The 229941-nt window shown below is 62.2% G+C and carries 202 protein-coding genes and 4 tRNA genes (2 of these 206 only partly in view); 80 read left to right on the top strand and 126 right to left on the bottom strand.

Features of this window, described 5'->3' with window-relative positions:
• Both PU634_RS02375 and PU634_RS02370 read right to left on the bottom strand, forming a co-directional pair.
• A protein-coding gene (locus PU634_RS02375) for a UDP-N-acetylmuramoyl-tripeptide--D-alanyl-D-alanine ligase (RefSeq protein WP_306762477.1) crosses the window boundary here: on the bottom strand, positions 1-2786 show its 5' portion. Its footprint begins 391 nt before the window's first position; only the first 2786 of its 3177 coding nucleotides appear in the window; it begins with the start codon at positions 2784-2786; the stop codon falls past the left edge of the window.
• A gap of 92 nt (positions 2787-2878) precedes the next feature.
• Complete coding sequence (locus tag PU634_RS02370) at positions 2879-8377, bottom strand: hypothetical protein (protein ID WP_306762476.1); 5499 nt, start codon at positions 8375-8377, stop codon at positions 2879-2881.
• Between the two features lie 12 nt (positions 8378-8389).
• Between PU634_RS02370 and PU634_RS02365 the strand changes: the two genes are divergently transcribed.
• From PU634_RS02365 to PU634_RS02340, 6 genes are all read left to right on the top strand, one after another.
• A complete protein-coding gene (locus tag PU634_RS02365; RefSeq protein WP_306762475.1) occupies positions 8390-8776 on the top strand; it encodes a hypothetical protein in 387 nt (128 codons plus the stop codon).
• A 99-nt stretch (positions 8777-8875) separates the two neighbouring features.
• Positions 8876-10252, top strand: coding sequence for a TolC family outer membrane protein (locus PU634_RS02360; RefSeq protein WP_306762474.1), 1377 nt, complete (start codon positions 8876-8878; stop codon positions 10250-10252).
• 59 nt (positions 10253-10311) lie between these two features.
• Entirely contained in the window at positions 10312-12453 is a 2142-nt protein-coding gene (locus PU634_RS02355; RefSeq protein WP_306762473.1) for a type I secretion system permease/ATPase, read from the top strand.
• The gene (locus tag PU634_RS02350; RefSeq protein WP_306762472.1) at positions 12450-13766 is read left to right on the top strand and encodes an HlyD family type I secretion periplasmic adaptor subunit; all 1317 of its coding nucleotides are present in this window, start codon (positions 12450-12452) and stop codon (positions 13764-13766) included. Before PU634_RS02355 ends, PU634_RS02350 begins: the two co-directional genes overlap by 4 nt.
• A gap of 8 nt (positions 13767-13774) precedes the next feature.
• Positions 13775-14380: a response regulator transcription factor gene (locus tag PU634_RS02345; protein WP_306762471.1), complete on the top strand. Its 606-nt coding sequence runs from the start codon at positions 13775-13777 to the stop codon at positions 14378-14380.
• The gene (locus tag PU634_RS02340; RefSeq protein ID WP_306762470.1) at positions 14380-14730 is read left to right on the top strand and encodes a tryptophan synthase subunit beta like protein; all 351 of its coding nucleotides are present in this window, start codon (positions 14380-14382) and stop codon (positions 14728-14730) included. Before PU634_RS02345 ends, PU634_RS02340 begins: the two co-directional genes overlap by 1 nt.
• Before the next feature lie 7 nt (positions 14731-14737).
• Here PU634_RS02340 and PU634_RS02335 read toward each other — a convergent pair whose 3' ends face one another.
• The 3 genes from PU634_RS02335 to PU634_RS02325 form a co-directional block, all read right to left on the bottom strand.
• Positions 14738-16663 carry a bifunctional diguanylate cyclase/phosphodiesterase gene (locus PU634_RS02335; protein WP_306762469.1) on the bottom strand — a complete coding sequence of 642 codons (1926 nt, stop codon included), beginning with the start codon at positions 16661-16663 and terminating at the stop codon, positions 14738-14740.
• Positions 16664-16703: 40 nt separating this feature from the next.
• Positions 16704-17393: a transglutaminase-like cysteine peptidase gene (locus PU634_RS02330; RefSeq protein WP_306762468.1), complete on the bottom strand. Its 690-nt coding sequence runs from the start codon at positions 17391-17393 to the stop codon at positions 16704-16706.
• 99 nt (positions 17394-17492) lie between these two features.
• Positions 17493-18215, bottom strand: coding sequence for a UTRA domain-containing protein (locus PU634_RS02325; RefSeq protein ID WP_306762467.1), 723 nt, complete (start codon positions 18213-18215; stop codon positions 17493-17495).
• A gap of 198 nt (positions 18216-18413) precedes the next feature.
• Between PU634_RS02325 and PU634_RS02320 the strand changes: the two genes are divergently transcribed.
• Genes PU634_RS02320 through PU634_RS02295 form a run of 6 tightly spaced genes read left to right on the top strand, consistent with a single transcriptional unit; the run spans position 18414 to position 23642 of the window.
• Positions 18414-19460, top strand: coding sequence for an ABC transporter substrate-binding protein (locus PU634_RS02320; RefSeq protein WP_306762466.1), 1047 nt, complete (start codon positions 18414-18416; stop codon positions 19458-19460).
• A 2-nt stretch (positions 19461-19462) separates the two neighbouring features.
• On the top strand, positions 19463-20266 hold the full coding sequence (locus PU634_RS02315; protein ID WP_306762465.1) for an alkaline phosphatase family protein: 804 nt from the start codon (positions 19463-19465) through the stop codon (positions 20264-20266).
• Positions 20263-21198 (top strand): ABC transporter permease, encoded by a 936-nt coding sequence (locus tag PU634_RS02310; protein ID WP_306762464.1) that lies wholly within the window; start codon positions 20263-20265, stop codon positions 21196-21198. The genes PU634_RS02315 and PU634_RS02310 overlap by 4 nt, the downstream gene beginning before the upstream one ends.
• Positions 21191-21973 carry an ABC transporter permease gene (locus PU634_RS02305; RefSeq protein ID WP_306762463.1) on the top strand — a complete coding sequence of 261 codons (783 nt, stop codon included), beginning with the start codon at positions 21191-21193 and terminating at the stop codon, positions 21971-21973. The genes PU634_RS02310 and PU634_RS02305 overlap by 8 nt, the downstream gene beginning before the upstream one ends.
• Complete coding sequence (locus PU634_RS02300) at positions 21973-22989, top strand: ABC transporter ATP-binding protein (RefSeq protein WP_306762462.1); 1017 nt, start codon at positions 21973-21975, stop codon at positions 22987-22989. Before PU634_RS02305 ends, PU634_RS02300 begins: the two co-directional genes overlap by 1 nt.
• Complete coding sequence (locus PU634_RS02295) at positions 22989-23642, top strand: HAD family hydrolase (RefSeq protein ID WP_306762461.1); 654 nt, start codon at positions 22989-22991, stop codon at positions 23640-23642. Before PU634_RS02300 ends, PU634_RS02295 begins: the two co-directional genes overlap by 1 nt.
• Position 23643: 1 nt before the next feature.
• Here the strand turns inward: PU634_RS02295 and wrbA are convergent, their stop codons facing one another.
• Both wrbA and PU634_RS02285 read right to left on the bottom strand, forming a co-directional pair.
• Positions 23644-24243, bottom strand: coding sequence for an NAD(P)H:quinone oxidoreductase (gene wrbA, locus PU634_RS02290; protein WP_306762460.1), 600 nt, complete (start codon positions 24241-24243; stop codon positions 23644-23646).
• Between the two features lie 115 nt (positions 24244-24358).
• Entirely contained in the window at positions 24359-24700 is a 342-nt protein-coding gene (locus PU634_RS02285) for a DUF2750 domain-containing protein (protein WP_306762459.1), read from the bottom strand.
• Positions 24701-24845: 145 nt separating this feature from the next.
• Between PU634_RS02285 and PU634_RS02280 the strand changes: the two genes are divergently transcribed.
• From PU634_RS02280 to PU634_RS02265, 4 genes are all read left to right on the top strand, one after another.
• Complete coding sequence (locus PU634_RS02280) at positions 24846-25493, top strand: isochorismatase family protein (protein ID WP_306762458.1); 648 nt, start codon at positions 24846-24848, stop codon at positions 25491-25493.
• Entirely contained in the window at positions 25486-26682 is a 1197-nt protein-coding gene (gene pncB, locus PU634_RS02275; RefSeq protein WP_306762457.1) for a nicotinate phosphoribosyltransferase, read from the top strand. Before PU634_RS02280 ends, pncB begins: the two co-directional genes overlap by 8 nt.
• 94 nt (positions 26683-26776) lie before the next feature.
• Complete coding sequence (gene phhA, locus PU634_RS02270) at positions 26777-27571, top strand: phenylalanine 4-monooxygenase (RefSeq protein WP_306762456.1); 795 nt, start codon at positions 26777-26779, stop codon at positions 27569-27571.
• A 9-nt stretch (positions 27572-27580) separates the two neighbouring features.
• A complete protein-coding gene (locus PU634_RS02265) occupies positions 27581-27922 on the top strand; it encodes a 4a-hydroxytetrahydrobiopterin dehydratase (RefSeq protein ID WP_306762455.1) in 342 nt (113 codons plus the stop codon).
• Positions 27923-28002: 80 nt separating this feature from the next.
• Here PU634_RS02265 and PU634_RS02260 read toward each other — a convergent pair whose 3' ends face one another.
• The 4 genes from PU634_RS02260 to puuD are packed head-to-tail and all read right to left on the bottom strand — an operon-like array spanning position 28003 to position 32117.
• A complete protein-coding gene (locus PU634_RS02260) occupies positions 28003-29280 on the bottom strand; it encodes an NAD(P)/FAD-dependent oxidoreductase (protein WP_306763645.1) in 1278 nt (425 codons plus the stop codon).
• Positions 29281-29292: 12 nt separating this feature from the next.
• A complete protein-coding gene (gene puuC / locus PU634_RS02255) occupies positions 29293-30777 on the bottom strand; it encodes an aldehyde dehydrogenase PuuC (RefSeq protein WP_306762454.1) in 1485 nt (494 codons plus the stop codon).
• Positions 30778-30795: 18 nt separating this feature from the next.
• Positions 30796-31356 carry an HTH-type transcriptional regulator PuuR gene (puuR, locus tag PU634_RS02250; protein ID WP_306762453.1) on the bottom strand — a complete coding sequence of 187 codons (561 nt, stop codon included), beginning with the start codon at positions 31354-31356 and terminating at the stop codon, positions 30796-30798.
• Positions 31353-32117 carry a gamma-glutamyl-gamma-aminobutyrate hydrolase gene (gene puuD / locus PU634_RS02245; protein WP_306762452.1) on the bottom strand — a complete coding sequence of 255 codons (765 nt, stop codon included), beginning with the start codon at positions 32115-32117 and terminating at the stop codon, positions 31353-31355. The genes puuR and puuD overlap by 4 nt, the downstream gene beginning before the upstream one ends.
• 190 nt (positions 32118-32307) lie before the next feature.
• Between puuD and PU634_RS02240 the strand changes: the two genes are divergently transcribed.
• Both PU634_RS02240 and PU634_RS02235 read left to right on the top strand, forming a co-directional pair.
• Positions 32308-33723, top strand: coding sequence for a glutamine synthetase family protein (locus PU634_RS02240; protein WP_306762451.1), 1416 nt, complete (start codon positions 32308-32310; stop codon positions 33721-33723).
• 62 nt (positions 33724-33785) lie between these two features.
• Positions 33786-35270 (top strand): Na+/H+ antiporter NhaC family protein, encoded by a 1485-nt coding sequence (locus tag PU634_RS02235; RefSeq protein WP_306762450.1) that lies wholly within the window; start codon positions 33786-33788, stop codon positions 35268-35270.
• A 50-nt stretch (positions 35271-35320) separates the two neighbouring features.
• On the opposite strand, the gene PU634_RS02230 is transcribed toward PU634_RS02235, so the two are convergent.
• The 4 genes from PU634_RS02230 to PU634_RS02215 form a co-directional block, all read right to left on the bottom strand.
• Positions 35321-37057 carry an EAL domain-containing response regulator gene (locus tag PU634_RS02230; RefSeq protein WP_306762449.1) on the bottom strand — a complete coding sequence of 579 codons (1737 nt, stop codon included), beginning with the start codon at positions 37055-37057 and terminating at the stop codon, positions 35321-35323.
• Complete coding sequence (locus PU634_RS02225; RefSeq protein ID WP_306762448.1) at positions 37054-39693, bottom strand: GAF domain-containing protein; 2640 nt, start codon at positions 39691-39693, stop codon at positions 37054-37056. Before PU634_RS02225 ends, PU634_RS02230 begins: the two co-directional genes overlap by 4 nt.
• Before the next feature lie 236 nt (positions 39694-39929).
• Positions 39930-40925, bottom strand: coding sequence for a cytochrome d ubiquinol oxidase subunit II (locus tag PU634_RS02220; RefSeq protein ID WP_306762447.1), 996 nt, complete (start codon positions 40923-40925; stop codon positions 39930-39932).
• A 1-nt stretch (position 40926) separates the two neighbouring features.
• The gene (locus tag PU634_RS02215) at positions 40927-42333 is read right to left on the bottom strand and encodes a cytochrome ubiquinol oxidase subunit I (protein WP_306762446.1); all 1407 of its coding nucleotides are present in this window, start codon (positions 42331-42333) and stop codon (positions 40927-40929) included.
• Positions 42334-42626: 293 nt separating this feature from the next.
• Between PU634_RS02215 and PU634_RS02210 the strand changes: the two genes are divergently transcribed.
• Both PU634_RS02210 and PU634_RS02205 read left to right on the top strand, forming a co-directional pair.
• Entirely contained in the window at positions 42627-44495 is a 1869-nt protein-coding gene (locus tag PU634_RS02210) for a sensor histidine kinase (protein ID WP_306762445.1), read from the top strand.
• On the top strand, positions 44492-45853 hold the full coding sequence (locus PU634_RS02205) for a sigma-54-dependent transcriptional regulator (RefSeq protein ID WP_306762444.1): 1362 nt from the start codon (positions 44492-44494) through the stop codon (positions 45851-45853). Before PU634_RS02210 ends, PU634_RS02205 begins: the two co-directional genes overlap by 4 nt.
• Before the next feature lie 63 nt (positions 45854-45916).
• On the opposite strand, the gene PU634_RS02200 is transcribed toward PU634_RS02205, so the two are convergent.
• On the bottom strand, positions 45917-46669 hold the full coding sequence (locus tag PU634_RS02200) for a M48 family metallopeptidase (protein ID WP_306762443.1): 753 nt from the start codon (positions 46667-46669) through the stop codon (positions 45917-45919).
• Positions 46670-46915: 246 nt separating this feature from the next.
• Here PU634_RS02200 and PU634_RS02195 point away from each other — a divergent pair, with 246 nt between their 5' ends.
• Positions 46916-48538, top strand: a complete 1623-nt coding sequence (locus PU634_RS02195) for a methyl-accepting chemotaxis protein (protein WP_306762442.1) — start codon at positions 46916-46918, stop codon at positions 48536-48538.
• 84 nt (positions 48539-48622) lie between these two features.
• Here PU634_RS02195 and PU634_RS02190 read toward each other — a convergent pair whose 3' ends face one another.
• Positions 48623-49993: a sodium-dependent transporter gene (locus tag PU634_RS02190; protein WP_306762441.1), complete on the bottom strand. Its 1371-nt coding sequence runs from the start codon at positions 49991-49993 to the stop codon at positions 48623-48625.
• A 138-nt stretch (positions 49994-50131) separates the two neighbouring features.
• Positions 50132-51208, bottom strand: a complete 1077-nt coding sequence (gene hppD, locus PU634_RS02185; protein ID WP_306762440.1) for a 4-hydroxyphenylpyruvate dioxygenase — start codon at positions 51206-51208, stop codon at positions 50132-50134.
• 119 nt (positions 51209-51327) lie between these two features.
• Here hppD and PU634_RS02180 point away from each other — a divergent pair, with 119 nt between their 5' ends.
• Positions 51328-51735: an amidohydrolase family protein gene (locus PU634_RS02180; protein WP_306763644.1), complete on the top strand. Its 408-nt coding sequence runs from the start codon at positions 51328-51330 to the stop codon at positions 51733-51735.
• A gap of 51 nt (positions 51736-51786) precedes the next feature.
• The gene (locus PU634_RS02175; RefSeq protein WP_306762439.1) at positions 51787-53253 is read left to right on the top strand and encodes a chlorohydrolase family protein; all 1467 of its coding nucleotides are present in this window, start codon (positions 51787-51789) and stop codon (positions 53251-53253) included.
• Between the two features lie 27 nt (positions 53254-53280).
• Here the strand turns inward: PU634_RS02175 and PU634_RS02170 are convergent, their stop codons facing one another.
• The 3 genes from PU634_RS02170 to PU634_RS02160 form a co-directional block, all read right to left on the bottom strand.
• The gene (locus PU634_RS02170; protein WP_306762438.1) at positions 53281-53976 is read right to left on the bottom strand and encodes a GntR family transcriptional regulator; all 696 of its coding nucleotides are present in this window, start codon (positions 53974-53976) and stop codon (positions 53281-53283) included.
• A gap of 113 nt (positions 53977-54089) precedes the next feature.
• Positions 54090-56096 carry a UvrD-helicase domain-containing protein gene (locus PU634_RS02165; protein ID WP_306762437.1) on the bottom strand — a complete coding sequence of 669 codons (2007 nt, stop codon included), beginning with the start codon at positions 56094-56096 and terminating at the stop codon, positions 54090-54092.
• Between the two features lie 9 nt (positions 56097-56105).
• Positions 56106-56531, bottom strand: coding sequence for an Lrp/AsnC family transcriptional regulator (locus tag PU634_RS02160; RefSeq protein WP_306762436.1), 426 nt, complete (start codon positions 56529-56531; stop codon positions 56106-56108).
• Between the two features lie 139 nt (positions 56532-56670).
• On the opposite strand from PU634_RS02160, the gene yjeH reads away from it, so the two are divergent.
• On the top strand, positions 56671-57948 hold the full coding sequence (gene yjeH, locus PU634_RS02155; protein ID WP_306762435.1) for an L-methionine/branched-chain amino acid transporter: 1278 nt from the start codon (positions 56671-56673) through the stop codon (positions 57946-57948).
• Between the two features lie 97 nt (positions 57949-58045).
• Here the strand turns inward: yjeH and PU634_RS02150 are convergent, their stop codons facing one another.
• From PU634_RS02150 to PU634_RS02140, 3 genes are read right to left on the bottom strand one after another with little or no spacing between them, the layout of a single operon-like run.
• On the bottom strand, positions 58046-59140 hold the full coding sequence (locus PU634_RS02150) for an ABC transporter permease (RefSeq protein WP_306762434.1): 1095 nt from the start codon (positions 59138-59140) through the stop codon (positions 58046-58048).
• Positions 59137-60063, bottom strand: a complete 927-nt coding sequence (locus PU634_RS02145) for an ABC transporter ATP-binding protein (protein ID WP_306762433.1) — start codon at positions 60061-60063, stop codon at positions 59137-59139. Before PU634_RS02145 ends, PU634_RS02150 begins: the two co-directional genes overlap by 4 nt.
• Positions 60060-60998 (bottom strand): HlyD family secretion protein, encoded by a 939-nt coding sequence (locus PU634_RS02140; protein WP_306762432.1) that lies wholly within the window; start codon positions 60996-60998, stop codon positions 60060-60062. Before PU634_RS02140 ends, PU634_RS02145 begins: the two co-directional genes overlap by 4 nt.
• A 152-nt stretch (positions 60999-61150) precedes the next feature.
• On the opposite strand from PU634_RS02140, the gene cysQ reads away from it, so the two are divergent.
• Positions 61151-61948 carry a 3'(2'),5'-bisphosphate nucleotidase CysQ gene (gene cysQ, locus PU634_RS02135; RefSeq protein ID WP_306762431.1) on the top strand — a complete coding sequence of 266 codons (798 nt, stop codon included), beginning with the start codon at positions 61151-61153 and terminating at the stop codon, positions 61946-61948.
• A 36-nt stretch (positions 61949-61984) separates the two neighbouring features.
• Here cysQ and fghA read toward each other — a convergent pair whose 3' ends face one another.
• Both fghA and PU634_RS02125 read right to left on the bottom strand, forming a co-directional pair.
• The gene (gene fghA, locus PU634_RS02130; protein ID WP_306762430.1) at positions 61985-62821 is read right to left on the bottom strand and encodes an S-formylglutathione hydrolase; all 837 of its coding nucleotides are present in this window, start codon (positions 62819-62821) and stop codon (positions 61985-61987) included.
• A gap of 129 nt (positions 62822-62950) precedes the next feature.
• A complete protein-coding gene (locus PU634_RS02125; RefSeq protein WP_442604705.1) occupies positions 62951-64075 on the bottom strand; it encodes an S-(hydroxymethyl)glutathione dehydrogenase/class III alcohol dehydrogenase in 1125 nt (374 codons plus the stop codon).
• A gap of 135 nt (positions 64076-64210) precedes the next feature.
• Between PU634_RS02125 and PU634_RS02120 the strand changes: the two genes are divergently transcribed.
• The 4 genes from PU634_RS02120 (at position 64211) to PU634_RS02105 (ending at position 69152) form a co-directional block, all read left to right on the top strand.
• A complete protein-coding gene (locus PU634_RS02120; protein WP_306762429.1) occupies positions 64211-65080 on the top strand; it encodes a LysR family transcriptional regulator in 870 nt (289 codons plus the stop codon).
• Positions 65081-65179: 99 nt separating this feature from the next.
• Positions 65180-65941, top strand: a complete 762-nt coding sequence (locus PU634_RS02115) for a helix-turn-helix domain-containing protein (protein ID WP_306762428.1) — start codon at positions 65180-65182, stop codon at positions 65939-65941.
• A 161-nt stretch (positions 65942-66102) separates the two neighbouring features.
• Positions 66103-67599 (top strand): sodium/proline symporter PutP, encoded by a 1497-nt coding sequence (gene putP / locus PU634_RS02110; RefSeq protein ID WP_306762427.1) that lies wholly within the window; start codon positions 66103-66105, stop codon positions 67597-67599.
• A 107-nt stretch (positions 67600-67706) separates the two neighbouring features.
• Positions 67707-69152, top strand: coding sequence for a helicase HerA-like domain-containing protein (locus tag PU634_RS02105; RefSeq protein WP_306762426.1), 1446 nt, complete (start codon positions 67707-67709; stop codon positions 69150-69152).
• A gap of 43 nt (positions 69153-69195) precedes the next feature.
• Here the strand turns inward: PU634_RS02105 and bfr (PU634_RS02100) are convergent, their stop codons facing one another.
• The 5 genes from bfr (PU634_RS02100) to PU634_RS02080 all read right to left on the bottom strand — a co-directional run bounded on the left by bfr (PU634_RS02100) (position 69196) and on the right by PU634_RS02080 (position 72548).
• Complete coding sequence (bfr, locus tag PU634_RS02100) at positions 69196-69663, bottom strand: bacterioferritin (RefSeq protein ID WP_306762425.1); 468 nt, start codon at positions 69661-69663, stop codon at positions 69196-69198.
• 12 nt (positions 69664-69675) lie between these two features.
• The gene (bfr, locus tag PU634_RS02095) at positions 69676-70140 is read right to left on the bottom strand and encodes a bacterioferritin (protein ID WP_306762424.1); all 465 of its coding nucleotides are present in this window, start codon (positions 70138-70140) and stop codon (positions 69676-69678) included.
• Between the two features lie 204 nt (positions 70141-70344).
• Positions 70345-71508, bottom strand: coding sequence for a CehA/McbA family metallohydrolase domain-containing protein (locus PU634_RS02090; protein ID WP_306762423.1), 1164 nt, complete (start codon positions 71506-71508; stop codon positions 70345-70347).
• 139 nt (positions 71509-71647) lie between these two features.
• Entirely contained in the window at positions 71648-72040 is a 393-nt protein-coding gene (locus tag PU634_RS02085; RefSeq protein WP_306762422.1) for a SpoIIAA family protein, read from the bottom strand.
• 61 nt (positions 72041-72101) lie between these two features.
• Entirely contained in the window at positions 72102-72548 is a 447-nt protein-coding gene (locus PU634_RS02080; protein ID WP_306762421.1) for a MarR family winged helix-turn-helix transcriptional regulator, read from the bottom strand.
• 126 nt (positions 72549-72674) lie between these two features.
• Between PU634_RS02080 and PU634_RS02075 the strand changes: the two genes are divergently transcribed.
• From PU634_RS02075 to PU634_RS02065, 3 genes are read left to right on the top strand one after another with little or no spacing between them, the layout of a single operon-like run.
• Positions 72675-73814, top strand: coding sequence for a homogentisate 1,2-dioxygenase (locus tag PU634_RS02075; protein ID WP_306762420.1), 1140 nt, complete (start codon positions 72675-72677; stop codon positions 73812-73814).
• 20 nt (positions 73815-73834) lie between these two features.
• Complete coding sequence (locus tag PU634_RS02070) at positions 73835-74827, top strand: fumarylacetoacetate hydrolase family protein (protein ID WP_306762419.1); 993 nt, start codon at positions 73835-73837, stop codon at positions 74825-74827.
• Positions 74824-76776, top strand: coding sequence for an acetoacetate--CoA ligase (locus PU634_RS02065; protein ID WP_306762418.1), 1953 nt, complete (start codon positions 74824-74826; stop codon positions 76774-76776). Before PU634_RS02070 ends, PU634_RS02065 begins: the two co-directional genes overlap by 4 nt.
• A 29-nt stretch (positions 76777-76805) precedes the next feature.
• Here PU634_RS02065 and PU634_RS02060 read toward each other — a convergent pair whose 3' ends face one another.
• The 4 genes from PU634_RS02060 to rpe form a co-directional block, all read right to left on the bottom strand.
• Positions 76806-77018: a hypothetical protein gene (locus PU634_RS02060; protein WP_306762417.1), complete on the bottom strand. Its 213-nt coding sequence runs from the start codon at positions 77016-77018 to the stop codon at positions 76806-76808.
• 117 nt (positions 77019-77135) lie between these two features.
• Complete coding sequence (gene trpS / locus PU634_RS02055) at positions 77136-78143, bottom strand: tryptophan--tRNA ligase (RefSeq protein ID WP_306762416.1); 1008 nt, start codon at positions 78141-78143, stop codon at positions 77136-77138.
• A gap of 23 nt (positions 78144-78166) precedes the next feature.
• On the bottom strand, positions 78167-78835 hold the full coding sequence (locus tag PU634_RS02050; RefSeq protein WP_306762415.1) for a phosphoglycolate phosphatase: 669 nt from the start codon (positions 78833-78835) through the stop codon (positions 78167-78169).
• A complete protein-coding gene (rpe, locus tag PU634_RS02045; RefSeq protein WP_306762414.1) occupies positions 78828-79502 on the bottom strand; it encodes a ribulose-phosphate 3-epimerase in 675 nt (224 codons plus the stop codon). The genes PU634_RS02050 and rpe overlap by 8 nt, the downstream gene beginning before the upstream one ends.
• A 220-nt stretch (positions 79503-79722) precedes the next feature.
• Between rpe and PU634_RS02040 the strand changes: the two genes are divergently transcribed.
• Together PU634_RS02040 and PU634_RS02035 are read left to right on the top strand one after the other, a co-directional pair.
• On the top strand, positions 79723-79908 hold the full coding sequence (locus PU634_RS02040; RefSeq protein WP_306762413.1) for a DUF2970 domain-containing protein: 186 nt from the start codon (positions 79723-79725) through the stop codon (positions 79906-79908).
• Positions 79909-79966: 58 nt separating this feature from the next.
• Positions 79967-81144 (top strand): IS3 family transposase gene (locus PU634_RS02035; RefSeq protein ID WP_306760800.1). Its coding sequence is split into 2 segments (ribosomal slippage): positions 79967-80258 and positions 80258-81144, totalling 1179 coding nucleotides; the frame shifts between segments, so codons are not numbered across the junction.
• Positions 81145-81209: 65 nt separating this feature from the next.
• Here PU634_RS02035 and PU634_RS02030 read toward each other — a convergent pair.
• The 9 genes from PU634_RS02030 to pilM form a co-directional block, all read right to left on the bottom strand.
• Positions 81210-82037, bottom strand: a complete 828-nt coding sequence (locus PU634_RS02030; RefSeq protein WP_306763642.1) for a Dam family site-specific DNA-(adenine-N6)-methyltransferase — start codon at positions 82035-82037, stop codon at positions 81210-81212.
• A 62-nt stretch (positions 82038-82099) separates the two neighbouring features.
• On the bottom strand, positions 82100-83446 hold the full coding sequence (locus tag PU634_RS02025; protein ID WP_306762412.1) for an SPOR domain-containing protein: 1347 nt from the start codon (positions 83444-83446) through the stop codon (positions 82100-82102).
• Between the two features lie 12 nt (positions 83447-83458).
• Entirely contained in the window at positions 83459-84526 is a 1068-nt protein-coding gene (gene aroB, locus PU634_RS02020; protein WP_306762411.1) for a 3-dehydroquinate synthase, read from the bottom strand.
• 15 nt (positions 84527-84541) lie between these two features.
• Positions 84542-85060: a shikimate kinase AroK gene (gene aroK, locus PU634_RS02015; protein WP_306762410.1), complete on the bottom strand. Its 519-nt coding sequence runs from the start codon at positions 85058-85060 to the stop codon at positions 84542-84544.
• A gap of 156 nt (positions 85061-85216) precedes the next feature.
• Positions 85217-87199: a type IV pilus secretin PilQ gene (locus PU634_RS02010; protein ID WP_306762409.1), complete on the bottom strand. Its 1983-nt coding sequence runs from the start codon at positions 87197-87199 to the stop codon at positions 85217-85219.
• A 39-nt stretch (positions 87200-87238) separates the two neighbouring features.
• The gene (locus PU634_RS02005; RefSeq protein WP_306762408.1) at positions 87239-87760 is read right to left on the bottom strand and encodes a pilus assembly protein PilP; all 522 of its coding nucleotides are present in this window, start codon (positions 87758-87760) and stop codon (positions 87239-87241) included.
• Complete coding sequence (locus tag PU634_RS02000; protein WP_306762407.1) at positions 87757-88341, bottom strand: type IV pilus inner membrane component PilO; 585 nt, start codon at positions 88339-88341, stop codon at positions 87757-87759. Before PU634_RS02000 ends, PU634_RS02005 begins: the two co-directional genes overlap by 4 nt.
• Entirely contained in the window at positions 88338-88892 is a 555-nt protein-coding gene (locus tag PU634_RS01995; protein ID WP_306762406.1) for a PilN domain-containing protein, read from the bottom strand. The genes PU634_RS02000 and PU634_RS01995 overlap by 4 nt, the downstream gene beginning before the upstream one ends.
• Entirely contained in the window at positions 88880-89938 is a 1059-nt protein-coding gene (pilM, locus tag PU634_RS01990; protein ID WP_306762405.1) for a type IV pilus assembly protein PilM, read from the bottom strand. The genes PU634_RS01995 and pilM overlap by 13 nt, the downstream gene beginning before the upstream one ends.
• Positions 89939-90103: 165 nt before the next feature.
• On the opposite strand from pilM, the gene PU634_RS01985 reads away from it, so the two are divergent.
• On the top strand, positions 90104-92488 hold the full coding sequence (locus tag PU634_RS01985) for a penicillin-binding protein 1A (protein ID WP_306762404.1): 2385 nt from the start codon (positions 90104-90106) through the stop codon (positions 92486-92488).
• Between the two features lie 44 nt (positions 92489-92532).
• On the opposite strand, the gene oxyR is transcribed toward PU634_RS01985, so the two are convergent.
• The 4 genes from oxyR to dusA all read right to left on the bottom strand — a co-directional run bounded on the left by oxyR (position 92533) and on the right by dusA (position 95626).
• Positions 92533-93429 carry a DNA-binding transcriptional regulator OxyR gene (gene oxyR, locus PU634_RS01980; protein WP_306763641.1) on the bottom strand — a complete coding sequence of 299 codons (897 nt, stop codon included), beginning with the start codon at positions 93427-93429 and terminating at the stop codon, positions 92533-92535.
• A gap of 65 nt (positions 93430-93494) precedes the next feature.
• Entirely contained in the window at positions 93495-94220 is a 726-nt protein-coding gene (locus tag PU634_RS01975) for a glutathione peroxidase (RefSeq protein WP_306762403.1), read from the bottom strand.
• 149 nt (positions 94221-94369) lie between these two features.
• Complete coding sequence (locus PU634_RS01970; protein WP_306762402.1) at positions 94370-94606, bottom strand: HP1242/YdcH family protein; 237 nt, start codon at positions 94604-94606, stop codon at positions 94370-94372.
• A gap of 30 nt (positions 94607-94636) precedes the next feature.
• Entirely contained in the window at positions 94637-95626 is a 990-nt protein-coding gene (gene dusA / locus PU634_RS01965; protein WP_306762401.1) for a tRNA dihydrouridine(20/20a) synthase DusA, read from the bottom strand.
• Between the two features lie 132 nt (positions 95627-95758).
• Here dusA and zur point away from each other — a divergent pair, with 132 nt between their 5' ends.
• Both zur and PU634_RS01955 read left to right on the top strand, forming a co-directional pair.
• Positions 95759-96208 (top strand): zinc uptake transcriptional repressor Zur, encoded by a 450-nt coding sequence (gene zur, locus PU634_RS01960; protein WP_306762400.1) that lies wholly within the window; start codon positions 95759-95761, stop codon positions 96206-96208.
• A 38-nt stretch (positions 96209-96246) separates the two neighbouring features.
• Entirely contained in the window at positions 96247-96453 is a 207-nt protein-coding gene (locus PU634_RS01955) for a hypothetical protein (RefSeq protein ID WP_306762399.1), read from the top strand.
• Between the two features lie 175 nt (positions 96454-96628).
• Here the strand turns inward: PU634_RS01955 and alr are convergent, their stop codons facing one another.
• Both alr and dnaB read right to left on the bottom strand, forming a co-directional pair.
• A complete protein-coding gene (alr, locus tag PU634_RS01950; RefSeq protein ID WP_306762398.1) occupies positions 96629-97717 on the bottom strand; it encodes an alanine racemase in 1089 nt (362 codons plus the stop codon).
• A 9-nt stretch (positions 97718-97726) separates the two neighbouring features.
• Positions 97727-99121, bottom strand: coding sequence for a replicative DNA helicase (dnaB, locus tag PU634_RS01945; RefSeq protein WP_306762397.1), 1395 nt, complete (start codon positions 99119-99121; stop codon positions 97727-97729).
• Between the two features lie 169 nt (positions 99122-99290).
• Between dnaB and PU634_RS01940 the strand changes: the two genes are divergently transcribed.
• On the top strand, positions 99291-100139 hold the full coding sequence (locus tag PU634_RS01940; protein WP_306762396.1) for a Tim44 domain-containing protein: 849 nt from the start codon (positions 99291-99293) through the stop codon (positions 100137-100139).
• Positions 100140-100562: 423 nt separating this feature from the next.
• Here PU634_RS01940 and PU634_RS01935 read toward each other — a convergent pair whose 3' ends face one another.
• The 16 genes from PU634_RS01935 to PU634_RS01860 all read right to left on the bottom strand — a co-directional run bounded on the left by PU634_RS01935 (position 100563) and on the right by PU634_RS01860 (position 114496).
• Positions 100563-101693 carry a sodium ion-translocating decarboxylase subunit beta gene (locus PU634_RS01935; protein ID WP_306762395.1) on the bottom strand — a complete coding sequence of 377 codons (1131 nt, stop codon included), beginning with the start codon at positions 101691-101693 and terminating at the stop codon, positions 100563-100565.
• Positions 101694-101703: 10 nt separating this feature from the next.
• Positions 101704-103491: a sodium-extruding oxaloacetate decarboxylase subunit alpha gene (gene oadA, locus PU634_RS01930; protein WP_306762394.1), complete on the bottom strand. Its 1788-nt coding sequence runs from the start codon at positions 103489-103491 to the stop codon at positions 101704-101706.
• Positions 103492-103540: 49 nt separating this feature from the next.
• On the bottom strand, positions 103541-103786 hold the full coding sequence (locus tag PU634_RS01925; protein ID WP_306762393.1) for an OadG family protein: 246 nt from the start codon (positions 103784-103786) through the stop codon (positions 103541-103543).
• A gap of 333 nt (positions 103787-104119) precedes the next feature.
• Positions 104120-104196, bottom strand: a tRNA-Arg gene (locus PU634_RS01920).
• Between the two features lie 22 nt (positions 104197-104218).
• Positions 104219-104295 (bottom strand) — tRNA-Arg (locus tag PU634_RS01915).
• 26 nt (positions 104296-104321) lie between these two features.
• Positions 104322-104398 (bottom strand) — tRNA-Arg (locus PU634_RS01910).
• A 10-nt stretch (positions 104399-104408) separates the two neighbouring features.
• Positions 104409-104501 (bottom strand) — tRNA-Ser (locus PU634_RS01905).
• 140 nt (positions 104502-104641) lie between these two features.
• Complete coding sequence (csrA, locus tag PU634_RS01900; RefSeq protein ID WP_019933193.1) at positions 104642-104833, bottom strand: carbon storage regulator CsrA; 192 nt, start codon at positions 104831-104833, stop codon at positions 104642-104644.
• A 204-nt stretch (positions 104834-105037) separates the two neighbouring features.
• Positions 105038-107665: an alanine--tRNA ligase gene (gene alaS / locus PU634_RS01895; protein ID WP_306762392.1), complete on the bottom strand. Its 2628-nt coding sequence runs from the start codon at positions 107663-107665 to the stop codon at positions 105038-105040.
• Between the two features lie 102 nt (positions 107666-107767).
• Positions 107768-108232: a regulatory protein RecX gene (locus tag PU634_RS01890; protein WP_306762391.1), complete on the bottom strand. Its 465-nt coding sequence runs from the start codon at positions 108230-108232 to the stop codon at positions 107768-107770.
• A 46-nt stretch (positions 108233-108278) separates the two neighbouring features.
• On the bottom strand, positions 108279-109349 hold the full coding sequence (gene recA, locus PU634_RS01885; protein WP_306762390.1) for a recombinase RecA: 1071 nt from the start codon (positions 109347-109349) through the stop codon (positions 108279-108281).
• Positions 109350-109423: 74 nt separating this feature from the next.
• Positions 109424-109924, bottom strand: a complete 501-nt coding sequence (locus PU634_RS01880) for a CinA family protein (protein ID WP_371319632.1) — start codon at positions 109922-109924, stop codon at positions 109424-109426.
• 60 nt (positions 109925-109984) lie between these two features.
• The gene (locus tag PU634_RS01875; RefSeq protein ID WP_306762389.1) at positions 109985-110719 is read right to left on the bottom strand and encodes a sulfite exporter TauE/SafE family protein; all 735 of its coding nucleotides are present in this window, start codon (positions 110717-110719) and stop codon (positions 109985-109987) included.
• Positions 110720-110786: 67 nt separating this feature from the next.
• Complete coding sequence (locus PU634_RS01870) at positions 110787-111536, bottom strand: DUF3726 domain-containing protein (RefSeq protein WP_306762388.1); 750 nt, start codon at positions 111534-111536, stop codon at positions 110787-110789.
• Positions 111536-113257, bottom strand: coding sequence for a hypothetical protein (locus PU634_RS01865; protein ID WP_306762387.1), 1722 nt, complete (start codon positions 113255-113257; stop codon positions 111536-111538). The genes PU634_RS01870 and PU634_RS01865 overlap by 1 nt, the downstream gene beginning before the upstream one ends.
• A gap of 348 nt (positions 113258-113605) precedes the next feature.
• Positions 113606-114496, bottom strand: a complete 891-nt coding sequence (locus tag PU634_RS01860; protein ID WP_306762386.1) for a LysR family transcriptional regulator — start codon at positions 114494-114496, stop codon at positions 113606-113608.
• A 95-nt stretch (positions 114497-114591) separates the two neighbouring features.
• Here PU634_RS01860 and PU634_RS01855 point away from each other — a divergent pair, with 95 nt between their 5' ends.
• From PU634_RS01855 to mutS, 5 genes are all read left to right on the top strand, one after another.
• Positions 114592-116034, top strand: coding sequence for an aldehyde dehydrogenase family protein (locus PU634_RS01855; RefSeq protein ID WP_306762385.1), 1443 nt, complete (start codon positions 114592-114594; stop codon positions 116032-116034).
• Positions 116035-116047: 13 nt separating this feature from the next.
• Positions 116048-117058: a dipeptidase gene (locus PU634_RS01850; RefSeq protein WP_306762384.1), complete on the top strand. Its 1011-nt coding sequence runs from the start codon at positions 116048-116050 to the stop codon at positions 117056-117058.
• Positions 117059-117114: 56 nt separating this feature from the next.
• Positions 117115-118677, top strand: coding sequence for a BCCT family transporter (locus tag PU634_RS01845; protein ID WP_306762383.1), 1563 nt, complete (start codon positions 117115-117117; stop codon positions 118675-118677).
• Between the two features lie 97 nt (positions 118678-118774).
• Positions 118775-119149: a RidA family protein gene (locus PU634_RS01840; protein WP_306762382.1), complete on the top strand. Its 375-nt coding sequence runs from the start codon at positions 118775-118777 to the stop codon at positions 119147-119149.
• 168 nt (positions 119150-119317) lie between these two features.
• The gene (gene mutS, locus PU634_RS01835) at positions 119318-121891 is read left to right on the top strand and encodes a DNA mismatch repair protein MutS (RefSeq protein WP_306763639.1); all 2574 of its coding nucleotides are present in this window, start codon (positions 119318-119320) and stop codon (positions 121889-121891) included.
• 81 nt (positions 121892-121972) lie between these two features.
• Here the strand turns inward: mutS and rpoS are convergent, their stop codons facing one another.
• The 11 genes from rpoS to pyrG form a co-directional block, all read right to left on the bottom strand.
• A complete protein-coding gene (gene rpoS, locus PU634_RS01830; RefSeq protein WP_306762381.1) occupies positions 121973-122950 on the bottom strand; it encodes an RNA polymerase sigma factor RpoS in 978 nt (325 codons plus the stop codon).
• Positions 122951-122992: 42 nt separating this feature from the next.
• Positions 122993-123961 (bottom strand): LysM peptidoglycan-binding domain-containing protein, encoded by a 969-nt coding sequence (locus PU634_RS01825; protein ID WP_306762380.1) that lies wholly within the window; start codon positions 123959-123961, stop codon positions 122993-122995.
• The gene (locus PU634_RS01820) at positions 123961-124542 is read right to left on the bottom strand and encodes a YqaA family protein (RefSeq protein WP_306762379.1); all 582 of its coding nucleotides are present in this window, start codon (positions 124540-124542) and stop codon (positions 123961-123963) included. Before PU634_RS01820 ends, PU634_RS01825 begins: the two co-directional genes overlap by 1 nt.
• Positions 124539-125183, bottom strand: coding sequence for a protein-L-isoaspartate(D-aspartate) O-methyltransferase (locus PU634_RS01815; protein ID WP_306762378.1), 645 nt, complete (start codon positions 125181-125183; stop codon positions 124539-124541). The genes PU634_RS01820 and PU634_RS01815 overlap by 4 nt, the downstream gene beginning before the upstream one ends.
• The gene (gene surE, locus PU634_RS01810) at positions 125173-125919 is read right to left on the bottom strand and encodes a 5'/3'-nucleotidase SurE (protein WP_306762377.1); all 747 of its coding nucleotides are present in this window, start codon (positions 125917-125919) and stop codon (positions 125173-125175) included. Before surE ends, PU634_RS01815 begins: the two co-directional genes overlap by 11 nt.
• Positions 125900-126943, bottom strand: coding sequence for a tRNA pseudouridine(13) synthase TruD (gene truD / locus PU634_RS01805; RefSeq protein ID WP_306762376.1), 1044 nt, complete (start codon positions 126941-126943; stop codon positions 125900-125902). The genes surE and truD overlap by 20 nt, the downstream gene beginning before the upstream one ends.
• Positions 126940-127416, bottom strand: coding sequence for a 2-C-methyl-D-erythritol 2,4-cyclodiphosphate synthase (gene ispF / locus PU634_RS01800; protein ID WP_306762375.1), 477 nt, complete (start codon positions 127414-127416; stop codon positions 126940-126942). The genes truD and ispF overlap by 4 nt, the downstream gene beginning before the upstream one ends.
• Complete coding sequence (gene ispD, locus PU634_RS01795; protein ID WP_306762374.1) at positions 127413-128105, bottom strand: 2-C-methyl-D-erythritol 4-phosphate cytidylyltransferase; 693 nt, start codon at positions 128103-128105, stop codon at positions 127413-127415. The genes ispF and ispD overlap by 4 nt, the downstream gene beginning before the upstream one ends.
• Positions 128102-128392, bottom strand: coding sequence for a cell division protein FtsB (gene ftsB, locus PU634_RS01790; protein WP_306762373.1), 291 nt, complete (start codon positions 128390-128392; stop codon positions 128102-128104). The genes ispD and ftsB overlap by 4 nt, the downstream gene beginning before the upstream one ends.
• Before the next feature lie 149 nt (positions 128393-128541).
• Positions 128542-129837: a phosphopyruvate hydratase gene (eno, locus tag PU634_RS01785; protein ID WP_306762372.1), complete on the bottom strand. Its 1296-nt coding sequence runs from the start codon at positions 129835-129837 to the stop codon at positions 128542-128544.
• Positions 129838-129924: 87 nt separating this feature from the next.
• Entirely contained in the window at positions 129925-131562 is a 1638-nt protein-coding gene (pyrG, locus tag PU634_RS01780; protein WP_306762371.1) for a glutamine hydrolyzing CTP synthase, read from the bottom strand.
• Positions 131563-131840: 278 nt separating this feature from the next.
• Here pyrG and tenA point away from each other — a divergent pair, with 278 nt between their 5' ends.
• Positions 131841-132509 (top strand): thiaminase II, encoded by a 669-nt coding sequence (tenA, locus tag PU634_RS01775; protein ID WP_306762370.1) that lies wholly within the window; start codon positions 131841-131843, stop codon positions 132507-132509.
• 221 nt (positions 132510-132730) lie between these two features.
• Here the strand turns inward: tenA and PU634_RS01770 are convergent, their stop codons facing one another.
• Entirely contained in the window at positions 132731-133669 is a 939-nt protein-coding gene (locus PU634_RS01770) for an electron transfer flavoprotein subunit alpha/FixB family protein (RefSeq protein ID WP_306762369.1), read from the bottom strand.
• Entirely contained in the window at positions 133666-134418 is a 753-nt protein-coding gene (locus tag PU634_RS01765) for an electron transfer flavoprotein subunit beta/FixA family protein (protein WP_306762368.1), read from the bottom strand. Before PU634_RS01765 ends, PU634_RS01770 begins: the two co-directional genes overlap by 4 nt.
• A gap of 120 nt (positions 134419-134538) precedes the next feature.
• On the opposite strand from PU634_RS01765, the gene PU634_RS01760 reads away from it, so the two are divergent.
• A complete protein-coding gene (locus PU634_RS01760) occupies positions 134539-136182 on the top strand; it encodes an electron transfer flavoprotein-ubiquinone oxidoreductase (protein ID WP_306762367.1) in 1644 nt (547 codons plus the stop codon).
• 211 nt (positions 136183-136393) lie between these two features.
• Here the strand turns inward: PU634_RS01760 and PU634_RS01755 are convergent, their stop codons facing one another.
• The 7 genes from PU634_RS01755 to PU634_RS01725 all read right to left on the bottom strand — a co-directional run bounded on the left by PU634_RS01755 (position 136394) and on the right by PU634_RS01725 (position 144241).
• Positions 136394-137155, bottom strand: a complete 762-nt coding sequence (locus PU634_RS01755) for an SDR family NAD(P)-dependent oxidoreductase (RefSeq protein ID WP_306762366.1) — start codon at positions 137153-137155, stop codon at positions 136394-136396.
• A complete protein-coding gene (gene mmsB, locus PU634_RS01750; protein ID WP_306762365.1) occupies positions 137156-138055 on the bottom strand; it encodes a 3-hydroxyisobutyrate dehydrogenase in 900 nt (299 codons plus the stop codon).
• 10 nt (positions 138056-138065) lie between these two features.
• Positions 138066-139178 carry an enoyl-CoA hydratase/isomerase family protein gene (locus PU634_RS01745; protein WP_306762364.1) on the bottom strand — a complete coding sequence of 371 codons (1113 nt, stop codon included), beginning with the start codon at positions 139176-139178 and terminating at the stop codon, positions 138066-138068.
• An 8-nt stretch (positions 139179-139186) separates the two neighbouring features.
• Positions 139187-139969, bottom strand: a complete 783-nt coding sequence (locus PU634_RS01740; RefSeq protein WP_306762363.1) for an enoyl-CoA hydratase — start codon at positions 139967-139969, stop codon at positions 139187-139189.
• Positions 139970-140309: 340 nt separating this feature from the next.
• Entirely contained in the window at positions 140310-141461 is a 1152-nt protein-coding gene (locus PU634_RS01735; RefSeq protein WP_306762362.1) for an acyl-CoA dehydrogenase family protein, read from the bottom strand.
• A gap of 90 nt (positions 141462-141551) precedes the next feature.
• A complete protein-coding gene (locus PU634_RS01730; protein ID WP_306762361.1) occupies positions 141552-143045 on the bottom strand; it encodes a CoA-acylating methylmalonate-semialdehyde dehydrogenase in 1494 nt (497 codons plus the stop codon).
• Positions 143046-143053: 8 nt separating this feature from the next.
• Positions 143054-144241, bottom strand: a complete 1188-nt coding sequence (locus PU634_RS01725) for an acetyl-CoA C-acyltransferase (protein ID WP_306762360.1) — start codon at positions 144239-144241, stop codon at positions 143054-143056.
• Between the two features lie 110 nt (positions 144242-144351).
• On the opposite strand from PU634_RS01725, the gene PU634_RS01720 reads away from it, so the two are divergent.
• The 5 genes from PU634_RS01720 to PU634_RS01700 are packed head-to-tail and all read left to right on the top strand — an operon-like array spanning position 144352 to position 150809.
• Entirely contained in the window at positions 144352-145515 is a 1164-nt protein-coding gene (locus tag PU634_RS01720) for an isovaleryl-CoA dehydrogenase (RefSeq protein WP_306762359.1), read from the top strand.
• A 9-nt stretch (positions 145516-145524) separates the two neighbouring features.
• Positions 145525-147129, top strand: coding sequence for a carboxyl transferase domain-containing protein (locus PU634_RS01715; protein ID WP_306762358.1), 1605 nt, complete (start codon positions 145525-145527; stop codon positions 147127-147129).
• Between the two features lie 33 nt (positions 147130-147162).
• Entirely contained in the window at positions 147163-147957 is a 795-nt protein-coding gene (locus PU634_RS01710; protein ID WP_306762357.1) for an enoyl-CoA hydratase-related protein, read from the top strand.
• Positions 147947-149914, top strand: a complete 1968-nt coding sequence (locus PU634_RS01705) for an acetyl/propionyl/methylcrotonyl-CoA carboxylase subunit alpha (protein WP_306762356.1) — start codon at positions 147947-147949, stop codon at positions 149912-149914. The genes PU634_RS01710 and PU634_RS01705 overlap by 11 nt, the downstream gene beginning before the upstream one ends.
• Positions 149907-150809 (top strand): hydroxymethylglutaryl-CoA lyase, encoded by a 903-nt coding sequence (locus PU634_RS01700; RefSeq protein ID WP_306762355.1) that lies wholly within the window; start codon positions 149907-149909, stop codon positions 150807-150809. Before PU634_RS01705 ends, PU634_RS01700 begins: the two co-directional genes overlap by 8 nt.
• Positions 150810-151239: 430 nt before the next feature.
• Here PU634_RS01700 and mdh read toward each other — a convergent pair whose 3' ends face one another.
• The 5 genes from mdh to PU634_RS01675 all read right to left on the bottom strand — a co-directional run bounded on the left by mdh (position 151240) and on the right by PU634_RS01675 (position 155115).
• Positions 151240-152178: a malate dehydrogenase gene (gene mdh, locus PU634_RS01695; RefSeq protein WP_306762354.1), complete on the bottom strand. Its 939-nt coding sequence runs from the start codon at positions 152176-152178 to the stop codon at positions 151240-151242.
• Positions 152179-152304: 126 nt separating this feature from the next.
• Positions 152305-152982 (bottom strand): arginine ABC transporter permease ArtM, encoded by a 678-nt coding sequence (gene artM, locus PU634_RS01690; RefSeq protein WP_306762353.1) that lies wholly within the window; start codon positions 152980-152982, stop codon positions 152305-152307.
• A complete protein-coding gene (gene artQ / locus PU634_RS01685) occupies positions 152975-153622 on the bottom strand; it encodes an arginine ABC transporter permease ArtQ (protein ID WP_306762352.1) in 648 nt (215 codons plus the stop codon). The genes artM and artQ overlap by 8 nt, the downstream gene beginning before the upstream one ends.
• A gap of 1 nt (position 153623) precedes the next feature.
• Positions 153624-154364, bottom strand: a complete 741-nt coding sequence (locus PU634_RS01680) for a transporter substrate-binding domain-containing protein (RefSeq protein WP_306762351.1) — start codon at positions 154362-154364, stop codon at positions 153624-153626.
• A gap of 13 nt (positions 154365-154377) precedes the next feature.
• Positions 154378-155115, bottom strand: coding sequence for an ATP-binding cassette domain-containing protein (locus PU634_RS01675; protein WP_306762350.1), 738 nt, complete (start codon positions 155113-155115; stop codon positions 154378-154380).
• A 169-nt stretch (positions 155116-155284) separates the two neighbouring features.
• Here PU634_RS01675 and argR point away from each other — a divergent pair, with 169 nt between their 5' ends.
• Complete coding sequence (gene argR, locus PU634_RS01670) at positions 155285-155749, top strand: transcriptional regulator ArgR (RefSeq protein ID WP_094200596.1); 465 nt, start codon at positions 155285-155287, stop codon at positions 155747-155749.
• A gap of 96 nt (positions 155750-155845) precedes the next feature.
• On the opposite strand, the gene PU634_RS01665 is transcribed toward argR, so the two are convergent.
• The 6 genes from PU634_RS01665 to PU634_RS01640 all read right to left on the bottom strand — a co-directional run bounded on the left by PU634_RS01665 (position 155846) and on the right by PU634_RS01640 (position 162449).
• Positions 155846-156760: a Dyp-type peroxidase gene (locus PU634_RS01665; protein WP_306762349.1), complete on the bottom strand. Its 915-nt coding sequence runs from the start codon at positions 156758-156760 to the stop codon at positions 155846-155848.
• A 177-nt stretch (positions 156761-156937) separates the two neighbouring features.
• Positions 156938-158002, bottom strand: a complete 1065-nt coding sequence (locus tag PU634_RS01660) for an ABC transporter ATP-binding protein (RefSeq protein ID WP_306762348.1) — start codon at positions 158000-158002, stop codon at positions 156938-156940.
• Positions 158002-159624 carry an ABC transporter permease gene (locus PU634_RS01655; protein WP_306762347.1) on the bottom strand — a complete coding sequence of 541 codons (1623 nt, stop codon included), beginning with the start codon at positions 159622-159624 and terminating at the stop codon, positions 158002-158004. The genes PU634_RS01660 and PU634_RS01655 overlap by 1 nt, the downstream gene beginning before the upstream one ends.
• Positions 159625-159658: 34 nt before the next feature.
• Positions 159659-160672: a Fe(3+) ABC transporter substrate-binding protein gene (locus PU634_RS01650; protein ID WP_306762346.1), complete on the bottom strand. Its 1014-nt coding sequence runs from the start codon at positions 160670-160672 to the stop codon at positions 159659-159661.
• 198 nt (positions 160673-160870) lie between these two features.
• Positions 160871-162097 (bottom strand): ammonium transporter AmtB, encoded by a 1227-nt coding sequence (locus tag PU634_RS01645; protein WP_306762345.1) that lies wholly within the window; start codon positions 162095-162097, stop codon positions 160871-160873.
• A gap of 13 nt (positions 162098-162110) precedes the next feature.
• Complete coding sequence (locus tag PU634_RS01640) at positions 162111-162449, bottom strand: P-II family nitrogen regulator (RefSeq protein ID WP_306762344.1); 339 nt, start codon at positions 162447-162449, stop codon at positions 162111-162113.
• Positions 162450-162625: 176 nt separating this feature from the next.
• On the opposite strand from PU634_RS01640, the gene arfB reads away from it, so the two are divergent.
• Complete coding sequence (gene arfB, locus PU634_RS01635; RefSeq protein WP_306762343.1) at positions 162626-163042, top strand: alternative ribosome rescue aminoacyl-tRNA hydrolase ArfB; 417 nt, start codon at positions 162626-162628, stop codon at positions 163040-163042.
• Between the two features lie 86 nt (positions 163043-163128).
• Here the strand turns inward: arfB and PU634_RS01630 are convergent, their stop codons facing one another.
• Both PU634_RS01630 and PU634_RS01625 read right to left on the bottom strand, forming a co-directional pair.
• Positions 163129-163488, bottom strand: coding sequence for a YacL family protein (locus PU634_RS01630; protein ID WP_306762342.1), 360 nt, complete (start codon positions 163486-163488; stop codon positions 163129-163131).
• Between the two features lie 24 nt (positions 163489-163512).
• Positions 163513-164541 carry a sterol desaturase family protein gene (locus PU634_RS01625; RefSeq protein ID WP_306762341.1) on the bottom strand — a complete coding sequence of 343 codons (1029 nt, stop codon included), beginning with the start codon at positions 164539-164541 and terminating at the stop codon, positions 163513-163515.
• Between the two features lie 277 nt (positions 164542-164818).
• On the opposite strand from PU634_RS01625, the gene PU634_RS01620 reads away from it, so the two are divergent.
• Complete coding sequence (locus PU634_RS01620) at positions 164819-166222, top strand: nucleobase:cation symporter-2 family protein (protein WP_306762340.1); 1404 nt, start codon at positions 164819-164821, stop codon at positions 166220-166222.
• Between the two features lie 105 nt (positions 166223-166327).
• On the opposite strand, the gene PU634_RS01615 is transcribed toward PU634_RS01620, so the two are convergent.
• From PU634_RS01615 to ampD, 11 genes are all read right to left on the bottom strand, one after another.
• Positions 166328-167008 (bottom strand): Fe2+-dependent dioxygenase, encoded by a 681-nt coding sequence (locus tag PU634_RS01615; RefSeq protein ID WP_306762339.1) that lies wholly within the window; start codon positions 167006-167008, stop codon positions 166328-166330.
• 105 nt (positions 167009-167113) lie between these two features.
• On the bottom strand, positions 167114-169318 hold the full coding sequence (locus PU634_RS01610) for a TonB-dependent receptor (protein WP_306762338.1): 2205 nt from the start codon (positions 169316-169318) through the stop codon (positions 167114-167116).
• Between the two features lie 230 nt (positions 169319-169548).
• Positions 169549-172146, bottom strand: coding sequence for a bifunctional aconitate hydratase 2/2-methylisocitrate dehydratase (gene acnB, locus PU634_RS01605; RefSeq protein WP_306762337.1), 2598 nt, complete (start codon positions 172144-172146; stop codon positions 169549-169551).
• Between the two features lie 214 nt (positions 172147-172360).
• Positions 172361-174601 carry a patatin-like phospholipase family protein gene (locus PU634_RS01600; RefSeq protein ID WP_306762336.1) on the bottom strand — a complete coding sequence of 747 codons (2241 nt, stop codon included), beginning with the start codon at positions 174599-174601 and terminating at the stop codon, positions 172361-172363.
• A 197-nt stretch (positions 174602-174798) separates the two neighbouring features.
• Complete coding sequence (locus PU634_RS01595; protein ID WP_306762335.1) at positions 174799-176703, bottom strand: methyl-accepting chemotaxis protein; 1905 nt, start codon at positions 176701-176703, stop codon at positions 174799-174801.
• A 180-nt stretch (positions 176704-176883) separates the two neighbouring features.
• A protein-coding gene (locus PU634_RS01590) for an IS3 family transposase (protein ID WP_306760800.1) occupies positions 176884-178061 on the bottom strand; the annotation gives its coding sequence in 2 pieces (ribosomal slippage) (positions 176884-177770 and positions 177770-178061; 1179 coding nt in all).
• 210 nt (positions 178062-178271) lie between these two features.
• Positions 178272-179699 carry a dihydrolipoyl dehydrogenase gene (gene lpdA / locus PU634_RS01585; protein ID WP_306762334.1) on the bottom strand — a complete coding sequence of 476 codons (1428 nt, stop codon included), beginning with the start codon at positions 179697-179699 and terminating at the stop codon, positions 178272-178274.
• Between the two features lie 152 nt (positions 179700-179851).
• Complete coding sequence (gene aceF, locus PU634_RS01580; RefSeq protein ID WP_306762333.1) at positions 179852-181759, bottom strand: pyruvate dehydrogenase complex dihydrolipoyllysine-residue acetyltransferase; 1908 nt, start codon at positions 181757-181759, stop codon at positions 179852-179854.
• Between the two features lie 10 nt (positions 181760-181769).
• On the bottom strand, positions 181770-184430 hold the full coding sequence (gene aceE / locus PU634_RS01575; protein WP_306762332.1) for a pyruvate dehydrogenase (acetyl-transferring), homodimeric type: 2661 nt from the start codon (positions 184428-184430) through the stop codon (positions 181770-181772).
• 61 nt (positions 184431-184491) lie between these two features.
• The gene (gene pdhR / locus PU634_RS01570; RefSeq protein ID WP_306762331.1) at positions 184492-185253 is read right to left on the bottom strand and encodes a pyruvate dehydrogenase complex transcriptional repressor PdhR; all 762 of its coding nucleotides are present in this window, start codon (positions 185251-185253) and stop codon (positions 184492-184494) included.
• 473 nt (positions 185254-185726) lie between these two features.
• Entirely contained in the window at positions 185727-186269 is a 543-nt protein-coding gene (ampD, locus tag PU634_RS01565; protein WP_306762330.1) for a 1,6-anhydro-N-acetylmuramyl-L-alanine amidase AmpD, read from the bottom strand.
• 72 nt (positions 186270-186341) lie between these two features.
• Between ampD and PU634_RS01560 the strand changes: the two genes are divergently transcribed.
• The 7 genes from PU634_RS01560 (at position 186342) to coaE (ending at position 193279) form a co-directional block, all read left to right on the top strand.
• Entirely contained in the window at positions 186342-186860 is a 519-nt protein-coding gene (locus PU634_RS01560; RefSeq protein ID WP_306762329.1) for a retropepsin-like aspartic protease family protein, read from the top strand.
• A gap of 49 nt (positions 186861-186909) precedes the next feature.
• Entirely contained in the window at positions 186910-187764 is an 855-nt protein-coding gene (nadC, locus tag PU634_RS01555) for a carboxylating nicotinate-nucleotide diphosphorylase (RefSeq protein WP_306762328.1), read from the top strand.
• 293 nt (positions 187765-188057) lie between these two features.
• Positions 188058-188501, top strand: coding sequence for a pilin (locus PU634_RS17215; protein WP_371319616.1), 444 nt, complete (start codon positions 188058-188060; stop codon positions 188499-188501).
• 6 nt (positions 188502-188507) lie between these two features.
• On the top strand, positions 188508-190220 hold the full coding sequence (gene pilB, locus PU634_RS01545; protein ID WP_306762327.1) for a type IV-A pilus assembly ATPase PilB: 1713 nt from the start codon (positions 188508-188510) through the stop codon (positions 190218-190220).
• A 25-nt stretch (positions 190221-190245) separates the two neighbouring features.
• On the top strand, positions 190246-191472 hold the full coding sequence (locus PU634_RS01540; protein WP_306762326.1) for a type II secretion system F family protein: 1227 nt from the start codon (positions 190246-190248) through the stop codon (positions 191470-191472).
• Between the two features lie 329 nt (positions 191473-191801).
• Positions 191802-192656, top strand: a complete 855-nt coding sequence (locus PU634_RS01535) for a prepilin peptidase (RefSeq protein ID WP_306762325.1) — start codon at positions 191802-191804, stop codon at positions 192654-192656.
• On the top strand, positions 192653-193279 hold the full coding sequence (coaE, locus tag PU634_RS01530; RefSeq protein ID WP_306762324.1) for a dephospho-CoA kinase: 627 nt from the start codon (positions 192653-192655) through the stop codon (positions 193277-193279). Before PU634_RS01535 ends, coaE begins: the two co-directional genes overlap by 4 nt.
• 74 nt (positions 193280-193353) lie before the next feature.
• Here coaE and trmB read toward each other — a convergent pair whose 3' ends face one another.
• Positions 193354-194070, bottom strand: coding sequence for a tRNA (guanosine(46)-N7)-methyltransferase TrmB (trmB, locus tag PU634_RS01525; RefSeq protein ID WP_306762323.1), 717 nt, complete (start codon positions 194068-194070; stop codon positions 193354-193356).
• Positions 194071-194272: 202 nt separating this feature from the next.
• Here trmB and PU634_RS01520 point away from each other — a divergent pair, with 202 nt between their 5' ends.
• A complete protein-coding gene (locus PU634_RS01520) occupies positions 194273-195763 on the top strand; it encodes an NAD-dependent succinate-semialdehyde dehydrogenase (RefSeq protein ID WP_306762322.1) in 1491 nt (496 codons plus the stop codon).
• Between the two features lie 25 nt (positions 195764-195788).
• Complete coding sequence (locus PU634_RS01515) at positions 195789-197201, top strand: aminotransferase (RefSeq protein ID WP_306762321.1); 1413 nt, start codon at positions 195789-195791, stop codon at positions 197199-197201.
• 348 nt (positions 197202-197549) lie between these two features.
• Here PU634_RS01515 and lysS read toward each other — a convergent pair whose 3' ends face one another.
• A complete protein-coding gene (gene lysS / locus PU634_RS01510; RefSeq protein ID WP_306762320.1) occupies positions 197550-199037 on the bottom strand; it encodes a lysine--tRNA ligase in 1488 nt (495 codons plus the stop codon).
• Between the two features lie 27 nt (positions 199038-199064).
• Positions 199065-200163, bottom strand: a protein-coding gene (prfB, locus tag PU634_RS01505) for a peptide chain release factor 2 (protein ID WP_306762319.1) whose coding sequence is annotated in 2 segments (ribosomal slippage) — positions 199065-200087 and positions 200089-200163 — 1098 coding nt in all. Because the reading frame shifts where the segments join, the coding sequence is not laid out codon by codon here.
• Between the two features lie 251 nt (positions 200164-200414).
• Here prfB and PU634_RS01500 point away from each other — a divergent pair.
• From PU634_RS01500 to PU634_RS01480, 5 genes are all read left to right on the top strand, one after another.
• Positions 200415-201434 (top strand): amino acid ABC transporter substrate-binding protein, encoded by a 1020-nt coding sequence (locus PU634_RS01500; protein WP_306762318.1) that lies wholly within the window; start codon positions 200415-200417, stop codon positions 201432-201434.
• A gap of 84 nt (positions 201435-201518) precedes the next feature.
• On the top strand, positions 201519-202703 hold the full coding sequence (locus PU634_RS01495) for an amino acid ABC transporter permease (RefSeq protein ID WP_306762317.1): 1185 nt from the start codon (positions 201519-201521) through the stop codon (positions 202701-202703).
• Position 202704: 1 nt separating this feature from the next.
• Positions 202705-203805 carry an amino acid ABC transporter permease gene (locus PU634_RS01490; protein WP_306762316.1) on the top strand — a complete coding sequence of 367 codons (1101 nt, stop codon included), beginning with the start codon at positions 202705-202707 and terminating at the stop codon, positions 203803-203805.
• Positions 203806-203827: 22 nt separating this feature from the next.
• Complete coding sequence (locus PU634_RS01485) at positions 203828-204580, top strand: amino acid ABC transporter ATP-binding protein (protein ID WP_442604703.1); 753 nt, start codon at positions 203828-203830, stop codon at positions 204578-204580.
• A 133-nt stretch (positions 204581-204713) separates the two neighbouring features.
• On the top strand, positions 204714-206594 hold the full coding sequence (locus tag PU634_RS01480; RefSeq protein WP_306762315.1) for a methyl-accepting chemotaxis protein: 1881 nt from the start codon (positions 204714-204716) through the stop codon (positions 206592-206594).
• Between the two features lie 63 nt (positions 206595-206657).
• Here the strand turns inward: PU634_RS01480 and recJ are convergent, their stop codons facing one another.
• Both recJ and xerD read right to left on the bottom strand, forming a co-directional pair.
• Positions 206658-208391 (bottom strand): single-stranded-DNA-specific exonuclease RecJ, encoded by a 1734-nt coding sequence (gene recJ / locus PU634_RS01475; protein WP_306762314.1) that lies wholly within the window; start codon positions 208389-208391, stop codon positions 206658-206660.
• 78 nt (positions 208392-208469) lie between these two features.
• Positions 208470-209357: a site-specific tyrosine recombinase XerD gene (gene xerD / locus PU634_RS01470; protein WP_306762313.1), complete on the bottom strand. Its 888-nt coding sequence runs from the start codon at positions 209355-209357 to the stop codon at positions 208470-208472.
• Positions 209358-209431: 74 nt separating this feature from the next.
• Between xerD and fldB the strand changes: the two genes are divergently transcribed.
• Positions 209432-209947, top strand: coding sequence for a flavodoxin FldB (gene fldB / locus PU634_RS01465; RefSeq protein WP_306762312.1), 516 nt, complete (start codon positions 209432-209434; stop codon positions 209945-209947).
• 63 nt (positions 209948-210010) lie between these two features.
• Here fldB and brnQ read toward each other — a convergent pair whose 3' ends face one another.
• Both brnQ and PU634_RS01455 read right to left on the bottom strand, forming a co-directional pair.
• A complete protein-coding gene (gene brnQ / locus PU634_RS01460) occupies positions 210011-211285 on the bottom strand; it encodes a branched-chain amino acid transport system II carrier protein (protein ID WP_306763637.1) in 1275 nt (424 codons plus the stop codon).
• Between the two features lie 194 nt (positions 211286-211479).
• A complete protein-coding gene (locus PU634_RS01455) occupies positions 211480-212187 on the bottom strand; it encodes a tRNA1(Val) (adenine(37)-N6)-methyltransferase (protein WP_306762311.1) in 708 nt (235 codons plus the stop codon).
• Positions 212188-212257: 70 nt separating this feature from the next.
• On the opposite strand from PU634_RS01455, the gene srmB reads away from it, so the two are divergent.
• Positions 212258-213556, top strand: a complete 1299-nt coding sequence (gene srmB / locus PU634_RS01450) for an ATP-dependent RNA helicase SrmB (protein ID WP_306762310.1) — start codon at positions 212258-212260, stop codon at positions 213554-213556.
• Positions 213557-213606: 50 nt separating this feature from the next.
• The gene (locus PU634_RS01445) at positions 213607-213756 is read left to right on the top strand and encodes a hypothetical protein (RefSeq protein ID WP_306762309.1); all 150 of its coding nucleotides are present in this window, start codon (positions 213607-213609) and stop codon (positions 213754-213756) included.
• A gap of 158 nt (positions 213757-213914) precedes the next feature.
• On the opposite strand, the gene yaaA is transcribed toward PU634_RS01445, so the two are convergent.
• From yaaA to PU634_RS01430, 3 genes are read right to left on the bottom strand one after another with little or no spacing between them, the layout of a single operon-like run.
• A complete protein-coding gene (gene yaaA / locus PU634_RS01440) occupies positions 213915-214694 on the bottom strand; it encodes a peroxide stress protein YaaA (protein WP_306762308.1) in 780 nt (259 codons plus the stop codon).
• Positions 214695-214701: 7 nt separating this feature from the next.
• The gene (locus PU634_RS01435) at positions 214702-215811 is read right to left on the bottom strand and encodes a PilT/PilU family type 4a pilus ATPase (protein ID WP_306762307.1); all 1110 of its coding nucleotides are present in this window, start codon (positions 215809-215811) and stop codon (positions 214702-214704) included.
• 20 nt (positions 215812-215831) lie between these two features.
• The gene (locus PU634_RS01430) at positions 215832-216866 is read right to left on the bottom strand and encodes a type IV pilus twitching motility protein PilT (RefSeq protein ID WP_306762306.1); all 1035 of its coding nucleotides are present in this window, start codon (positions 216864-216866) and stop codon (positions 215832-215834) included.
• Positions 216867-216907: 41 nt separating this feature from the next.
• On the opposite strand from PU634_RS01430, the gene PU634_RS01425 reads away from it, so the two are divergent.
• The 10 genes from PU634_RS01425 to mutT all read left to right on the top strand — a co-directional run bounded on the left by PU634_RS01425 (position 216908) and on the right by mutT (position 223079).
• Positions 216908-217600: a YggS family pyridoxal phosphate-dependent enzyme gene (locus PU634_RS01425; RefSeq protein ID WP_306762305.1), complete on the top strand. Its 693-nt coding sequence runs from the start codon at positions 216908-216910 to the stop codon at positions 217598-217600.
• 10 nt (positions 217601-217610) lie between these two features.
• Positions 217611-218435, top strand: coding sequence for a pyrroline-5-carboxylate reductase (gene proC / locus PU634_RS01420; RefSeq protein ID WP_306762304.1), 825 nt, complete (start codon positions 217611-217613; stop codon positions 218433-218435).
• 9 nt (positions 218436-218444) lie between these two features.
• Positions 218445-218996: a YggT family protein gene (locus tag PU634_RS01415; protein WP_306762303.1), complete on the top strand. Its 552-nt coding sequence runs from the start codon at positions 218445-218447 to the stop codon at positions 218994-218996.
• A complete protein-coding gene (locus tag PU634_RS01410) occupies positions 218984-219295 on the top strand; it encodes a DUF167 family protein (protein WP_306762302.1) in 312 nt (103 codons plus the stop codon). Before PU634_RS01415 ends, PU634_RS01410 begins: the two co-directional genes overlap by 13 nt.
• A 38-nt stretch (positions 219296-219333) precedes the next feature.
• A complete protein-coding gene (locus tag PU634_RS01405; RefSeq protein WP_306762301.1) occupies positions 219334-219747 on the top strand; it encodes a DUF4426 domain-containing protein in 414 nt (137 codons plus the stop codon).
• Between the two features lie 211 nt (positions 219748-219958).
• Complete coding sequence (gene rdgB, locus PU634_RS01400) at positions 219959-220558, top strand: RdgB/HAM1 family non-canonical purine NTP pyrophosphatase (protein WP_306762300.1); 600 nt, start codon at positions 219959-219961, stop codon at positions 220556-220558.
• Positions 220558-221703, top strand: coding sequence for a radical SAM family heme chaperone HemW (gene hemW / locus PU634_RS01395; RefSeq protein WP_306762299.1), 1146 nt, complete (start codon positions 220558-220560; stop codon positions 221701-221703). The genes rdgB and hemW overlap by 1 nt, the downstream gene beginning before the upstream one ends.
• Before the next feature lie 50 nt (positions 221704-221753).
• Positions 221754-222488 (top strand): cell division protein ZapD, encoded by a 735-nt coding sequence (gene zapD, locus PU634_RS01390; RefSeq protein ID WP_306762298.1) that lies wholly within the window; start codon positions 221754-221756, stop codon positions 222486-222488.
• Entirely contained in the window at positions 222485-222676 is a 192-nt protein-coding gene (yacG, locus tag PU634_RS01385; RefSeq protein WP_306762297.1) for a DNA gyrase inhibitor YacG, read from the top strand. Before zapD ends, yacG begins: the two co-directional genes overlap by 4 nt.
• Positions 222666-223079 (top strand): 8-oxo-dGTP diphosphatase MutT, encoded by a 414-nt coding sequence (mutT, locus tag PU634_RS01380; protein WP_306762296.1) that lies wholly within the window; start codon positions 222666-222668, stop codon positions 223077-223079. Before yacG ends, mutT begins: the two co-directional genes overlap by 11 nt.
• A gap of 56 nt (positions 223080-223135) precedes the next feature.
• Here mutT and parC read toward each other — a convergent pair whose 3' ends face one another.
• The 6 genes from parC to nudF all read right to left on the bottom strand — a co-directional run.
• Entirely contained in the window at positions 223136-225382 is a 2247-nt protein-coding gene (parC, locus tag PU634_RS01375; protein WP_306762295.1) for a DNA topoisomerase IV subunit A, read from the bottom strand.
• A 13-nt stretch (positions 225383-225395) separates the two neighbouring features.
• On the bottom strand, positions 225396-227291 hold the full coding sequence (gene parE / locus PU634_RS01370) for a DNA topoisomerase IV subunit B (RefSeq protein WP_306762294.1): 1896 nt from the start codon (positions 227289-227291) through the stop codon (positions 225396-225398).
• A gap of 181 nt (positions 227292-227472) precedes the next feature.
• Positions 227473-228045 (bottom strand): YqiA/YcfP family alpha/beta fold hydrolase, encoded by a 573-nt coding sequence (locus tag PU634_RS01365; RefSeq protein WP_306763636.1) that lies wholly within the window; start codon positions 228043-228045, stop codon positions 227473-227475.
• Positions 228045-228875, bottom strand: coding sequence for a 3',5'-cyclic-AMP phosphodiesterase (gene cpdA, locus PU634_RS01360; RefSeq protein WP_306762293.1), 831 nt, complete (start codon positions 228873-228875; stop codon positions 228045-228047). Before cpdA ends, PU634_RS01365 begins: the two co-directional genes overlap by 1 nt.
• Before the next feature lie 8 nt (positions 228876-228883).
• Positions 228884-229252 carry a DUF1249 domain-containing protein gene (locus tag PU634_RS01355; protein WP_371319631.1) on the bottom strand — a complete coding sequence of 123 codons (369 nt, stop codon included), beginning with the start codon at positions 229250-229252 and terminating at the stop codon, positions 228884-228886.
• A 101-nt stretch (positions 229253-229353) separates the two neighbouring features.
• Positions 229354-229941 carry the 3' portion of an ADP-ribose diphosphatase gene (gene nudF, locus PU634_RS01350; RefSeq protein ID WP_306762291.1) on the bottom strand. It continues 30 nt past the right edge of the window, so only the last 588 of its 618 coding nucleotides appear in the window; its start codon lies off the right edge, out of view; its stop codon occupies positions 229354-229356.

Raw genomic sequence — 229941 nt, 5'->3', positions numbered from 1 at the left:
TTGGCATTATAGGCATCATCAATCAAATAAAAAGGTATACCATTGAAATGAAGCCTCAGTATTTCCCCTCTTCCGCTCACCGCCTTGAATAATGGCATCATGGAAAGTGCAGGTCTTACATCAAGCTTCAACCCCTTAATCACTGCCAGGCATGCAAGAGCATTCATTGCCATGTGTTTACCGGGGGCACCGAGTATAAAAGACAGTAATATTCCATCGCCACATTCGGCAACAACCTCATTGTTTTCAGGTTTAAAATTCACCAGCCTTATGTTGCTTTCCGGGTGTGTTCCGAAACTAATAACACTTATACCATAATGCTGTGCAGCCCCCTCTACAATATCCCATTCGTCCATATCCCGGTTAATCACAGCAACGCCACCAAAAGGCATCGCAGAAAATATAAGAGATTTTTTACGGGCAACCGTTTCTGTTGTGCCGTGATACTCAAGATGTGCGGCCTGAATATTGGTAACAACCGCGACATGAGGCCGAGCAAGACTGGCATTACGCTGCATCTGACCGATAGCCATTTCCATCACGATATAGTCGGAACTCCAGGGCACCGAGGCCAGGTTCCACGCAATGCCTAACGGAAGGTTGGCATTATGTGCTGTTGAAGCAACAGTGCCCCATGGCTTTAATACCTGTTGGAGCATGGCGACCGTGGTGGTTTTCCCGGCACTACCTGTTACGCCTATCACCTTCCCCTTTATTTTGGAGCGGGCATAAGCTCCCATATCCATGACAGCTTGTCTTATATTATCAACCAGAAACAAGGGAATCTTCGTTTCACCTAACAAACTATCATCACTGACTAGTAAAGCTTGTGGTATAAAAGGAAGAAAATTTACTCTATCGTGTTTTATAAATGCTTTATCATTCTCACCTTTAGTCACTACCACACAACCAGGTCTCATTGTACTCTCAGAGATGCATAAGCCTGTAGCAACCCATTTCATTACTGTTGGTTTAGTCAACCATTTACCTTGGGTTGCTTCTATAAGACGTTCTGCTGTCCAGTTCACTCCTGTTTCATCACGAAGGGAGTATTCTTCTGATTTTGAACAATAACTATTAAGCAATGTATAATAAGCCACATAACCCGAAAGATAGTGCTCAACATCATCAATTCTTACCCGAAATGAGTGGTGCCGAATAAAAAAGCTGCCCAGGATGATACTGGGCTCGGCAAAATACATGGCAAACTCGGGCCAGAAGAAGCCATTCATCAGATAGTTGGCCCGGGTATGCAAAGCCGTATAAAACTCTTCTTCGTCGAGTTCTTGAAGAAGATGCTGCATCTCAGGCAACTGCTTGATGCGACCCAGCGTATGATGGAAGGCCATGCTCAGTTCAAGCAGCGTCGGGTAGGTGGTTCTTCGATTTTTTATAAAGTCGAGATAGCCGGCAATGTTTTGTACGGCAAAGCGGAAGTATTTCTCTTTAGGCCGATAACGCGTCAATTCATTGACACAGTAAGACAGCCAGTGATCATGCGCCTGCCAGTGTTCGTTATCAATAAAATAATCAAAAGCACGCTCAACCAGCTTCAGCCAGCGCTCGTTTTTTGTTAACCCATACAACCGCATTAACCCAAACGCGGCTTCACCATCGTAGTAAATAATACGAAACAGCTCTTTAATGGATAGATCGGCAGCATGCAGTACATGTACAAACTGTCCGCTATCGGTGTGTTGCATCAGCTCAATGCCTACCGCCAATGACTCCATAAGTGTCAAATAGCGTTCATCACTGGTTAACTCGGTATACTTTACCATTGCCAGCAGACAGACGGCGTTGCCACCAAGCTTGATTTCGTTACCGGTGTCTACCAGAAAGGCCGCCTGCTGTGAGCTGTTAAGCGAGTAAGTATGGATAAGCTCACTAGCAAGGTATTCGAGAGCACGATCGATGGCGGCCTTCAGCTCATCGCTTTTTGTCAGCTCCCAAGCTTCCAGCATGGCATAAGTGGTACTGGCGTGACGCAGTGCATTATAATTGGCAATTCGGCGACCAAAGCAGGGAAAGTAGCCATAAATGAACCTGCCCGATGGCTGTACCTGACTGGCAAGAAAGGAAGCACCGCGATTCACCAGGCTGAATACTTGCTCCGCGTTCAGCGGCCCTGGCTGACGCCGGCCGCCATTACGTCCAGGTCCTGCCAGTGCAATGCTCTTGCTGCTACCCGGTAAATCATCAAGGTCCGGGTCGCACGCATAAAAACGCCCTCGGGTAGAAAACACATACGCAGGAGCATCATTATTCAGGACCAGGGGCTCACCAAAGCGCTTCTTGGTATAAGCGGCCAGGTTTTTCAGATTCAGGCTAGCATGAGGTACCTCACTACCGGCATAGAGAATGGCATTGGCATTCAGCTCCTGCTCCAATAACGCCTGACCAAAGTCACTCGAGAAGGAAAGACCATAACGAAAGTAGTTTCTCTTGGTTCTTCTCAGCAGATCATGCAGGGCCCTCTGGTGCATGGACTGCACTCTGGTGACCCAGTCGATCCGCAACCATTTCGTTGGTAAGTCATTATTTATTCCAGCTTTCCAGCATTTATCGCAGCCTTTGCTCCAGGCTTCTTCAAAGTCATCTCCGGCAGCGGTGATCACGCTAGCCTTTTCATGCCCGTTGCTCAAAGAGAAAAACAATACCACGCCCGGAAAAGCAGGTTGATGTACATCACTTAACAAGCCAGTACTTTCAACCTTGATGACCGGTTTCCCTTCAAAGAGGCGATACAGCTCACTGTTCGCCTGCTCCAGTAATGCATTGAGCATTTTTCATACCTATCGAACTCAGAGACAAAAACAGGCCCTCTATAAGAGGGCCATAAAATAATTACGCCAGACTACCGTACAGACGAATCTAATTAATGCTCAATACTTCCCGGCTTGCTGGACAGGTCAAACGGGTCTTCCGCTTGAGGGCTTTCAAGAGCCTCACCATAACCATCTCCTGCGTATGAATCGGGCTCACCCGAACTATTTGCCGACTTCTTGTGAGAAACGCCGGAGTCGCCCAAGCCGAGGTCATTGTTATCGTCTGACAGCAGGCTGCCCATATCCAGCGCTTTGCCTTTGCTCTCACCAGAGCTGCCCGAAGCAGATTTTTGTGCCGGGCCCTGGCTCGAGGGCATGGGCACCAGCTCATCTTCCCCATCCGAGAAAAGACTCAATGCCTTGTCCTTGCCGCCCCCCTTACCACTGTTGCCCAGGCCCGAATTCTGGCTGTTCTCGGCGTTGGTGTTACCGGCTGAGTTACCTGGCGCATCCTGATCGCCATTACCATGCCCGTTATTGCCTTGGGATCCCTTACCCTGGCTGCCTTTAGAGTCGTCTTTTACGTGACTGGGGCTGTTTTCAGTATCAGAGTTACCCTCACCAGAAAAATCCTTCTTGCTGGAATTACTTTCGCCATCTGATACGTCATCAGATTTATCCGAATCATCGGATCTATTCGATCCAGCATCGGACTTGTCCGATTCATCGTCGGACTGGTCGGACTCATCGCCCGGTTTGCCATCGGACTTGTCCGATTCGTCGTCGGACTGGTCGGACTCATCACCCGGTTTGCCGGCATCGGACTTGTCCGATTCGTCGTCGGACTGGTCGGATTCATCGCCCGGTTTGCCATCGGACTTGTCCGATTCGTCGTCGGACTGGTCGGACTCATCGCCCGGGTTGCCATCGGACTTGTCCGATTCGTCGTCGGACTGGTCGGACTCATCACCCGGTTTGCCGGCATCGGACTTGTCCGATTCGTCGTCGGACTGGTCGGACTCATCGCCCGGTTTGCCGGCATCGGACTTGTCCGACTCGTCGTCGGACTGGTCGGATTCATCGCCCGGCTTGCCATCGGACTTGTCCGATTCGTCGTCGGACTGGTCGGATTCATCACCCGGTTTGCCGGCATCGGACTTGTCCGACTCGTCGTCGGACTGGTCGGATTCATCACCCGGTTTGCCGGCATCGGACTTGTCCGATTCGTCGTCGGACTGGTCGGATTCATCGCCCGGTTTGCCGGCATCGGACTTGTCCGACTCGTCGTCGGACTGGTCGGACTCATCACCCGGTTTGCCGGCATCGGACTTGTCCGATTCGTCGTCGGACTGGTCGGATTCATCGCCCGGTTTGCCATCGGACTTGTCCGACTCGTCGTCGGACTGGTCGGATTCATCGCCCGGCTTGCCATCGGACTTGTCCGATTCGTCGTCGGACTGGTCGGATTCATCACCCGGTTTGCCGGCATCGGACTTGTCCGACTCGTCGTCGGACTGGTCGGATTCATCACCCGGTTTGCCGGCATCGGACTTGTCCGATTCGTCGTCGGACTGGTCGGATTCATCGCCCGGTTTGCCGGCATCGGACTTGTCCGATTCGTCGTCGGACTTATCTGATTCATCATCAGATCGATCCGAATCGGCATCCGCATCGGCATCGGCGTCCGCATCAGAATCCGAGTCAGCATCAGCATCGGCGTCAGCGTCCGCATCGGCGTCAGCGTCCGCATCAGCATCAGAATCCGCATCGGCGTCCGCGTCTGCATCCGCGTCGGCGTCCGCGTCGGCATCGGCATCTGCGTCGGCATCCGCATCTGAATCCGAGTCAGCGTCCGCATCAGAATCCGAGTCAGCGTCGGCATCGGCATCCGCGTCGGCGTCAGCATCTGCATCCGCATCCGCATCCGCATCCGCATCCGCATCAGCGTCTGCATCGGCATCTGCATCCGCATCGGCATCTGCATCTGCATCCGCATCGGCATCCGCATCGGCATCAGCATCTGCATCCGCATCGGCATCCGCATCGGCATCCGCATCGGCATCAGCGTCCGCGTCCGCGTCGGCATCGGCGTCAGCATCCGCGTCAGCATCGGCATCGGCATCGGCATCGGCATCCGCGTCGGCATCGGCATCGGCATCCGCGTCGGCGTCAGCATCTGCATCCGCATCAGCGTCTGCATCGGCATCTGCATCCGCATCGGCGTCGGCATCGGCATCCGAGTCAGCATCTGCATCCGCGTCCGCATCGGCATCTGAGTCAGCGTCGGCATCCGCGTCGGCATCGGCATCGGCATCCGCGTCGGCATCGGCATCCGCGTCGGCATCGGCATCCGCATCCGCATCCGCATCGGCATCAGCGTCCGCATCGGCATCGGCGTCCGCATCAGAATCCGAGTCAGCATCAGCATCGGCATCCGCGTCGGCATCTGAGTCAGCGTCAGCATCGGCGTCAGCATCCGCGTCAGCATCGGCATCGGCATCGGCATCGGCATCCGCGTCGGCATCGGCATCGGCATCCGCATCGGCATCGGCATCGGCATCCGCATCGGCATCGGCATCGGCATCGGCATCCGCATCGGCGTCGGCATCGGCATCCGAGTCAGCATCTGCATCCGCGTCCGCATCGGCATCTGAGTCAGCGTCGGCATCCGCGTCGGCATCGGCATCGGCATCCGCGTCGGCATCGGCATCCGCGTCGGCATCGGCATCCGCATCCGCATCCGCATCGGCATCAGCGTCCGCATCGGCATCGGCGTCCGCATCAGAATCCGAGTCAGCATCAGCATCGGCATCCGCGTCGGCATCTGAGTCAGCGTCAGCATCGGCGTCAGCATCCGCGTCAGCATCGGCATCGGCATCGGCATCGGCATCCGCGTCGGCATCGGCATCGGCATCCGCATCGGCATCGGCATCGGCATCCGCATCGGCATCGGCATCGGCATCCGCATCGGCATCGGCATCGGCATCGGCATCCGCATCGGCATCGGCATCCGCATCGGCATCGGCATCCGCATCGGCATCCGCGTCCGCATCGGCATCGGCATCCGCGTCGGCATCGGCATCCGCATCGGCATCGGCATCTGCATCCGCATCCGCATCGGCGTCGGCGTCGGCATCGGCATCCGAGTCAGCATCTGCATCCGCGTCCGCATCGGCATCTGAGTCAGCGTCTGCATCAGCGTCGGCATCCGCATCCGCGTCAGCATCGGCATCTGAGTCAGCGTCAGCGTCGGCATCCGCGTCGGCATCGGCATCCGCGTCGGCATCCGCATCCGCATCCGCATCAGCGTCTGCATCCGCATCCGCATCAGCGTCTGCATCCGCATCGGCATCTGCATCCGCATCCGCATCCGCATCCGCATCCGCGTCAGCATCGGCATCGGCATCGGCATCGGCATCAGCATCCGCGTCAGCATCTGCATCCGCGTCAGCATCGGCATCGGCATCGGCATCAGCATCCGCGTCAGCATCCGCGTCGGCATCGGCATCGGCATCGGCATCAGCATCCGCGTCAGCATCCGCGTCGGCATCCGCATCGGCGTCGGCGTCGGCGTCCGCATCCGCATCGGCATCCGCGTCAGCATCGGCATCGGCATCGGCATCGGCATCGGCATCGGCATCGGCATCGGCATCGGCATCGGCATCCGCATCCGCATCAGCGTCGGCGTCCGCATCCGCATCCGCATCCGCGTCAGCATCGGCGTCAGCGTCCGCGTCGGCATCGGCATCGGCATCCGCGTCCGCATCGGCATCGGCATCGGCATCGGCATCCGCATCGGCATCGGCATCCGCATCGGCATCCGCATCGGCATCCGCATCGGCATCGGCATCCGCATCGGCATCCGCGTCCGCATCGGCATCCGCGTCGGCATCGGCATCCGCATCGGCATCTGCATCCGCATCCGCATCGGCGTCGGCGTCGGCATCGGCATCCGAGTCAGCATCTGCATCCGCGTCCGCATCGGCATCTGAGTCAGCGTCTGCATCAGCGTCGGCATCCGCATCCGCATCCGCATCAGCGTCTGCATCCGCATCCGCATCCGCATCCGCATCAGCGTCTGCATCCGCATCGGCATCTGCATCCGCATCCGCGTCAGCATCGGCATCCGCGTCAGCATCGGCATCGGCGTCGGCATCCGCGTCGGCATCGGCATCGGCATCCGCATCCGCATCGGCGTCGGCGTCGGCATCCGCGTCAGCGTCCGCGTCGGCATCGGCATCGGCGTCTGCATCCGCATCCGCATCCGCGTCGGCATCGGCATCCGCGTCAGCATCGGCATCGGCATCGGCATCCGCATCCGCATCAGCGTCGGCGTCCGCATCCGCATCCGCATCCGCGTCAGCATCGGCATCGGCATCGGCATCCGCGTCGGCATCAGCATCCGCATCGGCATCCGCATCGGCATCGGCATCCGCATCGGCATCGGCATCCGCATCGGCATCGGCATCCGCATCGGCATCGGCATCCGCATCGGCATCCGCGTCCGCATCGGCATCCGCGTCGGCATCGGCATCCGCATCGGCATCTGCATCCGCATCCGCATCGGCGTCGGCGTCGGCATCGGCATCGGCATCCGAGTCAGCATCTGCATCCGCGTCCGCATCGGCATCTGAGTCAGCGTCTGCATCAGCGTCGGCATCCGCATCCGCGTCAGCATCGGCATCTGAGTCAGCGTCAGCGTCGGCATCCGCGTCGGCATCGGCATCCGCGTCGGCATCCGCATCCGCATCAGCGTCTGCATCCGCATCCGCATCCGCATCAGCGTCTGCATCCGCATCGGCATCTGCATCCGCATCCGCGTCAGCATCGGCATCCGCGTCAGCATCGGCATCGGCATCGGCATCAGCATCCGCGTCAGCATCTGCATCCGCGTCGGCATCCGCATCGGCGTCGGCGTCCGCATCCGCATCCGCGTCAGCATCGGCATCGGCATCCGCATCTGCATCCGCATCGGCATCTGCGTCCGCATCGGCATCGGCGTCGGCATCCGCGTCTGCATCCGCGTCTGCATCCGCGTCTGCATCCGCGTCGGCATCCGCATCCGCGTCAGCATCGGCATCTGAGTCAGCGTCAGCGTCGGCATCCGCGTCGGCATCGGCATCCGCGTCGGCATCGGCATCCGCGTCGGCATCGGCATCCGCATCCGCATCCGCATCCGCATCCGCGTCTGCATCCGCATCGGCATCTGCATCCGCATCCGCGTCAGCATCGGCATCCGCGTCAGCATCGGCATCGGCATCGGCATCAGCATCCGCGTCAGCATCTGCATCCGCGTCGGCATCCGCATCCGCATCGGCGTCGGCGTCGGCGTCCGTATCATCAAAAGCGGTTCCGGCACCCACCAGTGTTTCAAAGGGATCAACTGGTTCGATATCGAAATCAAATGCAAGGGGATCGACAATCTCGGCAACACGGGTCAGTGTCACAATCGAGCTGCCACCTCCTGTTGGCGCACCGGCCAGGCCCGCAGCAGGTGCTTCCAGTTCATCCAGCAGATCATCCCCATTCTCAAGGGCGGCCAGCACGGCTTCTACGCTGGGATCAAGAACCGCATTTTCCTGCGCATTGGGCTCGGCCGATGCCAGCATGTTCGGTGTCATTTGCAGAAACTGGTTACTGCCGAGTGGTACGGTTTCACCATCACCGTAATCAAGCACAACACGGGCATTGTCACCGGTTATCAGCAGCTCACCGGCGAAAAGAGTGTCTCCAGGCACAAGCTCACGCACGGAACCATCGGCTGCCTGCGCCGTCACAGTCCCACTGATATCCGTTACCACCGCAATTGGAATACTCATGCTCTCTTCGATCCTTGCCTTGTGAATTTTCTATTGATGGCATCTTCCCTCAATGACCGGCACAAGAAAATTGGACTGAAGTACAGGGGGATGTTTTTACTTGGAGCCCTTATATGGGATGATATGTCACCAGACGTAAACTTTTCGATATGGAGATCACTGCGTGTTCTGGCGCCTTCTGACACATAACAATCATGCCCGCTCCCTCATGGCGGAACGGCACACTCAAAAAAACACCCTTTGCCAACCAGGCCTTTATCTATGAACAGATTAAAATCATATTCACTAATGGCAGGTCTGAGCCTGCTGACCAGTGTTGCCTGGGCACAGCAACCGGCAGCCAACGCGGCCGAGGTGGTTCAAAAAGCCCTGGCCACCAACCCTGAAGTGCAGGCCAGCTGGCGCACCTTTCGTGCCGCCGAATACGATATCGATTTTGCCAAGGGTGGCTATCTGCCCACGGTGGATGCCACCGCCGGCTATGGCAAGCAATGGCGCAACTATGACGACCCCAGAGAATTCAGCGGTGCAGCAGGAGAAATATCCCTGGTGCAAATGCTGTACGACGGCTTTAAGACGTCCAGCGATGTAAAGCGCTTTGAGAACGCCCAGCTGGTGCGCTACTTCGAATTGCTGACACAGCTTGAAGACACCGCCCTCTCCTCTCTGCGTGCCTATCAGGATGTCATGCGCTATCGGGAACTGGTTAAACTGGCAGAGGACAACCTCGCCAGCCACCTTGACGTGTATGAGCAAATTGAAACCAGCGCCCGGGCAGGCGTGGCCAGACGGGCCGATCTTGAACAAGCCAACGGACGGGTAGCGCTGGCCGAGTCCAACCTGCTCACGGAAATGGCCAACCTGCATGATGTCAGTGCCCGCTATTTGCGCATTGTCGGCGAACTGCCTGCGTCCGAACTGGCGCCACTGGAGCTGAACGACAGCAAACTGCCATTGAGCCTGCAGGAAGCCATGAAGCTTGCCTATCAGGGTAACCCCGCGTTTCACGCCGCCCTGCGTAATATCAATGCCCAGGATGCCGCCGTCGACAGTCAAGAAGCCGCCTTTCATCCGGAGCTCAATCTCAACGCCAGATACGGCGCCCAGGATTACGTCAACGGCAACGTCGATGAACGCCGCACCGAAGGCCGCATTGGCGTTGACCTGCGTTATAACCTGTATCGCGGAGGCCGGGATCAGGCCAGCCTGAACAAGGCTCATGAAGAGCTTAACAAGGCTCGGGATTTACGGGCTCAGGCCTGCACCGACATGCGCCAGACCCTGCAGATTGCCTATAACGATGTACAAAAGCTGGATCAGCAACTGCCCATTCTGAATCAACACCGGATATCATCCAACCGGGTTCGGGCCGCCTACAAAGGGCAGTTCGGCATCAGCGAGCGCACCCTGCTGGACGTGCTCGATGCCGAAAACGAATATTTTCAGGCCAGCCGGGCTTACACCAACGCCAGCTATGACCGGGGTATTGCCATTGCCAGAACCCTGAATGCCATGGGTCAGCTGTTGCCGGCACTGAACGTGGTCAGCGACGAGTTACCCACCCTAGGCGAACTCGGTGCGGAACCCATCAGCGTGGACGCCGACTCGGCCTGCCCGGCCGATGAAATCAGCACCATGGCAGCCCGGTACATACCGGCCCGGTAACGACAGCCCTGTCCACTGCACTCCCCGGCCCGGTGCCGGGGAGCAGACGGAAGCAGAACATGCAAAAAAATACTCTCCACTCACAAGCTGGTGGTCCCCTGCTGGAATGCTTGCTGACCCTGTGCCGGCTTCATCAGTGCAAGCTGACCCGGGATGCCGCCCTGGCCGGTTTGCCGCTGGTTGATGGCATGCTCACGCCATCGGTCTTTCATCGGGCCGCCAGACGCGCCGGACTGGCCAGCCGAGTGCTGCATCATGAACTGAGGCACCTTAATCCGTCCTTGCTGCCAGCCGTACTGCTGCTCGATAACAATCACGCCTGCGTGATCACCGCCCTTGGAACCGAACCGCAAACGGCGCAGGTGATCTGGCCGGAGCTGGCCGATGCCGAGGTCACGGTAACGCTCAATGAACTCGAGCAACGTTACACGGGCCACCTCATTTATGCCCAGCCCGAGTTTCATTTTGACGAACGGGCTCCCGGCAGCCGGCGCCGAGCGCAGGGGCACTGGTTCTGGAGCGTCATCGCCAGGAACCGTCCCCTGTACCGGGATATTCTGTTTGCCGCCGTGATGATCAACCTGCTGGCGGTGGCCATGCCGTTGTTTGTCATGAATATCTACGACCGGGTGGTTCCCAATCATGCCACCCACACCCTCTGGGTGCTCGCAGTGGGCGTACTGGTGGTACTGTGTGCCGATCTGGGGCTACGCCTGATGCGTGGCTGGTTTGTCGATCTTGGTGCCAGCCGGGCCGATGTCAGGCTGTCAGCCGCCATCATGGAACAAATTCTGGGCATGAAATTGTCGGAGCGTCCGGCTTCGGCGGGCTCCTTTGCCAGCAATGTTCAGTCCTTTGAGTCGTTGCGCAGCTTTATTGGCTCGGTCACCCTGGTGGCGCTGGTGGATTTGCCCTTTATGCTGCTGTTTTGCCTGATCATCGGGCTGATCAATGTAAAGCTGGTCATTCCCATCATCATTGGCGCTCTGGCGGTACTCTGCTACGCCGCCCTGGCCCAGCGTAAAATGCGCCACCTGTCCGACACCATGAACCGCGCCAGCGCCATGCGCAATGCTACCCTCATCGAGTGCCTCGGCAATCTGGAAACCATCAAAACCACGGGGGCCGAAAGCAAGATACAAGGTAACTGGGAAAGCGCCATTCTGTATCTGTCAACCCTCACCGCCCGCATGCGGCTGCTGGCCTCTTCCGTCACCAATGGCGCACTCTGGGCCCAGCATGTGGTGGCGGTCAGCCTGATTATTCTCGGGGTTTACCTGATCCGTGACGGCCAGCTCACGCAAGGGGGACTGATTGCCTGCTATCTGCTGTCCTCCCGGGCCATGAGCCCCGTCGGCCAGGCCGCCGCCTTGCTGTCCCAGTATCATCATGCGGTCACCGCCATGAACAGCCTGAACGGAATTATGGCGCGCCCGCTAGAGCGCAGCGATGATCGTCACCGGGTCAGCCGCCCCATTCAACGGGGCGACATTGAATTTCGCCATGTCAGTTTTACCTACCCCAACGCAGAGCAGCAGGCACTGTCAGACATCAGTTTTCGTATTCAGGCCGGTGAGCACGTGGCCATACTGGGCCGCAACGGCTCGGGTAAGAGTACTCTGGAGCGGCTGATGCTGGGGCTGTATGAGCCCGACGCCGGCAGCATTCTGATTGACGGCACCGATATTCGCCAGCTCGACCCGGCCGAGCTGCGTCGCGGCATGGGCTATGTGCCTCAGGACGTATCGTTGTTCTACGGCAGCCTGCGCGACAATCTGGTGCTGGGCATGGGTCATGTTGACGATGCCCGTATCGTCCATGCCGCCGAGCAAAGCGGCCTGGCGGAGTTTGTCAACACTCACCCCTCCGGTTTTGACATGCCGGTAGGCGAACGTGGTCAGTTGCTGTCCGGTGGCCAGCGCCAGGCCGTGGCCATTGCCCGCGCCCTGCTCAAGGAGTCTCCGGTGCTGCTGCTGGACGAGCCCACCGGTGCACTGGATCAGCGCAATGAGGAACAGATCAAGCACACCCTGCAGCACTGCGCCCAGGGGCGGACCATGGTGCTGGTCACCCACCGCAGCTCGCTGCTGAGCCTGGTGGACCGCATTATCGTGATCGACGGTGGCCGAATCGTCGCCAACGGCCCCAAGGCCGAAGTGCTCGACGCCCTGCGCCAGGGTAAAATCGGGAGTGCCGCATGAATCAGCATGAGCCGCATACCGGTCGCGACTGGGCGCGAGACGCCCAATGGGCACGGCTACAGCAGGAGCCGGTACGCACCCGCGCTTTGCTGTATGGCATGGTGCTGATCCTGGCAATCCTGCTGCTCTGGTCGGCGTTTGCCTCCCTGGATGAGGTCACCCGGGGTGAAGGCCGGGTCATTCCTTCCCGGCAGTTGCAGGTGGTGCAGTCCCTGGACGGCGGCATGGTACAGCAGATACTGGTAAAGGAAGGACAAACGGTGGAAGCCGGCGAGGTGCTGCTGCGCATCGATCCGACCCGCTCCGTGTCCAGCCTGAAGGAAAGCCAGGTACAATATCTTTCCGCCAGTGCCGAGGTCGCCCGGCTGCAGGCCCTGCTCGACAATACCGAGCCGGTCTTTACCGATGCGCTGCGCCGGCAGGCGCCCGATCTGGTCAGCAGGGAACAACGCCTGTATCGGGCCAGCCAGGAAGAGCTGCAAGAGCAACTGGCCATTTACAATCATCAGCTCAGCCAGCGACAACAGGATCTGGTGGAAGCGCAGGCCGATCTCAAGCAACACACCCAGTCGCTGGCACTCAGCCGAAAAGAACTGAGGGTCACCCGACCGTTACTGGAGCTGGGCGCCGTATCCGATGTGGACATATTGCGCATTGAGCGGGAGATCAGCCGGGCTCAAGGAGAGGCCGAGCGGGCCCGGGCCGCCATCAGCCGCAGCCAGGCCGCCATTGAGGAGGCGCGCAACAAGCTGCGGGAAGTGGAGCTCACCGTCACCAACCGCTGGCGACGGGAATATCTGGAAGCCAAAGCCCGGCTCGATGCCCTGAGCGAAGCCGAATCGGCCCTGGCAGACCGGGTACAGCAGACCGAAATCCGGGCACCGGTGCGCGGCACCATTCAGCGTTTGTTTGCCAACACCGTGGGCGGTGTGGTGGCTCCCGGCCGCGAAGTGGCCGAGCTCATTCCGCTGGATGACGAGCTGATCATTGAAGCTCGAATCCAGCCCAGGGATATTGCCTTTATTCGGCCCGGGCAAAGCGCCATGATCAAGTTTACCGCCTACGACTTTGCCATATACGGCGGCCTGGAGGCCGAAGTCAGGCACATCAGTGCCGACACCATCAACGATGGCGACGGCAACAGTTATTATCGGGTCCGACTGGCCACCCACCGCAGCGGCTTTGCCCGGGATCTCGAGATCATTCCGGGCATGGTCACCGAAGTTGATATTCTGACCGGCAAGAAAACCGTGCTTGAGTACCTGCTCAAGCCCGTCCTGCGAGCCACTTCACTAGCGATGACCGAGCGATGACAAATACTTTGTTCATAACCGAAAAGGATTTCAGCAGCCCCCGCTGGCGGCGGGCTTTTCCTGAGGCCACTCTGGCCATAGCCGGACAGGATAATACCGACACTGACCACGATGGACTGGTTTGGGTGCTGACCGGCCAGCCCGGCTGGGAGCAGCTTATTCGCCGGCAGTCAGCCCGGGGACGAACCGTCCTGGCACTGACCCGCCGTCCACAACTGGATGAGCTGCGCCGGGCGCTCACGGCCGGTGCCAGAGGCTATCTGGAGGCCATGTCCAGCACCGCCATCCTGACTCAGGCCGCCGCCACCACCAGGGCCGGCGGCATGTGGCTGCCGGCCGAGCTGGTTAATCGCATGGTCGGACTGCTCTCGCCACTGCTGGCACAAACTCCGCCCGCTGCCCGACCGAATGGTTACGATCTGAGCCTGCTGACCAACCGGGAACGCCAGGTCATGGCAGAGGTGCTCAGCGGCGCCAGCAACAAACGCATTGCCCTCACGCTGAATATCACCGAACGAACCGTCAAGGCGCACCTGAGTTCGGTCTTTGAAAAGCTCGGCGCCCGGGATCGCATGCATCTGATGCTGCTGGCTCACGGACAGGAGCAGAGCTGATGTTTGTCAAACGCAACGCCGCGGGACGGGTTTGCGCCGTCAGCCTGGAGCCGACGGCAGAGATCCATGAAAAAATATCTGCCGACTCGCCAGAATTGCGGCAGTTTATTGGCGCCGGAGAGGAATCACACGAAACAGATCTGGACACGCTGCAAGCCTCGGACCTGGCGCTGGTGCGGGTACTGGAGGATCTGATTGATGTACTGATCGACAAAAACCTGATCCAGTTTACCGACCTGCCCCCCATGGCCCAGCAGAAACTGCTGTCCCGCCAGGGCCTGAGGCGGCAACACCGGCTGGAGCTGCTCGGTGACGATAACAGCGACGAGGAGCAGATCCCCATGCCCTGAAGCCGGGTCAGCCGCCCTGGCGTATGCCCGGCCCACCGGCGGCATCAAACCCCAGCGAGCGCAGCAATTCCGGCTCAGTTGCCGACTGCACCCCATCGGCAATCATGCTCAGGCCAATGGAATGTCCCAGGGTGCAGAGCCCTCGCAAAAAACCCTGGTTGCCAGTGTTGGCAGCCAGCTCCCGCAACAGGGCACCATCCACCTTGAGATAGTCCAGCCCCAGCTCCTGCAAGTGGGTGATTTTGGCAAAGCCACGCCCGGCCCGCTCCATGCCCAGCCGGCACCCCAGCGGCTTGACCTGCGCACAAAACTCTCGGAACAGCTCCACTTCCTGCAGTACCTGGCTCTCTGCGAACTCCAGCCACAGCCTGGGGGCCAGCTCGGGGGCGGCCTTGAGCAGGGCCATCACACGCTGGCGGCTGGCAGGGTCGCGCAGCGTCTCCACCGACAGGTTGATGGCCACCGCTCCAGGCAGGCCGGTGCGCAAATCCTCAAGCACAAGCTCCACCATGGCCACATCCAGGGCCGGCAACAATCCCAGACGACGGGCCCAGGGCATGAAATCTCCTGCTCGCCAGCTGGTGCCCTGCCATTGCAGGCGCATCATGGCTTCCTCGTGCAGCACGCCGCCATCGGCCAGCTGCAGCACCGGAAAACGTACCGCCGTCACCGCCTGCGCCGCCAACGCCTGAGTCAGCAGCTGGCGCCATTCCCCAGCTCCCCGGCTGTCGCTGCCGGTGATCTCCTCCCTGACCTCGCCGCAGGTGATACAGCGCTGCTCGGCGGTGGCCAGCAGACCATCCACCCGGCTCATCACCTCGCCACGACGCTCGCCACAGAGGAAATAACAGCCGCCATGAGGCAGTTGCACCTCAGCCTGGGACCAGCGCTCGCTCAACGCAAGCAACCGCCGGTTCAGGGCCGCACTCAGGGTGGCCAGTTCATCGGCTTCGGTCAGCAGCAGCAGAAAATCACTGCCATTGAGCCTGCCGCCATGGGCCTCGGCAAACAGGGCCTGCTCGGCTGGCGTCCACTGCAACAATGCCTCCGCCAGCTCACGCAGCAGCCTGTCGGTATCTTCACGACCCAGCGTCCGGTTGATCGTCGCCAGCGCCTGCACCCGCACCAGAAAAACACCATGATGGCCATCTTCTTCACTCAGCAGCGCATCCAGCTGGCTGTTGACGGTATCGCGATTGGCCAGCCCGGTGACGGCATCATGCTGGTGCTGATAGCGCAGCGCCTCCAGCCGGCGGGACTCGCTTTCCAGCATGTCCCGCACCCGGCCGGACAACAGGTTCATGGCCCGCACCAGGCGGCCAAACTCCAGCGTGCGCGGCTCGCTGGAGGTAATAAAGCGGCGGCCACCAATGGCTTCGGCCTGCTCCACCACGTCCTCCAGCGGTCGCGTGATTTGTTTCAGCAGCCAGCTGCCCAGGGCCCCGCACAGCAAGGCCACCAGCAATAGCCACCCCAACAAGCGTTGCGTGGTCTGCCACAGGGCGGCATAGGCCACCTCGGTCTGGCTTTCCACATAAAGGGTACCGTACTGATGCCAGCCCTCCTGCACCTGGGCCACCCCCGCCGGCACCGACAGGGCCGCAAACTCAATAAACCAGGCGGGCACGGCGTCGGGCTGGGCCGTCGGCTCAAGGCGCTTGCGCTGCAATACGGCACCGTCCGGCGCAATCAGTTCAATGCGCCGGTAGTGACCGGTATCAAACTGGGCCGCCACCAGCAGCTCAACGGTAACCTCATCCTTTTCCACCTGAGACAAGGTCAGCGCCAGCGAGTTGGCGTTATCGATGTTTTTCTGCTGCAACTGTTCCTGATAATAATTACGTGCGCTCAGGGTGCTGATGGTAAAGCTGCTCAGAAACGCCAGCATCATCAGCACCGCAATGGCAAGCCACAGCTGTTTGTTCAGCGACATGATGTTCTCCCTGCGCCGGCCCGAACGGGCATTGTGTCTTTCACCAGCTCACTCCTTCCTGTCGAACCTTTGCCAGTACCTGACGCCAGCGCGACAGCCGCGCAAGCGGATTGGCCGCCGACGAAGCCGCGCCCGGGGTCCACAAGCCCTGGCTGTTGAAACTGAAAACGGGGGTCAGATCCGGGCGCTGAGCGCCCGGCAGAATGTCGGGGATCAGGCTGTCGAGCAACAGGGGATCCGATGACGGGGTGGCATAATAACCAAGCACCATATGGGCTTGCGTAATGGAACTGCGGCTGCCACCGATACGGGCCCGGACATAGATCAGCCGCAGGCGCTCATCACTTATTCCTGCCATGCGCAAACTCAGATACTGCGCAATGGCGTAGTCTTCACAATCTCCTCTGCCCAGCCCCAGGGTTTCCAGCGGCGTGGCCCAGTAATCTTCCTGACCCCACAAGGCCTGATCCAGCTGATAACTCAGCTGGCGATGAAAAAAGCGGTTTACCAGCTCCAGCTTGTCGCGCTCCGGCAGGGAGCCGGCATCCGTTAACATGCGTTCCCACTGGCGGGAAACCTCACCCCGCTCGCGACCATAACGGCTGTCCATTAAATGATGGATACGGGAAAAGTCGACGCTGATGCCCATGGCGCCATAAGAAAAAGGCACCACCCGGTAAAGCGCCCCCAGCAGCAACAACAAGGTCACGCCCGTGGCCACTTTACGCATGAAATGCATTCTCGATAAAAGCCATTCAGGCCCCGCCAAGCCGGTACAGACACCGCATCCTAGCATAACGGATTCATTCCGGGCAGTTCACCGTTCCGGCTAATGGGTATGACGGCTTTCCACCCGAATGCGCACGGCGTCGTGGCGCCAGATTTCCCGGTCGCAGTCGATCACCCGATCGTACTGATCGTAATTGATGCGACTGACCGCCAGCACCGGGCTGCCCTGGGCCAGGTTGAGCACCCGCGCCGCCTCGCCCCGGGCCGCCGTGGGGCAGATATCAAAGCGTGAACGGCCATATTCCAGCCCGTATTGCTGCCGGTACAGATCGGTCAGCGACCGGCTCAGATCCTGCTGCTCAATATCCGGAAACAGCTCCGGGCGCAGGAAATGCTCCACATAGAGCACGGTGCGGCCGTCGATGCGCCGGGCCCGGCAGATGCGGATCAGCCGGCTGAGCGGTGCCAGTCCCATGTCTGCCACCAGCTCGCCGGAAGCCACCACCGACTCACAGGCCAATACCTGAGTCTCGGCGGTACGCTGCTGGCTGTGCACCAGCTGGTGAAAATGAGAGCGGCTGACCGGGTTGTAGATCAGCCGCGGGCGCGACACAAACCAGCCGCGCCGCTCTTCCCGGTAAATCAGGCCTTCGGCTTCCAGCATCGACAGCGCGTCTTTTACCGTGATGCGGGTGGTATCAAACAGGACGGCCAGCTCCCGCTCGGCGGGCAGCTTGTGGCCGGGAGCCAGAGAGCCGCCGGCGATCTGCCGGCGCAGGGTGTTGATAATGCGGGATGTCTGTGTTTGAGGTAAAGCAGTCAACTCTATTGGCCTATTCCACAAATGGTAAAGGCGGATTATACCAGCCTGAAGGGGACAGTTTAATCACCAAAAACCGCGTAAACATTCCTAAAAACCGCATGAATACGCCACTTTACTGTCGCAATAACGACACATCAGTGTCACAAATCCGCGATAGCATGAGCCCCGACACTGACCTAGTCCAGAGGACACCAACTCATGAAACACCTGTTTAGTGCAAGTCTGCTGACCCTGGCCCTGACGGCCACCGCCCAGGCCGCCGATCTCGGCGAGCTGGAAGCCAAGGCCCGGGCCGAAGGCAAGGTTTACAGCGTCGGCATGCCCGACAGCTGGGCCAACTGGAAGGACACCTGGCGGGATCTCGAAACCCGTTACGGCCTTGAACATCAGGACACCGACATGAGCTCGGCCCAGGAAATCGCCAAGTTCGCCGCCGAGAAGGACAACGCCACCGCCGACATCGGCGATGTGGGTGCCGCCTTTGGTCCCATTGCGGTGCAGCAGGGCGTGACTCAGGCCTACAAGCCCAGCACCTGGAACGACATTCCCGACTGGGCCAAGGATGAAGACGGCCACTGGATGCTGGGCTATACCGGTACCATCGCCTTTATCGTCAACAACGAGCTGGTCAGCAAGGCCCCCACCTCCTGGGCCGAACTGCGCGACGGTGACTATCGGGTTGCGGTGGGCGATGTGGGCGTGGCCGCCCAGGCCAACAGCGCCATTCTGGCCGCCGCCTTTGCCCTGGGCGGAGACGAGGCCAACCTCAACCCGGCCCTGGAGCTGTTCGCGGATCTGGCCAAACAGGGCCGGTTGTCGCCGGTGGACATCAATATCGCCAACCTGGAAAAGGGCGAAATTGAAATGGCAATACTGTGGGACTTCAACGCCCTCAACTACCGTGATCAGATCGATCGCGACCGCTTTACCGTGGTGATCCCGTCCGACGGCTCGCTGATCTCCGGCTATGCCACCATCATCAACAAGTACGCCAAACACCCCAACGCCGCCAAACTGGCCCGGGAATACATTCTCAGCGACGCCGGCCAGATCAACCTGGCCCGGGGTTATGCCCGCCCCATTCGCAGCAATGTCACCCTGCCCGACGATGTGCAGGCCAAGCTGCTGCCCGACGAAATGTACGCCAACGCCCGCCCCATTGAAAACTTCGACACCTGGGAGCAAAGCACCAAACGGCTGCCGCGCCAGTGGCAAAGCCAGGTGCAGATCCACCAGCAGAGGTAAGCATGCACAAGGTCATACTGATCATCATTGACGGTCTGGCCCACGAGGTAGCCCGGCACAGCCTGGGCTACCTGCTGGCCATGACCGAAGCGGAACGCGCCACCGCCTACAAGCTGCAATGCGAGCTGCCCTCGCTGTCGCGCCCGCTCTATGAAACCATTCTCACCGGCACCCGGCCGGTGGATCACGGTGTGGTGCACAACGAGGTGGTGCGCCTGAGCAATGAAACCAGTGTGTTTCACCTGGCGCGCCAGGCCGGCCTCACCACGGCGGCGGCGGCCTACCACTGGGTGAGCGAGCTGTACAACCGGGCGCCCTACGATGCGCTGCGGGATCGCTTTACCAGCGACAAGTCACTGCCCATTCAGCACGGCGCCTTCTATCATCTGGATCACTACCCCGACAGCCACCTGCTGCTCGACGCCGAATGGCTGCGCCAAAGCGCGGATCCGGATCTGCTGCTGATCCACCCGATGAACGTGGACGATGCCGGCCACAAGTTCGGCCTGGACTCCTCACAGTACCGCAACAGCGCCCGCCACTTTGATCTGCTGCTGGCCGATTATGTGCCCCGCTGGCTGGAAGCAGGCTATCAGCTGCTGATCACCAGCGATCACGGCATGAACCGGGATCGCAGCCACGGCGGCAACCTGCCGGAAGAGCGCGAGGTGCCGCTGTTCGTGCTGGGCTCGGCCTTCAGCCACAATCCGCAGGCCCACCCCCGCCAGACCGAGCTGTGCGGCACCGTGGCCAGCCTGCTGGGCATTGCCCACGACAAGCCCCTGTGCCGGGAGTTGCTGCGATGAACGAGTCTACCCTGCCCACCGGCGGTAACACCGCCACGCTGCGGGCCAAGGCGTCCGCCCAACCCAGGGCGGCGAGCGTGGCCCGGGGGGCGGCCAGCCGCCCCGCCCCCTGGCGCCGCTGGCTGCCGCTGACCCTGCTGCTGCCCTTTGCCCTGGTGTTTGGGCTGTTTCAGCTGGCCCCCATGATCTGGGTGCTGGTCAACAGCTTTCAGGCCGGCGGTGACTGGAGCCTGGCCAACTTCACCGAGATCCTCGGCTCGCCCTGGTATCGCCAGTCCTTTGCCAACAGCCTGGATCTGGCATTCTGGTCCAGCCTGGCCGGGCTGACCATCGCCCTGGCCGGCACCGCGGCCCTGCACCAGGTACCGGGCCGGCTGCAAAATGCCGTGGTGGCCTTTACCACCATGGCCAGCAACTTCTCCGGCGTGCCCCTGGCCTTTGCCTTTATCGTGCTGCTGGGCATGAACGGTGCCGTGACCCTGCTGTTGCAGGAGCTGGGCCTGGTGGAAGACTTTCACCTCTACTCCCGGGCCGGCCTGCTGGTGCTCTACACCTATTTTCAAGTTCCGCTGGCGGTACTGCTGCTGTACCCGGCCTTTGACGCCATCAAGCCCGACTGGCGCGACGCCGCCGCCCTGCTGGGGGCCGGTCCGCTGCACTACTGGCTGAAAGTGGCGTTGCCGGTGCTGAGTCCGGCCCTGCTCGGCACCTTTATCATTTTGCTGGCCAACGCCCTCGGCGCCTATGCCAGCACCTATGCACTGATGACCAGCAACTACAACCTGGTCACCATTCAGATTGCCGGCCTGGTGGCGGGCGACATCTTCCTCGAGCCCCAGCTGGCGGCGGCGCTGTCGTTGCTGCTGATGGCCCTGCTGTTGCTGGTGACCGGCATCAATCAATGGCTGATTGCCCGGAGTCGATATGCCTAAGCCCCCGCTTTCCGCCCGCTTTACCATCTGGGTGCTGGTGGCCCTGCTGGCCACTCCCATTGCCGTTACCCTGGTTTATTCCCTGGCCGCAAGCTGGGGGGCCCATATTCTGCCCTCGGGGTTCAGCCTGCAGTGGTATGCCCAGCTTTGGAGTGACAGCCGCTTTCTGGCCGCCTTTGGCCGCTCACTGCTGGTGTGCCTGGCGGCGCTGGTGCTCAGCCTGGCGCTGATTCTGCCGGCACTGTTCGTGGTGTTTTACTACTTTCCGAAACTGAAGGGGTTGATGAACCTGCTGGTGCTGATGCCCTTTGCGGTGCCGCCCGTGGTGTCGTCGGTGGGTTTGCTACAGCTCTATGCCGGCGGCCCGCTGCCCCTGGCCGGTACGCCCTGGATACTGGTGCTGTGCTATTTCACCCTGAGCCTGCCCTTTATGTACCGGGCGCTGGCCAACAACCTGGAAGCCATCAATCTGCACGATCTGATGGACGCCGCCCACCTGCTGGGAGCCGGCACCACCCGGGCCTTTCTGCAGGTGGTGTTACCCAATATTCGCAATGGCCTGCTCAGCGCCCTGTTTCTGGCGTTTTCCTTTCTGTTCGGGGAGTTCGTGTTCGCCAACCTGCTGGTGGGCACCCGCTTTGAAACCCTGCAGGTTTACCTGTACAGCCAGCGCACCACCAGCGGCCACTTCACCAGTGCCATGGTGATGTCCTACTTCCTGTTTATCGGCCTCGCCACCTGGGTGGCGCTGCGCCTGCAATCCCGGAGAGCCTGATGTTTTATCTGGAAGTTGCTCATCTCGCCAAACGCTTTGGCGACACCCATGTATTCAGCGATATCAACTTCGACATTCGCCAGGGCGAGCTGGTTACCCTGCTCGGCCCTTCGGGCTGTGGCAAGTCGACCCTGCTGCGCAGCCTGGCCGGGCTGGTAAGCCCCGATACCGGCCACATTCGCGTGGCCGGCGAAGACATCACCCACCTCAAGCCCCAGAAACGGGGCATTGGCATGGTGTTTCAGAGCTATGCCCTGTTTCCCAACCTGACCGTGGCCGGCAACATCGCCTTTGGCTTGGCGCTGCAGAAACTGGACAAGCGCGAGACCGAACGCCGGGTGGCGGAAGCGGTGGAACTGGTCGGCCTGACAGGCCGCGAGCGCCACTATCCTGCAGAGCTGTCGGGGGGCCAGCGCCAGCGAGTGGCGCTGGCCCGGGCGCTGGTGGTGCAGCCGCGCATTCTGTTGCTGGACGAGCCGCTGTCGGCACTGGATGCCCCCATTCGCAAGCGGCTGCGCGAGCAGATCCGCCAGATCCAGCAACAGCTCAACCTCACCACCGTCTTTGTAACCCACGATCAGGAAGAAGCGCTGACCCTGTCGGACCGCATCTTTGTGATGAACAAGGGCAGTATCGTCCAGGCCGACACCGCCGAAGCGGTGTATACCCGCCCGGCCAGTGACTTTGTGGCGAGCTTTATGGGCAGCTATAACCTGCTGGACAAGGAACAGGCCCGTGCCCTGTTCGGCCTTAACATTCACGGCCGGCTGGCCATTCGCCCCGAAGCCATTCATATTCGTGAGCCGGGCCGCGACTATGGCCCCCACATGACGGCACCGCTGCCGGCCCGAATTGAACAGCACCAGCTGCTGGGCAATGTAATTCGCTACCGGGTACGGCTGGCGCAGGGTACCCTGGATGTCGATACCCTCAACCGGGGGCCCCGCTCGCTGCTGGCAGACGGCACCCCCGTCGAGCTGCTGTTGCCCCAAGATGAACTGAAAGAGGTTGCCTGATGACACTGGCCATTTTTGACCTGGATGAAACCCTGATTGCCGGCGACTCTGCCACCCTGTGGCTGGCCTTTCTGGCCGAGCGAGGCCTGATAAGCGACGCCCTGCTGAAGGAAGAACGCCGGCTGATGGAAGACTATTACGCCGGCACCCTCGACATGCACACCTACATGACCCTGACCCTGGCCCCCATCGAAGGGCACCGGCCCGAGGAACTGGCACCGCTGGTGGATCGTTTTATTCGCGAACGCATTGAACCCATAATCTACCCCCAGGCCCGGGAGCGGCTGGCCTGGCACCACGCGCAAGGGCACCGCTGCCTGATCATCTCCGCCACCGGCGAGCACCTGGTACGCCCCATCGCGCACCACCTGGGGGTGGCCAGTGCCATTGGCGTACAAACCGAAATCGTGCAGGGCCGTTACAGCGGCCGGCCCGAGGGCATTTTCAGCTTTCAGCAGGGCAAGGTGGTGCGCCTCGGTCACTGGCTGCGGGAGCAGGGCCTTGAGCCCGGCTTCTGTTACGGCTACAGCGACTCCCACAACGATCTGCCGCTATTGGAATACGTGGATGAAGCCACGGTGATCAACGGCGACGACCGTCTCAATGCCCTGGCCGCCGAGCGCGGCTGGCAGCTCCTGAACTGGGCCTTGTAACTCACCCAAACAGCTTCTTCGAAAGCTCGGCCACCGTCTTGCCCTGGTAACGGGCGATGGCCAGCTCCCGCTCATCGGGCTGGCGTGAACCGTCACCGCCGGCAATGGTGGTGGCGCCATAGGGGGTGCCGCCGCCCACCCGGGAGATATCGGCCACCTCCGCCGTGCCATAACCCACTGGCACGATAATCATGCCGTGATGGGCCAGGGTGTTCCAGGTGCTGGTGATGGTGGTTTCCTGGCCTCCACCGGTACCGGTGGAGCTGAACACGCTGGCCAGCTTGCCCACCAAAGCCCCCTTGACCCAGAGCCCGCCGGTCTGGTCAAAAAAATTACGCATCTGACCGCTCATGTTGCCAAAGCGGGTGGGCGTGCCAATGATAATGGCGTCGTAGTCGGCCAGCTCGGCGGGGCTGGCCACCGCTGCCTGCTGATCCGTCTTGCCCCCGGCCTGTTTGAAGGCTTCCGCGTCCATGGTTTCCGGCACCCGTTTGATGGTGACCGTCACCCCGGCCACCGCGCCGGCTCCCTCTGCCACCGCCTTGGCCATGGTTTCGATATGACCGTACATGGAGTGATACAACACCAGCAACTTGCTCATTGCACTTCTCCCTTGTCTGTGAATATCACCTTTCACACTCTAGCTGCACCGGGCACAAGGCACAAAAAAACGGCACGCTGTCGCGTGCCGTTTTGTGCCGGAAGCCTGTAGTGACTCAGGCGAATTCCTTCACCATTTCCAGCACGTCCAGCTCGATGCCGTCGAGCTCTTCGTTCCAGTTGGGGCCTATGCGCACACCGTCTTCCGACAGATCTTCCACCCAGATTTCCAGAAATTCGGCCAGGGTGATCTCAAAGGGCTCGTAACCGGCCCACTCGTCCACACACTGGGCCTGGGCCTCGGCCTCGGTGGACCACAGCGGCATCACTTCGGTATCCTGAAACTCGGTGGAATCACACACCACCCACTCGTCTCCGAAGCGAAGCCCCCACATCACATGGTTGGCTTTCACTTGTTCGATAAAACGCTGGTATTCTGGCTGGTGGAGCTGGCTCATTATGGTCACCTTTGGCTTAATGAGGGGAAGACACCCCGAATGGGGGCGATACTGAACCAAATTAACCTTAGACTCAATCAAAACAATATTAAAAGCCGTGCTACGCAGTGCCCTTTGCCCGCACGTTACTTACAGGAGGTGGCGTATGAAATTGCCCGCCAAACACAGGGTAGCCAGTATCGACGTGGATGCCCAGTATACCTTTACCCCCGTCTGCCCCGGTGAACTGCCGGTGGCCGGCGGCGATACCATTGCCGCCGAGCTCAACCGCCAGGCCGCCTTTGCCGGCCACCGCCTGGGCTCGAAAGATGCCCACTCACCCTCGGCAACCTGGGTCGCCAGTGACGACCAGCCCGCCTTCAGCCCGGTCGAAGGGGCAAACGTCGACATTCGCTGGCCCCTGCATGCGGTGCCCGGTACTCGAGGCTTTGAGCTGCTCGACGGCCTGCCCCACCCCGCCGACTACGACTTTTTCGTGTGGAAGGGAGTAGAGCCCGACATGCACCCCTACGGCGCCTGCTACCACGATCTGGCCGAGCGCCAGAGCACCGGGCTGATTGAATACCTGCGCGGTCACGCGGTCGATACCGTGCTGGTGGGCGGGCTGGCCACCGACTACTGCGTGTTTCACACGGTGAAACAGCTGCTGGCCGCCGGCTTTAACGTGATCGTCAACCGCGCCGCCACTCGCGGCGTGGCCGACGACAGCAGCCGTCATGCCATTGCCGAGATGATCCAGCTGGGTGCCCATTTTGTGCACGATGCCGGCGAGCTGGAGCATGCCGATGACTGAGCCCGTGATCACCACCCTGCTCGACACCGATCTGTACAAATACACCATGATGCAGGCGGTGCTGCACCAGCACCCGGCGGCGGAGGTGGAATACCGCTTTCGCTGCCGCACGCCGAACGTCGACTTCTCCCGCTGTTTTGACGACATCGGCCGGGAAATCGATCACCTGTGCAGCCTGCAGCTGAGCGACGACGAGCTCGACTATCTGGCCGGGCTCGACTACCTCAAACCCGACTTTATTCACTTTTTACGGCTGTTCCGCCTGGACCGGCGCTTTGTGTACCTGGAGTGTATCGACGGCCGGCTGGAGCTGGCCATTCGCGGCCCCTGGCTGCATACCATTTTGTTTGAGGTACCGCTGCTGGCGATCATCAGCGAGGTGTATTGCCGCCATCACCATGCCCGCCCCGACTGGCAACATGCCCGAACCAAGCTGCAGCAAAAAATCGCCCTGGTGGCCCATGCCGAAGGCAGCGAGGGCTTTCGCTTTTCCGACTTCGGCACCCGCCGGCGCTTTTCCGCCCGCTGGCACCAGGAAGTGGTGCAGACCTTTGCCAGTGAGCTGCCCGAGCAGTTTTCCGGCACCAGCAACCTGGCACTGTCGCGCCGCATTGGCCGCCCGCCCATGGGCACCATGGCCCACGAGTTTCTGCAGGCGTTTCAGGCGCTGGGGCCCAGGCTGATTGACAGCCAGAAGGCGGCGCTCGACGCCTGGGTGCGCGAATACCGGGGCCGGCTGGGCATTGCCCTCACCGACGTGGTGGGCATGGACGCCTTTTTGCGCGACTTCGACCTGTACTTCGCCAAGCTGTTCGACGGCCTGCGCCACGACTCCGGCGACCCCGTGATCTGGACCGAAAAGGCCCTGGCCCACTACCGCAAGCTCAAGATCGATCCCTGCAGCAAGCGGCTGGTGTACAGCGACGCCCTCACCGTGGACAAGGCGCTGGACCTTTACCGGCGCTTTGCCGGCCAGTGCCGCCCGGCCTTTGGCATCGGCACTCATCTCACCAACGACGTGGTCGACGACAAGCCGCTCAGCATGGTGATCAAGATGACCCGCTGCAACGGCCAGGCGGTGGCCAAACTCTCCGACAGCCCGGGCAAGGCCATGTGCGAAGACGCCGGCTACCTGACCTATCTGTCTCACGTGTTTGGCGTGCCCGCCCCTGCCGTAAACCAGGGCTGACACAGACGTAAAGCCTGACTGCCGTTCCGCCCTTCTCAGCGTTCGCTCGTGTCTCTAGATTAAAAGACAACAGACACTGACGAAGGGCACTGTAATGACCGCCTCTCCCTATGTGGCCCGCCCCCCCGGGCCCGATGGCACCATTCACTACACCGAGGAAGAACACGCCATCTGGCACACACTCATTACCCGCCAGCTCGGCTGCGTGCAGCACCGCGCCTGTCACGAATACCTGACAGGGCTGGCGCGGCTGAACCTGCCCCATGACCGTATTCCTCAACTCGACGACATCAACCGGGTCTTGCAGCCCGTCACCGGCTGGCGCGTGGCCCGGGTGCCGGCACTGATCTCCTTTGATCGCTTCTTCGCGCTGCTGGCCGGCCGGCAGTTTCCGGTGGCCACCTTTATTCGCCGGCGGGAAGATCTCGACTACCTGCAGGAGCCGGACATCTTTCACGAACTGTTCGGTCACTGCGCCATGCTCACCCACCCGGCCTTTGCCCGCTTTACCCACACCTATGGGCAACTCGGCCGCGACGCCACCCCCAGAGAACGCGGTTTTCTGGCCCGGCTGTACTGGTTTACCGTGGAGTTCGGCCTGCTTAACACGCCGGAAGGGCGGCGCATTTACGGCGGCGGCATACTGTCGTCGCCGGGTGAAACCCAATACGCCTTTGAATCGGATAAGCCCGAATTTCGCCCCTTTAACCTGCTGGATGTGCTGCGCACGCCCTATCGTATCGATATCATGCAGCCCATCTATTATGTGCTGGACAGCCTGGACGATCTGTTTGCCATCGCCGACATGGACATTATGGCCGAGGTGCGCCGGGCCCAGCGGCTTGGGCTGTTCGCCCCCACCTTTCCACCCAAACAAACCGCCGTTTAAGGAGAATTCATGAGCCAACTGGCCCAACAACAATGCGAGGCCTGCCGGGCCGATGCCCCCCGAGTCAGCGATGCCGAGCTGGCCGAGCTGATGACCCAGATCCCCGACTGGACCCCTCAGGTCCGGGACGGCGTGCTGCAGCTGGAGCGGGAATTCAGGTTCAAGAACTTCAGGCTGGCCTGGGCCTTTGCCGACAAGGTTGCAGAACTGGCCGAAAGCGAGTTTCACCACCCGGCCATTTTGCTGGAATGGGGCAAGGTCACCGTCACCTGGTGGACCCACGCCATCGGTGGCCTGCACCGCAACGACTTTATTATGGCGGCGCGCACGGACCAGTTGCTGGACGAATGACGCGGAGACGTAAAACGTAAGAGGAAAAACGTGAGGGGTGAGGAGTATCTTTCTCCTCCCCCTTCCCCCTCACATTCGGCTTAAACCCCCAGCTTGTCGCGCAGGCTGTAGTAGACGGCGCCCATGGCGCTGAACGGCACCTGAAAGCGGCGGCCGCCGAAAAACGGCAGGTGCGGCAGGCGGGCAAAGGCGTCAAAGCGCTCGGCCTGGCCCTTGAGCACTTCCGACAGCAGCCGGCCCGCCAGGTGGGTACAGGTCACGCCGTGACCGCTGTAACCCTGCATGTAATACACGTTGGGCTCAAGCCGGCCGAACTGGGGCAGGCGCGACAGGGTCAGCAGAAAGTTGCCGGTCCAGCGGTAATCCACCTTCACCCCTTCCAGCTGCGGAAAGGTTTTCAGCAGTTTGGGCAACACCAGGCGGTCGATGTCGTCCGGATCCCGGGCGCCATAGACCACGCCGCCACCATAGAGCAGCCGGTTGTCGCCGGTGAGCCGGTAGTAATCCAGCAGATAGTTGCAGTCTTCCACACAGTAGCCGTTGGGGATCAGCCGCCGGATCTGCTCGTCACTCAGCGGCTCGGTAGTGACGATTTGAGTGCCGCAGGGCATGGCCTTGGCCGACAGCTTGGGCTCCAGGTTGCCGAGATAGGCATTGCCCGCCAGCACCACAAACCGGGCGCTGACGCTGCCTTTGTCGGTTTTGGCCTGAGCCGGGTCACCGTACGTCAGGCCGGTGACCGCCGACTGTTCAAAGATGCGACCGCCCAGCTTGCGGATGGCCTCGGCCTCGCCCAGTGCCAGATTGAGGGGGTGAATATGACCGCCGCGATGATCCAGCAGGGCGCCTACATAACGATCCGTGTCGATCTCCCGGGCCACCGCCTCGGCATCCAGCAGCTCCAGGCCATCATGGCCGTAGCGCTCCCAGTTGCCCTTCTGACTTTCCAGCTCGTGCAGCTGGCGGCGGTTGAGCGCCGCGAAAATGCCGCCGGGCCTGAAGTCGCACTTGATATCGTATTGCTCAATGCGTTCGCGAATGATGTCGCCGCCTTCAAACATCATGCTGCCCAGCATGCGGGCGGTATCGGCGCCGTAGCGGGATTCGATGACGTCTATGTCCCGGCTGTAGGAGTTGACGATCTGGCCGCCGTTGCGACCGCTGGCGCCAAAGCCGATGCGGCCGGCCTCCAGCAGCACCACATCAAAGCCCGCCTCGGTCAGAAACAGCGCGGTAGAGAGGCCGGTGTAACCGCCCCCCACCACGCACACATCGCACTGAATGTTTTCGGTCAGTTGCGGCCAGGGCGCGTGCTCGTTGGCGGTGGCCGCATAGTAGCTGTTGACGTGTTCCATGATGTGAATGCTCCCTTAATCCAGTGCCAGCCAGGTGGTCTTGAGTTCGGTAAACTTGTCAAAGGCGTGCAGTGACTTGTCGCGGCCGTTGCCGCTTTGCTTGACGCCGCCAAAGGGCACCGTCATGTCGCCGTCGTTGTAATTGTTGATAAACACGGAGCCGGCCTTGAGTTGCCGCGCCAGCCGGTGAGCCCGGCGCAGATCCGAGGTCCACAGCCCGGCGCCCAGACCGTACTGGCTGTCGTTGGCCAGTTGCACAGCCTCTTCTTCCCGTTCAAAGGTGGTCACCGCCAGCACCGGGCCGAAGATCTCTTCCCGGGCCACCGCCATATGCGGGTTGACCTGTTCCAGCACGGTGGGCCCGATAAAGTTGCCCGCCTGATCCCGGCCGTCCAGGCCCAGCACGGCGCCTTCTTCCAGACCTTCGGCAATGTAGCGGCACACGCTGCCGTGATGATCGCTGTCGATCAGGGTGCCCATGGTGGACGACGGATCCAGCGGATCCTTTGGCCTGAAGTGCTCGGCGGCCTTTTTCAGCTCGGCCATGAACTCGTCCCTGATGCTGCTTTCCACCAGCAGCCGGGTGCCGGCGATGCACACCTGGCCCTGGTTGTAGAAAATGCCGGCGGCGGACGCCCGGGCGGCCTTGGCCAGATCCGGGCAGTCGGCAAACACGATATTGGCGCTCTTGCCACCGGCCTCCAGCCACACCCGCTTCATGTTGGAGCGGCCGGCGTATTCCATCAGCAGCCGTCCCACCCCGGTGGAGCCGGTAAAGGTCAGGCAGTCCACATCCTCGTGCAGGGCCAGGGCCTTGCCCGCTTCGTGGCCGAAACCGGGCAGCACGTTGAGCACGCCATCGGGCAGGCCCGCTTCCCTGGCCAGCGCCGCCAGGCGAATGGCGGTCAGCGGCGATTTTTCCGAGGGCTTCAAAATCACCGAGTTGCCGGCGGCCAGCGCCGGGCCCAGCTTCCAGCAGGCCAGCAGCAGCGGAAAGTTCCAGGGCACGATGGCCGCCACCACGCCGATGGGCTCGCGGCTGACCAGCGCCAGGGCGTCGGGGCCGGTGGGGGCGATTTCACCGTAAATCTTGTCCACCGCCTCGGCATACCAGCGCAGGCAGCGCACCGCGCCGGGGATGTCGTCCCGCAGGCTGTGGCGAATGGGCTTGCCGGTATCCAGGGTTTCCAGCAGCGCCAGCTCTTCGGCGTGCCGCTCCATCAGCGCCGCCAGCCTGAGCAGCACCGCCTTGCGCTCGGCGGGGGCCTTTTGTGACCAGACGCCGGCCTCGAAACTGGCCCGGGCGGCGACCACCGCCATGTTCACATCCGCTTCCCGGGCCCGGCTGACTTCGGCCAGGGTAGTATCGGTGGCGGGGTTGATCACCGCAAAGCGCTCGCCCGCCACCGCCTCGCGGTATTCCCCTTCAATAAACAGCCGGCTCTCGGGTTGCAGTGTGTCCGCTTTGGCCTGCCAGTAGGCCTGGTTCCTGAACTCCATTATGTGTCTCCGCCTTGATTACAGGTTGGCCGGGGTATGGGCGCTGATAATGCGGCACTCCCGGTCCGATGTATTGGTAAAGGTATGGGGCAGCCCGGTGTCGATGACATAGCTTTGACCCGCCGTGAGCCGGTAATGTTCACCGTCCACCGTCAGCTCGATTTCCCCTTCCAGCACGGTGCCCACCTCTTCGCCCTGATGCTTGAGGTGGCCGCCGGTGCTGGTGCCCGGGGCATAGCACTCGATCAGAAAGCCCAGCGCCCGCTGACGGTTGCCGTTGTGCACCAGTCTGAACGACACCCCCCGGCTGCCGATTTCCACCAGTTCGTTTTCGTTCACCACCACCTTGTTGCGCACGGGGGCCTTGGGCTCGGCAAAAAACTCCGACAGCGACATGTCGTACACCTTGAGCAGCTTTTGCAGGCTGCTCACCGCCGGGCTCACCTTGTCCTGCTCTATGGTGCAGATGGCGCCGTGGGTCAGCCCCGACAGCTCGGCCACCCGGCGCTGGCTGAGCCCCAGCCGCCGGCGAATGTCCGCCAGCCGGCTGCCCGGCGCCAGCTCGCCATGGGTGCTCATACCGCCTCCCGTGCCCGGGCATGATCCCGGCAGGCGGCCACCAAGCCGTCGAACAGCGCCCGGGACAGAGCGTTGTCACGGCTGTGCCATTCCGGGTGCCACTGCACCCCCAGGGCAAAGGGATGGTCCGGCAGGCTGATGGCTTCCACCAGGCCGTCGGGGGCGGTGGCCTCCATCCGCACGCCCGGTCCCAGTGCCTTCACTCCCTGCATATGCAATGAATTGACCTGCTGCACGCCCTCGCCCGCCAGCTGCGCCAGCAGGCCCCCCGCCACCGGCTGAATGTCGTGGGCCGGGGCGTATTGCATTTCAAGGGGCAATTCCTTGTTTTCCCTGTGCTCGGCAAACAGCCCGGTCTCGTGCAGGCGCCGGTGCAGACGGCCGCCGCTGGCCACCACCATCTCCTGAAAACCGCGGCAAATGCCAAACAACGGCAGTTTCATGGTTTGCGCGGCGGCGATCAGCTGCAGGCTGAGCCGATCCCGGCCGGCGTCGGTATGGGGTTCTTCACCGGTCTCGCCGTAATGGTGCGGCTCCATGTTGCTGTAACTGCCGGTGAGCACAATGCCGTCAAGCCGCGCCAGCATGGCCGCCAGGGCCTGTTCATCCTCGCCCAGCTGGTGCACCAGAGGCACCGGCACCGCCCCGGCCGCCACGATGGCATCCAGGTATTTCTGTTGTACGACCAGTCCCGGATGCGGTCCCAGTTGCTGCCGGCACAGGATCACCCCCACCCAGGGCTTGTTAAATATATGAACCATATTCATGCACCTTAAACCGCTCTAAATTTTGAACACTCTGCCCCGATGGCGGGACATCCGTAAAAAATATAACCAAAACCCTAGCACCGGCGTTTTCAAAGCTCAATATTTTTTAACACTTGCAAAACAAAATAAACACACCTAAGTTATCAGCGTAAATTATATTTAACGGTCACATGGTGGTGAAATCATGCAAGCGAACACAGCGGTAACGACTCTTCCTTCTTCGGCCAGCGAGCCCGCTTCTACTCCCTTTGAACAGGAGGTGGCCGCCTACCTTGCCCGCTACCCCGAAACCCAGTACGTCGATGTGCTGTTGACCGACCTCAATGGCATTTTTCGCGGCAAGCGGCTGCCGGTGAGCGCCCTCGACAAGCTGGAAAACGGCTGTTTCTTTCCCGCTTCCGTGTTTGCCATGGATTTTCGCGGCAATGTGGTGGAGGAAACCGGCATCGGCCAGGACATCGGCGAGCCCGACCTGCCCTGCTACCCCATTGCCGGCACCCTGGTGCCCTCGGCCTCGGATGCGGAGGCGGTGGCCCAGTTGCTGCTGACCATGGTGGATGAACACGAGCAGCCCTTTGCCCTGGAACCGCGCAACGTGCTGGAACGGGTGTGGAAACAGGTGAAGGCCCGGGGCCTGACCCCGGTGATCGCCCTGGAGCTGGAGTTCTATCTGGTGGACAGAGACAGGGACGAGCAGGGCCGGCTGCAGCCTCCCTGCTCGCCGCTGACCCAGAAACGGGACACCTACAGCCAGGTCTATTCCGTGGACAACCTCAACAATTTTGCGGAGATCCTCGCCGATATCGACAATATCGCCGCCCTGCAGGGGCTGCCCGCCGACGGCGCCGTGGCCGAGGCCGCGCCGGGCCAGTTCGAGATCAACATGCACCACGGCAGCGACGTGCTGGCCGCCTGTGATCAGGCGCTGGCGCTGAAGCGGCTGATCAAGCTGGTGGCCGAGCAATACGAGATGGACGCCACCTTTATGGCCAAGCCCTACGAGGAACATCCGGGCAGCGGCCTGCACGTGCACATCAGCGTCACCGACGAACAGGGCAACAACCTGTTTGCCGATGCCGAGGGCGAGGACTCGCCGCTGCTCAGGCAGGCGCTGGCCGGCATGCTGGATCTGATGCCCGACAGCATGGCGCTGCTGGCCCCCAACATGAACGCCTTTCGCCGCTTTCAGCCGGGCATGTATGTGCCGGTGCAGGCGTCCTGGGGTCACAACAACCGCACCGTGGCCCTGCGCATTCCCGCCGGCGACGACGAGGCCCGCCGCATCGAGTACCGGGTGCCCGGCGCCGACGCCAACCCCTATCTGGTGGTGGCTACCATACTGGCCGGCCTGCTGCACGGCCTCGACAACACACTGCCGCTGCCGGAGCCGGTGGTGGGCAACGGCCTGGAGCAGGAAGGCCTGCCCCTGCCCACCCGCCAGAGCGACGCCCTGGCCCGGCTGCAAGGGGCCACCCCGCTCAAGCGCTACCTGGGTGACAAATTCATCGAGGTATACCGCATCTGCAAGCAGGATGAGCTGCTCGAATTTGAAAAGCGCATCACCGATATCGAACTGGAATGGATGCTGAAAAACGCCTGATTTCACCAACCAGGTAAAAGAGCGCCGGCAGGCGTCCCCCTCGACCAAAAAGGAAGATGATGATGGAACAACCCAATACCCTTGCCCTCAGTCCCAGTGTCAAATGGCCACCGCTCTGGCGTGGCCTGGCGGTGGCCGTGATAGCCGGTCTGGCCTTTGCCTGGCTCGGCTTTACCCACGAGCCCGGCAGCGACTACGGTGCGCTCAGCCTGCTGCCGGCGGCGCTGGTGATCACCATGGCGGTGCTCACCCGCAAAACCGTGGAATCCTTGCTGGCGGGCAGCCTGCTCGGCCTGCTGCTGCTCGACCCGGCCAACCTGGTGAGCCCGCTGGCGGACGTGACCCTGGCGGTGATGATGGATGAAACCATCGCCTGGCTGATCCTGGTGTGCGGCATGATGGGCGGGCTGATTAACCTGCTGGCGCGGGGTGGTGGCGTACACAGCTTTGGCGCCGTGATGACCCGGCTTATCAAGTCGCCCAGAAGCGCCATGGTGGGCACGGTGGGCCTGGGGCTGGTGGTGTTTATCGACGACTACCTCAATTCGCTGGCGGTGTCGTCGTCGATGAAAAGCATCACCGACCGCTTTCGCATCTCCCGGGAAAAGCTGGCCTACATCGTCGACTCCACCGCCGCTCCCATCTGCATTCTGGTGCCGGTATCCACCTGGGCGGTGTTTTTCGCTTCATTGCTGGAAGACTCGGGCGCGGCCGAAAGCGGCCAGGGCATGTCGCTCTACGTAGCCAGCATTCCCTGGATGCTGTACGGCTGGGCCGCGCTGCTGGTGGTGGCGCTGGTGGCGGCGCGCAAACTGCCGGACCTGGGCGCCATGAAAAAGGCCGAGGCCCGGGCGCAGGCCGGTCAGCCGGTGCCCGAGGGCTGGCAGGACGAGGCAACACCCGCCCCCGAGCGCAGTGTGCCCGGCTGGCTGGGACTGACCAACTTTCTGCTGCCCATGGCGGTGCTGGTGCTGGCCAGCGTGTATTACGACATCGATCTGCTGAAGGGCGTGCTGGTGGCCCTGGGTGCGACCATGGTGCTGTATTCGGTGCAGCGGCTGCTGTCGTTCCAGCAACAGGTGGACGCCACCCTCGACGGCTTCAAGGTGATGCTGTATCCGCTCGCCACCGTCTGTGCCGGCTTTATTCTGAAGGAAGTGAACGATCAGCTGGGCATGACCCGCTACATCATCGACACCGTCACCCCGCTGCTGACGCCGGCGCTGTTGCCCGCTGTGGTGTTTCTGGTGATGGCCGCGGTGGTGTTCAGCACCGCCTCGAGCTGGGGCGTGTTCGTGATTTCCCTGCCCATCGTCGTGCCCCTGGGCCAGGCCATGAACGTGCCCATGCCGCTGGTGGTGGGTGCCCTGCTGTCGGCCTCGGCCTTTGGCAGCCACGCCTGCTTCTTCAGCGACTCCACCGTACTGTCGGCCCAGGGCGCCGGCTGCGACACCATGGATCACGCCCTGACCCAGCTGCCCTATGCGCTGATCGGCGGTGTCCTTACCCTGGCCGCCCTGCTGGCCGCGGGCTTCTGGATGATGTAACGGGAAACGTTGAAACGACAATGTACCTTAAGGGCCTGCCTGGCAGGCCCTTAGCCGTTCTGGCTTTGGCAATACTCCACGAAGGCCTCGGGGTTAAGGGGCGGCGAATACCAGTAGCCCTGTACCAGGTTACAGCCCATGGTCCTGAGCAGCGCCACCTGTTCGGGGCGCTCCACTCCCTCGGCCACGGTTTCGCAGCCCAGTATGCGGGCCATGTGGATCACCGCCTGGGCCAGGCCCCGGTCCTGCTCGTCGGCGTCCATTCGCTCCACAAAGGCCTTGTCTATCTTGAGCACCGACACCGGCATGGTCTTGAGGTAGGCCAACGACGAATAGCCGGTGCCGAAGTCGTCAATGGCAATGCCGATGCCCGCCGCCGCCAGCTGGTTGAGCTGCACCAGCGCCAGCTCCATGTTTTGCATCAACCCCGACTCGGTCACCTCGATTTCCAGCGCGCCCGGTGGTAACCGGCTGTGGGCCAGGCGAGTGATCAGGCCATCGGCAAAGCCCGGCTGCATCAGCTGCAGCGCCGCCACGTTCACCGCCACGCGAAAGTCCGGGGGCACGGCCCCCTGCGCCAGCCATTGCTCCAGCTGGTCTATGGCGGTGTCGATCACCCAGCTTCCCAGGCGCAGAATATCGCCGCTGCTTTCGGCAATGGGAATAAAATCCGCCGGCGATACAAAGCCGAACTCGGGGCTGACCCAGCGCAACAGGGCCTCGGCCCCCACCACCCGCTCGCCGCTCAGCTCCATCTTGGGCTGATACACCAGAAACAGCTGATGCTGCTCGGCGGCGGTGCGCAGGGCCTGACGGTAATGGCTGAGGGTCAGCAACCGCTGCTCCAGGGCCGGTTCAAAGCAGCGCCATGTGCCGGCCTTGGGCGGCAACGCCATGGCCGCCTGCCGAATCAGGTGCTCGGCGCTGTCGTGGGCCTGGGCGCTGTGGCTGATGCCGACCCGGCAATCCAGGTGCAGCAGCAGCCGTTCCACCTCAATGCCCTGAGCCAGGCTGTGCAGCAGGGCATCGGCCCGGCAGGCCAGCCCGTCCGTCTGCGGCGTGCCGAAGTCCAGTACCAGCCACTCGCTGTTGCTCCAGGCACCAAACACGCACGATTGCTCATGCAGCAACGACTGCAGGCGTTCACTCAGGGTGCGGCTCAGGGTTTCGGCCACCCGCAGGCCATGCAGCCGGGCAATGTCTTCCAGGCCGTCGAGGGCAACAAAATACACCACCACGCCGCGCCCGGTGTGCCCCTGCAACTGCTCCAGCAGGCCACGCCGGTTAAGCCGGCCGGTAACCGGATCACTGATCGCCTGTTGCTGCAGCTCGCTGGTACGCTGGCGCACCTCGTCTTCCAGCCAGGCGGCGCGCACGCTGCGCTCGCGCAACAGAAAGTGGGCCTCCAGGGTGTTGCGAATGCGCTGCAGCACTTCCAGCTGGTCAAAGGGTTTGTTGAGAAAGTCCCGGGCCCCCAGGCCCAGGGCCCGCAGCCGGGTGTCGGCATCGGTCTGGGCACTGAGCACAATCACCGGCGGTGCCTGCTCGCCCCACTCGGCATGCAGCCATTCCAGCACCCGGTAGCCGTCCAGGTGCGGCATGCGAATATCCAGCAGCAACAGGTCCACCCGCTGGGCCTTCATGATCTGCGGCAGCCGGCGCGGGTCGGTTTCTCCATGCACATGGCGGTAGCCCTCGTCTTCCAGCAGACAGAGCAGCAGCTCCACGTTCACCGGATTGTCGTCGAGCACCAGAATGTGGGCGTCGGCGTGAGTGGGCACGGTCATGACGCGTCTCCGGTCAGCTCACCGAGCAGCGCCAGCAGCCGGGGAATGTCCACCGGCTTGGTCAGGTAGTCCCGAAAGCCGGCCCTGCGGGCCTGGCGCACCTCTTCCGGCATGGCATTGGCCGACAGCGCCACCACCGGCACATGGCGCGTGCGCGGATGCCGCCCCAGCAGGCGGGTCGCCTCGATTCCGTTCATGCCGGGCAGGTTGATGTCCATCAGGATCAGATCCGGCGGGCTGGCGCAGGCCATTTCAAAGGCCAGCTCCGCCGAGTGCACACAGGCCAGCTCGATGCCGTCGAGGTCATCGAACAGATCGTTCAGCAAGCGCTGGTTGGCCGGATTGTCTTCCACGTAAAGCACGGTTTTGCCAGCTCCGGCAACCGGCTCCCGCGACGGCAGAGCTTCCGGCAGGGCCGCCGTTGATGCCGGCTCGGCCAGGGGCAGGCAGAACCAGAACTCACAGCCATCACCGGGGTGGTTGTTGACACCGATCTCTCCCTGCATCTGCTCGACAATGCTTTTGGTCAGCGCCAGCCCCACGCCGGTCCCCTCAATGACGCCGTTCTCGGCTCCCAGGCGGTTAAAAGGCTGAAACAACTGATCGAGGTGCTCGGGAGCAATGCCGGCTCCGGTGTCCCGCACCGCAATGCGCAGGCGCTCACCGTCGCGACGGCAGGCAATGTTGACCTGGCCATCGGGCCGGTTGTACTTGATGGCGTTGGAAATCAGGTTGATCAGCACCTGCTTGAGCCGGGTGTAATCGGCGGTGACGGTGCCGCAGCGCCCCACCTGCACCAACAGCTGAATGCCCTGTTGCTGGGCCATGGGGGAGAGAATGTCACAGGCCTCGCGCACCACGTCGGTCACATCGATGGCCTCGAACGACATGTCGATGCGACCGGCCTCGATGCGTGCCAGATCCAGCACCTCGTTGATCAACTTGAGCAGGTGGCTGCCGCTTTTGTAAATCTGCTCCACCTGACGCAACTGGCGCTCGCCCAGGGGGGTGCGCTGGTTGTTCTGCAGCAGCTGGGCAAAGCCCATGATGGCGTTAAGGGGCGTGCGCAGCTCATGGCTCATGGACGACAGAAACTCGGTTTTGGCCCGGCTGGCACGCTCAGACTCATCCCGGGCCTGCCGCAACTGCTCGGTGACCGCCTCCCGCTCGCGCAACTGGCGATAGAGGTTGATCAGCAGGGCGCAGGTGGAGGTAAAGGGCTCCAGCCAGGCCACCAGCGCCTGACTGTAGTCCTCGCGACCATTGGCGATGGCGAACATGCCGATCACCTCGCCGTCATCGATAATGGGAACCCCCAGAAAATTGTGCAGCGGCGGATGGCCGGGTGGAAAGCCACCGCGGCGGGCATCTCCGGCCATGTCGTTACTGAGCACGGTCTGGCCGCCGGCGAACACCCGGCCCAGCATGCTGGCCGGGTTGGTGAGCAGCATCTCCCCGGCCTGCAGTTTGAGCATCAGCTGGCGCGACTCCTCGCTCCAGGACAGGTCGGTGATGGCATGCACCTTCAACGCCGGCCCGCTTTCAACGGGCAGCACCTCGCCGATCAGGGAATAGTCGCTGCCGGTGAGCTCCCGCAGCGCCTCCTGCAAAAAGCCCCACAACTGGTTGCCGGACATGAGCGCATGGTAGTCGGTCAGACCCTTGTGCAGCACGCTCAGCAGCCGCTGCTGACGCTCCAGCTGGCGGGCCGCCTCCCGCTCCCGCAGCTCGGCCTGATGCGTTTCGCTGAGGTCGGTAAGAATGCCGATAAACTCGGCGTTGTCATGCTGATCGTCCTGGCGCACCTGACCCACCGCCAGGTGCACCGGCACCTGCTGACCGTTCCTGTGCAGGGCCGCCACTCTTCGCCCCTTGCCAATGACCCTGGCCTCACCGCCGTCAAGATAGCTGCGAATATACTGATCGTGATGCTCCGCCCACTGGGCCGGCATCAGCCGGCTGACATTCTGCCCCAGCAGCTCTTCCCGCCCGTAACCGAGCAGCTTGAGAGCGTAGTCGTTGATCTCCCGAATCCGGCCCCGGCCATCAATGCGGACGATGCCGGCGGCGGCCCCTTGCGTAATGGCCTCATAGCGGGCCAGCCGGCTGTCGCTCAGGTGGCCCTGCTCATTCAGCTGTTGCCGCTTCCAGCGCAGCCGCAGCAGGGCCCGGGCCTGCTCGGCCAGCAGGCCCAGCCGACGCCGTTCTTCTTCGCTCAGGGTGCGGGCCTGCGTGTCCAGCACCGCCAGCACCCCCAGCACCAGGCCGGATTCCAGATAAAGGGGAAACCCGGCATAAAACCGCAGCCCGGGTTCGCCGGTGACCAGAGGATTGCCGGCAAAACGCGGATCCTGGCTGGCGTCCGGTACGATCAACGGCGCCCCGTCGGCCACCACCCAGCTGCAAAAGGCGATGTCCCGCGGGGTTTCCTGCACCGCCAGCCCGCGCCGGCCACGAAACCACTGGCGGTGTTCGTCCACCAGCGATACCACCCCCATGGGGGTATCGAGCAGCAGGCAGGCCAGCTCCACCAGTTGATCGAATTCCGGGTCTGCCGGCGTGTCGAGCAGTTGCAGCTGGTGCAGGCAGGCCAGGCGGGCGGGTTCGTTGCAGGGCAAGGGGGCGGCGTGGGTCATGATCAACGTTCCGTGTCGAGGCGTCTCTGGTGGCAATAGGTATTCGTCATCTCGGGTTGCCCGAGCATACTAACGCGCCCCCAACACAAAAACGACCCATGCGGGTCGCTTTATGTGGAGTCCGGTCCGGGTTTACATGCCCAGCAGCCACCTCAGGGCCATGCCCACCAGGGTGATCAGGCCCACTCCGGCCAGATAAAGGCCGGCAAACCACAGCCAGCCCCGTTTACCGGCCATCAGTAGCCTTCCTCAAAGTCTTCCACCTTGCCGGAGAAAATGCGGTAGCCCCACAGGGTATAGGCGCAGATCAGCGGCAGGAAGATGGCGATACCCGGCAGCAGGAAGGTCAGGCTGGAGTCCGGTGCGCTGGCCTGCCACAGGGTCAGCCGGTGCGGGATCAGATAGGGGAACAGGCTCACCACCAGACCGCCAAAGCCCAGCACGAACAGGCCGCAGGCCAGCCAGAAGGGCCGGGTCTCGTGGGGCTCGCCATCCAGATCCCGGTACAGCAGGAAGCCCAGCAGCACGCTCGCCAGCGGCAGCGGCGACAGCCACAGCAGGTTGAGACCGTCAAACCAGCGGCTGCTGACTTCCTCGTTGGCCAGCACCATCCACAGGCTCAGCACCAGCAGAATGGCCATGATGGCCAGCACCAGCCGGCGACCGAGGTGGGCGGCCCGGGCCAGCATCTGCTCCCGGCTTTTCAAGACCAGGTAGCAGCAGGCCAGCAGGGCATAGGCCACCATCAGCGCAAAACCGGTAAAAATGCTGAACGGGCTGAGCCAGGCCAGGGCCCCCAGCTCGCCGGGGCCGGCGTCTACCCCCTGCACTACGGCGCCGAGAATGGCGCCCTGGCAAAAGGTGGCCACGGTGGAGCCAAGCCAGAACGATTTGTCCCACCAGGGCTTGGAGCGGTGCGACTTGAAGCGGTATTCAAAGGCCACGCCCCGGAATATCAGCCCGATCAGCATGATGATAATGGGCGTATACAGGGTGGCCAGTATGCCGGCGTAGGCGGCGGGAAAGGCGGCGAACAGCACCACACCGCCAAACACCAGCCAGGTTTCGTTGCCGTCCCACACATGAGAGATGGAGCGCATCATGTGATCCCGCTCGCCCTCGCTGCGAAACCAGGGGTAGAGAATGCCGAGGCCGAGGTCAAAGCCGTCCAGCACCACGTACATCAGTACCGCAAAGCCCAGCAGCAAATAATAAAACAGTGCCAGATCCATTTCAGTTCTCCACCACGTCGTGTTGCATTTTCTTCACCCAGGCCAGGGCAAAGCCGGGGGCCTTGATACCAATCATGTGCTGCTCAAGCCGCGCCATGTCCGGCGGCCCCTTACGCACCAGCTTGGCCATGAAATAGAGGTAGACGCAGAACAGCAAACTGTAGGTCAGCACAAACAGGGTGAGGGAAAACAGCACCCGCTCCGCCGGCAGCGGCGACACCACCTCCATGGTGCGCACCAGGCCGTGCACCAGCCAGGGCTGGCGGCCCACTTCGGCCACGTACCAGCCGGCCAGGGTGGAGATCACGCCCGACGGGATCATCAGCATCATCAGCCACTGAAACGGCCGGCTTTCAAAACGGCCGTTCTTTCTGCGCAGCCACAGGCCCCACAGGGCGGCGCCGATCATCAGCACGCCCAGCCCCACCATAATGCGGAAGGAATAAAACACCAGGGGCACATAGGGGCGTTCATCGGCAGGCACCGACTTCAGCCCCTGCAGTTCACCGTCCGGCTCATGGGTAAGGATCAGCGACGCCAGCTTGGGAATGGCAATCTCGAAATGGTTGGTCTCGGCCTCCATGTCGGGCACCGCAAACAGCAGCAGCGGCGCGCCGCGCTCGGTTTCCGGCCAGATCCCCTCCATCGCCGCCACCTTGATGGGCTGATGCTCCTTCACGTTCAGGCCGTGAAAGTCGCCGACAATAGCCTGCACCGGCGCCAGCAGCAGCGCCGCCCACAGCGCCATGGACAGGCCCTTGCGACCAAAGGCGCGATCCCGGCCCTGGTACAGGTACCAGGCGCTGACACCGCCCACCAGGAAGGTGGCGCTGAGCATGGCCGCCAGCAGCATGTGGGTCAGCCGGTAGGGCATGGACGGGTTGAAAATCACCTCCATCCAGCTGGCCACCTCGAAGCGGCCGTCCACCAGCGCATAGCCCGCCGGGGTCTGCATCCAGGAGTTGGCCACGATGATCCAGAACGCCGAAATCCAGGTGCCCAGGGCCACCACACAGGTAGAGAAAAAGTGCAGCTTCTCCCCCACCCGCTGCCAGCCGAACAGCATGACCCCGAGAAAGCCCGCCTCCAGGAAAAAGGCGGTCAGTACCTCGTAGGCCATCAAGGGCCCGAGCACGGCGCCGGTGATCTCGGAAAAGCGGGAAAAGTTGGTGCCGAACTCGTAGGACAGCACGATGCCGCTCACCACCCCCATGCCGAAGGTCACGGCAAAGGGCTTGATCCAGAACTTGGCCAGCTGAAAATACACCGGATTGCGGGTTTTCAGCCACAGCCCCTCCCAGATGGCAATGGCGGTGGCCAGGCCGATGGTCATGGCCGGAAAGATAATGTGAAAACTGACGGTAAAGGCGAACTGTATTCGCGACAGAATGGCGGCATCAAGCTCCATGGTTCCTCCTTAGCGGGCCAGCCGGCGACGTACCAGGGCCGGCAGCCCTGCCATCAGCAGAACAACCAGGATGGCGGAAAATTCCATCAACAGCGTGATCAGGTTCATTGTTATATGGCTCACTCGTTAGTCTGGTGAGCTGGTTTTGCATGAAGCGTGCCAGCCTTTGGAAAACCCCGCCCCGCCTTGCCCTGGATCAATAAAAACGCAAAAACTTGTGTTCACCGACAACAAGGTTTACAGTTTTTTCGCCCGTAACTGTCAACGCTATTTACACCCGGACGCGCTCATTCATGTCCCTGGAACTCGCCTTTGAACTGATGATGATGCTCACCAGCGGCTGCGCCCTGCTGGTGTCGGCCTGGCTGTTCTGGCGGGCCCGCAACCGGCGCAGCATGAAGGCGCTGGCGGGCTTTGGCATCATGATGGCGCTGTGGTGTGCCGGCCATGTGGCGGTGTTTTACGGCCAGCACGGTCTGGGCATGGCGCTGATCCTGGCCAACCCGCTGATGCCCACCTTTTTTCTCGACTTCGCCATCGGTTTTGTCAACCAGGGGCCGGGCCAGCGCCCCTGGCTGGGCCGGCTGGCCCGCTATCGCGGCCTGCTCTACGCCGCCGCCGTGCTGGTGAGTCTGCTCACCCTGTGGCAGGGGGGCGGCGACATCATCGCCTTTGGCCCCTTTGAACACTATTTCGTGTTTCGTGGCAGCGGCTGGTTCAACATCGGCTACACCATTTTCATCGGCGTGCTGGCCCACGCCCTGCTGCTGTGGGGCTTTGCACGGCAACGGGGCAACCGCCGCCGTTCCATCGCCGCCATGTTTGCCGCCGGCGCCTGGGGCCTGCTGCTGGCCACCAGCTTCATTTTTCCGTCACTGGGGCTGCTGTGGTATCCCTGGCCCATGCTGCTGTTGCCCAGCTACGTGTTGCTGCTGGTGTACGGCGTGGTGCGCTACCAGATGCTGGAGGTTAACGCCTGGGCCAACCGGGCGCTGCTGTGGATTTTAATGACCGGGCTGCTGCTGGGACTGATGGTGCTGTTCAGCGCCATGGCCGGACGCCTGGGCATGCAGGCCCTGGCCGCCGTGCCCCAGTGGCAACTGTGGCTGTACTCCCTGCTGCTGCTGATGCTGGCACTGGCGCTGTATCAGCCGGTGAGCAAGCTGGTGGAACGGCTGATTTACCCGGGCAGCCGGCTCGACGAACAGCTGCTCGACACCTGGCTGGCGCAACTGCGCGATGCCGACGGCTGGGAGGCGCTGGCCGACGCGGCCCAGCGCTTGCTGGCCCGGCAGATGGGCCAGCCGGTCACGGTGAGGCTGCTGACCCGGCCGCCCTTGTTCGAGCCCAGCCCGGGACTGGAGCTGTGGTGCCTGCATCAGGCCCATGGCTGGCAGTTCCGGCTGCGGGGCTTTGACGACGTTACCCCCGGCATGCGCCTCACCGCCGAGGTGTTCGGCTCCCTGCTGGCCACCCGCTGCGGCCTGCTGGAAAGTTCGCTGCAACTGGCCGAGGCCGAGCGCAAACGGGTGTCGGAGCAGCACCTGGTGGAGCTGGGCGGACTGTCGGCGGCCATGGCCCACGAGCTGCGCAACCCGCTCAATATCATCTCCATGGCCACCGCCGGCCTGGAGGCGGATCGCAAGGCCATAATTCAGGATCAGCTCAAGCGCGCCGACCGGCTGATCGTGGACATGCTGGCCTATTCCGGCCAGTTGCAGATTCAGCCCCGCCCCCTGGCCCTGGCGCCCCTGCTGGAAAGCCTGCGCCCCCGGTTCGACTGGCAGCAGGTGAGCTTTGATTACTGTCTGCCGGACAATTATCACCTGTACGCAGACCCCTACCGGTTGCAACAGGTGCTGACCAATCTCATCGACAATGCCCTGTCGTTTTTGCGCAATCACCCCGATGGCAGGCTGCGGCTTGAAGGCGGTGACACGCCCGGCGTGCTGTGGCTGCACAACAACGGCCCGGCCATCGAGGCCGATATGCAGGCTCACTTGTTCCGCCCGTTCGTGACCCGTCGGCCCGGCGGCAGCGGCCTGGGCCTGGCCATCGTCCAGCGCATCATGGAGGCCCACGGCGGCCATATTCGCCATCGTCACGACGCCGGCTGGCCGGTGACCTTTGAGCTTTATTTTCCCGAGGAGCCCACATCATGACCCAGGCCCGCATTATCGTCATCGACGACGAGCCCGCCTTTCGCACCCTGAGCGCCCAGTGGCTGCAGGCCGAAGGCTACGAGGTGCATACCGGTGCCGATCTCGACGCCCTGCGTGCCCTGCTGACCCGAGTGGATGCGGATCTGATCCTGCTGGATCTGTCGCTGCCGCCCCGCTTCGATCCGCACCACACCCTGAGTGCCCTGCCCGAATTCACCGACAGACCCGTGATCATTCTCACCGGCCACGGCGAGCGGGAGCTGGCACTGGAAGCCCTGCGCCAGGGCGCCTGGGATCTGCTGGCCAAACCCATGGATCCGGACCTGCTGGCGGTGGTGATCCGCCGCGCCATTACCAAACACCAGCTGGTGCGCGAGCTCAACAGCCTGAAAACCCGCATGGGCCGGCAAAACCCCATCACTACCCTGGTGGGGGCCTCACCGGCCATGAACACCATTCGCGCCCTGGTCAGCCGCATTGCCCCCACCGATGTGCGGGTGCTGGTCACCGGCCCCTCCGGCACCGGCAAGGAAGTGATCTCCCGCGCCATTCACGATCTCAGCCCGCGCGCGCATGGCCCCTTTATCTCGGTGCACTGCGGCGCCATTCCCGCCGAGCTGCTGGAAAGCGAGTTGTTTGGCCACACCAAAGGCGCCTTTACCGGCGCCGACCGCCACAAGGACGGCCTGCTCAAGCTGGCCGACGGCGGCACCCTGTTTCTCGATGAAATCGGCGACATGCCCCTGGCGATGCAGGTCAAGTTGCTCAGGGTGTTGCAGGAAGGCACTTTCTACCCGGTAGGCGGGCGCACGCTTGAAACCATTAACGTACGGGTGATCTCGGCCACCAACGCCAGCCTGCCCGACAAGGTGGCCAGTGGCGAGTTCAGGGAGGACTTGTTCTACCGCATCAAGGGTGTGACCATTGAAACCCGGCCGCTGGATGATCGCCCGGAAGACATTCCGCTGCTGATCAGCCACTTCCTCGAACTGCAGGCCCAGGGCAGCGGCCGGCCGCCGCTGCATCCCGACTCCGCCGCCTTTCACTGGTTTATTCAGCGACGCTGGCCGGGCAATGTACGCGAGCTGAAAAGCACCCTCGACAGCGTGGCCGCCATCGCCCAGGGGGGCATTATCACCCTGGACGACATCGCCCTGCTTTACCCCGACGCCAAAGAGCCCGGCCCGGCCATGCCCGCATCCGGCGGCGACACGCTTGAAGCCCAGGTGCGGGCACTGGAAATCATGCTGATCACCGACGCCCTGGCCCGCCACGACAACAACCGCACCCGCGCCGCCCAGGCGCTGGGACTATCCCGCCAGGGGCTGCTGAAAAAGATCGAGCGTTACGGGCTGTAACCGAAAGACAGACATAAAAATGCCGGCGCAAGGCCGGCAAAAAACCAACAAGGAAGAACTCGGTTAGCCCTGGCAAGAGGCGCTGGCGGCGGCCTGCTCAGCCTTCTCAATGCGGGTGTCGGTGGCCGGATGGCTGGAAAACAGGCCACCGCCGTTACCGGCGTGCTGCATCAGCTTTTGCTGGGCACGCACGGCGGCGTAGGGGTTCATGCCCAGCTGGCACAACACTTCCACTCCATAGGCGTCGGACTCCAGCTCATCCTGCTGGGAAAACTGAGCGCTGAGGAACTTGGCGCCAATATCGCCGTACTGGGAAGACGCCAGTGAGCCCACGGTGCCGCCGGCCGCCACCGCCGCCTGTTTGGCGGCTTCGGTCAGGTAGGCAGTCTTGAACTGATTCAGGGAATGCTCGAACTTGACGTGACCGATCTCGTGGCCGATGACCGCCACCAGCTCGGCGTCATCCATCACGTCCATCAGGCCGGAATACACCCGCACCGTACCATCAGGCATGGCAAAGGCGTTGATCTCGTCGGACTCGTACACCGCAAAGTTGAGTGGGGTGCCATCAATGCTGGTCAGCTCCCTGGTCAGTTTGGCCAGGCGCTTGCTGTAACGGCTGTTGGGCGCGGAAACCTTGCTCTGGGCATCCATCTGCTCCGCCGACAGGCTGGCCTGGGCCTGAAGCTCGGCCTTGGACAGGGTCATGCCCTTAAAGGCGGTCATGCCGGCACCGAGCAGGCCGCTGGTGTCGTTGGATACACAACCGGACAGGCCGGCCACGGCTATCAGGGCGGCGATCATGGTTTTATTCATTTTTTGATTTCCCGTGATTTATCAATGGCGAGGGGCAATCCGGATGCTGAAAACACTCACCTCTCAATTTGAGAAGGGCGCAATGTAAATAAAGAAAGGTTCATTTGCAACCAAAACGGTCCGGCCTGAAGGACCCATACAAAACCATTTCTGCACCTATACTGCGGTTGTTGATCTTCCGCAAACAGGCGGCATCAGGGCAGCTCTATGATGCGCGCCACTGTATTGAACTCGAGAGGTAGCGCCATGCTGAGAAAACTGAAAATCGGGCCCAGGGCCATGCTTTCCTTTGGGCTGCTGGGTGCCATCACCCTGTTGCTGGGGCTGCTGGCCATGGCGCAATTTGGCCGCATTGGCCAGGAAGTCAGCGTCATGGCCAACATGCGCATTCCCGCCGCCATTCGCATCGGCGAGATGCGCAGCGGTTTTTTGCTGATCCGTCTCTATACCATGAACGCCCTGTTTGCCGACACCGAGCAGCGCCGGCGCGACGCCCTGGCGCGGCTTGAGACCCTGGAAAAGGACTTTGCTACCCATATCGAGAAAATGGGCCAGCGGGTGGAATCGGCCGAGGGCCGGCAGTTGCTGAGCAATATCATCAACAGCAAGGCCGAGTATGACGGCCTGCATCACCGCCTGCTGAACATGCTGCAAAACGGCCAGATTGAACAGGCCAGGCTGTTTCGCCATCAGGGCTTTAACGAGCTGGGCCTGAAGGTCAGCACCGACCTCGACAAGCTCGGCGACTACCAGAAACTGCGCGCCGACGAGGCGGTGGCCATCACCGACGACATCATCGCCTTCTCCAACACCGCCATGACGGCGGCCATCGCACTGGCTCTGGGACTGATGGTAACACTGGCCCTGCTGTTCAGCCGCAGCCTGCTGCTGCCCATTCGCAAGGCGGTGGAAGTGAGCAGCACCATTGCCGCAGGTAACCTGACTTCCTGCTTCAGTGATGACGCCAGGGACGAGGCCGGCGATATGATCCGGGCGCTGGCCGGCATGCAGCAACGACTGAAGCAGACCATTGCCGAAATCAACGACTCCTCTTCCCGGCTGGCCGCCACCGCCGAGGAGCTGAGCGTGGTCACCGATCAGTCCACCCGCACCCAGCAACAGCAAAGCGACGAGCTGGAGCAGGCCGCCACCGCGGTCAATGAGATGACCTCGGCGGTGGAAGAAGTGGCCCGCAACGCCGCCGCCACCTCGCACAATTCCGACGTCGCCGACGACAAGGCCCGCATCGGCCGCGACAAGGTCACCCACACCATCAATACCGTCGCCGAGCTGGAGCAGGAAATGACCCATACCCGCGCAGGCGTGGAAAGCCTGGCGACCAGAGTGCGCGATATTGGCACCGTGCTCGACGTGATCCGCGGCATTGCCGAGCAGACCAACCTGCTGGCGCTGAACGCCGCCATCGAGGCCGCCCGGGCCGGCGAGTCGGGCCGGGGCTTTGCGGTGGTGGCCGACGAGGTGCGCGCCCTGGCCCACCGCACTCAGGAGTCGACCCGGGAAATCGAGGCGATGATGAACGCCATTCAGAACGAAACCAACGACACCGTCAACGCCATTCAGGTGAGCACCGAACGCAGCGCCCAGACCCGGCAGGTTGCCCAGGAGGCCGGCGAGGCATTACAGCTGATTGCCGAGGCCATCATGCAGATCAATGAGCAGAACCAGACCATTGCCAGCGCCGCCGAAGAGCAGGCCTCGGTGTCCCGGGAAGTGGACCGCAACCTGGTGAATATTCGGGATCTGTCGGTGCAGACCTCCGCCGGCGCCAACCAGACCAGCGCCTCCAGCAACGATCTGGCCCGCCTGGCCGAACAGCTCAACCAGCTGGTGGGCAGGTTTCAGATTTAACCCCGGAGGACTCCGCCAGCTCCCCCGCCCCGGCGGGGGAGCCAATGCCGGCTCACATCCGGCATGACCGTATCCAGCGCCCGGTTACCCCAGATTGAAATAAAACACGATCAACAGGGCAATGGGCGAGAGGTAGCGGATCACCGGGTACCACAGCCGGTGCCAGTGGCCCAGCTCGGCGGCGGAGTGGGCCGGCTTCATTTTCCAGCCCACAAAAACGGCGGTAAAGAAGGCCCCCAGGGGCATCATGATATTGGCGGTGAGGTAGTCGTACAGATCAAACAGCGTCTTGCCTTCAAAGCGCGCGAACATGTCCAGCGGAGTAAAGCCGGACCACTCATTCAGCGACAGCACGGTGGTAATGCCCACCAGCCAGGCCACCAGGCCGCCGCCTACCGCCGCCTTCACCCGGCTGACACCCTTTTCGTTCAGGTAGCTGACCAGTGACTCCAGCATGGAAATGGACGAACTCCAGGCCGCAAACAGCAGCAGCACAAAGAACAGAGTGGCAAAGAAGCTGCCGCCGGGCATCTGGCCAAAGGACACCGGCAGGGTCACGAAGATCAACCCCGGCCCCGCGCCGGCTTCAAGGCCATTGGCGAACACGATGGGGAAGATCGCCAGCCCCGCAAGCAGGGCCACACCGGTGTCCATGATCGCCACCACCACGGAGGTGCGGGCAATGGAGACGTCCTTTTTCAGGTAGGCGCCGTAGGCCATCATGGCGCCGCTGGCCAGGCTCAGGGTAAAGAAGGCGTGGCCCAGCGCCACCAGCACCGCCTCGGCGGTGAGGGCGGAGAAGTCGGGCGTAAACAGGAAGGCGGCCGCCTCACCGAAATGGCCGGTGGTCATGGCATAGCCCACCAGGATCAGCAGCAACACAAACAGCGCCGGCATCAGTTTGGTCACCGTCCGCTCCAGGCCGTGGCGCACACCGCCGGCGGAGACCAGTACCGTCAGTCCCATAAACACCGAGTGCCACAACAGCAGCTGGCCCGGTGAGGCCAGCAGGCCTTCAAACAGGCTGCCCGATTGCTCGGCGCTGATGTTGCTCAGCTCGCCGCTGGCCGCCGACACAATATAGGGCATGGTCCAGCCGGCGATCACGCTGTAAAACGACAGGATCAAAAAAGCCGCCAGGGTGGCCATAAAGCCGACGCCCACCCAGCTGCGGCTGCGCCCTTCGCTGGCCGCCACCTGCGCCATGGTGCCGATGGGGCTTTTGCCGCCGCGCCGGCCCAGCATGACTTCCGCCATCATCAGCGGCAGGCCGATCACGGCGATACAGGCCAGATACACCAGCACAAAGGCGCCGCCGCCGTTTTCGCCGGTGATATAGGGAAACTTCCAGATATTGCCAAGGCCGACCGCCGAGCCGACCGCCGCCATGATAAAGGCAAACCGGCTGGACCACTGGGCCGGACGCACGCCGGCCCCCTGCACGTTGTTACTCACACCCACTCCGTTATGTCTTCGGTTTTTTGTTGGTTATCAGCCACCCCGGACACAGGTGTAAAGAATAGCTGACAGCATGTCCTGCTATTTTGCCAGCTTGCGCTCAAATAAAAAACGGTTGGGATTAAAAATGGGAGATTAATCCGCCTTCAGCACCCCCCTGCGTATCTGATCCTCCTCAATGGATTCAAAAAGCGCCTGAAAATTGCCCTCGCCAAAGCCCTCGTTGCCCTTGCGCTGAATGATTTCAAAGAAGATGGGCCCGATCACGGTATCGGTGAAGATCTGCAGCAGCAGCCCCTGGCCTTCGCCGGGCGCGCCGTCCATCAGAATGCGGTTTTGCCGCAGCCGGGCCAGGTCCTCGCCGTGACCGGGCAGGCGCGCATCCAGCCGCTCGTAGTAGGTGTCGGGCGTATCCATAAAGCTCATGCCGCCGGCGCGCAGCCGCTCCACGGTGTGGTAAATGTCGTCGGTGCCCAGCGCGATATGCTGAATGCCCTCGCCCTTGTACTGGCGCAGAAACTCCTCAATCTGGCTGTGTTCGTCGGAAGATTCGTTGATGGGAATGCGAATTTTGCCACAGGGGCTGGTCATGGCCCGGGAGCGCAGCCCGGTGAGCTTGCCTTCGATATCGAAATAGCGGATTTCCCGAAAGTTGAACAGCCGCTGGTAAAAGCCGGCCCAGATGTCCATATGGCCCCGGGCCACATTGTGGGTGAGGTGATCGATATAGGTGAGCCCCACCCCTTCGGGGTGACGTTCCACACCCTCGACCGGCCGAAAGTCCACGTCGTAGATGCTGTGATCGCCGTAGCGGTCCACCAGATAAATCAGCGAGCCACCAATGCCCTCGATGGCCGGGATCTGCAGCTCCATGGGGCCGGCGCCGGACGGCACCACTTTGGCGCCATCGGCCTGCAACCGTTTCAGGGCGAGGCCGGCGTCCTTCACCCTGAACGCCATGGCGTTGGCACAGGGGCCGTGACTTTTGGCAAACTGCGCCGCCTGGCTGTCGGGCTCGGCATTGAGAATAAAGTTGATGTCGCCCTGGCGATACAGGGTCACATTCTTGCTGCGATGGCGGGACACCGCCACAAAACCGAGACGCTCAAACAACTGCGCCAGCCGCTCGGGCTCGGTGGAAGCATATTCCACAAACTCGAAACCATCGGTACCCAGCGGGTTCTCCCACAGGCTCTTGTCGTTCGCTGCCATTGCGCCCTCCTTACCTCCAGGCTGCCGCGCCCTTAAGTATAAAAGCGGGGGGGGGCGTGTGCAGACTGGAGGTGGATGGAGCAGGTGTAAAGAAAGGATGACAGGAGTGAGTCGAGGGACTGGCCCGGGCCGATATCGCCATTGCCACCACGGCCCCCGCCAACCGCGCTGTGCCCCCCTATGAAAAACTGCGCGCCGCCGGCATTCGGGTCACCGCCGGCAACGACGGCATTCGCGACACCTGGAGCCCCTACGGCAATGCCGACATGCTGCAGCGGGCCATGCTGATGGGCCTGAAATACCGCTGGCGTCAGGACAGGGAGCTGGATCAGGCGCTGCATGCCATTACTCGGGGCGGCGCCGAGGTGATGGGCCTTGCCGACTATGGCCTGGCGGAAGGCTGCCAGGCCGATCTGGTATTGCTGGATGCCAGAGTGCCGGCTGAAGCCATTGTTGAACCGCCCAGGGATCGCACCGTGTTCAAGGCCGGCATCCTGGTGGCCGACCGGGGCGAGTGCCTGTTCTGAGCCCGCTTGTTCAATCACATTCTGCCCGTATGCGGGCACCCAGGAGCACTAATGAAAACCACCAGAATCACCGCCAGATACATTGTCGGCTTTCAGGATGGCGGCCACCATATTTACGAAGACGGCGAGCTGGTCTACCGCGGCGACACCGTGCTGTTTGTCGGCCACGACTATCCGGAACCGGTGGACGAAACCCTGGACATGGGCAACGCCCTGGTCGGCCCGGGCTTTATCGATCTGGACGCGGTCTCGGATCTGGACTCCACCGTGCTGGCCTTTGATCATCAGCCCGGCTGGAAAAAGGGCCGTCTGCCCGCCAGCGACTGGCAGCGCCGGGAAACCTACAGCGACGCCCAGCTGGACTTCAACAAGCGCTATGCCTTCAGCCAGCTGCTGCTTAACGGCATTACCACCATCGCCCCCATCACTTCCATTCTGTACCGGGAGTGGGCGGAAACCGCCGACGAGTTTCACCGTGCCGCCGAGATCGCCACCGGCCTGGGCGTGCGCGCCTACCTGGGGCCGGCCTATATGTCCGGCTACGGCGTGGTGAACCCGGACGGCAGCTTCGACATGCGCTTTGACGAGCGGCGGGGGCTCAAGGGGCTGGAAGAGGCGGTGCGCTACATCGAGCAGCTGGATCAGTATGGCGATACCATCAGCGGCATGCTGGCGCCGGATCGCATTGAGGGCTGCACCCCGGAGCTGCTGCGTCAGACCGCCAGCGCCATGCGAGCGCTGGACTGCCCGGTGCGGCTGCACAGCTGTCAGGGCCAGTTTGAGCTGGACATGGTGCATGAGCTGCACAATGGCATGTCGTCGGTGGAATTAATGGCCGAAAGCGGTCTGCTGGATCACCGCCTGCTGCTGCCTCATCTGCAATACCTGGGCGGCAAGCACAGCACACCGGAAAAGGTGGAGCGGGAGCTGGCCCTGCTGGGGCAGGCCGGGGCCAATGCGGTGATCTGCCCCATCGTCGCCGGCCGCCACAGCAAGTATTTCCATGGCGTGCGCCGGTTCCGGCAGGCCGGCATCAACCTCAGTCTGGGCACGGATACCTACCCGCCGGACATGATCCAGAACATGCACATCGGCACCATTCTGAGCCGGGTGGAAAGCAACGACATCACCGCCGCCTCCGCCGCCGATTACTACAACATGGCCACCCTGGGCGGTGCCCGGGCGCTGGGGCGGAAAGACATAGGTCGTCTGTGCCCGGGCTCCAAAGCCGATATCATGGTGTTCGACTTCGACCGCATCCACACCGGTCAGGTATTCGATCCCATCACCACCATGGTGATCAACGGCAACGGCCGGGACGTGAAAGGAGTGATCGTCAATGGTGACAAGGTGGTCTGGGACGGCCGGCTGGTGAAGTCAGGACTGGATCTGCGGCAGCTGCACCAGCAGGCCCAGCAACAGTTCCAAGGCTTTATCGCCAGCTACCCGGAGCGCTGCCACCGGCACCCGCCCCTGGCCGAGATCTTTCCGCCGTCTTTTCCCACCAGCCGCAAGTAACGCCCGTCGACCCCACAGGCCGGCGCCTCAGGCCGGCCTTTGCTCCGCAAACAGGGTCATGAAATCGGTCTCCGGCTCCTCCTCCTGAGTCAGATCCAGCGTCGACTCCAGGTGCTCAAGATGCCGGTTCATGGCATGTACGGCTTCGTCCACTTTCCCCGCGGCCAGCAGAGCCACCAGCCGGCCATGCTCGTCGCAGTGACTGTTATGGGCCTGGCGGTTTTTCTGGTACATGCTGACAATCAGCGAGCAGCGCGCCAGCAGCCGCTCCAGCATCTCCAGCAACACCTGATTATCGGCAATGCGAGCGACTTCGAGGTGAAAACGGGCCGCCAGCTGTACGGCTTCCGCTCGCCGGCCCTCGTCCACCGCCCGCCTTTCCTCGTCGATCAGCGTTTGCAGCGCCGCTATACCGGCGGCATCGATACGGGCGGCGGCCAGCACCACCGCTTCGGCCTCCAGCAACCGGCGCACCACAAACACATCCGTTGCTTCCTGCTGACTGGGGCAGGCCACCATGGCGCCCTTGTTGACCACCATGCTCACCAGCCCCTGATGGCTCAGCTCCTGCAGGGCATCACGAATGTGATTGCGGTTGGCCTGCAGCGCCTCCGCCAGCCGAACTTCCACCAGACGGGTCCCCGGCGCCAGCCGCTGCTCAACAATGGCGCGGCCTACGGCGTCGACAATACGACGAATTTCTTTCTTTTTTGCTGTCGTCAAGGGCGTCCCTCGCACTTCATGTCGGCATGGCTGAAGCGAAAATGTTAACAAATGATGGAAAAAGTTACTATCGCGGGCAGACCGGATCGAACCGCTCTCCGCGCCGGCCCTGCTCACCCCTGCCAGCGGCTCACACCGGGATACCCCCCTTCCAGCAGCTCCTTGACAAAGGGAGAAGGGATCTGCCGGTCGGCCAGCAGAAACACCTGCTCCCGGGCCCGGGTCAGGCCCACATAGAACAGCCGGCGCTCTTCGGCGTGGGGAAAGTCCTCCTCGACGGGCAGCAATGCATCGAGCAGTGAGGCCTGTTTTTTCTCGGGCGGAAAGCCGTAGCGGCCCCGGGAAAGCCCCAGCATGATCACACAGTCGCTTTCCTTGCCTTTGGCGCCGTGCAGGGTCTGGGCATCAATGTGCAGGCCGGCAAAACGCTTGCGCCAGCCCGCCAGCAGGGCGTCGTCGGGCAGGCTGAAACGAAAGCGGGACAGCAGGTAAACCGAGGCATTGGGCCGCTGGGCGGCGATTTGCCCCAGCAACCGGGCCACCACGTCCATGGTTTCGTTGTCGGCCACCGGCAGCACGTGCACGCAGGGACCTTCGCTGCGCTCAAGGGTGCTCAGGGTCTTGGGCAGCTGATGGGGGTTGCGGGTCACAAAGCGACTGGCCACCCGCTCAATCACGTTGTTGAAACGAAAGGTGGTGTCGAGGGCGGTCACAGCGGTGGCCCCGAAAAAACCGGCAAAGTCGGTGGTGAGTGACACATCGGCGCCGCTGAAGCGGTAAATGGCCTGCCAGTCGTCGCCCACGCAAAACAGCGACAGTTCGGGGGCGGCATCGCGCAGCGCCAGCAGCAGCCCGGCCCGCTCCCGGGAGATGTCCTGAAACTCGTCCACCAGCACATGACGCCAGGGCACCACAAAGCGACCGCCGCGCACCAGCTCGGTGGCCTGCTCTATCATGTCGTCGAAGTCGATTTCACCGGCCTCACGCAAATGCTGCTGATAACGGGCCAGCAAGGGGCGCACCAGCGCCAGCTGCGCCTCCTGCTCCGGGGTGATCTGCTCGGGCTCGCCGTAGAGCTTGAGCGCCGCCACCAGCGGCGCCCACTCCCGCGCCAGACGAGCAAAGTCGGGAGTGGGCACGGTCTGAAAACGGTGCTGGCGCAACCAGGCCAGCAATTGCATGCCGTACTGTGCGTCATCCGCCAGTTGCTCCAGCCAGCGTGCCAGGGCGCGCAGCCTGGCCTGCTCGTTCCGGGCCAGCTCGCTCAGGGCCGGAGTCCGGCCCGTGGCCTGGCCGATGATCATCAGCCCCAGGGCATGAAAAGTGCTGACCTGCACGCCCGCGTTCTCGGGGCGACGCGCCAGCCGCGTGCGCATTTCCGCCGCCGCCTCGTTGCCGAAGGCCAGCAACAGCAGTTCGTCTGCCTCGGCCTGGCCTGATGCCAGCAAAAAGGCGGTGCGCGCCACCATCACGCTGGTTTTGCCGCAGCCGGCACCGGCCAGCACCAGGTTATGATCCTCGTCGGTCACGCAGGCCCGCCGCTGGGCCGGCGTGAGCGGGTGGGCTTCCAGGGTATCAAACAGCGCCTGATGTGCCGCCAACGCCTGCGCGCAATATTCCTGCAGGCATTGCCCGCGCCAGTGCGCATCGGCCTGCTGCAGGGTGGCCACCAGCTCAAAGGCGGCCCGGGCGCGGTCGCTCAGCGTCTCGGGCAGAGCCTGCTCGTGCCAGCGCACCGGCTCTGCCGCCACCCAACCCCGCAATTGCTGCCAGCGGGACTGGCGCAGGTAACCCGCTTCCAGCAGCACCAGGCAGCGCTCGGCCAGGGGCACCACCCGGGCTGCGTGGTGCTCAAACCAGCCCAGCTTCAGCCGCTCGGCCAGGGCTTCGGCCCGGGCCCGGGGCAGCCAGGCGCACACCAGCTGGCCCTGGCGGCAATTCAGCACCAGCTGGCGAAACAGCCGGCCCCGCTCAAGTTCAGGCGGGGTCAGCACCTCTTCCCAGTGCAGCGCATGTTGCTCTCGCCTGAGATGCAGCACCGGCCCGCTTTCCGTGGGCTCTACCGCCAAAAAGGGGTGATTAAACAGCTGGCCCAGCCAGTGGGCCTTGCAGGTATGCATGATGCCGCCTCAGGACAGGGTGTTGATCAGCTCGCCCAGTATCATGTGGGTGCGTACCGTCTTGATATGGGGGGTGTGTTCAATGATATGGCGAATGGCGTCGAGCCGCTCCATGGACTCGGCCTCCACATACACCAGCATGTCGGTCTCGCCGCTGATGGTGTAGCACAGCTTGATCTCGGGCACGGCACGCAGGGCCTCGGCATATTGCTCGCACTGGCGCACATGGTAGCAAAGGGCGAAATAGGCGCGCACCAGCCCCTGAGGCCGTCCCAGCCGGGCATGATAGCCCCTGATGATGCCGCGCTCTTCCAGGCTTTTGATACGTTCCGACACCGCCGAGCGGGACAGGCTCACCTCGCGGGCAATGCTGGCCACCGCCATGCGGGCGTTTTCCGTTAACAAAGACAGGATTTTACGGTCGAACTTGTCCACTGCTACCTCATCTCCACGCTGCCGGACAAACGTCGGGCAAAAGCGACGTTTCGCCGACTGAAAGCGTCATAGTGCCGAGTCTGATTGTTATTGTGTGGCGGTAATATATCAGAATTCCTGAATACGGATTTGAAACTCGATGGGACGTTTGCATAAACAACTGGGGCTGGGCTACGGCACCGGCATGATGGCCACCTCGCTGCTGGGCAGCGGCATTTTTGTGGTGCCGGCGGTGGCCGCCGGCCTGGCGGGAGCGGACTCATTATGGGCCTGGTTGTTACTCATGGTGCTGGTGCTGCCGGTGGCCTTTACCTTTGCCCGCCTGGGCCGGGCCTACCCTCACGCCGGTGGCGCGCCCCACCTGATTGGTCGGGCGCTGGGGCTGCCGATGGAAAAGCTGGCCGCGTTTTTGTTTCTGGCGGTGCTGCCGGTGGGCCTGCCCGCCATGCTCACCCTGACCACCGGTTTCTGGCATGCGCTGTTTCCGCTGGGTAACACCGGCGATCTGCTGGTGCAGCTGGGCACCCTGGGGCTGGTGCTGGTGCTGGGCAGCCGCCCGAGCGGCGCGTCCGGCCTGGTGCAGTTGCTGATTGCGGTGACCATTGTCGGCCTGCTGGCGGCGGTGTGGCTGGCGGGGGATCTGGCATCCAGCGCCGCCGCTACCCTGCCTGCGCCCTCGGCGGTAAGCTGGAGCGCCCTGCCCGCCGTGCTGGCGGTGATGTTCTGGTGCTTTGTGGGGCTGGAAGCCTTTACCCATATGGGCGAGGAGTTTCGCCGCCCGGAGCGGGACTTTCCCCTGGCGTTGCTGTTTGGCGTGCTGCTGGCGGGCTTTATCTATTTTGCCTACGCCATGGCGGTGGTGAAGTTTGGTCTGTATGGGGACGAGCGCGCCAACACCTCCTCGTTCCCGGTGCTGCTGGCCATGCTGTTTGGCGAGCCCGGTCGCTGGGCCGCGGCGCTGGTGGGTTACGCCGCCTGCTTTGCCAGCCTCAACCTTTATGTGCAGGGCTTTGGCCGGCTGCTGTGGAGCCTGGCCGACGAGGGCAAGCTGCCGGCGTCTCTCGGCCGGCTTAACCGCTACGGCGCCCCCTTTACCGCCCTGGCCTGGGTGGTAGGCGCCAGCACCCTGTGCGTGCTCGCCGCCTGGCTGTTCCACATGCCGCTGGAAACCCTGATGCGCTACGCCAACGGCAACTTTGTGCTGGTGTATCTGCTGGCGATGATCGCCGGAGTGAAACTGCTGCGGGGATTCTGGCGCATGGTGGCCCTGGCGGCCACCCTGCTGTGCGCCGGGGTGTTCGTGTCTCTGGGGCTGGAAGCGGGCTACGCCCTGGTGATGGGAGTGGGGTTTGTGGTGATGCGCCGCTGGCCAGTGCTGTTAAAACGTGAAACGTGCGACGTTGGACGAGAAGGGTGAGTGTTTGTCACCCCCCGCGAAGGCGGGGGCCATGTTTGGGGCGGCACATTGGTTGCCCTGCTCATGGATTCCCGTCTTCGCGGGAATGACTGCCAAATCAATCCAGCCGTTTATGAAAACGACGGGCGGCCACAACCAGGCCGAGCAGGGTAAAGCCGGCCAGCCAGAGGGCATCGGGGGCCAGGGTGGCAATGTCGGCATCCCGCAGCAAAATGCCCCGGGCCAGGCGCATATAGTGAGTGGCGGGCAGGCCTTCTGCCAGCCACTGGGCGGCCACCGGCATGCCCTCGTAGGGAAACATGAAGCCCGACAGCAGAATGGAGGGCATCAGCACAAACACCGTCATCTGCATGGCCTGCAGCTGGTTGCGGGCCAGGGTGGAGATCACCAGCCCCAGCACCAGGCTGGCGGCGATAAACAGCAGGGTGGCCAGCAGCAACTGCAGCGGGCTGCCGTTCATGGGCACATCAAACAAGGCAACACCCAGCGCCAGTATGATCACCAGTTGCACCAGGCCGGCAAAAATGTAGGGCACGATTTTGCCGATCATCAGCTCCATGGGGGTGACCGGGGTGGTGATCAGCCACTCCAGGTTGCCCCGCTCCCGCTCGCGCACCACCGCCAGGGCGGTAAACAGCACCATGGTCATGGTAAGGATCACGCCAATCAGCCCGGGAATAATGTTTACCGCTGCCCGTTGTTCCGGGTTGAACAGCAGGGTCACCGCAAAGGGCGCATTCAGCCCCGGCGGTGGCGGTATTTCCGGCAAGGAAGCCTGCCGCAGCAGGGCACCGGCCAGCAGCGGATCCGTGCCGTCCACCAGCCACTGCCCCAGCGGGCGCTCATCCTGACGCCGGCGCGCCAGATCCGCCGGCAGCACCAGCGCCGCCCTCACCCGCCCGGCCACTATGGCCGATTCGGCCTCTGCCGGCCGGGCCAGACGCTCGGTAAAGCTCACCAGACCGCCGGCTTCCAGCCGCGCCGCCAGCGCCCGGCTCTCGCCGGTTTGGGCCTGATCCACCAGCGCCACCGGAATATGCCGTACCTTGGTGTTGATGGCATAGCCAAACAACAGCAGCTGCAGCAGCGGCACCATGATCACCATGGCAAAGGTGAGCCGGTCCCGGGACAGCTGGCGAAACTCCTTGACCATAATGGCCTGAATGCGGCGCAGACGAACGGCCAGGCTCATGAATGGCCTCCGGTGCAGCTGACAAACACATCCTCCAGGCTGGGCCGCACCAGGATCAGCTCGGCCTCACTCAGGCGTGCAGGCAGTTGCTCGCGCAGCCAGTTCACCGGCTGTTCAATGCGGCCATCCACCAGCACCCGCAATCGCAGGCCCAGCTGGGCGGCGGACTGCACCCCGGGCAGCGCCAGCAGCGCCCGTTTCAGCTCACGCAGGTCGCTGGTAAGCACTTCCACCACGGTGGCGCCCAGATTGTTCATCAGTTGCTCCGGCGAGCCGTCGGCCCGCTTGATGCCATTCTCCAGAATGGCCAGGCCATGGCAGCGCTCGGCCTCGTCCATATAGTGGGTGCTCACCACTATGCTGGTGCCGCTGTCGCACAGATCGAACAGTTTTTCCCAGAAGTCGCGCCGGTTTTCCGGATCCACCGCCGAGGTGGGCTCATCCAGAAACAGCAAATCGGGCCTGTGCACCACGGCCGCCGCCAGTGCCAGCCGCTGGCGCTGGCCGCCACTCAAGGATCCCGCCAGCTGACCCGACAGCGCCGTGAGATCGTGAGCAGTCAGCAATTCATGAATACGCTGCCGTGCCTGGCGGCCGCCCAGGCCCTGCACCCGGGCCACAAAGGCCAGGTTTTCCCGCACCGACAGGTCTTCGTAGAGGGAAAAGCGCTGGGTCATGTAGCCCACCCGCCGGCGCAGGGCCTCGGCCTGTTTCGGCACCGGCAGCCCCAGCACGGTTACCCGGCCATCGCTGGGCAGCAACAAACCGGTAAGCATGCGCAGGCAGGTCGACTTGCCACTGCCGTTGGGGCCGAGAAAGCCGTAAATGGTGCCGGTTGGAATGGCGAGATCGAGCCGGTTTACCGCCACCAGCTCGCCAAAACGCCGGGTAAGCTGGTGCGTTTCAATGGCCAGCGCACTCATGGCGACACCTGAGCCGGCACCCCGGAAGGCAAGCCCGCGGCCTCTGGCGGCAACTGCACCCGGGCCAGATACATCAGCCGGCTGCGCTCGCCCTCGCTCAGGGCATAGTAAGGGCCGAATACCGGCTCGCTGGCCACCCAGCTTAGCGTTCCTGCAAAGGGTTCGGGCTCGCCTTCCACCCATACCCGCATGACACCTCCAATGTGCAGCCCGGTGCGCGCCGGTGCCGGCACATAGACCTCGGCATAAGGCGCGGTGCCGGTTTCCAGCACCGCCACCACGGCGCCCGCCGCCACCCTGTCGCCCACCCGGTAGGGCAGGCTTTCCACCACGCCATCGCGACTGGCTTCAATGGCGAGTTCATTCAGATGAAACCGGGCCAGCGCCAGCCCGGCCTGACGGGCATCCTGCGCCGCCTCGGCGGCATCTATCTCCTGTGACCGACTGCCCGCCTCGGCCCGGCTTAACCGCTGGCGCGCCGCCTCCGCTTGCGCCTGCAAGCGATCAAACGCCGCCTGCACTCTGTCCAGCTCTGCCTGGCTGGCCAGCTCACGCCTGGCCAGTATCCGCACACGCTCCAGATTGCGGCCGGCTTCCGGCAACAACACCTGCAATTGTTCCAGCTCCGCCTTTGCTGCGGCAATGTCTTCCGCCCGGCTGCCCGCCCGCAACAACGCCAATTCCGCCTCGGCCTGGCGCAAATGAGCCTGTTGCCGGTTTACCTCAAGCTGCAGGCGCTCCGGGTTCAGCTGCACCAGCAGGGTACCGGCGCTCACCTTGTCTCCTTCCGCCACCGGTTGCGCCACCACCCGCTCACTTGCGGGCGCCAGCAGTTCGATGCGATCCCGCTCCAGCGTGCCCAGCCAGGGCGCCGGCCCGGCGGGCTGGCAGCCGGCCAGCAGCACACCGCAGCCCATTACCAGCAAACGGAACATATAGGTAGGACTCCAATGAAATTAATGGTTTCAGCTTAGCCGAGGCGGGGTAGCAATGACTTGCGCCAGGTCAGCCCCGCATGCAGTTCGGCGGCAATCCGGGTAACATAGCCGGCCATACGAGCCCAGTTTGCAGGAAAAGGAAGTTTTCAATGCCCATCACTCAGGAACTGCTTAACCAGACCGATGCCCTGGCCCGTGAGGCCGGCGCCGCCATTATGGAAATCTATGGCCGCGACTTCTCCATTGAGCAAAAGGAAGACAAGTCTCCGCTGACCGAGGCCGACGCCGCCGCCCATCACATTATTGTAAACGGCCTGGCCCGGCTGCCGCTGCAGGCGCCTGTGCTCTCGGAAGAAGACACAGCCGGTTTTGCCGGGACCGATGCCGAGGGCCGTTACTGGCTGGTGGATCCACTGGACGGCACCAAGGAGTTTATCAAGCGCAACGGCGAGTTCACCGTCAACATTGCGCTGATTGAGCACGGCAGACCGGTGCTGGGGGTGGTGTATGCGCCGGCATTGGACGTGGGTTATATGGCTGCTGAAGGCCTGGGGGCGTTCAGATATGAAGGCGATGAAGCCCCGGTGGCCATTGCCGTGGCAGAGCATAAAAGTGACCAGCCCTGGCGGGTGGTGGGCAGCCGCTCTCATGCCGGGGGCGAGTTGCCGGCCTTGCTGGAAAAGCTGGGTGAGCACGAGCTGGTGGCCATGGGCAGTTCACTCAAGCTGTGCCTGGTGGCGGAAGGCAAGGCCGATGTGTATCCGCGCCTGGGGCCGACCTCGCTGTGGGACACGGGCGCCGCTCAGTGTGTGGTAGAGCAGGCCGGCGGCCGGGTGCTGCAGCTGAACGGCGAGCCGCTGAGCTACGCCAATACCAAGGAAGTACTGAATCCGTATTTTCTGGTGCTGGGGAACAATGAGGTGAACTGGCCGGAGTTGTTCGGCTGAATTGGAGCGCAGGCTGCCAGCCTGCGCTCCGGTTACTTACGCCCCAAGGTGCCGGGCATGAAAACGCAGGTGGTCTTCAATAAAGCTGGCGATGAAGTAGTAGCTGTGATCGTAGCCGGGCTGCAGGCGCAGCTCGAGCTCGGCGCCGGCTTCTTCGGCGGCCGCTTGCAGCGCCTGGGGCCTGAGTTGTTCGGCCAGGAAGTTGTCGGCCTCGCCCTGATCCACCAGCATGGGCAGTGAGCTGCCTTTTGCCTTCAGCAGCAGGCTGGCATCGTACTCGGCCCAGGCGGCCTGGTCTTCACCCAGATAGGCACTCAGAGCCTTGTGGCCCCAAGGGCAGTCGGTGGGGTTGGAGATGGGCGCAAAGGCCGACACCGACACAAAGCGCTCGGGGTTGCGCAGCGCCAGCACCAGGGCACCATGACCGCCCATGGAATGACCGCTGATGGCGCGTTTGCCATTGAGGGGCAGCTCGCTTTCCACCAGCGCCGGCAGCTCGCTCAGCACATAGTCGTACATGTGATAATGCTTGTTCCAGGGTGCTTGCGTGGCATTCACGTAAAAGCCCGCCCCCAGACCCAGATCGTAAGCGCCTTCAGGGTCGTCGGCCACGCCGTCGCCCCGGGGGCTGGTGTCGGGAATGATCAGCGCCAGCCCAAGCATCGCGGCCACCCGCTGGGCGCCGGCCTTGGATGAAAAGTTCTCGTCGGTGCAGGTCAGCCCCGACAGCCAGTACACCGCCGGCACCGGCCCCTGCTCGGCCTGCGGCGGCAGAAACACGGAAAACTGCATGCCGCAGTTGAGGGTGTGGGAGTCGTGCCGATAGCGGATCTGGCGACCGCCAAAGCACTTTTGTTCTTGTACCAGTTGCATTGAAGCGCCCTTGTAAAACGATGACATCTTGCCGTCGCCCCCGCGAGGGCAGGGGCCCATTTTACGGCGCAGCGCCGCTGTCATGGATTCCCGCCTGCGCGGGAATGACGGCCTGGAAGAGGCCTGAACTTACTTGTCGTACAGGATCACCGAGCGAATGGACTTGCCTTCGTGCATCAGGTCAAAGGCATGGTTGATGTCGTCCAGGCCCATGGTGTGAGTGATGAAGGTGTCCAGCTCGAATTCGCCGTTCATATACTGCTCCACGATACCGGGCAGCTGGGAGCGGCCTTTTACGCCGCCGAAGGCGGAGCCTTTCCAGACCCGGCCGGTCACCAGCTGGAACGGACGGGTGGAGATCTCGGCGCCGGCCGGAGCCACACCGATGATCACCGACTCGCCCCAGCCCTTGTGGCAGCACTCGAGGGCGGAACGCATCACCTTGACGTTGCCGATGCACTCAAAGGAGAAGTCCACGCCGCCGTCGGTCATTTCCACGATCACATCCTGGATCGGCTTGTCGAACTTGCTCGGATTGACGCAGTCGGTGGCCCCCAGCTTTTTGGCGATCTCGAACTTGTCTTCGTTGATGTCGATGGCAATGATGCGGCTGGCCTTGGCCTGCACCGCACCGATGATCACCGCCAGGCCGATACCGCCCAGGCCAAACACGGCCACGGTGTCGCCTTCCTGCACATTGGCGGTGTTCTTGACCGCGCCCATGCCGGTGGTCACGCCGCAGCCCAGCAGGCACACCTTCTCCAGCGGCGCTTCCTTGCTTATCTTGGCCAGGGAAATTTCCGGCACTACGGTGTGCTCGGCAAAGGTGGAGCAGCCCATGTAGTGGAAAATCGGCTTGCCGTCCTTATAGAAACGGGTGGTACCGTCGGGCATCAGGCCCTTGCCCTGAGTGGCGCGCACCGCCTGACACAGGTTGGTTTTGCCGGACTTGCAGAACTTGCATTCACCGCACTCGGCGGTGTAGAGCGGAATCACGTGATCGCCCACCTGCAGGCTGGTCACGCCCTCACCCACGGCTTCCACAATGCCGGCGCCTTCGTGGCCCAGAATGGCGGGGAACACCCCCTCGGCGTCGTCGCCGGACAGGGTATAGGCGTCGGTATGACAAACCCCGGTGGCCACAATGCGCACCAGCACTTCACCTTTCTGGGGCGGCATCAGATCCACTTCTTCAATGCTGAGCGGCTTGCCCGGCTCCCAGGCGACGGCGGCGCGGGTTTTCATCATTTCCATGGTTGGCTCCTGTTTTTTGAACATTAAAAAAGGGTAAGCCCCGATTTATGCGGGCCTACAATGCCGGCTATTGTATTACAGCCCCTTCCGATGATAATGCTCAGCAAGGCAAATGATTTTTACCTGTGAGCAACAATGACCCACTGGGAAGGCATCAACGAGTTCATCAGTGTAGTGGAAAACGAGAGTTTTACCGCCGCCGCCCGCCAGCTGAACGTGTCGGTGGCACACGTCAGCCGGCGCATCAACCAGCTGGAAAAGCGCCTGGGGGCCAAGCTGCTGTACCGCACCACCCGCAAGCTCAACCTCACCGAAACCGGACGACTCTACTACCGCCAGGTGCGCCGGGTGCAGGACGAACTACAGACGGCCGAAGAGCTGGTGATGGCGATGGAAGGCAACCCGGCAGGCAGGCTGCGTATTACCGCCCCGGTGTATTACGGCGAGCAGTTTCTGGCGCCGCTGGTGAACAACTTTCTGCTGCGCTATCCCGAGCTCAAACTCGACATGGTGCTCACCAACCAGACGGTGGATCTGGTGCAGGAAGGCTTTGATCTGGCCATTCGCCTGGGCACCCTCGGCTCCTCCAGCCTGATGTGCCGCAAGCTGGCCCGGCGCACCCAGTATCTGTGCGCCGCCCCCGACTACCTAGCCCGTTACGGCACCCCCAGGCACATTGCCGAACTGAGCCGGCACCGCTGCCTGGCGGGCACCGTGGATCACTGGCGTTTTGTGGAGGCAGGCAAGCCCCGGACCTTTCGGCTGCAACCGGGCTGGCACTGCAATTCGGGGCTGGCGCTGAAAGACGCTGCCATCAAGGGGCTGGGCATAGTGCAACTGCCCGATTACTACGTCACCGACGAGCTGGAAAAAGGCTGGCTGGTGAGCCTGCTGGACGAATACCGGCTGCCGGACGACGGCGTCTGGGTGGTGTATCCCAACAACCGCCATTTGTCGCCCCGGGTGCGGCTGCTGGTGGATTATCTGGTAGAGCAGCTGGGCTAATAGACAGGGTGCCGAGCGAAGCCCGGCTGACTTTACGCGAGTGCCAAGTATACAATTGGCAAAATTCCAGACAGCTCATCCCGCCGAAAGGAAGTCACCATGTCCCTGTTCAAGTCCTGTGAAATTCTGACCCTGCCCGCCGAAATGGCCGTGCACCAGCACCATTACAACCAGATGGTGATCGGCCTCAACGGGCAAACCGAGTTCGACATTGCCGGCAACGGCAGCCTGCTCGGCCCGGGCCAGGGCTGCCTGGTGGCCTCCGAACAGGATCATGCCTTTGGTGGCCTGGGCCGCAACAGCATACTGGTGGTCAATCTGCCCCCCTGCACTGCACTGGGCGGAGAGGAGCGGCTGTACAACCTGTTTGAGCAGCCCCGTTACTTTCAGCTGCAACCCGAAGCGCGGCGGCTGGTATCGGCCCTGAGCCAGCAAATCCGCAGCCACCCGGAAGACGAGCTGCTCGGCCAGGCCTGCGCCCGTACCCTGATATGCGCGCTGCAGCGCTACATGGCCGAGGCCCGGGTCCGCCCCCGGCGTCCGCCGCTCAACCTGGAGCTGATCGACGATTACATCGGGCAGCATCTGCACCGCAGGATCACCGTGGCCCAGCTGGCCGGCTGCGTGTTTCTGGGAGAAAGCCAGTTCCATCTGCTGTTCAGGGAGCAGACCGGCCGCACGCCCTATCAGTATGTGCTGGAAAAAAGACTGGCCGAGGCCTGCCGGTTGCTGAGCGATGGCCGTCACAGTCTGGCCGAGATCGCTCAGCGCTGCGGCTTTTCCAGCCAGAGCCTGTTCACTCAGGTATTCAGTCGGCACCATGGCCTGTCGCCGGCCCGCTACCGCAAAATGCACAGATGATCACACCGACAGCGCAACCGGAGTTTTCCTAAAAAATGCCGGAGCATTGCAAAAGACGCGCAGCCGGTCAGCCTCTACCATCCTCGCCCGTAACAAAGCCTTAACCAAGGATCACTCGCCCGATACGGGCACATCAGGAATCCATCCTGGAGGAACAGGGAATGATTGAGCCCAATTTCGCCATTACCGGCACCTTTATCGTTTATCTGCTGGGCATGCTGGCCATCGGCTACTATGCCTACCGTCGCACCGCCAGCTCGGCCGACTACTTTCTCGGTGGCCGCTCCCTCGGCCCCTGGCCTTCGGCCATTTCCGCCGGCGCCTCGGACATGAGCGGCTGGCTGCTGCTGGGCCTGCCCGGCTATGCCTATGCCGCCGGCATGGAATCACTGTGGCTGGCCGGCGGCCTGCTGCTGGGGACCTGGGCCAACTGGCAGTTCTGTGCCAAGCGGCTGCGCACCTACACCATTGAAACCAATAATGCCCTGACCATACCCGAATATCTGTCGCGCCGCTTTGAAGACGGCTCCAAACTGCTGCAGACCCTGTCGGCGTTTTTTATTCTGCTGTTTTTCCTGTTCTACACCAGCTCCGGCCTGGTGGCGGGCGGCAAGCTGTTTGAAACCGTGTTCGGCCTGGATTATCAGATTGCGGTGGTGGTCGGCACCGTGTGCATCGTGTCCTACACTCTGTTCGGCGGCTTTCTGGCGGTATCCTGGACCGATCTGGTACAGGGCCTGCTGATGGCGGCGGCGCTGCTGATCGTGCCCGTGGCCGCCATGAACGGCGATCTGACGCAACTGGGCCAGGATCTGTCCGCCATCAACCCCGAGTTGCTGACCCTGTGGAACGACATGCAGGGCGAGCCGCTGTCGCTGATCGCCATTGCGTCACTGGCCGCCTGGGGCCTGGGTTATTTCGGCCAGCCCCATATTCTGGCGCGGTTCAAGGCCACCCGCAGCAACCGCGACATCGCCACCGCCCGCCGCATTGCGGTAAGCTGGAGCCTGCTGTCCATGGCCGGCGCCGTGCTGGTGGGCATGGTGGGCCTGCTGTATGTAAACCGGCACCTGGGCGGTGAACTGGCCGACAGCGAAACCATCTTTATGGTGCTGGTCAACGCCATGTTCCACCCGGTGATTGCCGGCATTCTGCTGGCCGCCATTCTGGCCGCCATCATGAGCACCGCCGACTCCCAGCTGCTGGTGTCGTCCTCGGCGCTGGCGGAAGACTTCTACAAGCGGGTGTTCAAACCCGACGCCAGCTCGGAAAGCATCGTCAACGTGGGCCGTTTCGCGGTCATCGCGCTGTCGGTCATCGCCCTGCTCCTGGCCTTCAACCCCGACAGCACCGTACTGGGGCTGGTATCCTATGCTTGGGCCGGCTTTGGTGCCGCCTTTGGCCCGGCCCTGCTGTTCAGCCTGTACTGGCGCAACATGAACCGCAACGGCGCCCTGGCCGGGGTGCTGGTGGGCGGCGTGACCGTGGTGGTGTGGAAGCAGCTGTCCGGCGGCCTGTTCGATCTCTATGAAATCGTGCCCGGATTTGTGTTTGCCTCGGTGGCCATCGTACTGGTCAGTGTACTGACCGGTGGTGCCTCCCGGTCGGTAACCGCCCGCTTCGACCGCTACCGGCAGCAGCTCGAAACCATGGACTGAGCAAGTCAACCATCCTGGTGTGGTGATACAAGCCCGGCTATTCGCCGGGCTTTTTTGACGCCATTGGCTAAGCTTGTGGCTGTTCTTCCCGTTAACGGACACCACCCATGAACAGCCCCCGCCTCTATCTTGGCAGCACCCGGGCGCAGCAGCCCGTTGAGCTGTACCTGCCCATGGCCAACCGCCATGGTCTGATCACCGGCGCCACCGGCACCGGCAAAACCGTGACCCTGCAACGACTGGCGGAAGGCTTTTCCCGCGCCGGCACCCCGGTGTTTGTGGCCGACGCCAAGGGCGATCTGTCGGGGCTGGCAGCCGCCGCCGGCACCAGCGGCAAGGTGTCCGAGCGGCTGGCGCTCTTGTCATACTCACATTACCAGCCCCGCGCTGTGCCCACCCTGCTGTGGGATCTGTTCGGCGAAAGCGGCCACCCGGTGCGGGCCAGCCTGTCCGAGCTGGGGCCGCTGCTGCTGGCCAACACTATGGCTCTGAACGACACCCAAACCAGCCTGCTGTACGCCTGTTACCGCATTGCCGATGACGAGGGTCTGCTGTTGCTGGATCTCAAGGATCTGCGCGCCCTGCTGGGCTGGGTGATGGAAAACGGCAAGGCACTGGGGCCACGCTACGGCCACCTGCCCGCCAACAGCCTGGCCACCATTCAACGGCGTCTGCTGGTGCTGGAGCAGGAAGGGGCCGAACACTTTTTTGGCGAGCCCTCACTGCAACTGCCGGATCTGATGCAACGGGAGTTTTCCGGCCAGGGCGTGGTCAGCATTCTCGACGCCCGCCGGCTGATGCAAAGGCCGCGCCTGTACGCCAGCCTGCTGTTGTGGCTGCTGAGCGAGCTGTTTGAAAACCTGCCGGAGCGGGGCGATGGCGAGCGGCCCGAGCTGGTGTTCTTCTTCGACGAGGCTCATCTGCTGTTCGATACCGCCCCCCGGGTCCTGCTCGACAAGGTGGAGCAGCTGGTGCGGCTGATCCGCTCCAAAGGCGTGGGGGTGTACTTCATTACTCAGAGTCCGCAGGACATTCCCGAGCCGGTACTGGGTCAGCTCGGCAACCGCATTCAGCACGCCCTGCGCGCCTTTACTCCCAAGGACGAGCAGGCTGTGCGCACGGCGGCCCGCACCTTCAGGCCCAATCCGGCGTTTGATACTCAGGCCGCCATCACCCGGCTGGGCGTGGGCGAGGCCCTGATCTCGGTGCTGGACGAAAAAGGCTCCCCCACCATGGTGCAGCACACCCTGATCTGTCCGCCGGAATCCCGTATTGGCCCCCTGAGTGCGGACGAGCGCCGGCTCAGGTTGCAACAGTCGCCCCTGGCTGGCCGCTACGAGCAAAGCCTGGATCGGGATTCGGCCTTTGAAATGCTGGCGCGGCGGCTGGCGGCCACCCCGGCCGAGACAGCGCCGCAAGCTCCGGCACCGGCGCGGCGACAAGCGGACTCACTGCTGGAAAGCATGGCCAAGAGCGCCCTGCGCAGCATGAGCAGCCAGCTGGGACAGCGCCTGGCACGCGGCTTGCTGGGATCCCTGCTGGGCGGGAAATAACGGCACGCGCAGGCAAAATGACCACGCGTGCGAAGGGAAGGGCTTACATCTGCGACTGCAGGTAGTTGGGCAGGCCAATGCGCTGAATAAGGCCCAGTTGCTGCTCCAGCCAGTGAGTGTGATCGTTTTCGGTGTCGGCCAGCAGCACCTGCAGCATGTCGCGGGTCTGATAGTCCTGCTCTTTTTCGCACAGGGCCATGACCTTGCGCAGATCCTCAATGACCTTGTACTCCAGGTTCAGATCACTCTGCAGCATGGAGGGCACGTCCTTGCCGATACTGAGCGGTACCCGGGTGACCATGTCGGGGGTGCCTTCCAGAAACAGAATGCGTTCAATCAGCTTGGCTGCATGGCCCTTTTCGTCCTCAAATTCGTGATCGATGCGTTCATACAGCTTGGTCAGTCCCCAGTCTTCATACATGCGGGAATGAATAAAGTACTGATCCATGGCGCTCAGCTCGCCGGCCAGCAGCTCGTTAAGTGCGGCAATAATTTGCTGGTTACCTTTCATGTTCTGGCTCCGTTACAGTTGTGACTGCTGGTAATTCTCAAGGCCGATCTTGCCGATCAGGTCGAGCTGGGTATCAATCCAGTCGAGGTGGCCTTCCTCGTATTCTTCCAGTCCGCACAGCAGCTCGCGGGACACGTAATCCTGCACCGACTCGCAATAGGCGATGGCTTCTTTCAGCACCTGCAGCTGCTCTTCCACCTGCTGGCGGTCACAACCGAGCATTTCTTCGGTGTTTTCGCCAATGCGCAGCCGGTTAAGGTGCTGCAGGTTGGGCAGGCCTTCCAGAAACAGAATGCGCTCAATCAGCTCATCGGCCTGTTTCATGTCCTTGATCGACTTTTTGTATTCCCGCTCGTTAAGCTGGCTGAGCCCCCAGTTCTTGAACATGCGGGCATGCAGAAAATACTGGTTGATGGAGGTCAGTTCGATGCTGAGTACCTGGTTGAGGTACTCAATGACTTTCTTGTCGCCTTTCATAACCACTTCTCCCCTTTGAATAATGGGCTTAAGGATAGACTCCCGTGGGGATTTTTTCAAATGCAGTGCAAATATAAGTTACTGATTTAATTAAACTTAACTGGAAACAAGAACGAATACCATTTACCCTTTTGCTGCACTCGCCGCCACGGCCGGGCCGAAAAAAAGAGGCCGGCATGGCCGGCCTGCTGAGAATACAAGGGGTTACTCGATCCAGATGGGGTTGGAGTAGGCCCGTTTGCCCTCGCGGTCTTCCACCACCCACTGCATCCAGGTGTGGTTGGGCGGCACCGGCACACCGGTTCTGAACCACTTGGCACCGTTGATTTTCCAGCCGGCCACCTGTTTGCCGTCGAGCCAGACCTCGGCCCGCGCCAGGCCGATGTCGGAGCGGAATTCCACCTGGCTTTCACTGAAAGGTTTGGCGGTACCGCCGAAGTTGGTGGTCACCGGATACACCTGGGGGCCAAAGCTCAGGAAACTGTGGCCCTGGCTGGCGGCACTGGCAAAGTCGGCGCTGAGCCGGCCCTTGGGCGTGTAGGCATACAGCTTGCCGTTTCCTCCGCCCAGATACACCTTTTCCCCCCGGCTCCAGCGCTGGCGCAGGGCCTGCAGCCGTGCCTCAAAACCCTCGGTCACCGGCCTCAGCTCCAGCAGCGCCAGCTCGGCCTGGCCCTGGCCGGCATACAACGGCTTGTCGGTACTCAGGGCTCCCAGTGAACCGGCACTGAGCCAGGCACTGACCTCGCCGCCCTTGCGCTGCTGGCGCAGATCATCGCTTTTATACAAAATGCCCAGTTCATTGTGCAGGCTGGCCGCGGTCCAGTGGGCCTGCACCATGTTGGGCATGTCATTGTAGCCGGCGGCCAGCGGCGCGGCGGCCTCGTTGCGTAGCAGGCGGTAGCCGGCCAAACGGGCCTCGCCCTGAGGCAGCCGGGCGGACAGCCGAATGCCGGCGTCATCCCGGTTCACCTCGTAACGGCTGAGCACCGGCTGGCCATGCCAGCGCCGCTCCAGCTCAATCACCAGCCGGCGCTCGTTTTGCTCCACCACCCGAAGGTGCGCCGGCGCCAGCTCGCCCTCGCCGGGCACCACGTCGAGGCTTTGCACCAGATCCGGCCCGTAACGGCCGTTGCTGACCAGCGCCAGATCCACCAGGGCGCCGCTGTCGGCGCTGACGGCAAAGGCAAAGTGCGGTGTGCGCACCGTAATGTCCTGCTCGCCACGGGCATTGCCACCTTCAATAAAGGTGGGGCCACGGGTCAGCTCCAGAGTGGCGGAAGCCAGGCCGGCATCGCCCCCCCTCGAGGCACAGGCGGAGAGGACCAACGCCGCCAGCAGGGTCAGCCCGGTTTGATAAAAGCGCATAAATAAACACCCCGAAATGAATGGAAAACGCCATGAATTCTGCCAGCTTGCGGCCGAATCTCAATAGCCCGCCGGGGAATACCCGGGCCGCCCGTGGCGACACCCGAGTCCCGGCACGCTCCTGCGACCAAAGCGGTCGTCAGGGCTGCTCGCCGTCGAGCCAGGCCTCGGCCTCGCGGCGGCTTTCAAAATATTCCACCTGGCTGCCCAGCATGAACCAGTCCACCAGGGTGGCCATGATCTTTTCCTTGAGATTGCAGCCCACAATGGCCAGCCGGCTGAATTCGTCGCCGTGCTTTTGGGTAAAGCGAATGTCTTCCCAGAAGGCCCGCGCCTCCCAGCCACTGAAGCCGGTCAGGTCCACCAGCGCGAGAATCCGTGGCTGCTCCATGGTGGCCAGCTCTCGCTCCAGATGCCGCTCCATTTCCCTGAAGTCGTCATAGGCGATATCACCGAAAATACGCAGGTGCAGGCGCAGGGTATGGTCGTCCTGCCGCGTGATCTCCACTTCCATTCCGTGTGCGTTGAGCATGATCTCTTCCTTTAACCGGTGAGTGTGGCTGTAAGTATAAGCCTGCTCGTCTCCCCCGGGGTTACATGCGATCCAGCCGCTCCAACAGCAGATTCAGAGAGCCGAGCAGGGCACGGGTGTCGCTCTCCGGCAACCCCTGAGCCAGCCGGGCCTCCCATTCCAGCACTCTGGGGACCATGCGCCGATACAACGCCAGGCCCTCCCGGGTCAGGGCAATGCGGGCAGCGCGCTGATCCCCGGGGCTGGGGCTGCGCCGAATCACCCCCTTGTCTTCCAGCCCCTGCAGCGCCCGCGATACCTTGACCTTGTCCATGCAGGTCAGCTCGACCAGCTCGCGGGCTATGCGGGCCTTGCCCTGACCCAGCACCGCCAGCAGCCGCCATTCGGGCCGGGTAATGCCGAATTCCTTGCGGTAAAACACCGCCAGCTCGCTGCTCACCCGCTCCGCCACCTGCATCAGTTTGTAGGGAAGAAAGCGTTCCAGTTCAAACTCGTCCTTGTCATCCATGGGGTCACTCCTGTCGCTCCGTGAAGGTACGCAGTGTAACCATTTTCCGCCAACGCTTTAAGGGGCCGCCACAACACGGCAAGAAGGCTATAGTGAGTAGGGTAATGTTCAAGACGGGAGGCCGGGATGAAAGACAGAGTGTCCTTTCCCCTGCAGGAAGGGGAGTACGCGCGCCAGGCCCACTGCGACCTGCCCGCCGGCAGCTTTGAACGGGAAATCGGCAAGGACGGGTTCTTTGGCCCGGCCAGCCACATGTATCACCGTCATCCACCCACCGGCTGGAGCCAGTGGGACGGACCGCTGCGCCCCCGCGCCCTCGACACCAACCGGCTGCCCACGCCGGGGCCTTCGCCCTGGGATGCCGCCCCGCTGCTCTATAACGAACGCCTGAGCCTTCGCCTGTGGTGCTGCCGGACCGCCATGGATCACCTGGTGCGCAACGGCGACGGCGACGACTGCCTGTTTGTGCACCGGGGCCGCGGCGTGCTGTTCTGCGACTATGGCCGGCTGCCCTTCCGTGAAGGGGACTATCTGGTGCTGCCCCGCGCCACCAGCTGGCGCATTGAGCCCGCCGAGCCGGTCACCCTGCTGATGATCGAGGCCACCCATGGCAGCTACCGGCTGGCCGATCGGGGCCCGGCGGGGCGCCATGCCATTTTTGATCCCGGTGTGCTGGATCATCCGCACCTCGACGACGAGTTTGCCCGCCAGGCCGAAGCCCCCGGCGAGTGGCAGGTCAGGCTCAAGGCCCGGGGGCAACTGAACACCATCACCTATCCGTTCAATCCGCTGGACGCCATTGGCTGGAAGGGGGATCTCACCGTACTCAGGCTCAACTGGCGGGACATACGGCCGCTGATGAGCCACCGCTATCACCTGCCACCCTCGGCCCACAGCACCTGGGTGGCCGACGACTTCGTGATCTGCACCTTTGTGCCCCGCCCCATGGAGTCGGACCCCGGCGCGCTCAAGGTGCCCTTTTTCCACAATAACGACGATTACGACGAGGTGATCTTTTATCACCAGGGCAACTTTTTCAGCCGCGACAATATCGACGCCGGCATGATCACCTGGCACCCCTGCGGCTTTACCCATGGCCCCCATCCCAAGGCCCTGGCCGCCGGCAACCAGGCCAGCCGCCGCGAAACCGATGAGGTGGCGGTGATGATCGACAGCCGTCAGCCCCTGCACCTGGCCGAACTGCCGCCGGGGGTGGAAAACACCGATTATGTGCATTCCTGGCAAGGTGCGACTCAAGCCACATAGTGCGAACCAAGGAGGAAAGCGTGAAACTGGCCTCACTCAAGCAAGGACGCGATGGCAGCCTGGTGGTGGTGTCCCGGGATCTGCGCCGGGCCTGCAGCGCCGAGGGGGTGGCTCCCACCCTGCAGGCCGCTCTCGACCACTGGGACGAATGCGAGCGGCCCCTGCGCGCCCTTTACCAGCAACTGAACCGGAACGGGCACCAGCACGCCTTTGACTTCCATCCCGAGGCCTGCGCCGCGCCCCTGCCCCGGGCCTATCAGTGGGCCGACGGCAGTGCCTATGTCAGCCATATCGAGCTGGTGCGCAAGGCCAGGGGCGCCGAGATGCCGCCCAACTTCTGGAGCGATCCGCTGATGTACCAGGGCATGTCCGACGGCTTTCTCGGCCCTCGCGACGACATTGCCCTGGCCGACGAAGCCTGGGGCATCGACTTTGAAGGGGAAGTGGCGGTGATCACCGCTGATGTGCCCATGGGCACCGGGGAACGCCACACCCTGCCTTATGTGCGGCTGCTGATGCTGGTGAACGACGTATCGCTGCGTAATCTGATCCCGGCGGAGCTGGCCAAGGGCTTTGGCTTTTTCCAGTCCAAGCCCGCCACCTCCTGCTCGCCGGTGGCGGTCACTCCCGACGAGCTGGGCCACCACTGGCACCAGGGCCGGGTGCAGCACCGGCTGCAGGTTAGCCTGAATGGCACCCTGTTCGGCGCCCCCCATGCCGGCACCGACATGACCTTTGGCTTTGACCGGCTGATTGCCCATGCCTGCCTGAGCCGGCGGCTGGGCGCCGGCACCATCATCGGCTCGGGCACCGTCTCCAACCGGGATGAAACCACCGGCGCCTGCTGCATTGCCGAGCGCCGCACCCGTGAAATCATCAGCACCGGCAGCGCCAGCACTCCCTTTATGCGCTTTGGCGATCGGGTTCGCCTGGAAATGCTCGACGACGACGGTCACTCCATTTTCGGCGCCATCGATCAGCAACTGGTACGCTACCGGGGGCCGGCGGCATGAGTGCCTCTGTGCTGTGGACGCCTTCGCCCGCACGGGTGCAGCAAAGCCTGCTGCACGCCTTCATGAAACGGCTGGAGCGGGAGCTGGGGCTGTCATTTGACGACTACGCCGCCCTGCATGCCTGGTCGGTGCACTACCCCGATCTGTTCTGGCACCAGTTGTGGCGTTTTGCCGGCATCATCGGCCACCGGGGCAGCCTGACCGTGGCCAACCCCGGTGATGCCGAGCACGCGATCTGGTTTCCCGAGGCCCGGCTCAACGTTGCCGAAAACCTGCTGGCTCATGAGCGGGTACCTCTCAACGAGCCCGCGATGATCGCCCTCACCGAAGGCGGTACCTCACGCACCCTGAGCTGGCATCAGCTGCAGCAACAGGTGGCGGCGGTGGCGGCCTGGCTGGATCAGGCCGGCGTGCAGCCCGGCACCGTGGTGGCGGGCTTTCTGCCCAACCTGCCGGAAACCCTGGTGGCCATGCTGGCCACCGCCAGCCTGGGCGCGGTATGGACCTCCTGCTCGCCGGACTTCGGCGCCGAGGGGGTGATTGAGCGCTTTGGCCAGACTCAACCCAAAGTGCTGTTTGCCGCCGACGGCTACCGCTATAACGGCAAGGCCCACGACAGCCGTGCTCGCGCCGGCGCCATCATGGCGGCCATTCCCAGCCTCAGCCACCGCGTGGAAGTGCCCTGCCTGAACGACGCGCCTTCGCCCGAAGGCATCACGCCCTGGTCCGAGATACTGGCCAGCCATGCCCATGCGCCCCTTCGGTTTCATTCCATGCCCTTTAACGCGCCGCTGTATGTACTCTATTCCTCCGGCACCACCGGCAAGCCCAAGTGCATGGTGCACGGTGCCGGCGGCACCCTGCTCAACCATATCAAGGAGCACCAGCTGCACTGCGATATTCAGCCTCGGGATCGGGTGTTTTATTTCACCACCTGCGGCTGGATGATGTGGAACTGGCTGGTCTCGGCACTGGCCTCTGGCGCCACCCTGCTGCTTTACGACGGCGCCCCCTTTTATCCCGACGCCGGCCGGCTGTGGCAATGGTGCAGCGAGCAGCAGGTCAGCCTGTTCGGCACCTCGGCCAGGTATCTGGAAGCGCTGGAAAAGTCCGGCCTGCAGCCGGCCCGGACAGTGCACCTGGGGGCGCTGCGTACCCTGTGCTCCACCGGCTCACCGCTGGCGCCGGAGCAGTTCGATTTCGTCTACCGGCACATCAAAAGCGAACTGTTGCTGGCCTCCATTTCCGGCGGCACCGACATTTGCGGCTGCTTTGTGCTCGGCAACCCCCTCAGCCCGGTATACCGGGGCCAGTGCCAGGGGCCGGGACTGGGCATGGACGTGCGGGTATTTAATGACGAAGGCCTGGCCGTTACCGGCGAGCCGGGCGAGCTGGTGTGTTGCAATGCCTTTCCCAACCGGCCGCTGGGCTTCTGGAACGACGCCGACGGCAGTCGCTACCACAATGCCTACTGGGCGCGCTGGCCCGGGGTATGGCATCACGGCGATTTTGTGACCCAAACCCTCGAAGGCGGCATGGTGTTTCACGGCCGCTCCGATGCGGTGCTCAACCCGGGGGGGGTACGCATCGGCACCGCCGAAATTTACCGCCAGCTGGCGCGCTTTGAGGAAATCGTCGAGTCGGTGGTGATCGGCCAGCGCCGGGGCAATGACGAGCGCCTGGTGCTGTTTGTGCAGCCGGCACCGGGCCATGCATTGACGGATGAGCTGAGTGAGGCCATTCGCACACGGCTGAAAGAAGCCTGCTCGCCCCGCCATGTGCCGGCGCTGATCCTGGCGGTGAATGATGTGCCCCGCACCCGCTCGGGCAAGCTGGTGGAGCTGGCGGTGCGCGACGTGGTGCATCACCGGCCGGTGAAAAACCTGGAAGCGCTGGCCAACCCGGAAGCGCTGGAACAGTTTAAAAACCGGCCGGAGCTGGATTTGTAGGCCCGGCTACCTCGGCTCTGCGACAGGGCTCAGCTGTCGAGGTAGCGGCCCAGACTCAGCTCGCGCTCACGCTGGCATTCGGCCAGGTAGATGGCCGCCACCACCGAAGATTCCTGATGATGATCGTCAATGGCCCGGGAGACCATGCGCTCCAGGGTCTTGTCATTTTTGGCCATGCGAAACTTGCGCAGCCAGTAATACTTGTCCTGCAGATCCTGAGTCGACTCTATGTGTTCGTTCATTAATGACGTGAATTCCGGTAAGGAAACAGAATAACGGCCGAAGCCTGAAAGTTAGATGGTAAAAGCTTAAAAATGGTTCCCGCGCCCGAACAACGCGGGAACCCGGGCAGAATGGGTTCAGCGAACCCGCGGCACAAAGCCGATCACATCATACACTCTGTCGAGGGTCTGCACCGCCTTGGCCCGGGCCTTGTCGGCGCCCAGCGTCAGCACGCGACGCAGCTCGGTTTCGTCTTCCCGCAATTCGTGAAAACGCTGCTGAATGGGCGCAAGCATGGCCAGCACCGCCTCGGCGGTTTCGGTCTTGAGGTGGCCGTACATCTTGCCTTCAAAATGCTGCTCCAGCTCGGCAATGGAACGGCCGCTGGCACCGGCCATCAGGGTCAGCAGGTTGGACACGCCGGGCTTTTCCGCGGTGTCGAAACGCACCACGGGCGGATCCTCGGAGTCGGTCACGGCCCGCTTCAGCTTCTTGGTGATCGCCTTGGGATCTTCCAGCAGACCGATGAAGTTGTTGGCGTTGTCATCCGACTTCGACATCTTCCTGGTGGGATCCTGCAGGCTCATGATGCGGGCGCCGTCTTCGGGAATAAAGGGCTCGGGCACGGTGAACACGTCACCGTACAGCTGGTTGAAGCGATAGGCGATGTCCCGGGTCAGCTCCAGGTGCTGCTTCTGATCGTTGCCCACCGGCACCTGATTGGCCTGATACAACAGAATGTCGGCGGCCATCAGCGCCGGATAGGTAAACAGGCCGGCGTTGATGTTTTCGGCATAGCGGCTGGACTTGTCCTTGAACTGGGTCATGCGCGACAGTTCGCCGAACTGGGTGTAGCAGTTGAGCACCCAGGCCAGCTCGGCGTGCTCGGGCACGTGAGACTGAATAAAAATGGTGCTCTGCTCCGGATCCAGGCCAATGGCCAGATAGAGGGCGGCGGCGTCCAGGCAGGCGGCGCGCAGGGCCTGCGGCTCCTGGCGCACGGTAATGGCGTGCATGTCCACGATGCAATACAGGCAGTCGTAGTCCTGCTGCATTTTCACCCACTGGCGCAGCGCGCCCATGTAGTTGCCTATGGTCAGCTGGCCCGAGGGCTGGGCACCGCTGAGTACGATGGGTTTAGCCATGTTGTTCCTTGTGATGTATTGGATTAAAGCTTGAGCAGCCCGGCGAGGCCGGCGAACTCGTCCAGCACCCAGTCGGGCCGGCTGTCGGCAATGGGCCGGCCGTAGTTATAGCCGTAGGTGAGCGCCGCCACCGCCATGCCCGCCGCCTTCGCCGCCAGCACGTCGTTTTCCGAGTCCCCCACCATCAGGCTGCGGGCCGGGCTGACATCCAGCCGTTCGCACACATGCAGCAGCGGCGCCGGACTGGGCTTTTTCTCGGCCAGGCTGTCGCCGCCCAGAGCCAGCTCAAAATGGTCGGCGAGCCCCGCCGCTGCCAGAATGCCGGGCACGAAGCGGTAGGGCTTGTTGGTGACCAGGGCCAGGCGTTTGCCCGCCGCGCGCAACCGCTCAAGGGTGTCGAGCACGCCGGGGTAAAACACCAGGGCACCGTCGGCATGGCCGGCGTAGGCCTCGTCAAAGAGAGCGCGGGCACGCCGGTGCTGCCCGGCCTCGGGGGCCTGCCCCGCGGCGGCGGTCAATGCCCGCTGCACCAGCATGTCGGCGCCGTTGCCCACCCAGTGGCGCACCGCGCTCACCGGCTGGGCGGCGTACCCCAGGCTGGCCAGCATCTCGTTGATGGCGCAGGCCAGCTGGGGCACGCTGTCGATCAGAGTGCCGTCGAGATCAAACTGGATGAGCTCAAAGTCAGCCATGGGCGGCGGCCAGCTCCCGGCGCATTTCATCGATCACCGCCTTGTAGTCGGGTTTGCCGAAAATGGCGGAGCCGGCCACAAACATGTCGGCGCCGGCTTCGGCGATGTCGCGAATGTTGTCGGGCTTGACACCGCCGTCGATTTCCAGGCGAATATTGCGACCGCTTTCATTGATGCGGCGGCGGGCTTCACGCAGCTTGTCGAGGGTGCCGGCGATAAAGGACTGGCCGCCAAAGCCCGGGTTGACCGACATCAGCAAAATGACGTCCACCTTGTCCATCACATAGTCGAGATAGCTGAGCGGCGTGGCCGGGTTGAACACCAGACCGGCCTGGCAGCCCTGCTCGCGGATCAGCCCAAGGGTGCGATCGATATGCTCGGAGGCTTCCGGATGAAAGGTGATGATGGACGCGCCGGCCTTGGCGAAATCGGGGACCAGACTGTCGACCGGCTTGACCATCAGGTGCACGTCGATGGGTGCGGTAATGCCGTAGTCACGCAGGGCCTTGCACACCATGGGGCCAATGGTCAGATTGGGCACATAGTGGTTGTCCATCACATCGAAGTGCACCACATCGGCACCGGCTGCCAGCACGTTCGCCACGTCTTCCCCCAGGCGGGCAAAATCGGCGGAGAGAATGGACGGAGCAATCAGAAAGTCTTTCATCGGAGTTACCTTGAGCGCAAAAAACGCACCGATTCTACCCCAGCCACCGGGGATTCTCTAGCGTCCGTCTATGCTTGGCATGAACGAATGCGGGATGAAAAGGGCTCCTGCCGAGTCATTCCGGCCTTGAGCCGGAATCTGCAGCAGGATGCACGGCACTCCCTGAAGGAAGATGCCGGCTCGAAGGCCGGCAAGGCGAATCTTGTGGAGAGGAAAGCCCATGAACTGGAAACACAGACTGCAGGCGGTGCTGGCGGCGATGTTCGGGGTGCAGTCGGAGCGCAACCGCCGGGCCCAGTTCAGCGGCAGCCCCTGGCCCTATGTGATCCTGGGGGCGATACTGATCCTGCTGTTTGTGCTGGCGCTGCTGGGCATCGTGAGGCTGGTGCTCGGCGGTGAGGGGTAAAACGTGAGGGTGGACTGGCCCGAGAAAAGTAGACACCTTCATTAGATGAGAAGGTGTTATGAAATACAAACCCCACCGTCGCTTTAGCGATGCATTCAAACGTGAGGCCGTCGAGGCCTCGCTCTCCACCACAGAGACACAAGCTCAGCTTGCTGGCAGACTTGGGATCCATCCTAACCAATTGAGTCGCTGGCGTAGAGAGTGGAGCATGACCAAGAAATCATCCGACAAAGCCGTTGAAAACACCGGACCAGAAAAAAGCCTGCAGGAGCTGGAGCGCGAGGTAGCTCGGCTGAAGAAGCAGCTTGAGCGGAAAGAGCTGGAGAACGAAATCCTAAAAAAGGCGCAAGAGTACTTCGCCAAGCACGGCAAGTAAGGTTTGCCTTTATCGAGGCCCACCGAAGTCAACGCTGGCGGGTCTCGATAATGTGTGAAGTACTCGACGTGTCACGAGCGGGATATTATCGCTGGCGAACACGTCAACACTCTCCGGGGGCGCGTGCCATCGAGCGACGGACGCTGAACACCTTCCTGCTCGAGCGAGCCAGGCAACTGAAGAATGTGCCGGGTTATCGCAAGCTGTGGCTGGAAGCACGGGATGCCGGGTTCTGCTGCGGCAAGAACCAGGTTCAGCGCTTGCTGAGAGACGCTGGTTATCGTTCATGCACGGCTCCTAAAGCAGGATATCAAAAGCCAACATCGTCCTTGCCTGTGTTACCGAATCTGTTGAATCGCCAGTTCTCGGTGGGTTCAGCGAACCGAGTTTGGGTATCAGATATCACCCAAATCCGGTGCAGTGAAGGCTGGCTCTACATCGCAGCAGTCCTAGACCTGGGCACACGCCGCGTGGTGGGCCGAGCCATGGGTGCCATCAATAGCGCCCAACTGGTGCTGGAGGCCCTTGAGCAGGCATGGCAACATCAGCGGCCAGATGGGAAACAGCTGTTGTTCCACTCGGACCAAGGGAGTCAGTATCGCAACGGAGAGGTGATGAGATGGCTGAATACACGGGGAATCACCATCAGCATGTCACGCCGAGGTAACTGCTGGGATAACGCCTGTTCGGAAAGCTTCTTCGCGCTACTCAAGAAGGAGTGGACTCGCCCTCTGGGCGTGCTCGGAAGAGACGAAATGGCAGATGAAGTCCGGTATTATACAGACGAGTATTACCCGAAAGTGCGGCGCCACATGGCGCTGGGAGGGATGACTCCCGATGCCTACGCAGCTGCCGCTTAACTTAAGTGTCTACTTTATCGGGGGCACTCCAGGGGTGAGGTGATAGTCTGTTCACTCTTCTCCCCTCACTCCTCACCGGCCTTCGGAGCGAACAGCGCCAGCAGCTCGTTCACCTTCTGGCGATTGTGGCCGTGACGGCTGATGGTGCGCTTGACCGCCACCACGTCGAGGCTGGCGTCCCGGTACAGCTCCCGGGTAAGAGGAATATCGTGATTGCTGATCAGCACCGGCACGCCCCGCGCGGCGGTTTCCCGGGCCAGCCGCGCCAGTATGGCCTGGTCATCCAGGGTAAAGCCGTTGGCGGCATAGGTGGTAAAGCTGGCGGTACTCGACAGGGGGGCATAGGGCGGATCACAGTAGAACACCTGATCCGGCTCGGCGCTGGCAAACACCTGATCGTACCCCTGGCAGACAAAGGTCGCCTTTTGCGCCTTTTCGGCGAAAAACCACAGCTCTTTTTCGGGAAAATAAGGCTTTTTGTAGGCGCCAAAGGGCACGTTGAAGCCACCCTTGCGATTGTAGCGACACAGGCCATTGTAGCCGTGACGATTCAGATACAAAAACAGCAGGGCCCGGCGGAACGACTCCGTTTCCTGATTGAACTCGGCGCGCAGACCGTAATACACGGTCTTTTCGTTATTGGCCGCGGTGAACAGCCCCGCCGCCTCACGCACAAAGGCATCGGGGCGGGTTTTCAGCAACTGGTAGAGGTTGATCAGATCGGCGTTGATGTCCGCCAGCACATAGGCATCGAAATTCGAATTCAGAAACACCGAGCCGGCCCCCACAAAGGGCTCGACCAGGGTGCGCCCTGCGGGCAGGCGGCGGTTGATGTTGTCCACCAGCCCATATTTGCCACCGGCCCATTTCAGAAAGGCGCGGGTTTTCGTCATTGTTGCCATTGTTGCCGAACCGTGTGAGGGGCGCGCATTGTAACCCCATGCCGCGCTCATGGCTACGGGCCGGCTTCTTTTTGCACCTGGCCAAAGGGTTTGGGCCAGGGCTTGGCGGCACGCAGCTCGGCGGGCAGCGCGCCAATGGCCCGTCGCGCCTGCTCGGCGGTGGCAAAATCACCATGCACCAGCACATACCAGGGCTGGCCGTTAAGGGTGCGGGAATAGACCCAGGCGGGAGAAAGCCGGTGACGGGACACCAGTTGGTTCAGGGCATTCTGGTCCCGGCTGGCCATCAGTTGCAGGGTATAGTGCCCCGCCGGTTGCTGTTTCAGCGCTACCGGCGCAGCCGTCGGCGCCGGCCGGGGCTGCCCCTCGGCGGCAGGCGCGGGCCGGGCATCGCCGTCACGACGCAACAACCGGCTGACCACCTCATCTTCGATGATCACCCGCTCCTTGCTGCTGTCGTCGGGAGACTCCGCCACCTGAGTATTCACCCGGGGTTCATCGGGCAGGGGCTCCACCGGCCAGTCGCTCACCAGCCGGTCGGAGCCTGGCTCGGTAGCAGGCTCCTGTGTTGCCGGCTCCGCGGGCACCGCCAGGGTCAGGGGCTGGGCCGGGGCCTCGGGCAGGGAGTCGGCCTGGAACGGCTGCGCCACCTCGGGCCTGGACTCCTGCCTGCCCAGCAGCAGCGCGACCAGTGCCACCAGCCCCAGCAGGATCAGCCCGGTGAGCAGGATCTTGATCGATTTGTTTTCAAGCCATTGCCGGTATTGCGGGGTTCTCATGCTCGACTCCACCGTGGTCGCCAGATCGCCCGGGTAATGCAGCCGTTCCAGCAGCGCTGCGGTCGGCTCCACCCCGGAATAAAGGCACAGTTGCCACTTATCTTCCTCGCTCAGCTCGGGAACTTCAAGCTCCACCACCGGCAACGCCGGGTAGCTGCGCAGCAGGCCGCGCACTCCGCCAGCCCAGGACGGCAGCCCCAGCAGTGCCATAAAGGGCCGCTGCTCCGCCGGCAGCCCCAGGCACAGCTCGGCCAGCTCCAGCAACTGGGGATCGGTCAGCCACTGGCCATTGTCCACCACCAGCAGGCGCCGGCCCGGCGCCGCCGGCAGCAGCCGGGACATGGTTTCAAGCAGAGAATCATCGGGATCAAACACCGCCCCGGCAAACCATTGCGCCAGCAGGGCCTCGCGAAAGGCAGCCTGACTGGTGAGCAGGCGGGCATCAAGCACCACCGGGGTCAGCAGTTCGCTGTGCCGGGCCAGCAGGCCGGCCAGGGTGCTTTTGCCCGCGCCCTTGGGGCCACTCAGCAGTACCAGCTCCTGGTCGAGCCGGAACAGGTGCAGCAGCCGCTCCAGTAACTGCTGCTGGGAGGACAGGGTGGGCAGGGCCTCGGCCGTCACGTTCCGCGATCCTTAATCCAGCACTTGCGCCAGCTGGTCCCGAGAGACGTCGTCCACCACCCGCGCGCGGCCAATCCCCTCGGGCAGCACCAGCCGCAACTTGCCGGCCAGCACCTTTTTATCGCGCAGCATGTGCGGCAGATACTGGTCCAGGGTCATGCCGGCAGGACCGGTCACCGGCAGGTGGGCCCGGACCAGCAGCGCCTCGACCCGTGCCAGCTCGGCGTCACTCATGTCGCCGCGCAGCCGGGCGGTATGGCAGGCCTGCATGGTGCCGGCAGCCACGGCCTCGCCGTGCAGCCAGTTACCGTAGCCCATTTCCGCCTCGATGGCGTGACCAAAGGTATGACCCAGGTTGAGCAAGGCACGCACCCCGTGCTCGCGCTCGTCGCAGGCCACCATCTCGGCCTTGATTTCGCAGCAGCGGCGAATGGCATAAGACAGGGCCTCGCTATCGAGCTGCTGCAGCCGCGGCAGGTTGGTTTCCAGCCAGGCAAAGAAGTCGGCGTCCCAGATGATACCGTACTTGATCACCTCGGCCATGCCGGCGGCAAATTCCCGTTCAGGCAGGGTGCCCAGGCAGGCGGTGTCGATCAGCACCATCTCGGGCTGATAAAAGGCACCAATCATGTTCTTGCCGAGCGGATGGTTGACCGCCGTTTTGCCGCCGACCGAGGAGTCGACCTGGGCCAGCAGGGTGGTGGGCACCTGCACAAAGGGCACGCCGCGCTGGTAACAGGCGGCGGCAAACCCGGTGAGATCGCCGATGACCCCACCGCCCAGTGCCACCAGGGTGGTGTCGCGGCCGTGACCGCTTTCCAGCAGCTTGCCCATCACCAGATTGAAGGTGTCCAGGGTCTTGAACTGCTCGCCGTCGGGCAACACCAGGCTGTCGGCCTGCAGGGGCGCCAGCGCCGCCAGCAGCCGGTCAAGATACAGGGGGGCTACCACCTCATTGGTGATCACCAGCACCTTTTTACCCTTGACGGCGCCCTTCAGCAGGGCACCGTCGGCCATCAGGCCGTCGGCGATCAGTATGGGATAGCTGCGCTCCCCCAGATTGACGGTTAACCTTTCCATGGAGCTTCTCCCGGCTTACAGGCCGATCAGTTCAACGATCTGGTTGGCCACCAGCTTGGCGCTCTGCTCATCGGTACGCACTATGTAGTCGGCGACTTCACGGTAGAGCTCGTTGCGCTCTTCGGCCAGACGCTCCAGCACGTCCCGCGGCGCTTCTTCGGTTTGCAGCAGCGGACGACGCTTGTCTTTCTGCACCCGCGCCAGCTGTTTTTCCACCGTGGTTTCTAGGTACACCACTATGCCCCGGGCCGACAGCCGGTTACGGCTTTCACGGCTCTTGATGGAGCCCCCGCCGGTGGCCAGCACGATGCCCTGCAATTCGCTCAGCTCGTTGATGACTTTTTCTTCGCGTTGGCGGAAGCCCTCTTCGCCTTCGACATCAAACACCCAGCTGATATCGGCACCGGTGCGGCGCTCGATCTCGTGATCGGAGTCGTAGAACTCCATATGAAGTTGCTGTGCCAGGTATTTACCAATGGTGCTCTTGCCCGCACCCATAGGTCCCACTAGGAAGATATTGCGTTTCTCAGCCATGTTGCACGAAATTCTCACAAACAAATGCGCCCCACGAACACCGCGGGGTCGACGATGAACCTAACCTTGATTTTCTGAAACTGGACGCCGGATTATCGCAACTGAGCCGGCGGCTGGCAAGGCGCACGCCGCCGGCCCGGTTGCAGAGGCCAATGTCTAGATGCTGTCGTGCACGATACGGGGGGTGACGAAGATAATCAATTCCCGTTTGCGGTTGGTGTCGGAGGTGCTCTTGAACAGCCGCCCCACCACCGGAATGTCTCCCAGCAGCGGCACCTTGGACACATTGCGGGTAATGTCCTGCTGATAAATGCCTCCCAGCACCAGGGTTTCGCCATCACTGACCAGCACCTGGGTGGTCACCGACTGGGCGTTGATCGAGGGCACAATGGAGCCGTCGGACTGGGGCACAAATTCTCCCACACTGTCCTGAGTCACCATCAGATCCAGTACCACCCGGTTATCGGGGGTGATCTGGGGGGTCACCTTGAGACTGAGAAAGGCATCGGCAAACTCGACATTGGTGCCCTGCTCGCTGACGGTGCTGTAGGGGATCTGAACCCCCTGCTGGATCAGGGCCGGTTTCTGGCTGGAAGTGGTCACCCGGGGGCTGGCGATGATCTCGGCCCGGTTTTCCCGCTCCAGCGCCGCCAGCTCAAGGTCAAGAATGGTGCCGTCCGACAGCTTGGCGATCTGCAGGCCAATGGAGCCGCCCTCACTGGTAATGGGCAGGTTGATATTCAGATCCCCCACGGTGCGGTTATGCCCCCCCTGGGTGTCATTGCGGTACTCCCAGTTGATACCCAGATCTTCCTCCAGCCCCTCGTTGATGGTGACCATGCGCGCCTCGATCACCACCTGCTTGATGGGAATATCCAGCAGTTTCAGCATGCGCCGAATGCTCTCGATGTTTTCCCGGGTGTCCTTGATCACCAGCATGTTGGTTCGGTCATCCACCGCAATGGCGCCCCGCTCGGAAAGCAGCCGGGTGCTTTCGTTGGTGAGCAGGGCCACCACATCGGTGGCCTTGGCATAGTTGACCTGCAAAAACTCGGTTTCAAGCGGTGCCAGCACTTCCTTGGCCTGGCGGTTCTCCAGCTGCTGCTGCTCCTGTTGCGCCAGCTCCGCCGCCGGCGCCACCAGCAGAATATTGCCGTCCAGCCGCTTGTCGAGGCCACGCACCTGCAAAATGGTGTCCAGCGCCTGCTCCCAGGGGACCCCATCCAGCCGCAGGGTCAGGTTGCCCTGCACCGAGTCGGTGGTGACCAGGTTGAAATTGTTGAAATCGGCGATCAGCTGCAGCGCGGTGCGTACCGGAATGTCCTGAAAGTTCATGGAGATGGGCTTGCCGCCGTAGCGCTTGCCGGCCCCGCCGGCGGTGGTGGCCGCTGCCGGCCGGGCCAGCTCGATCACAAACTCGCGCCCCCGCTGCTCATACTGATAGGTAAAATCGCTGCCCGCCTCCACCGTAATCACCACGCTGCCACGCTCCCGGCGCGTCTGTATGCGCTGGGCCAGGGTGGCAAAGTCGGTGACATCGTAGGTTTGCAGCAGCGAGTCGGGAATATGGGTATTGTGGAAGCTGGCCTCCAGCCGCCGGCCCCGCTTTTGCAAATCCACCGCCGCCGTGGCTCGGTCCAGGGCGATCACCACGCTGGCCTGCCCTTCGCTCCCCCGGCGGAAATCGATGCCGGCAATGCCGTTGATGGTGCCCGGCGGCAACGGGGTGCCCGCCCCTGAAGGGGGGCTCACCCCCGCTCCCAGCTCCAGCCGCAGGGTGTTGCCTTGCCGGTGTACCCGATAGGGCTGCCAGCGCGCCATGGGGATCACCACCTCCAGCGCCGCACCGGCACGCCGAATGTCGATGGTGGAAATGCCCTGGCGCTCAATGGGAATGCGGTTTTCCAGCAGCGCCGAGCTGGCCCCGGGCAGGTTCAGCACCAGGGTCGGCGGGTCCTGGCTCAGTTGCTCGGTCACCGTGGGTGGCCCGTCAAACTCCATTTCCAGCACCAGTTGATCGCCGGTCAGCGGGTTAACCCGAAACTGTTCCAGACTCACGGCCAGGGCCGGCCAGGCGGTCAGCCAGGCCAGCATGGTGACCAGACAGACACTCAACCGCACGGCGGTGGTTGTTCCCATGATGCGCACTCCCTGCAAAAAATTGTGATTCGTGTTGATTCATTGTGGTTCGCCGGTCAGCGCCAGCGTAGTTTCCCGCTGAGTCCAGCAACCCCGGCCATCGGACACGTATTCCCTCAGGGTGAGCCCCGTCGCGCTGATGGCGGTGACCTCGCCATGGTCCAGCCCCAACCGGTCTCCCGGTGCCACCAGGTGGGTCGTTCCGTCCTGCGACACCACCAGCGCCCGCATGCCGGCGGCATTCTGCAGGGTCCCGCGCATGGCCAGGTTGTTGAGGGAATAGCGCTCCAGCGGCTGCCTGGGTCGCCCGATGTCGGGTTGCTCACAGTCCTTGGGCGTCTGCCGGCGGCTGGCGGCGCTCTCCGGCCGGGGCGACACAAAGGGGCTGCGCTCACTCACCGGTACATAGGCCTCGGGCACGTATTCATTGAGCTCGGGCATGGGCTCGGGCGCCGCCGCCGGCCGGGAACGTACCTCGGCCACGTAACGGCGCAGATCCTCTTCCTCGGTGCAGGCGGTCAAACCCACCAGTATCAGCAGCAGGGTCAGGCGTGCTTTCATCGCGCCCCCTGCTCATTGTATTTGTAGGTTTTGGCCAGCATGCTCATGGCGAGCTGGTCGCCGTCCTTGTTGCCAAGGCTGAAACTGTCGAGGATCACAATGCGCGGCAGCGCCGCCACATCGGCCACAAACCGGCCCAGCTGGTGGTAGTCGCCGCTGACGATGATGCGCATGGGCAGCTCGGTAGAGAACTCGCCCGGCTGCTCCGCTTCCCAGTTGATGCGCTCGATGCGCAGGCCGTTATCGGTGGCGATAAAGCTGATGTCATCGAGCAAACCGGCAATCTCCAGCTGGTTGGGCAGCTTGCGCAGCTCGTTTTCCAGCCGCGCCTGCAGCACCTTCATCTGCTGTTCATAGGCCGGCAGCGCCGCCGCCTGATGGGCCTTGGTCTCAAAGGTGCGCTTGAGCGCCGTCTCCTGGGCCCTTGCCTGCTCCAGCTCTGCCAGGCTGTCACGGATCAGAAACTGCCCCATGAGCCCGGCCAGCAGCATGCACAGTATGACCAGGGTGCCCACCTTGGCGGGCCTGGGCCACTGGCCAATGTTGTCAAAATCCAGTTCGTTCAGCTCCTGCCAGTTCATGGCTGACCTCCTTCTGAAACCACCTTCACGCTCATGGAAAACTGGCTGAGGGCAATGGGCTGGCTGTCGGAGGCATAAATCGAGCCCAGCCGGGGTTCGGTCAGCCAGCGGCTGGCTTCCATGCTGCGCAACATGGAGGCCACGCGGGGATAGGCTTCGGTTTTGCCCACCAGCTCAATGCGCTCCCGGGCCACGTTGAGCGAGCTCAGGTACACCCCGGGCGGCACCAGTCCCGGCATCTGGTTGAACAGCCGCACCGAAAAGGCTCGTCTGTGCTGTAACTGATCGATTAGCCGCATGCGCTCCAGCAATTGCTCCCGCTGCTGGCGAATGGCGCTGATCTCCCCCAGCACCTGATCCAGCTTGACGGTTTCCACCTGCAGAAAGTGATTGCGCTCCTGCTGGTGAGCCACCAGCTGTCCGATGCGCAGGTTGATGAGCAACATGACCATGGCGGTGACCGCCACCGCCGCCGCCAGCAGCAGCAGAAACCGTTTTTTCTGCCTGATTTTGAGCCCTTCCCGCCAGGGCAGCAGATTTATACTGGACATGATGAAAAGCTCCTCAGTGCCAGCCCCAGGGCGGTGGTGTAGGCCGCAGCACCGGCATACTGCCGCTCGTCCCCACCCAGTAACCGTTCAAAGCGGGGCACAAACACCGGCATGGCCAGCTCCTGTTCCAGCACCGGCGCCAGCTGATCCAGCTGGCTGCCGCCGCCGCTCAGAAACAGCGCCTGGGGCGGCTGGCTGCCGGAGCTGCTCTGGAAGATCTGCAGGTTGCGGCGAAGATGCTGAAGAATGGCGGTAATATGGCGCTGTTTTGCCTCTTCCAGCAGGGGCCCGGGCAGGGTGTGCGCCAGCTTGGCGGTTTCGGCCTGGCTGTCGGGCATGCCCGACAGCTGGCTCAGCTCCCGGGTAAAATGAGCGCCGCCAAAGTTCTGCAGCCGGCTGTGAATGACCTCTCCCCGCTCCATCACGCCAAAGGTCAGGCATTCGGCGCCAATATCCGCCAGTGCCAGCGGGCCGGCGTCGGCCTGTTCAGCCTGCAGCAGGGCCTGGGCGGCACGGGCGATGGCGTGCACCCCTATGTCTACCACCCCGGCCTCCCAGCCCGCCAGCTGCAAGGCCGCCAGACGCGTGGAAATGCTGTCGGTGCGGGCGGCACTGAGCAGAATGTCTTCCCGGTCGGGACGGGACGGACTGGGCCCCAGGCGCTCATAGTCGAGGCTGATTTCCTCCAGCGGAAAGGGGATATGCTGGCCGGCCTCCAGCATCACCTGGTTTTCCAGATCGTCGTCATTCAGGCCTCGGGGCAAGGCAATGATTTTGCTGGTCACACTGCTGCCGGTGACCGCCGTGGCCACCCTGTCGATGCGGCTGCCAAGCTGGCGCCGCAGCTGCTTCAGGGCCTCACCCACGGCTTCAATGTCCTGCAGCTGGTGATCGATAATGCTGTTGGCGGGCGTGGGCACGCTGGCCATGGCGGCCAGTTGCAGGCGTTCCCTCTGCCCCTTGAGCACCACCGCCTTCAGGCTGCCGGTACCAAAGTCCACCCCCACCATCCACTGCACGTCCCGTTTTCCGGTCAGGCTAAACATAAGCGTCCATGTAGTTGTTTTTGCTGGCGTCTGTAAGCTTACACAGACTCATTTGTACTTATATACATTTAGTAAAATAAAACCAAAAGCGCTCGAACACGACGCCGGTCACAGGATATACTTGCCGGCCAATTGGTTAAAAAATGATTTACCGGGTTTTATTACATGCTCAAATGGCTCGTTCGCCTGCTTGCCCTGGCCTTTTTCCTTGGCCTTTCCGGCATGGTTGCACTTTTTGTACTGTACCAGCAAATCAGTGCCGATCTGCCGGATGTTTCCACCCTCAAAGACGTGCGTCTGGAAACCCCCATGCGCATCTACAGCCAGGACGGCGAACTGATCTCCCAGTATGGTGAGCAACGCCGCACGCCGGTGACCATCGACCGAATGCCGCCTCAGTTGATCGACGCCTTCCTTGCCACCGAGGATGCCCGCTTTTACGAACACCCGGGCATCGACCCCGTGGGCATCGCCCGTGCCGCTCTGGTGTGGCTGACCACGGGAGAAAAGCGTCAGGGCGCCAGCACCATTACCCAGCAGGTGGCCCGCAACTTTTTCCTCAGCCGGGAAAAAACCATAGTGCGCAAGGTCAAGGAGATTGTTCTGGCTTTGCACATTGAAAGTCAACTGAGCAAGGACGAGATCCTTGAACTGTACCTCAATAAAATTCCCCTGGGGCACCGCGCCCACGGCGTGGGCGCGGCCGCTCAGGTATATTACGGCAAGGAGCTGGCCGATCTGACCCTGGCGGAAATGGCGATGATTGCCGGGCTGCCCAAGGCCCCGTCCACCCTCAACCCCATCAGCAACCCGCGCCGGGCCGAGGAACGCCGCGCGGTGGTACTGGGCCGCATGCTGGACACCGGCAAGATCAGCCAGGCCCAGTATAACGAGGCCATAGCGGCGCCGGTGCGCACCCGCTATCACGGTGCCGAAATCACCCTCAACGCCCCCTACCTGGCGGAGATGGCCCATCAGTTCGCGGTGTCCATGTTCGGGGACGAGGCCTACACCCGCGGCCTGAACATTTACACCACGGTGCACGCCGACGAGCAGCAGGCCGCCAACCAGGCGCTGGTGAACGGCCTGCTGGCCTACGATCTGCGCCACGGCTACCGCGGCGCCGAGGCCACCCTGTGGCGGGACTCCCCCCCCTGGAGCCAGGAGCAGATTGAACAGCACCTGGACGAACAGCCCAGCTACTGGCCCTTACAGCCGGCGGTGGTCACCCAGGTGGGTGAGCGCAGTGCTACCGTGGTGATCAAGGACAAGGGGACCGCCCGGCTGGATTGGGATGGGCTCAAGTGGGCGCGCGCCTATATTGCCGACAACCGCCAGGGCAAGGCGCCTTCCCGGGCCGGCGAGATCCTCAAGGCGGGAGAACAAGTCTGGGTCCGCCCTCTCGGTGAAGGCTGGATGCTGGGCCAGCTGCCCGACATCAACGGCGCCCTGGTGGCGCTGGAGCCCACCACCGGCGCCGTAACCGCCCTGGTGGGCGGGTTCAACTTCACCCTCAACAAGTTCAACCGGGTGGAGCAGGCCGAACGGCAGATGGGCTCCAACATCAAGCCCTTTATCTACTCCACCGCCCTGGATCAGGGTTTTACCCTGGCCAGCCTGGTGAACGATGCCCCCATCAACCACTGGGACGTGGGCAGCGGCAATGCCTGGAAGCCACGCAACTCCCCCAATGTGTATGATGGCCCCATTAGGGTTCGCGAGGCCCTGGCCCGCTCCAAGAACGTGGTATCCATTCGCCTGCTGCGCGACAGCGGCATTGCCAACGCCATGCAACGGCTGAACGACTTCGGCTTCGATACCAGCCGCATTCCCGCCACCGAGAGCCTGGCGCTGGGCTCGCCGTCGGCCACGCCGCTGCAAATGGCCACCGGCTATGCCGCCTTTGCCAATGGCGGCTACAAGGTCACTCCCTTTGTGGTGGAGCGCATTGAAGACACCCAGGGCGTGGTACTGTACCGGGCCGCGCCCGAGCAGCGGCGCATTGTCAGCGAGGAAAACGCCTTTCTTATCAGCTCGGCGCTGACCTCGGCCATTCAGGGCGGGGTCAGTGGAGAGCGCCGCTGGAACGGCACCGGCTGGCGCGCCGGCCGCGCCCTGGGCCGCAGCGACATCGCCGGCAAGACCGGCACCACCAACGACTCCCGGGATGCCTGGTTTTCGGGCTTTACCCCGGATCGGGTGGCCACCGCCTGGGTGGGCTTTGACGACTTTGGCCGGCCGCTGGGCCGCACCGCCTATCATCCCAACCTGGGCCGGGATCAGGTGGCCGGCGGCGAGTTTGGCGGCAGCACGGCGCTGCCGATCTGGGCCGATTACATGAAGGTGGCGTTGTCGCACTTTCCCGAACGTGACCGCCCCGTGCCCGCCGAGCTGGTGACCGCCACCATAGACACCGGCACCGGCCTGCTGAGCAACAACGGCAAGGGCCGCACCGAGTACTTTGTAAAGGGCAGCGAGCCTCGCCGCTACAGCCAGCCCGACAGCCACCAGCAGTTTGGCGGCACCAGCGTCACCGACGAGCTGTTTTAAACGGGACACACGACAAACAAAAGGCGCTGCGTGCAGCGCCTTTTTTATGACAGCCGAGCCGTCAGCAGGGTGCTGATCACCCGGGCCATTTCGTTAAAGCAGGGCCGGCGCACCGAATGGGCCCGGTGCAGCAGGGCAATGGTCCGGCTGGGCCGGGGGTCGGTCACCTTCACATAGTGTACCCCGGTGTCGCCATTGTGCTCGCCCACCGCCAGCTGAGGCAGCAGGGTAAGCCCCGAGCCGGCGGCCACCATGTTGCGCAGGGTTTCCAGGCTGGTGGCCTTGAAGTGGCTGTCCTCCCCGATGCCGGCGGCAAAACAGAAGCCCATGGCCTGGTCCCGCAGGCAATGGCCGTCTTCCAGCATCAGCAGCTTTTCGCCCTTGAGCTCGTCGAGCCGTATTTGCTCACGCCCGGCCCACTCATGCCCCGCCGGCACCGCCAGCAGCATGGCCTCCTCGTAAAGCGGCAGAGCGCCAAAGTTATCCATATTATCGAGCTGCGCCAGGATCAGGCAGTCCAGCTCACCGTCCGCCAGCTGCTTGAGCAGCACCTGGGTCTGGGCTTCATACAAAAAGATGTGCAGCTCGGGAAAGTGCTGCTTGAGCGCGGGTATGATATGGGGCAGCAGGTAGGGGCCAACGGTGGGGATCAGCCCGATGTGCAGCTCCCCCGACATGGGTTCGGTAAAGGTGCGGGCGATGTCGCGCAGCTCCTTGGTGGCGGCCAGCACTCGGCGGGCCTGCGCGGTAATGGCGTCTCCTGCCGGCGTAAACAGCACCTTGCGGGAGGTACGCTCCATCAGCAGCACCCCCAGCTCGTCTTCGAGCTTGCGCAACTGGCCGCTGAGAGTGGGCTGACTGACGAAGCATTTCTCCGCCGCCTTGCGAAAGTGACGCTCTTCGGCGAGCGCCACCAGATATTCAAGATCCCGTAAATTCACCTGTTCACCATGGTTATTCATTCCGTTAACGGCATGATCCCCGATTTTGGTGAAAATGGAAAGGATCAGCCCAGGTGGGCGGCCAGCTCGTCGCTGCCGCCGATATGGCGCCCGTCGATAAACACCTGGGGCACGCTAGACCGGCCGGAGACCGCCTTCAGGCTGATGCTGGTGGCATCCTGGCCGATGATCACCTCCTCGTAGCGCATGTTGCGCTCCAGCAACATCTGCTTGGCACGGGCGCAGTAGGGGCAGCCCGGCTTGGTAAACAGGGTGATGGCCGAGGGCTTAACCGCATGCGGATTGATATGCGCCAGCATGGTGTCGGCATCGGACACTTCAAAGGGGTCACCGGGCTTTTCGGGCTCGATAAACATCTGTGCAATCACGCCGTCCTTCACCAGCATGGAGTAGCGCCAGGAGCGGCGGCCAAAGCCCAGCTCGCGTTTGTCCACCAGCATGCCCATGCCCTCGGTGAACTCACCGTTGCCGTCGGGGATCACGCGAATATGCTCGGCTTCCTGATCCGCCAGCCAGGCGTTCATCACAAAGGTGTCGTTCACACTCATGCAGATGATGTCGTCCACGCCATTTTCAAACAGCACCGGCGCCAGCTCGTTGTAGCGGGGCAGATGTGTGGAAGAGCAGGTGGGGGTAAAGGCGCCGGGCAGTGAAAACACCACCACGGTTTTGCCGCTGAACAGTTCGTCGCTGGTGATGTCGATCCACTGATCCTGCTGGCGGGTGCGAAAGGTGACCTGAGGTACGCGCTGGCCGGTTTTATTTATCATGGGGTGAGTCCTTGTGATACTTGTTTGAAACCGGACTCAGTATGCTATCACCATAAACAAAGATTAAATCGTTTAAATGACTAAAATTGATAGTTTTCATCAATCAAAAAAGAGCAATGGTGCCGCCATTGCCCTTTTCATCATCTGCGTCAGCCCCGGCCGTTGAACCACCCGTTATAAATCTGCTCCTTTAACGCCAGTCGTCTCAGCTTCAGGCTTTCAAACTCGGCGTCGGAGATCGGCAGGTTACAGGCCTCCAGGCCTTCAATCTCGTGGTTCACCTTGTGATATTCCCGGGCCAGGCGGGCAAACTCCTCGTCGTTAAGCTTGAGCGCGGTTATGTGCTCGGCATGCTCGGGAAATTCTTCGGCAAGCGTGTGTGTCATGGATCAACCTCCTCGGCAACAGGGGATGATTTAACTATAGACGACACACTCTTCCGGCACCCGGGCCATGGCCGCTTCCACCACCTCGGGACCGGCACCGCGTTTGTGGGCGTTTTCGCTGAGATGCCGCCGCCAGGCCCGGGCCCCCGGCATGCCCTGAAAAATCCCCAGGGTGTGGCGGGTGATGTTACCCAGATAGGTACCCTGGCTCAGCTCCCGCTCGATATAGGGCAGCAGGTTGCGGATCACCTGATGCCGGCTGGGCACCGGCCCCCCGTCCCCAAACAGCTCGGCATCCACCCGGGCCAGCAAATACGGGTTCTGGTACACCTCCCGGCCCAGCATGACCCCGTCCAGATGCTCAAGATGCGCCCTGGCGTCTTCCAGGGTCTTGATGCCACCGTTAATGGCGATGGTCAGCCCGGGGTAATCGCGCTTGAGCCGGTACACCCGCTCATAGTCCAGCGGCGGAATCTCGCGGTTTTCCTTGGGGCTCAGCCCCTGCAGCCAGGCCTTGCGGGCGTGCACGATCAGCGCATCCACGCCGGCCTCGGCCACCCTGTCCACCAGCGTGCACAGGAACTCGTAGCTGTCCTGCTCGTCAATGCCGATGCGGGTTTTCACCGTTACCGGAATGGACACCGCCGCCTTCATCGCCGCCACGCCGTCGGCCACCTTTTGCGGCTCGGCCATCAGGCAGGCGCCAAACAGGCCATTCTGCACCCGATCCGAGGGACAACCCACGTTCAGGTTGATCTCGTCATAGCCGCGTTGCTCGGCAAGCCGGGCGCAGTGCGCCAGCGCTTCGGGATCGTTGCCCCCCAGCTGCAGCACCAGCGGGTGCTCTTCGTCGTTATAGGCCAGGTAGTCACCCTTGCCGTGAATAATGGCGCCGGTGGTCACCATCTCGGTATAGAGCTGGGCATGACGGCTCATCAGCCGGTGGAAGTAGCGGCAATGGCGATCGGTCCAGTCGAGCATGGGGGCAACGGAAAAGCGGGCGCTGGGGAATTGACTCATGGGAATGATGACTTTTTGAACAACGGGGCGCGCATTATACCCAAGGCGGCTCACAGACCCAACCCCGAACACGAGAAGGGGCCGGCGGCTGTGGTAGAATGCGCTCAGAAGCCCTAGCGATGAGCCAGATTTATGTCCATACCACAACAACTTAAACGTGCCGAGCAACTGTGCGAGCAGCGCGGCGTGCGCTTTACGCCCACCCGCCGCCATGTGTTTACCCTGATGGCGGGACACAAGGGAGCAGTCAGTGCCTACGAGTTGCTGGATCAGCTCAAGGAGCTGGAGCCGAGCGCCAAACCGCCCACGGTTTACCGGGCGCTGGACTTCTTGCTGGCCCAGGGCTTTGTGCACAAGGTGGAGTCGCTCAATGCCTTTCTGTTCTGCGACCACTTCGCCGAGCACCACCCCATGCAACTGCTGATCTGCACTCGGTGCGGCGAGGTCATCGAGCTGCACGACAAGGCCATCAATCACGCCTTTGAACATCAGGCCGAGCTGCATGGCTTTGCCATCACCAGCCAGTCCATCGAGGCGCACGGCCAGTGTCGCCGTTGCCAGAGCGAAATGGCCGGCAGCTGATATGCTTATGGCACAGCCATCCCAACAAGGACGCAACGATGGGCGCACTGATCAAGCTGCTGCTGTTACTGCTGGTCGCCTTTTTTCTGGCCAGCGAAGTCAACCTCAGTACCTCGCTGTACCGCTATGAAGACAACGAGATCGAGCTGAGTTTTCCGGTCTGGCAAACCGACAAGCCCTGGTATTACCTCAAATGGAACCCGGCCGAACGGGAATTCGAACAACGCCTTCAGTGGGAAAAGTGACCGCAAGAGGCGCCGGCCGGCACCGTCATGCCGGCATTCCCCACGGAGTCCTGCCCAGGTCGCCGGTTACGGACAGGTGCGCCTGGTCAGCGGGGAGAGCATCATGGCACGAGGCGTAAGCCCCTGAACGAAAAGCCCTGTTGCACGCAACAGGGCTCTTGTTTAACACGATGGCTTAATCGACATATTCCAGTATGGGGCGGGCGGTCATGCGGGTGACCAGCTCATAGGCGATGGTGCCCACATGGCGGGCCACTTCTTCGGCGGCCAGGCCCTCTCCCCACAGCAGCACTTCATCCCCCACCCGATCGGTGGCGTCCGGCCCCAGATCCACCGTGGCCATGTCCATGGAAACCCGGCCCGCCAGGGGCACGCGGCGGCCGTTAACCAGCACCGGTGTGCCTGCCGGCGCCATGCGCGGATAGCCGTCGCCATAGCCCACGGCAATCACGCCGATGCGGGTATCTCTTGGGCTGACCCAGCTGCCGGCATAGCCCACCGGCTCGCCGGCCTTGTGCTCGCGCACCGCAATCAGGGTGGTGGTGAAGTTCATCGCCGGACGCAGACCGAAGTCGGTGCCCTGCCGGTCGCCAAAGGGGGTGATGCCGTAGAGCATGACACCGGGGCGAATGTAGTCGGCATGAGCCTCGGGAAAGGCCAGCACACCGGCGGAGTTGCACAGGGCGGTGGCGCCCACCTTGCCCGCGGTAGCGGCCTGAAAACGGGCGATCTGGGCTTCGGTTACGGCGCGCTGATCGGGCTCGTCGGCCCGGGCAAAGTGGGTCATGGCATTCACCGGCTGCACCACGCCAGGCAGCCTGGCCAGACGGGAAAAGACCTCTTCGGCTTCTTCCGGGGCAAAACCGACCCGGTGCATGCCCGAGTCGATTTTAACCCACACGGTGACCGGGGCGGCCAGGGCGGTACGCTCCAGCGCCTCGAGCTGGGCATGGCCGTGAATGCACAGATGAAAGTTGTGGCGCACAGCGTGGTGCAGCTGCTCAAGGTTAAAAAAGCCCTCCAGCAGCAGAATGGGCAGCTGAATGCCGCCGGCACGCAGTCGCTGGGCCTCTTCAAAGCGTGCCACCGCAAACATGTCGGCATCCGGCTCCAGCGCCGCCGCCACGCGAAGATCACCGTGTCCGTAGGCATTGGCCTTGACCACCGCAATGGCCTTGGCATTGGGTGCCTGTTGCTTGGCGACCTTCAGATTGTGCCGAATTGCCTGCAGACTGATGCGGGCCACCGCTCCCCGTGCATCCATCTTGACTCCTTAATAATCATCATCGAAATCCGGTCCGGCGTAGTTGTCGAAGCGGGAAAACTGCCCCTGAAACGTCAGCCGCACCTTGCCTATGGGTCCGTTACGTTGCTTGCCGATGATGATTTCAGCGATGCCTTTATCGGGACTGTCTTCATGATAGACCTCGTCCCGGTAGATAAACATGATGAGGTCGGCGTCCTGCTCGATGGAGCCGGATTCCCGCAGATCCGAGTTCACCGGCCGCTTGTCGGCCCGCTGTTCCAGACTTCGGTTAAGCTGGGACAGCGCCACCACCGGCACCTGCAGCTCCTTGGCCAGGGCCTTGAGCGAGCGGGAGATCTCGGCGATCTCCAGGGTCCGGTTGTCGGCCAGGCTGGGGACCGTCATCAATTGCAGGTAGTCGATCATGATCATGCTGACGCCACCGTGCTCGCGGGCCACGCGCCGGGCCCGCGAGCGCACTTCGGTGGGGGTCAGGCCGGAAGAATCGTCAATGTAGAGCTGACCTTTCTCCAGCAGCATGCCCATGGTGGACGACAACCTGCCCCAGTCTTCATCATCCAGTTGCCCGGTTCGAATGCGGGTTTGATCGATTCGCCCCAGGGAAGCAAGCATCCGCATAATAATCTGCTCAGATGGCATTTCCAAGGAGAATATGAGCACAGGTTTGTCATTTGTTAGTGCAGCATGCTCGCAAAGATTCATTGCAAAAGTGGTTTTACCCATAGAGGGTCGTGCCGCCACTATAATCAGATCGGAAGGCTGCAGTCCGGCAGTTTTTTTATCTAGATCTGAGTAGCCTGTAGAGACGCCGGTAATGCCCTGATGAGGATTTTTAAATAAATCTTCTATGCGATCGATGGTCTTTTCCAGCAGGGTACGCAGGGGTTGCGGGCCTTCGTTGGCATTGGTGCGGCTTTCGGCGATCTTGAATACCCGGCTTTCGGCCAGATCCAGCAGATCGGACGAGCTGCGCCCCTGGGGATCGAAACCGGCCTCGGCTATCTCGTTGGCCACGGCAATCATCTCGCGCACCACCGCCCGCTCGCGCACTATGTCGGCATAGGCGCCGATATTGGCGGCACTGGGGGTGTTTTTGGCTACCTCCACCAGGTAAGAAAAACCGCCCACGGTTTCCAGCGCCTCGTGGCGCTCCAGCTCTTCCTGCACCGTGATCAGATCGATGGGGCTGCCGGCCTGGCTGAGCCGCTGCATGGCCTGAAACACCAGCCGGTGAGGCCGGCTGTAGAAGTCGGTATCCGAGACCTTTTCCGCCACCCGATCCCAGGCGTTGTTGTCCAGCAGCAGGCCGCCCAGCACGGACTGCTCCGCTTCAAAGGAATGGGGGGGCATTTTAAGCTGGGCCACGGCCTGATCGGACCGGTTGGCGGTCTTGTCTGTCATCGGAACTCTCGCTGATTGACCAAAACGCCATTATCGGAATTTTTGGCCGGCACTGAAAGGTTCAAAGGCGTCTTAAACACGCCATTGCAGCGCTGAATAACAAAACGGCAGTTGACATAACATGTCGCTGCTTTAGGATGTTGCCAGTCCGTTAATCAAGGAAATCACCATGCGCAAACTGCTTGCCCTGTTTACCCTGATCTTTGCGGTGGGCCTGACCGCCACCGCCTTTGACGCCGAAGCCCGCAAGATGGGCGGCGGCAGCCGTTCCATCGGCAAGTCCTACAAGACCGCGCCGGCGCAGCCGGCCCAGCAAAACATCAACCGCAACACCACCACCCAGACTCAGCCCCAGTCCAAGAAATCCGGCCTGATGGGCGGCATTCTGGGCGGCCTGCTGGCCGGTGGCCTGTTCGCCTGGCTGCTCGGCTCCGGCGCCTTTGAAGGCTTCCAGTTCATGGACTTTCTGCTGATCGCCGGCCTGGCCATCGGTGCCGTGTTCCTGCTGCGCGCCCTCAAGGGCAGCAAGGCGCGGCAACAGCAGCCCGCCTATAACGGCCCGCAGCGCTTTGAAGCGCCGCCGGCAGCCCCGGCCGCCAGCACGGCCAGCGGCGGCTTTGGCCAGACCGATGTGCCCTTTAACCTGCCTCCCGGTTTTGACCTGCAGGCGTTTTTGCAGGGCTCCCGCGAGCACTATCGCACCCTGCAGGAAGCCTGGAACCAGAACAACCTGGAAAAAATGCGCGAATACCTGTCACCCGAGCTGTTTGCCGAGCTGAGCCGGGAGCGCGCCAGCCTCAACGGCAACCAGCACACCGAGGTGATGTTTGTGGACGCCGAACTGGTGCGGGCCGACCATACTTCCTACCAGGCTCAGGTGAGCCTGAAGTTCAGCGGCCGCTATCGCGACAGCGTGGAAAACGTGGAACAGGACATCAACGAGATCTGGCACCTGGAGCGGGATCTGACTCAGCCCAACGCCCCCTGGCTGATTGTGGGCCTGGAAGACCTGGCCTGATCATTCTCTGCTTGCCAAATCAAAGGGCTGCCATGGGCAGCCCTTTTTTGTTGGCGGCGTTCCTTGTGTGGATGACTGACTTCGCCGTAAAGGCCCGCTGAATACGTCCCCCGTGAAGGCGGGATCCATGGGCATCTGCAGGCACTGCGTTGCTGTCAATATTCAGCACCATGTTCTGGATTCCCGCCTTCGCGGGAATGACAGCAGACTCGTGGAAATTTCCAGTCCCAAGTCCTGCTCCCCATTTTCCGGTTTGTTCCTCGTACCCACGCTCTGCATGGGAATGCTGACCCGCCTCCGGACAGACAAGAAGCGGACTGACCATCCGCCCACGCAGGAGCGTGAGAGCGAGAAATCCCTGTTCCCGGCTCCCTAAAAGAAAAAAGGCGCCCGCAGGCGCCTTGTCAAACAATGTGAGAAGGGTCAGCCCACCAGGGCCAGCAGCACACCGGCGGCCACCGCCGAGCCGAGCACACCGGCCACGTTGGGCCCCATGGCGTGCATCAGCAGGAAGTTCTGGTGGTTGGCCTCCAGCCCCACCTTGTTCACCACCCGGGCGGCCATGGGCACCGCCGACACGCCGGCGGCGCCGATCAGCGGGTTGACCTTGCCACCGGAGAGCCGGCTCATCAGCTTGGCCATCAGCACACCGGCGGCGGTGCCGATGGAAAAGGCCACCGCCCCCAGACCGAGGATCCCAAGCGTGTCCAGGGTCAGGAACTTGTCGGCCGACAGCTTGGAGCCCACCGCCAGCCCCAGAAAGATGGTGACCACGTTGATCAGCTCGTTCTGGGCGGTCTTCGACAGCCGGTCCACCACACCCGATTCCTTCATCAGGTTGCCCAGGCAGAACATGCCCACCAGGGGCACCGCCGACGGCAGGAACAGCAGGGTCAGGGTGAGGATCATCAGCGGAAAGATCACCTTCTCCCGCTTGCTCACATGGCGCAGCTGATCCATCTTGATGGCCCGCTCTTCCGGCGTGGTCAGCAGCTTCATGATCGGCGGCTGAATAATGGGTACCAGCGCCATGTAGGAGTAGGCCGCCACGGCGATGGCTCCCAGCAGATCCGGCGCCAGCCGGGATGCCAGGAAGATGGCGGTGGGACCGTCGGCACCGCCGATAATGGCGATGGCCGAGGCGTCCGCCAGGGTAAAGTCAAAACCGGGCAGCGCATTGAGGGCAATGGCGCCGAACAGGGTGGCAAAAATGCCAAACTGCGCCGCCGCCCCCAGCAGCAGGGTCTTGGGGTTGGCGATCAGCGCTCCGAAGTCGGTCATGGCCCCGACGCCCATGAAGATCAGCAAGGGGAACACGCCACTGCCAATGCCCACTTCATAGACGTAATAGAGCAGCCCGCCGGGCTCGGCCATGCCGGCATTGGGAATATTGGCCAGCACGCCGCCAAAGCCGATGGGCAGCAGCAGCAGGGGCTCAAAGCCCCGGGCGATGGCCAGGTACAGCAGCAGCAGGCCCACCGCGATCATCACCAGCTGCTTCCAGTGAAAGTTGGCGATGCCGGTTTCCTGCCACAGGGTCAACAAAGAGTCCATTCCGCGCTCCTTATGCCAGGCTGACCAGGGCATCGCCCACGGACACGGCGTCGCCTTCCTTGACCAGCACGTCCACCACCTGACCGCTGCGGGCGGCGCGCACTTCGGTTTCCATCTTCATGGCTTCCATGATCAGCAGCACCTCACCGGCGGCCACCTGCGTCCCCTTTTTGGCAAGGATCTTGAACACGTTGCCCGCCAGCGGTGCCGGCACCGGTTCGCCGGCACCGGCAGGCGCGACCGCCGGCGCGGCGGCTGGAGCCGGGGTGGCAGTACCACTTGTGCGCACGGCGCTGATGCTGCCCGCCGGCCCCACTTCCACCTCAAACACCTGACCGTCCACCTTGACCGCATAGGTCTCGGGAGCGCCTGCGGGCGCGGCCGCCACCGGTGCGTCCGGCGCCGGCTCGGTGCCCGGGGCCGGCTCAAAGGCGGCCGGGTTGTCGCGGTTGCGCAGGAACTTGAGGCCGATTTGCGGGAACAGGGCGTAGGTGAGCACATCGTCCACCTCGTCGCTGGCCACCCGCAGCTTTTCTTCCCTGGCCAGGGCCCGGAACTCGCCGGTGAGCCGCTCGAGCTCGTCAGACAGCTTGTCTGCCGGGCGACAGGTGATGGGCTCGCCGCCATCCAGCACCCGCGCCTGCAGCTCGGCATTGACCGGCGCCGGGGCCGCACCGTATTCCCCCTTGAGAATGCCGGCGGTTTCCTTGGTGATGGTCTTGTAGCGCTCACCGGTGAGTACGTTGATCACCGCCTGGGTGCCCACGATCTGGGAGGTGGGGGTCACCAGCGGAATAAAGCCCAGATCTTCCCGCACCCGCGGGATCTCTGCCAGCACCTCGTCCATGCGATCCGCCGCTCCCTGCTCCTTCAGCTGGCTTTCCATGTTGGTGAGCATGCCTCCGGGCACTTGGGCCAGCAGAATGCGGGAGTCCACGCCCTTGAGGCTGCCTTCGAATTTGGCGTACTTCTTGCGCACCTCGCGGAAGTAGGCGGCGATCTCTTCCAGCCTGCTCAAATCCAGACCGGTGTCGCGCTCGCTGCCCTGCACCATGGCCACCAGGGTCTCGGTGGGGGAGTGGCCGTAGGTCATGCTCATGGAGGAGATGGCGGTGTCGAGAATATCGATGCCGGCGTCGATGGCCTTCATGTGGGTCGGCAGGCTGAGGCCGGTGGTGGCGTGGCAGTGCAGCGCCAGCGGCAGGGAGACTTCGGCCTTGATGCGCTTGATCAGGGTCTCGGCCTCGTAGGGCTTGAGCAGGCCCGACATGTCCTTGATGCAGATGGAGTGACAGCCCAGATCCTGCAGCCGCTTGGCCATGTCGACCCAGGTGTCCAGGGTATGCACCGGCGAGGTGGTGTAGGAAATGGTGCCCTGGGCATGCCCGTCCATTTCCACCGTGGCCTTGATGGCGCTTTGCAGGTTGCGTACGTCGTTCATGGCATCAAAGATGCGGAACACATCCATGCCGTTGGCCCGGGCCCGCTCCACGAACTTGAACACCAGATCGTCGGCGTAGTGGCGGTAACCCAGCAGGTTCTGGCCGCGCAGCAGCATTTGCTGACGGGTGTTGGGCATGGCCTTTTTCAGGGCACGCAGCCGCTCCCAGGGATCTTCGCCCAGATAGCGAATGCAGGCGTCAAAGGTGGCGCCGCCCCAGGTTTCCAGCGACCAGTAGCCGATGGCGTCGAGCTTTTCGGCAATGGGCAGCATGTCTTCCAGGCGCAGGCGGGTGGCCAGCAGGGATTGGTGCGCGTCACGCAGCACCACGTCGGTAATGGCGAGGGGTTTGCTCATGGTTCAAGGCTCCATTCAAGTTCCGTTTTGGTGTTTCCGTGTTTACCGCTCAGTGCTTGTGATTGTTTTTGTATTGGGCAATGGCGGCGGAGATGGCGGCCAGCTTGCGCGGGCCAAGGCCAGGATCAGCGGTGGCCTGTGTGGCCGGTGCCGCCGGTTCGGGGGCCGTTTCCCCCGCCAGGCGAGCCAGCAGGTTGACGGCCACAATGGCCAGCGACAGAAAGGCAAACACAAAGGCCATGCCCAGCCCCATCAGGCTGGCGGCCTCGAGCAGTTGTGCAGAAAGGTTGTTCATCAGCATCGTCCTTGCTGTGGTTGTCCGGGGTCACGAGCATATCCAGCCCCGCTCACTGCTGACAACGCCGTATGCTCAAAATTGTTGTAATGATCCTGAAACAAGTTGAATTTCGATGACTGGATCACGCTATGGATGCATGAAAAATCGGCAAGAACGCCGATTGATACCATAACAATATGAAAGATGTATACAACAACTGAAAGCAGGTAACACAAGGGCGCCGAACGCAGCGCCTGTCACCGCCCGGTGGCGGAACGAATTGACGGAGACAAGGTAGTAATGAATACGCGGAAAAACAAAAAGCCGGCACAAGGCCGGCTTTTTACTGTATGGCGCATCCGGGAGGATTCGAACCTCCGACCGCTCGGTTCGTAGCCGAGTACTCTATCCAGCTGAGCTACGGATGCATATTTGTCACGTTTTTTCAGATGGCGCATCCGGGAGGATTCGAACCTCCGACCGCTCGGTTCGTAGCCGAGTACTCTATCCAGCTGAGCTACGGATGCTTTTCTGAAAAACGCTGTTTTAAAAATGGCGCATCCGGGAGGATTCGAACCTCCGACCGCTCGGTTCGTAGCCGAGTACTCTATCCAGCTGAGCTACGGATGCGCTGCAAAAATGGCGGTGAAGGAGGGATTCGAACCCTCGATGCGGGTTTAAGCCGCATACTCCCTTAGCAGGGGAGCGCCTTCAGCCTCTCGGCCACCTCACCGTGTTTGCGGGGCGTATATTACCGTCGGGCCAAAATAAGTCAAACACTTTTCCAACCCGACTTTTTCGTTCGAACAGACTTTAAGCATTTGGAAGCAAAAGCCATCAATGTGAATAAAAAACGCCCCAGAAATCTGCTAATTAATACTGGCTGTCGTCGCCGGTACCCTTCTCCGCCTGTATCCGCATGTAGATTTCTTCACGGTGTACAGACACTTCCTTCGGTGCATTCACACCGATGCGCACCTGGTTACCCTTGACGCCCAGCACGGTCACGGTCACTTCGTCACCGATCATCAGGGTTTCCCCTACTCGACGAGTCAAAATCAGCATATGGCTGCTCCTGTAATGGCAATGTATTAGTGAAAAATGTTGTTCATTATCCGATAAAGACGACGAAAAACCCAGCCTTCCCATGGCATGAAATGGGGGGCCGCCGCGCCAAAATCAAGAGGCCTGTCGATGACAGGCCTCTTTTACTGTTTCGGCGCATGGCTGCCGATTCAAATTATAGACGGCCTGATTGGCCCTGCCGGCTTACAGACGCTCGCTGAGCCAGGAAGTGACCGAGTCCAGCGCCGCCGGCAGGGCCGCCGGCTCGCTGCCGCCGGCCTGGGCCATGTCGGGGCGACCACCGCCTTTGCCGCCCACCTGCTGGGCCACCATGTTGACCAGCTCGCCGGCCTTGACCTTGCCGGTCAGATCCTTGGTCACCCCGGCAATCAGGCTGACCTTGTCACCACTGACGGTGCCCAGTACCACCACACCGGACTGCAGTTTGGACTTGAGGTCGTCCAGGGTACCGCGCAGTGACTTGGCATCCACCCCTTCCAGATTGGCCACCAGCACCTTGCTGCCGTTGATGTCACGCACCTGCTCCAGCAGCGACGCGCCGGCCTGGGCCGCCAGTTTGCCCTTGAGCTGCTCGATTTCCTTTTCCAGCTGACGGCTGCGGTCCAGCAGCTGGCGCACCTTGGCCGACACCGAGAAGGTATCGCCCTTGACCAGGCTGGCGGCCTGGCCGATTTCATGGTCGAGCTGATGCAGATAGGCCAGCGCCGCCTCGCCGGTGACCGCCTCGATACGGCGCACCCCGGCGGCGATGCCGCTTTCGGACAGGATCTTGAACAAGCCGATATCGCCGGTACGGCTGACGTGGGTACCACCGCAGAGTTCGGTGGACACCTCGCCCATGGCCACGACGCGCACTTCACTTTCATCGTATTTCTCGCCGAACAGGGCGGTGGCACCGGCCTGCTTGGCGCTTTCCAGATCCATCAGCCGCGTAGACACCGGCAGGTTGGCACGAATATCGCGGTTGACCATGTCTTCCACTTCCCTGATCTCCTGGGGAGTCATCGCCTCCAGGTGGGAGAAGTCAAAACGCAGCCGCTCGGGCTCCACCAGCGAGCCCTTCTGGGTAACATGGTCACCCAGCAGCTTGCGCAGACTGGCATGCAGCAGGTGAGTCACCGAATGGTTGAGGGCGGTAGCCTGACGGCGGGCACCGTCAACCGCGGCGGAAACCGCCTCTCCCACTTCCAGGGTGCCCAGCTCCATGTGGCCCAGGTGCAGAATGCCGTTGCCGGCCTTTTGGGTGTCTTTCACCACGAACAGACCGTCATCCATGCGGATCACGCCGGCATCGCCCACCTGACCGCCGGACTCGGCGTAGAAAGGCGTGGTATCGAGCACCACGGCGCCCTCTTCACCGGCGATCAGCGCATTGACCGGTTCACCGTTCTTGAACAGGGCAGTGACCTTGCCCGGCTGGGCCAGGTGTTCGTAACCGGTAAAGGCGGTTGCACCGTCCACCTTGATGACCCTGGAGTAATCCACGCCAAAGTTGGACGCTTCCTTGGCCCGCTCCCGCTGCTGCTGCATCAGGGTCTCAAAGCCGGCCTCGTCGATGCTGAGATCACGGTCGCGCAGCACGTCGGCGGTGAGATCCGCCGGAAAGCCATAGGTATCATACAGCTTGAACACCACCTCGCCCGGCAGCACTGTGCTTCCGTCCAGCTCGGCAATGGCGTCTTCCAGCAATTGCAGCCCCCGGTCCAGAGTGCGGGCGAATTGCTCTTCTTCCAGCCGCAGCACCTTCTCGATGATCGGACGCTGGGTATTGAGCTCGGGGTAGGCCTCGCCCATCTGCTCGCACAGAGCCCCAACCAGGGTATGGAAGAAGGACTTGTCGGCACCCAGCTTGCGGCCATGGCGTACGGCGCGACGGATAATACGGCGCAGCACATAGCCCCGGCCCTCGTTGGAGGGCATGACGCCGTCGGCAATCAGGAAGGAGCAGGAACGAATGTGATCGGCGATCACCCGCAGCGACTTGTTGTCGAGATCGGTGGTGCCCACCGCCTCGGCGGCGGCCTTGATCAGCGCCTGGAACAGGTCGATTTCGTAGTTGGAGTGCACGCCCTGCAAAATGGTGGCGATACGCTCCAGCCCCATGCCGGTATCCACCGAAGGCTTGGGCAGCGGCTCCATGGTACCGTCGGCATGGCGGTTGAACTGCATGAACACCAGGTTCCAGATTTCGATGTAGCGGTCGCCGTCTTCCTCCGGGCTGCCGGGAGGACCGCCCCAGATATGTTCGCCGTGATCGTAGAAGATCTCGGTGCAGGGGCCACAGGGACCGGTGTCACCCATGGTCCAGAAGTTGTCGGACGCATACTGGGCGCCCTTGTTGTCGCCGATACGCACAATGCGCTCCACCGGTACGCCGATTTCCTTTGACCAGATGTCAAAAGCTTCGTCGTCGGTCTCGTAGACGGTGACCCAGAGTTTTTCCTTGGGCAGCTTGACCACCCCGGTCAGGAATTCCCAGGCAAAGCGAATGGCGTCCTGCTTGAAATAGTCACCAAAGCTGAAGTTGCCCAGCATTTCAAAGAAGGTATGGTGACGGGCGGTGTAACCCACGTTTTCCAGGTCATTGTGCTTGCCGCCGGCACGCACGCAACGCTGGGAGCTGACGGCCCGGTTGTAGGCCCGCTGCTCCAGGCCCAGGAACAAGTCCTTGAACTGGTTCATGCCGGCGTTGGTAAACAGCAGGGTCGGGTCGTTGTGAGGCACCAGCGAGCTGGACGCCACCACCTGGTGTCCTTGCTGGCGGAAATACTCGAGAAACGCATTGCGTAACTCAGACGTGGTCATTCGCATGGAAAATCCTGTTGATAGCTTGGTAGGCGTTAACTCCCATAATTTAAAAGGAATGGGCAGCAATGTAAAACGCACCATCGGGCGCGGTGTGAATGAGGGGCGCTATTCGTCGCTCCTTTCCAGGGCGTAGCGAATGTGATCCGGGCCAAAGCCCCTCGCCTGCAGGTAGCGCATGCGCCGGGCCCGTTCCCTGAAATCGGTGATGGGCGCCTCGCCAAAGCGGGCGCTGTGACATTCCCGCGCCAGTTCAAACCAGTCGGTGTCCTGCTGTGCCAAAGCGGTGGCCACCTCTTGCGGACTGACCCCCTTGCGCTGCAGTTCGGCGCGAATACGCAGGGGACCGTGCTTTTTGTACACCTGCTGGCGTACCTGCACCTGGGCAAAACGGGCGTCCTGCAGCCAGTTCTGCTGCTCCAGCCGATCCAGCACTTGCCTGATGGCGTCTTCGTCAAACTGACGCTGGCGCAGCTTTTGTGCCAGCTCCCGCCGGCTGTGATCCCGCCGCGACAGCAGGCGCAGCGCACAATCCCACACTGACGGGGTTGGGGTCGGCGCATCCAAAAACATGGGCATACCTCCAAAAACCAAGGCCGGGCAATGCCCGGCCTGATTATCAGAACTCGTTGTGATCGTCCGCACCGTCCAGTTCGGTGACGGCCTCGTTCTTCGCCTCGCCTTCTTCCCTGGTCGCTCCCGGTGCCAGCAGCAGCATCTGACGCAGTTGCTGCTCGATTTCGTCGGAGATGTTCTTGTGCTCCAGCAGATACTTGATGGAATTGGCCTTGCCCTGGCCGATCTTGTCGCCCTTGTAGCTGTACCAGGCGCCGGCCTTTTCGATCAGCTTGTGTTTCACGCCCAGCTCGATCAGCTCGCCTTCCTTGGAGATGCCGGCGCCGTACATGATCTGGAATTCGGCCTGCTTGAACGGCGGCGCCACCTTGTTCTTGACCACCTTGACCCGGGTTTCGTTGCCGACCACCTCGTCGCCTTCCTTGATGGAGCCGATACGGCGAATGTCGAGGCGCACGGAGGCATAGAACTTGAGGGCGTTACCACCGGTAGTGGTTTCCGGGCTGCCGAACATGACACCGATCTTCATACGGATCTGGTTGATAAAGATACACAGGCAGTTGGCGCTCTTGATATTGGCGGTAAGCTTGCGCAGCGCCTGAGACATCAGACGGGCCTGCAGACCCACGTGGGAGTCCCCCATTTCGCCTTCGATTTCGGCGCGGGGGGTCAGGGCCGCCACCGAGTCGACGATGATCACGTCCACCGCACCGGAGCGCACCAGCATGTCGCAGATTTCCAGCGCCTGTTCGCCGGTGTCGGGCTGAGACACCAGCAGATCGTCCACGTTAACCCCCAGCTTGGCGGCATACACGGGATCCAGCGCGTGCTCGGCATCCACAAAGGCACACACCTTGCCGGCGCGCTGGGCCTCGGCAATGACCTGCAGGGTCAGGGTGGTTTTACCGGAAGACTCGGGACCGTAGATTTCCACGATACGGCCGGTGGGCAGGCCGCCGATGCCCAGGGCAATGTCCAGCGACAGGGAGCCGGTGGAAATGGCTTCAACATTCAAAGCCTTGTTGTCGCCCAAACGCATGATGGAGCCCTTGCCAAACTGTTTTTCAATCTGGCCCAGGGCGGCGGCCAAGGCTTTTTCTTTGTTCTGATCCATAAAATGCTCCGCTGAAATTGACTGGTGCCTAATGCGATAAACTGAGGTTGAGTATACTGTTTATTCGTACAGTATCAAGTCGGGTGTTGCTCAAGCAACCCGAGGCAGGCCCGCAGGGCATGCATCACCGTCTGCCGGCGCACGGCGGCCCGATCGCCGTCAAGCTGCAACAGCCGGCAGTCAAGCCGGTCATGGGCTGCCAAGCAGCAGGCCAGCCAGACGGTACCCACGGGCTTTTCCGGGCTGCCGCCACCGGGGCCGGCCACCCCGGTCACCGCCACCCCAAGGCCGCAGCCGGAAGCGGCGCAAGCACCGCGCACCATGGCCTCGGCCACTTCCCGGCTGACCGCACCATGACGCTCTATCAGAGCGGGATCCACCCCCAGCATGTCGGTTTTGGCGGCGTTGGAATAAGTGACAAAGCCCCGGTCAAACCAGGCCGAGCTGCCGGCAATGTCGGTGATGGCGGCGGCAATGCCGCCGCCGGTGCAGGACTCGGCGGTGGTCATCATCATGCCTCTCGCCTGCAGCGCCTCCCCCAGTTGCCGTGCCAGTATGCCCGTGTCCACCGCCAGCCCTCATGTGTCGAATACTTGTGCCGGTATTATGCCGGGGCAAAGTGATGACGCCAACGGTTAACCGAGCAACCCTGCTTTTATTCCCTGCCACAGCACCCCCAATGCCGACAACGCCGATATCAGCAAAATGGCCGGGCGGGCGCTGTCTTTGTGCACTCTGAGCTCAAGCCAGCGGGACAGCCAGAAGCCCAGTGCCACACCGGGAAGCAGCTTCAGCACCAGCGGCAAAGCCAGCAGCCCGGTGCCACCTTCAAGCACCAGCATCAGCAGCGACAACGGCGTGCCCGCCAGAAAAAAGACGGCGAGTTCGTCACGGGTGGTCAGGCGGGGCTGATGCTGGTAAAGCAGCGCCATGGGCGGACCGCCCACCGAGGTGGCGGTGCCCAGTACGCCGGAGCAAAAGCCGGCGACCGTGAGCGCGGATGGTGTGAGGGCGAGATCAACGCGACGACCGCTCAGCCAGACCGCCAGCAGCAGGGCACAACCGAACAGCAGGCTGAGCTGCCAGGTCGCCAGGCTGACCAGCAGCAGGGCGCCGCACCAGGATCCCGGCAGGCGAGCCAGGATGGCCGGACATACCCGTCGCCAGTTCAGGCGATGGCGCTGCTTCAGCACCACCAGCATTGACAACCCCCAGCCCAGCATCAGCACCGGCCCCGGTACATAGGCGGGATCGAGCAGATAGAGCAGTGGCGCGGCCAGCAGCCCGAAACCGATGCCCACCCAGGCCTGCACCAGAATGCCGCCGGTGACGATTAACAGCGCCAGCAGTTCAGAAGCAGAATACAGCATCGGCATGCATGAGAGAAAAAGAGTGCTATGCACCGGCCGAAAGAGTCCGGCCGGTGTAACGAGGAGCTTATTGTGCCCCCGCCCCCAGCCGGGAACGTTCGCTGTTTTCCACCAGAATACCGGCGCCGATGCGATTGATCTCGGCCCACAAGGCTTCGTCGATCTCAATACCATTATCGATCACGTATTCCTTGTTTTCTGCCAGATCCTCGGGGCTCAGATAACGGGCATGACGGTTGCCCTTGGAGCGCTGCAGTGAGCCGGCCAGATCCACCCGGGAGCTGCAGACGATGGTCAGCGCCTGCTGCTCTTCCGGGGTGGTTACCAGACTGGTGGAGGCCTCACTGAAACTGGGGTAGCGCTCTCCCGCCTTGATGGCCGCGGCATATTCCTTCACCGTGGTGCTGCCGTTCTGCCAGTAGGCGGTCACGCTGATGCCGCGCCGGCCGCAGTCGGTCAGGGCCTTGAGGGCAAACATGCGGTTGTGACAGTTGTGCACGGTAATGGTGGCAATACCGCTTTCCAGCGCCTTGGCATGGGCCAGATCCACCGAAGCGGCAATGCAGTTCAGGGCACTGCGACCGTTGCTGTCGATAATGGCCGAGGTGCTGTCTTCATAGACGACCGTACTCAGGGGCTTGTCGGCATCTTCGGTCAGGTAGGGCAAGGCCCGCTCCAGCTCCGCCAGCCCGCCCAGGCCGTGTTTTTCCAGCCACAGCACCATGTTGGCGGCGTCTTCATAATTGCCCACAAAGTAACCGCACGCTTCAAAGCAGCGGCGCAGCGCCGCCTTCAGCTCATTCATTGAAACCTGCATCAGTCGTCTCCTTCCACGGTCGGTGCCAGGGGCATAAACCAGTCGTCGTTGTAGGTTCTGCCGATGTCTTCGATCAGCGGGGCGCCCTGATACATGGTGTTGCGCACCCACAGCCGGGAGCGCGGATCAAACTTGCTCACCCCGAAAAACGACAGCTTGCAGCGCAGCAGGTGCATGGGCAGCACATCATGGGCCAGCAGGTTGGCCTGAATGTCACCGTACACACAGCGGTTCATGCTCTGAATACGGCGCACGATGCCGCGCAGCTTGGGGCGGGCCACCATAAAGCGGGCCGTGGTGTGCTCCGGAAACTCTTCAATATATTGACACAACTGCTGGTAACAGCGGTGTACGGCATAGCCCACGCCCAGTGCCATCTGCTTTTCCCGGCCATCGTCCAGCTCGCATTTGCCCAGGCGGGGCTCCATTTTTTCTTCCGAGCGGTACCAGAAAATATCCCGGTTTTTCGGATCGCTGAAGTCGATTTTCAGCGCCCAGGCATAGCGTTGTTCAATCACTTCCTTAAGCTGCTGCAGTGGCATCAGCGGATCCAGATCGAGAAACTCTTCCGCACAATAGTACTCCTCCAGGCCATCTACCAGCTGCGGGTAGAGCTCCAGCATCACCGACACCAGCAGCTCCTGCCCCTGCAGCGAACAATGTTGCTCGCTCCAGGCCAGCAGCTCGTTCCAGCTATCCAGCCCCACAGCGGCCTGCTCCCGCAACGCCGCAAGATCTTCGATCACCCGGCGATTGTTATCGCTCTGCCAGGCATCTTCCGTCACGGTTTCGGCAATATGCCGAGAGCAGCGGCCCAGCAATTCATCCAGACGCCGGCGCACTCCTTCATCGATATGCCCCAGCGCCCGCACCTGGGCCAGGGCCAGCTCGCGCATTTCGATCCAGCGGTTGATCAGTATGGGGTGGTTAATAAGATAAGGGGCCATGCCCAGACCGGTGGAGTTGCCGATGCCGAAGTAGCGCTTGATCTCGGGCTGCATGGCCGTGAAGCGCTGTGGATCCCGCTGCCGGGCGATGTGTTCGACCTGCAGCAGACTGAAGTTGCGCAGCATAAAGCAGGCAAACATCTCGGCCGCAAACGGGCGGGCAAAATCCGGATAGCGGCTGCTGACCTTGTCCCAGTCGGCCATGCCCAGCTTGCCGCTGCCGTAGACCGCAGTGGTGCGGTAGAGGTAACCGACCTCGGCAATACGGGCCACATCGGGTTGCTCACCCCGGCTCAGCTGCGCCACCACATAATCGAAATTGCGGGCACTGCGATTGGCACGGGACAATACAAACACCCGGGAGTCCACCCGGCCGGCTTCCTGCAGGGGAACATTCCGGCGCAGAAAGGCCAGGTAGTCGTCTTCAACCCGGCCTTCCACCAGCGCCATGGTCAGATCCCACTTGCTGGCGATCACCCGGTCGTTACGCTCTTCCGGGCTCAGGTAATCGGAAAAAATCACAAAGCTGAACAGACCCTGGGGGGTGTTGATTTCGTAGACAAGGGTGCCATAGCCCTCGGCACACAGCTCCTGGCGAGCAATGTTCACCTGCCAGCGTTCCAGCATAATGCGGCGTACCAGGGTTCGCATAAAGCTCAACCGGCTTTGATGCATGGCACCCAGTCGCTCCAGATCCATCACCTGCTCTGCCGGGCGCAGCGGTAGTGCATTTGGTCCCCGCAGCGAGGCCTTGATCGCAGCCAACCTCATCATGTTTCTACCCTCGATAATTGCGACATATCCTTGTTGCGCCGTAAACCGGACAGGGTCCGGGACGGCACAGGGCCCGGAGGGGCAGACACCGGCCAGTTACCGCCGCGCCTGCGCTCCTTCCTCCCGCCTCATGCAGCGAATCATCAACCAGGTCAATAAAACCCGACAAGTTAAATGGCTATATCAATTGATAAGGAAAGTTTATCGAAATGCTGCCAACCCGCACAAATACTGATACCAACGTTAAAATCTCAGTCACCAGACGGAAACAATCAAGCAACAAAAATGAGAGGTTGCGCAGGTTTGTGAGGAGCATACTGCCGGTGCGAAGCCGGCAGGGGCTGTGGTTCAGTCCGTGCGACTGGCCAGAATAAAGTCAACCAGCGCCTGGGCGGGCGGCGTCAGCGACTTGTTGTTGAGCTGAATGATGCCCACATGGCGAGTGATCTCGGGGGTATGCAGGGGAATAAAGGTCAGCCGGGTGTTCCCCTGGGGAAAGGCGTACCAGGGCAGGGTGGTAATGCCAAAGCCCGCCTCGAGCATGGCGATCAGGGAAATCATGTTGGAAATATAATACTGGGAGTGGGCCAGCAGCGACTCCGCCGCACTGCCTTTCAGCAGGCTGGAGGTGCCGTTGCGGATCAGCCGGTAGGGCTTGAGCTCGCGCCAGTGCAGCGCCTGACTGGCGGCCAGCGGATGTTCCTTGAGGCACACCACCCCCAGCTTGTCCTTCCATACCGGGGTATAGCATTTCTCGCTCTGGTCCTGATCATCAAACAGGCTGGCGATGCCGAAGTCCACCTGCTGGTTTTCCACCATCTTCAGCACCGCGCGGGAGTTGTCGTCAAACACACTGACGTGCAGCTCGCTGTCACCGATAAAGTCGAGCAGCAGACCCGGCAGAAACCGGCTGGCAATGGACGGCACCGAGGCCAGCCGCAAGTGACCGGTTTTATGCTCGGCCAGCAACGCCATGTCTTCGGCAATGCGATCATGATGGGCAATAAGCTCCTTGGCCCGGGGCAGGAACTGGCGGCCAAAGGGCGTCAGCTCGGTCTTGGCGGTGCGGCTGTTGCGTTTTTCAAACAGGGCTTCGCCCAGTTTGCTTTCCAGATCGCGAATCGATAACGAAATGGCGGGCTGGGTGCGGTGGGCCTTTTCCGCCGCCAGGTGAAACCCCTTCAGCTCGGCCACCCACACGAAATGACGCAGCTGCGTTACCTTGAACTCCGGCAGCATGATAAGCCTTCCTTATCAGTTAATATCATTAATTAATTTTTATTATTAAAACACAGCTCCTATCATGACTCCAACCAAGATAAAGGAGGTCCCTCATGTCCGATTCCGTATTTCGTAACTATATCGCCGGTGAATGGGTGGAAGGCCCCAAGACCATTGCCAACATCAGCCCCGCCGATCTGAGCGATGTGATTGGCCACTACGCCCAGGCCGATGCCGCCCAGACCCGGGCCGCCATCGAAGCCGCTATCCGGGGTCAGCAGGAGTGGGCCAAGAGTGGTCTGGAGCAGCGCTACGCCGTGCTGATGGCCATTGGTGACGAGCTGATCGCCCGCAAGGACGAGCTGGGCCGGCTGCTGGCCCGGGAAGAAGGCAAAACCCTGGCCGAAGGCGCCGGTGAAGTCTACCGCTCCGGCCAGTTCTTCCATTACTATGCCGCCGAAGTGCTGCGCCAGATGGGCGAAACCGCCGACTCGGTGCGCCCCGGCATTGAAATTGAGACCCGCCGCGAGCCGGTGGGCGTGGTGGGCATCATCACCCCCTGGAACTTCCCCACCGCCACCGGCGCCTGGAAAATCGCTCCGGCGCTGGCCTTTGGCAACGCCGTGGTGTGGAAACCCGCCAACCAGGTGCCGGCCTCCGCCTGGGCGCTGACCGAGATCATCTCCCGCCAGAACCTGCCCGCCGGCACCTTCAACCTGGTGATGGGCCCGGGCGCCGAAGTGGGCGACGTGCTGATCAACTCCCGCCAGGTCAATGCCCTGACCTTCACCGGCTCGCTGGAAACCGGCCGCCGGGTGGCCGCCGCCACCGCCGGCAATCTGGTCAAGTGCCAGCTGGAAATGGGCAGCAAAAACGCCCTGATCGTGCTGGATGACGCCGACCTGGACAACGCCGTGGAATGTGCCGTTAACGGTGCCTTTGGCGGTACCGGCCAGAAGTGCACCGCCTCTTCCCGCCTGATCGTGACCGAAGGCATTCACGACCGCTTTGTGGACGCCGTGGTCGAGCGCATGAAGAAGCTGGTGATCGGCCACCCGCTTAAGGAAGGCGTACACATCGGTGCCGTCGCCGATGGCCGCCAGATGGAGTCCAACCTCAAGTACCTGGAGCTGGCCAAAAGCGAAGGCGGCAGGCTGGTGTATGGCGGTGAAGTGATCAACGAAGAGACCGAAGGCTACTACATGCAGCCGGCGCTGTTCGTGGACACCACCAACGACATGACCATCAACCGGGAAGAAGCCTTTGCCCCCATCGCCTGTGTGATCAAGGTGAAGGACTACGCCGAGGCCCTGGCCACCCTGAACGACACCAACTTCGGCCTGACCGGCGGCATCTGTACCCAGTCACTGAAGTACGCCAGCGACTTCAAGCGCAACGCCAAGACCGGCTGCGTCATGGTCAATCTGCCCACCGCGGGCACCGACTATCACGTGCCCTTCGGCGGCCGCAAGGATTCCAGCTTCGGCCCCCGCGAGCAGGGTACCTACGCCCGGGAATTCTACACCGTCGTGAAAACCACCTACATCCGCGCATAACGGAGGCGGGATCATGAGCAGAGAGTTGCATAACGAAATGATCGTGATCGACGGGCTGCAGTATTCCAACTGGAGCCGGGAGATCTTCGAACAGCTGCGCGAAGGCGGCGTGACCATGGTGCATGCCACCATCGTCTATCACGAGCAAATTCGTGAAACCCTGATGCGCATTGCCGAATGGAATCGTCAGTTCGAACAGCACGGCGACCTGATCATGCCGGTGCGCAGCGCCGATGACATTCGCCGTGCCAAGGCCGAGGGCAAGGTCGGCATCATGTTCGGTGCACAGAACTGCTCGCCGATCGAGGACGACATCGGCATGGTGGAGGTGATGCGGGATCTGAACCTGATGATCATGCAGCTGACCTACAACAACCAGAGCCTGCTGGCCTGTGGTTGCTACGAGGCGGAAGACAGCGGCGTGACCCGCTTCGGCCGTCAGGTGATTCGGGAAATGAACCGGGTGGGCATGGTGGTGGACATGAGCCACAGCGCCGAACGCAGCACCCTGGAGGCCATCGAGATCTCGGAGCGACCCATCGTGATCTCCCACGCCAACCCGCTGAGCTTTCACGCCGCCAAGCGCAACAAGTCGGACACCGTGCTCAAGGCACTGGCCGAGTCGGGGGGCCTGCTGGGCTTCAGTGCCTATCCGTTCCATCTGAAAAACGGCCCGGACTGCACCCTGGAAGACTACTGCGACATGATCGCCCGCACCGCCGATCTGATGGGCGTGGAACGACTGGGCATCGGCACCGATCTGTGCCAGAACCAGCCGCTGTCGGTACTGGAATGGATGCGCAACGGCCGCTGGTCCAAAACCATGGACTACGGTGAAGGCTCCAAGTCCAATGCCGACTGGCCCCGCCCGCTGTCCTGGTTCCGCGACAGCCGCGACTTTCCCAACCTGACCCAGGGGCTGCTGGCCCGGGGCTTTGGCAAGGACGACGTGGCCAAAATCATGGGCCTGAACTGGCTCAACTTTCTGGACGAGGCCCTGCAGCCGCAGGCCACTGCTCGATAAGGATGACGGGGAGCTCCCGGCTCCCCTTCGCATGATGTAGCGCTATGGAGGCGAACATGAGCAATTCAACCGAGGCAACCCTGGCCATGGATAAGGATATCAACGGCAAGCCCACCCTGCTTTCCAGTCTCGATTTACCGGTGTTTGCAATCAGTGGCGGCGCCCTGCTGCTGTTTGTGGCCGCCGCCCTGTACGATATCGAGCTGGTCTCACAGCTGGTTAACAGCGCCTTTGCCACCTCAACCCGGCTGTTCGGTGCCTACTGGCAGGTGCTGCTGCTGATGACCTTTCTGATCGGCCTGGTGATGGCCATCGGCCGCGGCGGGCAGGTACGCCTGGGCAACCTGAGCGTACCCGAAATGTCCACCTTTCAGTGGATGTCGATCATCATGTGTACCCTGCTGGCCGGGGGAGGCGTGTTCTGGGCCGCCGCCGAGCCCATGGCGCACTTTATCTCACCACCGCCGCTCTACGCCGGTGAGACCGACAAGCTGAACATGGCCATCAACGCCATGGCCCAGAGCTTTATGCACTGGGGCTTTCTGGCCTGGGCCATTCTCGGCAGCCTGACCGGGGTGGTGTTTATGCACCTGCACTATGACAAGGGCCTGCCGCTGAAGCCCCGCACCCTGCTGTATCCGGTGTTTGGCGACAAGGTCATGAAAGGCTGGCTGGGCGCCCTGGTGGATGCCAGCTGCGTACTGGCGGTGGTCGCCGGCACCGTAGGGCCCATCGGTTTTCTCGGCCTGCAGGTCAGCTTTGGCCTGGAAAAGCTGTTCGGCATTCCCGACGTCTACAGCACCCAGGTCACCATTCTGATCGGCCTTATCGCCATTTATACCCTGTCGGCTGTCAGTGGTGTGACCCGCGGTATTCAGATCCTGAGTAACATCAACGTGGTGCTGGCCGCCTTTCTGATGCTGTTTATCTTTTTCTTCGGCCCCACCGCCTTTATCGTCGATACCTACCTGCACGCCTTTGGTCTGTATCTGAGCAACTTTATTCCCATGGCCACCTTCCGCGCCGATCCGGCCTGGCTGGACTGGTGGACGGTGTTTTTCTGGGGCTGGTTCCTGGGTTACGGGCCGCTGATGGCGATGTTTGTGGCGCGTATTTCCCGGGGCCGCACGGTGCGCCAGGTGATCATGCTGATCTCCATCATAGCGCCCATGATCACCTGCTTCTGGTTCACCATCATGGGCGGCAGCGGCCTGGCTTTTGAGCTGGCTACCCCCGGCAGCGTGTCCGAGCCCTTTACCGGCTTCAACCTGCCCGCAGCCCTGCTGGCCATCACCGAACAACTGCCCATGGGCTTTGTGATTTCGGTGCTGTTTCTGGTGCTGACCACCATTTTCGTGGCCACTACCGGTGACTCCATGACCTACGCGGTTTCCATGGTGATGACCGGCACCGATCACCCTCACGCCAGTGTGCGGGTGTTCTGGGGCATCATGATGGGGGTGGTGGCCGCCATTCTGATTTCCATCGGCTCCGGCGGCATCAGTGCCCTGCAGTCCTTTATTGTGGTCACCGCCGTGCCGGTCTCCCTGGTGCTGCTGCCCACCCTGTGGACGGCGCCGAAAATCATTAAACGAATGGCAGCCGAGCAGGGACTTTAAGCCGCCGAAGCACACTCCCGGCCTGAATCGCCGAAGCACTACTTTTGAGCGGCACTCGCCGCTCTTTTTTTCATCGTATTAACCAAGGTGAGTACCCATGAAAACCGCCGTAAAAACCGACCTTTTCGCCTCCAAGGCACCGCTGGAATGGGCCGTGATGGCCAACGGCCAGTTCTATACCGCCCAGATCCCCATCGATGCCGAGGGCCAGGTCGTCGCAGGTGGCATCGAGGCTCAGGCCCGCCAGACCATGGACAACTTCAGGCACACGGTGGAAGCCGCCGGCCTGACCATGGCCGACGTCACCCAGGTGCTGATCTATGTCACCGCCCGGGAGCAGTTGCCGGTGTTCAACAAGGTCTATGCCGAGTACTTCGAAGCCCCCTACCCCAACCGCGCCGCCATGATCGTGGCCGGTCTGGCCCGGGAAGAGATGCTCTGCGAAATCGTGGCCTACGCGGCCCAGCCCTGACCCCCCTGCTTTGAGCACCATCAACCCGGCGGCCCGTGGATAACACAGGCCGCCGGTCTGCCCTCTTTGTTTGCGCTTTGCCCGCTTATCCTCGACTCCCCGATGCTGGTATCATGCTCGCCTGTTTTGTTTCGTCACGCATCCACCAGACAAAAAGGCATTGATTTCATTATGAATCAGGAAAATTCCCCGCATACGCCCATGATGCAACAATATCTGGCCCTGAAGGCCCAGCATCCGGACATACTGCTGTTTTACCGCATGGGGGATTTTTACGAGCTGTTCTACGACGATGCCAAGAAGGCATCACGGCTGCTGGACATTTCCCTGACCAAGCGCGGCAAGTCGGCGGGCACCGCCATTCCCATGGCCGGGGTGCCCTACCATGCGGCAGAAAACTACCTGGCGCGGCTGGTGCAGATGGGGGAATCGGTGGCCATCTGCGAGCAGATCGGCGACCCCGCCACCAGCAAGGGGCCGGTGGAACGTCAGGTGGTGCGCATCGTTACCCCCGGCACCCTGTCCGACGAGGCGCTGCTCAATGAGCGCCAGGACAACTGCCTGGCGGCGGTGTATCACGACGGTGAACGCTTTGGCTACGGCATCCTCGATGTGAGCACCGGCCGCTTTGTCATCAACCAGTTTGAAAAAGCCGAAACCCTGACCGCCGAGCTGCAGCGCACCCAGCCTGCCGAGCTGCTCTATCCCGAAGGCTTTGAATGGTTTGGCCTTATCGAGCAGCGCAAGGGCCTGCGCCGCCGGCCGGAATGGGAGTTCGATCTGGGCACCGCCCGCCACCTGCTGTGCCAGCAGTTCGGCACCCGGGATCTGGTGGGCTTTGGCGTCGAGCAGTCGCCCACCGCCCTGTGCGCCGCCGGCTGCCTGCTGCAATACGTGAAAGACACCCAACGCACCGCTCTGCCCCATATCAACAGCGTGCGGCTGGAACGCCGCCAGGACATGGTGATCATGGACGCCGCCACCCGGCGCAACCTGGAGCTGACCCTGAACCTGTCGGGCACGGTGGAAAACACTCTGGCCGAGGTGCTCGACCGCACCGCCACCCCCATGGGCAGCCGGCTGCTCAAGCGCTGGATCCACCAGCCCAGCCGTCACAAGGATGAGCTGACGCAGCGCCAGGACATTATCGCCACCCTGATGGAAAACGGCCGCTTTGAAACCTTGCATCCGCTGCTGCGGCAGGTGGGCGATCTGGAGCGGGTACTGGCGCGGCTGGCACTGCGCTCGGCCCGGCCCCGGGATCTGAGCCGGCTGCGCGCCGCCCTGCAGGCCCAGCCGGACATTCAGGCGGTGCTGGCCGAGGCACAGGCCGAATGCCTGCAGCCTCTGGCCGAACAAATCAGCGACTTTCCCACGCTGGCGGAACTGCTGGAGGCGGCGGTGGTGGACACGCCGCCGGTGGTGATTCGGGACGGCGGCGTGATCCGCGACGGCTACAACGCCGAGCTGGATGAGCTGCGCGAGCTGGCCGCCGGTGCCCACCGTTACCTGGAACAGCTTGAAGCCCGGGAGCGGGCCGCCACCGGCATCAGCACCCTGAAGGTGGCCTACAACAAGGTGCACGGTTTTTATATCGATGTCAGCCGGGCCAACGCTCATCTGGTGCCGGTGCACTATGTGCGCCGCCAGACCCTGAAAAACAACGAACGCTACATTATTCCCGAGCTCAAGGAATACGAAGACAAGGTACTCAATGCCCAGAGCAAGAGCCTGGCGCTGGAAAAACGCCTGTATGAGGAGCTGCTGGATCAATTGCTGGAACACCTGGCGCCGCTGCAGCAAAGCGCCGCCGCCCTGGCCCGGCTGGACGTGCTCGCCAACCTGGCGGAGCGGGCCGACAGCCTGAACTACTGCCGGCCCGAGCTCACCGACGACGAGGTAATCGACATTGAGGAAGGCCGCCACCCGGTGGTGGAGCAGGTGATGACGGATCCCTTTATCGCCAACCCCTTGTCACTGTCGAGCGAGCGCAAAATGCTGGTGATCACCGGCCCCAACATGGGCGGTAAGTCCACCTACATGCGGCAGACGGCGCTGATTGTGCTGCTGGCCTACATGGGTTCCTTCGTGCCGGCACAAAGGGCCCGTATCGGCCGGGTGGATCGCATCTTTACCCGTATCGGTGCATCGGACGACCTGGCCTCGGGCCGCTCCACCTTTATGGTGGAAATGACCGAAACCGCCAATATTCTCAACAATGCCAGCCGCCACAGCCTGGTGCTGATGGATGAAATCGGCCGCGGCACCAGCACCTACGACGGCCTGGCCCTGGCCTGGGCCTGTGCCGATGCCCTGGCCAACCGGCTGCACGCCTACACCCTGTTTGCCACCCACTATTTCGAGCTGACCGGGCTGGCGGCGCTGTGGCCGGCGGTGGCCAATGTGCACCTGGACGCGGTGGAGCACGGCGACACCATCGCCTTTATGCATGCGGTGCAGGAAGGCGCCGCCAGCCGCTCTTATGGTTTGCAGGTGGCGGCACTGGCCGGCGTGCCGAAGCCGGTGCTGACCCTGGCCCGGCAGAAGCTGGTCGAGCTGGAAAGTGGCCGGATCAGCCCTGTGGCCGAGTTCACTGCCGAGCCTCAGGGCGCGCTGCCGCTGTTTGAGGAGCCGGTTAATCCGGCGCTGGAATTGCTGGATGAACTGAATCCGGACGAACTCAGCCCGCGCCAGGCACTGGAGCAGTTGTACCGGTTGAAACAGGCCAGAAAAGACAGCTGAAAGCTGTAGGCCCGAATTTATTCGGGCAACGGCGTCAGCCGACGTGTACGTTGCCCGGCTAAAGCCGGGCCTACAAAATCGTTATTCGCTGTGAAACAGGGTGTCGATATTAAGGCCCTGCTGGGTGAGGATCTCCTTCAGCCGGCGCAGCGCCTCCACCTGGATCTGACGCACCCGCTCCCGGGTGAGCCCGATTTCCCGGCCCACGTCCTCCAGGGTGGACGCTTCGTAACCCAGCAGGCCAAAACGCCGGGCCAGCACTTCCCGCTGCTTGGGATTCAGCTCTTCCAGCCAGCGCACCAGACTCGAATGCATGTCATCGTCCTGGGTCTCGATCTCCGGATCCTTGTCGTTCTCGTCGGCCAGCACATCGAGCAGTGCCTTGTCGCCGTCCCCGCCGATGGGGGTGTCGACCGAGCTGATTTTTTCGTTCAGCTTGAGCATGCGTGATACATCCTCCACCGGCTTGTCGAGGGCGTCGGCAATCTCGTCGGCGGTGGGCTCGTGATCCAGCCGGTGGGCCAGTTCCCGGGCGGTACGCAGGTAGACGTTCAGCTCCTTGACCACGTGGATGGGCAGGCGAATGGTGCGGGTCTGGTTCATAATGGCCCGCTCTATGGTCTGACGAATCCACCAGGTGGCATAGGTGGAAAAACGAAAGCCCCGCTCGGGATCAAACTTCTCCACGGCGCGGATCAGGCCCAGGTTGCCTTCCTCAATCAGATCCAGCAGGGCCAGGCCCCGGTTGTTGTAACGGCGGGATATCTTGACCACCAGCCGCAGGTTGGACTCAATCATGCGCTTGCGGGCGGCGAGATCGCCCCGTAGCGCGCGGCGGGCGTAATGGACTTCTTCTTCGGCGGTCAGCAGTGGCGAAAAACCGATCTCACCCAGATACAGCTGGGTCACATCCAGGCTGCGCTGAGTGGGGGCACTCAGTACCTCCTCCAACGGCTCTTCCCGTTTGGCTTCCTCCACCTCAACGCCGGTGGCGTCCAGCTCGTTATCCTTGTCAAAATCCACTTCCGCGTTTTCGGTGTTGTACTTTTTCTGGCTCATGGCAGCTCTCCCTTAATCCGGGTACTACCTGTCTCCCGGTGACTATCGCTTGGGCAGGTATTTTCTCGGATCCACCGAGTTACCCTGATGCCGGATCTCGAAGTGCAGCCGGACATCATCAGCATCACTGCTTCCCATATCCGCTATGTGCTGACCCGCCCGCACCGTGTCCTGCTCCTTGACCCGCAGCACCTCGTTATGGGCATAGGCCGACAAGTAATCATCGTTGTGTTTGATGATGATCAGATTGCCATAACCACGTAGCGCATTCCCTGCGTAAACTACCTTGCCTGCTGCGGCGGCCTTCACGGCCTGCCCCCTGCTGCCACCAATGTCAATGCCCTTGTTGCCGGTTTCAGACAGTGAAAACCCTGAAATTACCGGCCCCTTTACCGGCCATTGCCAGACAATGGCAGCATTGACAGCAGAGCTTTTTTGTACTCCGGACCCAGCGTATGCCTTTCCTTTGGACGGTGCAAGAGGCTTGGGTGATTTTGCAGCAGCGGAAGGGGAAGGCCTGAGTGAAGCCGGCTTCGTTGTTTGGGGTTGTGGCTTGTTTTCAACTTCGTCCCCGCCACGCAGGGCGAGTTGCTGACCCACATAAATGCGATAAGGCGGGCGAAGGCCGTTGAGGCTGGCCAGATCCGCCACCGAGTGACGGGTGCGCCGGGCAATACCGCTCAGGGTATCGCCCCGGCGCACCCGATACACCGCCTGTTTGCGTCCGGGTACATCCAGTTTCAGGGTCTGACCCGGATAAATGCGGTAGGGCGGACGCAGGCCGTTGTGGCGGGCAAGGGTGGCCACATCGGTGCCGGCCTGCCAGGCAATGGAATAGAGGGTGTCGCCACGGACCACCACATAATGGCGGCCGTCGGCCTGAATGTGCCCCTGGGCATGAAGCCCGGCCCCGCGCACGGGGGCCGGCCGGGGCGCGGAGCAGGCCGAGAGCAGCAGCATCAGCGCAAGGCCGATGCCGCAGGCTCTGACAAACCGGCCCCGCCCCGTCATCAGTTCCTCAGCAACAGGTAGGCGACCACCGCCGCGGCCACGCACAACCAGCCCAGCAGGTCGATGTAACGAATCAGCTTGCGCTCCATTTTTACACCGCCCCAGACCATGAGCCCGGATACCAGGAAGAAACGCAGGCCGCGCCCCACCAGGGAGATCAGCAGGAATGGCATAAAGGCCATCTGCAGCAGGCCGGCGGTCACGGTAAACACCTTGTAGGGAATGGGGGTGAAGCTGGCGATAAAGATCACCCACACACCCCAGTCGTCGAACCACTGCCGGGCCACATCAATCTTGTCCTGATAGCCCATGGCGTGAATAAAGGGCTCCACCAGCGGCTCCCACATGGCATAGCCCAGCAGGTAGCCAAAGGCCGCGCCCAGCACCGAAAACACCGTGGCCAGGGCCGCGTAATTCCAGGCCCGCTCCGGCTTGGCCAGGGCCATGGGCGCCAGCATCACATCCACCGGCACCGGCCAGAAAATGGACTCCACAAAACTGTTCATGGACAGATAAACCGGTGCATGGCGGTGCACCGCCCACATCATCACCAGCCGGTACAAACGGGAAAACAGCTTCACTCAAGATCACCCTGAATCAAAGGAACAAAACGCACCGCTTCAAGCTCGGTACAGGTAATATCGTCACCCTGACGCCGGTACAGGCACAGGGTCTGGTGCAATCCGCCCACCGGAATCACCATCCGCCCCCCCTCGGCCAGCTGCTCCAGCAGCGCCGCGGGCGTGGAGCTGGCCGCCGCGGTCACAATAATGGCATCGAACGGGGCCTTGCTGGCCCAGCCCTGCCAGCCGTCGCCATGCTTGGTCCACACATTGTGCAGGTCCAGCCGCTGCAGCCGGCGCCGGGCCTGGTACTGCAGCGACTTGATGCGCTCCAGGGTATACACCTGCTCCACCAGCTGGGCCAGCACCGCGGTCTGAAAGCCGGAGCCGGTGCCTACCTCCAGCACCCGGCGCGGCGCCGGCCCCTGCAACAGGGCCTCGGTCATGCGCGCCACTATATAGGGCTGGGAAATGGTCTGGCCAAAGCCAATGGGCAGGGCGCTGTTGTCCCAGGCCTTGTGGGCCATGGCTTCATCCACAAAGGCATGCCGCGGCAACCCGGTAATGGCCCGCAGCACCCGCTCGTTGCGAATGCCCTGCTGTTTCAGCAGGCGATAAAGCTGCTCTCCCGCTAACGTGCGCACATCCTTACTCCACATCCTTGATCCAGCGGGACAAGGCCGCCATCTGGTCGTAGGCCGTGAGATCGATGGTCAGCGGCGTAATGGACACAAAACCCCGCTCCACGGCGTCGAAATCGGTGCCCTCGCCCGCATCCTGAATGGCACCGGGCGGGCCTATCCAGTAAATGGGACGACCACGGGGGTCAAATTCCTTGAGCACCGCTTCGGAACGATGGCGGTTACCCAGACGGGTCACCTTGATACCCTGAATCTCCGCCAGGGGCAAGTCGGGCACATTGACGTTGAGGATCTGGTTGGAGTACAGCGGCGCCCGCAGCAACCCCTGCACCAGCATGCAGGCGAAGTGAGCGGCGGTCTCGAAATGGCGTTCGCCGCACAGGGAAATGGCCAGGGACGGCAGCCCCAGGTGCCGGCCTTCGGTGGCCGCCGCCACCGTGCCGGAATAGAGCACGTCGTCTCCCAGGTTGGCGCCGTGGTTGATGCCCGCCACCACCAAGTCCGGGTCCGGATCCAGCAGGCAGTTCACCGCCCAGTGCACACAGTCGGTGGGCGTGCCCTTGACCGAGTAAAAGCCGGTGTCGTCCAGCTTGTCGGCACGCAGTGGCACTTCCAGCGTGAGCGAGTGACTGGCGCCGCTGCGATTGCGATCCGGCGCCACCGTGACCACCTCGGCAAATTCCGACAGGGCACGGCTCAGGGTGCGAATGCCGAGGGCGTTGACGCCGTCGTCGTTACTCACCAGTATTTTCATGGCTCTCCTTTTCCTTGATGACTTCACGCACCAGGCTGGTGGCATAACTGCCCGCCGGCAGCCAGAACGACAGCGTCAGACTGTCGCCATGCCGTTGCCAGTTCAGTTGCTCGGGCCGGAGCAGCAGGGCGCGGCGCTCCTGCTTGAGACCATTGGCTTCCAGTCCCTGCTGCAGCTCCTGTTGCCCGGCCAGGGCCGCCTGCTCCAGCATTGCCGCCTCTGCCTCGCTGGGCAGCCGGCCCCGGCCCCACAAGGGCGCGCTCAGGCGAATGTCGCCGTCGGCAAAGCGGGCCCGCATGAGATCGTCGAGGGGGTTGTCGTCATTCAGGGTAAAAAACGACTGGCTGCCCGCCAGCATCACGCAGTCGCCGTTCAGCAGTTGCTCCCCCTGCCCCGCCGCCAGCCGGTGGCTGACCGCCAGGTTGAACAGGTAGCTGCGGGCCGCCGACAGATACATCGACCGCTTGTTGCGATCCTTGATGCGCTTGCCGCCAAACATGGCCCTGGCCTGCTCGATGTTGCCGCCGTCGTGGCCAAAGCGCTGGTCGCCGAAATAGTTGGGCACGCCCCGCTCCCGAATGGCCGCCAGCCGGGCGTCGAGATCGCCCTCGCCTTCAAGCCCGGTCAGGGTCAGCTCAAACCAGTTGCCTTTCAGTGCCCCGGTTTTCAGCTTTTTGTTGTGCCGGGCAATGGCGAGGATCTGCACATCGTCGCTTTCCAGTGGTGAAAAGTCGGGCATCTCCTTGCCCGGCAGGTGCACGCCAAACCACTGCTCGGTAACCGCGTACCGGTCCTTGAGTCCGGCCCAGGTCACGTCGCGCTGGGCCACGCCCGCCAGCCGGGCCAGATCCCGGGCTATCCACTGGGTATTCTGGCCGCGCTTGCGAATATGCAGAAAAATATGCTCGCCCTCGCCCCCCGGGGCAAAGCCCAGATCCTCGCGCACCACAAAGTGCTCGGGGGCGGCCTTGAGCCGGCCACCAAGGGTGGGCTCGCCGTGCAGATAATGCCAGTTGTTGTTCATGCTTTTACCAGTAACACCACGGCTTCTGCCGCCATGCCCTCTTTGCGGCCAACAAAGCCGAGTTTTTCGGTGGTGGTGGCCTTGACGTTGACCTGAGAGACATGGGCCTGCAGATCCTCGGCAATATTGGCCGCCATGGCGTCGATAAAGGGCGCCAGCCTGGGCGCCTGGGCCATCACGGTGACATCGGCATTGCCCAGCACATAGCCGGCTGCCCGCACTTTCGCAAAGACATCCCGCAACAGAATGCGGCTGTCGATGCCGGCATAGGCGGCGTCGGTGTCGGGAAAATGCCGGCCGATGTCGCCGGCGCCAATGGCGCCCAGCAGCGCATCGCTCAGGGCATGCAGCACCACGTCGCCGTCGGAGTGAGCCAGCAGGCCCTGTTCATAAGGCACCGCCACCCCGGCCAGAATGCAGGGACCCTGGCCACCAAATTTATGCACGTCAAACCCGTGCCCGATTCGCATCATTCGTTGTTCTCTTTCAGCTGCTGCAGAAAAAAGCCGGCCAGCGCCAGGTCTTCCGGCCGGGTGATCTTGATATTGTCGGCCCGCCCTTCCACCAACCGGGGATGAAAGCCGGCCAGCTCCATGGCCGAGGCCTCGTCTGTCACCGCCAGGCCCTTGTGCAGGGCGTTTGCCAGTGCCCGGCGCAACTCGGCGGTGGCAAAACACTGGGGCGTGAGCGCATGCCAGAGCTCGTCCCGCGGCACACTTTCATGAATGGCACCGCGGCCATCACCCCGTTTCATGGTATCCCGCACCCGACAGGCCAGAATGGCACCCTGAGGCTGCTCCGCCGCCATCAGCAGGGCATCGAGATCGCTCATGGCCAGGCAGGGCCGGGCGGCATCGTGCACCAGCACCCGTTCGTCGGTGACGAATTCAAGGGCGTTGAGCACCGAATCGGCCCGCTCCCGGCCGCCGGGAGCCCGGCGAATGCGGCTGTCTGCCGCCAGCGGCAGTTCCGCAAACCATTCATCGTCCGGGCTGAGCGCCACCACCACCTCGCCGATGGCCGGATGCCCGAGCAACCGCTCCACCGTGTGTTCAAGCACGGTTTTTCCGGCCAGACGCAGATACTGCTTGGGCACGGCGCTGCCCATGCGTCTGCCCACGCCGGCGGCCGGTACCAGGGCGGTAAGAGTGAAGTGGCTCATGGCTTGAGTCCGTCGTCGTCGGGAATGACCCGGTAAAAGGTTTCACCGGGCTTGATCATGCCGAGATCGTTGCGCGCCAGTTCTTCCACCGCCGCCAGCCCCTGGTTGAGATCCTTGATTTCCCGGTACAGCAAGGCATTGCGCTCCACCAGCCGTTCGTTGTCGGTGAGCTGGCGGGCCACGTTGGCGGCCGCTTCGTGGTATTCGGCCAGGCCGTTTTTACCCCACCACAGGTGGTATTGCAGGGTGGCCAGCAGGGCGAGCAGTATCAGCGTCAGGGTACGCATTTATCCTCCGGAACAAGGCGGTTAGTTTCCCATATTCCCCGGCCGAACAAAAGAAACCCCGCGCGAGGCGGGGTTTCGGAAAAACAACAGGCGTTGCCTTCAATCACGGGCGCGGCTCGGTCACAGGGACGGCACCGCCGCCGGCTGACTTACGCCTGGCCTTTCACCTCGGCCAGACCACGGAACGGGGCCTTGTCACCCAGCTCTTCCTCGATGCGGATCAGCTGGTTGTACTTGGCAATGCGGTCGGAGCGGCTCATGGAGCCGGTCTTGATCTGGCCGGCGCAGGTGCCCACGGCCAGATCGGCGATGGTGGCATCTTCGGTCTCGCCGGAGCGGTGAGAGATCACGGCGGTGTAACCGGCATCCTTGGCCATCTTGATGGCGTTCAGGGTTTCGGTGAGGGAGCCAATCTGGTTGAACTTGATCAGAATGGAGTTGGCGATACCCTTGTCGATACCTTCTTTCAGGATCTTGGTGTTGGTCACGAACAGATCGTCACCCACCAGCTGCACCTTGTCGCCCAGAATCTTGGTCTGGTAGGCGAAACCGTCCCAGTCGGACTCGTCCTGACCGTCTTCAATGGAAACGATCGGATACTGCTGGCACAGCTCGGCCAGGTAATCGGAGAACTGCTCGGAGGTGAATACCTTGCCTTCGCCCTTCATGTTGTACTTGCCGTCCTCAAAGAACTCGGAAGAGGCACAGTCCAGGGCCAGGGTGACGTCCTTGCCCAGGGTATAGCCGGCGTTTTCCACGGCTTCCTTGATGGCGGCCAGGGCGGCGGCGTTGGACTCCAGGTTGGGGGCAAAGCCACCCTCGTCGCCCACGGCGGTAGACAGGCCCTTGGCCTTCAGTACTTTGGCCAGGTTGTGAAACACCTCGGCGCCGATACGCAGGGCTTCCTTGATGTTTTTGGCGCCCACCGGCTGGATCATGAATTCCTGAATGTCGACGTTGTTGTCGGCGTGCTCACCACCGTTGATGATGTTCATCATCGGCAGCGGCATGGAGTACTGGCCCGGGGTGCCGTTCAGTTCGGCGATCCAGGCATACAGGGGCAGCCCCTTGGCGGCGGCGGCGGCCTTGGCATTGGCCAGGGACACGGCCAGAATGGCGTTGGCGCCCAGGCTGGCCTTGTTGTCGGTACCGTCCAGATCGATCATGATCTGGTCGATCTCGGCCTGTTGGGTGGCGTCCTTGCCCACCAGAGCGGCGGCAATGCGGTCGTTGATGTTGGCCACGGCGGTCTGCACGCCCTTGCCCAGGAAGCGGGACTTGTCGCCGTCACGCAGTTCCAGAGCCTCGCGGGAGCCGGTAGACGCACCGGACGGCGCGGCGGCACGGCCCATGAAACCACCTTCCAGGTAGACATCGGCTTCCACGGTGGGATTGCCACGGGAATCGATGATCTCACGACCGATCACTTTAACGATCTTAGCCATTCTCTGTTTCCTCTTGAGTTAAACGCAAAATCTAACTAACACGCTAAAAAAGACGGCCGACCCCAAGGGGTCAGCCGCTGATACTGGTTACTCCAGCTCTCCCTGCTGGTACTGGCCGGCCGCCTTGACGAAACCGGCAAACAGGCCGTGGCCGTCGCGGGGGGTGGAGGTGAATTCGGGGTGGAACTGGGCCGCCACGAACCAGGGGTGATCCGGGTTTTCGATGATCTCCACCAGCTTCTTGTCGGCAGAGCGACCGGTCACCTTCAGGCCCGCCGCCTCGATTTGCGGCAACAGGCGGTTGTTCACCTCATAACGATGGCGATGACGCTCATAAATGGTGTCGGAGCCATACAGGGCGTGCACCTTGGAACCAGGCTCCAGATGGCAAAGCTGAGCGCCCAGGCGCATGGTGCCCCCCAGATCGGACTCTTCGTCACGCACTTCCACGTTGCCTTCTTCATCCACCCACTCGGTGATCAGGCCCACCACCGGATAGGGGCTCTTGGGATCGAACTCGGTGGAGTGGGCGCCTTCCAGACCAGCCACGTTGCGGGCGTATTCAATCAGCGCCACCTGCATGCCCAGGCAAATGCCCAGGTAGGGCACCCGGTTCTCGCGGGCATAACGGGCGGCCATGATCTTGCCCTCCACGCCGCGCTCGCCAAAGCCGCCGGGTACCAGAATGGCGTCCAGACCTTCCAGCAGGCTCACGCCCTTGCTTTCCAGATCCTGGGAGTCGATGTATTTGATGTTGACGGTCAGCCGGCTCTTCAGGCCACCGTGCTTGAGCGCCTCGTTCACCGACTTGTAGGCATCGGGCAGCTCAACGTATTTACCCACCATGCCGATGGTCACTTCGCCCACCGGATTGGCTTCTTCGTAGATCACCTGCTCCCACTCGGACAGATCCGCCGGCGGGCAGTCCAGGCCAAAGCGCTTGACCACCAGCTCGTCCAGGCCCTGAGACTTGAGCAGGGCCGGAATCTTGTAGATGGAGTCGACGTCCTTGAGCGAAATCACCGCCTTGTCGGACACGTTGCAGAACAGGGCGATCTTGCCGCGCTCGTTGGCCGGAATGACCCGGTCGGAGCGGCAGATCAGAATATCGGGCTGAATGCCGATGGACAGCAGCTCTTTCACCGAGTGCTGGGTCGGCTTGGTTTTCACCTCGCCGGCGGCGGCCATGTAGGGCACCAGGGTCAGGTGCATGAACAGGGTGTTTTCCCGGCCCACTTCCACCGCCAGCTGACGAATGGCTTCCAGGAACGGCAGCGACTCGATGTCGCCCACGGTGCCGCCGATTTCCACGATGGCCACCTGATGGCCTTCGGCACCGGCGATCACCCGGTCCTTGATGGCGTTGGTAATGTGCGGAATCACCTGAATGGTGGCACCCAGATAGTCGCCGCGTCGTTCCTTGCGCAGCACATCCGCGTATACCCGGCCGGAGGTGAAGTTGTTGCGGCGAGTCATTTTGGTGCGAATGAAACGCTCGTAGTGGCCCAGGTCCAGGTCGGTTTCGGCGCCGTCGTCGGTCACGAAGACTTCACCGTGCTGGGTGGGGCTCATGGTGCCCGGATCCACGTTGATGTAGGGATCCAGCTTCATGATGGTCACATTAAGACCGCGGGCTTCGAGGATGGCGGCCAATGAGGCGGCTGCAATGCCTTTGCCCAGGGAGGAGACCACCCCGCCAGTAACAAAAATATATTTAGTCGTCATGCTGAACCTGAAAAAGCTTGGGAACGAATGAAATGTGGAATTCAAGACGGGGTCACATTATACGCAAGAAGCCCGATTACGACAATGAAACAATGGCTCGTCGGCGCCCTTTACGGCCCTTCCCTTCTCATCCGGCTGGCCGGAACTATAACTTTTACCGTAGTTTTATTACAACAAAATAACATTCCGACTTGCCATTAGTGGCCACCCGGTCAGAATGGAGTCTCGGCTGCCGGCCCGCTGCCGGCTCTTGCTGACTTTCTCGATAAGGATATGGAATGAGCTTTACTTTCAATGAGTTGAAAAACAGTTGCGAGCACAACTGGCGCGCCTACCGGGAACACGAGTTTGTGCGGCGGCTGGGCAGGGGCACCCTGGCCCCCGAGGCCTTTCGCCATTACCTGAAGCAGGATTACCTGTTTCTGATCCAGTTCGGCCGTGCCTTTGCCCTGGCCGCCTACAAGAGCCCGACCCTGGCCGACCTGCGCCATGCCAAGGCCGGCCTGGACGCCATTATCGATCTGGAGCTGGGCCTGCATATCGACTACTGCAATCAGTGGGGCATCGGCGAGCAGGAGCTGGCCGGGCTGCCGGAAGCCCGCGCCACCCTGGCCTACACCCGCTATGTGCTGGACACCGGCAACCGGGGCGACCTGCTCGATCTGCACGTGGCCCTGGCCCCCTGCCTGGTGGGCTATGCCGAGATCGCCCGCTGGCTGGTGGAGCAGCCCGGCACGGTGCGCGGCGAGGCCAACCCCTATGAGGCCTGGATTGCCATGTATGAAAGCGCCGAGTTCCAGGCCGCCGCCCAGGCCGAAATCGCCTGGCTGAATGAGCGTCTGGCGGAGGTGCCACCGTCGCGTTTTAACCAGCTGTGCCGCATTTTCGATGACGCCACCCGGCTGGAAATCGACTTCTGGGAGATGGGATTAGAGCAGAAAATGTAAGTGTCAAGGACTGGGGACTGGGGACTGGGGACTGGGGACTGGGGACTGGGGACTGGGGACTGGGGACTGGGGACTGGGGACTGGGGACTGGGGACTGGGGACTGGGGACTGGGGACTGGGGACTGGGGACTGGGGACTGGGGACTGGGGACTGGGGACTGGGGACTGGGGAAATTGTAAGCCCCTTCCAATCCCCATTCACCAATCCCTAATCCCCGCTGTTCAGAGCTTGTCAATCAGCTCGGGCAGCGCCTCAAACAAGTCCGCCACCAGACCGTAGTCGGCCACCTCAAAGATGGGGGCGTCTTCGTCCTTGTTGATGGCCACGATGATTTTGGCATCCTTGATGCCGGCCAGGTGCTGAATGGCCCCGGAAATTCCCACGGCAATATACAGCTCCGGCGCCACGATTTTGCCGGTCTGGCCCACCTGCTGATCGTTGTCGGCCAGGCCCGCATCCACCGCCGCCCGGCTGGCGCCAACCGCCGCTCCCAGCTTGTCGGCCAATTGCTCCAGCAGCGCAAACTGCTCCTTGCTGCCCAGCCCCCGGCCGCCGGACACCACCACCCGGGCCGAGGTCAGCTCGGGGCGTTCACTCATGCTCAGCTCGTCGCGCACAAAGCGGCTGCTGTTGTCCACCGCCACCGCCGCCACCGTCGCCACCGTCGCCAGCTCCGCATGAGACTCGTTCTGCTCCACCGGCTCAAAGGCGGTGGGACGTACGGTGAGCAGGGTCACCGGATCCAGTGACTGCACCCGGGCCAGGGCATTGCCCGCATAAATAGGCCGCACAAAGGTATCCTCGCTTTCCACGGCCACCACGTCCGCCACCAGCCCCACGCCCAGCAGGGCGGCGGCCCGGGGCAGCACATCCTTGCCAAAGGTGGAGGCCGGCGCCAGCACATGCCGGTATTGCGGGGCCAGGCGCGACACCAGGGCCGCACAGGGTTCGGCCAGCTGGTGCTGGTAGAGGCTGTCGTCCGCCAGCAGAACTCTGCTCACGCCGGCCAGCTTCCTGCCCTGCTCACTGACGGCGGCACAGTCATGACCCATCACCAGCAGGTGTACCCCGGCATTCAGCCGGCTCGCCGCACCCAGCACTTTCGCGGTATTGGCGTTCAGGATGGCGTTATCGTGTTCGGCTATCACCAGTATGCTCATGGGATCACCTTGGCTTCATGCTTCAGTTTATTCACCAGCTCGGCCACATCGGCCACCCGTATGCCGGCCTTGCGCGCCGGCGGCTCACTTACCCCCAGCAGGCGCACATGCCGCTCAAGCGTCACCCCCAGCTCGTCGGGCGTCAGCGTTTCCAGCGGCTTTTGCCGGGCCTTCATGATATTGGGCAGGGAGGCAAAACGGGGCTCGTTCAGCCGCAGATCCGTGGTGATCACCGCCGGCGGCACAAGGCCCTGCGTGCGCAGGCCGCCATCCACTTCCCGGGTCACCCGCAGCTCGTTGCCGTCCCGCTCAATGGCCGAAGCAAAGGTGGCCTGGGGCCAGCCATTGAGCGCCGCCAGCATCTGCCCGGCCTGATTGTGATCGGTATCGATGGACTGCTTGCCCATCAGCACCAGCTCGGGCCTTTCCCGCTCGCACAGCGCCGCCAGCAACCGGGCCACGCTGAGCGGCTCGGCGGGCTCGGCGGTTTCCACCAGAATGGCCCGATCGGCTCCCAGTGCCAGGGCCGCACGCAGTTGTTCGCCGGCCTCGGCCGGGCCTATGCTTACTGCCACGATGTCCGACACCCAGCCCTTTTCCTTCATGCGCACCGCCTCTTCCACCGCAATCTCGCAAAAGGGGTTGGCCGCCATCTTGACGTTGCCCAGCTCCACATCGCTGCCGTCGGCGCGCACGCGAACCCGAACGTGATAGTCGATTACCCGTTTGACCGTCACCAGTACTTTCATGACCGCTCCCGGAATTGATTGACACGACTTAATACTAGACGATTCCCGGCCTGCTCCCGTTTGTTAAATATCACCGCCAATACAATACTTTAGCCATGGCAGGCATGAAGGAGACAGGGCATGGCACGGGAGTCGATGGAGTTTGATGTGGTGATTGTGGGCGCCGGCCCTGCAGGACTGGCGGCGGCCTGCGGCCTGATGCAGCGGGCACAACAGACCGGGCTTGAGCTCAGCGTGTGTGTGCTGGAAAAGGGGGCCGAGGTGGGCGCCCACCTGCTCTCCGGTGCCCTGCTCGACACTCACGCCCTGAACGAGCTGTTTCCCGACTGGCGCAAGCGGGGGGCGCCGGTCACCATTCCGGTCACTCGGGAGCACTTCTATATGCTGAGCAGTCCTCAGGGCGGCCTGGAGCTGCCCGCCTTTATGATGCCCCGTTCGCTGCACAACCAGGGCGGCCATATCGTCAGCCTGGGCAAACTGTGCCGCTGGCTGGCACAACAGGCCGAAAGTCTGGGAGTGGCGGTGTTTCCCGGCTTTGCCGCTGTTGAAGCCCTGTTCGACAAACAGGGCGCCGTGTGCGGTGTGCTCACCGGCGACATGGGCGTGGCGGCGGATGGCACCCCCAAATCCGGCCATGTGCCGGGCATGGCGCTGCGCGCCAAATATACCCTGTTTGCCGAAGGCAGCCGGGGCCATATCGGCAAAAGCCTGATCGACCGCTTTGCCCTGGACCGGGGCCGGGATCCCCAGCATTACGCCATTGGCTTCAAGGAGCTGTGGCGGCTGGCTCCGGAGCGCCATCACCCCGGCCTGGTGGTGCACGGCGGCGGCTGGCCACTGGGGCAAAACGGCGGCGGCTTTTTTCTCTATCACGGCGACGATGGCCTGGCCTCGGTGGGGCTGATTGTCGATCTCAATTACCGGAATCCGCATCTGGACCCCTTCTGGGAGTTTCAGCGGCTCAAGCACCATCCACTGCTGGCCCGCCACCTGTGGGACGGCAAGCGGCTGGCCTGGGGGGCCCGGGCGCTGACCAAGGGCGGGCTCAACTCCCTGCCGCAGATGATCCTGCCCGGCGCCCTGCTGCTGGGCTGCGATGCCGGCACCCTCAACGGCGCCCGCATCAAGGGCATTCACACCGCCATGAAATCGGGCCTGCTGGCCGCCGAGGCACTGGTGCCGGCACTGGCGGCGGGCCGGCGCGGCGACCGGCTGAACGAATTTGAGGAATTAATGCAAGACAGCTGGCTGCACACCGAACTGAAACGAGCCCGGCACTTTGTTCCTGCACTGCACAAGTTCGGCCCCTGGGCCGGGGGCGCACTGAACTGGCTGAGCCAGAATCTGCTGGGGGGCCGGCTGCCCTTTGCACTCCACGACCGCCGGCCGGATCACGCCGCCCTGAAGCCGGCGGCGGACTGCCCTGCCATTCCCTATCCCAGAGCCGACGGCGTGCTGGCCTTTGATCGCATGTCGTCGGTGCACCTGGCCAGCACCGGCCACGATGAGGATCAACCCTGCCACCTGCGCCTTACCGATCCGGCCCTGCCGCTGCGCGACAACCTGCCCCGCTATGATGAGCCGGCCCAGCGTTACTGCCCCGCCGGGGTCTATGAGGTGGTGAAAGAGGCGGGCCAGCCGGCGTTTCGTATTAACGCCGCCAACTGTGTGCACTGCAAAACCTGCGACATCAAGGATCCGGCCCAGAATATCACCTGGGTGCCGCCGGAAGGGGGTAGCGGACCCAATTACTCGGGCATGTAACGCAAAAAAAACCCTGAAGGCAGTGTTCCCTCGCAAGGGATCAAGGCGTTCAGGGATATGGCAGTGGTTATGGTTATTTTGTTGTTTGGCTCTGTTAACGCAGGGGCACGTTCCGTCGCTGTGCGTTGCAAAAAACAATACGCCTTTCACGCATTGTTCACAAGATAGACTTTAGTGTTACCCCCCTGGACACAGCTCACAAAATGCGGGATTACAGCCGCAGGCCACCGTCCATTTCCAGCAGACGACCATGAAAATAGTCGTTTTCAATCACGTATTGCAGGCTGTGCACCAGTTCATCCACCTCCGCCAGCCGGCCGGTAGGAATGCGCTGAGTGAGACGCGCCATGGCCTCGGGTTTCATTTGCGCGGTCATTTCGGTGGCGATCACTCCGGGGGCAATGCCCGCCACCCGAATGCCAAAGCGGGCCAGCTCACCGGCCCAGCACACCACCAGCGCCGCCACCCCGGCCTTGCTGGCAGCATAGCTGCTCTGGCCCGCATTGCCGGCCCGGGCCACCGAGGACATATTCACAATCAACCCGCCCTGACCCCGTTCGGCCATGATGGCCGCCGCCTCCCGGCCACAGAGAAAGGTCCCGGTGAGGTTGACGTCGAGCACGTGCTGCCAGTCCGACAGACTCATTTTGCGGCTGACCTTGCCATCTTCCAGCTTTACCAGCAAGGCATCACGCAACAGGCCGGCGTTGTTAACCAGCACATCCAGGCCGCCCAGTTCGCGCACAATATGGCCAAAGCAGTCGGAGACCTGAGCCTCATCGGCCACGTCGCACAAATGCACCGCCACCCGGGCGCCGGTGGCGGCCACCATTTCGCCGCTTTTGGCCAGATCCCGCTCATGGGTGTCGAGCAATGCCAGAGCCGCCCCCTGCCGGGCCAGGTGATGGGCCATGGCCCGGCCCAGACCGCGACCGGCGCCGGTAATCACCACTACCTTGTTCCTGATGTCCATTCACTCGTCTCCTTCGGGTTTGCGGTAGAGCCGAAACAGGCTGGAAAAGTCGAGGCCGCCATGGCCCGCTACCTGATGCAGGCTGAACAGCGCCCGGGCGGCCGAGCCCATGGGCACCGGCGAGCCGCTGGCCTGGCTCAGGCTCATGGCCAGATTGAGATCCTTGCACATCAGGTTGACCTGAAAACCGCCCAGATACTCACGGCTGGCAGGCACGTTCGCCATGACCCCGGGCACCGGATTGTAGTGCTCCATCACCCAGTTGTTGCCCGAACTCTGGTGAATGATCTCCGACAGCACCGCCGCATCCAGGCCGTGCTCCAGCCCCAGGTTGAGGGCCTCGCAGCTGGCCGCCATCTGCGCCGCCAGCAGCAGGTTGTTGCAGGCCTTGGCCACCTGACCGGCGCCGTGAGGGCCGGCATGCAGCACCTTTTTGCCCATGTGCGCCAGCACGGGAGCCGCCCGGGTGAACTGATCCTCGCTGCCGCCCACGATAAAGGTCAGACTACCGGCCTCGGCCCCGGCCACGCCACCGGACACGGGCGCATCGACAAAATCCAGACCATAACCCGCGGCCACCCTGGCCAGGCTCTGTGCAATGCCGGCCTCAATGGTGGAGCAGTCGATTACCAGGGTACCCGGCGCCAGGTGGCCAAAGAGACCATCGTCGCCCCCGTACAGCCCCTGCACCTGTTCACCGCTTTGCAGCATGGAGATCACCACGGCCGCGTGTTTGGCGGCGGCGTTGGCAGTGGTTTCGGGAATGGCCCCCAGGGCCGCAACCCGGCTGACCGCCTCGGGCTGCAGATCAAAGGCCTGCACCCGGTGTCCGGCCCTGACCAGATTGGCGGTCATGGGGGTGCCCATGTTGCCCAGGCCGATAAATGCGATGGTTGCCATAATGTGTCTCCTATTTGAGATCCGCGAGCGGGCTCAGGCCCCAGGGGGACGTGAACAGGGTATCGAGCAGGGCCGGATCCACTTCGTTCAGGCTGACAAAGGTCCAGTCGGGGGCGTTGTCCTTGTCAATCAGCCGGGCGCGCACGCCCTCGGCAAATTCCCGAAAACGGCAAAGCTGCACCGACAGATCCAGCTCGGCCTGAAACACCTGCGCCAGCGACGAATGCCGGCAGCGGACCAGTTGCCGGTGGATCACCGCCATGGCCAGGGGGCTGCCTGCCGCCAGGGTTTGCTGGGCGCGTGTAAACCAGGCGTCGTGCATGTCTGCCTCAAGTATGGCCGAGACCTTGTCGGCCAGGCTGTCCTTGTCCATCAGCCGGCGGATCAAATCCTGATGCCGGCGCAGGGGCGAATCGAGCCCGGCAAGTTGAGTGGCCGACTCGGCTTCCAGTTCTCTGAGCACCTCTGCAGGGCCGCCGCTGTCCTGCCGCAGGCGAGGCCAGAGTTCACTCAGCTTGTCTTTGGCCACAAAACGGTTGGACAGCCCCAGCCACAGGCTGTCTGCGGCGTTCAGGGAGCAGCCGGTGAGGGCGATAAACTCCCCCAGCCCCGGTGGCAACCGGTTAAGGAACCAGCTGCCGCCCACGTCCGGATAGAGCGCTATGGTGACCTCGGGCATGGCCAGCCGGCTGTGCTCGGTGACGATGCGCTGACCGGCCGCCGTAAACAGCCCCATGCCGCCCCCCATCACAATGCCGGCTCCCACACAAAGTACCGGCTTGTCAAAGGTATGCAGCAGAAAGTCGAGCCGGTATTCCCGTTCAAAAAAGCGCGCCGCCGGGGCCGGCACCGGACCAAACTCACGGTCAGCGCAACCGGCCCGGGCGTCGGTAATGGCGTTATTCAGCCCCACCACATCGCCGCCGGCACAAAAGGCTCTGTCACCGGCCCCTTCCAGCACCACGGCCGCCACACTGTCGTCCTGCTGCCAGCCCTGCAGGGTCGCCAGCATGGTTTCAATCATCTCCAGTGTCAGCGCATTGAGCTGAGCTTCCCGCTCCAGCACCAGCCGGCCGATATAACGGCCATCGGCGGTGGGCAATTTGTCTGTAATGACACTCATGTCGCCTCCTACCGGTTACGCCATGTGGGCTCGCGCTTTTCCAGAAAGGCATTAACCCCTTCTCGCTGATCCTCGGTATCGAACAGCGCCATAAAGGCGTCCCGCTCCCTTACTCTGCCTTCGTTCAGCGGCCGCTGCCGGGCCGACTGAATCAATGTCTTGCAAACGGCCACCGAGCCAGGACTTTGCCGCCCGGCACTGTCGGCCAGCGCCATCGCCCGGGCCAGCAGCTCACTCTTGGGCATCACTTCTTCCACCAGACCAATATGCAATGCCTGTTCGGCCTTCAGCCGCTCGCCGCATAAAATCAGCCGCTTGGCCCAGGCTTCACCCACCAGATGGGGCAACAGCTGGGTGCCGCCGGCGCAGGGCAGCAGTCCCACCCTGGCCTCGGGCAGGCCCATTACCGCCCGCTCGGCGGCAATGCGCAGATCACAGGCCAGCGCCGCTTCCAGCCCGCCGCCCATGGCATAGCCGTTAATGGCCGCCACCGACAGACCACGAAACTCGCTTAGGGCCTCAAAGGCCCGGCCAAAGGCCTGGGCCATGGCATGGGCCTTGCCCTTGTCGCCATCGGCAAACAGACTGAGCTCGGCCCCGGCACAGAAAAACTTCTCGCCCTCACCGGTGAGCACCAGGCTGCGAATATCGCCGTCACCGTTCAGCTCATCCACCAACGCCGCCAGCCGGTTGAGGCTGTCCACCGTCCAGGTATTCGCCGGCGGATTGTTCATGGTTAACAATGCCACTCGCCCTTGTTTTTGATAATCAATCACGCTTGGTTCCCCCATTCATCAATCGCAAGTTGTCTGCTCCGACAGAAAAGCGATACATCAGCAGGGTTACCTCCTTCGACACGCTTCAGGCCCATCCATGGGGCGCTCGGCACATGCCGTCCATGGCATGTGACGGTCGAATACGGCAATCCCTGCTGCTGCATCGTGCCGACCACCGGGTTGTCCGATGGAATGAGCTTGCAGCACGACGCTACACAAGGAGGGCAAAGGGCGATTGCTCCGCCGCCCCCCCTGCGCCAGGGATGGCGCAGTGGAGCCCCCATGGAGGGGTTGACGGCGTGTCGGCGGAGTAACGGCCTTTGACCGACGTATGGCACGGACTCAAGGTTCACGCTCACAGTTCACCACCTTCCGCCAGCAGCCGGCGGGCGATCAGCAGTTTCATGATTTCATTGGTGCCTTCCAGAATGCGGTGCACCCGGGTGTCGCGCACATGGCGCTCGAGAGGATATTCCCGAATGTAGCCGTAACCGCCGTACAGCTGCAGCGCCTGATCACAAACGCGAAAGCCCACGTCGGTGGCAAAGCGTTTGGCCATGGCGCAATAGGTGGTGGCGTCGGCATGCCCGGCATCCAGCCGGCTGGCGGCCAGTCGTACCAGCTGGCGGGCCGCCACCAGCTCGGTGGCCATGTCGGCCAGGGTGAACTGCAGCGCCTGAAACTCCGAAAGCCGGCGGCCAAACTGACGGCGCTCCTGCAGGTAATTGCACGCCAGGTTCAGCGCCTGTTGCGCCGTGCCCAGCGAGCAGCTGGCGATATTGATGCGGCCGCCGTCCAGCCCCTTCATGGCCAGCTTGAAGCCCTCTCCTTCCCGCCCCAGCAGCTGACGGGCGGGCACCCGCACGCCGTCAAAGGTCACACTGCGGGTAGGCTGACTGTTCCAGCCCATCTTGTCTTCCGGCCGGCCGTACTCAATGCCGGGACTGTCGGCATTCAGGGCAAAGGCGGAAATGCCGCCGGGGCCCTCACCACCGGTGCGGGCCATCACCACCAGTACCTGAGTGCCGCCCGCCCCCGAGATAAACATCTTGCTGCCGGTCAGTTCATAATCTTCACCCACCTTCTTCGCCTGAGTTTTAAGGGATGCCGCATCGGAGCCGGCATTGGGCTCGGTGAGGCAATAGGAGCCCAGCAAACAGCCGCTGATCATGCCTTCCCGCCATGGCTCCCAGACCGCTTTTTCTGCGGTGCTGGCAATCATCCAGGTGACCATGTTGTGAATGGTGAGAAAGGCGGTGGTAGAAGTGCAGCCCATGGCCAGCCGTTCAAAGATCAGGCTGGCATCCAGCCTTGATAATCCCAGGCCGCCGGCTTCTACCGGGGTATAAAGGGCGCAAAAGCCCAGCTCGCCGGCCTGTTGCAGGGTCTCCACCGGAAAATGATGGTCTCTGTCCCACTCTGCGGCAAAAGGTGCCAGCGCCTTGTCGGCAAATTCTCCCGCCAGCGCCACAAAGGCCCGCTGCTCCTCATTCAGTTCAAAATCCATGAACCCTCCCCGCTAAAGCTGGAAGCGGGAAGCCGAAAGCTGCTCCTGGTTTCTTCCAGCTTCTCGCTTCCAGCTTCAAGCTTTGTTTAGTCATTTCAGGTGAATCGACATATTGGGACCGGCCACAACATCGTCGTCGAACCAGCGGGCGGTGACGGTTTTGGTTTCTGTGTAAAAGCGCACCGCCTGTTTGCCGTAGGCGTGCAGATCGCCGTAAAAGGAGCCGCGCCAGCCGGTAAAGGAAAAAAACGGCAGCGGCACCGGAATGGGTACGTTAATGCCCACCTGCCCCACCTGTATGTTCATCTGGTATTTGCGCGCCGCCGCCCCCGAGGCGGTAAAAATGGAGGTGCCGTTGCCATAGGGGTTGGCGTTCACCAGGGCTATGGCCTCATTCAGGGTGTCCACGGTCATCAGCAACAGCACGGGGCCAAAGATTTCTTCGGTGTAAATGCGCATGTCGGGCGTCACGCCGGCAAACAGGGTGGGCCCCACCCAGTTGCCGTCCGGATGGCCGCTCACGGTGCACTGGCTGCCATCCAGCAAGCAGTCGGCCCCTTCCTGTTTGCCCGCTTCAATCAGCCCCAGCACCCGGGTTTTGGCGGCCTGGCTGATGAGTGGCCCGTACCCTGCCTGCGGGTCATCCCAGGCACCGGGGTGCACCTTCGCCAGCGCTTCCTTGATTTCAGAGATCCACTCCTGGGCCTCGCCCACCAGCACCCCTACGGAAATGGCCATGCAGCGCTGACCGGCAGCGCCCACCGAAGAACCCACCAGATTGTTGATGGCCTGCTGTTTGTTGGCATCGGGCATCACCACCATGTGGTTCTTGGCCCCGGCAAACACCTGCGCCCGCTTTAACCGGTCGGTGGCGGTGCGGTACACATGCCGCCCCACCGCCACCGAGCCCACAAAAGACACGGCGGCAATATCATCATGGGTCAACAGCCGGTCCACCACCTCGGGGCCGCCGTGCACAATATTGAGCAGGCCATCGGGTGCCCCCGCTTCCCGGAACAGCCTGGCCAGCTCCATGGGCACCAGCGGATCCTGCTCGGAAGGTTTCAGCACAAAGGCATTGCCGCAGGCGATGGCCAGAGGAAACATCCACAGCGGAATCATCGCCGGAAAATTAAACGGTGTAATACCCAGGCACACCCCCAGCGGCTGGCTGAAACTGTAGCAGTCCACCCCGGACGCCACCTCGGTCTGGGCTTCTCCCAGGGTCAGAGAGCTTACATTGGCAGCCTGCTCCACCACCTCGATACCCCGCCACACATCCCCTCTGGCATCTTCCAGGGTCTTGCCGGTATCTCGGCTGAGCAGCTGCGCCAGTTCGTCATGCCGCTCCTTGAGCAGCGCCTGGTAGCGCAGCATCAGCCGGGCCCGCTCCGGCACCGGCACATACCGCCACTGTTCAAAGGCTGCCTTCGCCGCCGCCACCGCGCCATTGACTTCCTCACCGGTGGTGCAGGGCAGGCGCGCAATCACCTTCTGGGTGGCCGGGTTGGTCACCTCCAGCCAGGTTTGAGTCTGGCTTTGCACCATGCTGCCGTTTATCAGCAGCGGAACCTGATAGGCCATGGGTCACCTCATTCACACAGTTCAATCGCCAGCGCCGTAGCCTCGCCACCGCCAATGCACAGGGCCGCCACACCGCGCCTGAGCCCGCGCCGGCGCAGGGCGTGCAGCAGGGTCACCACAATGCGTGCGCCGCTGGCACCGATGGGATGCCCGAGGGCACAGGCGCCGCCGTTCACGTTCACCCTGTCTGCGTCGAGCCCCAGCTCACGAATGGCCAGCAGAGTCACCACCGCAAAGGCCTCGTTGATTTCAAACAGATCCACGTCATCCACGCGCCATTCCCGTTGCGCCAGCAGCTTTCGAATGGCACCGATGGGCGCCAGGGTAAATTCGGCAGGCGCCTGAGCGTGAGTGGCGTGGCCCAGAACGCGCGCCAGGGGTTTGAGGCCCAGCGCTTTTGCCTTGCTTTCAGTGGTCAGCACCAGGGCGGCGGCACCGTCGGAAATGGAGCTGGAGTTGGCGGCGGTCACGGTACCGTCTTTGGCAAAAGCAGGTTTGAGGATGGGTATTTTTTTCAGATTCGCCTTGCCCGGTTGTTCGTCGGTGTCGACCCTGGTGTCGCCTCCACGACCGGACAGGGTGACCGGGGCGATTTCCTCGCGAAAGTCCCCTTCATCAATGGCCCGCCGGGCCCGGCGCAGCGAGGTAATGGCAAAGTCATCCATTTGCTGGCGGGTAACACCAAAAACATCGGCGGTGCGCTGGGCAAAGCACCCCATCAGGCCGCCTTCATAGGCGTCTTCCAGGCCGTCGCAGAACATGTGATCCAGCAACTGGCCGTGACCCAGCCGCAATCCGGCTCTGGCCCTGGGCACCAGATAGGGGGCCAGACTCATGCTCTCCATGCCGCCGGCCACCATGACCGAAGCGGAGCCCGCCATTAACTGGTCATAAGCCAGCATCAGCGCCTTCATGCCCGAGCCGCACATCTTGTTCACCGTGGTGCAGGGCACCGACACCGGCAGTCCGGCTGCCAGCGCCGCCTGCCGGGCCGGGGCCTGGCCCTGGCCGGCGGGCAGCACACAGCCCATCACCACCTCGTCCACTTGCCCGGCAGCCACGCCGCTTCGCGCCAGTGCGGCGCCAATGGCGACGGCGCCCAGCCGGTGGGCGGGCTCGTTGCCCAGCGCGCCCGTCAGCCCCCCCATGGGAGTACGGGCGGCGGCAACAATCACAATCTGATTTGCTGTGCTCATGCTGGCCTCGTTGCTGAAAATGCCTTTGTCGGTTAAAGCTTAGCCGGCTCCCGCTGACTATAGTTAATGCATTCAAACGAACCCGGTTTACCGGCTTCACAGGAGATCACATGGCCCCATATCCCACCCTCAATCTTGATCTCGGTGACATGCATACCCTGCTGCGCGAACAGGTGGCCGCCTTTGCAAACAAGGAAATCGCCCCCCTGGCCGAGGCCATCGACCGGGACAACCGCTTTCCCGTCGAGCTCTGGCCAACGCTGGGGAGCATGGGGCTGTTTGGCATTACCGTGTCAGAGGAAATGGGCGGCGTGAACATGGGCTATCTGGCTCATGTACTGGCCATGGAGGAGATCAGCCGGGCCTCGGCTTCGGTGGGGCTGTCTTACGGGGCTCATTCCAATCTGTGTGTAAATCAAATTCATCGCCATGGCAGTGAGGAGCAGCAACGCAAGTATCTGCCCGCCCTGCTCAGTGGCGAACATATCGGTGCGCTGGCCATGTCCGAGCCCGGGGCCGGCTCCGATGTGGTGGCCATGAAACTCAGCGCAAAAAAAGACGGTGATCACTTTGTGCTGAACGGCAACAAGATGTGGATCACCAACGGCCCCGATGCGCATGTGTTTGTGGTGTATGCCAAGACCAATCCCCAGGCCGGTGCCAGGGGCATCAGCGCCTTTATTGTGGAAGCCGGCACCCCCGGTTTTTCCACGGCACAGAAGCTCGACAAGCTCGGTATGCGCGGCTCCAACACCTGCGAGCTGGTGTTTCAGGACTGCCGGGTGCCCGCCGCCAATCTGCTGGGACCACTGAATGAGGGCGTAAAGGTGCTGATGAGCGGTCTGGATACCGAGCGGCTGGTGCTGGCCGGCGGGCCGCTCGGCATTATGGCGGCGGCCATGGATCTGGTGGTGCCCTATGTACGGGAGCGCAGGCAGTTTGGCCGAGCCATTGGCGAATTTCAGCTGGTACAGGGCAAGCTGGCCGACATGTACACGCGCATGAACGCCGCCCGCTGCTATACCTACATGACCGCCATGGCCGCCGACAGGGGCAGGCTCAGCCGCCAGGACGCCGCCGGGGTTATTCTGCTCGCCGCCGAAACCGCCACCCAGGTCGCCCTCGACGCCATTCAGCTGCTCGGCGGCAACGGCTATATCAACGAATATCCCGCCGGCCGCCTGCTGCGGGACGCCAAGCTCTACGAGATAGGGGCCGGCACCTCGGAGATCCGGCGCATGCTGATCGGCCGGGAACTGGTGCGTGAACCTTAAGGAGCCGTTATGACCCAGTTTGTCAGCCAGGTACAGCCGCCCTCAGCAGAGTTTATCGCCAACCACACCGCCATGGCCGCCGAGGTGGCGGCGTTGCGGGAGCAGGTGGCCGCCATCGCCGAAGGCGGCGGTACTGACAGCCGGAAGCGTCATCAGGCCAGAGGCAAGCTGCTGGCCCGGGAGCGCATTGCCGTCCTGCTGGATGAGGGCGCGCCCTTTCTTGAACTGTCGCAACTGGCGGCGCTCAACGTCTACGACGAGCCGGTGCCGGCGGCGGGCATCATCACCGGCATTGGCCGGGTGCAGGGGGTGGAGTGCATGATTGTGGCCAACGACGCCACGGTCAAGGGCGGCACCTATTACCCGCTCACGGTAAAAAAACACCTGCGGGCACAGGCCATAGCCGAGCGCTGCCGCCTGCCCTGCCTGTATCTGGTGGACTCCGGCGGCGCGCACCTGCCCAGCCAGGATGAAGTCTTCCCGGACCGGGAGCACTTTGGCCGCATCTTCTTTAATCAGGCACGCATGTCCGCCGCCGGCATTCCTCAGCTGGCGGTGGTCATGGGCCTGTGTACCGCCGGCGGCGCCTATGTGCCGGCCATGGCGGACGAGTCCATTATGGTGCGCAACCAGGCCACCATTTTTCTCGGTGGCCCGCCCTTGGTCAAGGCCGCCACCGGCGAGGTGGTCAGCGCCGAGGAGCTGGGCGGGGCCGGCGTGCATACGCAGCAGTCCGGGGTGGCGGATCACGCCGCCGACGACGACCGCCAGGCGCTGGCCCTGGCCCGCCGGCTGGTGGCCAACCTCAACCATTCAGCTGTGCCGGCCCCGCCCCGCGAACCTCGCCCGCCCCGTTATTCCATTGATGAGCTCTACGGCATTGTCGGCACCAGCCTGCGCAAACCCTTTGAGGTGCGGGAAGTGATCGCCCGGCTGGTGGATGATTCGGTGCTGGACGAGTTCAAACGCGATTATGGCTCCACCCTGGTCACCGGCTTTGCCCACCTGCACGGCTACCCGGTGGGCATTATCGCCAACAACGGCATTCTGTTCAGCGAGTCGGCCCAGAAGGGTGCGCACTTTATCGAGCTGTGCTGCCAGCGACATATTCCGCTGCTGTTTCTGCAGAACATCACCGGCTTTATGGTAGGCAAAAAGTACGAGGCCGAAGGCATTGCCAAGCACGGTGCCAAACTGGTGACGGCGGTGGCCTGCGCCAGCGTACCCAAACTCACGCTGATCATCGGCGGCAGCTTTGGTGCCGGCAACTACGGCATGTGCGGCCGGGCCTATGACCCGGACTTTTTGTGGTGCTGGCCCAATGCCCGCATTTCGGTAATGGGCGGCGAGCAGGCCGCCGGGGTGCTCGCTACGGTGCGCCGGGATGCACTGGCAAAAACCGGCAAGGACTGGTCCGCCGAGGACGAGGCCGCCTTCAAGGCCCCCATTATCGCGCGTTACGAACAGCAGGGCCATCCCTGGTATGCCAGCGCCCGGCTGTGGGACGACGGCGTGATCGATCCCAAAGACAGCCGCACCGTGCTGGCCATGAGCCTGGCGCTGGCAAGCAAGCGCCCACCAACACCCACCCGCTTTGGCGTGTTTCGTATGTAAGGGCACCTGCAAGGACGCCTGTAAGGAGATGCCATGTCCGAACCTGTATTGCTGCACCCCGCCGACAAGGGAGTATGGGAGCTGGTGCTGAACAACCCCGAGCGCCGCAATGTGCTGAACGAAGCCACCCTAGAGGCCTTTCATGCCCGCCTGAGCGAAGCCGAAGCCGAGACAAGCTTGCGCCTGCTGGTGCTGAAGGCCGAGGGCAGGCACTTTTGCGCCGGCGCGGATCTGGGCTGGATGCAGCGGGCTTCTACCTTGAGCCCGGCACAAAACCGCGCCGATGCCGCCCGGCTGGCCGAGCTGCTGTGGCGGCTGGACCGCTTTGCTCAACCCACTCTGGCGCTGGTGCAGGGGGCAGCCTACGGCGGCGCCCTGGGGCTGGTGTGCGCCTGCGATATAGCGGTTGCCGCCAGTGACGCCCGCTTTTGCCTGAGTGAAACCCGGCTCGGGCTGATTCCCGCCACCATCTCCCCCTATGTGTTGCGGGTGCTGGGGGCCCGTCAGGCCCGGCGCTATATGCTGAGTGCGGAAGTGATCGACGCTCACCGTGCCGGGGAGCTGGGGCTGGTGCATGAAGTGGCACACTCTTCCCTTGAACAAACCGCCGCTCCCATTATTGAGGCACTACTGCGGGGCGGGCCAAATGCGCAGGTCGCGGCCAAGGCATTAATTCGGGACTATGCCGGCCAACCGGTCAACAAGGCACTGGTGGCCGACAGCGCTCAGCGCCTGGCCGCCCTGCGCGTCACCGATGAAGCCCGGGAAGGGCTGGCCGCCTTTATGAAAAAGCGAACACCGGACTGGGAGGACAAGGATGTTCACTAAACTGCTGGTGGCCAACCGGGGCGAAATTGCCTGCCGGGTGCTGCGCACCGCGCGCCGGCTGGGACTGCACACCATTGCCGTGTATTCCGATGCCGACCGCCACGCCCTGCATGTGGAGCTGGCCGACGAGGCCTGGCGTCTGGGCCCGGCGCCGGCGGCGGAAAGTTATCTTAATCAGGCGGCACTGCTGGAGATTGCCGGCGCCTGCGGGGCCGATGCCGTGCACCCGGGTTACGGCTTTCTCTCGGAAAACGCCGGTTTTGCGCAGGCCTGTGCCGACACCGGCCTGGTGTTTGTGGGGCCGCCCCCTGCCGCCATTGCCGCCATGGGCGACAAGGCCGCCGCCAAGGCGCTGATGGCGTCTGCCGGTGTGCCCCTGGTGCCCGGCTATCACGGTGAGGAGCAGAGCAACGAACGGCTGCAAGCCGAGGCCGGTGCCTGCGGCTATCCGCTGCTGCTGAAGGCCGTGGCCGGCGGCGGCGGCAAGGGCATGCGCATTGTGTACACCCCTGCCGAGTTTAATGAGGCTTTGGCCGCCGCCCGCCGTGAGGCCAGGGCCGCTTTTGGCAACGACGCCATGCTGCTGGAGCGCTACCTGCCCGACGCCCGCCATGTGGAGGTACAGGTATTCTGCGATGCTCATGGCAACGGCGTTTACCTTTCCGAGCGGGACTGCTCGGTGCAGCGCCGCCATCAGAAAATTCTGGAAGAAGCCCCCGCTCCCGGCCTGAGCCAGTCCACCCGCTCCGCCATGGGCGAAGCGGCGGTGCGTGCCGCCCAGGCCATCGACTATCGCGGCGCCGGCACCGTGGAGTTTCTCTATACCGACGACGGCCAGTTTTATTTTATGGAGATGAACACCCGGCTGCAGGTGGAGCACCCGGTCACCGAGTTTATTACCGGGCTGGATCTGGTGGAATGGCAGTTGCGGGTGGCGGCGGGCGAGCCCCTGCCGCTGACCCAGGATCAGATCACCCTGAGTGGCCATGCGGTGGAAGCCCGTATCTACGCCGAGGACGCCGGGCACGGCTTTCTGCCCGCCGCCGGCACCCTGCATGTGCTGCGCGAGCCGGCCACCTCGAGCAAAGTGCGCCTCGATACCGGGGTGCGTGAAGGCGATGAGGTGGGCATTTATTACGATCCGCTGATCGCCAAGTTGATCGTGCACGATCAAACCCGAGATGCCGCCCTGGCCGGACTGGCCCGGGCACTGGCGCAGTACCGCATCGGCGGGGTGAAAACCAATATCGGCTTTTTGCATCGCCTGTGCCGTCACCCCGCCTTTATGGCCGCCGAGCTGCATACCCGCTTTATCGAGCAACACGAGCACAGCCTGTTTTCAACGCCTGGCCTGGCCACCGGCGAGCTGCTGGCACTGGCCGCCCTGGCTTGCGCTCTGCGCCTGCCACAAAGTGGCGCCTCTCCCTTTGACGCCGCCACCGGCTGGCGGCTGAACCAGCCGGCGGAATACCCGTTGCGTCTGGACTATGCCGGTAACCTGCATGATGTCACCCTGACCACCGCCGAGGCCGGCTGGCGTGCACGAGTGAATGAGCAAGAGTTTGATCTGCAAGGCGAGCTGGCCGGTGAACAGCTGCGGGTAATGCTGAATGATCGCCGGATCAGCCTGCATGTGGCCGGTGACAACGACAATCTCTGGCTGTTCCATCAAGGCCAGCGCTTTGATCTGCGCAGGGTAACTGACGAGGCCGGCACCGCCCGGCACAACACAGGAGGCAGCCTCACCGCCCCCATGCCCGGCCTGGTGGGCGAGCTGAAAGTAGCCGAAGGCGACGAAGTCACCGAGGGCCAGACCCTGCTGGTGCTGGAAGCCATGAAAATGGAGCATCCCGTTCGCGCCCCCATGGACGGCACAGTGACAGAAATCCACTTTCGCGCCGGAGAGCAGGTGAGTGAAGGAGACGAGCTGCTACGGCTGGAGGCCGATGATGGATAGCGTCAGACTGGTGGAAATGGGCCCCCGGGACGGCCTGCAGAACGAGCCGGCACGCGTGCCTACCAATATCAAAATCGGGCTGGTGGAGCGACTGGCGGACTGCGGCCTGACGCATATCGAGGCCGCCAGCTTTGTCTCTCCCAGATGGGTGCCGCAAATGGCCGATGGTGGTGAGGTATTAACCGGCATTCACCGTAAAGATGGCGTGGTGTATTCGGCCCTGACCCCCAACCTGCAGGGCCTGAAAGTGGCCCTGGCCGCCGGTGCCGATGAGGTGGCGGTGTTTACCGCCGCCTCGGAAAGCTTCTGCCAAAGGAACATCAACTGCTCGGTGGCACAAAGCCTTGAGCGCTTCACCCCGGTGCTGCAGCTGGCCCGCGAACGCGGCCTGCGGGTACGGGGCTATGTTTCCACCGTGCTGGGCTGCCCCTATGAAGGGGACATCGCTCCCGCCGCAGTGGCCCGGGTCGCCGGCGCGCTGTACCGCCTGGGCTGCGATGAAATCTCTTTGGGCGATACCATTGGCACGGGCACGCCGAAAAAGGCCATCGCCATGTTGTCTGCGGTACGCCAGGAAGTCCCCCTGGCGCGGCTGGCGGCCCATTTTCACGATACCTACGGCCAGGCCCTGGCCAACCTTTATGCGGTGCTGGAGCAGGGCCTGCGTATTATCGACAGCTCGGTGGCGGGACTGGGCGGCTGCCCCTATGCCAAAGGCGCCACCGGCAACGTGGCAACCGAAGACGTGGTCTACCTGCTGCACGGCCTGGGCCTGAATACCGGCGTTAACCTCGACCAACTGGTGCACACCGGCCGCTGGATAAGCCTGCAGCTGGGCCGGGAAAACGGCTCAAAAACCGGGCTCGCCTGGGATAACCACAGCCGTAAGCCGTAAGCTGTAAGTGGTGTAGCCTGGTTGCTACTGAGCCATGCTTGTATGAAAAGCGGGAGGTTGTCACTGCGTAGTTGAGGTGAGCGAAACGAATCCCAACGAAAGTACGGCCACAGCAACACCGGAATTCGCTATGCTCATTCCAGCCTACTTCCTTCACGGCACGCTCGGCGCTGATTAAAAGCAAGCAGGCAACGCCGATGTTACCCGAAGCAACAGTGGGGATTGCCGGAGCCGACCATGAAATGCCATGAATGGCATTTTCGAGCGTTACATGGATGTACTTGTAGCGTGTCGGCGGAGCGCAACCGCACTGATGCTTCGCAAGGCGCTCATTCCAGCCGACCCCCCTCCAGTCCCCATTCCCTGCTCCCCATTCCCAAAACAAGAAAAGGGAGCCGAAGCTCCCTTTTTAGTGTTTGATTCGACAACCTTACTGGTTAACGAACTCCACACCTTTCTGAATGTCGCCACGCAGGGTTTCCAGCATGCCGTCCATTGCGGCCTGCTCGAAGGCGCTGACTTCACCGTAGGGCAGCACCTTTTCCACGCCGTTTTTGCCGAGCAGTACCGGCTGGGCGAAGAAGGTGGCGTGCTCGCTGCCGCCATCCACATAAGTGCATTCCACCACGTTGGCTTCACCCTGCATGGCTTTCACCAGAGACAGGGCGAAACGGCAGGCGGCCTGACCCATGGACAGGGTGGCGGAGCCGCCGCCGGCCTTGGCTTCCACTACTTCGGTGCCGGCATTCTGAATGCGGTAGGTCAGCTTCTCGATTTCCTCGTCGGAGAAGGAAGCGCCTTCCACCTGGGACAGCAGCGGCAGAATGGTCACGCCGCTGTGGCCACCGATGACCGGCACCTTGACGTCGGCCACGTTCAGACCCTTGGCTTCGGCCACGAAGGTCTCGGCGCGGATCACGTCCAGGGTGGTGATGCCGAACAGCTTGTTCTTGTCGTACACACCGGCCTTTTTCAGCACTTCGGCGGCGATCGGCACAGTGGTGTTCACCGGGTTGGTGATAATGCCGATGCAGGCCTTGGGGCAGGCGACGGCGGCTTTTTCGATCAGGTTTTTCACGATGCCGGCGTTCACGTTGAACAGGTCGGCACGATCCATGCCCGGCTTGCGGGCCACACCGGCGGAGATCAGCACGATGTCGGCGCCGGTCAGGGCCGGAGTCGGATCTTCACCACCAAAACCCACCACGTTCACGGCGGTCGGGATGTGGCTCAGATCGGCGGCAACACCGGGAGTCACGGGAGCGATATCGTACAGGCTCAGTTCAGAGCCGGCAGGCAGGTTGTTCTTCAACAGCAGGGCGAGAGCCTGACCGATACCACCGGCAGCTCCGAGTACGGCAACTTTCATAGCTGAACTCCGTTTATTATTGAATAGTTATACGTTTCCTGGGCCTATGCAAAATAGCGAAACCGCCGTGCAAACACAATGCCCAGACCCATCAAATGTTATGGTTATGTGAGCCAAAGCAGCTCGTCACCCCTGCTGCTGAAACGCCAGCGCACGCCGCTCCAGCAACCGGAACAGCCAGGTCAGCAGGCTGTTCATCAGCAGGTAAATGGCCCCGGCCACGCCGAACACCGTCAGGGTGTCGTAGGTCTGGCCGTTAATGCGCTGGGCCAGGCCCATGATGTCCATAATGGAAATGGTGCTGGCCAGCGAGCTGCCCTTGAGCACCAGTACCACTTCGTTGGAATAGGCCGGGATCACCCGGCGCATGGCGTGACGCAGCTTCACGCTCAGGGTCTGCCACTCGCTCATGCCCAGCGCCCGGCAGGCCAGGGTCTCGCCTTTGGGCACCGCATCCAGGGCGCCCTTGAACAGCCGGCAGGTGTAGGCACCGGCGTTCATGCCCAGGGCCAGAATGGCACAGAACAGGGGTTCCCGCAGATACTGCCAGGCCCAGCTTTGCTTGATCCAGTCAAACTGGGCCGGCCCGTAGTAGATCAGAAAGATCTGCACCAGCAGCGGGGTGCCGGTGATCAGTAACAAATAACCTTCCGCCAGCCAGTGCAGCACCGGCACCCGCTTGTCCAGAATCCAGGTCAGCACCAGGGCAATCAACAGCCCCAGCAGCAGGCCGGATCCGGTGATCAGCAAGGTCACCTGCAGGCCGTCCAGCAGGGTGTAGGCGTACTCAATCCATTTAGTCATAACGGGTCACCCTCGCCTGCAACCGTTTCAGGCCCTGCTGGCTGACCAGGGTAATGGCCAGATAGATCAATGCCGCCAGCGCATACCAGGTAAAGGGCTGATAGGTACTGGCCGCCGCCGACTTGGCCTGGTGCATCAGATCGTGTACGCCGATCAGCGACACCAGCGCCGTGTCCTTCAGCAGCACCAGCCACTGGTTGCTCAGGCCCGGCAGGGCATGGCGCCAGGTTTGCGGCAGCACGATATGAACAAAGGTGTGCAGGGGCGGCAACCCCAGTGCCTGCGCCGCCTGACGCTGGCCGCGCGACACCGCATTGAGCGCGCCGCGCAGGGTCTGGGCCGCATAGGCGGCAAACAGCAGCGACAGCGCGGTCACGCCACACCAGAACGGGCTGAATTCAATGTATTCACCGGTGAGCAGAAACAGCAGGTGGGTAGAGCCGAAGTAAATAAAAAACACCACCAGAATTTCCGGCAGACCGCGCAGCACGGTAGTGAGCGCGGACGCCGGCAGCCGCAACAGCCGCCAGCGGCTCATTTCGGCACCGCACAACAACACGGCCAGCACCATGCCCACCGCCAGCGACACCAATGCCAGCCCGAGGGTCATCAGGCCGGCATTCAACAGATGGGTCATCATCTTATTTGGGGAAGTACTTGCCGTAGAGGCTGTCGTAGGTACCGTTGGCCTTGAGTTCGGCCAGGCCCTGGTTCAGCTTGTCGAGCAGTGCCTGATTGCCCTTGGTCACGGCAATACCGAAGCCGGTGCCGAAATAGTTGTCATCGGTGATCGCCTCACCCACAACTTCAAACCCTTCGGACTTGGCCAGCCAGTCGCCCACCACGGCGGTGTCGGCAAACACGGCTTCAATGCGGCCGTTGCTCAGATCCAGCAGGGCATCCTGTACGCTCGGGTAGGCGCGGGATTCCAGGCCTTCGGCTTCCAGCTTGTCCTGAATGTATTTCTGGTGAGAAGTGCCGTTCTGCACACCCACGGTTTTGTCCTTAAGGGCCTCAATGGCGCTGAACTGACCAGCGGGGGCCACAAACACCGCGGAGTTCTCATAGTAGATGTCGCTGAAGTCCACCTGCTCGGACCGCTCGGGGGTGATGTCCATGGCGGCGATGGCGGCGTGATAGCGTTTGAACTTGAGGCTGGGGATCAGGCTGTCAAAGGCCTGGTTGTGAAAACTGCACTCCAGCTCCGCCACCTCGCACAGGGCCTTGGCCAGGTCGATGTCGAATCCCTGCATCTCGTTGTTGTCATCAACGAATTCAAAGGGAGGATAGGCGGCGTTGGTGACGAACTTCACTTCATCGGCCTGGGCGGCGGTGCTGCCGGCGGCGGCCAGCAGGGCCAGAGACAACAGGGTCTTTTTCATGGGTATGTCCTTATCAATGAGTCAGAAATTCCGCCAGACGTTTTGTCTGGGGGTGGTCAAGCAGGTCGGCGTCGCCGTATTCCACCAGCTTGCCCTGCTCCAGATAGGCCACCTTGGTGGCTACCCGGCGGGCAAAGCTCACTTCGTGGGTCACAATCACCTGAGTAATGCCGGTTTTGCCCAGCTGGGCAATGATTTCCGCCACTTCCTTGGTGATCTCGGGATCCAGGGCCGCCGTGGGTTCATCAAACAACAGCACCTCGGGGTTCATCATCAGCGCCCGGGCAATGGCCACCCGCTGCTGCTGGCCGCCGGACAAGGCACCGGGCCAGGCATGGCGCTTGTCGGCCAGCTTCAGCTGGGTCAGCAACTGCATCGCCCTCTGTTGGGCCTCGGCCTTGTTCATGCCCAGCACCTTGAGGGGCGCCTCCAGCAGGTTCTGCTCCACCGTCAGGTGCGGCCACAAATGGTATTGCTGAAATACCATGCCTACCTTACGGCGCAACGCCTGCGCCCGCTTCGGCAGCCGGCCGTTGTTGTCTGCGGGAAAGCTGAACTGCTCACCGGCCATGGCCAGGGTGCCGGAGTCCGGAATATCCAACAGGTTCATAAGCCTGAGCAAAGAACTTTTACCTGCACCACTGGGACCAAGCAGCACCAATGTCTCTCCGGCGTCGCATTGCAGCGAAACCTGGCTTAAAATTTCCTGACCGGCCCAGGACTTGCTTATGCCGCTGAATTCTATGCCCATGCGCTATGTTCACTTCATCTGTCAGAGTCTTTGGCTGATTTTATTTTGCAATATTGTTAATGCAAGCTAATTTTGCATCTTTATGCAAGATAAATGACTATTCCTTGATAAAACCCCATAACGGATAGACAATATGCCTCATTCACTCACGCTTGGTCGACTGCAAAACATGAACGAAAAACAGGAACAGCTGGTCAAGGCGTTCAAGGCGCTGCTGAAGGAAGAGCGCTTCGGCTCTCAGGCAGAAATCGTCAATGCCCTGCAGGAACTGGGGTTCGAGAACATCAACCAGTCCAAGGTCTCGCGCATGCTGAGCAAGTTCGGCGCCGTGCGCACCCGCAACGCCAAGATGGAAATGGTGTACTGCCTGCCGGTGGAGCTGGGCGTGCCCACCAGCAGCAGCCAGCTCAAGAATCTGGTGCTGGACGTGGGTCACAACAGCGCGCTGATCGTGATCCACACCAGCCCGGGTGCCGCCCAGCTGATCGCCCGCATGCTCGACTCGCTCGGCCGGGCCGAGGGCATTCTCGGCACCATTGCCGGCGACGACACCATTTTTATTACCCCCACCAAGGAAACCCCCATCGAAGAGCTGTACCAGAGCGTGCTGGAGCTGTTCGAGCAATATGTCTAAACGCACACTGTGAGGGGTGAAGAGTAAGGGGGGAGGCCTTTTTCAGGCAACCGGTGCAGCTCCCCTCACCCCTCCCTCCTCACGCTTCTGGCCGCATCAGGCCTCGCCCTGCGACAACAGCCAACCTTCAGACGGAGCAAAAAACGCCGCGCCGGTTTCCGGGCGGGTATACAGGGTCAGGTGATCGAAATGCCCGGCGCCGTCGCCCTGATACATGCTTTCCAGCATACGGGTGAAATGCCGCGGCGTATGGCAGCAGGAGATAAACATCAGGCCCTGCTCGGTGGCACTGCCCCAGGGCATGCTCTGACGCAGTATTTCCAGGCTGTTGCCGGCGGCGTCCTTCAGGCTGGTACGCTTGGTGTGGGCGGTGAGCGGCTTGTCGGCGGAGGCGTATTCAATGTTGTCGGCCTTGGTGCGGCCGTATACATTTTCCTGCTCCTTCACCGTCAGTTGCTGCCAGCGGGCCATGCGGTGATGATAACGCTGCACATGCACATAGCTGCCGCCGGCAAAGGGGCCTTCGGCCACCAGCGCCACCTCGGCCCGGTGCGCGCCTTCGGGGTTTTCGGTGCCATCCACAAAGCCGGTCATGTCGCGGCAGTCCAGATAACGAAAGCCCTGGCGCTCATCCTGCAGCGTCACCAGCCCGGCCAGCAGCGCCATCACCTTCTGCACGGCGATATAGGCCACGTCGAGGCGATCGGCACGCAGCTGAAAGAACAGATCAAACGGCGTGGCCGGCGCCGCGCGCTCCCCTGCCCCCTGGGCCGGAAAGGCGCTCAGCTCACTCGGACGGGCCTGGGGGTAGAGTTCGTCCCAGCAGTCGTGGCCGATGGCCACCAGACCGGAAAAGGCGGCATCCGGGTAATCAGCGGCAAGCTGGCGCCACAGCGCCGGCACGGCCCCGAGCTTGTGGCGCACCTCGGTGTGGCGACCGGGCAGCATGTTGAAAAACAGGTAATGGGCGTGAAGGTTGGGTTCGGCGCAAATGCCGGCTTGTGCAGTCATGCAATGCTCTTCCGTTGCTTCGAAAGAGTCCAGTATAAGACGGCGGTTCAGGCGCTGTCAGCGATCCATCGCACCTTGTCGGCAGAACAGCAGAGTTCGGGGACGACACGACATTGCCCGATTAACACCGGAGCTGCCCACGCCGTGATACCCATCCCTGCCCCCTAATCCCTGAACTCAGGCCACTTCCCGGCGGCGTTCGGCCTGGTCGGGAAAAAAGGTCAGGGCATGGGGCGCCACGCTCACCTGCACGCCGCTCACCGCCGGCAACGGCTCATTGATGCTCACCTCCAGCACCTGGCCCTGGCATTCCACCAGGCAACGGGTATGGGCACCGAGAAACTGCTGCTCCAGCACCCGGCCGTTGCCCCGCTCCGCCTCGGTCAGGCAAATCTGGCGCGGGCGCAGCAACAGCCGGCCCTCGCTGCCGGGCTCGGCGTCCAGGGCCGCCTGGCTGACAATGGGACCGATGGGGGTGACCAGGGTATGGCTGTCGTGCACCGTGGCCGGCACATAGTTGCTCTGGCCGAGAAAGTCCGCCACAAAGGGCGTCTGCGGATGCTGATACAGGGTTTGCGGCCGGCCCACCTGCTCGATATGGCCCTGGCGGAACAGCGCCAGCTTGTCGGAAAAGGCAAAGGCCTCCTCCTTGCTGTGGGTCACGAAAATGGCACTGATACCCTGCTCCTTGAGCAGGCTGCGAATTTCGCCAATCAGGCGCATGCGCACCTGGGTGTCGATATTGGAAAAGGGCTCGTCCAGCAGCATCAGTTGCGGCCGGCAGATCAACGCCCGGGCAATGGCCACCCGCTGTTGCTGGCCGCCGGAAAGCTGATGCGGATAGCGCTCACCCAGCCCCGCCAGATTCACCAGCTCCAGCACCTCGTCGACCCGGGCTTTAATCAGCGCCTTGTTGCGCTCCTTGCTCTGCAGGCCAAAGGCCACGTTCTGCGCCACATTCAGGTGGGGAAACAGGGCGTAATCCTGAAAGATCATGCCGATGTTGCGCTCTTCCGGCACCACCGCCAGACCGTTGCCGTTGACCCGCTGACCATTGATGGCAATTTCGCCGCCGCTGACCGGCAACAGCCCCGCCACAGCCTTCAGCAGGGTGGTCTTGCCACAGCCACTGGCCCCCAGCAGACACATGATCTCGTTGCTTTCCACCTGCAGCGACAGGCCATCCAGCACCGGCTTGCCGTTGTAACTGCAACAAATGTCGTTAATCGTCAGTGCCGCCATCAGTGATGCTGCTCCAGTGAACGGTTCAGAAAAATCAGCGGTATCAGCCCCACCAGCACGATCACAATGGCGGGCAGGGCGCCCAGCTCCAGCTGCTCGTCGGACACAAACTGATACACATAGGTGGCCAGGGTCTGAAAGTTGAACGGCCTGAGCAGCAATGCCGCCGGCAGCTCCTTCATGCACTCAATAAACACCAGCAGGGCCCCGGCCAGCATCCCCTTGCGAATGAGCGGCAGGTGCACCCGCCAGATCATGGCGGCCGGGCCATAGCCCATGGTCTGGGTCACCATGTCGAGGGACGGCGACACCTTGTTGAGGCTGCTCTCCACCGCGCCGATGGCCATGGCGCCAAAACGCACCAGGTAACCAAAGGCAATGGCGGTCATGGTGCCGGTCAGCAGCAGGCCGGGCTCGGGCAGGCCCAGCCACAGCGCCAGGTCGTTGATGGCGAAGTCCATCATGGTGAGCGGCACCAGCACGCCAATGGCCAGCACCGTGCCCGGCAGGGCATAGCCCATGGATGCCAGCCGCAGCGGCAGCACGGTATGACGCTTGCCCTTGAGCCGGTGGGTCATGCCCAGCAACAGTGCCATGGCCAGCGCCAGCACCGCCACCACCGCCGACAGCAGCAGGCTGTTGAGGCTGTATTCAAAAAAGCGGGCGTTCCAGGCCCGGTCAAAGTAGCGCACCGCGTGGTAGCAGAGAATAACAAAGGGCAACAGAAAGCCCAGTGCCACCAGGCTCCAGCAAAAGCCCAGTGCCGCCCACTTGCGCACCCCGGTCAGCCGGTAGCCGGTTTCCTGCTCATGGCCCATGCTCTTCTGAAACACCTGCTGGCGCTTGCGGCTCATGCGCTCCAGGCTCAGCAGCACCATCACCACCAGCAGCATGATGGCGGAGATTTTGGCCGCCGCCTGCAGGCTGCCATAGCCCAGCCAGGTGTCATACACCGCCGTGGTCAGGGTATTGACCGCAAAGAAGTTGACGGTGCCGAACTCGGCCAGGGTTTCCATCGCCACCAGCGACATGCCCACGGCAATGGCCGGGCGGGCCAGGGGCAGGCTGACCCGGCGAAAGCTCTGCCAGGGCGAGCAGCCCAGCAGCCGGCTGGACTGAACCAGACTGGTGGACTGCTCGAGAAAGGCGGTGCGGCCCAGCAGGTAGACGTAGGGATAGAGCACCAGCCCCATCACCAGAGCGGCCCCTCCAAGCGTGCGAATGGGGGGAAAATAGTAATCGGTGGCCGACTGCCAGCCAAACCAGTCGCGCAGTGCCAGCTGCACCGGTCCGGAGTAGTCGAGCAGGTCGGTATACACAAACGCCACTATGTAGGACGGCATGGCCAGCGGCAGGATCAGCGCCCATTGCAGCAGGCGGCGCCCCGGCAGCTCGCACATGGCCATCAGCCAGGCGGCCGGCAGGCCAAACAGCAGGCTCAGCCCCATCACCAGCAGCACCAGCCAGAAGGTGTTGCCGATATAGGCCGGAAGCACGGAAGCCCACAGATGACGGAAGATGTCTTCTGCGGGCAACAGGGATTCCACTATCAGTGCCAGAACCGGCAAAGTCAGCGCCAGGGCAATGCCCCAGCTGCTGACCGTCCAACCATATCTTTTCATGTACAACTCAAAACGGGGGCGAACCCCCGTCTTTTTACAGATCGTATTTCACTTCGTCTACCAGCTTGATCGCTTCTTTGGCATGTTTTGCCACCTCGGTCAGCGGCAGGGTATCGGCCTTGAACTCACCCCAGCTATTCACCAGCTCGGACGGCTCCACACCCGGCTTGACCGGATATTCGTGGTTGGCGGAGGCATACAGGTGCTGGGCCTCGTCGCCGGCCAGGAATTCCATCAGCTTGAGGGCGGCGTCCTTGTTCTTGGCGTGCTTGGTCATGGCCACGGCAGAGATATTGACGTGAGTGCCGCGATCGCCCTGGTTGGGGAAGTTGATGTAGGCGGACTCGGCCCAGGGGCGCTGATCGTCGTTGGTCAGCATCACGCCGTAGTAGTAGCTGTTGCCCAGGGCATAGTCACACACGCCATCCTTGATGGCCTTGACCTGATCCCGGTCGCCGCCCTGAGGCTTGCGCGCCAGGTTGTCTTTCAGGCCCTGCAGCCAGTTTTTGGTGTACTCGCTGCCGTGCTCGGCAATCATGGAAGCGGTCAGCGCCACATTGTAGGGGTGCTTGCCGCTGCGGGTACAGATCTTGCCCTTGTACTTGGGATCGGCCAGCTCTTCATAGGTAATGTCGTCACGCTTGCCCACCCGTTCTACCGAGCTGTAGATGGCGCGGGCACGGGTGGTGAGGGCAAACCACTTGCCGTCGGCGTCCCGGTACTGGGCCGGAATATTGGCTTCCAGCACCTCGCTCTGCACGGCTTGAGTCAGATCCTTGTCAACCACGTCCATCAGCCGGCTGACGTCCACGGTCAGCACCAGATCCGCCGGCGACAGACGGCCTTCCCGCTCCAGCCGTTCACCCATGCCGTCCTTGATGAACACCAGGTTTACGTCAATACCGGTTTCCTGGGTAAAGGTGTCGAGGATGGGCTTGATCAGGAATTCCTGACGGTTGGAGTAAACGTTCACTTCTTCGGCAAAGGCCTGGGCCGTGAAGCTGGACGCCAGCAGAGCGGCGGCGGAGAGGAAAAACGTTTTGGTCATCATCCGGTTCCATGAGGTTGATTGAGAATAATTAACGTTCAGCAGTATACAAGGGCCGAACCGGGAATCAACCGCCAAAGCGCATTGAAATAAGAAAAATTTTCATCTGCAATCCCATCCCTTGCGCCAGATCAAAAAAAGAGGAGCCGAGGCTCCTCAAAAACAAGACCCGGCGGTCTCGTGACGTAAACGGATACATTAACGGGGTTTCAGGGTAACGAACTCGGGGTAGGCATCGATCCCGCAGTCGATCAGATCCATGCCGGAGAGCTCTTCTTCCTCACCCACACGAATGCCCATGGTTTTCTTGAGGGCATACCACACCAGCAGGCTGGCACCGAATACCCAGCAGCCAATCACCAGAATGCCGGTGAGCTGAGCAAGGAAGGTGGCGTCGCCGTTGGCCACCGGTACCAGCACCAGGCCCAGCATGCCGCACACGCCGTGCACCGAAATGGCGCCCACGGGATCGTCAATGCGCAGCCTGTCCAGACCCACAATGGCATACACCACCAGCACGCCCGCCAGCAGGCCGATACTGGCCGCCCACAGATGGCTCGGCGACAGCGGATCGGCGGTAATGGCCACCAGACCGGCCAGGGCGCCGTTGAGGATCATGGTGAGATCCGCCTTGCCCCAGGTCAGCTTGGTGACCAGCAGGGCACCAATGGCGCCGGTGGCGGCGGCGGCGTTGGTGTTGACGAAGATTTTGGCCACGGCGGTGGCATTTTCGACATCGGACACCAGCAGCTGGGAGCCGCCGTTAAAACCGAACCAGCCCATCCACAGAATAAAGGTACCCAGAGTGGCCAGCGGCATGTTGGAGCCGGGAATGGGATGCACCTCACCGTTCTTGCCGTATTTGCCTTTGCGCGCACCCAGCAGCAGCACCCCGGCCAGGGCCGCGGCGGCACCGGTCATGTGCACAATACCGGAGCCGGCAAAATCGGTGAAACCCAGCTCGGAGAGAAAACCGCCGCCCCAGGTCCAGTAGCCTTCCAGCGGATAGATCAAGCCGGTCATCACCACGGAAAAGGCGAGAAAGGCCCACAGCTTCATGCGCTCGGCCACGGCGCCGGATACCACCGACATGGCGGTGGCCACAAACACCACCTGAAAGAAGAAGTCCGACTCAAGGGCGTGATCGGCGTCGGCGGCGGGGCTGCCGATCAGGCCGCCCAGGCTCGGCAGCCAGCCGCCTTCGGCGTTGTCCACATACATGATGTGATAGCCCACCAGCAGATACATGGTGCAGGCAATGGCAAACAGCAGCACGTTTTTGGTGAGGATCTCGGTGGTGTTCTTGGCCCGTACCAGGCCCGCTTCCAGCATGGCGAAACCGGCGGCCATCCACATCACCAGCACACCCGACATCAGAAAGTAAAAGGTGTCGAGGGCAAACTTCACTTCGGTTATTGCATCCATGACAGTGTCTCCCTTAAATGGCTTCCAGATCCCGCTCGCCGGTGCGAATGCGCACCGCCTGCTGCAGGTCGTACACGAAGATTTTGCCGTCGCCGATCTTGCCGGTGCCGGCGGCCTCAAGAATGGTTTCAATCACCCGCTCCACGTCTTCACTCTGGGCGGCGATTTCCAGCTTGATCTTGGGCAGAAAATCCACCTGATATTCGGCACCCCGATACAGCTCGGTGTGGCCTTTCTGGCGGCCGAATCCTTTCACTTCACTCACCGTCATGCCGTCGATACCCATGCCGGCCAGGGCCGAACGCACATCGTCGAGCTTGAAGGGTTTGATAATGGCGCAAATCATTTTCATGGGGGCTCCTCGCGCTACAAGTTGGCTTCATCCTGTTATTACAAGCTTCGTGCCAGTTTTTTATTCCAATATATTCAGCAACTTACAAATAGGCGCATGGATGAGGACAGGAGCAAAATGTTATGCTGGTGCAATGAAAAGGCGGCAAGCACCAAAAGAGTGCAAAGGAAAATATCATGCTGGAAGTATCGGCCCGGGTGCACATTCCGGAGCAGGAGCTGGAGTTCATCACCATGCGGGCCGGCGGCCCGGGCGGCCAGCACGTCAACAAGACCGACTCGGCGGTGCAGCTGCGCTTTGACTATGCGGGCAGCCCCAGTCTGCCCGCGGTGTACAAGGAAGCGCTGGCGAACATGCGGGATCACCGGGTGCTGGCCAGTGGCTGGATATTAATCAGGGTGGAAAGTGAACGTAGTCAGCTGATGAACAAGGAGGCGGCGAAAGCCGCGCTGGTGGCCCTGCTGCAACAGGCCGGCAAGCCGGTCAAGGTGCGCCGCCCCACCAAACCCAGCAAGGCGGCCAAGGCCAAACGCACCGACAGCAAGACCCACAGGGGCAAGATCAAAAGTACAAGAGGGAAGGTGAAGTTCTAGGCTGTCGCCTGTGAGGCGTAAAGGGTGAGGCGTGAGGAGAAAAACACTGAGCCTGGAGTCAGACCCCTCTCCTCACTCCTCACCCCTCACCGGCCGGTCAGAAACTCCCGCCACTGGGTGAGCAGCCGGGCCAGATCGTCCAGGCCGCAGCCGGCATAGTGGGCATCGTCGTAATAGCTCATGCCCTCTTCCAGGTCGCCACTGTCAAAGGCCAGGCCATGGCCGATAAGCTCGGCCTCGCCGTCACCCAGGGCCAGGGTGAACTCGGCGTATTCCTTGCGGAACTCTTCCCGCTCACGCTCATCCAGCCCGGCAATGGCCGCCAGCAAGGCATCCGCCTCGGCGGCATCCACCTCGTCGGTCAGCCACTGGCCAAAGGCCTCATGCCCCATGTCGCAGCGGGCCCGGCAGCGACCGTCCAGATCACGCAGAAAATCAAATTCCATGGCCGTACTCCCGGCGAAAAGGCGCTATTCTAGCCGCCGCCCGACCTGGCTCACAAGGGGGTGCCCGACCAGGGCCCGCCACAGCTTGCCGCCGGTTACCCAGAAGGGACGCAGGATCAGGGTGCTCATGCGCTGGTACCGCAGGTTGTCCTTCTCCCCCACGCCGAATTCCAGCGGCTCGGGGGTGGGGGTGGTCACATACAGGGTGCCGAACATCCAGTCCCAGACAGACAGGTTAGTGCCGAAGTTCAGGCTGAAATGCTTCGGGTCCCTGCTGTGGTGGATCTGATGCTGGGCCGGGCTGTTGATCACATGCTCGATCACCGGGCCGAACGACAGCCACACATGACTGTGACGCAGGTTGGCCGCCAGCGAATTGAACAGCAGCACCATGTAACTCACCCCGAACAGGGTGAACTTGCTCACCTTGCCGCCGCTGAAATAGAAAAATACCCCGGCGAACAGCGCCAGCGCCGTGCCCTTGCACAGCTTCTCGATAAATTTCTCCACAATGTGAATGCGGCTGGCGGTGGGCGGTACCATCACGGTAGCGGAGTGATGCACCTTGTGAAACTCCCACAGCCAGCGGCCATGAAAGGCCCGGTGCACCCAGTAGTGTACAAAGTCCGACACCAGAAAGGCGCCCAGACCATAGGCCAGCATCAGGCCGGTGCTCTCCCCCTGCCAGGGACGCTCCCCCCACCATTCGGTGAGCCGGGCGGTGACATCCCCCGAGCGCAGCAGATAAGGATCCAGCCAGGCCAGCACCGGCACCACCAGGGCCGCATGCAGCAGCACCCGCAGAAAGTAGTACTGGTAGTCGATAATGGCGGAGCGGTGCAGCCACACGCGCCGCCCGCCCAGAAAATGCCCGAAGTGGCGGTAGCGGCCATCGTTCTGCCGGCGGTACAGCACATAGGCCACCGCCAGGGAGATGGCCAGAAACGCCACTCCCAGGCGACCGTTCAGATCGAACAAACCGGCAAAACGGTGCCAGAGTGGCAGCCAGAGCTGACTGTAAAGAACATCGGTCAGTGCCGAAGAAGGTTCCATGGAGGCGTGACGATTCCGTGCAAACATCAAAAGTGATGCAATTCTAAAAGAAAGTCAGTCTCAGTTCCATTTTGTCTTGATGGATTGATTTTTCGGTCAGGTGAAGATTTTTTAAACACAAAATGAACACATTTTACACCATTATTGCATCCAATTACTGGTCGTTCAGCCCCATATCCAGTATCCTATGCGCCCTTCGGCAGCCCGGTTTCGCGCCGGCTCGCCCAGCATAACCATAACAACGACAACACCCGTAGCAACACACACCGGAAAGAATATGTCTAACCACACGCAGCAATCTTCGCACCAGAGCGATCTGGTGTACCGGCTTCACGACAAGCCGCCCTTTATGCAATCCCTGTTCGCCGCCATTCAGCACCTGCTGGCGCTGTTTGTGGCGGTGATCACCCCGCCGCTGATCATCTGCCAGACCTTGGGCATTCCCGCCGCCGACACCGCACACATCATCAGCATGTCGCTGTTTATTACCGGTGTGGCTTCCTTTATTCAGATGAAACGATTCGGTCCCGTGGGCACCGGCCTGCTGTCCATTCAGGGCACCAGCTTTAACTTTCTCGGTCCCATCATCGCCAGCGGCCTGGCCATGAAGGACGGCGGCGTCACCACCGAGGCCATGCTGGCGGCCATTTTCGGCACCGCCCTGCTGGCCGCCCCCACCGAGATGATCATCTCCCGCTTTCTGCACCTGGCCCGGCGCATCATCTCGCCTCTGGTGAGCGGCATTATCGTCACCCTGATCGGCCTGACCCTGATCCAGCTGGGGCTCACCTCCATCGGCGGCGGCTTCAGCGCCATGGCCGCCGGTGAGTTCGGCTCCCTGGACAACCTGGCCCTGGCCGGTACCGTGCTGGGCATCATCATTCTGATGAACCGCAGCCGTAACCCTTATGTGCGCCTGTCCTCCATTCTGGTGGCCATGGTCGCCGGCACCCTGCTGGCCTGGCAGATGGGCAAACTGGCGCCGCTGTCCGAGAGCCTGCCGGCGGTGGCCCTGCCCATTCCCATGCAGTATGGTCTGGGCTTTGATGCCTCCCTGTTCATTCCGCTGGTGCTGGTGTATGTGATCACCTCACTGGAAGCCATTGGTGACACCACCGCCACCTCGGAAGTGTCCGGCGAGCCGGTATCCGGTCCGGTATACATGAAGCGCCTCAAGGGCTGCGTGCTGGGTGACGGCGTGAACTCCTCGCTGGCGTCCATCTTCAACACCTTCCCGGTGTCCACCTTCAGCCAGAACAACGGCGTCATTCAGATGACCGGCGTGGCCAGCCGCCACGTGGGCTTCTTCGTGGCCGGCATTCTGGTGATCATGGGCCTGTTCCCGGCCATCAGCACCCTGGTGCAACGCATTCCCGAGCCGGTGCTGGGTGGCGCTACCCTGGTGATGTTCGGCTCCATCGCCGCCGCCGGGGTGCGCATTCTGTCCCGGGAAAAGCTGGATCGCCGCGCCCTGTTCATTATCGCCATCTCCTTTGGCATGGGCCTGGGCATCTCCCAGAAGCCGGACATTCTGCAGTTCATGCCCGACATCATCAAGAACGTGTTTGCCTCCGGTATTTCCGCCGGCGGTATCACTGCCATTGTGATGAACATCATCATGCCGATGAACAAGTCCGAGGCAGACGAAGCCGCCGCTGACGCCGAAGCGCAGCAGGCGTAAAACCAGGGAATGGGGAATAGGGACCGGGGACTGGCAAACGCCGGTGTCCGGTCCCTTTTTCTTTTTACCAGTCCCGAATCCCCAGTCCCCAATCCCCGAGAAAGATCACAGCGCCCAGCGCCGCAGCAGGTTGTGATACACCCCGGTAAGCTGAATGCTGGCCTCGCTGCCGGCTCCCAGTTGCTGGTTGAGGCTCTGAATGCCGGTGTCCAGATCAAACAGCAGGCTGCGCTGGCCGTCGTCCCGTACCATGCTCTGAATCCAGAAAAAGGAACAGATACGCGCGCCCCGCGTCACCGGCAGCACCTTGTGCAGGCTGGAGGACGGATACAGGATCAGGTCGCCGGCGGGCAGCTTGACGCTGTGGGCACCATAGGTGTCTTCCACCACCAGCTCGCCGCCATCGTATTCATCGGGCTCACAGAAAAACAGGGTGGCGGAGAGATCGGTGCGAATGCGCTCGCCCGTGGCCGGGTGCATGCGAATGGCATTGTCCACGTGAATGCCGAATGACTGACCGCCCTGGTAGCAGTTGAACAGCGGCGGAAAGATTTTCTCCGGCAGCGCCGCCGCCACAAACAACGGATGGCGGGACAGCGCCTCGGTGATCATCTTGCCGATAATATCGGCGGTTTCGCTGTTTTCGGGCAGTTGCAGGTTGTTCTTGGCCCGGGCCGACTGAAAGCCGGCGGTGGCATTGCCGTCAATCCAGTCGGCGGCCAGCAGCCGCTCGCGGCACTCGGCCACCTGCTCGGCGCCGAGTACGCCGGGAATATGCAGCATCATGATGAAATTCTCTTTTTCGTGATAATGAATAAAGCCCCGACCAGGGGCTTTTGTGTAAATGTCAGGATCCTTGGAGCGCAGACGGCAGGCCCGCGCTCCATTAAATCAGAACCGGTAGTTGGCGGACAGCACGGCGGAGCGGCCGTCGCCCAGCTCAACGGCGGAGCTGCGGGCATCGGTGCCGGGACGGCCCCGCACCCGTTCCACATACTCTTCGTCAAACAGGTTATTAACGTTCAGCTGCAGGCTGAAGGCGTCGGTCACCTGATAGGACGCCATGGCGTTGTGCACCCAGTAGCTGTCGATCTTGGCCTCCACATCGGACGCCACATGGCGCGAGCCCACATAGCGGGCGCCATAACCCAGCTCCACCCCCGGCAGGATTTCGTAGGTGGTCCACAGGTTGGCGCTGTTGCGCGGGGTATTGCCCAGCGGCTGCCCTTCGGGATCGCGGCCACCGGCTTGCGGCACGGCCACGGACGTCAGGGTTTCGCTGTCGAGCAGGGTGTAGTTGGCAAATACCTTCCACTGCTCGGTCACTACCCCGGTCAGGCCCAGCTCCAGGCCCTGCACCCGTTGCTCGCCGGCCAGCACCAGTTCATCCAGCGCATTGGTTTCCCGGGCGTTGGTCTTGTCGACCCGGAACAGGGCGCCGTCCAGCCCCAGACGGCCATGCATCAGCTCCCACTTGGTGCCCAGCTCCCAGGTTTCGTTTTTCTCGGGCCTGAGATCTTCACCCGATACGCTGCCCGAGGTGGCCAGCGCTTCCGCCGCCGGGTTAAAGGAAGTGCCGTAGGCCAGGTAAATCCGGCCGTTGTCGGCGGGTTTGTAGACGATGCCGGCACGGCCGCTGAACGCCTGATCGCTGGTCGTGGTGGTGTTGCCGCTGTCTCTGGCAGTGCGCTCACCGGAGATCCAGTCGTGGCGCAGGCCCAGACTCAGATCCCACTGCGGGGCAAGAGTGATGGTATCGAACACATAAAGCGCGCGGGTGTTCAGCTCGGCGTCGGTGCTGCGGTTGGGTAACGGCGTATAAGTCACGGGGCCATCCCAGTAACCGGGCGGGTTGTAGAGATCAAAGCCGTCGGCGGGATAGGCGCTGCTGCCCTTGCCCAGATTGTAGTTGGACGAGGTCAGGTCATAGGTTTCATGAGCAATCTCGCCCCCCAGCAGCATGTCATGCCGCAGGCCGCCGGTGTCGAATTCAAGGCTCAGGCCGGTCTGGTTGATCCACAGCTCGTTTTGCGCCTCCCGGCGAAACCCCTGCGGCCCCGCCGATTGGTACCGCCCATCCGGCACCCCGGTCAGATCCACATGAGAAGCAGACACTGTCGTGTCTCTGTCCACCCGGCTGTAACGGGTCTGGTTTTCGATGCGGGCGGTGTCGTTCAGCGCGTGCTCAAGCTTGAGGGTCACGGCATCGGCCTGAATCTTTTCCTCGTCCAGGTTGCGCCAGCCGTAGTAGCTCTCCCGATCCACCCCGGGCAGCACTCGGCCGTCCCGGGCCGGCAGGCCGTAGTCGGGCAGGTTGTCGTCCTGCTGGTGAAAGTAGCTCAGGGTAGCCCGCGTCTGTTCGCTCAGCCCTATGGTCACCGACGGCGCTATGCCGAAGCGCTCCCGGTCGATGTTGTTGCGGCCGGGCACCTGGTTTTCGTGGGCCATCAGGTTGATGCGGGCGGCACTGTTGACACCCACATCGTCCAGGGTGGTGTTGGCGTCCAGGGTGATGCGGCGGTAGTGGTCGGTGCCCAGGCTGGCGCCGATTTCGGCGAAGTCGCGCTGTTTGGGGGTCTTGCTTATCTGATTGATGGCACCACCGGTGGTGCCGGCACCGCCAAACACCGAATTGGGCCCCTTCAGCACTTCCACCTGCTCGATATTGAAGGTGTCGGTGCGGTTGTTCTGGCTGCTGTCGCGCAGGCCGTCGATCTGCATGTTGGCATTGGCGCTGAAGCCGCGAATATTGATCTTGTCGCCGGAACCGCCGCCGCCCTCGCCGGCATCAAAGGTAATGCCGGACACGTTCGACAGCACCTGGCGCAGGCTCAGGGCCTGCTGCTCTTCCATTACCTCTTTCGGCACCACGGTCACCGTCTGGGGCGTGTCCAGCAGGGGCTTTACATATTTTGCAGAGGCGGACGCTTCGGTTTTGTACGCCGGCTCGCGTACATCCTTGACGGTAACGGTGTCGAAGCGGGTTACCGCTTCCTGGGCCTGGGCCGGCACCGCCAGACTGGCCACCGCCAGGCTCACGGCCGAGCCGATCAGGGTTCTGGGGGGAAGTGCGGTTGAGCGAATAAAGGGGCGCACTGACAACTCCTTGTGAGTATGTATTTTTATATGGAATAAGCACTAAAAACAAAAGCGACTCATTCTCATTTATTATTTGATTTAGATCAAGGCTTTGCGGTGCACTATTCGCTTGCCTGAGGACCTGAGGAAAAGATGCAAAAGAGGGAAAACGGCGGGCAGGCAAATGGCCAATAAAAAAGCCAGCACGAGGCTGGCTTTTGCATTCATGTTGTTAGGGTATCGGCGGCTCAGATGGCCTGCTGAAAGATCACGGTCTCGGCCTTCTGCACGTAGCTGTCCAGCTCGTCGAAGTTCAGGTAACGATAGGTGTCGGCGGCGGTGGCGTTCAGCTCCTGGGCGTATTCCAGGTACTCGGCCACGGTGGGCAGCTTGCCGTGAATGGCGGCCACGGCGGCCAGCTCGGCCGACGCCAGATACACGTTGGCACCCTTGCCCAGACGGTTGGGGAAGTTACGGGTGGAGGTGGACACCACGGTAGTGTTGTCCCCTACCCGTGCCTGGTTACCCATGCACAGGGAGCAGCCCGGAATCTCGATGCGGGCACCGACCCGGCCGAAGATGCCGTAGTAACCCTCGGCGGTGAGCTGATCCTTGTCCATCTTGGTGGGCGGCGCCACCCACAGCCGGGTGGGCAGCTGACCCTTGTACTTGTCGAGCAGCTTGCCGGCGGCACGGAAGTGACCGATGTTGGTCATGCAGGAGCCGATAAACACCTCGTCGATGCTCTCGCCGGTCACCTCGGACAGCAGGCGGGCGTCGTCGGGATCGTTCGGAGCACACAGAATGGGCTCCTTGATCTCGCTCATGTCGATTTCCAGCACGTGGGCGTATTCGGCGTCGGCGTCGGCTTCCAGCAGCTCGGGGTTGGCCAGCCACTCTTCCATGCCCTTGATGCGGCGCTCCAGGGTGCGCTTGTCGCCATAGCCTTCGGCGATCATCCACTTCAGCATCACAATGTTGGAGTTGAGGTATTCGATGATCGGCTCTTTGTCCAGCTTGATGGTACAACCGGCGGCGGAGCGCTCGGCGGTGGCATCGGCCAGCTCAAACGCCTGCTCCACCTTAAGCTGGGGCAGACCTTCAATTTCCAGCACCCGGCCGGAGAATTCGTTGATCTTGCCTTCCTTGGCCACGGTCAGCAGGCCGTGCTTGATGCCGTAGTAGGGAATGGCGTGCACCAGATCCCGCAGGGTGATGCCGGGCTGCATTTCGCCCTTGAAACGCACCAGCACGGATTCCGGCATGTCCAGCGGCATCACGCCGGTGGCAGCGGCAAAGGCCACCAGGCCGGAGCCCGCCGGGAAGGAAATGCCGATGGGGAAACGGGTGTGGGAGTCACCGCCGGTGCCGACTGTGTCGGGCAGCAGCATGCGGTTCAGCCAGGAGTGGATCACGCCGTCGCCCGGGCGCAGGGACACACCGCCGCGGTTCATGATGAAGTCGGGCAGAGTGTGGTGAGTGGTCACGTCCACCGGCTTGGGATAGGCGGCGGTGTGGCAGAACGACTGCATGGTCAGATCGGCGGAGAAGCCCAGGCAGGCCAGATCCTTCAGCTCGTCCCGGGTCATGGGGCCAGTGGTGTCCTGAGAGCCGACGGTGGTCATCTTGGGCTCGCAATACTGGCCGGGGCGCACGCCCGCCACGCCGCAGGCCTTGCCCACCATCTTCTGGGCCAGGGTAAAGCCCTTGCCGGAGTCGGCCACCGGGGCCGGACGCTTGAACACCTCGGAGGGCGCCAGGCCCAGCTCGGCGCGGGCCTTGTCGGTCAGGCCGCGACCGATGATCAGCGGAATACGGCCGCCGGCGCGCACTTCGTCGAGCAGCACATCGGTCTTCAGTTTGAAGGTGCTCAGCACCTCGTCGCTGCCGTGACGGCAAATCTTGCCCTCATAGGGGTAGATGTCGATCACGTCGCCGGTGTTCAGTTTGGTCACGTCGCACTCGATGGGCAGGGCGCCGGCATCTTCCATGGTGTTGAAGAAGATGGGGGCGATCTTGCCGCCGATGCAGATGCCGCCGGCGCGCTTGTTGGGCACGAACGGAATGTCGTCGCCCATGTGCCAGAGCACGGAGTTGGTGGCGGATTTACGGCTGGAGCCGGTGCCAACCACATCGCCCACGTAGGCCAGCGGGAAGCCTTTTTCCTTCAGGGCTTCAATGGCCTTGATCGGACCGATGACGCCGTCTTCGTCGGGCTCAATGCCGGGACGGGCGTTCTTCAGCATGGCCTGGGCGTGCAGCGGAATGTCGGGACGGGACCAGGCATCCTGGGCCGGGGACAGGTCGTCGGTGTTGGTTTCGCCCGGCACCTTGAATACGGTCAGGGTGATTTTCTCGGCCAGTTTGGGACGCTCGAGGAACCATTCGGCGTCGGCCCAGGACTGCATCACCTGTTTGGCAAATTCATTGCCGGCCTGCGCCTTTTCGGCCACGTCGTGAAAGGCGTCGAACATCAGCAGGGTGTGGCTCAGGGCCTTGGCGGCGATGGGTGCCAGGGCGCTGTTGTCGAGCAGCTCGATCAGCGGAGCGATGTTGTAGCCACCCTGCATGGTACCCAGCAGCTCGGTGGCCTGCTCGGCAGACACCACCGGCGAGCTCACCTCACCCTTGGCCACGGCGGCGAGAAAACCGGCCTTTACATAGGCGGCTTCGTCAACACCAGGGGGAATGCGGGTAGAAAGGAGTTCGTAAAGGAAGGCTTCTTCGCCAGCGGGCGGGTTTTTGAGTAATTCAACCAGGGCGGCAACTTGCTCTGCATCGAGTGGCTTGGCAACCACTCCCTCTGCGGCACGTTCTTCGACGTGTTTACGATAGGCTTCAAGCACGACTGTATCCTCTTATTATCATTCGCCACCGTGGGCGTAAATGTCCTTGTAGGGGGCCAGGGCGTCCGTAAGAACGCCGCGAAAGTATATTAGTTTTAACCCTGAATTAAAATCCGGCCCGTCTGTCCTTTGGTCGAATATTTGACTAACGCCATGTTTTGAATGGGTTTTCCGTGCATATGCCCCCAATTTGACGGTCAACAAGCCATTAACATCAGAAGCTGAACAGATTGCCGAAATAGAGGTAAACGCTGCTTTTATCCCCCTCTGCCTGACCAAAGGCCAGATAGAGCGGCCCCCAGTTGGTGTCCACGCCAACGAAAATGCTGCCGGCGGTCAGCGATTCCTCCCAGCCCACCTCGGCCCCCGAGTTCCACACCCCGCCCCGCTCCAGCGAGCCCCCCAGATACACGGGTGAGCGAAAGGCGCCAAAGTCGTTGTCAAACCAGCGGTAGTGATACAACACTCCGGCCAGGCCGCTGTAGCGGCCGCTGAGCTGCTCGCTCTGGTAGCCGGACAGATTGAACAGGCCGCCCAGGCTGCGGGCAAACACCGGCAGCGGCTGCTCGGCGGTGGAGCCACCCAGCACCAGCTTACCCACCAGGGTGTGGCGGCCGGCGTTCCAGGGCCTGAGCCAGTCCAGCTCGTAGTCGAGCCCGGCCACGTTTTCATTGCTGCCCTGGCCGTCCAGCCGGTTGCGGTAATAGCCCAGGGTCAGCTCTGCCGCCTCGCCGCGGGTGGGGAAAAACACATTGTCCAGGGTGTCGTGGGTAAAGCGCAGATAAGGCCCCACCGAGGCCACATCCAGGCTGCCGTCCAGATTGCGCGCCTCTATGCTGCCGGTGAGCCCCTGCACACCCAGGGCCAGCTCGCTCCAGGGATTGAGGTTGTAGCCCAGCTCGCTCAGGGCTCGCCAGGTGGCATAGTCAAAGTCGAGGGTGGTGAGCCGGCCAAACTGCCGATAGCTGTCTTCCCCCGGTTCAACAAAGAAGGTGCGCCGGCGCTTTTCATATTCGCCCCGGGCCTTCCAGAAAAAGTCGTAGTCGGTATCCAGCGGCGTGTAGAACTCGCTGGCCAGCAGCTTGTTGCTGCCCAGGGTCACCTCCGCCAGCCACTCGCCTCCCAGCATATTGATGTGGGTGCGGCGAAACTGGGCGCCAATCTCGTAACTGGTGCGGCTGGAGAAGTCGTCTTCCAGGGCAAACTTGAGATCCACAAAGCCCGGGCCCCAGCCTTTTTCCCGGGTGTGCACCGTGAGCACCTGCTCATCGTCCCGCTCCTCGATGCGGTAGCTGACCTGCTCAAAGGCGTCCAGGGCATAGAGCCGGCGCACGCCCCGTTCCAGCTCCTCGGTGTGGTGAAACTGACCCGGATTGAGCCCGAGTGCATCGCGGATCACCGCCTCACTCAGGCTGGTATTGCCTTCCACTTCCACCCGGTCGAGAAACACCGCATCGCTGCGCTGCAGCCGGGCGCGCCGGTCCAGCTTGCGGTTGCGGTAATCGGCATAGTCCCGCTCGCTCAGGGCCAGCCGCTGTAATTGGGGCAACATTTGCGTGGCCGCCGCTTCACCGCGGGCAATGGCCTCGGGCATGCGGTTAAAGTCGCCCACGCCGATGCCGGCAATATTGGGGGTGAGCAGCACGTCGTCATCGGCCAGCAGCGCCTTCTGCCGCTCGGTGCCGGCCCGGGTGAGGTAGTTGGTCAGCTGGGTGATCATGGCCAGGGCGCTGTCGAGCTGCTCCCTCGGCAGCATGGCATCGCCGATGTCCACCGCGATCACCACCCCGGCGCCCAGCTCTCTGGCCACGTCCACCGGCAGGTTGTTGACCACGCCACCGTCCGCCAGCAGCTTGCCGTTCAGTGTCACCGGCTGCAGCACGCCCGGCACCGACATGGAGGCCTGCATGGCGGTGGCCAGGTGGCCCCGGCTCAGCACCACCGGGGTCATGGTTTCCATGTCGGTGGCCACCGCCCGGTAGGGAATGGGCAGGTGATCGAAGTTTTTCAGGCGGGGAATGGTCAGGGTGCTGCGCCGAAGCAGGGCGCCCAGGGCCTGGCCCTGAAAAAAGCCACCGGGCAGGCTGAGCCGCCACTGCTCGTCAATGCCGATGTCGGTACGCAGCAGAAACTCGTCGTTCTGGCGCTTGCGCCGCAGCGACAGCTCATCCCGGCCCACCTTGTCCTGATAGCCCTGGTTCCAGTCCAGGGCCAGCAGCTGGCGCTCCAGCTCGCCGGCATCGAGCCCCAGGGCGTACATGCCCGCCACATAGGCGCCCATGCTGGTGCCGGTGACAATGTCCACCGGAATGCGCTGCTGTTCCAGTACGCGGATCACCCCCACGTGGGCGGCGCCCTTGGCCCCGCCCCCGCTCAGCACCAGCGCCACACGCGGACGCTCGGCCAGCACCGGCCACGACAACAACAGGGTTAACAGCAAAGCAAGGAGGCGCATGGCAATTCACAACCGCACAAATCATGTTCGCATTGTATGCCGGCGGGCTGAAAATGGGGAGAGCCGAGCGTACGGGGGAAGACAGGGGCAGACAGGTGGTTTGCCGCTTCGCGCCAATATGCGGGCGAGCCACCCGCGCGCCAAAAAACATGCGGGCCCCCTCACCCCTCACCCCTCACCCCTCACCCCTCACAATCTTATGCCGGCAGCCGAAACCGCCCTACCAGTTGTTGCAGCTCGTTGCCAAGGCCGGCGAGCCGGGCGCTGTTGCCGGCGGCCTCGTCGCTGGCGGCGGCGGAATGCTCCGCCAGCTCACGAATGCTGAACACCGAGCGGTTGATCTCTTCCGCGACCGAGCTCTGCTGCTCGGCGGCGGTGGCGATCTGGCTGTTCATCTGCTGAATATGCGACACCGCCCGGGCCATGGCCTGAATGGCGTTGCCGGTCTCAAAGGCGGTGGCCACGGTATCCTCGGCCATGGCGGCGCTGTGATCCATCAGGGTCACCGACTCCCGGGCCTTGCCCTGCAGCCCCTGGATCATGGCCTCAATCTGGGAGGTGGCCTGCTGGGTGCGGCTCGCCAGTGCCCGTACCTCGTCGGCCACCACCGCAAAACCGCGGCCGTGCTCGCCGGCCCGGGCCGCCTCGATGGCAGCATTGAGCGCCAGCAGGTTGGTCTGCTCCGCCACACCCTTGATCACATCGAGGATACCGCCAATGTTGAGGCTCTCGCTTTCCAGTTGCTGGATCACCGCCAGTGAACGGCGCACCTCTTCCGCCAGGGAGGTGATGCGCTCCGTGGTCTGGGTAACTCGTGTGTTACCGGCACCGGCGTCGGTGTCGGCGGCCTGGGCCGCACCAAAGGCGGCTTCGGCATGGCGTGCCACCTCCTGCACGGTGGCGGCCATTTCATTCATGGCGGTGGACACCTGCTCCAGCTCCAGCCGCTGCTGGTTGGTGTCGTGCCGGCCCTGCTCCGACATGGCCGACAGGGTCTGGGCGGAGCTGGCGATATGACCGCTGTTGTTGTTGAGCTCCCCCACCAGGGCACGCAGGTTCCGGGTCATGGTCTGCATGCTGTCCATCAGCCGGCCCAGCTCATCCTTGCGCTCATGAGACACATCCTGGGTGAGATCGCCGCCGGCAATGCGATCCGCCTGGGCCATCAGCACCTTGAGCGGGTTGACGATGCCTTGCGTGATCAGCCAGGCAAACAGGGCGCCCATCACCAGCGCGGCAACGGTCACCAGCAGGATCAGGCTGCCCGACCACTGGCTGACGGCTTCCATGTTCTGCTTCTGGCTGGCCACCAGGGCAGCGCTGCTGTCGGCAATGGTGCTGGCCAGCTCGTCGATGCGGGCTTCCAGATCTGCCAGTGCCCGGGTCAGGGCGACGTATTCCTGCTGCTGCTGGTCAAAACGTTGCAGCAGCTGGTAAAACTCGCGCACGTCCGCGTCCTCCCCCAGCCGGAGACGGCTCTCCAGGGTCAGCATCAGCCCCTTCAGCCGGCCCGCCAGCAACTCGGCCTGGGATGCATCACCGCTGATGGCGTATTCACGCTGGATCAGACGTATGCCGGTCAGCCGCACCAGCCAGCTCATGTAGGCCGGCTCGCCGCCACTCAGGTACTCGGCCCGCTGCTGGGCGGCAAAGCCCAGCTGGTTGAGGCTGAACAGCAAATCGGTGCTTTGCTGCCCCAGCGCCGCCAGTTGTTCCAGCTCCCGCTGATAGGCCTCGGCACTGTCCTGCAGCCGCTCGAGGCGAGCCAGATCGGCGGCATCGTGCAGCTCCGGCCGCAGCCGGCCGGCCAGCTCGCGGGCCTGAGCCACGGTGGTATTGGCCTGGGTCAGCAGCGCGCTGTCGTGCTGCAGCAGGTAATCCTTCTCCAGCTGACGCGCCTTGCCGAACAACAGATCGATGCTCGCCGCCCGCTCCTGCCGGTCGGCGCTGCCAAGCACCTGGTTGAGAGAAAAGCCACTGATGGCGGCGATGGCCAGGGTAGTCAGCAACATCATCACAAAGCCCAGGATCAGCTTGAACCTGACACTCAGATTGCCGGGGTGAAAGCGCATGTCGTAGTCCCTTACGTCACGATAAAACATTAAATGTGTGCCCCTGAGCGGGCTTTTTAACATATCGGCTAACGGACAAGGGCGCGCGCATTTTATTCAAAACAGTGATCGGTGGCACAAATGGGGCCTAAGCCACGGGGACTGGGGAATGGGGAATGGGGAATGGGGAATGGGGACATTGGAGTGCCCCCGATAAAGTAGACACTTAAGTTAAGCGGCAGCTGCGTAGGCATCGGGAGTCATCCCTCCCAGCGCCATGTGGCGCCGCACTTTCGGGTAATACTCGTCTGTATAATACCGGACTTCATCTGCCATTTCGTCTCTTCCGAGCACGCCCAGAGGGCGAGTCCACTCCTTCTTGAGTAGCGCGAAGAAGCTTTCCGAACAGGCGTTATCCCAGCAGTTACCTCGGCGTGACATGCTGATGGTGATTCCCCGTGTATTCAGCCATCTCATCACCTCTCCGTTGCGATACTGACTCCCTTGGTCCGAGTGGAACAACAGCTGTTTCCCATCTGGCCGCTGATGTTGCCATGCCTGCTCAAGGGCCTCCAGCACCAGTTGGGCGCTATTGATGGCACCCATGGCTCGGCCCACCACGCGGCGTGTGCCCAGGTCTAGGACTGCTGCGATGTAGAGCCAGCCTTCACTGCACCGGATTTGGGTGATATCTGATACCCAAACTCGGTTCGCTGAACCCACCGAGAACTGGCGATTCAACAGATTCGGTAACACAGGCAAGGACGATGTTGGCTTTTGATATCCTGCTTTAGGAGCCGTGCATGAACGATAACCAGCGTCTCTCAGCAAGCGCTGAACCTGGTTCTTGCCGCAGCAGAACCCGGCATCCCGTGCTTCCAGCCACAGCTTGCGATAACCCGGCACATTCTTCAGTTGCCTGGCTCGCTCGAGCAGGAAGGTGTTCAGCGTCCGTCGCTCGATGGCACGCGCCCCCGGAGAGTGTTGACGTGTTCGCCAGCGATAATATCCCGCTCGTGACACGTCGAGTACTTCACACATTATCGAGACCCGCCAGCGTTGACTTCGGTGGGCCTCGATAAAGGCAAACCTTACTTGCCGTGCTTGGCGAAGTACTCTTGCGCCTTTTTTAGGATTTCGTTCTCCAGCTCTTTCCGCTCAAGCTGCTTCTTCAGCCGAGCTACCTCGCGCTCCAGCTCCTGCAGGCTTTTTTCTGGTCCGGTGTTTTCAACGGCTTTGTCGGATGATTTCTTGGTCATGCTCCACTCTCTACGCCAGCGACTCAATTGGTTAGGATGGATCCCAAGTCTGCCAGCAAGCTGAGCTTGTGTCTCTGTGGTGGAGAGCGAGGCCTCGACGGCCTCACGTTTGAATGCATCGCTAAAGCGACGGTGGGGTTTGTATTTCATAACACCTTCTCATCTAATGAAGGTGTCTACTTTTCTCGGGCCAGTCCACATTGTAGGCCCGAATTCATTCGGGCAAACCGGTTAACAGGTGGCACCGTTGCCCCAATAAATTGGGGCCTACAGGCAATTCGCCCTAATCCCAAGTCCCTATTCCCTAAAAAAATCCCCGGCCAGTGGGCCGGGGATTTTTATTGCCGAAGGCAAAAAGAATTACTTCTTCTTCTTGGCCTTGGGGTTCGGCATGTCGGTGATGGAGCCTTCGAACACTTCGGCGGCCATGCCCACGGACTCGTGCAGAGTGGGGTGAGCGTGAATGGTCAGCGCGATGTCTTCGGCGTCGGCGCCCATCTCGATGGCCAGGCCGATTTCACCCAGCAGCTCGCCGGCGTTGGTACCGATGGTGGCACCACCCAGCACGCGGTGAGTGTCCTTGTCGAAGATCAGCTTGGTCATGCCGTAGGAAGAGTCGGAGGCAATGGCCCGGCCGGAGGCCGCCCAGGGGAAGGACGCCACTTCAAAGTTCAGGCCTTTTTCCTTGGCTTCCTTCTCGGTCACACCCACCCATGCCACTTCCGGCTCGGTGTAGGCGATGGACGGGATCACTTTCGGGTCGAAGTAGTGCTTCATGCCGGCGATCACTTCGGCGGCCACGTGACCTTCGTGCACCCCCTTGTGCGCCAGCATGGGCTGACCCACGATGTCACCGATGGCGTAGATGTGCGGCACATTGGTGCGCAGCTGCTTGTCGACGTTGATGAAGCCACGCTCGTCCACGTTCACGCCGGCTTTCTCGGCGTCCAGCAGCTTGCCGTTGGGAGTACGGCCAATGGCCACCAGCACGGCGTCGTAAACGTTGGTGATACTTTCGCCTTTCTTGTTTTCCATGGTGACGTGAATACCGTCATCCTTGGCGTCAACGGCGGTCACCTTGGTTTCCAGCATCATGTTGAACTTGTTCTTCACCTGCTTGGTAAAGATCTTGATGATGTCCTTGTCGGCCGCCGGAATCACCTGGTCGAACATTTCAACCACGTCGATCTTGGAGCCCAGGGCATGGTACACGGTGCCCATTTCCAGACCGATGATACCGCCACCCATCACCAGCAGCTTCTCGGGCACTTCCTTCAGCTCGAGGGCATCGGTAGAGTCCCATACGCGCGGATCGTCGTGGGGAATAAAGGGCAGCTTGATCGGACGGGAGCCGGCGGCGATGATGGCGTTGTCAAAGTTAACGGTGGTGTTGCCGTTTTCGCCTTCCACCACCAGGGTGTTGGCGCCGGTGAACCGGGCCACGCCGTTCACTACCTTGACCTTGCGCATCTTGGCCATGCCGCCCAACCCTTGAGTCAGCTGACCGATGACTTTTTCCTTGTGCGCGCGAACCTTGTCCAGATCGATCTGCGGCTCGCCAAAGGTCACACCGTGGCTGGCCATCATCTTGGATTCTTCAATCACCTTGGCGATGTGCAGCAGCGCCTTGGACGGAATACAGCCCACGTTCAGACATACACCGCCCAGAGTGGAATAACGCTCTACGATAACGGTTTCCAGGCCCAGGTCGGCGGCACGGAAAGCGGCGGAATAGCCGGCAGGGCCCGCGCCCAGAACCACAACCTGAGCTTTGACTTCTTGACTCATGGTGACCTCTATTATGATTTTTTAGCCCTGTTCAGGCAGTGGCGACCGGAGCACCAGACTCAAGACGGCCACTACATTGCAAACGGGCAAAAGTTTACTGTTCTGTTATCAAAAAGAAAGTAAAAAGGCAGGCTTATGCCTGCCTTGTCACATTAAAGGGCCAGGCGGCGAAGATCGCTCAGTACACCACTCAGCATGGTGATGAAGCGGGCGCCGTCGGCACCGTCGATCACCCGGTGGTCGTAGGACAGCGCCAGCGGCTGGATCAGGCGGGGCTCGAATTCCTTGCCGTTCCACACCGGCTTGATGCTGGACTTGGACACACCCAGAATGGCCACTTCCGGCGCATTGACGATGGGGGTGAACTGGGTGCCACCAATGCCGCCCAGCGACGAGATGGTGAAGCAGCCGCCCTGCATGTCGGCCGCGGTCAGCTTGCCGGCGCGGGCCTTCTTGGAGATTTCACCCAGCTCGATGGCCAGCTCGCGAATGCCTTTCTTGTTGACATCGCGCACCACAGGCACCACCAGACCGTTGGGGGTATCCACCGCCACACCAATGTGCACGTACTTCTTCATCACCAGGCTCTGGCCGTCTTCCGACAGGGAAGAGCAGAACTTGGGGAAGGCTTCCAGCGCCTTGGCGGCGGCCTTCATGATGAAGATCAGCGGGGAGATCTTGTAACCCAGCTTCTGCTTCTCGGCGATGGCGTTCTCGGTCTTGCGGAACTCTTCCAGCTCGGTGATATCGGTTTCGTCGAACTGGGTAACGTGGGGGATTTTCACCCAGTTACGGTGCAGGTTCGGACCGGAGATCTTCTGAATGCGGGTCAGAGCCACTTCTTCCACTTCACCGAACTTGGCAAAGTCGACCTTGGGCCAGGCCAGCACTTCCAGACCATTGCCGGCCACGGCCACACCGGCGGGCTGGCTTTCCACGCGCTTGATGATGCCCTTGACGTAGTTCTGTACGTCTTCCTTCAGAATGCGCTGCTTGGGACCGGTAGCGGCAACCTTGGACAGGTCAACGCCAAACTCACGGGCCAGGCGGCGCACCACCGGAGTGGCGTGCACGTAGGCGTTGTTCTCAACGAACTCGCCCTTGGCAGCGGGAGCAGCAGCGGCGGCAGGGGCAGCAGCCGGGGCAGCCTTGGGAGCTGCGGCGGTCGCGGCAGCAGGGGCCGGGGCAGCGGCGGGAGCCGGAGCGGCACCAGCCACAGCATCGGCTGCCGCTTCGAATACCATCACCAGCGAGCCGGTAGACACCTTGTCACCGGTGGCCACCTTGATTTCCTTGACCACACCGGCAAAGGGCGCGGGCACTTCCATGGAGGCCTTGTCGCCTTCCACGGTCAGGATGGACTGCTCGGCGTCCACCTTGTCGCCCACGGCCACCATCACCTCGGTCACTTCCACTTCGTCACCGCCGATGTCCGGCACGTTGACGTCCTTGGCGGCGGCAGCGGCAGGTGCAGCAGCGGGTGCGGCTTCGGCCGGCGCTGCGGCGGCAGCGGGTGCGGCTTCACCCGCTACCTCAAATACCATGATCAGGGAGCCGGTGTTGACCTTGTCGCCCACGGCGATCTTGATCTCGGCCACCTTGCCGGCGAACGGCGCCGGTACTTCCATGGAGGCCTTGTCGCCTTCCACGGTGATCAGGGTCTGCTCTTCTTCCACGGTGTCGCCCACGGCCACGGCGATTTCGGTGACTTCCACCTCGTCGCCGCCGATGTCCGGCACGTTCACTTCTTTCAGGGCAGAGGCAGCAGCCGGAGCGGCGGCGGCAGGCGCGGAGGCCGCAGGGGCCTCAGCCGGGGCGGCGGCGCCGCCCTCTGCTTCAAACACCATGATAAGAGAGCCGGTGTTGACCTTGTCACCCACGGCAATCTTGATTTCCTTGACCACGCCGGCGGCGGGGGCAGGCACTTCCATGGAGGCCTTGTCGCCTTCCACGGTGATCAGAGACTGCTCTTCCTCGACCTTGTCGCCCACGGCAACCAGGATCTCGGTAACTTCAACCTCGTCCGCGCCGATATCCGGCACCAGAATATCTTTAGACATGTGTTACCCCTTATGCGTACAGCGGGTTGATCTTGTCGGCGTCGATGCCGTACTTGGCGATGGCGTCGGCCACGACCTGCTTGTCGACGGTGCCCTGCTTGGCCAGCTCGGTCAGCGCGGCAACCACCACGTAGTGCTTGTTCACTTCGAAGTGACGACGCAGGTTCTCACGGCTGTCGGAACGACCGAAGCCGTCGGTACCCAGTACCTTGTAGCTCACGGACGGCATGAAGGCACGAACCTGCTCGGCGTAGTTCTTCATGTAGTCGGTGGCGGCGATGGCCGGCTCGGTACCCATCACCTGAGCGATGTAGGGCACGCGCGGCTCGGCGGTCGGGTGCAGCATGTTCCAGCGCTCCACGTCCTGACCGTCGCGGGTCAGTTCGTTGAAGGAGGGTACGCTGTACACGTCGGAGCCGATGCCGTATTCCTCGGCCAGGATTTGAGCGGCTTCACGCACGCCTACCAGGATGGTGCCGGAGCCCATCAGCTGCACCTTGCCGTTCTTGCCTTCCACGGTCTCGAGCTTGTAGATACCCTTGCGGATGCCTTCCTCGGCGCCTTCCGGCATGGCCGGCTGGTGGTAGTTTTCGTTCAGGGTGGTCAGGTAGTAATACACGTTCTCGGGGTTGTCGCCGTACATGCGACGCAGACCGTCCTGCACGATCACCGCCACTTCATAGGCGTAGGTCGGATCGTAGGTGATACAGTTCGGAATGGTACCCGCCAGAATGTGGCTGTGACCGTCTTCGTGCTGCAGACCTTCACCGTTCAGGGTGGTACGACCGGAGGTAGCACCCAGCAGGAAGCCGCGGGCCTGTTGGTCACCGGCAGCCCAGCACAGATCGCCTACCCGCTGGAAACCGAACATCGAGTAGTAGATGTAGAACGGAATCATGGGGCAGTCGTTGGTGCTGTAGGAGGTGGCAGCGGCCAGCCAGGACGACATGGCGCCCAGCTCGTTGATACCTTCCTGCAGTACCTGCCCCTTCTTGTCTTCCTTGTAGTAGGCCACCTGCTCACGGTCCTGCGGAACGTACTGCTGACCGTGGGGGTTGTAGATGCCGATCTGACGGAACAGACCTTCCATACCAAAGGTACGGGCTTCGTCGGCCAGGATGGGCACGATGCGCTTGCCGATGGACTTGTCCTTCAGCATGATGTTCAGGGCGCGTACAAAAGCCATGGTGGTGGAGATTTCACGCTTCTGCTCTTCCAGCAGCGGTGCAAAGTCTTCCAGCGCGGGAATGTCCAGCTTGACGGTGGTTTCCGGCAGGCGGGTCGGCAGGTAGCCCTTGAGGGCCTGACGACGGGCGTGCAGATACTCGTACTCGCGGCTGCCTTCCTCGATCTTGATGTAGGGCAGGTTGGGCAGCTCTTCGTCGCTCACTTCAATGTTGAAGCGATCGCGGAAGTGCTTGAGCGAAGACATGTCCATCTTCTTGACCTGGTGCGCGATGTTCTTGCCTTCGGCGGCATCGCCCATGCCGTAACCCTTGATGGTCTTGGCCAGAATAACGGTCGGCTTGCCCTTGGTGTCGGCGGCGTTCTTGTAAGCGGCGTACATCTTGGCCGGATCGTGGCCACCCCGGTTCAGGGCGAAGATTTCCTCGTCGGTCCAGTCCTTCACCAGCTCGGCGGTCTCCGGATACTTGCCGAAGAAGTGCTCGCGCACGTAGGCACCGTCCTTGGACTTGAAGGTCTGGTAGTCGCCGTCCAGGGTTTCGTTCATCAGCTGAACCAGCTTGCCGGACTTGTCTTTGGCCAGCAGCTCGTCCCAGCGACGGCCCCAGATAACCTTGACCACGTTCCAGCCGGCTCCGGTGAACAGGCCGTCCAGTTCGTTGATGATCTTGCCGTTACCCACCACCGGGCCGTCCAGGCGCTGCAGGTTACAGTTGATGATGAAGCACAGGTTGTCCAGCTTCTCCCGGGCGGCGATGGTGATGGCACCCTTGGATTCCGGCTCGTCCATCTCGCCGTCGCCCAGGTAGGCGTAAACGCGCTGCTCGGAGCAGTCTTTCAGGCCACGGTCGGTCAGGTACTTGAGGAAGCGGGCCTGATAGATGGCGTTGATCGGACCCAGCCCCATAGACACGGTCGGGAACTGCCAGAAGTCCGGCATCAGTTTGGGGTGCGGGTAAGACGGAATGCCCTTGCCGTCCACTTCCTGACGGAACATGTCGAGCTGGGCTTCGGTCAGGCGGCCTTCGGCAAAGGCGCGGGCATAAATGCCGGGAGAGATGTGGCCCTGGAAGAACACCAGGTCGCCGCCGTCTTTCTCGTTACGGGCACGGAAGAAGTGGTTGAACGCCACTTCGTACATGGTGGCACTGGAGGAGAAGGAAGACATGTGACCGCCCAGGTCCAGGTCTTTCTTGGAGCCGCGCAGTACGATCATGACTGAGTTCCAGCGGATGATGGCGCGGATCCGACGTTCCAGATCCCAGTTGCCCGGGTACTCAGGCTCGGCGTCGGCAGCAATGCTGTTGACGTAATCTGAGTGAGCGTTTCGGGCCACGGCAACGCCATGCTTGATGGCTTTGGTGGTCAGGCGCTCATAAATGTACTGAGCGCGCTCAGGTCCTTCTTGACGGATCAAAGACTCCAGGGCGTCAAGCCACTCTTGAGTCTCTATTGAATCCACATCGTTTTTCAGGATATCAGACATGGCTGTTTCCTATCTCGTTTGGGGCAAGTGCCCATGGGTTTCGTCGCTGCCGAAGGCATTATTATTCCTGCTGACGGGTCCGGCGCAGGGAGCGCTGAATGCGGCTTTCCTCGCGCTGAATGTCTAACAGGGTTTCTTCAATAAAGGCCAGGTGCTCATGACAAGCGTCCCTGGCCTGCTCCGGCTCGCGTGACAAAATGGTCTGGATAAGATTGGCGCGATGCTTGCGGATCTTCTCCACCATGCCGGCTCGCCGGTTGAGAATCTGAATGTTGCGCAGAATGCTGGACTCCAGCATGGGCTGAATGGCGCGCAACAGGTGCAGCAGCACCACGTTGTGGGCCGCCGCCGCCACCGCCAGATAGAACTCGGCGGCGTATTTGGCCTCTGCGGCCAGATCGCCCTTTTCCTGGGCCTGAATGATGGCCTGCTGGGCCGCGCGAATGGCATCGAAGTCGGTTTCGGTGCCGCGCAGCGCCGCATAATAGGCGGAGATGCCTTCCATGGTGTGGCGAAACTCCAGCAGGTCGTACTGGGACTCCGGGTGCTCCGCCAGCAGCTGAAACAGCGGATCCGCCAGCCCCTTGGTCAGGGCATTCTGCACATAGGTACCCCCGCCCTGGCGGCGGGAAACCAGACCGCGCACCTCCAGGTGCTGAATCGCTTCGCGCACCGAGGGGCGCGACACCGCAAACTGCTCGGCCAGCTCGCGCTCGGGCGGCAGGCGCTGGCCCGGCTGCAGGCTGCCTTCCACTATCATCTGCTCCAGCTTGGCAGCGATGGTTTCGGCAAGTTTGGGCTGTTTGATGCGCTGGTAGGTCATTCGCTCTGGCTTTTAAAATTGGTAATACCAATTAACACTGTTAAAAAAAGGTATCAGAGCAGGCAAGAATTGTCCATTTTTTTTGTGATCATTGCACACAAAAAGACAGGTATGCCCCGCGCTTTTTTGGGCCAGCTCATAAAATTAGCCCAGCCCCATGAAAACACAAGGAAATCGGGAATGGTCTGACCAAACAAAACCAGGAGGGAATCGGGATTAGGGAATGGGGACTGGTGGTGTAGCAGGCAACACCGATGTTGCCCGAAGCAGCAGTGGGGATTGCCGAAGCCGACCATTAAATGCCATGGATGGCATTTTCGAGCGTTACATGGGGCGAGCTTGCTCGCCGTGACGAAGTAAAAATGCCTGACCGAGCATTGAGTATGTTCGCAGCAGGTATTTTTAGTGAGTGGCTTTCATTGTAGCGTGTCGGCGGAGCCCAGCCGCACTGCTGATTCTCGCGGTGAGCGCTTTCAGAGCAAGGCGCGAAACCGTGCCCAGTCAAACCCCGGGCCGGGATCCGTCTTGCGGCCCGGGGCAATGTCGCTGTGGCCGGTAATGCGTTCGGGAGTAATGGCGGGATAAGCCCGCATCAGCGTACTGCTCACCTCGGCCAGCACCCGGTATTGCTCCGGGGTGTAATTCCCGGTATCGGTGCCTTCCAGCTCAATACCGATGGAAAAGTCGTTGCAGCGCTCCCGCCCCTCAAAGCAGGACACACCCGCATGCCAGGCCCGGCGGTGAAAGGGAACATACTGCACCAGCTCGCCGTCGCGCCGTATCAGGCAGTGGGCCGACACCCGCAACCGGTGAATACCGGCAAAATAGGGATGGGCGTTCGCATTCAGCCGCCCCAGAAACAGATCATCGATAAAGCCCTCGCCAAACTTTCCCGGCGGCAGGCTGATGCAGTGCACCACCAGCAGCGAAATCTCGCCCTCGGGGCGCTCGTCCTGATGGGGGGATTCACAGTGGCGGGCCGGACTCAGCCAGCCGTGATTGAGGGTTAAAGCCATAACAAGTCCGTAAGCCTGAAGTGAGCGGGCGTATACTAACAGTTTAACGGCGCAGTTTTACAAGGAGTCAGCATGGCACAACCGTCAGATCCGGTGCGCCGTACCGGTCGCATTATGTGGATACTGGCCTGGGGCCTGAGCCTGCTGCTGCTGACCTGGTACTTCAATCAACGGCTGCTGCGGGAACACAATCCCAACCAGCAGGTGCGGGTGCTCGACACCCATACCGTGGTGCTGGAGCAGAACCGCCACGGCCATTACCTCGCCAGCGGCGCCATCAACCAGCAGCCGGTGGTGTTTCTGCTCGACACCGGCGCCACGCAAATGGCGGTGCCCCAGGCCGTGGCCGCCCGGCTGGAACTGCCGGCGGGCCAGGCCCTGCCCCTGAGCACGGCGGCGGGCCGGGTCACCGGCTACCGCACGCGGATTAAATCGTTGTCGCTGGGGCCCTTCACCCTGTACGATCTGGACGCCGTCATCATGCCCAGCCAGAGCGACGAAGTGCTGCTGGGCATGAACGCCCTGCGTCACTTCGAGCTGGTGCAGCGGGGCGAACGAATGACCATTACCTATATGGCGCCGGCGCCCTGAGCCCGGCCCGCACGCTTGCCAGTAACCCCGTGACAAAAAGGTAGATTCAATGCACAACGCCACCCTGGCCAAGGAAATCCGCTTTAACGTGACCGCCGCCCTCAGCGAGGACCTGGGTGGCAGCCTGGATCCCAGGCAGGACATTACCGCCATGTTGCTGCCCGAGGCGCAGCAGGTGACCGCCCATCTCATCACCCGTGAAGACGGCGTGTTCTGCGGCCGGGACTTCGCCGAGGAAACCTTTACCCAGCTGGGCGGCCAGGTGCAGCTGCACTGGCTGGTGAACGACGGCGACGCCATTAGTGCCGGCCAGCGCCTGCTGACCCTCACCGGCCCGGCCCGGGCCATTCTCACCGGCGAGCGCACCGCCCTGAACTTTATTCAGACCCTCTCTGCGGTGGCCACCGAAACCCGACGCTATGTGGACAAGCTGGCCGGCACTCACTGCCGCCTGCTCGACACCCGCAAGACCCTGCCCGGCCTGCGCCAGGCGCTGAAATACGCGGTCACCTGCGGCGGCGGCCACAATCACCGCATGGGTCTGTATGACGCCTACCTTATCAAGGAAAACCACATTTTCGCCTGCGGCGGCATCGACAAGGCGGTGGCCGAGGCCCGCCGGCTGCAGCCGGAAAAGCCGGTGGAAGTGGAAGTGGAATCCCTGGCCGAGCTGGAGCTGGCCCTGGCCGCCGGCGCCGACATCATCATGCTCGACAATTTCAGTGTGCCCGACATGCGCACCGCCGTGGCCACCACCGCCGGCCGGGCCAAACTGGAAGTGTCCGGCAACGTGACCCTGCAGACCATTGCCGGCTACGCCGCCACCGGGGTGGACTTTATCTCGGTGGGCGCCCTCACCAAGCACGTGCACGCCCTCGACCTGTCGCTGCGCGTGGAAGGCTGATGAAACGAAAAGCTTGAACACCTGCATTTTTTTGATGTGTGATGCCGGGCCCGCCCGGCATTTTTGTGCCCGCGCGACATTGAAAACCCAAATGAATCCAACAATTTAACGGTAGCAGGTGTTTGAAAAACAACCATTGCATTATATGAGTAGATCCACGTCAAAAGTGGCATTAATTTTTTCATTCCGTTCAATAATTCGGTGGGCAATATTCAAATGGCTTGCTATAGATATGTTGCAGGCTCAATCAAGGCCGGCCCAACAAGACGAATCGCTGCTCGAGGAAGACACCCATGAAAAAATGCTCCCACACTCGCCCCCAGGGCGGTTTTACCCTGATTGAACTGATGATAGTGGTGGCGATTGTGGCCATACTGGCCGCGGTAGCCCTGCCGGCGTATCAGACCTATACCAAGCGTGCCAAATTTAGTGAGGTAATTGCGGCTACTGGCGCAGTAAAAACGGCTGTTGAAGTTTGTGTTCAAGGTGCAGCCACAGACGCCCGAGCCCAAGCGTGTGGAACCAACCTAGGCACAATGGCCTCGAATGCTGGTGGTACTGGCTTAGTTGCGTCGATGAGTATTGACGAAGATGGTAAGATACTTGCCATAGGAACATCAGAAGTTGACGATTCTGAATTTGAACTGATTGCTAGCCCTGCTGTAGATACTTTATCTGCCGGATCACAAGTATTTTGGGTCACCAGTGGTTCTTGTGTCACTGACGGCCTCTGCTAATCCAATATGACCATCCCCGTTAATACCTCCAGAAGCGGCCTGGCCCGAAGCCTGGCCGCTTCTTCGCTGCTGTCTGCCACCGAGCTGGATCAGGTGCAGACCCTGGCCCGGCAGGAAGGCAAGCCCCTCAGCACCATGCTGGTGGAAAAACAACTGCTGTCTTCCCGGGAGCTGGCCCGCTTCTGCGAGCGGGAATACGGCCAGCCATTGCTGGATCTCGACGACTTCGACATCGAACAGTTGCCGCCCCAGTTTCTGAGCATGGATCTGATCGAGCGCCACCACGCCATTCCGGTCAAGCTGGACAACCGGGTGCTCTACCTGGCCATGTCGGATCCCACCCATGTGGCGGCGCTGGAAGACTTCGGCTTTCGCTTCAACCTGGTCACCGACACCCTGCTGGTGGAGGAAGACAAGCTGCAGCAATTGCTGCTGCGCCTGCAGCAAAGCGGCGGCACCGGGTTGGATATTGACGGCATCGGCGACGACGACATCGCCGGTCTGGAGCTGGGGGAAGACCCCGGCGAGCGCGACGACGAGGTGGGCCGCAATGAAGACGACGCCCCCATCGTGCGCTACATCAACAAGATCATGCTGGATGCGGTACGCAAGGAAGCCTCGGATCTGCACTTTGAGCCCTTTGAGCGCTTTTTCCGCATTCGCTTTCGCATCGACGGCATGCTGCACGAGGTGGCCTCGCCACCGGTGCACCTGGCCGGCCGTTTTGCCGCCCGGCTCAAGGTGATGGCCCGGCTCGACATTGCCGAGCGCCGCCTGCCCCAGGACGGCCGCATCAAGCTCAAGCTGACCGCGTCCAAGTCGGTGGACATGCGGGTCAACACCCTGCCCACCATGTGGGGCGAAAAGGTCGTTATTCGTATTCTCGACAGCTCCGCCGCCCGCCTCGATATCGATCAGCTGGGCTACAGCGAGGCACAGAAGGCGCTGTACCTCAAGGCGCTGAAACGCCCCCAGGGCATGATACTGGTCACCGGCCCCACCGGCTCGGGCAAGACGGTGTCGCTGTACACCGGCCTGAGCATTCTCAATACCGTGACCGCCAATATCTCCACCGCCGAAGATCCGGTGGAGATCAACCTGCCCGGTATCAACCAGGTGCAGATCAACCCCAAGGCCGGGCTGTCCTTTGCCCATGCCCTGCGCGCCTTTCTGCGCCAGGATCCCGACATCATCATGGTGGGGGAAATCCGCGATCTGGAAACCGCCGAGATCTCGGTCAAGGCGGCGCAAACCGGCCACCTGGTGCTGTCTACCCTGCACACCAACTCCGCCGCCGAAACCCTCACCCGGCTCGGCAACATGGGACTGCCGGCCTACAACATCGCCTCATCGGTCAGCCTGATCATGGCCCAGCGGCTGGCGCGCAAACTGTGCCCCCACTGCCGTGCCCCCGAGGTGCTGCCCACCGACCAGCTGACCCGGCTGGGGTTTACCCCCGCCCAGCTGGCCGAGGGCATTACCCTGTACCGGGCGGTGGGCTGCCCCCAGTGCACCGAGGGCTACAAGGGCCGCATCGGCGTGTATGAGGTTATGGCCATGAGCGAGCGTCTGGCCCACCTGATCATGGAAGGCGCCGGCTCTCTGGCCCTGGCCCGGGCGGCGGAAGAGGAAGGCATGGTCACCCTGCGCCGGGCGGCCCTGGACAAGGCGCGGCTCGGCATTATCAGCCTGGCGGAAGTCAACCGCATCACCGGCTGAGGCTCATTGGTAACAGGAAGGCACCATGGCAAGCGCAAAGGACTTTCGGGTTTATCCCTATAAATGGGAAGGCATTAACCGCAAGGGCCAGAAGGTCTCGGGCTTTGTGCAGGCGGCCGATGCCAAGGCCGCCCGGCGCGAGCTGCAGCGCCAGGGCGTAAATGCCCTCAAGGTCAGACGCAAGAGCCAGGGCCTGCTGGCCCGCTACAAGGACGCCGTCAAGCCCGCCGACATCGCCATCATCACCCGGCAGATCGCCACCATGCTGGGCGCCGGCGTGCCCCTGGTGCAAACCCTGCAGATCATCGCCCGCTCCTACGAGAAACCCAGCATTCGCGAGCTGGCCGGCACCCTGGCCGCCGATGTGGAAGGCGGCACGCCGCTGTCCGACGCCCTGAGAAAACACCCGCGCCACTTTGACGATCTCTACTGCGATCTGGTGCACTCCGGCGAACAGACCGGGGCGCTGGAGCATATTTTTGACCGCATCGCCATCTACCGGGAAAAGGCCGAGGCCATCAAGTCGAAAATCCGCAAGGCCCTGTTCTATCCGGCCATGGTGATCCTGGTGGCCATGGTGGTGACCGCCATTCTGCTGCTGTTCGTGATCCCGCAGTTTGAGGAGATCTTTGCCGGCTTTGGCGCCACCCTGCCGCTGTTCACCCAGGTGGTGATCAACCTGTCGCGCTGGCTGCAGCAATACTGGCTCTATATTCTGGCCGCCATGGCGGTGGGCGGCTGGCTGTATGTGCGGGCCTGGCGCAGCTCGCAAAAGGTGCGCGACGCCACCGACCGCTTTGTACTGCGCCTGCCCATTGTCGGCAAGATCCTGCACAAGGCCGCCCTGGCCCGCTTTGCCCGCACCCTGGCCACCACCTTTTCCGCCGGCATTCCGCTGGTGGAAGGTTTGCTGTCGTCTGCCGGCGCCGCCGGCAACGTGGTGTACCGCCAGGCGGTGCTGCAGCTGCGCGACGAGGTGATCGCCGGCATGCAGATGAACATCGCCATGCGCGCCACCGGGCTGTTTCCGGACATGGTGGTGCAGATGGTCATGATCGGCGAGGAGTCCGGTGCCATCGACGACATGATGCACAAGGTGGCCAGCATTTATGAACGGGAGGTGGACGACGCCGTGGACGGCCTCACCAGCCTGATTGAGCCGCTGATCATGGTGGTGCTGGGGGTGCTGGTTGGCGGCCTGGTCATTGCCATGTATCTTCCCATCTTTAACCTGGGCAGCGTGGTACGCTGATGAAAACAATCCGCCGTATCGCCATGCAAAGCTGCAGTGCGGTTGCACTCCGCCGACACGCTTCAAGCCCATCCATGGGACGCTCGTCACATGCCATCCATGGCATGTGACGGTCGGCTACGGCAATCCCCACTGCAACTTTGGGAAGCTGCCGAGCTGCCTGTACAAACCGACAGTCAGCTCGGTGTTCCCCCGAGGAGAGCAAGGGGCGTCTGCTTCGCCGCACCCTCTGCGCCAGAGCCGAAAATTGTTCCTGCATTTTCGGCATCCATGGCGGTCAGAGACGACGTTGTACACCCCAGCAAGCAAATACCAATACTGGAAACCTCATGACCCAACTGCTCGACAATACCGCTCTGCTTTATATTGTGATCCCCCTGCTGGGGTTGCTGGTGGGCAGCTTTCTTAATGTAGTGATCCACCGGTTGCCGCTGATGATGCAGCGGGAGTGGCAACGGGAGTGCGCCGGGCTGAATAATCAGCCAGTCGCCGACGACGCCCCCTTTAACCTGTGCGTGCCCCGCTCCCGCTGCCCGCACTGCCAGCATGCCCTGGCCGCCAGAGACAATATTCCCGTGCTCAGCTGGCTGTGGCTGAAAGGCCGCTGCCGCTACTGCAACACCCCCATCGCCAGGCGCTACCCGCTGGTGGAACTGGCCTCGGCGCTGATCGCCGCCCTGGCCCTGTGGCGCTTTGGCCCGGGCTCTCAGTTGCTGGCGGCACTGGTGTTCAGCTGGCTGCTGCTGTGCATGACCCTGATCGACCTGGATCACCTGCTGCTGCCCGACGATCTGACCCTGCCGCTGTTGTGGCTGGGGCTGCTGCTCAATGTGGGCGAGCTGTTCGTATCGCTGCCATCGGCGGTGATCGGCGCCGCCGCCGGCTACGGCATTCTGTGGAGCCTGTACTGGCTGTTCAAGCTGGCCACCGGCAAGGAAGGCATGGGCTACGGCGACTTCAAGCTGCTGGCCGCCATCGGCGCCTGGTTCGGCTGGCAGAGCCTGCTGCCGGTACTGCTGCTGGCCTCCTTTACCGGCGCCGCGCTGGGGCTGGGGCTGATGGCCCTGCGCCGCCTGGGCGAAGACCGTGTGCTGCCCTTTGGCCCGGCCCTGGCCCTGGGCGGCTGGTGTTATCTGATGTGGGGCACCGAGGTGGTCAACCTGTACTGGAGGCTGGCGTTATGAGCTATGTGGTAGGACTCACCGGTGGCATTGGCAGCGGCAAAAGCACGGTGGCGAACCTGTTTGCCGAGCTGGGCGCGGACATTGTCGACGCCGACGTTATCGCCCGCGAGGTGGTGGCTCCCGGCGAGCCGGCGCTGGCGGCCATTGCCGCACACTTTGGCCCCCGGGTGATCACCGCCGGTGGCGAACTGGACCGCCGCGCCCTGCGTGGCCGCGTGTTTGCTCATCCGCAGGAAAAAGACTGGCTCAACGCCCTGCTGCATCCGCTGATCCGTGAACGCATGGTGGCCGCCTGCGCCGCCAGCACCTCACCCTACTGCCTGCTGGTGGTGCCGCTGCTGGTGGAGAATAACCTCACCGGCCTGTGCGACCGGGTGCTGGTGGTGGACGTCAGCCCGAAGGCGCAGCTGGAACGCACGGTGAGGCGGGACAACAGCAACGAGGCCCAGATTCGGGCCATCATGGCCGCCCAGGCCAGCCGCGAGCAGCGTCTCGCCGCCGCCGACGACGTGATCGACAACAACAGCCCCGACCTGGCGGGGCTGCAGCAGGCCGTGGCCCGGCTGCACCGGCACTATCTGGCGCTGGCAAAAGGCAGAAACGGTGAAACGGTGAAACAGTGAAACGTAAGAAGATGTAAGGGGTAAGGCGAAAAGAGCAAGGGGAAGCCATTGACTTCCCCTTTATCACCATCCGGTTATTCGGTGCGGGTAAAGATCAGATCCCACACGCCGTGGCCCAGGCGGTGGCCGCGCTGCTCAAACTTGGTCAGCGGGCGGTAATCGGGGCGCGGCATATAGTCGCCGGCGCCCGAAGCATTGGCGTAGCCGGGGGCGGCCTGCATCACTTCCAGCATGTGCTCGGCATAGTTTTCCCAGTCGGTTGCCATGTGGAACTCACCGCCGATCTTCAGCTTGCTGCGCACCATCTCCACAAAGGCGGGCTGCACAATGCGACGCTTGTGATGGCGTTTCTTGTGCCAGGGATCGGGAAAAAACAGCTGCACCCGATCCAGGCTTTGCTCCGGCAACATTTGCTCGAACACTTCCACTGCGTCGTGGCACATTACTCTGAGGTTGGTCAGGCCGGCTTCCGCCGCGCCCATCAGGCAGGCGCCCACCCCCGGGGTGTGCACTTCAATGCCGATAAAGTCCTGCTCCGGGGCGGCGGCGGCCATTTCCACCAGCGAAGCCCCCATGCCAAAGCCGATTTCCAGCACCCGCGGCGCGGCGCGGCCAAACACCGCGTCCAGCTCCAGCCGTTCGCCGCTGAAGTCGATGCCCATCACCGGCCACTGCTCCGCCAGCGCCTTTTCCTGGCCCTTGGTCAGGCGGCCTTCCCGGCGCACAAAGCTGCGGATCTTGCGCTTGCGCAACTCTTCCTCGGTCTGGGCGGACGGGTTCTGTTCTGTCATCTCGTTTCTCCGGCAGGCAATGAAGTGCGAATTATCCAAAGTTGAGCCAAAGGTGCAAGCCGAAAACGCTCCCGCGAAAAAAGCCGGCCTTTTCTCGCCACTTTCAAAAAAAACTCCCTCTGCCCGGCATGACAACGAAAAAAAACACCGCGGCTTCGCTCCTAGACTTTGCACACGACCCGGCTTTCAAGGAGTGACGCCCATGACCACCATGCACGGTAATCACAAGGTCACCGACGCCCTCATGCCCTACCTGCAGGATCCCCGCCTGGTGCGCGAGCTGGCCTACATCAACGGCCAGTGGGTGCATGGCCAGGGAGACCTGCCGGTGTTCAATCCGGCCACCGAAGATGTCATTGGCCATGTGCCCCGGCTCAACGGCGAACAGGCCACCCAGGCGGTGGATGCCGCCCAGGCCGCCTTTCAGGGCTGGCGCAGCCTGCTGGCCGACGAACGCGCCGCCCTGCTGCTGCGCTGGCACGATCTTATTCTGGAGCACAGGGAAGACCTGGCCACCCTGATGGTGCTGGAGCAGGGCAAGCCGCTGGCGGACGCCCGGGGGGAAATCGACTACGGCGCTTCCTTTGTGCGCTGGTTTGCCGAAGAGGGCCGCCGCGCCGGCGGCGACACCATTCCCGGCCACATTCCCGGCGCCCGCCTGCTCACCCTGCGCGAGCCGGTGGGCGTGGCGGCGCTGATCACCCCCTGGAACTTTCCCCACGCCATGATCACCCGCAAGGCGGCGGCGGCCCTGGCCATGGGCTGCACCCTGGTGATCAAGCCCGCCAGCGAAACGCCATTTTCCGCCCTGGCACTGGCGGAGCTGGCCGAGCGGGCCGGCTTTGCCCCGGGCGTGATCAATGTGCTCACCGGCTCCGGCGCCGAGCTGGGCCAGGCCCTGTGCCGGGACAACCGCGTGCGGGCGCTGTCCTTTACCGGCTCCACGGCAGTGGGCAAGCGGCTGCTGGCCGCCAGCGCCGATACGGTAAAAAAATGCGCCCTGGAGCTGGGCGGCAATGCCCCCTTTATCGTGCTGCCCGATATGGAGGTCAAGGCCGCGGCCCGGGCGGCGGTGGCCGCCAAATTCCAGACCGCCGGCCAGGACTGTCTGGCCGCCAACCGCATTCTGGTGCCCCGGGCGCACTACGAGGAGTTTCTCGACGCCTTTGCCGGCGAAATGGCCCGCCTGCGCGTGGGCAATGGCCTGGAAGCCGGGGTCACCATGGGACCGCTGATCCACCGCCAGGCGGTGAACAACGCCCATACGCTGGTGGACGACGCCCTGGCACAGGGGGCCCGGCTGTTTGCCGGCAGCCGCCGGCCCGGCCCCGGCCCCCGCTTTTTTCTGCCGGTGCTGCTGGCAGACGTAACCCCGGCCATGCGGGTATTCCGGGAAGAAAACTTCTGTCCGGTGGCCGCGGTGCTGCCCTATGACTCGCACCATGACCTGCTGCCTCTGGCCAATAACACCGAATATGGCCTGGCCGCCTATGTGTTTGGCCAGGATCAGCGGCTGATCTGGTCGCTGCTGGACGGTCTGGAGTTCGGCATGGTGGCGGTCAACTCGGTGAAAATGACCGGCCACTGCATTCCCTTTGGCGGCATCAAGCACTCGGGCCTGGGCCGGGAAGGCAGCCGCCATGGTTTTGATGACTTCAGCAACATTAAATACGCCTGCCTCGGCGGGCTGTAATCATGCATCGGAAAGGAGGTTCACCATGACCCTGCGCACACAACAATGGCTGGAGGCCGACCGCAATACCGTGTTTCACGCCTCGACCCCCCTGGGCCAGTATGCCCGGGGCGAGCTGAACGGACGCATCGTTACCGGTGCCGAGGGCATTCGTATTAAAGACTCGGAAGGCAACGAGCTGATTGACGCCTTTGCCGGCCTGTATTGCGTCAATATCGGCTATGGCCGGGTGGAGATGGCCGAGGCCCTCTATCAGCAGGCCAGAAAGCTGGCTTATTACCACACCTATGTGGGCCACAGCCACGAGGCGCTGATTGAGCTGTCACGGCGCATTCTCGCCAAGGCCCCGGCGGGCATGAGCAAGGTCTACTACGGTCTGTCGGGCAGCGACGCCAACGAAACCCAGATCAAGCTGGTGTGGTACTACAACAATGTGCTGGGCCGTCCGGAAAAGAAAAAAATCATTGCCCGGGAGCGAGGCTACCACGGCTCCAGCGTGGCCGCCGGCTCGCTGACCGGTCTGCCGCTGTTTCACGCGCACTTTGATCTGCCCATGGAGCGCATTCATCACACGGTGGCGCCCTATTATTATCGTCGTGAAGACAGCACCATGAGCGAGCAGGCGTTTTCCCGCTGGTGCGCGGACCAGCTCGAGCAGAAAATTCTGGCGGAGGGCCCGGACACGGTGGCCGCCATGATCGCCGAGCCGGTGCTGGGCACCGGCGGTATCGTGCCGCCGCCGGCAGGCTACTGGAGTGAAATCCGCAAGGTGCTCGACCAATACGACATTCTGCTGATCGCCGATGAAGTGGTGTGCGGCTTTGGCCGGCTGGGCGCCGAGTTCGGCTCCATGTACTACGACATGCGCCCCGATCTGATGACCATCGCCAAGGGCCTGACCTCGGCCTATCAGCCGCTTTCCGGGGCGATTGTCGGTGAAAAGGTATGGAAAATACTGGAACAGGGCACCGACGACTGGGGCGCCATCGGCCACGGTTACACCTATTCCGGCCACCCCATGGGCGCGGCGGCGGCGCTGTGCAACCTGGACATTATCGAGCGGGAAGGCTTGGTGGCGAACGCCGAAAGTACCGGCGCTCATCTGCAGCAACGCATGCGGGACACCTTTGCCGGCCACCCCCTGGTGGGCGAGTGCCGGGGCATTGGCCTGCTGGCGGCGCTGGAGTTTGCCGCCGATCCGGCCAGCCGCACGCCACTGGACCCTGCCCTCAAGGTGGGTCCGCGCATCGCCGCCGCCTGCCTGCAGCAGGGGCTGATCGCCCGGGCCATGCCCCACGGCGACATTCTCGGCTTTGCGCCGCCGCTGGTGGTCACTCCCGACGACATTGACGACATCGTCGCCCGCACCGCCAAGGCGGTCAATCGCGTCACCGACGAGCTGGTGCGCAGCGGCGAATGGCGTCCGGCCAGGGACTAACCATGCAAGACGTAAGACGCAAGACGTGTAGGTTGTGATGGGCGAAGCGAACCACAACACGAAGGCGACGATGAAATCGTTGTGAATTAACTACGTTCATCGCCAACCTACGGTCTGGAATGAAAAAAGGGCCTGTCATGGACAGGCCCTTTTTCGTTTTCAGAGCACCGGCTTGCCTGATGAACATATACAGACAATACCGGTGCTGCACGAAGCAGCGGCAGGGATTACCGGAGCCAACCGTCACATGCCATGGACGGCATGTGCCGAGCGTCCCATGGATGGGCTTGAAGCGTGTTGGCGCAGGTAACCCTGCCGATGTTTCGCATGGCAGACTCTGCTTTCCTGTTAACGCTGCGGACGCAGGGTCGGGAACAGGATCACGTCGCGAATGGTGTGGGAGTCGGTCAGCAGCATCACCAGACGGTCGATGCCGATACCCTGGCCGGCGGTGGGCGGCAGGCCGTGCTCCAGCGAGGTCACATAGTCCTCGTCGTAGAACATGGCTTCGTCGTCACCGGCGTCCTTCTGCTCCACCTGATCACGGAAACGCTGCGCCTGATCTTCGGCGTCGTTCAGCTCGGAGAAGCCGTTGGCGATCTCGCGGCCACCGATGAAGAACTCGAAGCGGTCGGTGATGCTCGGATCCTGATCGTTGCGCCGGGCCAGCGGCGACACTTCCGCCGGATATTCGGTGATGAAGGTCGGCTGGATCAGGCGGTGCTCGGCGGTCTCTTCAAAGATCTCGGTGATCACCCGGCCCAGGCCCCAGCTCTTCTCGACCTTGATCTTGAGATCCTTGGCCACTTCACAGGCGCTTTCAAAGGTCGCCAGCTGGTCCAGGGTCACTTCCGGGTTGTACTTGAGGATGGCGTCCTTCATGCTCAGGCGCGCGAACGGCTTGCCGAAGTCAAAGGTCTCTTCGCCGTATTTCACCTCGGCGCTGCCCAGCACCTCTGTGGTCACGGTGCGCAGCATTTCCTCGGTGAAGTCCATCAGGTCGCGGTAGTCGGCGTAGGCCCAGTAGAACTCCATCATGGTGAACTCGGGGTTGTGCCGGGGCGACAGGCCTTCGTTACGGAAGTTGCGGTTGATCTCGAACACCTTCTCGAAACCGCCCACCACCAGCCGCTTCAGGTACAGCTCGGGCGCGATGCGCAAATACATGTCCAGATCCAGCGCATTGTGATGAGTGATGAACGGACGGGCCGAGGCGCCCCCCGGAATCACCTGCATCATGGGGGTTTCCACTTCCATGAAGCCGTGGTGGTTCATGAACCGGCGGATGGCGGCCATGACTTTGGAGCGCACCACAAAGGTCTGACGGGACTCTTCATTGGTGATCAGATCCAGATAACGCTGGCGGTAGCGGGTTTCCTGATCCGACAGGCCGTGGAACTTTTCGGGCAACGGGCGCAGCGCCTTGGTCAGCAGCTTGAAGTTGTCCATATTGACGTAGAGGTCGCCCTTGCCGGACTTGTGCAGGGTGCCGGTGACGCCGATGATGTCACCGATATCCAGGCCGTTGTACTGCTCCTTGATGAAGGCCTGGGCCTCCTTGGTGGCATAGGCCTGAATGCGGCCGGACATGTCCTGCAGGGCCAAGAAGGGGCCGCGCTTGGCCATGATGCGGCCGGCCACGGACACCACCTTGCCCAGCGCTTCCAGGCTGTCCTTGTCCTGTTCGCCGAATTCGGCCTGCAGGTCAGCGGCCAGGTGCTCCCGGCGAAAATCGTTGGGGTGACCGTTGGCCGGGCAGTCCTTGCGGATCTGCTCGAGCTTGGCCCGGCGCTCGGCAATGAGCTTGTTCTCGTCTTGTTGCTGCTCTGTGGTCATGATTAAGCCTTGTTTGAATCTTTTTATTTACAGCCCGGACTTGAGGCTGGCTTCAATAAACTTGTCCAGGTCGCCGTCCAGCACCGATTGGGTGTTGCGGGTTTCCACGCCGGTGCGCAGATCCTTGATGCGGGCGTCGTCGAGCACGTAGGAACGGATCTGGCTGCCCCAGCCGATGTCGGACTTGCTGTCTTCCAGCGCCTGCTTCTCGGCGTTCTGCTTCTGCAGCTCCAGCTCATAGAGTTTGGCCTTCAGCTGCTTCATCGCCTGATCGCGGTTCTTGTGCTGGGAGCGATCGTTCTGGCACTGCACCACGATGCCGGAAGGCTCGTGGGTAATCCGCACCGCCGAGTCGGTCCGGTTAACGTGCTGACCACCGGCGCCGGAGGCGCGGTAGGTGTCGATGCGCAGATCTGCCGGGTTGATCTCGATCTCGATGTCGTCGTCGATTTCCGGATACACGAAGGCGGAGCAGAACGAGGTGTGACGGCGGCCACCGGAGTCAAAAGGAGACTTTCGCACCAGGCGGTGCACGCCGGACTCGGTGCGCAGCCAGCCGTAGGCGTATTCACCGGTAAAACGCACGGTGGCGGACTTGATGCCGGCCACTTCGCCTTCGGACAGTTCGATGATCTCGGTCTTGAAGCCGCGGGACTCGCCCCAGCGCAGGTACATGCGCAGCACCATGTTGCACCAGTCCTGGGCCTCGGTGCCGCCGGAGCCGGCCTGCAGGTCGAGATAGCAGTCGGAGGCGTCCTGCTCGCCGGAAAACATGCGGCGGAACTCCAGCTCCTCGAGCTTTTTCTCAAGGCCGGCCAGATCGGCCTTGGCTTCCTCAAAGGTATCTTCGTCTTCTTCTTCCACCGCCAGCTCGACCAGGTCACCGATGTCGGTGATGCCCCGGTCCAGCTCGTCCAGGGTTTCCACCACGGTTTCCAGGGCGGATCTTTCCTTACCCAGTGCCTGGGCGCGCTCGGGCTGGTTCCACACATCCGGCTGTTCCAGCTCGGCGTTTACTTCTTCCAGACGCTCTTTCTTGGCGTCGTAGTCAAAGGTACCCCCTAAGAAGCTGCGCCCGTTCAGACAGCTCCTTAAGTTTGTTGTACACAGGGTTTGTTTCAAACATGGACTGACAGACTCTCTGTTGACTGAGTGAGTGATTTGGCGCTCGCCAAAATGAGGCACTTATTCTACCCAAAGCCGGGCCCAAACGCAGCAGCAGAGGCCCATTTTAGTAAAGCGGCGGTGACTTGCCGGTCACCATTTTATTCGCCTCTTGCCACCGCCACCCTCCATCTTTGTGCTAATACTCTAAGTGGCATTGCGGTTTTATGCCCCAAATGAGTAACGCTATTTCGCATCGCCATTCAAGAGGACATGATTATGACAGGCAAAGGAACAACGGCCCTGCTGACCGCCGGTATGCTGATGGCGACCAGCCTTCAGGCAGCCACCCTGGACGACGTCAAACAGCGGGGAGTGCTGAAGTGCGGTGTTAACAGCGGCCTGCCGGGCTTCTCCAACCCCGACGACAAGGGGGTATGGAAAGGGCTGGACGTGGATTTGTGCCGGGGCATTGCCGCCGCCGTGTTCAACGACGCCGACAAGGTGCAGTACATTCCACTCAACGCCAAGGAGCGGCTCACCGCGCTGCAGTCGGGCGAGATCGATGTGCTGTCGCGCAACACCACCTGGACTTCCAGCCGCGACACCGAGCTGGGCGTCAACTTCACCGGCATCAACTATTACGACGGCCAGGGTTTTCTGATCAACAAAAACCTGGGAGTCACCAGCGCCAGGGAGCTGGATGGCGCCGCCATCTGCATTCAGTCGGGCACCACCACCGAGCTGAACGTGGCCGACTACTTCCGCCGCAACGGCATCAGCTATAACGCCGTGGTCTTCGATACCTCGGAGCAAACCGTGCAGGGGCTGGAAGCGGGCCGTTGCGACGTGCTCACCTCGGATTTGTCCCAGCTCTATGCCCTGCGCATCAAGCTGTCCAAACCCGAAGACGCCGTGGCCCTGCCCGAGGTGATTTCCAAGGAGCCCCTGGGGCCCTCGGTGCGCCAGGGCGACGATCAGTGGTTCAACATAGTCAAATGGACCCACTTCGCCATGCTCAACGCCGAAGAGCTGGGCGTCACCCAGGCCAATGTGGACGAGATGAAAGGCAGCGAGAACCCGGATATTCGCCGTCTGCTCGGCCAGGAAGCCGACTTCGGCAAAGGCATGGGGCTGGACAAGGAATGGGCCTACCGCATCATCAAACAGGTGGGCAACTACGGCGAGATCTTTGACGCCAACGTTGGCCAGAACTCCCCCCTCAAGGTGGAGCGCGGCCTGAACCGCCTGTGGACCGAGGGTGGCCTGCAATACGCTCCGCCGGTGCGCTGACACCTTGACCCGGGCCGCCGGAGTGCGGCCCGCTTGCCCACCGTTGCTCAGCCCGTTTTCTGGCTACCGTGAGGGATAACGCCCATGTCATCACCGGTCCCCCCTTCCGCTCCTGCGGTCAAGTTCTGGCGCGATCCGGCCAAGCGCGCCCTGGTTTTTCAGCTGGTGCTGCTGTGTGCCGTCGCCGCCTTTATCACCCTGATAGTCAACAACACTCTGGATAACCTCAGCACCCGTGGCATTACCACAGGGTTTGATTTTCTCGACGATCCGGCCGGCTTTGCCATTGCCCAGTCCCTGATCCCCTACACCGAGAGCGACACCTACGGCCGCACCTTTGTGGTGGGGCTGCTCAACACTCTGCTGGTATCCTTTCTCGGCATTATCGGCGCCACCCTGCTCGGCTTTGTTATCGGCGTGGCGCGGCTGTCGCCCAACTGGCTGATCGCCCGGCTGGCTTCGGCCTATGTGGAGCTGTTCCGTAATCTGCCGCTGCTGCTGCAGATGTTTTTCTGGTATTTCGCGGTGCTGCGCACCCTGCCCGGCCCCCGTGACAGCCTCGGTTTTGGCGACAGCGTGTTTCTCAACGTCCGTGGCCTGTATCTGCCCGAACCATTGCCGGGGGCCGGTTTTCACTGGGTCTGGCTGGCCCTGTTGCTGGCGGTGGTGCTGGCGGTGTGGCTGTTTCACTTCAACCACAAGCGCCAGGAGGCCACCGGCCAGCGCCTGCCGGTGTGGTGGATAGCGACAGGCCTGATCCTGCTGCTGCCGAGCCTCACCTTCGTGGCGCTGGGCTCACCGCTGGAATGGAACTACCCGGCCCTGCGCGGCTTCAACTTTCGCGGCGGCATGACGGTGATCCCCGAGTTTCTGGCACTGTGGCTGTCGCTTACCGTATATACCGCCGCTTTTATCGCCGAAATCGTGCGTTCCGGCATTCAGGCCATTTCCCACGGCCAGACCGAGGCGGCCCATGCCCTGGGCATCAAGGACAGCCTGACCCTGCGGCTGGTGATCATTCCCCAGGCCATGCGGGTGATCATTCCGCCGCTGACCAGCCAGTATCTCAACCTGACCAAGAACTCGTCGCTGGCCACCGCCATCGGCTATCCGGATCTGGTGTCGGTGTTTGCCGGCACCACCCTCAACCAGACCGGCCAGGCCATAGAGGTGATCGCCATCACCATGCTGGTGTACCTCAGTATCAGCCTGTCGGTGTCCTTCTTTATGAACTGGTTCAACAAGCGCATGGCGCTGGTGGAGAGATAGCATGTTCAAGGACACCCTCACCCCGGAGCGCCCGGCTCCGGACGCACGCAAGGGACTGGTGGGCTGGCTGCGCACCAACCTGTTTTCCGGCCCGCTCAACACGGCAGTGACCCTGCTGGGGCTCTACGCCCTTTATCTGATACTGGTGCCCATTATCGACTGGGCCATCGTCAGCGCCGACTGGACCGGCAGCAACCGGGAGGCCTGCACCAGTGACGGCGCCTGCTGGGTATTTATCACCAACCGGCTGCAACAGTTTACCTACGGCTTTTACCCGACCGGCGAGCTGTGGCGCATCAATCTGACCTTTGTGCTGTTTGTGGCGCAACTGCTGTGGCTGGCCCTGCCCCGGTTGCCAGGCAAGATGTGGCTGGCGCCCTTTATGGTGCTGGTATTTCCGGTTATCGCCTGGGTGCTGCTCTATGGCGGCCACTTCGGCCTGGCAGAGGTGCCCACTCACCAGTGGGGCGGCCTGACCCTGACCCTGATACTGGCGGTGGTAGGCATTACCGCCGCCCTGCCCATCGGCACCCTGCTTGCTCTGGGGCGGCGCTCCCACATGCCGATAGTGCGCAGCCTGTCGGTGGTGTTTATCGAGTTCTGGCGCGGGGTGCCGCTCATTACCGTGTTGTTCATGTCCTCGGTCATGCTGCCGCTGTTCGTGCCCGAGGAGCTGACCCTCGACAAGCTGGTGCGGGCCATGATCGGCATCATCTTCTTTCAGTCCGCCTACATGGCAGAGGTGGTACGCGGCGGCCTGCAGGCCATTCCCAAGGGCCAGTACGAGGCGGCCGAGGCGCTGGGCCTGAACTACTGGAAAATGATGGTGCTGATCGTGCTGCCCCAGGCGCTGAAGCTGATGATTCCGGGCATCGTCAACACCTTTATCGCCCTGTTCAAGGACACCAGCCTGGTGCTGATCATCGGCCTGTTCGACCTGCTGGCCATCGTGCAGGCGGGGCTGGCCGATCCCAACTGGCTGGGCTACGCCACCGAAGGCTATGTGTTTGCCGGCCTGGTGTTCTGGGTATTCTGCTACGGCATGTCGAAATACAGCCAGTACCTGGAACGCAAGCTGCACACCGGCCACAAAAAACGTTAGCCGCATCGACTGGAGTAAGTACATGGAAGCACAACAACAGGAAGCCATGGTAACCCTGCGCGGGGTCAATAAATGGTATGGCGACTTTCACGTTCTGCGCGATATCGACCTGACCGTAACCAAGGGCGAACGCATTGTGATTTGCGGGCCGTCCGGCTCGGGCAAGTCCACGCTCATTCGCTGCATCAACCGGCTGGAGGAGCACCAGCAGGGCGACATTATCGTGCGCGGCACCCCGCTCACCAACGACGTCAAGAACATCGAGACCATTCGCCGGGAAGTGGGCATGGTGTTTCAGCACTTCAACCTGTTTCCCCACCTGACGGTGCTGGAAAACTGCACCCTGGCGCAGATCTGGGTGCGCAAGACCCCCAGGCGGCAGGCGGAAGAGATTGCCATGAAGCTGCTGGCCCGGGTCAAGATTGAAAACCAGGCCAGAAAATACCCTGGGCAACTGTCCGGCGGCCAGCAGCAGCGGGTGGCCATTGCCCGCAGCCTGTGCATGAACCCGGAGATCATGCTGTTCGACGAGCCCACCTCGGCGCTGGATCCGGAAATGATCAAGGAGGTGCTGGACGTGATGATCGAGCTGGCGGAAGAGGGCATGACCATGATGTGCGTGACCCACGAAATGGGCTTTGCCCGCACCGTGGCGGATCGGGTGATCTTTATGGACGCCGGCCAGATCATCGAGGAAAACGACCCCGAAACCTTCTTCCACCACCCCCAGTCTGAACGCACCAAGCTGTTTTTGAGCCAGATACTGGGCAACTGAGCCCCACTGGCACCCTTCCGCCGGCAGCGAAGGCGGGGCGTTGCCGGCACCGTCTGGCAGTGATAAATACCACTCAAGATCTTGTCAATGGCGGCCGATAAAGACCGCCACCCACATTTATAAAATATAAAAAATGAACAACCTGAAATTAAAGCACAAAATTCTGCTGAGTTTTGTGGTGGCCATCGTGCTGACCGTGGCCATCGTCAGTGCCCTGAGTTTTCGGGAAATGAAAAGCCTGCTCTACCGGGACAGCGAACAGGCGGTGGCCGTGCTGGCCGAAAAGGAAGCCGCCCGCGTGTCGGAATGGCTGCGCATTCGCCAGGCCATGCTCACCGCCGCCGGCCAGCAACTGGGGGACAATCCCCGCCCGGCACTGCAACTGGTGGAGCAGGCCGGTGATTTTCAGCTGGCCTATTTCGGCACCGCCGACGGCGTGATGATCGACGCCCAGCCCCGGGAACGCAGCGGTTATGACCCCCGTGTCCGCCCCTGGTACAAGCAGGCACAGCAGGAAAACCGCGCCATTGTCACACCGCCCTACGAGGATGCCACCTTTGGCGGCACCGTGGTGACCCTGGCCCAGCCGGTCACCCATGCGGCGGGCGGACTGGCGGGCGTGATCGGCGCCGATGTGGCCATCTCCAGCCTGGTGGACAGCGTGAATGCCATTCGCCTGCCCGCCGAGGGCCAGGCCATGATGCTGAGCCAGGACGGCACCCTGATCGCCTACCAGGATGCCAGCCTGGCGCTGCAGCCGGCCACCCGCCTGGACGAAGAGCTGACCGCCGCCAACCTGTCGCGCTGGCAACGGCTCACTCAACTCAACCCGGTGACCCTCAACGACGAAGCCAAACTGGTCTATGCCCAGGCCATTCCGGACAGTAACTGGCAGCTGCTGTTCATGCTCGACCAGGCGGCACTGGAAGCCCCGCTCACCGGCCTGTTGTGGCGCCAGTTCGGAGTGTCTGCCCTGGTGATCCTCGCCGCCGTGGTATTGATCGGCCTGCTGGTGCAATATCTGCTCGGCCCCCTGATCAAGGTGTCCCGGGCCCTGGCCCAGATTGCCGATGGCCAGGGCGATCTGACCCAGCGCATTGAGCTGCACGGCCGCGATGAAGTGGGCCTGCTGGCCGCCAACTTCAACCGTTTCGTGTCCAGCCAGGCCGAGCTTATCCGGCAAATCCGTCACCAGGCCGAACACCTGGGAGGCAGTGCCGAGCAGGCCTCGGTGCGGGCCAACCAGACCGTAACCGAGCTGGCCCGGGCTCAGCAGGAAGTGACCATGGTGGCCACCGCCGTCACCGAAATGGCCTCGGCCACTCAGGAGATCGCGCACAACGCCGAGCAGACCGCCACCGCGGCCCAGCAGTCCAGTGCCAGCACCGAGCAGGGCAAGCAACTGGTGAACAAGACCCGGGATTCGATCTTTGGCCTGGCCAGGGAAATGGAGCGGGCGGCAGCGGTGATCACCCGCCTCGACCAGCACGCCCACGATATTTCCAGCGTGCTGGCCACCATTCAGGGGGTGGCGGAGCAAACCAACCTGCTGGCGCTCAACGCTGCCATTGAGGCGGCCCGGGCCGGCGAACAGGGCCGGGGCTTTGCGGTGGTGGCCGACGAGGTCAGGGTGCTGTCCCAGCGCACGCACGCCTCCACCGAAGAAATTCAGGGCACCATAGACACCCTGCAGCAGGCCACCGGCGAAGCGGTGAAGCTGATGCAGGCCAGCCGCAACATGGCCGAGCTGAGCGTGGAAGACGCCGAGGCCGCCGCCCTGGCGCTGGAAGAGATCACCGCCGCCGTGGGGCTGATTTCCGACATGGCCAGGCAGATTGCCACCGCCGCCGAGGAGCAGAGCCAGGTGACCGGGGAGATCACCCAGAACACCACCGCCATCAAGGACGTGTCCGACGAGCTGGCGGGAGATGCCGAGCAGTCGCTGCAGCAGTCAAAAGAGCTGCACCAGCAGGCCGGCGAGCTCAACGGCCTGGTGAGCGCCTTTACCCTTTAAGATGTGAGCGTTGAGGAGTGAAAAGATGAGGGGCGACTCTCCTCACACCTCACTACTCTCCTGTTACAAAGGCGCCAGCCGTTCCACCAGCAGTTGCAGCTGGCGCCGCCCCTTCCACTCGTTCACATCCAGCCTGTACACCAGCTGTACCTTCTGAATGGCGGCGTTGGGCCAGATGCCGAGATCCACGTTGAAGGCGATGGCGTCGATAACGGTGCGGCCCTGGTCCGGGCTCAGCACCAGCTTGAGGTGCTTGTCCCCCACCAGCCGCTGCTGAATAATGCGAAACTCGCCGTCGAACAGCGGCTCGGGAAAGGCCTGCCCCCAGGGGCCGGCAAAGCGCAGCTGCTCGGCCAGCTCCAGGGTCAGCTCGGCGGGAGCGAGTTCGCCGTCGCTGAGGATCTCACCGCTCAGCAGCTCGGGACTGACCCACTCCTCCACCAGTTGCTCAAAGGCGGCCTTGAACGGCGCCAGCGCCCCCTTGGTGATCGACAGGCCGGCAGCCATGGCGTGACCGCCAAACTTGGTGATAAGCCCCGGGTGGCGGCTGCTCACCGCCTCCAGCAGATCCCGCAGATGCACGCCGGGAATGGAACGGCCAGAGCCCTTGAGCTCGTCGTCGCCGGCTTCGGCAAAGGCGATGACCGGGCGGTAATACTGCTCCTTGATACGCGAGGCCACCAGCCCCACCACCCCCTGGTGCCAGTCGTCCTGGTGCAGCACCAGCCCCGACGGCAGTTCGCCGTCGCTGATGCGCACCTTAGCCAGCGTGGCCAGGGCTTCCTGCTGCATGCTGGTCTCAATGGCCTTGCGCTCCCGGTTGAGCTCGTCCATCTGCGCCGCCAGCCGGCGGGCTTCGTTGATATCGTCACAGAGCAGGCAGGCCACCCCCATCGACATATCATCGAGCCGGCCCACGGCATTGAGCCGCGGCCCCAGGGCAAAGCCCAGATCGGACGCCACCAGCCGTTGCTGGTTACGCCCGGAAATGTCGATTAAAGCCTGAATGCCGGGGCGCAGCCGGCCGGCGCGCATGCGCTGCAGGCCCTGATGCACCAGCACCCGGTTGTTGCCGTCCAGCGCCACCACATCGGCCACCGTGCCGAGCGCCACCAGATCCAGGTAATCCGCCATATTGGGCGGACGAATGCCCTGTTGCTCAAACCAGCCCTGCTCACCGAGGGCCGAGCGCAGCGCCAGCAGCAGGTAAAAGGCCACTCCCACCCCGGCCAGATTCTTGGAAGGAAAGTCGCAACCGTGCTGATTGGGGTTGACGATGGCATCGGCCTCCGGGATCTCGTCACCGGGCAGATGGTGATCGGTGACGATCACCCGCATGCCCGCGGCTTTGGCCGCCGCCACCCCGCTGATGCTGGAAATGCCGTTATCCACGGTGATCAGCAGCTCGGCGCCCAGCGCCGTCGCCTCTTCCACCACCTGCGGGCTCAGGCCATAGCCATAATCAAAACGGTTGGGCACCAGGTAGCCGACCCGCTGTGCGCCCATGGCCCGCAGGCCGTGCACCATCAGCGCCGAGCTGGTGGCGCCGTCGCAGTCGAAGTCACCCACGATCAATATGCTGCACTGATCATTCAGCGCCTGCCTCAGCAAGCGCACCGCTTCACTCATGCCCTTGAACACCGGCTTGTGCAGGGCGCTGGCCTGCAGATTGAGCTGCTCCGGCCTGGTCACTCCCCGGCTGGCATACAACCGCTGCAGTATGGGAGAGAGCTCGGAAGGCAACTGGTGAGCCACCGGCGCACGCCGGCGAATGGGCAAGGGGGAAGACACGGACATGGAAAATACTGGCTGTTTAAACAGGCTGGTAACACTAACCGGGCAAGGTGAAATTTGCAACGCTCCCGCCGCAGGCGATTATCCTCGAGGATGATGCTCCTCATGCAGGGCGTTAAGGCGATGGGTGGCCACATGGGTGTAGATCTGAGTGGTGGACAAGTCCGAGTGGCCCAGCAGCATCTGCACCACCCGCAGATCGGCGCCGTGGTTGAGCAGGTGGGTGGCAAAGGCATGGCGCAGGGTGTGAGGCGACAGCTCCTGGGTAATGCCGGCCCGCAGGGCGTAATGCTTGATACGGTGCCAGAAGGTCTGGCGGGTCATTTGCCGGGCCCGGCGCGAGGGGAACACCACGTCCGAGGATTGCTCGCCCAGCAGCGCCGACCGCCCCTCCTTGAGAAACCGGCCCAGCCAGTACAGCGCCTCTTCTCCCATGGGCACCAGCCGTTCCTTGTTGCCCTTGCCCGTCACCCGCACCAGCCCCTGGCGCAGGCTCACGCTTTCCATCGACAGGCTCACCAGCTCGGTGACCCGCAGGCCGGTGGCATAGAGCAGCTCCAGCATGGCCTTGTCGCGCAGCTCAAGGGGATCATCGGCTTCGGGGGCGTCGAGCAGCGCCGACACCTGTTGCTCGCTCAAGTCTTTTGGCAACCGTTTGGGCAGCTTGGGGCCGGCAATCAGGGCGCTGGGATCATCGGCGCGCAGCTGCTCCCGGTGCAGATACTGAAAAAACCGCCGCAGCACGCTGAGCATGCGCGCGGTGCTGCTGGCCTTGAAGCCGAGGTCGATACGATGGGCCAGGTACTGTTGCAGGGTCAGGCCATCCACTGCCAGCAGGCTGCCGCCCTCGCCGTCCAGCCAGGCGGCGAAGTGGCCGAGATCGCTGCGATAGGAAACCAGAGTGTTGTCGGACAGCCCTTTTTCCAGCCAGAGGGCGTCGATGAATTGCTCGACCAGCGGATGACTCATGTTGACTCCCTACTCCGCCTGCACGGCGGCTTCTGTTATGATGGCGCCATTCTCAAAAGAGCGAACGGAGCCCCATGAATATCGGTTTGTTTTACGGCTCGACCACCTGCTACACCGAAATGGCAGCCGAGAAAATTCGCGATCAGCTCGGTGCCGAGCTGGTCGACCTGCATAATATCAAGGATGTGCCGCTCAAGCGCGCCGAAGACTACCCCATTCTGATCCTGGGCATTTCCACCTGGGATTTCGGCGAACTGCAGGAAGACTGGGAATCCCACTGGGACGACATCGACACCCTGGATCTGAGCGGCCAGGTGGTGGCGTTGTTTGGCATGGGCGATCAGCTGGGTTACGGCGAGTGGTTTCAGGATGCGCTGGGCATGCTGCACGACAAGGTGGTGGCCCGGGGCGCCAGCATCGTCGGCTACTGGCCCAATCAGGGTTACGAGTTCGAGGCGTCCAAGGCGCTCACCGACGACGGCAAATATTTTGTGGGACTGTCGCTGGACGAAGCCAACCAGTACGACAGCACCGACGAGCGTATTCAGACCTGGGTGGCGCAGATCCTGGATGAAATCGCCGCGCTCTGAGCTCCTTGCCCCCGCAACGAAAAAAGCGGCTTAACGCCGCTTTTTTCATGCCCGTTCAACGGCTCAGGCCGTGACCGGCTGCGACGCCTTGCCACCCACCAGGCCCACCAGGGCGGCAATGGCGGTGGGCAGCACCCAGGCCATGCCCACACCAAACAGCGGCATAAAGTCGAGCAGGCTCATGTCGAGGCCGGCGGCCTGCAGACCGTCGAGCAGGCCAAAGAAGAAGGCCACACTCATGATCAGGCGAAAGGCAAACACCGGGGCGCGCATCAGCGGGCGCAGGAAGGTGGCCACCACCAGGGCGATGGCCACCGGATACAGGGCCACCAGAATGGGCACCGACACACTGATCAGGGTGTTGAGGCCCACATTGGCCACCAGCATGCAGGCGGCGGCAATGCCGATCACCCAGCCCTTGTAGCTGCCCTTGCCGGTCAGGTTGTGAAAGTAATCGGCACAGGAGGACACCAGGCCCACCGCCGTGGTCAGACAGGCCAGGGTGACGATGGCCGAGAGGATCCACAGCCCCGGCGCGCCGAACAGCGACAGCACATAGGCGCTGATGATCTCGCCGCCATTGCCGGCGTCCGCCACCACCCCCTGGCTGGTGCCGCCCAGCACAAACAGGGAGATATACACAAAGCCCAGGCCGGCGGCGGCGATCAGCGCCGCCGCCATCAGGTAGCGGGACTGGGCGCGGGTTTCGGTCACCCCCTTCTTGCGCAGCACATCCAGGATCAGCATGGCAAACAGCAGGGATGCAAATGTATCCATGGTGTTATAACCCTCGATAAAGCCCTTCACAAAGGGCTGGGCCATATAGGCCTCGGTCACCGCCGGCTGCGTGCCCTGCGGGTTCACAAACACCGCAATGGCCAGGGCTACCAGCAGCAACAGCAGCAGCGGGGTGAGCAGCTTGCCCACCGCTTCCAGCAACCGGCCCTGACTTAAGGACAACAGCAGCGCCACCCCGAAAAAAACCAGGGTATACAGGGTCAGCGCGCCCTGGCCGGGGTTGTCGAGAAAGGGTTTGACGCCCATTTCATAAGCCACCAGGCCGGTACGGGGCGCGGCAAAGGCCGGGCCGATAATAATGAAAATGGCGCTGCCCATCAGGGTTATGGCCAGCGGCGGCAGGTAACGGCCCATCACCGGCAGACCGCCGCCGGCCAGGGCCGCGGCCACCAGGCCGGCCAGGGGCAGGCCCACCGCCGTGGTCAGAAAGCCGAACATGGCGCTGGTCAGATGTTCACCGGCAAGGAAACCGGCCAGGGGGGGGAAGATGATATTCCCGGCCCCGAGGAAAAAGGCGAATGTCATGAATCCGAGACCCATAACATCGAAAGTGGACAATGACTTTTTCAAGACAAACCTCGTGGCGGCAATGCGCATTATGAAAGTTTCGTTTGGAAACTAACAAAACAAACAAAACGATGCGCTGCCGTTTGCGGCTTGTAAAATACTAAAAACTGGCAGCGCGCGAGCTGCCAAGTAGCATAATGATGTGAAAATTATCTTCAATACAAAATTTACATCTTAAGGTAGAAGGGCGACACCAGACCTTTGTATATGTCGCCATATCCACCTTCAGCAGTATTTATGACAATTTCACCGCGCTTTAAACAGTTTTTGATCCTGCCAAAGCGTAGCAAAAAACGACCCGGATTTTTGCCCTCCCGCGTGACAACCTGCTGCTGCTCCAGTAAAAACAACCCATTTGAGTCTGCGTGAAGCAGGGCTTCCTCCCGCGCCTGCCAGGGCAGCACCAGACACAGCTCGCCGGCCTCGCTCAGCAGCCGCTCACAATGGGCAAACAAGGCCGCCAGGCTCAGGCTGCCGCCGTGGCGGGCACTGGCCCGGGCGGCGCAGTCAAAGTGTTGTCCCGGCGCAAAATAGGGGGGATTGGAGACGATCAGTTCAAAGGGCGCGGCCTCAAACTGCTGCAGCGCGCCCTGCACTATGCTTACCCGTTCCGGCCAGGGCGAGGCCGCCACATTGTCGGCAGCCTGCCCCGCCGCCGCTTCATCCAGTTCCAGCCCGGTGATATGCACCGCCTCACCGCCCCGCTGGGCCAGCATCAAGGCCACCAGCCCGGAGCCGGTGCCCACATCCAGAATGCGCCGGCCTGGTCCCAGGGGAGCCCAGGCCCCGAGCAGAATGCCGTCGGTGCCCACTTTCATGGCGCACCGGTCGTGATTGATATGAAATTGCTTGAGGGTAAAACCGCGGCCGGCCATGGTGATCCTGTGAGTATTTTGCTGGAAGTTCGCCTATAATACTCGGCCATTTTGGCTGACGGAATTGAACATGAGCAGTATGACCTTTGAGCAACTGGAGCTGGACCCCATTCTGGTTCGCGCCCTGGCCCGCATGGGCTATGCCAGACCCACCACCATTCAGAGCCAGGTCATACCCGAAGCCATGAGCGGCCGGGACATCATGGCCTCGGCCCCCACCGGCACCGGCAAGACCGCCGCCTTTCTGCTGCCGGCCTGCCAGCACCTGCTTGACTTTCCCCGCCGCCAGGCCGGCCCGGCCCGGGTGCTGGTGCTCACCCCCACCCGGGAGCTGGCCAAGCAGATTGCCGACGACGCCAAGGCCCTGCTCAAGGACACCGGCCTGCGGGTGGAAACCATTACCGGCGGCGTGGATGCGGAAAAGCACCTGCCGGCCCTGACCAAGACCACCGACATTGTCGTGGCCACCCCGGGACGCCTGCTGCAATACATAGACGAAGAATCCTTCGACAGCCGCGATATCGAAATGCTGATCCTCGACGAAGCCGATCGCATGCTCGACATGGGCTTTATTCAGGACGTGGACCGCATTGCCGCCGAGGCCCGCTGGCGCCGCCAGACCATGCTGTTTTCCGCCACCCTGGAAGGTCGCGGCCTGATGAAGTTTGCCGCCGATATTCTCAAGGAGCCGGTAGAGCTGTCTGCCGAGCCACCGCGCAGCGAGCGCAAGAAAATCACCCAGTGGCTGCACCTGGCCGACGACGCCGAGCACAAGTTTGCCCTGTTACGCCACCTGTTGCGCCAGCCCGACGTCACCCGCAGCATCGTGTTCGTGAAGACCCGGGAACGGCTGATGGAACTGGCCAGCCGGCTGCAGCAGGAAGGCCTGGACAATGCCTGGCTGCGCGGCGAAATGGATCAGGAAAAACGCTTTGAGGCCCTGCGCCGCTTTCGCAACGGCAAGGTCAACATTCTGGTGGCCACCGACGTCGCCGCCCGGGGCATTGATCTGCCCGAGGTCAGCCATGTGATCAACTACGACATGCCGCGCACCGCCGACGTTTACGTACACCGTATCGGCCGCACCGGCCGCGCCGGCCGCAAGGGCATTGCCATCAGCCTGGTGGAGGCCCACGACATGCCCATGGTGGTCAAGGTGGAGCGCTACACCGAGCAAAAGCTCAAGCGCCGGGTGATCGACGAGCTGCGTCCCAAACACAAGGAGGCGACGGTGGCGGTGCGCAAAAAGAAAGAAGCCGACGGCAAGGGCAAAAAGGCCGCCCAGCCCAAGAAGAAGGTGCGCCTGCGCGACAAGAAGGCCAAGGGACAGCCCCGCTGGCTGAAGGACAAGGGCGGCCGGGAAGAATAAATACCGCCCTCGCGGCTATGCTGAAAGGCAGGCCACTGCAGGACACCCCCATGAAAACCTATCAGGGACAGGAGCGGCGCTGCATTCAGCGCCGCGTCATCATCGACCGGCGCGCCCTGGTGCGCTGGGAGCCCGCCAACCCCGACCGGCGCCAAGACCATGGCCGCCGCCGCACCGACTATCACCCTCAATGGCTGTAAGCCACGTGTGAATGGCGGTGCCCGGCCCATAAAAAAACCGGCCTCACCGGCCGGTCAAACAAAAGAGAGAGTCAAAAAAGGGAATTGCTGAAACTCAGTAGACACATCCTTATAGAGCCGTTCCACGCGCCAAAGGTTCCCGCCCTTTTTCACTTTTTTCAGGCATTCTGCTCTTCCCGCTTAAACACCAGCTCGGTGGCACTGGACTCGCTTTCCGCGAAGTAATAACCGGCGGTATCGAAACCGGTGAGCTGGCTCACTTCGGTCAGCCGGTTTTCGATAATGTATCTGGCCATCATGCCCCGCGCCTTCTTGGCGTAGAAGCTGATGATCTTGTACTGGCCGTTTTTGCAGTCCTTGAACACCGGCGTCACTATCTGGCCTTCCAGCTGGCCGGGCTTCACCGCCTTGAAATACTCGTTGGAGGCAAGATTGATCAGCACGTTGTCGCCCTGCTCCGCCATGGCCTGGTTCAGGGCGTCGGTGATGATATTGCCCCAGAAGGCATACAGATCCTTACCCCGGGCATTGTCGAGCCGGGTGCCCATTTCCAGCCGGTAGGGCTGCATCAGATCCAGCGGCCGCAACACGCCATAGAGGCCCGACAGCATGCGCAAATGGGCCTGTGCAAAGGCAAAGTCGTCGGCGCTCAGGGTCTCGGCGTCCAGACCGGTGTAGACATCACCCTTGAACGCCAGCAGCGCCTGCTTGGCATTGTCGGGAGTGAACTCGGGCGTCCAGTCGGCAAAACGGGCGGCGTTGAGACCGGCGAGCTTGTCGCTGATCTTCATCAGCTTGCCGATCTCCGCCGGGGTCAGCTCACGGGCCCGCGCAATCAGCTCCGCCGAATGTTGCAGCAACTCGGGCCGGGTGTAATCGGCAATCACCGGCGGCGTATCAAAGTCCAGGGTCTTGGCGGGCGACACCACTATCAGCATAGGGTCCTCAGGATTCGATGGTTACGTTGTCAAACAGGCCGGAGTCGAGCCCGCCGCCGCCCTGCAGCTTGATCATCAGCCGCAGATCGTTGGGGGAATCGGCGTAGGCCAGGGCTTCGGTGTAGCCTATATGCTGGCGCGTATAGAGGTCAAACAGCGCCTGATCAAAGGTTTGCATGCCCGCCTCGCGGGACTTGCCCATGATCTCCTTGAGCCGGTGCATGTCGCCCTGGCGAATGACGTCGGCCACGATGGGGGTGTTCAGCAATATTTCAAAGGCCCCCCGGCGCTGGTTGCCGTCCCGGGTGGGAATAAGTTGCTGGGCCACAATGGCCTTGAGGTTGAACGACAGATCAAACAACAGCTGACGGTGCTTGTTTTCCGGCACCAGGTGCATGATGCGATCAATGGCCTGGTTGGCATTGTTGGCGTGCAGGGTAGCCATGCACAGGTGGCCGGTTTCGGCGAACGACAGCGCATACCCCATGGTTTCCTCGGAGCGGATTTCACCAATCAGAATCACGTCCGGCGCCTGACGCAGCGAGCTTTTCAGGGCCGCATCGAACGACTCGGTGTCGATGCCCACTTCCCGCTGGGTAATGATCGACTGATCGTGCTGGTGCACGAACTCCACCGGATCCTCAATGGTGAGGATATGACCGCCGGCATGGCGGTTGCGGTGGCCGATCATGGCCGCCTGGGTGGTGGACTTGCCGGTGCCGGTGCCGCCCACAAACAGCACCAGGCCACGCTTGGCCATGGCCACCTCGCGCAGCACCTCGGGCAGGTACAGCTCTTCAAAGGTGGGAATGCGGCTCTCAATGCGTCTGAGCACCATGCCGGCCTTGTCCTGCTGCCAGAAGGCGCTCACCCGGAACCGGCCGTGCTCATCGTCGTGAATGGCGAAGTTGGCCTCTTTCTCCCGGTGAAAGCGCTCCCGGCACTCGTCGGTCATGCAGGATTCCACCAGCGCCAGCGCCTCGCCCTCGCTCAGCGGGTGGTCGCCGATGGGCAGCATTTTGCCCTGACTCTTGATGGTGGGCGCCACCCCCACCGAAATGTACATGTCCGAGGCCTTACTCTCGCACATTCTGCCCAGTAATGAAGCCAGCTCCATTGTTCCCTCCGCTTAAGTCATCAGATGCTCTGGGGATCCACCGCCTTGGCACGGGCGTCGGCGGGCGATACCAGACCACCGGCCACCAGCCGCTTCAGCGACTGATCCATGGTCTGCATGCCGTGGGCCATGCCGGTCTGGATCACCGAATACATCTGCGCCACCTTGTCTTCCCGGATCAGGTTGCGAATGGCCGGGGTACCCAGCATGATCTCGTGAGCCGCCACCCGGCCGCCGTTTATCTTTTTCAGCAGGTTTTGGGAGATCACCGCCCGCAGCGACTCCGACAGCATGGAACGCACCATGTCTTTTTCGGCACCGGGAAACACATCGATGATACGGTCGATGGTCTTGGCCGCCGACGAGGTGTGCAGGGTGCCAAACACCAGGTGGCCGGTTTCAGCGGCGGTAAGCGCCAGCCGAATGGTTTCCAGATCCCGCAGTTCGCCCACCAGAATGATGTCGGGATCTTCCCGCAGCGCCGAGCGCAGGGCGTTGCTGAAGGAGTGGGTATCGCGGTGCACTTCCCGCTGGTTGACCAGGCACTTCTTGTTGTCGTGCACAAATTCGATGGGATCCTCGATGGTCAGAATGTGCTTGTTGAAGTTGTCGTTGATGTGATTGACCATGGCCGCCAGGGTGGTGGACTTGCCCGAGCCGGTGGGGCCGGTGACCAGCACCAGGCCACGGGAATATTCGGCAATGCGCTCAAAGATCTCCGGGCCACCCAGCTGCTCCAGGGTCCACACCTCGCTCGGGATCACCCGGAATACCGCCGCCGCGCCCCGGGCCTGGTGGTAGGCGTTCACCCGAAAGCGCGCCAGCCCCGGCAGCTCAAAGGAAAAGTCGACCTCGAAGTTTTCTTCCAGCTCCTTGCGCTGGCGATCATTCATGATGTCGTACACCAGCCGGTGCACCTCCCGGTGATCCAGCACCGGCAGGTTGATCTTGCGCACCTCGCCGTCCACCCGCAACAGCGGCTGCACGCCGGCGGAGAGGTGCAGATCGGAGGCATTATGCTTTACACTGAACGCCAGTAATTCGGTAATGTCCATATTTTGTCCCCGTCGCTTGAGCCTGAATCGAATTTATTCATATGAGTACTATTGCACAGCATTTGCAAGACGTTCACACCCGCCTGGCCCAGGCCGCCACCCAGGCCGGCCGTGCTTCACAAGATATCACCCTGCTGGCGGTGAGCAAAACCAAACCCGCCGCGGATGTGGAGGCGGCCTGGGCCGCCGGCCAGCGCTGGTTTGGCGAGAACTACGTGCAGGAAGCGGTGGATAAAATCACCACCCTGAAAAAGCGCTGTCCCGACCTCGTCTGGCATCTTATCGGCCCGCTGCAGTCCAATAAAAGCCGGCTGGTGGCCGAGCATTTCGACTGGGTACAGACCGTGGACCGGCTGAAAATCGCTCAGCGCCTCAACGATCAGCGTCCCCCCCATATGCGCCCACTCAATGTCTGTCTGCAGGTCAACGTCAGTGGCGAGGCCAGCAAGTCGGGCCTTGCCCCCGCCGAGGCTGAGCTCCTGGCCGAGCAGGTGGCCGCCCTGCCCCGCCTGTGCCTGCGTGGCCTGATGACAATTCCGGAGGCAACCGACAATTCCGAGACCCTGCGGGCACAATTACTAGAGTTGAAGCATCTCTTTGATAGAATGCAGAAAAAACACCCCCAGCTGGACACCCTGTCGATGGGGATGAGCAACGATCTGGAACTGGCAGTGGCCTGTGGCTCCACCCTGGTACGGGTGGGCACTGCCATCTTCGGCTCCCGCAACCCTTGAGTGATCATTGATGGAACACAGAAAACTCGCCTTTATCGGCGCGGGCAACATGTCGCGCAGCCTGATCTCCGGGCTGATCCAGTCCGGCTACCCCGCCGACTGCATTATCGCCGCCAATCCGTCCCGGCCCAAACTCGACGCCCTGGCCGCCGACTTTGGCATTCGCACCACCCAGAACAACCTTGAAGCCGTAACGCAGGCCGAGGCCGTGGTGCTGGCGGTCAAGCCCCAGATGATGGCCGCCATGCTGAGCGAGCTGCTGGCCGCCGGCGCCACACTCGGCGACAAGCTGCTGATCTCCATTGCCGCCGGCATTTCCGTGGCCCGGCTGGAGCAGATGGCCGGTGGTCACACCCGCATTGTACGCACCATGCCCAATACCCCGTCGCTGCTGGGCCTGGGCATGACCGGCCTGTATGCACGGCCGCATGTGGCCGAGGCCGATCGGGCCTACTGCCAGCACATGATGGAGGCGGTGGGCAAGACGCTGTGGGTGGACGAGGAAGACGGCATCAATCAGGTGATTGCCGCCGCCGGCAGCGCCCCCGCCTATTTCTTTCTGTTTATGGAAGCCATGGCCAGACAGGCCGAGCAAAGCGGCTTTTCCGCCGATGACGCCCGCCTGCTGGTGCAGCAGACCGCGCTGGGCGCTGCCAACATGGTGGCCGCCAACCCGCAACTGTCGCTGAGCCAGTTACGCGAGCAGGTTACCTCAAAAGGCGGCACCACCGCCGAGGCCATTCGCCGCTTTAACGACAACGGCCTCGACCGCCTGGTGGCGGATGCCATGGCCGCCGCCGTGGCCCGGGCCCGGGAACTGGAACGCCAGCTTTAAGGACGCACCATGAACACCGCTTATTACCTGATCAACACGGTTTTCGACCTCTACCTGATGGTGGTGCTGCTGCGCATCTGGCTGCAACTGGTGCGTGCCGACTTCTACAACCCCTTCAGCCAGTTCGTGGTCAAGGCCACCAATCCGGTGCTCAAACCCCTGCGCCGGGTGATCCCCGGCTTTTTCGGCATCGACATGGCGGCGGTGCTGCTGGCCCTGATTGTGGCCACGGTGAAGCTGGCCCTGTTCAAGGCCATGAACCTGCTCTATGCCGACTGGAGTACCGTGGTGCTGGTGGGGCTTATCACCGTGCTGAAAAAGGCCGGGGTCATGCTGTTCTGGATTCTGATCATTCGCGCCCTGCTGAGCTGGGTCAGCCAGGGCCGCAGCCAGATCGAATACGTCATGTACCAGCTCACCGAGCCCCTGCTGGCCCCGCTGCGCCGCATCATTCCGCCCATGGGCGGGCTGGATCTGAGCATACTGGTGGCCTTTATCGCCCTGCAGGCACTGAACTGGCTGATGGGCGATCTGTTCGGTCCGCTGTGGTGGCAACTGTAACCGGTGCGGTGCGGCTGCATGAGCAGCAACTGCACCTCCGTCTTTACCTGCAGCCCAGATCCAGCCGGGACGCCTTTCTCGGCCTGCACGGCGATGAACTCAGGGTGGCCATTACCGCCCCGCCGGTGGACGGCAAGGCCAATGCCCACCTGCTGAAATGGCTGGCCAGGCAATGCGGCGTGGCCAAATCCCGGGCGGAACTGGTGGCCGGCCATGGCAGCCGCCACAAAAAGGTGGTGATTGACCACCCGGCTCTAATTCCGCCCGAGTTGGCGGAACTCCTCGGCCTGGCGTCCTAAACTGATCACTAACTGCTACTGGTAATTAAGGAATCGTTATGTTCAAAGCAATGATCGCCGCTCTGGCCCTGCTGTTTACCTCTCAGGCTTTCGCCGAGGAAACCCGCATCGGCGACTGGACGGTGCACTACAGCGCCTTCCCTTCCACCTTCCTGTCCCCGGAAGTGGCCCAGAGCAACAACATTGAACGCAGCCGCTACAACGGCCTGCTCAACATCGCCGTGCTCGACGCCGACGGCAAGCCGGTGCAGGTGGTTCTGAGCGGTGAAGGCAAGAACCTGCTGGGCAACGTGCGCCGGCTGGAGTTTCAGACCATTCGCGAAGGGGAGGCACTCTACTACATTGCCCAGTACCCCTACCGCAACGAAGACAATGTGCTGTTCACCATCGACATTCGCGGCCCCAAACAGGGCGGCGAGCTGAGCTTTCGCCATACCTTCTATACCGAGTGAGACGTGAGACGTGAGACGTGAGACGTGAGACGTGAGACGTGAGACGTGAGACGTGAGACGTGAGACGTGAGACGTAATGGATCTCCTCGTCTTACGTCTTCCCTTTTACGTCTTACATTTCCATTTCATTTTTCCTCTTACGGCTCCCCTTTACCTCTTACGTTTCTGTGGTGGTATCATGCCCGCACGCGGTAATCCACAGGAGCGAAAGGTGACCCAAAAAATCGTACTGGCCTCCGGCAACGCCAAAAAAGTAGCCGAACTGCAAAGCCTGCTGGGCGGACTGGGCATGAGCGTGGTGCCCCAGACCGAGCTGAGCGTGACCGACGCCGACGAAACCGGCACCACCTTCGTGGAAAACGCCATTATCAAGGCCCGCCATGCCGCACAAGTAACCGGCCTGCCCGCCATTGCCGACGACTCCGGCCTGGCGGTGAGCGCCCTCGGCGGCCGTCCCGGTGTTTACTCCGCCCGCTTTGCCGGCCCGGATGCCAGCGATCAACAAAACCTCGAACTGCTGCTGGAGCAGATGCAGGACGTGCCCGCCGGCGAGCGCCAGGCCACCTTCTGGTGCGTGCTGGTGTACATGCGCCACGCCGATGATCCCACGCCGCTGATCTGCACCGGCCGCTGGCAGGGCGAGATCACCACCGCCCCCCGGGGTGAACACGGCTTTGGCTACGACCCCGTGTTCCTGGTGCCGGAAGCGGGCAAGACTTCCGCCGAGCTGACCCCGGCCGAGAAAAACCGCCACAGCCACCGCGCCAGCGCCCTGCACCAGTTGCAGCAGCTGCTGCGAGAAGAAATCTGATGCTGACGCTGCCGCCCCTGAGCCTGTATATCCACATTCCCTGGTGCGTGCAGAAGTGCCCCTACTGCGACTTCAATTCCCATGCCCTGAAGGCCGACATTCCCGAGCGGGAATACGTGGATGCCCTGCTGGCGGATCTGGATGCCGATCTGCATTTTGCCCAGGGCCGCAAACTGCACAGCATTTTTATCGGCGGCGGCACCCCCAGCCTGCTGAGCCCGGAGGCCATCGGCCGGCTGCTGACCGGGGTGCGCGAGCGCCTGCCCTTTGAGCACGACATTGAAATCACCCTGGAGGCCAACCCGGGCACGGTGGAAGCGGGCCGCTTTGGCGGCTTTAAAAAAGCCGGCATCAACCGCATTTCCATCGGCGTGCAAAGCTTTCAGGCCGACAAGCTCGAAGGCCTGGGCCGCATTCACGACCCCGAGCAGGCCCGCTTTGCCGCCAAAGAAGCCGCCGGCGTGGGGCTCAACAGCTTCAACATCGATCTGATGCACGGCCTGCCCGGGCAGCGTCCGGAAGACGCCCTGTTTGACCTCGAGCAGGCCCTGGCCCTGGCGCCGCCGCATCTGTCCTGGTACCAGCTCACCATCGAGCCCAACACCCCCTTTGCCTCGCGCCCACCGGCGCTGCCGGAAGACGACACCCTGGCGGAGATTTATGAGCGCGGTCACGAGCTGCTGCTGGCCCACGGTTATCGGCAATACGAAGTCTCCGCCTACGCCAGGCCCGGCTTCGAGGCCAGACACAACCTCAATTACTGGCGCTTTGGCGACTATCTGGGCATTGGCTGCGGTGCCCACGGCAAAATCACCCTGCCGTTGCAGGGGCGCATTCTGCGCACCGTCAAGGTCAAGCACCCCAGGGGCTATCTGGAGCCGTCACGGCCTTATCTGGATCAGCACTGGCACATAGCACCACAGGATCTGTCGCTGGAATACTTCATGAACCGGCTGCGGCTGTTCGAGCCCATTCCCGAGCAGGAATTCACCGCCCTCACCGGTCAGCCCCTGGCGCAGTTGCAGGCCCCGCTGGCCGAGGCACAGCGGCTGGAATTACTGCAGGATACCGGTACACACTGGCAGGTTACGCCCCTGGGCCGGCGCTTTCTCAACCGGTTGCTCGATTTGTTTCTTGAGGAGTGAAGCGGGTACACTGGCCCCATTATCGCCTCGAACCACAGGCCAAACGTGTTATGTCATCACTGGTTTACGAATTTCCCCTCAACGAAAAATGCCGCAACTACCTGCGGCTGAGCGAGCTGCTGAAACAGATTGACCAGTGCCGGGGGCTGAATGCTCCCGGCCAGGCCACCGCCCTGTTCAAGGCCCTGCTCGACGCCCTGGAGTTGCTGGAACGCTGCGATCTGCGCACCGATCTGGCCAAGGATCTGGAGCAACAGAACAGCAGGCTGGAAGCCTGGGCCCGAGTACCCGGAGTGGACGCCGCCGCCCTCGAGCAGTTTTCCCAGAAACTCGAGTCCATCAGCCAGCAGCTGCCCCGCAGCGCCCGCCTGGGCCAGGCCCTGCGCGAAGACAGGCTGCTGTCGGCGGTGCGCAGCCGCTTTGCCATTCCCGGCGGCCTTTGTGCCTTTGACGTGCCCCAGCTGCACCACTGGCTGCACCAGCCGGCAGAGCGCCAGCAGCAGGATCTGAACGCCTGGGTGGAGCAACTCGGTCTGCTGCAACAGGGCCTGAGCCTGCTGCTGACCCTGTGGCGGGAGAGCAGCCAGTTCACCACTCAGCGGGCCAATGCCGGCTTCTTTCAGGACAGCGCCGAGCACACCGAGATGATCCGGCTGCGCCTGCCCGGCGAGCAGCCGGTCTATCCGGTGGTCAGCGGCAACAAGTACCGCTTTACCATTCGTTTTATGCCGGTGGGCAACACCGATATCGGCAACATCGACTTTGAACTGGCGAACATCAAATGAGCAACATCACTACCGTCCCCTGCCCCACCTGCGGCGCGTCCGTGGAATGGGGTGAACAAAGCCCCTTTCGTCCTTTTTGCAGCAAGCGCTGCCAGCTGATCGATCTGGGGGAATGGGCCGACGAGGAAAAACGCATTCCCGGCGACCCCGCCTGGCTGCCGGAGCAGGACGGCGAAAATGAGTACTGAGGTTAAAACATCCGTACTGGTGGCGGTGGGCGTGATTGAAAACGCCGCCGGCGAGATTTTTATCTGCCGCCGGGGCGAAAGCCAGCACCAGGCCTTTAAATGGGAGTTTCCCGGCGGCAAGGTGGAGGCCGGCGAAACCGTGGCCCAGGCCCTGGCCCGGGAGCTGGAAGAGGAAATCGGCATTGCCGTGACCGCCTGCGCGCCCTTTATGCGCATTGACCACGACTACGGCGACAAGCGAGTGACCCTCGACATTCACCGGGTCACCGCCTTTACCGGCGAGCCCCACGGCCGCGAGGGCCAGCCCAGCCGCTGGGTGCCGGTAAGCGAGCTGCACCACTACGACTTTCCCGCCGCCAACCGCCCGATAGTGGCAAAGCTGCAGAGTGCATGTGAGGGGTAAAAGGTGAGGAGTGAGGGGGAATCACCTCACTCCTTTCGCCTCACCCCTCACGTTTTTTATTCAATTTCCAGGCTGTCCACCCGTTGCAAGCCGCGGGGCAGCAGGGCGCCGCGGCGGCCGCGCTCGCCCTGGTAGTGGGCCAGATCGGCGGGCTTGAGGGTCAGCTTGCGCTTGCCGGCGTGCAGGGTCACGCTGGCACCGATCGGCACCACCGCCAGCTGCTTGATAAAGTCTTCCCGGGCCTGCACCTTGGCACCGGTAATGCCGATGAGCTTGTTGCCCTTGCCCTTGGCCAGCATGGGCAGGTCTTTGAGCGGAAACAGCAGCATGCGGCCCTCGTTGGTCACCACCAGGCACAGCTCGCTGTCCACCTGCGCCACCGGCACCGGTTTCAGCACCTCGCCACCGGCGGGCACCGTCAGCAGCGCCTTGCCGTTCTTGTTGCGGCTGACCATGTCGCCGTAGCGGCAGACAAAGCCGTAACCGGCGTCGGAGGCCAGCAGGTAGAGCCGGTCTTCCTCGCCGGCCAGCACAAAGCGGGCCTGCTCCCCCGGGCTCAGGCTGCAGCGGCCGGTGAGCGGCTCGCCCTGGCCCCGGGCCGAGGGCAGACTGTGGGCGTCCAGGCCATAGGCCCGGCCGGTGTTCGACAGGAACACCGCCATCTGGTTGCTGCGCCCGGGGGCGGCATCGAGAAAACCGTCGCCGGCCTTGTAGCTGAGTCCGGCGCCGTCCACCTCATGGCCCTTGGCGGAGCGGATCCAGCCTTTTTCCGACAGCACTATGGTCACCGGCTCGCTCGGCACCAGCTCCTTTTCGCTCAGGGCCTTCGCCTCTTCCCGTTCCACCAGCGGCGAGCGGCGCTCGTCGCCGTATTTCTCCGCGTCCGCCAGAATTTCCTTTTTCAGCAGGGTGTTGAGCCGGCGTTCGGATCCCAGAATCTGCGCCAGCTTGTCCCGCTCGGCGGCCAGCTCGTCCTGCTCGCCGCGGATCTTCATTTCTTCCAGTTTGGCCAGGTGGCGCAGTTTCAGCTCGAGAATGGCCTCGGCCTGGGTTTCGGTGAGGCCGAAACGGGCCATCAGCACCGGCTTGGGCTCATCCTCGGTGCGAATGATCTCAATCACTTCATCGATATTGAGAAAAGCGATCAGCAGACCGGCCAGAATATGCAGCCGTGCTTCGACCTTGTCGAGCCGGTGCTGCAGCCGGTTGCGCACGGTTTCCCGGCGGAACTGCAGCCATTCGGACAGAATGCGATCAAGGGGTTTCACCTGGGGCCGGTTATCCAGCCCCAGCATGTTGAGGTTGACCCGGTAGGTCTTCTCCAGATCCGTGCTGGCGAACAGGTGCTGCATCAGCTGCTCCACGTCCACCCGGTTGGATCTGGGAATGATCACCAGCCGGGTCGGGTTCTCGTGATCCGACTCGTCGCGCAGGTCCGCCACCATGGGCAGTTTCTTGGCCTGCATCTGACCGGCGATCTGCTCCAGAATTTTGGCGCCGCTGGCCTGATGGGGCAGCGCGGTAATGACGATGTCCCCCTGCTCCTGATGGTAGACGGCGCGCATTCTGATGCTGCCCTTGCCGGTTTCGTAGATTTTCTGAATATCGGCCCTGGGAGTGATGATCTCGGCCCGGGTCGGGTAATCGGGCCCGGCCACATGGGCCATCAGCTCGCTGACCGTGGCCTTGGGGTTGTCCAGCAAATGCACACAGGCACTGGCCAGCTCGCGCACGTTATGGGGCGGAATGTCGGTGGCCATGCCCACGGCAATACCGGTGACGCCGTTCAGCAGTATGTGCGGCAGCCGGGCCGGCAGCATGCGCGGCTCCTTCATGGTGCCGTCGAAGTTGGGGATCCACTCCACCGTGCCCTGGCCCAGTTCACTCAGCAGCAGCTCGGAGAAGCGCGACAGCCGCGCCTCGGTATAGCGCATGGCGGCGAACGACTTGGGATCGTCCGGCGCCCCCCAGTTGCCCTGGCCGTCCACCAGCGGGTAGCGGTAGGAGAAGGGCTGGGCCATCAGCACCATGGCTTCGTAGCAGGCGGAGTCGCCGTGGGGGTGATATTTACCCAGCACGTCGCCCACGGTACGGGCGGATTTCTTGTGCTTGGCCAGGGCCGACAGCCCCAGCTCGCTCATGGCGTAAATAATACGGCGCTGAACCGGCTTGAGGCCGTCGCCGATGTGCGGCAGTGCCCGGTCCATGATCACGTACATGGAGTAGTTGAGGTAGGCCTGCTCGGTAAAGGTGTGCAGCGGCAGGCGCTCCACCCCTTCCATGGTAAAGTCTTGATTGCTCATTGTATTGTTATCCTCAGGCCAGGGGGTCGACCATATTGCCCTTGGTTTCCAGCCATTCCCGGCGATCGCCGGCACGCTTCTTGGCCAGCAGCATGTCCATCAGCTTTTCGGTGGCCTCGGCATCGTCCACGGTCAGCTGCACCAGCCGGCGGGTATTGGGATCCAGGGTGGTTTCCCGCAGCTGTTTGGGGTTCATCTCGCCCAGGCCCTTGAAGCGGGTAACCTGCACCTTGCCCTTTTTCTTCTCGGCGCGAATGCGCTCCAGCACGCCGTCGCGCTCGTCTTCATCCAGGGCGTAGAACACTTCCTTGCCCACGTCGATGCGGTACAGCGGCGGCATGGCCACGAACACGTGTCCCGCCGCCACCAGATGGCGGAAGTGACGCACGAACAGGGCGCACAGCAGGGTGGCGATGTGCAGGCCGTCGGAGTCGGCGTCGGCGAGAATACAGATTTTGCCGTAGCGCAGGCCGGACAGATCGTCCGAGTCCGGATCCAGACCGATGGCCACCGAAATGTCGTGTACTTCCTGAGACGCCAGCACCTGGCCGGACTCCACTTCCCAGGTGTTCAGGATCTTGCCACGCAGGGGCATGATGGCCTGAAATTCCCGGTCCCGGGCCTGCTTGGCGCTGCCGCCGGCGGAGTCCCCTTCCACCAGGAACAGCTCGCCCTGCAGCGGATCGGAGCAGGCACAGTCGGTGAGCTTGCCGGGCAGCGCCGGCCCCTGGGTCACCTTTTTGCGCACCACCTTTTTGGCCTGACGCAGCCGGCGCTGGGCGCTGCTGATGCACAGATCGGCCAGTTGCTCGGCCAGCTCGATATGCTGGTTCAGCCACAGGCTGAAGGCGTCTTTCACCACCCCGGAGACAAAGGCCGCGCACTGACGGGACGACAGCCGCTCCTTGGTCTGGCCGGCAAACTGGGGATCCTGAATTTTCACCGACAGAATGTAGGCACAGCGCTCCCAGATGTCGTCCGGGGTCAGCTTGACGCCCCGGGGCAGCAGGTTGCGGAATTCGCAGAACTCGCGCATGGCATCCAGCAGGCCCTGGCGCAGGCCATTAACGTGGGTGCCGCCCTGGGCGGTGGGGATCAGGTTGACGTAACTTTCCCCCAGGGTCTCGCCGCCCTCCGGCAGCCAGCACAGGGCCCAGTCCGCCGCCGAGTGTTCGGCGGAGAAGCTGCCGGTAAAGGGCGCTTCCGGCAGGCAGGGGGAGTCCTTGACCGCTTCCACCAGATAGTCCTTCAGGCCGTCCTCATAGCACCACTCCAGGGTTTCGTTATTGGCCTTGTCGTCAAAGCGAATGGTGAGCCCGGGGCACAGCACCGCCTTGGCCCGCAGCAGGTGCCTGAGCCGGGAAGCGGAAAACCTGGGTGAGTCGAAGTAGCTGCCATCGGGCCAGAACCGCACCCGGGTGCCGGTATTGCGCTGGCCGCAGGTGCCGGTGACCGCGAGTTCACTCACCTTGTTGCCATGTTCAAAGGCCATTTCAAACACCTGGCCGCCCCGGCGCACGGTGACCTCCACCCGCGAACTGAGGGCATTGACCACGGAAATGCCTACCCCGTGCAGGCCGCCGGAGAACTGATAGTTCTTGTTGGAAAACTTGCCGCCGGCATGCAGTTTGCTGAAGATCAGCTCCACCCCGGAAATGCCCTCTTCCGGATGAATGTCCACCGGCATGCCGCGACCGTCGTCGATCACCTCCAGGGACTGATCCTCATGCAGGATCACTTCCACCTTGCGGGCATGACCGGCCAGGGCTTCGTCCACGCTGTTGTCGATGACTTCCTGGCCAAGGTGGTTGGGGCGGGCGGTGTCCGTATACATGCCGGGGCGACGTCGCACCGGCTCCAGGCCATTGAGCACCTCAATGGCGTCGGCAGTATATTGACTCGATGTCATGTTGACCTTCGGTAATCTGGGGTTATTGCCGGATCTTACTACTCGAAGCCCATTGCGGGAAGCGGGATGCAAATGGCGCCATGTAAAGCATCAGCAGGGTTACCTGCGCCGACACGCTTCACAGCGGGGCCAGATTAATGACAATATGCATTCCCACGCGGAGCGTGGGAACGAGAGTGGCTTACAGCTGAAGAAAACGGATGATCTGAGCGCAGTAGTGCTCAAAGCCGATAAAGGCGTGATCGCCGCCCTTCTGAATGCAGACCCGGGCGAAGTGGTAGTAATCAAGGGCCTCCCGGTAGTCGAGCACCTCGTCGCCCTGCTGTTGCAGCAGCCAGATGCGGTCCAGGCAGGTCGGATCATTCACTCTGAGCTCGGCCAGCTCGGCCATATGCCGCTCGGTCAATGTGTAGCGCTCGTGGGTGTAGGGATTCACCTGCTCCCCCAGCCAGTCGGCCAGTAATACATGGGGGTTCACCGCCGGGTTCACCACCACAGCGCGCACGCCGTAGTGCTCCGCCACCCGGGTGGCCCAGAAGCCACCCAGGGACGACCCCACCACACCGAAGGGAACACGCTGTTGGTCACAAATGGACGCAATCTGCTCCCAGGCCGCAGCCGGCGTGGCCGCCAGCTGCGGGCAGATCAGTTCAATGTCGGGCCTGTGCTGTTGCAGGTGCTCCCGCATCAGCCGGGCCTTGATGGAATTGGGAGACGAGTTGAAGCCATGCAGATAAAGCAGGGTCGCCATTATCAGTACCCCCTGGCGCTGAAGTCGGGCACAAAGGCATTGGGCGGCAGCCGCCATACCCGCGTGCCGAGCCGGCCATCCGGATACAGCGACAGCTGGCGCCAGCCCGGGGCCATATAGTCCAGGGCAAAATCGTCGGACAGCGGCTTGAACTGAATGCAGGTGGAGGGGCTGGCCAGATAGCGAATGCCGCCCCGTACTTCATCAAAGCCCTGGTGCACATGGCCGCACAACACCACGCTGCTGGCCCGGTGGCGCGCCAGCCGGATCGTGAGGGCATCGGCATTGCGCAGATTGTGCTGATCCAGCCAGGCGCAGCCCACCGGCACCGCCTGGTGATGCACCGCCAGCAGCAGGTGATGGTTGGGGTAGGTATCAATGGCCGCATCCAGCAGCGCCAGCTGGTGCTCGCTCAGCCGGCCGCAGGTTTCCCCTTCGGCCTGAGTGTCGAGCAGCAACACCTGCCAGTGCTCGCCCAGCAAATGCTTGGCCTGGTTGATGCCGGCTGCATCCAGCTCGGCCTGCATCACCGGCGCCTCGTCGTGATTGCCGGGCAGCCAGAACACCGGCGGCGTCAGCTCGGCCATCATGGCCACAAAATGGCGATAGGACTCGGCACTCTGATCCTGGGACAGGTCACCGGTGGCCAGAATGGCGTCACAGCCAGCCAGCTCTTCCTTCATGGCATTCACCACCGCCCGACAGCTGTGCCAGGTGGGCACCCCCAGCAGATCGCCGTTCTTGTCGGCAAACAGGTGAGTATCGGTGATCTGGGAAAGCTCAAGTACGCCGTTGTCGGCATGGGCTCCAAGGGGAAGGGTGGAAAGCGTCATTGCCTCGCTCAAAGCTGTTTAACCGTGCTGAATCCGTGTTGCAGGCAACATCTCAGCCATTCGGCAAGAAAGAAGTTGACCTGTTCCTTTTCGTTACGGTGATGCATGTTTTTATTGGGGTAATCATAACTTGGCTGCAGGGTGGAAATCTGCTGGCTTGCACACACTTCAGCCATTCGTACATCGTGATAGAGCCGCACCCGCACCTTCATGCGCATAAACACCGGCAGGCCGGGAGTGCACTGCTCAATGGACACATGCCAGGTATAGGGCGCCGTTTCCAGTACCCTGAGCACAAACAGCACCCGCTCGCTGATGCCCACCGACAGGCTCTCTCCCACCCGCGCCTCGCTGGGCAGCAGTTTCATCAGCGCCATGTAGTTGGTGTCGCAGGTACGCTGCAACCCCTTGAGATCCGGCACATGCTTGCGGGTGGTAGTGAAAACCAAGTGTGTCTCCTCGTCTTGTACGGGCCGGGCTATGTCCAGAGTCCGGTCTCACGATGCAATGCCAGCCATTGCAGGGCGATCACGCTGGCGGCGTTATCTATTCTACCATCCGCCAGCCATTGCATCGCCTGCTCTCTGGGCAGCCGGTGCACGCGAATGTCTTCTCCTTCTTCACTCAGCCCCGCATGAGTTGCAGCCTGGGTCGCATCCACCTCGCCCACAAACACGGTAATGCGTTCGCTGCAACCGCCCGGGCTGGAAAAATAACCCAGCGCCCGGGTCAGCCGTCCCAGGGTAAGTCCGGCTTCTTCTTGCGCTTCCCGGCGCACCACCGCCTCTTCCGATTCACCGGGCTCGACGATGCCGGCCACAATTTCCAGCAACCAGGGAGAGTCGTGGTGATGAATGGCACCCACGCGAAACTGCTCCACCAGCACCACCTCATCGCGCACCGGATCGTAGGGCAGCACCGCCGCCGCGTGGCCCCGGTCAAACAACTCCCGGGTCAGCACCGGCCCCCAGCCGCCGGCAAACAGCCGATGGCGCAGGCGCACCTTCAGCAGCCGGAAAAAACCCTGGTATCCGGTTTCCTCGGCCACCACCTGCATGTCCTGGCG

Origin of the sequence: Oceanimonas pelagia (assembly GCF_030849025.1) — a bacterium.
Lineage (GTDB): Bacteria > Pseudomonadota > Gammaproteobacteria > Enterobacterales > Aeromonadaceae > Oceanimonas > Oceanimonas pelagia.
Note: the sequence above shows the minus strand (reverse complement) of the source record. Positions and strands in the feature narration are given on the sequence as shown.

What these genes read in the sequence shown, in the direction of transcription:
- pdhR (WP_306762331.1), bottom strand. Translation starts at nt 185,253, where the DNA reads ATGACCTACCAGCGCATCAAACAGCCCAAACTTGCCGAAACCATCGCT.
- puuR (WP_306762453.1), bottom strand. Translation starts at nt 31,356, where the DNA reads ATGAGCACCCATGGCGAGCTGGCGCCGGGCAGCCGGCTGGCGGACATT.
- PU634_RS02140 (WP_306762432.1), bottom strand. Translation starts at nt 60,998, where the DNA reads ATGTTCCGTTTGCTGGTAATGGGCTGCGGTGTGCTGCTGGCCGGCTGC.
- PU634_RS01520 (WP_306762322.1), top strand. Translation starts at nt 194,273, where the DNA reads ATGACCACCATGCACGGTAATCACAAGGTCACCGACGCCCTCATGCCC.
- argR (WP_094200596.1), top strand. Translation starts at nt 155,285, where the DNA reads ATGAACGAAAAACAGGAACAGCTGGTCAAGGCGTTCAAGGCGCTGCTG.
- PU634_RS02320 (WP_306762466.1), top strand. Translation starts at nt 18,414, where the DNA reads ATGAAACACCTGTTTAGTGCAAGTCTGCTGACCCTGGCCCTGACGGCC.
- csrA (WP_019933193.1), bottom strand. Translation starts at nt 104,833, where the DNA reads ATGCTGATTTTGACTCGTCGAGTAGGGGAAACCCTGATGATCGGTGAC.
- PU634_RS01650 (WP_306762346.1), bottom strand. Translation starts at nt 160,672, where the DNA reads ATGACCAAAACGTTTTTCCTCTCCGCCGCCGCTCTGCTGGCGTCCAGC.
- PU634_RS01430 (WP_306762306.1), bottom strand. Translation starts at nt 216,866, where the DNA reads ATGGACATTACCGAATTACTGGCGTTCAGTGTAAAGCATAATGCCTCC.
- mmsB (WP_306762365.1), bottom strand. Translation starts at nt 138,055, where the DNA reads ATGGCAACCATCGCATTTATCGGCCTGGGCAACATGGGCACCCCCATG.
- cysQ (WP_306762431.1), top strand. Translation starts at nt 61,151, where the DNA reads ATGCCCATCACTCAGGAACTGCTTAACCAGACCGATGCCCTGGCCCGT.
- PU634_RS01710 (WP_306762357.1), top strand. Translation starts at nt 147,163, where the DNA reads ATGTCCGAACCTGTATTGCTGCACCCCGCCGACAAGGGAGTATGGGAG.
- rpe (WP_306762414.1), bottom strand. Translation starts at nt 79,502, where the DNA reads ATGAAAGACTTTCTGATTGCTCCGTCCATTCTCTCCGCCGATTTTGCC.
- PU634_RS01455 (WP_306762311.1), bottom strand. Translation starts at nt 212,187, where the DNA reads ATGGCCGGCCGCGGTTTTACCCTCAAGCAATTTCATATCAATCACGAC.
- PU634_RS02010 (WP_306762409.1), bottom strand. Translation starts at nt 87,199, where the DNA reads ATGGGAACAACCACCGCCGTGCGGTTGAGTGTCTGTCTGGTCACCATG.
- PU634_RS02080 (WP_306762421.1), bottom strand. Translation starts at nt 72,548, where the DNA reads ATGGATGACAAGGACGAGTTTGAACTGGAACGCTTTCTTCCCTACAAA.
- PU634_RS02340 (WP_306762470.1), top strand. Translation starts at nt 14,380, where the DNA reads ATGTTTGTCAAACGCAACGCCGCGGGACGGGTTTGCGCCGTCAGCCTG.
- PU634_RS01740 (WP_306762363.1), bottom strand. Translation starts at nt 139,969, where the DNA reads ATGGGGGAACCAAGCGTGATTGATTATCAAAAACAAGGGCGAGTGGCA.
- PU634_RS01665 (WP_306762349.1), bottom strand. Translation starts at nt 156,760, where the DNA reads ATGACTGCACAAGCCGGCATTTGCGCCGAACCCAACCTTCACGCCCAT.
- fghA (WP_306762430.1), bottom strand. Translation starts at nt 62,821, where the DNA reads ATGCAACTGGTACAAGAACAAAAGTGCTTTGGCGGTCGCCAGATCCGC.
- ampD (WP_306762330.1), bottom strand. Translation starts at nt 186,269, where the DNA reads ATGGCTTTAACCCTCAATCACGGCTGGCTGAGTCCGGCCCGCCACTGT.
- PU634_RS02075 (WP_306762420.1), top strand. Translation starts at nt 72,675, where the DNA reads ATGAAAGACAGAGTGTCCTTTCCCCTGCAGGAAGGGGAGTACGCGCGC.
- PU634_RS02030 (WP_306763642.1), bottom strand. Translation starts at nt 82,037, where the DNA reads ATGACGAAAACCCGCGCCTTTCTGAAATGGGCCGGTGGCAAATATGGG.
- pyrG (WP_306762371.1), bottom strand. Translation starts at nt 131,562, where the DNA reads ATGACGACTAAATATATTTTTGTTACTGGCGGGGTGGTCTCCTCCCTG.
- PU634_RS02300 (WP_306762462.1), top strand. Translation starts at nt 21,973, where the DNA reads ATGTTTTATCTGGAAGTTGCTCATCTCGCCAAACGCTTTGGCGACACC.
- PU634_RS02200 (WP_306762443.1), bottom strand. Translation starts at nt 46,669, where the DNA reads ATGAATAAAACCATGATCGCCGCCCTGATAGCCGTGGCCGGCCTGTCC.
- PU634_RS02060 (WP_306762417.1), bottom strand. Translation starts at nt 77,018, where the DNA reads ATGAACGAACACATAGAGTCGACTCAGGATCTGCAGGACAAGTATTAC.
- arfB (WP_306762343.1), top strand. Translation starts at nt 162,626, where the DNA reads ATGCTGGAAGTATCGGCCCGGGTGCACATTCCGGAGCAGGAGCTGGAG.
- PU634_RS01815 (WP_306762378.1), bottom strand. Translation starts at nt 125,183, where the DNA reads ATGTGGAGTAAGGATGTGCGCACGTTAGCGGGAGAGCAGCTTTATCGC.
- PU634_RS01725 (WP_306762360.1), bottom strand. Translation starts at nt 144,241, where the DNA reads ATGAGCACAGCAAATCAGATTGTGATTGTTGCCGCCGCCCGTACTCCC.
- surE (WP_306762377.1), bottom strand. Translation starts at nt 125,919, where the DNA reads ATGAAAATACTGGTGAGTAACGACGACGGCGTCAACGCCCTCGGCATT.
- PU634_RS02085 (WP_306762422.1), bottom strand. Translation starts at nt 72,040, where the DNA reads ATGCTCAACGCACACGGAATGGAAGTGGAGATCACGCGGCAGGACGAC.
- PU634_RS02230 (WP_306762449.1), bottom strand. Translation starts at nt 37,057, where the DNA reads ATGACCGTGCCCACTCACGCCGACGCCCACATTCTGGTGCTCGACGAC.
- bfr (WP_306762424.1), bottom strand. Translation starts at nt 70,140, where the DNA reads ATGAAAGGCGACAAGAAAGTCATTGAGTACCTCAACCAGGTACTCAGC.
- PU634_RS01490 (WP_306762316.1), top strand. Translation starts at nt 202,705, where the DNA reads ATGTTCAAGGACACCCTCACCCCGGAGCGCCCGGCTCCGGACGCACGC.
- truD (WP_306762376.1), bottom strand. Translation starts at nt 126,943, where the DNA reads ATGAACAACAACTGGCATTATCTGCACGGCGAGCCCACCCTTGGTGGC.
- nadC (WP_306762328.1), top strand. Translation starts at nt 186,910, where the DNA reads ATGCACAACGCCACCCTGGCCAAGGAAATCCGCTTTAACGTGACCGCC.
- PU634_RS01730 (WP_306762361.1), bottom strand. Translation starts at nt 143,045, where the DNA reads ATGGCCTATCAGGTTCCGCTGCTGATAAACGGCAGCATGGTGCAAAGC.
- PU634_RS01770 (WP_306762369.1), bottom strand. Translation starts at nt 133,669, where the DNA reads ATGAGCATACTGGTGATAGCCGAACACGATAACGCCATCCTGAACGCC.
- proC (WP_306762304.1), top strand. Translation starts at nt 217,611, where the DNA reads ATGGAACACAGAAAACTCGCCTTTATCGGCGCGGGCAACATGTCGCGC.
- PU634_RS01755 (WP_306762366.1), bottom strand. Translation starts at nt 137,155, where the DNA reads ATGGACATCAGGAACAAGGTAGTGGTGATTACCGGCGCCGGTCGCGGT.
- PU634_RS02215 (WP_306762446.1), bottom strand. Translation starts at nt 42,333, where the DNA reads ATGGAGCTTGATGCCGCCATTCTGTCGCGAATACAGTTCGCCTTTACC.
- coaE (WP_306762324.1), top strand. Translation starts at nt 192,653, where the DNA reads ATGAGCTATGTGGTAGGACTCACCGGTGGCATTGGCAGCGGCAAAAGC.
- PU634_RS01630 (WP_306762342.1), bottom strand. Translation starts at nt 163,488, where the DNA reads ATGGAATTTGATTTTCTGCGTGATCTGGACGGTCGCTGCCGGGCCCGC.
- PU634_RS02350 (WP_306762472.1), top strand. Translation starts at nt 12,450, where the DNA reads ATGAATCAGCATGAGCCGCATACCGGTCGCGACTGGGCGCGAGACGCC.
- PU634_RS01825 (WP_306762380.1), bottom strand. Translation starts at nt 123,961, where the DNA reads ATGACGGGGCGGGGCCGGTTTGTCAGAGCCTGCGGCATCGGCCTTGCG.
- PU634_RS02355 (WP_306762473.1), top strand. Translation starts at nt 10,312, where the DNA reads ATGCAAAAAAATACTCTCCACTCACAAGCTGGTGGTCCCCTGCTGGAA.
- PU634_RS02175 (WP_306762439.1), top strand. Translation starts at nt 51,787, where the DNA reads ATGAAAACCACCAGAATCACCGCCAGATACATTGTCGGCTTTCAGGAT.
- PU634_RS02310 (WP_306762464.1), top strand. Translation starts at nt 20,263, where the DNA reads ATGAACGAGTCTACCCTGCCCACCGGCGGTAACACCGCCACGCTGCGG.
- alaS (WP_306762392.1), bottom strand. Translation starts at nt 107,665, where the DNA reads ATGCGAATGACCACGTCTGAGTTACGCAATGCGTTTCTCGAGTATTTC.
- PU634_RS02065 (WP_306762418.1), top strand. Translation starts at nt 74,824, where the DNA reads ATGAGTGCCTCTGTGCTGTGGACGCCTTCGCCCGCACGGGTGCAGCAA.
- srmB (WP_306762310.1), top strand. Translation starts at nt 212,258, where the DNA reads ATGAGCAGTATGACCTTTGAGCAACTGGAGCTGGACCCCATTCTGGTT.
- PU634_RS17215 (WP_371319616.1), top strand. Translation starts at nt 188,058, where the DNA reads ATGAAAAAATGCTCCCACACTCGCCCCCAGGGCGGTTTTACCCTGATT.
- PU634_RS01760 (WP_306762367.1), top strand. Translation starts at nt 134,539, where the DNA reads ATGGCACGGGAGTCGATGGAGTTTGATGTGGTGATTGTGGGCGCCGGC.
- PU634_RS01860 (WP_306762386.1), bottom strand. Translation starts at nt 114,496, where the DNA reads ATGCTGCCGGAGTTCAAGGTAACGCAGCTGCGTCATTTCGTGTGGGTG.
- PU634_RS01415 (WP_306762303.1), top strand. Translation starts at nt 218,445, where the DNA reads ATGAACACCGCTTATTACCTGATCAACACGGTTTTCGACCTCTACCTG.
- hppD (WP_306762440.1), bottom strand. Translation starts at nt 51,208, where the DNA reads ATGGCAGCGAACGACAAGAGCCTGTGGGAGAACCCGCTGGGTACCGAT.
- puuD (WP_306762452.1), bottom strand. Translation starts at nt 32,117, where the DNA reads ATGGTTCATATATTTAACAAGCCCTGGGTGGGGGTGATCCTGTGCCGG.
- PU634_RS02225 (WP_306762448.1), bottom strand. Translation starts at nt 39,693, where the DNA reads ATGACCCACGCCGCCCCCTTGCCCTGCAACGAACCCGCCCGCCTGGCC.
- lpdA (WP_306762334.1), bottom strand. Translation starts at nt 179,699, where the DNA reads ATGAGTCAAGAAGTCAAAGCTCAGGTTGTGGTTCTGGGCGCGGGCCCT.
- dusA (WP_306762401.1), bottom strand. Translation starts at nt 95,626, where the DNA reads ATGAGTCAATTCCCCAGCGCCCGCTTTTCCGTTGCCCCCATGCTCGAC.
- PU634_RS01620 (WP_306762340.1), top strand. Translation starts at nt 164,819, where the DNA reads ATGTCTAACCACACGCAGCAATCTTCGCACCAGAGCGATCTGGTGTAC.
- PU634_RS01875 (WP_306762389.1), bottom strand. Translation starts at nt 110,719, where the DNA reads ATGCTGTATTCTGCTTCTGAACTGCTGGCGCTGTTAATCGTCACCGGC.
- PU634_RS02335 (WP_306762469.1), bottom strand. Translation starts at nt 16,663, where the DNA reads ATGTCGCTGAACAAACAGCTGTGGCTTGCCATTGCGGTGCTGATGATG.
- PU634_RS01645 (WP_306762345.1), bottom strand. Translation starts at nt 162,097, where the DNA reads ATGGATGCAATAACCGAAGTGAAGTTTGCCCTCGACACCTTTTACTTT.
- PU634_RS01735 (WP_306762362.1), bottom strand. Translation starts at nt 141,461, where the DNA reads ATGGATTTTGAACTGAATGAGGAGCAGCGGGCCTTTGTGGCGCTGGCG.
- PU634_RS02330 (WP_306762468.1), bottom strand. Translation starts at nt 17,393, where the DNA reads ATGCGTAAAGTGGCCACGGGCGTGACCTTGTTGTTGCTGCTGGGGGCG.
- PU634_RS01500 (WP_306762318.1), top strand. Translation starts at nt 200,415, where the DNA reads ATGATTATGACAGGCAAAGGAACAACGGCCCTGCTGACCGCCGGTATG.
- pncB (WP_306762457.1), top strand. Translation starts at nt 25,486, where the DNA reads ATGACTGAGCCCGTGATCACCACCCTGCTCGACACCGATCTGTACAAA.
- dnaB (WP_306762397.1), bottom strand. Translation starts at nt 99,121, where the DNA reads ATGACAGACAAGACCGCCAACCGGTCCGATCAGGCCGTGGCCCAGCTT.
- aceE (WP_306762332.1), bottom strand. Translation starts at nt 184,430, where the DNA reads ATGTCTGATATCCTGAAAAACGATGTGGATTCAATAGAGACTCAAGAG.
- PU634_RS02090 (WP_306762423.1), bottom strand. Translation starts at nt 71,508, where the DNA reads ATGCGCTTTTATCAAACCGGGCTGACCCTGCTGGCGGCGTTGGTCCTC.
- xerD (WP_306762313.1), bottom strand. Translation starts at nt 209,357, where the DNA reads ATGAGTCATCCGCTGGTCGAGCAATTCATCGACGCCCTCTGGCTGGAA.
- PU634_RS01595 (WP_306762335.1), bottom strand. Translation starts at nt 176,703, where the DNA reads ATGTTTTATCGTGACGTAAGGGACTACGACATGCGCTTTCACCCCGGC.
- PU634_RS02305 (WP_306762463.1), top strand. Translation starts at nt 21,191, where the DNA reads ATGCCTAAGCCCCCGCTTTCCGCCCGCTTTACCATCTGGGTGCTGGTG.
- trmB (WP_306762323.1), bottom strand. Translation starts at nt 194,070, where the DNA reads ATGACAGAACAGAACCCGTCCGCCCAGACCGAGGAAGAGTTGCGCAAG.
- cpdA (WP_306762293.1), bottom strand. Translation starts at nt 228,875, where the DNA reads ATGACGCTTTCCACCCTTCCCCTTGGAGCCCATGCCGACAACGGCGTA.
- PU634_RS01560 (WP_306762329.1), top strand. Translation starts at nt 186,342, where the DNA reads ATGGCACAACCGTCAGATCCGGTGCGCCGTACCGGTCGCATTATGTGG.
- PU634_RS01935 (WP_306762395.1), bottom strand. Translation starts at nt 101,693, where the DNA reads ATGGACTCTTTGTTGACCCTGTGGCAGGAAACCGGCATCGCCAACTTT.
- pilM (WP_306762405.1), bottom strand. Translation starts at nt 89,938, where the DNA reads ATGTTTAGCCTGACCGGAAAACGGGACGTGCAGTGGATGGTGGGGGTG.
- PU634_RS02285 (WP_306762459.1), bottom strand. Translation starts at nt 24,700, where the DNA reads ATGAGCCAGCTCCACCAGCCAGAATACCAGCGTTTTATCGAACAAGTG.
- zur (WP_306762400.1), top strand. Translation starts at nt 95,759, where the DNA reads ATGTCCATACCACAACAACTTAAACGTGCCGAGCAACTGTGCGAGCAG.
- PU634_RS01870 (WP_306762388.1), bottom strand. Translation starts at nt 111,536, where the DNA reads ATGCAGGTTTCAATGAATGAGCTGAAGGCGGCGCTGCGCCGCTGCTTT.
- yacG (WP_306762297.1), top strand. Translation starts at nt 222,485, where the DNA reads ATGAGCAACATCACTACCGTCCCCTGCCCCACCTGCGGCGCGTCCGTG.
- PU634_RS01745 (WP_306762364.1), bottom strand. Translation starts at nt 139,178, where the DNA reads ATGAGTGTCATTACAGACAAATTGCCCACCGCCGATGGCCGTTATATC.
- zapD (WP_306762298.1), top strand. Translation starts at nt 221,754, where the DNA reads ATGTCATCACTGGTTTACGAATTTCCCCTCAACGAAAAATGCCGCAAC.
- ftsB (WP_306762373.1), bottom strand. Translation starts at nt 128,392, where the DNA reads ATGCGTACCCTGACGCTGATACTGCTCGCCCTGCTGGCCACCCTGCAA.
- PU634_RS02220 (WP_306762447.1), bottom strand. Translation starts at nt 40,925, where the DNA reads ATGGATCTGGCACTGTTTTATTATTTGCTGCTGGGCTTTGCGGTACTG.
- eno (WP_306762372.1), bottom strand. Translation starts at nt 129,837, where the DNA reads ATGGCTAAGATCGTTAAAGTGATCGGTCGTGAGATCATCGATTCCCGT.
- PU634_RS01600 (WP_306762336.1), bottom strand. Translation starts at nt 174,601, where the DNA reads ATGCGCCTCCTTGCTTTGCTGTTAACCCTGTTGTTGTCGTGGCCGGTG.
- PU634_RS01535 (WP_306762325.1), top strand. Translation starts at nt 191,802, where the DNA reads ATGACCCAACTGCTCGACAATACCGCTCTGCTTTATATTGTGATCCCC.
- PU634_RS02050 (WP_306762415.1), bottom strand. Translation starts at nt 78,835, where the DNA reads ATGGCTGACTTTGAGCTCATCCAGTTTGATCTCGACGGCACTCTGATC.
- PU634_RS01615 (WP_306762339.1), bottom strand. Translation starts at nt 167,008, where the DNA reads ATGATGCTGCATATTCCCGGCGTACTCGGCGCCGAGCAGGTGGCCGAG.
- PU634_RS01850 (WP_306762384.1), top strand. Translation starts at nt 116,048, where the DNA reads ATGAGCAGAGAGTTGCATAACGAAATGATCGTGATCGACGGGCTGCAG.
- PU634_RS02115 (WP_306762428.1), top strand. Translation starts at nt 65,180, where the DNA reads ATGTCCCTGTTCAAGTCCTGTGAAATTCTGACCCTGCCCGCCGAAATG.
- PU634_RS02125 (WP_442604705.1), bottom strand. Translation starts at nt 64,075, where the DNA reads ATGGAAATGATGAAAACCCGCGCCGCCGTCGCCTGGGAGCCGGGCAAG.
- PU634_RS01515 (WP_306762321.1), top strand. Translation starts at nt 195,789, where the DNA reads ATGACCCTGCGCACACAACAATGGCTGGAGGCCGACCGCAATACCGTG.
- PU634_RS01700 (WP_306762355.1), top strand. Translation starts at nt 149,907, where the DNA reads ATGGATAGCGTCAGACTGGTGGAAATGGGCCCCCGGGACGGCCTGCAG.
- PU634_RS01640 (WP_306762344.1), bottom strand. Translation starts at nt 162,449, where the DNA reads ATGAAAATGATTTGCGCCATTATCAAACCCTTCAAGCTCGACGATGTG.
- bfr (WP_306762425.1), bottom strand. Translation starts at nt 69,663, where the DNA reads ATGAAAGGTAACCAGCAAATTATTGCCGCACTTAACGAGCTGCTGGCC.
- PU634_RS01485 (WP_442604703.1), top strand. Translation starts at nt 203,828, where the DNA reads ATGGAAGCACAACAACAGGAAGCCATGGTAACCCTGCGCGGGGTCAAT.
- artQ (WP_306762352.1), bottom strand. Translation starts at nt 153,622, where the DNA reads ATGATGACCCATCTGTTGAATGCCGGCCTGATGACCCTCGGGCTGGCA.
- PU634_RS01435 (WP_306762307.1), bottom strand. Translation starts at nt 215,811, where the DNA reads ATGGAGCTGGCTTCATTACTGGGCAGAATGTGCGAGAGTAAGGCCTCG.
- PU634_RS02295 (WP_306762461.1), top strand. Translation starts at nt 22,989, where the DNA reads ATGACACTGGCCATTTTTGACCTGGATGAAACCCTGATTGCCGGCGAC.
- PU634_RS02240 (WP_306762451.1), top strand. Translation starts at nt 32,308, where the DNA reads ATGCAAGCGAACACAGCGGTAACGACTCTTCCTTCTTCGGCCAGCGAG.
- PU634_RS02150 (WP_306762434.1), bottom strand. Translation starts at nt 59,140, where the DNA reads ATGAGCCTGGCCGTTCGTCTGCGCCGCATTCAGGCCATTATGGTCAAG.
- oadA (WP_306762394.1), bottom strand. Translation starts at nt 103,491, where the DNA reads ATGAGCAAACCCCTCGCCATTACCGACGTGGTGCTGCGTGACGCGCAC.
- PU634_RS01445 (WP_306762309.1), top strand. Translation starts at nt 213,607, where the DNA reads ATGAAAACCTATCAGGGACAGGAGCGGCGCTGCATTCAGCGCCGCGTC.
- PU634_RS02370 (WP_306762476.1), bottom strand. Translation starts at nt 8,377, where the DNA reads ATGCTGGCATCGGCCGAGCCCAATGCGCAGGAAAATGCGGTTCTTGAT.
- PU634_RS01480 (WP_306762315.1), top strand. Translation starts at nt 204,714, where the DNA reads ATGAACAACCTGAAATTAAAGCACAAAATTCTGCTGAGTTTTGTGGTG.
- PU634_RS01845 (WP_306762383.1), top strand. Translation starts at nt 117,115, where the DNA reads ATGAGCAATTCAACCGAGGCAACCCTGGCCATGGATAAGGATATCAAC.
- PU634_RS01720 (WP_306762359.1), top strand. Translation starts at nt 144,352, where the DNA reads ATGGCCCCATATCCCACCCTCAATCTTGATCTCGGTGACATGCATACC.
- PU634_RS01865 (WP_306762387.1), bottom strand. Translation starts at nt 113,257, where the DNA reads ATGATGAGGTTGGCTGCGATCAAGGCCTCGCTGCGGGGACCAAATGCA.
- putP (WP_306762427.1), top strand. Translation starts at nt 66,103, where the DNA reads ATGATTGAGCCCAATTTCGCCATTACCGGCACCTTTATCGTTTATCTG.
- alr (WP_306762398.1), bottom strand. Translation starts at nt 97,717, where the DNA reads ATGGATGCACGGGGAGCGGTGGCCCGCATCAGTCTGCAGGCAATTCGG.
- PU634_RS02000 (WP_306762407.1), bottom strand. Translation starts at nt 88,341, where the DNA reads ATGAACTGGCAGGAGCTGAACGAACTGGATTTTGACAACATTGGCCAG.
- PU634_RS01925 (WP_306762393.1), bottom strand. Translation starts at nt 103,786, where the DNA reads ATGAACAACCTTTCTGCACAACTGCTCGAGGCCGCCAGCCTGATGGGG.
- PU634_RS01495 (WP_306762317.1), top strand. Translation starts at nt 201,519, where the DNA reads ATGTCATCACCGGTCCCCCCTTCCGCTCCTGCGGTCAAGTTCTGGCGC.
- PU634_RS02105 (WP_306762426.1), top strand. Translation starts at nt 67,707, where the DNA reads ATGAACAGCCCCCGCCTCTATCTTGGCAGCACCCGGGCGCAGCAGCCC.
- ispD (WP_306762374.1), bottom strand. Translation starts at nt 128,105, where the DNA reads ATGAGCCACTTCACTCTTACCGCCCTGGTACCGGCCGCCGGCGTGGGC.
- PU634_RS02165 (WP_306762437.1), bottom strand. Translation starts at nt 56,096, where the DNA reads ATGCATACCTGCAAGGCCCACTGGCTGGGCCAGCTGTTTAATCACCCC.
- PU634_RS01840 (WP_306762382.1), top strand. Translation starts at nt 118,775, where the DNA reads ATGAAAACCGCCGTAAAAACCGACCTTTTCGCCTCCAAGGCACCGCTG.
- PU634_RS02280 (WP_306762458.1), top strand. Translation starts at nt 24,846, where the DNA reads ATGAAATTGCCCGCCAAACACAGGGTAGCCAGTATCGACGTGGATGCC.
- PU634_RS02120 (WP_306762429.1), top strand. Translation starts at nt 64,211, where the DNA reads ATGACCCACTGGGAAGGCATCAACGAGTTCATCAGTGTAGTGGAAAAC.
- aroB (WP_306762411.1), bottom strand. Translation starts at nt 84,526, where the DNA reads ATGGAAAGGTTAACCGTCAATCTGGGGGAGCGCAGCTATCCCATACTG.
- PU634_RS01855 (WP_306762385.1), top strand. Translation starts at nt 114,592, where the DNA reads ATGTCCGATTCCGTATTTCGTAACTATATCGCCGGTGAATGGGTGGAA.
- aceF (WP_306762333.1), bottom strand. Translation starts at nt 181,759, where the DNA reads ATGTCTAAAGATATTCTGGTGCCGGATATCGGCGCGGACGAGGTTGAA.
- rpoS (WP_306762381.1), bottom strand. Translation starts at nt 122,950, where the DNA reads ATGAGCCAGAAAAAGTACAACACCGAAAACGCGGAAGTGGATTTTGAC.
- PU634_RS02315 (WP_306762465.1), top strand. Translation starts at nt 19,463, where the DNA reads ATGCACAAGGTCATACTGATCATCATTGACGGTCTGGCCCACGAGGTA.
- mdh (WP_306762354.1), bottom strand. Translation starts at nt 152,178, where the DNA reads ATGAAAGTTGCCGTACTCGGAGCTGCCGGTGGTATCGGTCAGGCTCTC.
- PU634_RS01355 (WP_371319631.1), bottom strand. Translation starts at nt 229,252, where the DNA reads ATGGCGCTGATGAAACTGCTGCCCAGCGAGGCGCGGGTGGGAGAGAGC.
- PU634_RS01995 (WP_306762406.1), bottom strand. Translation starts at nt 88,892, where the DNA reads ATGTCCAGTATAAATCTGCTGCCCTGGCGGGAAGGGCTCAAAATCAGG.
- PU634_RS01655 (WP_306762347.1), bottom strand. Translation starts at nt 159,624, where the DNA reads ATGAAAAGATATGGTTGGACGGTCAGCAGCTGGGGCATTGCCCTGGCG.
- PU634_RS01940 (WP_306762396.1), top strand. Translation starts at nt 99,291, where the DNA reads ATGCGCAAACTGCTTGCCCTGTTTACCCTGATCTTTGCGGTGGGCCTG.
- tenA (WP_306762370.1), top strand. Translation starts at nt 131,841, where the DNA reads ATGAGCTTTACTTTCAATGAGTTGAAAAACAGTTGCGAGCACAACTGG.
- PU634_RS01675 (WP_306762350.1), bottom strand. Translation starts at nt 155,115, where the DNA reads ATGGGCATAGAATTCAGCGGCATAAGCAAGTCCTGGGCCGGTCAGGAA.
- PU634_RS01955 (WP_306762399.1), top strand. Translation starts at nt 96,247, where the DNA reads ATGGGCGCACTGATCAAGCTGCTGCTGTTACTGCTGGTCGCCTTTTTT.
- PU634_RS01715 (WP_306762358.1), top strand. Translation starts at nt 145,525, where the DNA reads ATGACCCAGTTTGTCAGCCAGGTACAGCCGCCCTCAGCAGAGTTTATC.
- phhA (WP_306762456.1), top strand. Translation starts at nt 26,777, where the DNA reads ATGACCGCCTCTCCCTATGTGGCCCGCCCCCCCGGGCCCGATGGCACC.
- PU634_RS01890 (WP_306762391.1), bottom strand. Translation starts at nt 108,232, where the DNA reads ATGTTTTTGGATGCGCCGACCCCAACCCCGTCAGTGTGGGATTGTGCG.
- PU634_RS01660 (WP_306762348.1), bottom strand. Translation starts at nt 158,002, where the DNA reads ATGGCGGCACTGACGATTAACGACATTTGTTGCAGTTACAACGGCAAG.
- PU634_RS01985 (WP_306762404.1), top strand. Translation starts at nt 90,104, where the DNA reads ATGCTCAAATGGCTCGTTCGCCTGCTTGCCCTGGCCTTTTTCCTTGGC.
- PU634_RS01540 (WP_306762326.1), top strand. Translation starts at nt 190,246, where the DNA reads ATGGCAAGCGCAAAGGACTTTCGGGTTTATCCCTATAAATGGGAAGGC.
- PU634_RS01405 (WP_306762301.1), top strand. Translation starts at nt 219,334, where the DNA reads ATGTTCAAAGCAATGATCGCCGCTCTGGCCCTGCTGTTTACCTCTCAG.
- recA (WP_306762390.1), bottom strand. Translation starts at nt 109,349, where the DNA reads ATGGATCAGAACAAAGAAAAAGCCTTGGCCGCCGCCCTGGGCCAGATT.
- PU634_RS01975 (WP_306762403.1), bottom strand. Translation starts at nt 94,220, where the DNA reads ATGATAAATAAAACCGGCCAGCGCGTACCTCAGGTCACCTTTCGCACC.
- PU634_RS01425 (WP_306762305.1), top strand. Translation starts at nt 216,908, where the DNA reads ATGAGTACTATTGCACAGCATTTGCAAGACGTTCACACCCGCCTGGCC.
- PU634_RS01970 (WP_306762402.1), bottom strand. Translation starts at nt 94,606, where the DNA reads ATGACACACACGCTTGCCGAAGAATTTCCCGAGCATGCCGAGCACATA.
- PU634_RS02205 (WP_306762444.1), top strand. Translation starts at nt 44,492, where the DNA reads ATGACCCAGGCCCGCATTATCGTCATCGACGACGAGCCCGCCTTTCGC.
- yaaA (WP_306762308.1), bottom strand. Translation starts at nt 214,694, where the DNA reads ATGCTGATAGTGGTGTCGCCCGCCAAGACCCTGGACTTTGATACGCCG.
- PU634_RS02195 (WP_306762442.1), top strand. Translation starts at nt 46,916, where the DNA reads ATGCTGAGAAAACTGAAAATCGGGCCCAGGGCCATGCTTTCCTTTGGG.
- PU634_RS02265 (WP_306762455.1), top strand. Translation starts at nt 27,581, where the DNA reads ATGAGCCAACTGGCCCAACAACAATGCGAGGCCTGCCGGGCCGATGCC.
- artM (WP_306762353.1), bottom strand. Translation starts at nt 152,982, where the DNA reads ATGACTAAATGGATTGAGTACGCCTACACCCTGCTGGACGGCCTGCAG.
- PU634_RS01680 (WP_306762351.1), bottom strand. Translation starts at nt 154,364, where the DNA reads ATGAAAAAGACCCTGTTGTCTCTGGCCCTGCTGGCCGCCGCCGGCAGC.
- recJ (WP_306762314.1), bottom strand. Translation starts at nt 208,391, where the DNA reads ATGTCCGTGTCTTCCCCCTTGCCCATTCGCCGGCGTGCGCCGGTGGCT.
- PU634_RS01705 (WP_306762356.1), top strand. Translation starts at nt 147,947, where the DNA reads ATGTTCACTAAACTGCTGGTGGCCAACCGGGGCGAAATTGCCTGCCGG.
- hemW (WP_306762299.1), top strand. Translation starts at nt 220,558, where the DNA reads ATGCTGACGCTGCCGCCCCTGAGCCTGTATATCCACATTCCCTGGTGC.
- wrbA (WP_306762460.1), bottom strand. Translation starts at nt 24,243, where the DNA reads ATGAGCAAGTTGCTGGTGTTGTATCACTCCATGTACGGTCATATCGAA.
- fldB (WP_306762312.1), top strand. Translation starts at nt 209,432, where the DNA reads ATGAATATCGGTTTGTTTTACGGCTCGACCACCTGCTACACCGAAATG.
- brnQ (WP_306763637.1), bottom strand. Translation starts at nt 211,285, where the DNA reads ATGGGTCTCGGATTCATGACATTCGCCTTTTTCCTCGGGGCCGGGAAT.
- PU634_RS02360 (WP_306762474.1), top strand. Translation starts at nt 8,876, where the DNA reads ATGGCAGGTCTGAGCCTGCTGACCAGTGTTGCCTGGGCACAGCAACCG.
- PU634_RS01765 (WP_306762368.1), bottom strand. Translation starts at nt 134,418, where the DNA reads ATGAAAGTACTGGTGACGGTCAAACGGGTAATCGACTATCACGTTCGG.
- lysS (WP_306762320.1), bottom strand. Translation starts at nt 199,037, where the DNA reads ATGACCACAGAGCAGCAACAAGACGAGAACAAGCTCATTGCCGAGCGC.
- parE (WP_306762294.1), bottom strand. Translation starts at nt 227,291, where the DNA reads ATGACATCGAGTCAATATACTGCCGACGCCATTGAGGTGCTCAATGGC.
- PU634_RS02210 (WP_306762445.1), top strand. Translation starts at nt 42,627, where the DNA reads ATGTCCCTGGAACTCGCCTTTGAACTGATGATGATGCTCACCAGCGGC.
- PU634_RS01625 (WP_306762341.1), bottom strand. Translation starts at nt 164,541, where the DNA reads ATGGAACCTTCTTCGGCACTGACCGATGTTCTTTACAGTCAGCTCTGG.
- PU634_RS02235 (WP_306762450.1), top strand. Translation starts at nt 33,786, where the DNA reads ATGGAACAACCCAATACCCTTGCCCTCAGTCCCAGTGTCAAATGGCCA.
- pilB (WP_306762327.1), top strand. Translation starts at nt 188,508, where the DNA reads ATGACCATCCCCGTTAATACCTCCAGAAGCGGCCTGGCCCGAAGCCTG.
- PU634_RS02005 (WP_306762408.1), bottom strand. Translation starts at nt 87,760, where the DNA reads ATGAAAGCACGCCTGACCCTGCTGCTGATACTGGTGGGTTTGACCGCC.
- trpS (WP_306762416.1), bottom strand. Translation starts at nt 78,143, where the DNA reads ATGGCTAAACCCATCGTACTCAGCGGTGCCCAGCCCTCGGGCCAGCTG.
- PU634_RS02040 (WP_306762413.1), top strand. Translation starts at nt 79,723, where the DNA reads ATGAACTGGAAACACAGACTGCAGGCGGTGCTGGCGGCGATGTTCGGG.
- puuC (WP_306762454.1), bottom strand. Translation starts at nt 30,777, where the DNA reads ATGGAGTTCAGGAACCAGGCCTACTGGCAGGCCAAAGCGGACACACTG.
- PU634_RS02145 (WP_306762433.1), bottom strand. Translation starts at nt 60,063, where the DNA reads ATGAGTGCGCTGGCCATTGAAACGCACCAGCTTACCCGGCGTTTTGGC.
- aroK (WP_306762410.1), bottom strand. Translation starts at nt 85,060, where the DNA reads ATGGCTGAGAAACGCAATATCTTCCTAGTGGGACCTATGGGTGCGGGC.
- mutT (WP_306762296.1), top strand. Translation starts at nt 222,666, where the DNA reads ATGAGTACTGAGGTTAAAACATCCGTACTGGTGGCGGTGGGCGTGATT.
- yjeH (WP_306762435.1), top strand. Translation starts at nt 56,671, where the DNA reads ATGGGACGTTTGCATAAACAACTGGGGCTGGGCTACGGCACCGGCATG.
- ispF (WP_306762375.1), bottom strand. Translation starts at nt 127,416, where the DNA reads ATGATGCGAATCGGGCACGGGTTTGACGTGCATAAATTTGGTGGCCAG.
- parC (WP_306762295.1), bottom strand. Translation starts at nt 225,382, where the DNA reads ATGAGCAATCAAGACTTTACCATGGAAGGGGTGGAGCGCCTGCCGCTG.